Origin of the sequence: Flavobacterium quisquiliarum (genome assembly GCF_019308285.1) — a bacterium.
Taxonomy (GTDB): Bacteria; Bacteroidota; Bacteroidia; order Flavobacteriales; family Flavobacteriaceae; genus Flavobacterium; species Flavobacterium quisquiliarum.
In genome coordinates, this window is record NZ_WWEM01000011.1 from 1 (window position 1) to 195,199 (window position 195,199).

A 195,199-nucleotide genomic window follows, 5' to 3' on the forward strand; every position below is an offset into this window, starting at 1 on the left:
TCACGCCTGTGCCATCGAAATCAAGCATCTCGATTACCAAACACGGAACGTTTGTGGATGCGAATAATGACGGAAAAACCAATGTTGGGGATAAGGTAACCTATGCTTTTACAGTTAAAAACACGGGAGAAACGACCTTGACCAATATTATAGTAACTGACAACAATGCCGTTGTGACGGGAGGTCCTTTGGCTAGTCTAGCTCCGGGAGCAATTGACACGACTACATTCACGGCGGTTCATATCATAACGCAGGCCGATATTGACAAAGGAATGGTGTACAACCTGGCGACAGCAACGGGCAAGGATCCGAAAGGAGATGACGTAACCAATACATCAACAGATCCAACGCCGACATGCGCCACATGTCCTATAGATTCAGCATGTCCAGACTGCACGATCACGCCGTTGATATCAAATTCTAGCATCGCTGTAATCAAAAAAGCAGTATTTGTTGATGAGAACAATAACGGCTATGCTGAAGTGGGAGAAACGATCAGATACAGTTTTGAAGTTAAAAACACAGGTAATGAAACCCTGACTAATGTAACGATAACTGATAATCTGCCAGGATTGGTATTATCAGGCAGTCCAATCACTTTGGCACCTGGAGAAACCAATTCAACGAATTTCATTGGGGTGTATGCGATTACAAAAGCTGATATTGATGCAGGATCCGTGACCAATCAGGCATTGGCGGAGGGGACGACTCCATCGGGAGAAAAAGTAAATGCTCTTTCCGACAATACGAATTTCGTGGACGACAAGCCTACTGTTATTGATGTTGTGACCTGCGTGGTTGAAGTGTTCAATGCAGTTTCCCCAAATGGAGACGGCATCAATGACGAATTCCGTATTCAGGGATTGGAGTGCTATCCAAACAATACTGTTGAGATTTATAATCGTTGGGGAGTAAAAGTATTTGAAACTTCAGGTTATGGATCGAATGGAAATACATTCAAAGGATATTCAGACGGAAGAGCCACAATTTCTCGAGGAGAAAGCCTGCCGGACGGAACCTATTTCTACATCCTGAAATACTTTGATGAATTGAGGCATAAAATGCTTGATAAATCAGGCTACTTATACATTAAAAAATAATCTCTAACACAGGGGGATGAATTCCCCTGTTTATAAACTTATACAGATGAAAACAAAGTTATCTACCTTGGTTTTAATGTTGACGGCTATTGCAGGCTTTTCCCAGCAGGATTCGCAGTTTACGCAGTACATGTACAACACGATCAATATCAATCCGGCCTACGCCGGATCAAGAGGAGCCTTAAGCGTCTTCGGATTGTACCGCACCCAGTGGATTGGTCTTGACGGAGCTCCAAAAACGAGCACCTTTTCGGTCAACAGCCCCATCAACAACAGCAATTTGGGAATTGGAGTGTCGGTTGTAAATGATAAAATAGGCCCAACCAACCAGACCGACTTTTCGGCGGATCTTTCCTATACCATACAGGTATCGGCGGAATCCAAGCTGTCTTTTGGGGTTAAGGGAACAGCCAATCTATTCAATCTGGATGTCAATAAATTAAATCCTGAAAATCAGGCCGATCCCACGTTTCAGGATCTGCAGAACAAATTCTCTCCCAATATAGGAGCCGGAGCCTACTGGCATTCGGATAAAGCGTATGTAGGGCTGTCCGTTCCCAATTTCATTGAAAGCAACAAATACAACGACAATGATGTAGTGATTTATAAAAGCAAAATGAACTACTACCTAATAGCGGGCTACGTATTTGATCTGGACCACTATCAATACATCAAATTCAAACCTGCCGTCCTGACCAAAATGGTGGAAGGGGCTCCGCTGCAGGTGGATGTGTCGGCCAATTTTATGTTTATGGACAAATTTGTTGTGGGGGCGGCCTACAGATGGAGCGCTGCAATGAGCGCCATGGCGGGATTTCAGGTTTCAGACGGCATGTACATAGGTTATGGCTACGACCAGGAAACCACCCGTTTAAGCAGATACAACTCAGGATCGCATGAGATATTCCTGAGATACGAATTCTTTAGAAAAAATAGTAGAATAACAACCCCGCGCTTCTTCTAAAAAAATAATAGTCATGAAAAATTATAAACTCCTTTACCTTGCCCTGATCAGTGTTTTTTCATTCTGCGGCTACTCGCAGGAAGCGAAAATCAATGCTGGGGATAAAAAGTATGACAGCTACGCCTACATCGATGCGATAAAAACCTACGAACGTGTAGCCGAAAAAGGATACAAGTCAGAAGATTTGTTCAAAAAACTGGCCAATTCCTACTACTTCAACTCCAATTTCGAAAAAGCGGCCAAATGGTACGGCGAGCTGTTTGCGATGAACACCCAAATAGAAACCGAATACTATTACCGTTATGCGCAGTCTCTTAAATCGGCAGGAGAAACAGTAAAAGCCAACAAGATTCTGGATGAGTTTGAGCAGCGCACCAAAAATGACGGCAGAGCCAGACTCTATATAAAAGATAAAAATTATCTGGAAGAAATAAAAGCCAACAGTGGACGCTATAAAATAGAAAACGCTGGAATAAATTCTAAATTTTCCGACTACGGAACCTTTATCCACAACAATACGGTGTATTTTGCATCAGCACGCGACACTGGGAATTTTACGCAGAGAAAACATACTTGGACCGGCGAACATTTCACCAACCTGTACCAAGCGGCAATAGATGAAAATTTTAATTTGAGCGCTCCAAAAGAATTCAAATCAAAAATAAACACTAAATTCAATGAGTCAACGCCTGTCTTTACAAAAGACGGAAAGACTGTTTATTTTACCAGAAACAATTATAACAACGGTAAAAGAGGAAAAAACGATGCGAAGACAACTCTGCTGAAAATTTATAAAGCAACCCTGGAAAATGGAGAATGGACCAATATAAGAGAACTTCCATTCAACAGCGACAACTACAGTACGGCCCATCCGGCGCTGAGCGCAGATGAAAAAACATTGTACTTTGCCTCGGATATGCCGGGAACCTACGGACAATCTGACATCTATAAAGCCAGCATCAACGGAGAAAGCTATGGAACCCCTGAAAATTTGGGGCCGACAATTAATACGGAAGGGAAAGAAACCTTTCCATACGTAACAAGCAATAATGATATTTATTTTGCTTCAGACGGACATCCCGGACTGGGAGGATTGGATGTTTTTGTTGGAAAATTGGAATCAAACGGAGTAAGCAACATTCAAAACTTGGGATCGGATATCAACTCTCCTCAAGATGACTTTGCCTATATTGTCATCGATGGGGACTCTCCAAAAGGATTTTTCAGTTCAAACCGATCAGGCGGGCAGGGTTCGGATGACATCTATAAATTTGTCGAAACCAGAAGCCTGAACTGCACCCAGGAACTCAGCGGAATTGTAACCAATACTACTGGATCAGAAATACTAGGCAATACCAAGCTGTCGCTTTACGACACAGATCATAATTTGATAAGCACCACTATTTCTGACCCAAAAGGTTTTTATAGTTTTGCGGTGGACTGCGGCAAAGTTTACTTTGTGAGGGCAGAAAAAGAAAACTATGCCACAAAAGAGGAACCGGTTACGATTTTAAAAGACAATGGCAAGACCTATCTAACGATCAAACTGGATGGAACGGAATGCCGTGTAGCTGTTGGAGACGATCTAGCAAAATGTTTTAACATTACCAATATTTATTTTGATTTAGACAAGTCTGCCATCACGCCAAAAGCGATTATCGATTTAGAAAAGATTCTGGATGTATTGAATCAATATCCATCTATGAAACTTGATATTCGTTCCCACACAGACAGCAGGGCAAGCTATAAATACAATGAAGCCCTGTCTGATAGAAGAGCCAAATCGACCATGCAGTGGCTGATCAATAATGGTGTTTCCAAAGACAGATTAACGGGTAAAGGCTATGGCGAATCACAGCTGGTAAACAGATGTTCAGACGGAGTGAAATGCAGCGAGGAAGAACACCAAATGAACAGAAGAAGTGAATTTATAATTACGGCATTGTAGCATTTGCAATACATAAATTCAAATCATAAAAAAACAGGTTGTCTATAATATTAGACAACCTGTTTTTTATTTTTAATACGCATCGAAATAAAAACATCAATAGGTATTTAATTATTTGTAAGAGTTGAGCTTAAAATAACCCGTTTAGTTCAGCATCAATTCTATTAATGATATCTCCCAAATCTTCGGGATTATCAACGAAATTGATATTATCAACATCAATAATTAATAACCTTCCTTTGGTATAAGTCTGAATCCAAGCTTCATATCTTTCGTTCAAACGACTTAGATAATCAATTGAAATTGAGTTTTCATATTCGCGTCCGCGTTTGTGAATTTGACCAACAAGATTTGGAATCGAGCTTCTTAAATAAATCAATAAATCTGGTGGTTTTACCAAAGATTCCATTAGTTCAAATAGAGAAGTATAATTTTCAAAATCACGGCTTGTCATCAATCCCATCGAATATAAATTGGGAGCAAAAATATAGGCATCTTCATAAATCGTTCTATCCTGAATGATTTTTTTTCCGCTTTCGCGAATTTGCTGCACTTGACGGAAACGACTATTTAAGAAATAAATCTGAAGATTAAATGACCAGCGTTCCATTTGATGGTAAAAATCATCTAAATACGGATTATCAACTACATCTTCATAATGGGGTTCCCATTTAAAGTGTTTGGCTAATAATTTGGTCAAAGTGGTCTTTCCTGCGCCTATGTTTCCTGCTATTGCTATGTGCATTACGGTGTTACGATTTTATAATTGGAAATATCTGTAGCTGTAAAAATAGATAAAATTTGGTCTTTGTAATAAAAATTGTCAAAGGTTTTTTCTAAAATTTTAATCTCAGAAATTACATCTGAATTTGATTTATTAAACCCTTTAAAGTACAAAATATTGTCTTTATTAAAAATATATTGTGTGCTGTTGATAATCTCGATTTTGTCAAAATCGGCAGTCTTACCAAACGCCGTTATTTTTCCAAAAATATCACAGGAAAACCAATTATTATTTTTGTCAATCCAGTTGAAAGTATTGAAATCGGTTTGGTAATGTTTAATAGTTTCTATTAACGGAATAGAAACGGTTTTGTATTCATTTTTTAAATAATCAAAAAGACCAATTTGCTGATTTAAAGCATTGTAAATCCAAAGTTGATTTTGAGTTGACATTCCAATTGCGTCTACAACAATAGGTGTGGGATTCTGCGAAAAATTAATTTCGGTCATTTTATTCAATTGGTTATCTAATAAAATGACACTATTGAAATCTTCATAAAACAAAACCATTTTTAAAGGATTTTGTAAATCGACTTTTGTAATTTTTCCAAGAGAAACATTTTTGTATTCAAAAATTTCATTCCCTTTTGTCTTACTGAAAACATTGTTCTTTATCTGATAAGAATAACCAAAAGAATCATAACCTAAAAAATCATCGGCGTTATTTTTGAACTGAGAAATTAAGGTCGGATTTATATTTGAATCCTGTGCAGACAGTACATTCGAAGTGCAGAAGAGGAATAAATAGAATAAAAATTTTTGCACTTTTTTGAGCATTAGAAATTTGATTTACAAGAATACCAAATTACAAAAAACTTGCATTAGAAATTCATTTTTAGCTTTAAACCTTTTGAAAATCTAATAGTCTAAAAAATAGGGTGTTCTATCTATGAGCAGTAAGCATTAATATATTTAATTTTTAGGTTCTTAAAATAAATAATACATTTGAATGTAAGTTTTTTCGAACTTATTCACTTTTAAAAAAGATACAATGAGAAAGATATTTTTTTATATGACTTTGATGCTTGCTGGTGCGCAGATTCAAGCTCAAAAGGATTTTCAGGGAATGGCTGTTTACGAGTCAAAAACACAGGCACCTAAGTTTGAAATGCGTGGCAATAGAGACATTACGCCAGAAATGCAGAAAAGCATGGAAGAGCGTATGAAAAAAATGCTTGAAAAAACATTCATTTTGAATTTCGATAAATCGGCATCTATTTATAAAGAAGAAGAAAAGCTAGAAGCTCCAGGACAGCAGCAAGGCGGTTTTCGTGTCATGTTTGGTTCGCTTACTGGAGGAGGCGGTACTTTTTATAAAGATTTAAAAGTAAAATCGTATACGGTTGATAAAGAATTTATGGGAAAAGAGTTTCTAGTTGTTGATTCACTTCCCAAGTTAAATTGGAAAATGGAACAGGAAACGAAACAGATTGGAGGTTATAATTGTTATAAAGCAACCGCAGTAAAACAAGCCAGTAAAACCGATTTTAGAAACTTCAGACCTAAAAATAACGACGATAAAAAGGACGAAGCTAAAAAGACTTCAGGAGAAACAAAAACTAATTTTACAGACAATTTTGAAATTCCAAAAGAAATTGTAGTTACAGCTTGGTATACCCCAGAAATCCCGGTTAGCCAAGGTCCTGAAAATTATTGGGGACTTCCAGGTTTAATTTTGGAAATAAATGATGGAACAACTACAATCTTATGTTCTAAAGTGGTTTTGAATCCTAAAGAAAGAGCGGAAATTAAACCATCTAAAAAAGGAAAAGTGATTTCTCAAAAAGAATACGACGAAACGGTAATTAAAAAAATGGAAGAATTTAGAGAAATGAATCGCGGTCGCGCAGGCGGACCACCTCCAATGGGAAGATAAATTAAAATTGAACATAATTTATTTAACACATAGAAACATAGTTTTTTGTGTCTACAAAAGGGAGTAAAAGAAACAAGTTTCTACACATAGCTAACTATGTGCATTTAATTAAGTGAAACGCCTTTTTTAAATCTTCAAAAAAACTATGTTTCTATGTGTTTAAAAGAATTTTTCCCAATGGGTTAAATTTATAAATTCCAAATTCCAATATTCTGATAATGAATAAAACACTTTTTATTTTTGCCTTACTTTTTACTTCTATATGCTTTTCCCAAAGTGTCCGTTTTGACGGTTTGATTCAGGATGAACAAAAAAATCCATTAGAAATGGCCAATATAATGGCGATTAATAACGGGACAAAAGCAATGGATTCTTATGGAATTACAAATGATAAAGGGAAATTTCAGCTGACTTTAAAACCGAATACTTCTTATACCATTAAAGTCAGTTATTTGGGTATGAAATCTAAAGACATTGCAGTAACAACTAAAACCGAAAACATGACTCAAAATGTGGTTTTGGATGGTACAGGAATTGAATTAGAAGGTGTTGAAATCGTTCGCGAAATGCCTGTTTCAATAAAAGGAGATACAATTGTATATAATGCCGATTCATTCAAATCAGGAACAGAGAAAAAACTTGAAGATGTGCTTAAAAAACTTCCAGGAGTTGAAGTTAATGCCGATGGAGAGATTGAAGTTGAAGGAAAAAAAGTCAGTAAATTAATGGTGGAAGGAAAGGATTTTTTTGATGGAGATACTAAATTAGGTGTCAAGAATATTCCTGCCGATGCTATTGATAAAATTCAAGTATTGCGAAATTATAATGAAGTAAGCCAGTTAAAAGGTCTTGAAAACGATCAGGATAATGTGGCGATGAATATTAAACTGAAAGAAGGTAAAAAGAACTTTTGGTTTGGAGATGTAACTGCAGGAACTGGAGTTGCTGAGCTTGACAGTCGTTATATCATTAATCCCAAACTCTTTTATTATAGTCCAAAATACAGCATCAATTTAATTACTAATTTTAATAATATTGGCGAACTGCCTTTAACGGCTCAAGATTATTTTAAGTTTACCGGTGGGTTCAAAAATTTGATGAAAAAAGGAGGAAGCAGTTTTAATGTTTCTTCAAATGATTTAGGAATTTCATTGTTGAGAAATAATAGAGCGAAAGAAATTGAAACCAAATTTGGTGCAACAAACTTTGCTTATTCTGTTAATAAAGCTTGGAATTTAAGTGGTTTCGGAATTCTTTCAACTTCGAAAACAGAACTTGAAACTAAATCACAGTCTACAATTTTAAATTCTGGAAATCAGGAGAAACGAGATGAAAATACAAGTCAGAAAAATAATTTGGGACTTTTTAAATTAAGTTCAACATATAAACCAAGTGACAAATTTCAGTTTGATTATGATATCTTAACCAAATTGACCAAACAAGAAGAATATTCAGATTTGTTTAGAGAGCAGATTGTTGAGAATGTTGCTACTCCGGAAACTATTTTTACAACAAAAAAACAAGATCCGACCTCTATTAATCAGAATTTGAATTTGTATTATACGCAAAGTGCTAAAAATATTTTTGCTTTTGAAATGCAGCATTTATACCAGGACGAAAATCCGTTTTATAATGCCAATCTGCAAACCGTTCCTTTTAAATTGTCAGGATATATTATAGATCCAAAGCAAACTAGAAATGATTACAATCAAAATCGTTTCGTGAAAACGAATAAATTGGATGCCAAACTGGATTACTATTATATGGTAACAGCAAAAAGCAATATTAATATTACTTTAGGAAATACCTATTCGTATCAAAACTTTAATTCTCATATTTTTCAAATGTTAGATAATGGAGACAGAAATGATTTGAATAATCCTGAAAACAATAATGATGTAGATTACAGATTTAATGATGCATTTGTGGGATTCCACTATAAAATTTTGACTGGGAAATTTACGTTGACTCCTGGTGTAAGTCTACATACATACCAAATGACAAACGGACAGGAAGGAACAGACTATTCTCAAAGTTTCACTAAAATACTACCAGATTTTTTCGCTTTATACCAAATCAAAAAATCAGAAACACTGACGTATAATTTCTCTTTGACCAATGATTTTACAGATATTAATCAATTAGCAGAAGGGTATGTTTTATCTAATTACAGTAATTTATTTCGTGGCAATCGTACTTTAGAAAATGCCACTTCGCAAGTGCATTCGCTTCGTTATTTCAAGTATAATATGTTTAATTTCGAAAATATTTTTGCCAACGCAACCTATACAAGAAAAATCGATGCTATTAAAACAGAAGCTAAATTTGATGGAATTAATCAGTCTTCAGTTCCATATAACTCTAATTTAGCCGATGAAACTTTTTCAGGAATGGGAGCATACGGACGTTCCTTTTTGAAAAATTATAAAGCTTCGGTAAATGCAAGTTTAAACTGGTCAAAATTTAATAATAGACAAGATGGAGATTTAAGAACTACAGAAAGTTTTGTGCAAAGTTATATGGTTAGAGCTTCAACAAATTACAAAAAGCTTCCGAATATCGAATTTGGATACAATCTTTTGATTAATAAATACAGTGGTTCTACTTTTTATACAGATAAACCATTTGCCAAATTAGATTACTATTTCTTGGATAGTTTTTCTTTTGTTTCGGAGTATGAGTTCTATCATTATTATAACGGAGATAAATCGGTTGATAATGAATATGATTTCTTAAGTGCGAGTTTAATTTATCAGAAGAAAAACAGTAAATGGGAATACAAAATATCAGCGACAAACTTGCTAAACACAAGATATTTGAACGATGATAACTTTACGCAGTTCTCTACAAGGGTTTCGCAATATACCGTACAGCCTCGCTACATAATCTTCTCGATGAAATACAATTTATAAGTGATTTGGCTGAATTTTGGAGTTAAGACATTTTAATTTTAGTAAGAATGGAATATCTTTACATTAATATTAACAGCCAAATTTTTATATTATGCGCAATTTTATTTGGAGTTTATTGCTATTTACTTCAGCAATTTTTACGTCTTTTTCTCAAACAAAAGGCAGCGAAAAAGGAACTTATCTGTCTACAAACAAAGGACAGAAAATCAAATTAAATCTATTAGAAGATAACAAATACGAATTGGTATTCTATTCGGGAGATTATGCAGTTAAAGGAGATTCGTTAGTGTTTATTAAAAATAATGAGGCGCAGACTAGTTTTGATCTTTCTTTTAAGGTTGACAAAAAAGCTAAAAATATTAAAGTCAAATTTCTAGATCCGTCCTATTATGCCTTTTATATTGGTACCCAAAAAGGGAAAGAGGAAGTAAAATATCAAAGACTTTCGGATATCAAGAGTAAAATAGATCCTGACTGGGCGAAAACTGATTTAGAATTTGAAATTGAGCAAACAGACTTTTTGTATTTAGTTTATGAAGAATATGGCGGAAAAAGCAGTGTAAATAAATATGCGTTGCCAAAAAATGTTTCGGAAGTTACTATAAACTACGAATTGGCTGTTTTGGGAGATTTGCAGATTGCAGGATTCTTTGACAGAAGTACTAATGAATTGAAAATCTCTGAAAAATCAGGATTAAATCCGTTGGTTTTTGTTAATGAAAAAGATCCACAGCCGTCTAAGAAAACGGCAAAAGTTACTCCTGTAGAAAGCGAGTCTGTTTCAAATTGGACTTATCCTGGTAAACTAGATGTAAACGAAGATTACGGAATGGGAGTTGCTGTTGATACAACCTTGTATCCACCTTTATCGATTAATACTGAAGGGGCTCCACCTGCATATACACGTTATGATTTTAAATTAAAAATAGAAAACAGTTTAAAGAAAGCAATTGATGCAACAAAAGGTTCTGCCAATAAATTTTTGGTTGTGTATGCCGATAGTAACACTAAGTCGGCAAAAGAGAGTTTTGATGCTATCGTAAAAGAGCAAGAAACACAGACGGGATATAATATGTATGATAAATATGTTTCTCTTTATGATGTGTATAATTTTTATTTGGCTGGAGCCGATGATAAAAAATGGCTGAAAACCAATAAAATTACCAGTGATCCAAGTGTACTTGTTCTAAATGGAGAAGGAAATATAATAGCCTCTGCAAAATCTGATTTAACAGCACAGCAATATCAATTTGGCTATTATAGTGAATTTTACAGACAACTTTTAAGAGCAGATGCTTTAATCTCAATAAATAATGCAGTAAAAAATAAGAAAGCAACAGATGCAGATTTAATAAAAGCTTTTAATAAAACAGCATTATTAGAAACTACATACGATTATGATACAGCAACAACTGTTGATCCTAATTCAACGGAATTTGTAATTACAAAAACAACAGTAGATCAAAAGGAAGTAAATACAGTTTGGAAAAAATTAATTGAATCGCATCAAAAAGACAAAGCAGTTAATATGTATTTGGCTGAAACCATTGTAAAAGAAATCAAAAACGGTGGCTTTACAAAACAGCTTTTTAATGAAGACAGAATTCTAAACGATACTGATTTCTTAGCGATTGATTATCTATTAAAACATTCAGATGAAATAGAGAACAATCGTGAAGCATTTAATAGTAAAGAAGGAGAGTTACATACTTTAGGAAATATTGTTTCTGAAATTTCGAATGCTTTGCAACAAAATGTTTATTCCTCTCAGGATGGAGTTAAAGGAGAAATCAATAAAGAAAAAGTCAATTCGATTTATAAAAAGATAATCACTGCTGGAAAAGGAAATTTTGATGCCTACAAAAATTACTTTGATTATCTGTCGATGGTAGAAGATCAAGATACTTCAAATACAACCTATTTAAGAGAATTCAATACCTATTTTGAAGCGAATCTAGCTGGAGGAAATCCTATTGAGAAATTAGATGCAATATTCTCGACATTAGATGCGTCATCTGCTTATTCTTATGACGGATGGAATGCTTTTAAAGAATATCATTCTAATTTGTGTAATACTGCAGCATGGACAGTAGTATTAAAAGCTCAAAATTCTAGCTTCTTAAAAGATGCTATTAAATGGTCTGAATACAGTTTATTGGTAACCAAAAACAATTCGTATTATTTAGATACTTTAGCACAATTATATTATAAAGATGGCCAGAAAGAAAAAGCCATTGCAACACAGACTTTGGCCGTAAAATATTTAGATGCAAATATGGATGGAGTTACAGCAACTGATATAAAAGATACCTTAACAAAAATGCAAAACGGAACGTATTGATTAAGTTTAAGTAACCCGACAGGTTTTAAAAACTTGTCGGGTTTAATTTAGAATTTAAAGTAAAAAAGGCTGTCTAAAAATTATAGACAGCCTTTTTTATATTTTGAATTTAGATTGAATTACAATCCAAATGCAGTTTTTACTTGGTCAACAAAATCAAGTTTTTCCCATGTAAACAATTCAACAGTAACTGTTTTTTCTTGTCCTCCAGGAGCAGAGAAAGTTTTAGTAACCGTTTCTGGTTTACGTCCCATGTGCCCGTAAGCAGCAGTTTCGCTGTAAATTGGGTTTCTTAATTTCAAACGTTGTTCGATAAAGTAAGGACGCATATCAAAGATAGCTTCTACTTTTTTAGCGATTTCACCGTTAGTTAAGTTTACTTTAGAAGTTCCGTAAGTCTCAATGAAAATTCCCATTGGCTCAGCAACTCCAATTGCATAAGAAACCTGAACTAAGATTTCGTCAGCAACACCAGCAGCAACTAAGTTTTTAGCGATATGACGCGTTGCATAAGCAGCACTTCTATCCACTTTACTTGGATCTTTTCCAGAGAATGCACCACCACCGTGAGCACCTTTTCCACCGTAAGTATCCACGATGATTTTTCTTCCTGTTAAACCAGTATCTCCGTGAGGCCCTCCAATAACGAATTTTCCTGTTGGATTGATATGGTAGTTGATTTTATCGTTAAATAGGTGAGCGTGCTCTGGATTTTTAGCGATAATTCTTGGAATCAAGATTTCGATAATATCTTTTTTGATTTTAGCCAACATTGCAGCTTCTTCATCAAAATCATCATGTTGTGTTGAGATTACAATTGCGTCGATACGAGTTGGTTTGTTATCGTCGCTGTATTCTAATGTTACTTGAGATTTAGCATCTGGACGTAAATAAGTGATTTCTTTGTTTTCACGTCTTAAAATAGCTAACTCTTGTAATAATTTATGAGATAAATCTAATGCCAATGGCATGTAGTTTTCAGTTTCATTAGTTGCATAACCAAACATCATTCCTTGGTCACCAGCACCTTGTTCTTCTGGCTTAGCTCTGTCAACACCTTGGTTAATGTCTGCAGACTGCTCGTGAATAGCTGAAAGAATTCCACAAGAATTCGCTTCAAACATATATTCACTTTTAGTATATCCAATTTTACGGATTACCTCACGTGCAATTTGCTGAACATCAAGATAAGTATTTGATTTTACTTCACCTGCTAAAATAACCTGACCAGTTGTAACTAAAGTTTCACAAGCAACTTTTGAGTCAGCATCAAATGCCAAAAAGTTGTCAATTAAAGCATCCGAAATTTGATCTGCAACTTTGTCTGGATGCCCTTCACTAACAGATTCTGACGTAAATAAATAAGCCATAATAATGTAATAAAAATGTATTAATTTTAAATTTAAGCGAGGAAATGATTGCTAAAAAGGGCTAAAGGAGAGTTTCTGCTTTAGCATTTTTTACTACCGAAAGGAATTCTTTCAGCATTCATAACGAAATCATTTCATTACGAAGAGGTTGCAATCAGTTCAAATTTTTCCTCTGTTTCGGGTGCAAAGGTATGAAACCATTTTGATTTGCAAATCAAAGTTCAACTTTTTTTATTTTTTATAGCAGAAATTTAACAGAAGTATAGTATTTTGATAGGGTAATGGAAAATAATTTGATTTTTGTTTGGTGGTTTGAAAAAAAGTTCTCAAATTTGTCCTGTAAAACAATAAGAAAATGAATTTAACTGCTAAAAATATGTGTTGTATGATGTCGGAACAATCCGCAGAGTAACTCTATTGTTTAGTAATTAAGTCTACAAAATACAATAAGAACCTCTGCCCAACAGCAGAGGTTTTTTTATGAAAACAAAAAATTAAAAGAAGAAGAAATGAAAAATTCAACAGTAAATAAAATGATGATGTGTTGTAAGATGCCAATGTGTATCCAAAGTTGCTGTTGCCAAAAGTGAAAGATCGAATCTTTGTTATAGTTTCAACTATAAGCCCTTTTGGTAAGCCATCCGAAAGGGCTTTTTTTATTTCAATCTCTTAAAATTTTAAATCATGAATACATTAGATATCAATACAATCGCATTTCAATATTTGTTGAGAAATAATTCTCTAAATAATAATGCTGAAGAAACAGCAGAAGCTGTAAAGTATAATCCGGAACAGCGTATTAAAAACCAGAAATCATTGCTATTTCATTTGTATGATCTGGAAGAAGAAGCGGATCAATAACAATTTCAAGAATCAATATCAATTACAATATATAAACGTATTAACAATACCTAAAAAACTAAGAAATCATGAGTACACAAAAATTTGCAACAAACGCATTACACGCAGGACACGATGTTACTAAAAATTCAGGAACAAGAGCAGTGCCAATTTACCAAACATCATCATACGTATTTAATAATGCCGATCATGCAGCTAACTTATTTGGCCTTGCGGAAGCTGGATTTATCTATACCAGATTAAATAACCCGACAAATGATGTGTTGGAACAGCGCCTTGCAGCGCTTGAAGGAGGGATCGGAGCTGTAGTTACAGCTTCTGGAGCATCGGCAATTTCTACAACATTATTGACATTACTGAAAGCTGGAGATCATATCGTAGCCTCGAACAGTTTATATGGCGGGACTTATAATCTTTTAAAGGTTACGTTGCCAAGATTGGGAATTACAACAACATTTGTTGATCCTTCAAAACCAGAAAATTTTACCAAAGCGGCAAAAGAAAATACACGAGCTTTCTTTGTGGAATCTCTAGGAAATCCAAAATTAGACGTTTTAGATTTAAAAGGAATTTCGGCAGAAGCCAAAGCATTCAAAGTGCCATTCATAGTAGATAATACAGTTGCGACACCTTATTTGTTAAACCCTATTAAATATGGTGCCGATATTGTCATTCACTCCTTAACTAAATATATCGCTGGAAACGGAACTTCTTTGGGAGGTGTTATCATTGATGCTGGAAATTTTGATTGGGCAAACGGAAAATTCCCTGAATTTACCGAACCATCAGCAGGTTACCACGGATTAGTATATCACGAAGCTTTAGGGAATGCTGCTTTTATTGCAAAAGCACGAATTGAAGGTCTGCGTGATTTTGGTGCCGCTTTGAGTCCATTTAATGCTTTTCAGATTATTCAAGGTTTAGAAACACTTCCAATCCGAATCAAGAAACATAGTGAAAATGCTTTGGCTTTGGCCGAATGGTTAGAGAAACAAGATGAGGTGGTGTGGGTAAATTATCCAGGTTTAAAATCCAATAAATATTATGATTTAGCCAAAGAATATTTACCAGAAGGACAAAGCGGAATTATTACTTTCGGATTAAAAGGAGGTTTTGATGCGGCTAAAAAAGTGGTAGACAATACCAAGTTATTCTCTTTACTGGCTAATATTGGCGATACTAAATCGCTGATTATTCATCCAGCAAGTACAACGCATCAGCAATTAACAGATGAAGAGCAGATTGAAACAGGAGTTTCAAAAGATTTGGTTCGTCTGTCAGTGGGAATTGAAGATATTGAGGATTTAATTGCTGATCTGCAGGCTGTTTTTGAAACCGTTTCGCTTTCACAATACAGCATCAATAAAAATTAGGTTTTTTTGTTTTTTGTTTGAAAAATTGCCTTTAGCGAGTGGTTTTGCTAAAGGTAATTTTTTATGAAAAGCATCATTATAAAATTAAACCATATAAGTGATATAAATGCATTTCAATATAGACACACCGCAGTGTATCTAACTCTAAACAGAAGAACTGCTATGTACACGGCAATTAAATGAACTTATATTACTTATATGGTTTTAAAAATTAAAAATTATGTCAAAGCTTAAAATAAACATAGTCCTTTTTGGAATTGGTAATATCGGAAGTACTTTGATTAATCAGATTATAGAAAGTCAGGAGTTTTTTCTCGAAAGTAAAAATGTAGATTTTCATTTTCCAATAATAACCAATTCGACGGTCGCTTTTTTTGAGAAAGAAGGCGTAGGGTATGCTTGGGAAACCAACTTTTTACAATTGGCAGTTCCTTTTAAAGTGGAAGATATTGTTGAATTTGCCAAAGAAAATGAATTCGAAAACTTGATCGCGGTAGATGCAACAGCCAGTGATGAATTGGTAAAACACTACAATACCTTGATCAAAAACGGATTTAATATCGTTGCTGTTAATAAAAAAGCCAATACGCTTCCGATAGATTTGTACAAAGAGTTAAGAGCCAATCTTAAAAAGTATGATAAAGAGTTTTTGTATGAAACCTCAGTTGATACCGGAATTCCAGTTTTGCAGACTTTGAGAGATTTGTATTATTCTGGCGAAAAAATCACGAAGATTCGTGGTGTTTTCTCGGATAATCTGAGTTATGTTTTCAATAGATTTTCAGTAGAAAACGTTTCGTTTTCTTCGGTTTTAAAAGATGCAAGTCTTTTAGGATTGATGAAATCAACATTTAAAGAAGATTTATCTGGAAATGACACAGCAAGAAAACTTCTGATACTGGCGAGAGAAATTGGAAAAGATTTCGAGTTTTCAGACATTCAAATAAAACCCTTTATCACAGAAGAACATTTGGAGAAAAATGGTGTCCTGAATAAAGACGCGATAGATAAATCCTTTAAAATTGCAAAAATCACACAGGCAGACAATAGCGTATTGCGATATGTGGGCGAATTTGATTTGGAGAAGAATCAACTGGAAGTCAAATTGATTTCTGAACCTGTTAGTTCTGCAATTGGACAATTAAAAGGTTCTGATACCATTTTTGAAATTTATACACAATCTTACGCTGCTGTTCCGATTGTAATTCAAAGTGCGCCACCATGTAAACAAGCAATTTCGAGGGGAATCATAACCGATATTCTAAAAGTTGCAGAAAGAATTAGAAATAAAGAGGCTGTTTGGTCTTAGATTTTCTCAAAAAAAACTAAAAATATAACTGATGTTCTTTGATAAATTGATTTGTCAATGGAGTTTAGAGCTGAAAAATGATCTTTTTTCGATTTGTTTAGTCAGAATAATCTTTATTTTGTTTTTGTAAGATGTTTTTTAACGTTAAAAATAACTTTTTTAACGAATTTTGTAATTAAATTCCTGAATTTCATTTGTGTAATAGAAAAAATAGTTGCATATTTGTTGTACCCAAAAACTACTAGAAATCAAATGAACTTAAAAGTCAACAAAATGTTTTGTGCCATTTCGGTTATTACCGAGGCTGGGTCGCCTATTGCTTAAAATTGTAAGAAACACAATATATTAGTAAAAGCCTCCCAAAGAACATTGGGAGGCTTTTTAATTATAAAAAAATGCAGAATTTAAATATACAATATAAATCACAGATGAATAAATCCTTACAGGTGAACAAGATGTTTGCTGTCGCGCTTATTTGCGTACGCGCATCGGTCTGTTGATACTAAAAGTATAAATGAGTTTAAAAAACTTAAACCCTTTTGGTATCTAAAAATCCAAAAGGGTTTTTTTATTCCCGAAAGGGGCTTAACACAAATATAAAAGAGAAATAAAGATTATAAAACGCAACTTAACTTAAAAACTTAATATCATGAGCACATTGAACTACTTAGCAGAAAAAATTTCAAATTTGAAAAACAGAAGGACAAGAAAAAACAATCCGCCACCGCCAACAAATGAATTGGCACATCCAAGATTCGGAATGAACGAAACGGATAAAAATGCTGAAAAAAAAGCACCCAACTCTTTATTGTTTTTGATGTATTCAAAAGAAAATGAAACGCTTTTCATCTAAACAGAGAAGCGACATAAACTAGGTTAAAACCTGCTTAATTTTACTGGGCATTTATGTTCGGTAAATTTTTGCGTATAATAGTTTTTGCTAAAGTAAGTCTCAGAAATTTAACAAACACTTTTAGATAAAATTTGTTTGTTTAAGAAAATAGTAGTTAATTTGCACCGTTAAGTTCAAACACGTATTGAAATGTTATAAAGAAAGGACGAGGGATTAGACCCGATGAAGCCTTAGCAACCCTTCGGTAAAACGAAGAAGGTGCTACATTCTACCACGCCCAACGTGGAAAGATAACAACAAGATTTTTTCTAGTTTACTCTAGTTTTTTCTTTCTAATATTTCCATATACAAATCAGATAATACAACAGATTTGAAATTGGAAAATATACCAAACCCTATTATAATTCAGGAATTCATCACAGAAAGTGGTGCATCTTATCATGCTTTACCGTTGCATTTTACATTGGCAGGTCAGCCCCTGCACAGTGCGCCAATCGTTTTGGTTAATCACGCCTTAACAGGAAATTCGCAAGTTACGGGCGAAAACGGCTGGTGGAATGACTTAATTGGCGAAGGCAAAACCATTGATACTACTGTTTATACTATTCTGGCTTTTGATGTTCCAGGAAACGGCACGAATTCTTTTTTAATCGAAAATTATCTTGATTTCACAGCTAGAGATATTGCCAGAATCTTTATTGAAGGTGTAAAAACTTTAAATATCGAAAAGCTTTTTGCAGTGATTGGCGGTTCAGTTGGAGGTGGAATTGCTTGGGAAATCTTAGCTTTAGAACCTAGTATTACAGAAAATCTTATTCCAATAGCGAGTGACTGGAAATCGACAGACTGGCTTATCGCCAATTGTTTCCTTCAGGAGCAGATTCTGAACAATTCTTCAAAACCAATTGAAGATGCGAGAATTCATGCCATGCTTTGTTATCGTTCGCCGGAATCATTTAAAGAAAAATTTCAGCGTACAATTAACCAAGATCTTTTGATTTTTAATATCGAAAGCTGGCTGGCGCATCACGGAAAAAAATTACAGCAAAGATTTCAGTTGTCTTCTTATAAATTAATGAATCAGTTGCTTAAAACAATTGATATTACTAGAAATAGTGAAAGTTTTGAAAACTTATTGTCTCAAACAAAAGCTTCGATTCATATTGTAGGAATCAATTCCGACTTATTTTTTACGGCCAAAGAAAATGTCGAAACCTACGAAGAATTAAAGAAATTTAAAGACAATGTTTTCTACAGCGAAATTGTTTCGGTTCACGGACATGACGCTTTTTTAATCGAGTACAAACAATTAGATCATTTACTTGCCGACATTTTTAAGGCAGAAACAATAAAGAAATAAAATGAAAGTATTAAAATTTGGAGGTAAATCGTTAGCAAACGGAGAAGGACTTAATAAAGTTGTTTCTATCATTTCTGATAAAGTAAATCAAGGTGAAAAAATTGCTGTTGTAGTTTCTGCACGTGGAAATGCTACAGACGAATTAGAATTTATCTTAAGCATTGCTGCTAAAAACGGCAGTTACAAAGAATTATTAGAAAACTTCAAAAAATATCAAATTTCAGATTATCCTCAAGTTGATTTGTCTGAAGAATTTAATGTCTTAGATAAACTTTTTGAAGGTGTAAGCTTAATTGGCGATTACAGCAAAAAAATCAAAGATCAGATTTTGTCTAAAGGCGAATTGCTTTCGGCTAAATTATTGACAGCGATTTTATTAGAAAAAGGAATTCCTGCCAATTTTGTAGATTCTAGAGAACTGCTGAAAACAGATTCTAAATTTGGTGATGCACAGCCATTAGAACAACTTTCAAAGAAAAACGTAGTCAATTATTTTAAAGAACATAACGGCGAAACGGTTAATATAGTTACAGGCTTCATTGGTTCCAACAACAACAACGACACAACTACTCTAGGTAGAAATGGCAGTAACTATACCGCTTCGTTAATCGCAAATTATTTAAATGCTGAAGAATTACAAAACTTTACGCATGTAGACGGAATCTATACGGCAAACCCGGATTTAGTAGCCGATGCTAAGAAAATTGAATATCTATCATTCAACGAAGCAAACGAGCTGGCTAATTTTGGAGCAACAATTTTACATGCTAAAACGATTATTCCTTTGTTAGAAAAGAATATTCCACTTCGTATTTTAAATACTTTTAACCACGAAAACCGTGGAACATTAATTACTTCAGATACTGCAAAAGAGGGAATTAAAACACTTTCTGTTTTGGAAAATGTATCTCTTGTAAATCTTGAAGGACGCGGATTACTTGGAAAAGCCGGAGTCGATGCCCGAATTTTTAAAGTAATGGGCGATCATAATATCAGTGTAAGTATCATTTCACAAGGTTCTTCAGAAAGAGGAATTGGACTTGTGGTTGCAACTGATAAAGCAACGACTGCGGTGGTAGAGTTAGAAAAAGAGTTTGAAAATGACTTTTATTCTAAAGACGTAAACCAGATTACGGTAACAGACAATGTATCTGTAATTTCTATTATTGGACAGGATTTGAGTACTTTCCATAAACCATATACTGCTTTAATTAAAAACAAAATTGTTCCGATTTTATTTAACAACACTGTGACGGGTAAAAACGTGAGTTTGGTTGTTAAAAAAGAAGAACTAAACAAAGCTTTAAACGTAATTCACGGAGAGATTTTTGGAGTTTCAAAGAAAATCAACATTGCCATTTTCGGTCACGGATTAGTGGGAGGAACTTTAATTAATCAAATCTTAGAATCGGCTGCTGCGATTGAAAAACGTAAAGATGTTAAGCTTAATGTTTTTGCTATAGCGAATTCTAAAAAACTGCTTTTAAACAAATATGGTGTTACCAACAATTGGAAAAGTGAAATTGAAACCAAAGGCGAAGCCTATACAATAAAAGATATTATTGCTTACGCGAATGAGCATCATTTAGAAAACTTAATTGCGATTGATAATACAGCAAGTGCGACTTTTGTTGAGAATTATATTCCGTTAGTAGAAAGCAGTTTCGATTTGATTTCTTCTAATAAAGTGGCCAATACATTAAGCTATGGTTTCTACAAAGAATTGAGAAAAGCTTTGGCTGAAAATCAAAAGAATTATTTGTATGAAACCAATGTTGGTGCAGGATTACCATTAATTGATACAATCAAATTATTGCACCTTTCAGGAGAAAATATTACAAAAATAAAAGGAGTTTTCTCTGGGACATTAAGTTATTTATTCAATAATTTCTCTGCAAAAGACGCTCCATTTAGCGAAATCTTGCAGGAAGCAATTGATAACGGATATACGGAACCAGATCCGCGTGAAGATTTATGTGGAAATGATGTGGGAAGAAAATTATTGATTTTGGCAAGAGAATTAGATTTACAAAATGAGTTTGAAGAAATCTCAATTCAGAATTTAATTCCAGAGCACTTACGTGAAGGAAGCGCTGCCGATTTCTTAACGAAATTAAAAGAATTCGATCCGATTTATGCTAAAATAAAAGCAGAACAACAGCCAAATCACGTGTTAAGATATATTGGCGAATTGTCTGGAGATTTGCAGAATGACAAAGGAGATTTAGAAGTAAAATTAGTTTCAGTACCAAAAGATACGGCATTAGGAGGATTAAAAGGTTCTGATTCTTTCTTCGAAATTTACACAGAATCTTACGGAGATCGTCCAATCGTTATTCAGGGAGCTGGTGCAGGTTCTGCGGTAACGGCAAGAGGAGTTTTTGGTGATATTTTGAGATTGTCTGACAAAGGATAAATTAAACAAGAAACAAAAGAAAGAAAAATCTTAAATTCGTTATTTAGTTTTAATAATGTAATTATGAAAAAGATTTTTGTTTTATTGTTGATTTCAAATAGTATCGTAGCTCAGGTTTCTAATGTTATTAGGAACAAAGACAGCTATACTCAGGATGTTTTCCCGTACAAAGGAGTAAGAATAATTCAGGTTGATGAGGTAAGTTCTCCGGGAAACGAGGATAATGTTTTTATTTTTTCGAAGATTGAAAAAAATACTATTCCTGATAAAATGTATTTCCAAAGATTTACGAAAGTAAATGATAAATGGGTTTTAAAATCGATCTTGGAGGTAAATCACAACGGAATTATTTCATCTTGGGGAAGCCGAAAGGCCTTTGGAGATTATAATAAAGATAAAAGTGTAGATGCTCTTTTTATTTATGGATTATATGATGCTGATTTTAAACAACAGTCGGTTCATCTTGTATTTTCTCAAAAAGATAAGTTATACACTATAGAGTCAAGTGTCTCAGATAATTTTGGAACAGACAAATTCTCTGATAATTTTAAGTCGCTAGATGAAGAATCTAAAAAACAGATTTTAGAATATTGGAATAAATTAGATAAAAAAGACAAATAACTTAGGAATAAATACCATGAAAGTAACTTTAAACAGAGTAAATGACGCCTTTCATTTCAAAGTAAAAAATGAACGCGGACACGTAGTTGATGTTGACAGCAGAGCCGAATTTGGAGGAAGCGATTTAGGAGCAAGTCCAATGGAATTAGTATTAATGGGAGTTGCAGGTTGCAGTGCTATTGATATGATTTCAATCTTAAAAAAACAGCGTCAGGAAATCACTTCTTTTAACGCTGAAGTTGAAGGAACGCGTGTTCAGATCGAAGAAGCAAAACCTTTTAAAGAAATCGATGTGGTTTTTTATTTAGAAGGAGAAATCAATCCGGAAAAAGCAAAAAAAGCAGCACAGCTTTCTTTTGAGAAATACTGTTCAGTTGCCAAAACAGTGGAACCAACAGCAACAATAAGCTACAAAGTTGTCTTGAACAACGAGGCTTTATAAATTAGATAATTTGTCAATTAGATAATTAGAAAATGCTCAGATTTCGCATAAATAATTGACTTGTTTTAGTTTAGATTTCAGTTTTTAAAACTTGAAACCTGAAACTTGAAACAAAAAAACAAAAAACAACAAACAATGAATACAGAAGAATTTGGTTTTGAAACACAAGCCATTAGAACACAATTAGAAAGATCACAGTATTTAGAGCATTCGGTGCCATTATACCTATCGTCAAGTTTTGTATTTGAAGATGCGGAAGATATGCGCGCTTCATTTACAGAAGAAAAAGAAAGAAATATTTACAGTCGTTTCAGTAATCCAAATACTTCAGAGTTTGTAGACAAGATCTGCAAAATGGAAGGAGCAGATTCTGGTTATGCTTTTGCAACAGGAATGGCGGCAGTATATTCTACTTTTGCGGCGTTATTAAACTCCGGAGATCATATTGTTTCTGCAAGCAGTGTTTTTGGTTCTACTCATGCTTTGTTTATGACTTATTTCCCGAAATGGAATATCGAAACTTCGTATTTCGAAATTAATAAGCCAGAAACAATCGAGAGTTTTATCAAACCAAACACCAAAATATTATACGCTGAATCCCCAACAAATCCTGGGGTAGATGTAATTGATTTAGAATTGTTAGGGAATATTGCTAAAAAGCACAACTTGATTTTAATTATCGACAACTGTTTTGCAACACCATATTTACAGCAGCCAATTAAATTTGGAGCACATTTGGTAATTCATTCAGCAACAAAATTAATTGACGGACAAGGACGTGTTTTAGGGGGAGTAACTGTTGGAGATGCAGAGTTAATCAGACAGATTTATTTGTTTTCAAGAAATACAGGGCCTGCTTTATCTCCATTTAATGCTTGGGTTTTGTCAAAAAGTTTAGAGACTTTGGCAGTTCGTGTAGACAGACACTGCGAAAACGCTTTAAAAGTGGCTGAATTTTTAGAAAGCCATCCAAATGTAAACAGTGTAAAATATCCATTCCTGAAATCGCATCCGCAGTACGAAATTGCTAAAAAACAGATGAGAGCAGGTGGAAACATTATTGCATTTGAAATTAAAGGAGGAATCGAAGCAGGAAGAAAATTCCTGAATGCAATTCATCTTTGTTCATTATCGGCAAATATTGGAGATACAAGAACAATTGTAACACATCCGGCTTCTACAACACACAGCAAATTATCTGAAGAAGATCAATTGGCAGTTGGTATTACGCAAGGTCTTGTTCGTGTTTCTGTTGGTTTGGAAACTGTTGAAGATGTAATTGCTGATTTGAAACAAGCGCTTTCTTAAATTTTAGATTGCAGATTTTAGACTTTATATTTTAATTTCTAATATATAAAGACGATTTTTAATAGTAAGGTTTGCTATTGGGAATCGTCTTTTTAATTTAGGATTTTTATAAAAAGCCTATTTTTGTGTGCTTAAAAAAAATAATAAAGAAGTAATTTGATAGAATTAGTAGAATTTAACTTTATTCTTTTGTGATAGTTCAAACAAAAAGCATATTTTTGTTGTTTAATAATTTGCGGTAATCAATTAACTGTTGAAAAACTGCGATCTAAAACATACAGATGCTTTCAAAAAAGACAAAATACGGAATCAAAGCTTTGACTTATTTAGCAAGACGCGAAAATAATGAACCAGTACAGATTGCCGAAATTGCGAAAAGCGAACACATTTCGATAAAATTTTTAGAAAGTATTTTATTGCTGTTAAGAAACTCTGGATTTCTCGGTGCTAAAAAAGGAAAAGGCGGTGGTTATTATTTAATAAAAGATCCAAAAGATATCAGTATGGCAAAAGTATATCGTATTCTTGAGGGACCAATTGCGTTACTTCCATGTGCCAGTCATAATTTCTACGAAAGATGTGATGACTGTGACGATGAAGCTTCCTGTGCTGCACGTCGTTTAATGACCGAAGTTAGAGATAATACACTTAAAATATTAGAAAGTAATTCTTTGGCCGATATTGCATTCTAATTTTTCACCATATAAGTAATATAAGTTCATTTTAGGCTTTGTCTACAGCTTTTTTAAATGGACTTATATTACTTATATGGTTAAAAACGTATTTAAAAAATCAATTTGTATCCAGCCATAAAAAGCATTACGGCTATAGCGTTTCTAAGGAATTGATCCGGTACTTTTCCGCTTAGCATGCTTCCCATGTAGATTCCGGGAAGAGAACCCATTAGTAATTGTCCTAATAAACCAATATCTAAATTTCCCATAGAAGCATGTCCGATTCCGGCAACCAATGTCAAAGGAACGGCATGCGCAATTTCGGTTCCTACTAATCTTGGTGTTGGTAATAATGGATAAAGAAAAAATAAAGTTACAGTTCCTAAAGCTCCCGCTCCAATGGAAGTAAGTGTTACGGTTGCTCCTAATAAAATTCCAATTCCTATAGTTAGTGCGTTTTGAGTCGTGCTTTCACTGTGAAATTTATCTCCTGCATGTTTTTGAGAGAACTTCAAAATCTTATTTTTGAATATAATAGCAACAGAAGTAAATAGTAAAGCCCAGCCTAAGCTATATTTAATAACATGGTTAATGGTTTCAATATCAGTTTTAATACTGTTTAAAATCCATAATGTTATTAAAGAAGCAGGAACGCTTCCAAGAGTCAGCCAGCCTGTAATTTTCCAGTTGACGTTTCCTTTTTTGTTGTGAACAAAAACACCTCCTGCTTTAGTAAATGCAGCGTATAATAAATCGGTTCCTACGGCGGTTGTTGGCGGAATATTGAAGTATAATAAAATTGGAGTCATTAAAGAACCGCCGCCAACTCCAGTCAGTCCAACAATAAATCCAACGACTAATCCTGCAATTACAAGACCTATTTGAAAATCCATAAATAAAAGTTTGGGGGCTAAAATACAACAATTTTATAATAATCCTATCGATTTTATAGAGATTAAAAAATGTATTTAATAACCAAATTTTTTTGACGCTTAAATTGTTGCAATATCTTGCAATACGGCATTATTTGTGAAATTATATGGCATAATTCTTAAAACTCTCTTTTAGAATGTAATAAAAGGTTAATTAAGGGCTTAAAAAAATAATAATATTGCTTTGTAATTTAGAAATAAGTAGTATTTTTGCAAAGTAATCTACTAACCCGATAGGGTAATAGGTTTTCAAGGCGAATTTAAACTTGTTAACATGGAGAAAGAACTGAAAATAAATAATACGGCCTCTTTTAAAGAGAAGCTTTGGATTGGAATTCCTGTTGTTTTACTAGTAGGTTTATTATTCACTTTATTATACAATCATCACGCTGAATTTTCCTGGGACGGATTTGTAGCAGGATTCAATCAGGAATTTTTAGTGTTTTTTGCGATTGGAGTTTTTGCACAGTTGGTTGATGGAACTTTAGGAATGGGATACGGGGCAACTTCGACGTCATTTTTATTGGCTTATGGAGTTCCGCCAGTGGTAAGCAGTACGGCAGTTCACGTTTCGGAAATGTTTACAACAGGAGCGTCAGCAGTTTCTCATCATAGATTCGGAAACATTAATAAAAAACTGGTAAAACATTTATTGATTCCAGGTGTTTTAGGTTCGATTACAGGAGCTTATTTGTTGTCTGATGTTATTGACGGAGATGTAATTAAGCCATTTATTGCTGTTTACATGATTGTTTTGGCGGTTATCATTATTAGAAAAGCGTTAAAAAAGAATATTGTAAAAAAGAAAACAAAAAAATTAGGCTTTTTAGCAGTTTTTGGCGGTTTTATGGATTCTGTTGGAGGTGGAGGCTGGGGGCCGATTGTAACGTCAACATTATTAGGAAGAGGTAGAAATCCAAGATATACCATCGGTTCGGTAAACGCAGCTGAGTTTGCGATTTCATTTGCAAGCGGAATTACATTCATGCTTTTTGGAGGAATCCACGGCTGGCAAGTCATTATAGGATTGATTTTAGGAGGGGTTATTTCTGCGCCATTAGCCGCTTTTTTGGTAAATAAAATCAAAAGAAAACCAATGATGGTTGCGGTTGGAGTTTTAATTATAGTATTGAGTTTAAAAACATTATCTAAATTATTGTAATTCTTTAGATAGGGAGAAAGAGATTATGAGTGCGAGTATAGTACAAGAATTATTAGAGAAAACTGCAGCTTTCTCACTTGATGAAACCTTAGTTTTTTTAGCAGGAGAATTTCCGGGAAAAGTAATTTTTTCGACTTCTTTTGGGCAAGAAGATCAGGTAATTACTGATTTTATTGCAAAAAGTAACACAGATATTACTGTTTTTACTTTAGATACAGGAAGATTATTTCAGGAAACGTATGACGTTTTTCACAAAACATTAAAAAAATACAAAAGACCAATCGAAGTTTACTTTCCAGAAGCAACATCAGTAGAAAAGCTATTACAGGAAAAAGGCCCAAACAGCTTTTACGATTCAGTTGAAAACAGAAAAGAATGCTGTTTTATTCGAAAAGTGGTTCCGTTGAGAAAAGCTTTGGCAGGAAACTCAGTTTGGATTACGGGATTAAGAGCCGAACAATCAGAAAACAGACAAGATTTAAATCTGTTTGAATACGATGGAAACTTCGAAATCATAAAATTCAATCCGTTGCTAAAATGGACTTTAGAAGAAGTTGAAACGTATCTTTCTGATAATAATGTTCCTCAAAATGCTTTACACAAACAAGGTTTCGTAAGTATTGGATGCGCGCCTTGTACAAGAGCAATCTTTCCAGGTGAAGATATCAGAGCCGGAAGATGGTGGTGGGAATCAAGCCATAAAGAGTGCGGTTTGCATAGCGCGAAAAAAGAATAAAGAGAATAGAATATAGATTATAGAATAAAGAGTGGGGATTTTTAGATCAGGGAACTTGAAACTTTAAACCTGAAACAAAATTTTCACAACAAAAATATCAAACAAAAAAACAATGAGTTCAGTATTAAAAACAAACGCTTTAGAGAGTGAAGCGATATACATTTTCAGAGAAGTAATTTCACAGTTTGACAAACCGGTTTTACTTTTCTCAGGAGGAAAAGATTCTATCACATTAGTGCGTTTGGCGCAAAAAGCATTTTTCCCTGCTAAGATTCCGTTTCCTCTTTTGCACGTTGATACAGGACACAATTTCCCTGAAACAATCGCTTTCAGAGATAAATTAGTAGAAGAATTAGGTTTAGAGTTGATCGTTCGCAATGTTCAGGATGCTATTGATGAAGGAAAAGTAGTTGAAGAAACTGGAAAATACTCTAGTAGAAACAGTCTGCAAACGACAACACTTTTAGATGCAATTGAAGAGTTTAAGTTTGATGCTTGTATCGGTGGTGCACGTCGTGATGAAGAAAAAGCAAGAGCGAAAGAACGTATTTTCTCTGTTCGTGATGATTTCGGACAATGGGACGAAAAAAATCAAAGACCTGAGTTGTTTGATATATTAAATGGAAAAATTGAAAATGGACAAAACGTTCGTGTTTTCCCAATTTCAAACTGGACAGAATTAGATGTTTGGAGTTATATCGAAAAAGAACATATCGAGATTCCATCAATCTATTTTTCACATAAAAGAAAAGTTTTTTTGAGAGACGGTTTAATCTGGTCGCATTCTCCTTTTGTGTACCAGGAAGAAGACGAACAAATCGAAGAAAGAATTGTTCGCTTCAGAACCGTTGGAGATATGAGTTGTACAGCAGCAGTTGAATCTTACGCAGCAACAATCGAAGAAGTAGTTGGAGAAATCAGATCATCAACCATTTCTGAGAGAGGAGCCAGAATCGATGATAAACGTTCTGAAGCGGCGATGGAAAAAAGAAAACAACAGGGATACTTTTAATTCAATTAAAAATAGAGAATTAAAAATTAAAAGTTAGAATCAAGAAAACAAAAACATACAGATTTAAAAGTTTCGAGAGAACATGAAACCTGAAACTTTAAACCTGAAACAATATATAAGATGGACGTTTTAAAAATAGCAACAGCAGGAAGTGTAGATGACGGAAAAAGTACTTTGATCGGAAGATTATTGTACGATACAAAATCATTGACGACTGATAAAATTGAAGCAATCGAAAAAAGCAGTAAACAAAAAGGATATGATTATCTTGATTTTTCTTTGGCAACTGACGGATTAGTAGCAGAAAGAGAACAAGGAATCACGATTGACGTTGCGCATATTTATTTTTCAACTGCAAAGAAAAGTTACATTATTGCCGATACTCCGGGTCACGTAGAATATACAAGAAACATGGTTACAGGAGCTTCAACTTCTCAGGTTTCTATTATTTTGATTGATGCCAGAAAAGGGGTTATTGAACAAACATACCGTCACTTTTTTATCAATAATTTATTGAGAGTAAAAGAGGTAATTGTTGCGATTAATAAAATGGATTTAGTTGATTATTCGGAAGAAGTTTTCAATAAAATCAAAGCTGATTTTCAGGCATTAAATGCAAAAAGTACTTTCAAGGAACAAAACGTAAGTTATATTCCGTTAAGTGCAATCAACGGCGGAAACGTAGTTGATCAGTCAAAAGATATGCCTTGGTATACAGGTCAAACTGTTTTAGAACATTTAGAAGGATTACATGCTCATGATGTTTTTGAAGCTGGAAAAGCACGTTTCCCAGTTCAAACTGTGATTCGTCCAAAAACAGAAGAATACCACGATTTTAGAGGTTACGCAGGAAAATTATACGGAAATTCAATAAAAGTTGGAGATGCCGTAACGGTTCTTCCTTCTTTAACAGAATCTAAAGTGTCTAAAATTCACTTTTTCGATAAAACATTTGACGAAGCCGTTGCAGGTTCTTCAATCACAATCGAATTAGAAAATGATATCAATGTAACAAGAGGCGATATGATTGTAAAATCATCAGAACTTCCAAAAATTGAAAAAGATATTACCACGACAGTTTGCTGGATGGACAGTAAAAAATTGGTTCCAGGAACTAAATATTTGGTACAACACAATACAAACAGAGTTTTAGCAAAAGTAGAAAGCATTAAAAATACAATTGCAACAGATTACTCAGGAACGACTGAAGCTTCACAATTAGCTATTAACGAAATTGGCGAAGTAACGATCAAATTAAGCAAGCCGTTATATTTTGATTCATACAATGAAAACAAATCAAACGGAGCTTTTATCTTAATTGATACAGCAACAAACACAACAGCAGGAGTAGGATTCATTCGCTAGTTGATAGTTTATGGTTTTTGGTTGATAGTTATTCTGCCAGAAAACCAACAACCAACAACTAACAACCAACAACTAAAGAAAATGGAAAGTTTTAGAACAGAAATAGAAAATCCGATAGTTCAAAGAGAGATTATCGAATTAGAAAAAAAGATTCATTTATTCCGTGGAGGAAAAATTGATGATGAGCGTTTTCGTAGTCTTCGTTTAGCGCGTGGAATTTATGGGCAACGTCAGGAAGGCGTTCAGATGATTCGTATCAAATTGCCTTATGGTAAAGTAACCAGCGAGCAATTAGTGCGTATCACACAAGTTTCTGATGAATATTCTACAGGACGTTTGCATATTACAACGCGTCAGGATATCCAGATTCACTATGTGAGTTTAGACAGAACACCAGAGCTTTGGGCAGATTTGGCTAAAGACGATATCACGCTTCGTGAAGCTTGTGGAAACACAGTTAGAAATATCACAGGAAGCGAATTGGCAGGAGTTGATGTAAACGAACCATTTGATGTTTCGCCTTATGCACACGGACTTTTTCAATATTTGTTAAGAAACCCAATCTGTCAGGAAATGGGACGTAAATTCAAAATTTCGTTCTCTTCTTCAGATGAAGATACCGCTTTGAGTTATTTACACGATTTAGGATTTATTCCGAAAATTAAAGACGGACAAAAAGGTTTCAAAATCATGTTTGGAGGAGGTTTAGGATCTCAGCCAGCACATGCCGAATTGCTTTCGGAATTTGTTCCGGTAAACGAAATCATTCCAACAGCAGAAGGAATCATTCGTATTTTCGACAGATACGGAGAACGTGCCAAAAGAATGAAAGCACGTATGAAATTCTTAATCAAAGAAATGGGAAGAGATGTTTTCCTTGATTTGGTTGAACAAGAGAAAAAAGCCATCGCATTTGAAACCTACGAAATAGATACCACTGCTTTTGAAGGACCAATTACAGAGCCGTTATTAGAAGTTCCTCAAGTTACAATCGAAGATACAAAAGCGTATGAAGCGTGGAAAAATTCGAATGTAATCAAGCAGAAACAAGACGGTTATTATGCCATCGGAATCAAAGTTTTATTAGGCGATTTTTATACCGATAAAGCCAGATTATTAGCCGATTTAATTAAGAATTACGGAGCAAATGAATTACGTTTTTCATTGCGTCAAAATATTGTAATACGTCATATAAAAGAAGAGAATTTACCTTTCTTTTATCAGGAATTAGCCAAACTTGACTTTGTTCAGCTAGGATATAATTCAGTTGGAGATATTACGGCATGTCCGGGTACTGATACTTGTAATTTGGGGATTGCAAGTAGTACCGGTATTGCAGAAGAATTAGAAAGAGTTTTAACGGCAGAATATCCTCAGTATTTAAACAACCGCGAAATCGAAATTAAAATTTCAGGTTGTATGAATGCCTGCGGACAACATAATATGTCTGCCATTGGTTTCCAGGGAATGTCTATCAACTCAGGAAAACTAGTAGCTCCGGCTTTACAAGTTTTATTGGGTGGAGGAAGATTAGGAAATGGTGCAGGACGATTTGCAGATAAAGTAATCAAAGTGCCTAGTCGTAGAGGTCCTGATGCGTTGCGTACCATTTTAAATGATTTTGATGCTAACGGAAGCGGACAAAGATTCCTAGATTATTATGATACAAAAGGAGAAAAATATTTCTACGAAATCTTAAAACCTTTCGCAGATGTAACCAATTTAACAGAAGCTGATTTCATCGATTGGGGTAATGCCGACAACTACGTAAAAGCAGTTGGGGTTGGAGAATGTGCCGGAGTTGTAATTGATTTGGTTGCTACATTATTATTAGAAGCCAAAGATAAATTAACGTTCGCACAAGAATCTTTCGACGAAGGAAAATGGTCAGATGCAATTTATCATGCTTATGCTGGATTTGTAAATGGTGCTAAAGCATTATTGCTTGCTGAAAACGAAAAAACAAATAATCACGCAGGAATTGTAGACTTATTTGATACTGTTTTCATTGCAAGTTCTAAAATAGAATTGGCAACAACATTCAGAGAATTGGTATATCAAATCAATCAAAATGAACCTTCAGAAGCATTTGCAAAAGCATACATTCAACAAGGAATTTCATTTTTTGATACCATCGAAAAATACAGAGCTCAAGAATTAGCAAATGCTTAATAGTAAACCCAAAGTAACTTTAGTTGGCGCAGGTCCCGGCGATCCCGATTTGCTTACGCTTAAAGCCGTAAAAGCACTAGCTGAAGCTAAAGTGGTTTTATACGACGCTTTGGCCAACGAAGAAATTCTGGATTACGCACCGAAAACTGCCATCCGAATTTTTGTTGGAAAAAGAATCGGAAATCATGCTTACACGCAGGATCAAATCAATCAATTGATTGTGGATAATGCTTTGACGTATGGACATGTTGTGCGACTAAAAGGCGGAGATCCGTTTATTTTTGGAAGAGGAAGCGAAGAAGTAGAATTTGCAGAAAGTTTCGGAATAGAAACCATAGTAGTTCCCGGAATTTCATCAGTAGTTGCGGTTCCTGCGAGTCAGGGAATTTCGATTACAAAACGTGGCGTTTCAGAAAGCTTTTGGGCGATTACCGGAACAACTTCTGATAGAAAATTATCCTCGGATATTGCTTTATCAGCCAAATCATCTGCAACAGTTGTGATTTTAATGGGAATGCACAAATTGCCTCAAATCATCGATTTGTTTCAAAAAGAAGATAAAGGAAATTTACCAGTTGCAATCATCCAAAACGGAACAACAACAGAAGAAAAAGTGGGAGTTGGAACCGTAGATTCAATTTTAGAAGTTGTAAAACAAAAAGAATTGGGGTCACCAGCGATTATTGTTTTAGGCGAAGTTGTAAGAGAAAGCAATAAACTAAAAGATTTTTACGAAGAATTTCTATCAAAAGAAATCGTAAGATAAAGTTCCGAAGGAACGGCAAATATTGTAGCGTCGGGTTTCAACCCGATGTAGCCAAAGAGAATCCGTTTTGATGGTAAAGTTCCGAAGGAACGATTCATATTGTAGCGCCGGATTTTAATCCGGGGAATAAACGAAAGATTGGAAAACATAGCCCGAGGTTTCAACCTCGGGAACGCATGGATATTTAATTCAATATTCATTAAAAAATCATCTAATTTTGTTTAGATGAAATTAAATTAAAATGGAACAGAACGAATTATATCCCATATTCCTAAAACTTCACAATTTGAACGTTTTAATTGTTGGCGGAGGAAATGTAGGATTGGAAAAGCTTTCTTTCTTGCTAAAGTCAAGTCCGAATGCAAATGTTGAGGTAGTAGCAAAAGAATTTCATTTAGAAATTAAAGTTTTAGCGGAAAATCATCCTTCGATTAAATTGACAAAATCGAAGTTTAAAAAGAAAATGCTCAAAAAACGTCACATGGTAATTGCCTGTACAGACGATTTGAAAGTGAATAAAAGAGTTTACGAATTATCGAGAAAACGTTATCTGATTTGCAATATCGCCGATACGCCCGATTTATGTGACTATTATTTAGGCGGAATCGTAACGAAAGGGAATGTAAAAATTGCTATTTCAACCAACGGAAAATCACCAACAACGGCAAAGAGATTGCGTGAGTTTTTCGAAGAAGTAATTCCGGAAGACATCAATCAAATGGTTGAAAACCTGAATGAATACAGAAAAACCTTAAAAGGTAATTTTGAAGAAAAGGTTAAAAGAATGAATGAGATTACCTCTTCATTAAAAAATAAAGAGTAGAAAATTGGACAAAGAAATCAATGATAAAAATCATTGATTAAAGAATAAATTATTCGTTTCTTTGTATTATTAAGAATGATTATAAACAACAACCATAATGATTAAAACAGATATACTTATAATTGGAGCAGGCCCAACAGGTTTATTTGCCGTTTTCGAGGCAGGATTATTAAAATTAAAATGCCACATTTTAGATGCGTTGCCTCAGCCAGGAGGACAACTTTCAGAATTATATCCTAAGAAACCTATTTATGATATTCCTGGATTTCCAGAAGTATTAGCAGGAGATTTAGTTGACGGATTAATGGAGCAAATCAAACAATTTGAGCCAGGATTTACTTTAGGAGAGCGTGCTGAAACTGTTGAAAAGCAAGAAGACGGAACATTCATTGTAACCTCAAACAAAGGAACTAAATTCCACGCACCGGTTATCGCAATCGCTGGAGGATTAGGAAGTTTCGAGCCTCGTAAACCACTTATCGAAGATATCGAGTTTTATGAAGATAAAGGAGTAAAATACTTCATCAAAAATCCTGAAAAATTCAGAGACAAAAGAGTTGTCATTGCAGGAGGAGGAGATTCAGCATTAGACTGGTCAATTTTCTTGGCAAATGTAGCCTCAGAAGTAACTTTAATCCACAGAAGAAACGAATTTAGAGGAGCTCTGGATTCAGTAGAAAAAGTACAGGAATTAAAATCAGCAGGAAAAATCAAATTGATTACACCAGCTGAGGTTATCGGAATCAACGGTGCAGAGCACGTAGAGTCATTAGACATCGAAGAAAACGGCGCACACCGTAAAATCGAATGCGATTATTTCATTCCACTTTTCGGATTAACACCAAAATTAGGTCCAATTGGAGACTGGGGATTAGAAATCGAGAAAAATGCCATCAAAGTAAACAATGCATTAGATTACCAAACCAACATTCCTGGAATCTTTGCTATTGGAGACGTAAATACATATCCAGGAAAATTAAAGTTAATCCTTTGCGGTTTCCACGAAGCAACTTTAATGTGCCAGGCCGCATACGGAATCATCAATCCGGGTAAAAAATACGTATTGAAATATACAACAGTTTCAGGAGTAGACGGTTTCGACGGAACTCGTAAAGAAGCGCCAAAAGCGGTTGTTAAAGCGATTGTCTAAGTTGCTAAGATTCTGAGATACTAAGACTCTAAGATTTATTATATAGAAAGCTCAAACTTTTAGTTTGAGCTTTTTTATTCAACAGAATTTTAAACTTAGTATCTTAGTAACTTAGTAACTTAGTAACTTAAAACCTTAGAATCTAAATATATGGCTTTCGACGAAGATAATGCAAAGAGAATTAGAACGTTTCTCCAACATAAAGGCACCGATTTTTTCGAAAAGAAAATGTTTGGTGGTATTGTTTTCATGGTAGATAACAAATTATGCTGTGGAACTCGTTTAGATAAAAAAGTTGGAGAAAATCTTTTGCTATGCAGAATAGATGATTCAGCTTATTTAAAGGCCATAGAAAGAGATGATGTGTTGCCAATGCCTAATGCAGAAAAGCCAATGAAAAACTATGTTTTTATTGCCGAAATTGGCTGGACAAGAAATCAAGATATGGAGTATTGGCTTCAACTTTGTTTAGATTTTAATCCTATTGCAAAAGCAAGTAAAAAGAAACAATGATAGCTTCAAGAATTTAGCAATATATTCTTAAACCAAATAAAACATAATTAGATTTCTAAACTTAGAATCTCAGTATCTTAGCCTCTCAGCAACTTCAAAAAAAACATTTGCAAATAGAAACCCTATTTCATACCTTTGCACTGTTCTTAAAATTATTGTCAGTTATCACGAAAGGCGGAGGGATAGACCCGATGAAACCTTAGCAACCCTTTATCATAAAGAAGGTGCTAAATTCTACTTTATACGACATTTTCCAGTATTAAAGATAGATAACACAAATACATACTCGTATTTCTCAAAACTTTTCTCGATAACATATAATATTTACTGAAACAGATGCTGTATCAGGAGCGAATCATTGGCGCATTTTTGCAGTCAGTAGTTCCCGCTTTACGTTGCAATCATTTTGCTTTTTAAAGAAAAAAGCAAAATAATTTCCACTTCAATCGGGGCTAAAGAGCCAGCAATAGTGCACTTTTGGAATTAATGTGAAAAATATCGAAGGCTAAACCCGACGGGTTTTCAATCCCGAGGCTTCGGGACTGTCGGGTTTAAATAGAGCCTTCAAAAATTATAATTAAAAAAGCTTTGTGCCTTAGTGCCTTAGCGGCAAATACAACATGGCAATTACGATAAAAGAAGCAATAAAAAAAAATATCCTAATCCTAGATGGAGCAATGGGAACAATGTTGCAACGCTATAATTTCTCCGAAGAAGATTTCAGAGGAGAGCGTTTCAAAGATTTCCCGCATCCGTTAAAAGGAAACAACGATTTACTATCCTTAACACAACCACAAGCAATCCGAGATGTACACACCGCATATTACGAAGCTGGTGCTGACATTGTAGAAACCAATACTTTCTCAGGAACGACAATCGGTATGGCCGATTATCACATGGAAGATTTGGTTTACGAGTTAAACTACGAATCGGCAAAAATTGCAAGACAAGTGGCAGATGAGTTTACCGCAAAAAATCCGGAAAAACCACGTTTCGTAGCAGGCTCAATTGGGCCGACAAACCGTACGGCAAGTATGTCGCCAGACGTAAATGATCCAGGTTACAGAGCCGTAACGTTCGACGATTTACGAATTGCGTACAAACAACAAGCAGAAGCTTTAATGGACGGTGGCTGTGATTTGCTTTTAGTAGAAACGATTTTCGATACGTTAAACGCAAAAGCTGCGCTTTTTGCGATCGAAGAAGTAAAAGAAGAACGCAATCTTGATATTCCGATTATGGTTTCAGGAACAATTACAGATGCTTCAGGAAGAACACTTTCAGGACAAACAGTTGAAGCGTTTTTGATTTCAGTTTCGCATATTCCGTTATTAAGTGTAGGATTCAATTGCGCCCTTGGAGCCGATTTGCTGAAACCGTATTTAAAAACATTAGCTCATAACACAAGCTTTAATGTTTCGGCACATCCAAACGCAGGATTGCCAAATGCTTTCGGACAATACGATGAAACGCCAGAGCAGACACAAGCATTTATTAAAGAATATTTGGAAGATAATTTAATCAATATCATCGGAGGTTGTTGTGGAACAACACCAGATCATATTCGATTAATGGCAGAGGTTGCGAAGGATTATAAGCCGAGAGTGGCGCCGGTAATTGCATAAATATTTCCGTTTCCTGCAAGGTTTTCAAAACCTTGTAGGTATGATTTTAAGAAAAAATAAAGTTCAATTTAAGAGAACACAAAATTTTATAAGAAAAAGAAAGTATGGAGAATAAGAGAGTTCATTATATTTTAATACCAATTTTGTTATTATTACTTGGTATATATTCTTATAAAAAGTTGAATAAAAATGAAGAAATTCAAGAAAAACCAGCAGTTGAAACATTAGAGCCAAAGGATGCAAAAACTGAAATAAAAACAAAACTTGAAACTTCAGATTCCATAGTTCAAATAGGGGATTGTTATTCATATGAACAAGATGGCAATTATTATGGAGTAATTGTGATTAAATATGAAGATGATGATTTATTTACAGTTGGTATCTTAGAAGAGGTTAAGCAACAACAGCTGAAGATTATAGATTTTGAAAAAGGAAACTTAATGTGTGCCAAAACTGAATTGCTTGTAGGGAATCCAGTTAAGGGACTATGGACTGGATTTTTTTTTAAGGATGATTTAAAAGTTTTTAAATCGAATTTCAAGTATGTTGGAAAGATAAAATTAAATGAGACAGAAATTGACGTTAACGGTGGAGGAACTTTAATTTCTTCCTCAGAAGTAAATGTAGAAGATTTACATAATTCGAAGATGTTGAAAGGTATTTCTAGATACAGAGAGCCAATGGAAAAATATATTGAATAATTCGGTTCTCTTATGAAACCGAGTTTGCGTGAGGGATAGTAGTGAAAAACCCACAGCCTGACGAAGGAAGAGCGAGGACTTGTAACGGATAGCCCGACCCGGAGGGACACGCCCAAAATAATAAACATAAATACCTACAAGGTTTTAAAAACCTCGCAGGAAAGAAAATAGAATAAAAAAACTCAGAATCTAAGCATCTTAGAATCTCAGTAACTTTAAAAAGAAATGACAGAAAAAAGAAGAGACCTTGTATTATCAGGATTAGAACCGTTGATCATTACGCCCGAAAGTGTTTTCGTGAATGTTGGTGAGCGTACAAACGTAACAGGTTCAAGAAAATTCTTGAGATTAATCAAGGAAGAGAAATATGACGAGGCGCTTGATATTGCAAGACAGCAAGTAGAAGGAGGAGCACAAATCATCGATATTAATATGGATGAAGGAATGCTTGATGGTGTTACTGCAATGACTAAATTTTTGAATTTAATTGCTGCAGAACCAGACATTTCGAGAGTGCCGATTATGATCGATAGTTCGAAATGGGAAATCATCGAAGCAGGTCTGAAAGTAGTACAAGGAAAAAGCGTTGTAAACTCGATTTCGTTAAAAGAAGGCGAAGAAGCTTTTATTCACCACGCACGATTAATCAAACGTTACGGCGCGGCGGCAATTATCATGGCTTTTGATGAAGTTGGTCAGGCGGATAATTACGATCGCCGAGTGGAGATTTGTCAGCGTTCGTATGATATTTTGGTGAACAAAGTAGGGTTTCCTCCGCAGGATATTATTTTCGATTTGAATATTTTCCCGGTTGCAACGGGAATGGAAGAGCATAGATTAAACGCTTTGGATTTCTTTAGAGGAACAAAATGGGTTCGAGAAAATCTTCCGCACGCGCATATCAGTGGTGGAGTGAGTAACGTTTCGTTCTCTTTTAGAGGAAACGATACGGTTCGTGAAGCGATGCATTCGGTGTTTTTATACCACGCAATCAAAAACGGAATGACGATGGGAATCGTAAATCCAGAGATGTTGACGATTTACGATGATATTCCGAAAGATTTATTAGAACACGTTGAAGACGTAATTTTAGATAGACGTGACGATGCTACTGAACGACTTTTAGATTTTGCAGAAAATGTAAAAGGTGAAGTAAAAAGTGATGAAAAAGCCATTCAGGAATGGCGTTTAGGATCTGTTCAGGATCGTATTACGCATTCGTTGGTAAAAGGAATCGATGCTTTTATTGAAGAAGATGTTGAAGAAGCACGTTTGGCTGCAACAAAACCAATTGAAGTTATCGAGATCAATTTAATGGCCGGAATGAATGTAGTTGGAGATTTGTTCGGAAGCGGAAAAATGTTCTTGCCTCAGGTAGTAAAATCGGCTCGTGTAATGAAAAAAGCGGTGGCTTATTTATTGCCATTTATTGAAGCAAGCAAACAAGCCGGAGACAAACAAGGAAACGGAAAAATCTTGATGGCGACTGTAAAAGGCGATGTTCACGATATTGGTAAAAACATTGTTTCGGTGGTTTTGGCTTGTAACAATTACGAGATTGTAGATCTTGGCGTTATGGTGCCTCCGGAAAAAATTATTTCGGCTGCGATTGAACACAATGTAGACATTATTGGATTAAGCGGACTGATTACACCTTCGCTTGACGAAATGGTGTATTTGGCCAAAGAATTAGACAAACAAGGAATTAAAATCCCGATTATGATTGGTGGAGCAACCACTTCGCGCGCGCATACGGCCGTGAAAATTGCGCCTCAATACAGAGAAACTGTAATTCACGTAAACGATGCTTCTAGAGCCGTTACCGTTGCAGGAAATCTGTTGGATCATAACCGAAAAATATATGCGGCAGATATTCGTGCAGAATACGATTCTTTTAGAGAAACATTTTTAAATCGTTCAAGAGATAAAAACTTCCTGACGATTGAAGATGCCCGTAAAAATAAATTGCCATTGGATTGGTCGGAATATACGCCAACTAAACCAAAAGTAATTGGCAAACAAATTGTCGAAGTTGAATTAGATGTTTTGGTTCCGTATATCGACTGGACACCATTTTTCCAGACTTGGGAATTGTACGGAAAATATCCGGCAATTTTAACGGATGAGGTTGTGGGAGAACAAGCGACTTCTGTTTTTAACGATGCTCAGGCAATGCTGAAAGTTATTTTAGAAGAGAAGAAACTAAAAGCAAAAGGTATTTACGGAATTTTCCCTGCAAATCAGGTTGATGACGACGATATCGAATTGCGCGATGAAAACGGAAAAGTTTTGGAGAAATTCTTAACGCTTCGTCAGCAGTCACAAAAAACAAAAGGAGCTCCAAACATCGCTTTGGCCGATTTTATTCTGCCAAAAGACAGCGGAATAGAAGATTATATGGGAACTTTCTGCGTAACAACTGGTTTTGGTGTTGATGAATGGGCAGCGGAATACGAAAAGAATTTAGACGATTACAATTCGATTATGGTGAAAGCGCTTGCCGATCGTTTTGCAGAGGCTTTCGCCGAATATCTTCACGAGAGAGTTCGTAAAGATTTCTGGGGTTATGATAGCGAAGAATCGTTAACCAACGAAGAATTGATTAAAGAAAATTATAAAGGAATTCGTCCTGCTCCAGGTTATCCAGCTTGTCCAGATCACTTGGAAAAACCAACAATCTGGAAACTTTTAAATGTAGCTGAAGAAATAGGAGTAACGCTGACAGAAAGTATGGCGATGTGGCCAGCTTCATCGGTTTCAGGATATTATTTCGGAAACCCAAAAAGCCGCTATTTCGGACTCGGAAAAATAAAAGAAGATCAGGTAGTAGATTACGCCAAACGACGCAATGTTCCAACGGATTACGCAATGAAGTGGTTAAACCCTAATATAGCAGATTAACGAAAAAAGTTTCAGGTTTCAGGTTTTAAGTTTCAAGTTCTGTACAGCAACTTGAAACCTGAAACTTTAAACTTGAAACAACAAATATTTGATTTAAGTTTTTGATTTCAGATTTTTTACACGAACTAAAAACTCAAAACACTTAACTCATAACCCATAACTTAAAAAATGAAAGTAACAGAGCATATAGAAAACGCCAAAGGAAAAACATTATTCTCATTTGAAATTATTCCGCCTCAAAAGGGGAAAAGCATTCAGGAATTATACGATAATATTGATCCGTTAATGGAATTTAATCCGCCATTTATTGATGTAACGACTTCTCGTGAAGAATATATTTATATTGATAAAGGTAACGGACTTTTGGATAAGAAATTAACTCGTATGCGTCCGGGAACGCTTGGAATTTGCGCTTCTATAAAACACAAATACAATGTTGACACTGTTCCGCATTTGCTTTGTGGTGGTTTTACCAAAGAAGAAACCGAGTATATGCTGGTTGATTGTCATTATTTAGGAATCAACAATGTAATGGCGCTTCGTGGAGATGCAATGAAAGACGAACAATCTTTTGTGCCAAAAGCAGGGGGAAATCATTATGCAATTGATTTGGTTAAACAAATTAAAGATTTAAACTGCGGGCAATACCTTCACGAAGTAATCGATGCAGATAACAAAGCCGATTTTTGTATTGGTGTTGCAGGATATCCGGAAAAACATTTAGAGTCTCCATCTTTACAATCAGATTTAAAAAGATTAAAAGAAAAAGTAGACGCAGGAGCAGATTATGTCGTAACACAAATGTTTTTTGACAACTCAAAATATTTTGCCTTTGTAGAAAAAGCAAGAGAAATGGGCATCACAATTCCGATTATTCCCGGAATTAAGCCAATTGCAGTTCAAAGACATTTACAAGTTTTACCACAGATTTTCAGAATCGATTTACCTGAAGATTTAATCGATGCTGTAGATAAATGTAAAAATAACGCTGAAATCAAACAAGTCGGAATCGAATGGGCGATTCAGCAATCATTAGAATTAAAAGCCGCAGGAGTTCCGTTTTTACACTATTATTCAATGGGTAAATCTGAGAATATCCGCCAGATTGCAAGTCAGGTTTTTTAAGGTCTTTGCACGATATAACGTTTGTTTTGTCATTTCGACCGAAGGGAGAAATCACACGCGGGATTCGACAAAGATTGGCGACTTTCTGTGCGGAGTTTCTAGTGTGATTTCTCCTTTCGGTCGAAATGACAAAAAAGTTGGAATTTGGACCCGAGCGTAAGCGAATTGGCGAAGCAATTTTTAAATTGGAATTTAAATTTTTACACCATGAAACAAGAAGAACTACAAGCCATAGCCTCTCAATTGAAACATCCATCGGGAGAAAAAGGAATCGAAATGGGCAATATGATGAACGAAACGAACATCAATATGACCAAACATTCGATTCAGAATCTAAATATTTCAAACGAAAACAGAATTCTAGAACTCGGACATGGCAACGCAGGTCACGTTGAATTTTTGTTTGAACAAGCCGAAAAACTAAAATATTACGGACTGGAAATGTCGGAACTGATGTTTCAGGAAGCCCGCCAGATTAACCGTAATTTTGTTTCTCAAAAACAGGCTTTCTTTTCACTTTATGACGGAAATACGATTCCGTTTGAAGATGAGTTATTTGATAAAATTTTCACAGTAAATACGATTTATTTCTGGCAGAAGCCTGAAGAATTGCTTTCGGAAATCTACAGGGTTTTAAAACCAAATGGAAATTTCTGTTTGACATTTGCGGAAGAAGATTTTATGAAAAAACTGCCTTTTACGCAATTCGAGTTTGAATTGTACAGCACCGAAAAAGCGCAGGAATTAATCAAAAAATCAGATTTTAAAATTGTTTATACGGAGACACAAACAGAAGAAGTAAAAAGCAAAACCGGCGAATTGGTCGAGAGAGCTTTTACTACTATTGTTCTGGAGAAATAGAAGAAATTTTTAAACACATAGAAACATAGATTTTTTTAATTTTAGTTGATAAGAATTAAAAGAAAAATACATTTTTCACACATAGCTATGTTTGTTTAAATAAGTGAAACGCCTTTATAGACAAAGGGAACTATGTTTCTATGTGTTTAAAAAATATAGATATTGCTGAATTCTAAATCCTTGTATCATTATGGAAGTTAAGAAAATCAATTTTTTGCAGAGTTACAGCAGTATTTTATGGCTTCTAGGCGGTATTATAATCGGAAGTATTTTCGGGTTAGTATTTGGAGAAGATGTTCTGATCATAAAACCGTTGGGAGATATTTTTCTGAATTTACTTTTTACAGCCATTATTCCCCTTATTTTTTTTACGATTGGTTCGTCGATTGCTAATTTGGAACGAACAGAAAAATTAGGGAAACTGTTTATTATCATGATTTTGGTTTTTCTCGCTACCATTTTGATTTCGGCCATTGTGATGATTTGTGCCGTTTATCTTTTTCCAATTCATGAAGATATTGCGATAGCTAAAGTTCCCTTTGAAGAAGTAGCCTCAGGGTCAGCTGGAGATCAGATTGCAAAACTGCTTACAGCCAATGATTTCTTCGAATTGTTATCCCGAAAAAGCATGCTGGCATTGATTATTTTCTCTTTTTTAGTGGGTTTTGCCACATTACAATCAGGAGAAAAAGGGAATGCTTTCAAGAGTTTCTTAGATTCAGGAAATGAGGTAATGAAACAGCTTTTGAACATCATCATGAAATCTGCACCAATAGGTTTAGGAGCTTATTTTGCTTATCAAGTTGGAGTTTTTGGACCACAATTACTGGGAGTTTATGCAAAACCAATGGCAGTTTATTATGCAGCTTGTATTTTCTATTTCTTTGTATTCTTTAGTTTATATGCATTTGTCGCTGGTGGGAAAAAAGCTTTTAAAGTTTTTTGGAGCAACAATATAACGCCGTCTTTAACCGCAATAGGAACCTGTAGTAGTATTGCAACCATTCCCGCAAATTTGGACGCAGCAGAAAAAATGGGAATTCCATCACATGTCAGGAATTTAGTAATTCCGCTTGGGGCGCCTTTGCATAAAGACGGTTCAAGTATGTCTTCCATCTTGAAAATAACCTTTTTGTTTGCTATGTTTGGGAAAGATTTTTCAGATCCTATGACAATTCTTCTCGCTTTAGGAATTACAATTGTAGTTTCGATTGTCGAAGGCGGAATTCCAAATGGAGGTTATATTGGTGAAATTTTAGCCATTACCGTTTATGGTTTTCCAATGGAACAAGCTTTACCAGTTGCCATGATTCTAGGAACTCTAGTCGATCCAATCGCTACTTTATTAAATGCCAACGGAGATGTAATCTGTTCTATGATGGTTTCTAGGTTTTCCGAAAAAACAAAATGGTAACTAGATTTTAAAAATCCCAAATCTTAAATCGCTCCTCCTGTTCGCTATCGCTTGAGTCCAAAATCTGCGCGAGACCAAATCAGCAGTTCTTCAAATAAAAAATTATATCAAATTTATTTTCATCTGAATCAATCAGCATGAAATCTAATACTCTATACTATGAATTCAATATTACAACATGATCTCAATAATTTCGAAAATATTTTAGAAAAGGCAAAACAACAGGGAATCGATTTTCTGAATAATCTAGATATTATTCCTACTTCAAACAAAAATACAATTGATCCAAAACGCGGATTGAACGAATTAGGTTTAGGTTCTGATGAAGCTTTAAAAGAGTTTAGAGAACGTTTGGCACCTTTATTAGTTTCGTCTCCAGGGCCTCGTTATTGGGGATTTGTAACGGGAGGTTCTACACCGGCTTCTATTGTGGGAGATTGGCTGGCATCAGTTTATGATCAAAATACGCAAGCAGTATCTTCACAAGGAGGAAATTCGGCTTTAATAGAACTTGAAACAATTAATTTACTCCTTCAGTTATTAGAACTTCCAGACTCCTTTTTGGGCGGATTTGTTACAGGAGCTACAATGTCCAATTTTACGAGTTTAGCAGTTGCCAGACAATGGTTTGGAAAACAGTTTGGAAAGGATTTTGCTAAAAACGGAATCTCTGAAACCATCAATATTTTAACAGCGACACCGCATTCTTCTTCTATAAAATCATTATCAATGTTAGGAATCGGAAGTCAGAATTATACGGTTGTAAAAACAATTGAAGGCAATCGTGAAGCTTTGGATATTGCAGATTTAGAAGAAAAAATCAAAGTCTTAAATGGAAAACCTTTTATTCTGATTTCAAGTGCCGGAACTGTAAACACTGCCGATTTTGATGATTTTGAAGCGATTTCTGAATTAAAAGAAAAATACAATTTCTGGTGGCATATTGACGGTGCTTTTGGTGGATTTGCGGCCGTTTCAGAAAAATACAAGCATTATGTAAAAGGCTGGGAAGGAGCAGACAGTATTACGATTGACTGTCATAAATGGTTGAATGTCCCTTACGAAAGCGCTTTTTATTTAATTAAAAAAGATCATCTTAATTTGCAGATTGAAACGTTTCAAAATTCAAATGCCCCGTATTTAGGTAACCCACTGGAGAATTTTAATTATCTTAATGTAGTTCCTGAAAATTCACGTCGTTTAAGAGCGCTTCCGGTTTGGTTTTCTCTAGTGGCTTATGGAAAAGAAGGTTTTCAGGATTTAATTGAAAAAAGTACATTATTGGCGCTTCATTTTGGAAATGCACTGGTCGATGATGGTAGATTTGAACTTTTGGCTCCGATTCGTTTAAGCAATGTTTGTTTTACTTTAAAAGGAAATGAAAATCAGGATAAAGTAAACGATTTTTTAGTAAGATTAAACGATACAGGAAAAGTATTTATGACACCGACTTTCTATCAAAATAAAAAAGGAATTCGCGCTTCATTTGTAAATTGGCGGACTACAGAAGAGGATATTAAGATCGTAATCGAAGTGATGTTGGAAATGTTAAAATAATAATAATTTGAAATAAATACCTTTTTGGAAAATCCTGCTGACTCGGCAGGATTTTTTGTTTTTTGTAAGTTTTTTTAGAAATTAAATTTTGAAAATTGAATGCTACTAATATAGTTTTCTAATGTGATTTTAATCTAAAATTAATTAAATCTTAAGAAAGCATCTTTTTTTTATATAAAAATCATTTTTTAAGTTAATAAAAGATTTTATTTAGAATAATTAAAAATAATTTGTCAAAGCTGATTCTTGATGTTAATTTTGTGCTAAATTTAATTTAAACTAATTTTAAATAATGCAAGTTAAAAGAATTGTAATCTTGCTGTTGATGATACTTTCTTCAGTTCAAGGTTTCTCGCAAAAAAGCAAAGTAGTTTTAAGTGGAGTGGTAATGGCAGAAAATGGTCAACCTGCAGAAGGTGTTTCTGTAGCCCTAAAAGGAACTTCTTATGCAGCTCTTACAAATGCAAATGGAGAGTATGAAATTACAGCTGAACCAGGTAATTATACTTTAGTTGTTAATTACGTAGGTTACAAATCCAAGCAGACAAAAATTAATTTACAATCCAATCAAACCGCGCCAAAAATCACTATCGAAGAAGATATGGCGGCTTTAGATGAAGTTCAGGTAACTGGAAAAACTAAAGTAGAGCGAGTAAGAGAACAGCCTTTTAATATTACTGCTGTTGATTTAAAAATGATTCATAATACTTCTAGCGATTTAAATCAGGTTTTAAATAGAACTACAGGAATCCGTGTTAGAGAAACAGGAGGAATGGGGTCTGATTTTAATTTTTCTTTAAATGGATTTACAGGAAATCAGGTTAAATTCTTTCTAGATGGTATTCCAATTGATAATTACGGATCATCTTTTACATTGAATAATATACCAGTTAACTTGGCAGAGCGTATTGAAGTTTACAAAGGAGTTGTTCCTGTAGAGTTAGGTACCGATGCTTTGGGAGGTGCTATAAATATTATTACAAACCAATCTGTAAAACGTTATGTTGATGCTTCATATAGTTTTGGATCTTTCAATACGCATAAGTTAGCTATTAATACACGTTTCAGCGGAAAAAAAGGTTTTGTAGCTAACTTAAATGCTTTTGGCAATTATTCGGACAATAGTTATAAAGTTGATGTAAGTGTGGCGGATAGTTTTGGAAATTTTGGTCCTGTACAGCCTTACAAACATTTTCATGATGGTTATAAATCGGGTGGAATTATTGGTGAAGTCGGAGTGAAAAATAAGAAATATGCTGATTATCTTGTTTTTGGAATGATGGCATCTGCTAACAAAAAGGAAATACAGACTGGAGCAACTATGCAAAATGTTGTTGGTGATGCATTTAAAGACAGTAAGGCTTTTGTTCCAACTATTAAATATAAAATGGATAGTCTTTTTACAAAGAAGCTATCAGTGAATTTTATTGCTTCATACAATATGGTTAGCAGTCGTTCTGTAGATACTTCTTCATACAGATATAAATGGGATGGAAGTCGTACATACAATAGATTAAGTAATAGTGGAGAGATAAATCGTGAAAAAACAATCTATGTTTATGATGATAATTCTTTTCAGGCTAATGCCAATTTCAAATACGATTTAGATGACAAACAATATCTAGCTTTTAATTATGCTGTTAATAGTTTAAAACGTAAAGAAGAAGAACAATATAGAAAGGATCCACCTAAGCCGGGTTCTCCTAGCTTAGATAAAAGTATTTTAGGATTATCCTATAATCTGGCAGCGCTTGATCGAAAACTATCTGTTGTAGTATTTGGTAAAAAATACTTTTTGAAAACCAGAATGATTGATATTGTCGATGATTATGCAGCTGATAGACAATATGAAGTTTTGACCAATTCTTTCGATGATTGGGGGTATGGAACGGCTTTAGCATATTTTGTAACAAGCGATTTACAATTAAAAGCATCATATGAGCATGCTTTCCGCCTTCCGAGTGCCGAAGAAATGTTAGGAGACGGATTAAATGTTTTGCCTGCATCAGTATTGTATCCAGAGGAAAGTGATAATTATAATGTAGGATTTGCTTATAAAAAAGTATTCACTAAACATTCATATGGTTTTCAAGGGAATTTCATATACAGAAATGCAAAAAACTTCATTCAGATCAGATCAGAAGGTGCTGCTCAGATCTATTATGAAAATTTAGCTGACGTGAGAGTTACAGGTGTTGATGGAGCGATTAATTACGGATACAAAAATTGGTTGACTTTTGAAGCAAACGTAACCTATCAGAGAACAATTGACCAAAGTAATTTTGACCCACCGTGGACAAATATTAAAAATGACTACAAAGGAACTCAAATTGCCAATGTTCCAATTTTATATGGAAATGCAAATATGGGATTCACTTTTAGAAAACTTAAAACTGCAGATGATATTCTAAGAGTTAATTTGTTCGCAAATTATATTGGGGAATACTACTTGAAATCAACTAAAAATGGTGACCCTAGCACAAGAAGGTTTATCCCTGAGCAGTTTACACAAAGCATCGGTGCTGCTTATACTTTTGGAAAAGGAACTTACAACATAGGCTTAGAATGCAATAATATTACTGATAAAAAAGTATACGATTACTTTATGGTACAAAAGCCAGGAAGATCATTTACGGCTAAATTCAGATACTTTATAAACTAAATAAATAATTTTTAAATTTTAAAACAATGATAACAAGAACTAAAACACTTCTAGCGTTATTCATATTAGCGGCTGTTACATTTTCATGTAGCAGCGATGATAACTCGTCAGTAGAAAACCCTGCAGACGTAAGTTATGTATTGGCATACCAAACCAATGATTGGGATACTTATATCTGGCAGTTTGAGTCTCTAGATGAAATCATGACTGGAGATATTAACATGGTTGGAAAAGGTATCGAGCAGGCTGCAAGTGCAGGTGTTCCGGTAGCAAATACATTTTTTGCTCTTAGCGGAGAAAATGAAGGGTCTGTTGGATACTATCTTAATTCTGACGGTATTTTAGCAAAAAGCAAAAATGTTTTTACAGGAGATACTTATGCTTACGGAACTACAGATGACGATAAATTAGTCTTAGTTAATTCTCCTTGGGATGCTAGTTCAACACAAAACGAGTTGATTATTTACGATCCTGCAACAGCTAGTATTACAAATCGTAAAACAGATGACTTCGCAATTTCTAATGGGCATTTCTTATGGCCAACTAGTGTAAATGTATCTGGAAATAAACTTTTCATTTCTACATTTGAGCGTGATGCTGCTTGGAAACTTTACAATGGAAATGCAGTAGTAAAAGTTTACGATTACCCATCTTTGACTTATGTTAAAACTATTACAGATTCTCGTACAACTACTATTGGTCAATACTATACTAATACAGGTATGGTTCAAACAGAATCTGGAGATATTTATACATTCTCTTCAAACTCTCGTACTTGTGGTTATGCAGCTACTTCTGGTCATTCGGGAATTTTGAGAATCAAAAAAGGACAAACAGAGTTTGATTCTTCTTATTTCTTTGATATCGAAGCAAGTTCTCTTAGCGGAAGAGTAGTATCGGCTTATCCAGTTGGAGATGAAAAAGTATTAATCAACTATATTCCTACTGCAATTGATCCAGATCAAGGAAACTGGAGCTTCTTAAACTACGGAACTTTCAAATTTAAATGTGCTATTTTAGATTTAAGTACAAAATCAATTACACAAGTTACCAACTTGCCTGATCACGCTGGAGATAACTACTATGGTTTTGGAAGTGCTTACACAGAAAATGGAAAAGTTTACAAAAGTTTCGTAACAAATGACGAAGGTCGTGTTTACCAAATTGATATTAACTCAGGTGTTGCTGTTAAAGGCGCTGTTATTACTGGAGGTGTAAACTTGCCTGCAATTACAAAATTGAAAAAAAGATAATATTTAATATCTAATTTTCCTATTACGCATTACCATATAATCATTGCTGATAAGCTGTGATTATATGGTTTTGTCATGTTTTTAAAATAGTAATAAAATGAATGTCATTAAAAAACAATCATCAAAAACAAAATCCAAAGAAAAGTCACGTTTCAGTAAAATAAATGCCTGGTTTCATTTATGGCTAGGATTAGCTTCAGGAATTGTCGTTTTTATAATGGGAATTACCGGCTGTATTTTGGTTTTTCAACAAGAAATAAGGGAACTTACTTCGCCTTGGCTAAATGTAGAAGCTCAAACTTCTCATAAGGTTTTACCGCCTTCCAAAATTTATGCTGCAGTAAAAAAAGCCCTGCCAGAAAAGGCTATTCACGGCGTATGGTATAATGGTTTGGATAAAACAATAAAAGTTGATATAGAATCAGATTCTTTGATTTATGTAAATCCTTATAACGGTAAAATAACCGGAATGGTAGATCATGAGGATTTTTTTCATGAAATTGATGAAGGACATCGTTACCTATGGCTCGGAAAAGAAATTGGAACAACCATAACCTCTTGGGCTACTTTGATTTTCTTTTTTCTTCTCGTTAGTGGCATAATTTTATGGTTTCCTAAAAAGTGGAATAAAACAACAATAAACAGTAGTTTTAAAATAAAATGGAATGCCCGTTTTAAAAGACTTAATTACGATTTACATAATGTTTTAGGTTTTTATTCGCTTATTCTGGCCTTTCTAATTGCATTGACAGGGTTAATTATGAGTTTTCATTGGGTAAGGGAAAGCACTTACTGGATTACGGGAGGTTTTACCAATGAAAAAGAAAAGAAAGAAGTCGTTGCAGTAAAAAAAGATACACTTTCAAAACCGAAATACGATATGCTGACTTCGGCAGATATTATTTTCGATAAAGTGCGAAAAGAAATTGCAAAACACAATAATGAAGCTGTAATTATTCATTTTCCAGACGAACCAAAAGATAATTTTTATGCCTGTACTGATATGCATAACGGAAATTGGAGAGATTTATATTTTGATCAGAAAACATTAGAATTGCTTCCAAGTTCCAAAAAATATATTGGTGATGAAAAATTTCACGATTGGATGAGCCGTTCAAATTATAGCCTTCACGTAGGTGCAATTGGCGGTATAACTACAAAAATTATCTATTTTACGGCCAGTTTAATTTGTGCCAGTCTTCCGTTAACGGGTTTTTATATCTGGTGGGGAAGAAAGAAAAAAACAAAGAAAAGTTAAGCAGTCAAAATATTTTTTAAGAGTCTTTTTAAAGTTAGGTAAGCTTTAAAAAGACTTTTTTTATGGTATGATGTATTGGTGAAATTAAGACTAAAGAATAATTTCAAATCACTCTTATCGTTAGAATAATTCGTGAATCTGTGGAAGAGAAAACTATGGAACTTCCTATAATATAGAAGAGCCTGTTTGAAGGAACAGGCTCTTAACTAACACAAAAAAAAACAAAAAACAAGGTATTTAAAGAACGAAACTTTTATATACGGTATGTAAATGCAATTGTTGCAATACGATTGTCGAGGTCATATCTCTTGTCAATACTAGTCTGCGCAACTACAGATTTGATGTAGAAATTATTGGTATTGAAAACATCAGTAAAATTAAGTTTGATGTTTCCCTTTTTAGCTAAAACTTGCTTCGAAATTCCGATGCTGAAATCAAAGAAATCATCTCGCTGGTAAACTCCAAGGTTTGATTTCGATTGATATTGTGCATTTCCTTCTGCTTTCCAAGTATCGGTAATGGTGAAAGAATTTTGAACACTTACATTTAAAGTCATGATAGGATCAATGGTAGAACTGTTTAAAACATTCCCCATAAACTTATTCTCAAAAACATTAAATAAAGTATTTACAGACCACCATTTATTTAATTCGGTAGTATTTGTAATGTTTACTCCGTAATTATAAGATTTGTCCACATTAATCTGAGTCGTAACTGTCGTATTAGTATCTGGGTTATAATTGTAAACTTCCGTAAAAACATCTTTTGTGCTGTTGAAATAAACAGAAGCCATAAAATTACTTTTCCAGGCATAACCAATTTCCATGGCATGCGTAATCTCTGGAATAAGGTTCGGATTTCCTTGTGAATAATTGAATGAGTCATCATAGAAACGAAACGGATTCAAATCAAACTGACTTGGTCTGTTGATTCTTTTGCTGTAAGAAGCATGGGCAGAATGATTACTTGTAAATTCATATTTTAAAGAAAGGCTAGGAAACCATTTCAAATAATCATCTTTATGCTGTTCGTTTAACGTTTTCTGATCAATGTTTATCGCAGTAAATTCGGTTCTTAAACCAGCTTGAATGTTTAATTTTTCCAGCTGATATTTATAATTTGCATAAGCTGCATAAATCTGCTCATTGTATTCAAAATGGTTGGTCGAATTAAAATCGATTAACCATTGATTGTTATCATAATATTCGTAAACAGATGGATTGTTGTTGTTTTTAATGCTGGCTTTAAAACCCCATTCCATAGATTGTTTTTCTTTGAACGGATTTACAAAATCAACTTTTCCTGTAAATACTTTTAACTGAGAAGGTATATAACCGCGACGATCGTTTACAGTCGTTGCATTGGCTGTATTAGAAGCACTTTGAAATTGATTAGATCTAAATTTTGAAGTTTCATATTCAAAATCAAAAGACATATTTTTTCCTTCTGTATTAAATTTATGAACTCCAGAAAAAGCATAGGTATAATCAAACCATTTTTCTTTACTGTCATTATAAGTAATGGCATCAAAAATAGGCTGATTGGCTGTATTGAAAACAGTGTTAGTTCCGTCGGCTATATTTTGATAACGTCCAATTTTGGCATCAACATAAACCTCTAAATTAGTTTTAGGCGAAACTTCGTATTGTGTTCCAACTTTAAAATTATTAGAAGTTAAAGGTTCATCTGTAATCGAGGTCTGATGATTTTTACTAGCAATTTCTTGACGCGTTTGATCTGTAAACTGAACTTGATTGAATTCTTTATGTTCTTCTTCGCCTCGGAAAGTATAGCTATAGTTTCCAAAAACGCCCCATTTATCTTTGTTGTAGTTTAAATTGAAGCCAGAGTTTGTTCTGTTCTTTCTGCCTCGTCCGTAACTGGTAAAAGCAGTTCCTTTTAAACCGGAAGCATTTGGTTTCTTTAAAATAATGTTGATAATTCCAGCTTTCCCTGCTGCATCATATTTAGAAGAAGGGTTTGTAATAACTTCTATTTGTTTGATATTAGATGAGGTAGTAGCTTTTAAATAATTAGCTAATTCTTTCTGTGAAAGCTGTGTCAGTTTACCATTTATCATCACGGCAACACCTTGCTGTCCGCGAATAGACAAATCGCCATCCTGAGACACAACAACGCCTGGCGCACGTGATAATACGTCAAGCGCGGTCCCGCCTTCAGACACGATGCTGTTTTCTACGTTAAAAACGAGACGGTCTGACTTCTGTGTGTATAGAACTTTCTTTTTACTAATCACAATTTCATCTAATGCATTTATAGTCGTTTCAACAATGCTGTCATTTTTTTCTTTTTCTTGAGAAAATCCATATACCGAAAAAGCAAGCATTATGGAGGTTATGATATTTTTCATTTGGTTTGAATTTTAGCATTTTCTAAATCCATGATTTAGAAAACAATCTTTTTTAAGCTTTTGAACTAGAAGTTTATTGCAGTACAATTTTTTCCAATTGATTTGAAAACTTTTCTTGAAGATTTGATGCGTAAATTAAAACAGCTGAAATATTTTTTTTAAAGGTGTGGAGTGTACGTAACATACTTGTGGCATTTATATTTTGATGTGCCAAAGATATAAACTATTTATAATAAGTCTAAATAAAAATAGAATTAATTTGTGATTTATGTGTAAATAATTGATTTTAAGGAATGAGTAAAAGAAAAAGCGGTATGTTTTTGACTAAAAACATACCGCTTTTTTTACGGGGAACTGTAACTGTGGCTGAAAACTTATTTAGTAATCTCTCTAAATACAGCTTCCAGGTTTTTATTTTTTTGATTCAATTGCAACGTTTTTAAACCATTTTCATTGGCAAAATCAAAAATGGCAGGACGCATATCTTTTTCGGTAATAAAAGTTAGCTCCCATGTCATGTCATGTGTATTGATATAAGAAGAAATATTTTCCAATTTAGCTAAAAGCTGTTCCTCTACTTTGTAATCAAACTCAACTTCAATAACTTGTTCTTTATCTGCAGTCACTAAATGATCTAATTTATTGTCGGCAACAATCTGTCCTTTGTCAATAATTATGACACGATCACAAATGGCTTCGACTTCCTGCATGATGTGAGTGGATAAAAAAACAGTTTTATTTTTTCCTGCATTTTTAATCACATTACGAATTTCCATTAACTGGTTCGGATCCAGTCCGGTAGTTGGTTCATCCAAAATTAAAACTTCTGGATCATGAAGTAAAGCATTTGCTAAACCAACACGCTGACGGTATCCTTTAGAAAGCTGGCTGATCTTTTTATGGCTTTCAGATGTCAGTCCTGTCAGTTGAATAACTTCTTCAATTCTCGATTTTGGCACGTTGTAAACGTCGGCATTAAAAGCCAAATACTCACGAACATACAAGTCCAAATACAACGGATTATGCTCTGGTAAGTAACCAATAGAACGTTGCACTTCTTTGGTGTTTGTCATGACATCGTGACCATTTACAAGGGCTGAGCCACTATCGGCAAGTAAATAAGTGGTCAAAATTTTCATTAAAGTAGATTTTCCAGCTCCATTTGGACCAAGAAATCCTACGATTTCTCCTTTCTCAATTTTAAAAGAAATTTCATTTAAAGCTTTTTGCTCTCCGTAACTTTTTGATATACTGTTTACTTCTATCGACATGACTTTTTGTTTGCTACAAAAGTAAACAGAAATAGTTTCGATTGCTACATTTTACCTTCTAAAGTAATTATTAAAAAAATCATAAAGTCCTTTATTCACGGCATTGTTATTGTTAAAGGAATGCTAAAATTAAAAATAAACCCAAATCATGAAAAAAATTCTAGTGATGGCTGCATTAGCTATCTGCAGTTTTGCAAATGCACAAAAAGGAACAATCTTAGTAGGTGGAAACATTGGTTATACTTCTGAAAAATCAGAATTCAGATTTAGCGAGGCTAAAGCAAGTACTTTTACTTTTGCTCCTAAAGTAGGTTACCAATTTCACGAAAACTGGACAGTTGGAGGAGAACTTTCATTAAGTTCAACTGATGTTGAGAATCCAACTGAAAAATACAAAGACAATAAATTTAGAACTGGAGGTTTTGTACGTTATACGAAATCATTAAGCCAGACTTTCTCTGTTTTTGCAGATATGGGAGCAGGTTTCCAAACTGTAAAAAATAAAGATTATGCTACTAATAATAGCTATGTAAGATACAAAGGAGATGGTGCTTATGTAGATGTAACTCCAGCGCTTTTCATCAATATGAAAAAAGGTTTTGGTCTTAACTTTAGCATCGGAGGTTTAGGATACGAGACATTAAGCTATGACGATAATGGAGAAGATTATAGTAATTTCTACTTCAATTTCGGTAAAACATTTAATATCGGAATTTCTAAAAACTTCTAATCTTAAGTTTTATAAAATTCAATTTCAGAAAGCATCTGCCTCGGTAGATGCTTTTTTTATAACCATTTCTTAGTGTTATTTTAATTTTTTACCCTTTTTCACCAGACTGTTATTAATTAATGATTAAGAAAATTACTACTACTGTATGTTGGTATTTTACTTGTTGTTTACATGTAAATCTTAAATAAACATTAAACATGAAAAAAATGCTACTTATTCTTGCATTGTCAGTATTTGGCTTTGCAAATGCCCAAAAGGGAACAATTTTAGTTGGTGGAAACATTGGTTACACTTCAACTAATAGAGAATTTCAAACATCAAAAGACAAAAACAATCAATTTAATTTTTCTCCTAGAGTGGGTTATCAGTTTAATAATAACTGGACTGTTGGGGGAGAGTTTGTAGTTGCTTCTTCAAAAAGTGAATTTGAAGGGATTACGGAATCAAAAATTAATAATTTTAAAGCGGGTGCATTTTTACGTTATTCTGTTCCGTTAAATGAGACCTTTTCAGTATTTGCTGATTTAGGAGCTGGTTTCCAAAGTGAAAAGAATAAAGTAATTGCAGCGCTAGGCGAAAGTGAATCCAAAGCAGACGGCTTGTATGCTGGTGTGACTCCAGCACTTTTCATAAATATGAAAAAGGGTTTTGGTCTTAACTTCAGCATTGGAGGTTTAGGATACGAAACATTAAGTTATGACAACAACGGACCAGATATTAATAGTTTCTACTTCAATTTCGGTAAAACAGTAAATATTGGGATTTCTAAAAACTTCTAGTTTTAGGTTTTACATAAATATGAAAAAGCGCTTCAATTTGAAGCGCTTTTTTGTTTAGTAAAGTTCTTATGAAAATAAAAATTTCTAGTCTAGCCCCGATAGAAGCGGCATCCTTTTTCTGGTCTCGTTTCTAAAAACGAGACTAGAAAAAGATATAGCGGATAGCGGGACTAAAGATTCTTTTGAAAACGAAAATTTTCGGCTACTAATTTCACAAATTTTCACGAAGTAATTTGAGCGCAATCATTTGTGTTAATTAGTGAAATTAGTGGCAGACAAAACTTGAATCAAATTATTCTGTAGCCTATTTTTATCCTAAAATAAAACGTATTTTTGACGTTTAGATGAATAATCTAAAATCTAAATTCAGAAATCTAAAATTCAAAAATGAACTGGGAACAACTTTTATCCTTAAAACGTCAGGGAGATACAAGCAAAAGATTACGTGTAGAACAAGATGATACTCGTTTGGGGTTTGAAGTAGATTATGACCGAATTATATTTTCTTCTGCTTTTAGAAGTTTACAAGATAAAACACAAGTTATTCCGCTTTCTAAAACCGATTTTGTGCATACTCGTTTAACGCACAGTTTGGAAGTTTCTGTTGTAGGACGTTCGCTTGGACGTTTGGTTGGAAAGAAAATCATTGAGAAATATCCGTATCTAAAAGAAATTCACGGTTATCATATGAACGATTTTGGTGCTATTGTGGCAGCAGCTTCATTGGCGCACGATATCGGGAATCCGCCTTTTGGACATTCTGGAGAAAAAGCAATTGGCGAATATTTTTCTATAGGAAACGGTCAGAAATTTAGAAATCAGCTAACCGATAAACAATGGCAGGATTTAATTGATTTTGAAGGAAATGCAAATGGTTTTTCTGTATTAACAGCAAGTCGTCCAGGAATTGAGGGAGGACTTCGTATTTCGTATGCAACTCTTGGGGCTTTTATGAAATATCCAAAAGAAAGTTTACCGAAAAAGCCAACTAATAATATTGCCGATAAAAAATACGGTTTCTTTCAATCCGATAAATTATTTTTTGAAGAAGTTGCCAAAGATATGGGAATGATTGCCAATAAATCTGGAGATGATATTGGTTTTGAAAGACATCCTTTAGCTTATTTAGTAGAAGCGGCAGACGATATTTGTTATACGATTATTGACTTTGAAGACGGAATAAACCTAGGTCTAGTTTCTGAAGATTATGCTTTAGAATATTTGATCAAACTGGTAAAAGATAATATTGGTGTTGCCAAATACAAAACATTAGAAACCAAAGAAGATCGAATTAGCTATTTGCGTGCGCTTGCTATTGGCTCTTTAATTAATGATGCAGTAGAGGTTTTTATTGAAAATGAAGAAGCTATTCTGGCGGGTAAATTCCCTTATGCTTTAACCGAGAAGAGCAAATACAAAGCTCAGATGAATGATATCATCAAACTAAGCATTGAAAAGATCTATCAAAGCCGTGAAGTAATCGAGAAAGAAATTGTAGGGTATCAGATTATCCAGACTTTATTGGACAAATTTATAACTGCTTTTAATAATAAATATGAAGGAACAGCTTCAAACTACGACAAATTGATTTTGAAAATGTTGCCGGAAAAACATCATTTAGATAAAGGAAATTTATATGAGCGTTTGTTACATATTTGCCATTATGTTTCATTACTGACGGACGGAAATGCACTGGAATTATATGAAACAATCCAAGGTCAGAAAAAGCGTTAGTAATAATGTTAAACAAATAAAAAAGCATCTTTTAGAATATTAAAAGATGCTTTTTTTTATAGCTGTTACTTTAATTTATTTGAAAGCATAAACCAGACCAACTCCAAGTACTTGTCTTAACTGCATTCTTGGTCCGTCGTTTACTTGAGTTTTTGCTCCTGTAGTAGGATCTACAACATCTTTTTTGGTTTTAATATCATCGTCATAAATCAAGTGAACTCCAATATTAGCTTTTACATACGCATTTACAACAAGATCTAAACGGGTATCATAATCGATATCGACATTTCCGAATTTATTTAGATAATCAGTATATAAACTTAATCTGTTTTCGTAGAAAACGTTTTTATAGATTTCATTTTTCATGTAAGCGGTGAAAAGGATACCAAATTCGGCTTTTACCTTTTGACCTTCCTCAATTAAAATCTGCTGTGTAGGATCTAGCGGATCAGGTGCATATACCGCTTTCTTAACCCCGAAAGAACCTTGATTTGCAAGATATTGATCTAATACTAAAGTAGTTTTTAACGTAATTGGAGAGAAATAAAACACTCTGTTTTTAGCTTTATTGGCATTCTCCGCTCCGGCTCCCAAAAAGATATAGGCTGGAGCAAAAGGTTTAGAGATTGCAACATCTCTGTTTGGATAATTATAACCGTTTGTAAACTGAGTGTTGAAATTTAATTTTGACGAGTAGTACCAGTTTGAAGCTGTGTCTTTTCTAAACCCGTAAGTCGAGTTAAACTGGAGAGCGTCGTCAGTTTTTCTTAACTCTGTTCCATCTTGTTTGTTTAAACCATATTTTACAATAAGTTCGTTAACCCATTTATGGTTTTTCTTTATATAAGTTCGTCCAAATTCTCCTTTAAATAAACCTGAAATAGAGCTGGTTCCCCCGGCACTCCAGTTTACAAAAGCAATTTCGGAAATATCAAAACCCAGCTGATTCTTTTTTGACCAATTGGAAGGCGGTTTTGGCGCCTGATTCGGACTCAAAGTCGTTTGTATAATCTGAGAAAAACTGCTCGAGGCACATAAAAGTAAAAATAATAAAAGGGTAGAACGCAATAATTTCATTAGGTAATTTTTTTTTGGTATCGCAAAATAATTATTTTGAACGGTTAGAAAAAAGGTTTACTAAACTTTTAACGTCAACTTTACAGATTTGTTGCAGCTGGTTTACTGTTCCATGCTCGATAAATTCATCTGGAACTCCCATAATTTCAATCTCATTTTTGAAATTATTAGATGCTGCAAACTCCAAAATTGCACTTCCAAATCCACCATTTTTAACTCCGTCTTCAATTGTAATGATATGTTTGAAAGTTGAGAAAATAGTTTCTAATGTATTGATGTCTAATGGTTTAATAAAACTAAAATTGTAATGGGCAATAGTTTCCGAATTGGTAGAATCTTTCAAAGCCTCAATAACATTATTCCCAATTGTTCCGGCCGACAGAACAGCAATTTTCGTACCATCTTTTAGGCATTTTGCCTCTCCGATTTTAATTTTTTCATAATGTCTGAAATTTTCTACTTCCCAATTTGGAATTACACCTCGTCCTCTCGGATATCGAATGGCAATAGGATGATTTAATTCTAATTGAACAGTGTATAAAATGTTTTGGAGTTCGATTTCGTTAAGCGGTGCATAAATCATCATGTTTGGAATCGAACGCAGGTAGGCAATATCAAAAACGCCATGATGCGTTGCGCCATCTTCGCCTACTAAACCAGCACGATCTAAGCAGAAAATAACAGGTAAATCTTGTAAAGCCACATCATGAATAACCTGATCATAGGCGCGCTGCAAAAAGGTTGAATAAATATTGCAATAGATAATCATGTCTTGAGTCGCCATTCCAGCAGCAAGCGTTACGGCGTGCTGTTCGGCAATTCCAACGTCAAAAGCACGTTCCGGCAATTCGTCCATCATAAATTTCAATGAACTTCCAGAAGGCATTGCTGGAGTGATTCCGATTATTTTTTCATTCTTTTTGGCCAAATCCAAAATGGTTAAACCAAAAACATCCTGATATTTAGGCGGAAGATTTTCTTCTGATTTTAAATGAATTTCTCCAGTTGAAGCGTCGAATTTTCCAGGCGCGTGATATTTCACCTGATTTTCTTCAGCCTGTTGTAAACCTTTTCCTTTTATAGTAACAATATGAAGGAATTTCGGTCCTTTTATCTTTTTTAATCGGTTTAATTCTTTAATTAATTTTGGAAGATCATGTCCGTCAATTGGTCCTGAATAATCAAAATTTAAAGATTTTATGATGTTGTTCTGTCTCGGATTTTTGCCGTTTTTAACAGCAGTAAGATATTTTTTTAAGGCACCAACGCTTGGATCAATTCCAATTGCATTATCATTTAAAATGACAAGAATGTTAGCATCTGTAACTCCAGCGTGATTTAAACCTTCAAAAGCCATTCCGCTGGCGATAGAAGCATCACCAATAACTGCAATATGTTCTTTGTCTAAATCGCCTTTTAATTTAGAGGCAATAGCCATTCCAAGGGCTGCAGAAATAGAAGTAGATGAATGTCCGACACCAAAAGTATCGTAAACACTTTCTGCTCTTTTGGGAAAACCAGAAATTCCGTCCAATTGTCTGTTCGTGTAGAAATTTTCTCTTCTTTCGGTTAAGATTTTATGACCATAAGCCTGATGACCTACATCCCAAACCAACAAATCTTCGGGAGTATTAAAAACATAATGAAGTGCAATTGTCAATTCGACAACGCCCAAACTAGCGCCCAAATGCCCTTCTTTTACCGAAACCACATCAATAATAAATTGGCGTAATTCCTGCGCAACCTGAGTAAGCTGTTCTTCTTTTAAAAGACGTAAATCGGCTGGATTATATATGTTGGAAAGTAAATCGCTTTTCATTGTAAGGAAAAAAGCAAATTTACGGTTTTAAATTTAATTTCAGCGACGAGATATGTTATAGGAATTACTATTGCAGCGTAATAGGTAAAGAATATTGTCTTTTTACTTTTTTGCCGTCAGATTGTCCCGGCTGCCATTTGGGACATAATTTTAAAACCCGGATAATTTCATTTTCCAGTGCCTGATCAACGGCTGGTGAACATTCCAAAAAAGAGACAGAGCCATTTTTTTCCACCGCAAAAGCGAGTCTAGTACTTGTGGTATTAGAATTTTCGGGTCTCTTAAATTCTTTTGCAAAAAAGGTATAAAATTGATCAATACCGCCAGGGAATTCTGCATTAGTTTCAGAAACTATTTCACCACTAACATAAATTGGTTTCTCTATTGAGGCGTTTTTTTTGCCATTAGTTTTATCTGATTTTGATTTGCTGTCGTCGACTGGTTTTACAAATTTAACCTGATCTGTTTTGGGTGGTGGCGGAGGAGGTACAACAGCTTGTTTTGTACTGTTTTCATCGATAGCTGGTTCTCCAACAGCTATATGTGAGCTTGCATCTGAATCTTTTACCACTTCAACTTTGTCAATTTTTTGTTTTTGTCCGTCTTTATTTTGACAGCTAAACAAGGTATTTCCCATAGCTATGAATAAGGCTAAAAGAAACATTTTATAATAATTGGGTTGCGTATACAAAACTTTGCTTGGAATTTGAATTGTTATAGTATCTAACTGTGATTTTCTAAATCGGCCACAAATTTTGCCATTTTTATTTTGAATAAAAAAATGCTGCATTTCCTCTGGGAGCATAGAAGTAAAATCAACAACCGTTTTAGAGCAACTCATACAGAAACGACCATTTTCATTTGGTTTCATTTTGTTCCAATCTTCATGACAGGGTTCAGGTATGGTTATTTTATATTTCATTCTTTCTTACTTAAATGGAATTTGCAAAGTGTAAGTGGAGCGAACAATTCGATTTTTTCGTTTACCTGGAATCCATTTTGGCATTTTTTCTAAAATTCCGATAATATCTTTTTCACTTGCCGAAGTTGTATTTTTAAGTATATTAAAATTACTTAGACTTCCGTCGCCTTCAATTACAAATAAAATGGATATTTCTCCTTGTTTTGCAGTGGTAAGATTTTTTGAAAAATTAGATTTGAATTTTTTTATTCCGTTTTTTGGAACAGATGCAACGTCTAAATCATTAGAATTGTAAATAACCCCGTAATTTCCAGATTGAGGTTCTTCTTGTCCAGATTGAGAATGTTCTTCGTCGTTTAATTCATTTACAGGCATCAAAATAACTCCAGTAGTAACATGTTGTTCTGGTTTGGCATCTTCTACAACTTCAACTTTATCTATTTTTTGTTTATTTCCGTCCTTGTCCTGACAGCTAAACAATGTATTGCCCATAGTTATGAAAAGTGCTAATAAAAATATTTTTCGATAAGGAACTTGGCCGTATAATATTTGAGAAGGAATCTGAATATTTATTTCACTTAACTGTTCATTTTTAAGTCTTCCACAGACATTTTTATGCGAAATAAAATACTGTTGAATTTCCTCTGGAAGCATTGACGTAAAATCCACAACTGTTTTAGAACAGCTCAAACAAAATCGGCCATTTTCATTTGGTGTCATTTTATCCCAGTTTTCATGGCAAGGTTCCGGAATTGCTATTTTGTATTTGTTTTCCATAAGTGATATCAAAAATTAAATGTAATAAAAAATACGACGTAAAAATCTTATTTTTGCAACTATGATAAATCCTTTTACCGACGAATATTTTATGAAAAAAGCTTTGCAGGAAGCTGAAATGGCTTTTGAAAAAGGCGAAATTCCTGTTGGAGCTGTAATTGTTGTGGCTGATAAAGTTATTGCAAGAAGTCATAATTTGACAGAATTACTGAATGATGTAACGGCACATGCTGAAATGCAATCTATAACTGCCGCTGCAAATTTTCTTGGTGGAAAATATTTAAAAGATTGTACCCTTTACGTAACACTTGAACCTTGCCAAATGTGTGCAGGAGCTTTATATTGGAGCCAGATTTCTAAAATTGTTTTTGGAGCTAGAGACGAACAACGCGGATTTCTAAACATGGGAACAAAACTGCATCCAAAAACGACTGTGGTTTCGGGCGTTATGGCCAATGAAGCTGCTGATTTAATGAAACGTTTTTTTCTCGAAAGACGTAAGTAGTTTCTCTTCTAAAACAAATACATCATGTAAGTGGTTACAAAGGCCATGAATGAATTAAAACAGATGATGTTATAGAAGGCATTTTCAGAGACTGCTTTTTTGGAGAGAAGTATTTTTAGGCTTATGGCTATTGAGAAAAGAAGTATAGCATAACAGTAAAAAATAATTCCATTAAAGCCAGTAGTCACATAATCTGAATAATCTTCATGTTTTGATTTGACATTTGTAATGGTATCGAACAATAAAGAGTGTTTAATCTCTACATTATTTTCTTCAATGAACTTTTTTTGGGTAGCAAAATGCAATCCGTTTTTAGTGAGAAACTGATAAGAAATATTTTGTTTTCCAGTACGGTTTTTACCACTCATTTTCCTTACTGCATAATGAGTAATAACATCATTTGTAACGGTCTTAGGCAACAAATAATAATCAATAAAAGAGATAGAAATTAAGAGAGTTATCAAATACAAGATATTGATAACCTTCTTTTTATTGTTGGTTACAAATTTCTTTTCTGTAAAACTTCTTTCTTGCATTCGCTCTATTTTGATTCTGTGCGAATATACTGTTTTATATACAATATGAAGTAAAATAGTCTTTTAAGAATGATTGTCCTAGCCCAGATAGAAGCGGCATCCTTTTTATCCGCTTTTTTGCGGATGAAAAGATATAGCGGATAGCTGGAATAAGCTCCTGAATACCTCTACAATACATTAGAAGCTTCAACAAAAGTTAAATAATCAATGTAGAGAATTTTCTTCTTAAATAATTCAAAAAATAATTTACTTTTATTGTAATATAATTTGTAGTTTACTGTTATGAATTTTAGCGGTAAATGACATTATTTTTTATTTGTTAACCAATTAACTCTAGATAAAAGTGAAAGTAAAAGGTTTAGCTCTCGTATTTTTTGTGTTTTTTATTTTTCAATCCTGTGGCAGAAAATCGGCTGCGGACTTCAATTCGGATTTTTCATTATTCAAAGATTACATTACCAGTTTCACAGGCGGAATCGTTTCGGCAGATTCAGATATTCGTGTGGTTTTGGCTTTTGATAAAAATGATTGGAAGCCCAATCAGGAATTAGATGACGATTTATTGGATATTTCGCCAAGTGTAAAAGGAAAAATCGTTGCGCTTTCGACCAATACCTTAGCTTTTATTCCCGAGAAAAAACTAAAAATGGGAACAGAATATCAAGTTACTTTAAACCTTGATAAACTGACTGCTATTCCAAAAGAGAAAGAAAAGGAACTTTCCAAATTCAATTTTACAGTTAAAACGGTAAAACAGGATTTTACGATCAATACAGGCGATATTCAATCCTACAGCAAGGAATATCAATATTTAAACTGTGTTTTAAAAACAGCAGATAATATTGATTTGGAAACTGCCCAAAAGCTGGTTGAGGCCAAACATAATGGAAATAACCTTAAAATTAAGTTTGAGAAAACAAATGGACCAGCTAAAGAATTTCGTTTTATAATTGACAGTATTCAACGTCAATCAGAAGCTTCAAACTTAGAGATTATTTATTACGGAAGTGATTTTGATATTGACCAGAAAGGAAAAATCGATTTCCCGATCACGAGTATCAACGAATTTAAAGTGATTAAAGTTGAAGTTCCAGACGGAAACAATCAACAGGTTTTAATTAATTTTTCCGAGCCTTTGGAAAAAGGGCAGGATTTTGCTGGATTAGTTTCGATTCAAAATACGAATAATCTAAAGTTTTCAACTCAGGGAAATTTACTGAAAGTATATTTTACCAATCAAAATGCAGCTAAAAAAGAAGAACCAGTTGCAGTCGCTGTTACAGAACCAGTTGCGGTTGCAGTAGATTCAGCTGCTGTTGTGGTTGATTCAGCAGCAGTTGCAGTAGATTCAGCAGCCGCAGTTGTAGAAGAAGCTGTTGAATATGTTCCTGATGAAGAACCGGAACAAGTTGTTACAGGAGAATTATTATTGGAAGTTTTTCAAGGAATTGAAAGCCAGTATGGCAAGAAAATGGAGAATAATTATTCTGAAAAAATCTCTTTTGATCAGATAAAACCAAATATCCGCTTTGTTAAAAACGGAACGATTCTGCCAAGTTCCAACAATCTAAAACTAAATTTTGAAGCCGTAAACTTAAGTGCTGTTGATGTAAAAGTGTATAAAATTTACAAAAACAATATACTTCAGTTTTTGCAGTACAACGAATTAAACGGCGGGCAAAATCTTAAAAAAGTAGCACAGCCAATTGCTAAAACTACGCTCAATTTAAGAGAAAGCACGCTAGTCAATCTATCAAAATGGAATACGTATGCTTTAGATTTATCTAAAATCATCAAACCAGAACCAGGAGCGATTTATAGAGTAGAGTTTGTCTATAAAAAGAAATATTCGCTTTATAAATGTGAAACATCTGATGGAAATGATGATGAAGCAGAAGAGGAAGAAGTAGATGAAAATGATGTAAACTACAGCGGCAACTCTTACGATGATTATTACTATTATGATGACTATGATTGGCGAGAAAGTCAAGATCCTTGCACAGGTTCGTATTATTATAATGCGAGAATTGCGACCAATATTTTAGCTTCAGATTTAGGGGTTATTGCGAAACGAGGCGAGAACAAATCGTATTTATTTGCTGTAAATAATATCGTTACAACTGAACCAGTTTCAAATGCAAGAGTGGATTTATATAATTTCCAACAACAGAAAATAGCATCAGAAGCGACAAGCAGTGAAGGAATTGCTTCTTTCCAATTAGACAAATTCGCCTATTTTGCTATTGTGACTTTGGGAGACCAATCGACTTACGTGAAATTAGATGACGGACTTTCATTATCTGTTAGTAATTTTGATGTTGCCGGCGAGACTTTACAAAAAGGGCTTAAAGGATTCATTTATGGAGAAAGAGGCGTTTGGCGTCCGGGAGATAATTTGTATTTGTCTTTCATTTTAAATGATGCTGCGAATAAACTTCCAAAATCACATCCAATTAAATTTAGATTAAATGATCCGAATGGAAAAACAGTTTATCAAACGGTTCAAAAAACAAACGATTTAAATCATTATGCCTTTATAGTGCCGACAAATCAAGACGCTCCAACAGGAAATTGGGAAGCTATGGTAAGTGTCGGTGGCGCTAAGTTTTATAAGAGTATTAAAATCGAAACGATTAAGCCAAATCGTTTAAAAATCAAAAATACATTTAGCAGAAAAAACCTTTCGGCTTCTTACCTAAATACAGATAATCTGGAAGTAACTTGGCTTCATGGTGCGATTGCGAAAAACCTGAATGTAGAAATGCAGGCTAAATTTTCGCAGCAAAGCACTACTTTTAAAGGATATGATAAATATACATTTGATGATATAACACGTCAGTTTAGTACAGAAGAAATCAATGTTTTCTCCGGAAAATTAAACGAAAGCGGAAAAGCTTCTGTAAATATTCAGCCAAGACTACAAGGACAGGCTCCAGGAATGCTTCGCGCTGCTTTTATTACAAAAGTGTATGAAGAAGGAGGTGATTTTAGCACCGATGTTATGTCAACAACTTATTCGCCGTACCAAACGTATGTCGGATTAAAAACACCTGAATTAAACAAGTATAATATGCTTGAAACCAGAACGAACAACCGTTTTGATGTGGTAACTGTAGATGAAAACGGAAGGCCAAAAGCAGTGAGAAATCTGGAGGTTAGAATTTACAAAGTAGATTGGAGATGGTGGTGGGATTCATCAAGTGATAATTTGTCGAATTACAATTCATCAAATTCAACAACAGCTTATAAATCGATTGTAATAAATACCGATTCAAGCGGAAAAGGAAGCTTTCAATTTGCTTTAACCGATGAAGAATGGGGACGTTATTTAATTCGTGTTGAAGACACAAACGACGGTCATGCAACTGCTCTAACCGTAAATATCGATTGGCCGATCTGGTCTGGAAAAACACGTAACAGAGATGCTTCAACAGCTAATATGTTAGTTTTTTCTACTGATAAAAAGAATTATGCCGTTGGAGAAAAAGCTCAGATTTCTTTCCCTTCTAGTGAAGGCGGACGTGCCTTGATTTCTGTTGAAAATGGCTCAAGAGTGGTACAAACCATTTGGGTAGAAACAAAAAAAGGAGAAACAAAAGTTGAGGTTCCAATTACTGGAGCAATGGCGCCAAATGTTTATTTTAATATTACATTGCTGCAGCCTCACGCGACAACTAAAAACGATTCGCCAATTCGTATGTACGGAATTGTTCCAATTGAAGTGGTGGATAAAAACACGATTTTGGCACCAACTCTTAACATGCCTGATGTATTAAGACCAGAACAGCCGTTCACAGTAAAAGTGGGAGAAAAATCAGGTAAAGAAATGACGTATACGATTGCGGTTGTTGATGAAGGTCTTTTGGATTTAACCCGTTTTAAAACACCAAATGCATGGGATAGTTTCTATGTTCGTGAGGCACTTGGAGTAAAAACCTGGGATGTTTATGATGATGTGATTGGTGCTTATGGCGGAAAAATAAACCAGATTTTCAGTATTGGAGGTGATCAGGATTTAGGTGGCGGAAAAGCTAAAAAAGCCAACCGTTTCAAACCAGTGGTATTGTATTATGGACCATTTAAATTAGGAAAAGAAGAAACGAAATCACACGAATTAAAACTCCCAAAATATATTGGTTCGGTTCGAACAATGGTGGTAGCGGGAGATGCAAATACAAGCGCTTACGGAAGTGTAGAAAAAGCAACACAGGTTAAAAGTCCGCTGATGGTATTGGCTTCGTTACCTAGAAAGATTTCGCCATCAGAAAAAGTGACACTTCCGGTTACGGTTTTTGCAACTGAAAATAAAATTAAAAACGTAACAATTCAGCTAAAAACAAGTAACGGATTGAAAGTAGCAGGAAGTGCTGTTCAGAAACTGAATTTTGCACAGCCTGATGAAAAAATGGCGTATTTTAATTTGGTAGTAGGTGCTGCAACTGGAATTGCAAAAGTGCAGGTTGTAGCAACATCAGGAAGTGAGAAATCGACTTATGATGTTGAAATCGATATGACGAATCCGAATCCAGTTACGAGTACTTTTACAGATGTTGTTTTATCTCGAAATAGTGCCAAAACAATTTCATGGAAAACTTTTGGTATTGCCGGAAGTAACAAAGCAAGATTAGAAGTTTCGTCAATGCCATCGATGAATTTGAATGGAAGATTACAGTTCTTAATTCAATATCCGCATGGTTGTGTAGAACAGACTACTTCTTCGGTTTTTCCTCAATTGTACTTAAGCGACGTGGCTGATATTGATGCGAAACGCAAGGATTTGATTCAGAAAAACATTGCAGCGGGAATTGCGAGATTAGGGAATTTCCAATTATCAAACGGCGGACTGCCTTACTGGCAGGGAAATGCAATTGCAGATGATTGGGGAACTTCTTATGCTGGACATTTTTTAATTGAGGCAGAGAAAAAAGGATATGTATTGCCAATTAATTTCAAATCAAAATGGTTATCATATCAGCAGAAAGAAGCGAAACAATGGCGTTTTGAGCTTAAATATGGAAATGATTTAGCTCAGGCTTATAGATTATACACTTTGGCTTTAGCAGGAAGTGCCGATTTATCTTCAATGAACAGATTGCGTGAAACAAAAGGAATTTCGAACGAAAGTATGCTTCGTTTGGCTGCGGCTTATGTTTTGGCAGGGCAAAAATCGGCTGGACAAAGTTTGTTCTTGAAAACTAGTATTGATGGAAGTTCAGATGGCTACAGTTATTACTATTATGGTTCCAGCGAAAGAAACAGGGCTATGGCTTTAGAAACAATGCTTCTTTTAGATCAGAAACAAAAAGCATTTGTAACAGCTTCTAAATTAGCTAAAGAAATGTCGGCTAACCAGTGGATGAGTACGCAGACAACGGCTTATTGTTTGTATGCAATGTCGAAATTTGCGGTTAGCAATGGCCCGAAAGGAATTAATATTCAGTTTAGTAAAAACGGAAAAGGCGAGACGATAAATACTGGCAAATCAGTTGCAGATCGTAGTTTGTCTGTTGCTTCTGGCACAAACAGTATTACGTTGAAAAACAATAAAGCCAACACTGTTTATGTTCGCATATTGAATACAGGAATATTGCCAATTGGTCAAGAAAATGCAGTTCAAAGTGATGTTACGGCTTCTATTGTTTTCAAAAATAGAAAAGGAAGTGTAATCAATGTTTCAAGAATTAATCAAGGAACTGAATTCGTTGCCGAGGTTACCGTTAAAAATCAAAGAGGAGAAAGTGTTCAAAATGTGGCGTTATCACAGATTCTGCCATCAGGATTCGAAATTGTAAACACTCGTTTCACAGATTACGGAGATGCTGTAAACAACATCGCTGATTATATTGATATTCGCGATGATAGAACGAATTTCTATTTCGGAATGAAAGCTAGAGAAACAAAAGTTTTCCGAATTTTGTTGAACGCATCGTATTTAGGAAATTATTATTTGCCTGGATTACAATGCGAAGCGATGTATGACAATACATTCTTGGCACGAACAAAAGGTTTCTGGGTTGAAGTTGTTAAATAAAGTCTCCCGCGGATTTTGCAGATCAAGCAGATAAAAATAAAAATCTGCACAATCTGCGGAATCTGCGAGTAAAAAACTTAGCGAACTTTGCGAATAACTTAGCGTCTTTGCGGTTAAATAATTACTACGTTGAAAAATAAATTAAAAGCGTTTTTCCAACGCATCATAAACTGGATAAAAAGAAACAAAATAAAATCAGCAATTGCCTTTGTGCTCTTGCTGATTTACTATTTTTCGATACCTCGAACTTTATTTAAAGAACCGTATTCGACTGTTATTGAAAGTAAAGAAGGAGAACTTCTTGGGGCTAAAATTGCCCGCGACGGACAATGGCGTTTTCCTGCGCAAGACAGTGTTCCTGATAAATTCAAAAAGTGTATTGTATATTTTGAAGACGAATATTTCTATAAACATCCCGGTTTTAATCCCGGAGCGATGATAAATGCTTTTAAACAAAATAAGAAAGCGGGAAAAGTAGTCAGAGGAGGAAGTACATTAACACAGCAAGTTATCCGATTATCAAGAAAAGGAAAAAACAGAACTTATTTTGAAAAAATCATCGAAATAATTCTTGCCACTCGATTAGAATTAGGGTATTCCAAAGATCAGATTCTCGAAATGTACGCGGCGCATGCACCATTTGGGGGAAATGTTGTTGGACTGGAAATGGCTTCATGGCGTTATTTTGGTGTCCAGTCGAATCAATTATCTTGGGCAGAAAATGCGGTTTTGGCCGTTTTGCCGAACGCGCCAAGTTTAATTTATCCTGGAAAAAATCAGATAAAATTACTGAATAAACGCAACAGACTCTTATTAAAACTACATCAGGAGGGCATAATTGACAAGCAGACATACGAACTTTCAATAGAAGAACCATTACCTCAAAAACCTTATGATCTGCCTCAAATCGCGCCTCATTTATTGCAGAGAGTGGCTAAAAGTGAAGAAGGAACAAGAGTAAAAACTACGATTGATTACGCTTTGCAAAATCGCGTTAATCAAATTGCGAGATATTATTACAATCAGTACAAGCAGAATGAAGTTCATAATCTGGCTATTTTGGTAATTGATGTTCAAAGCAGAAATGTAATGAGCTATGTTGGGAATTCTCCGGCAGACAGTGATCATCAAAAAGATGTAGATATTATCGATGCACCAAGGAGCACAGGAAGTATCTTGAAACCCCTTTTGTACGGTGCGATGTTGGACGACGGCGAATTACTGCCTAATACTTTAGTGGCTGATGTTCCAACACAGATTTCGGGATATACACCTCAGAATTTCAATTTAACTTTTGATGGAGCTGTTCCAGCACATCGTGCATTATCTCGTTCGCTGAATATTCCCGCGGTTTTAATGCTTCAGGAATTTACTGTCAATAAATTTTATGAGGAATTGCAAAAGTTTAAATTGAAAAATATAAATAAAACGCCAGATCATTATGGCTTGTCACTTATTTTAGGTGGTGCCGAAAGTAATTTGTGGGATTTATGCAGAACCTACGCTAATTTATCTTCAACACTGAATTATTTTACTAAACATCAGGCGAAATACAGAGCCAATGAGTTTACCGAGTTAAACTATAAAAACGATTTTAAGTCCGATTTTGGATCAGAAACTACTCAGAAGAATATTCTAGGCGCAGGATCAATTTGGCTGACTTATAACGCAATGGAAGAGGTAAACAGACCAGAAGGAGATGAAGCGTGGAAATTTTATGACAGTTCATTGAAAATTGCATGGAAAACAGGAACCAGTTTCGGGAATAGAGATGCATGGGCAATCGGAACCAATTCGAGATATGTGGTTGGTGTTTGGGTCGGAAATGCAACTGGAGAAGGAAGACCGACTTTGACAGGAGTTACTAGTGCAGCACCTATTTTATTCGACGTTTTTAATGTACTGCCAAGGCAAAGATGGTTTGATACACCTTACAAAGATTTAGCCGAAGTTGAGGTTTGCCGTTTAAGCGGTTATCTAGCAAAGGATAATTGTCCGAAAATCAAACAATGGGTTGCTAAAAAAGGAAAATCGACTAAAGTTTGTCCGTATCACAGAACGATTCATTTAGATAAAACTGAACAATTTCAGGTCAACAGCAGTTGTGAAAATGTCGAAAACATTATAACGAAAAACTGGTTTGTACTGCCTCCGGTTATGGCTTGGTATTACAAAAGCCAGCATATAGAATATTTGCCATTGCCTCCGTTTAAAGAAGGATGTGAAGGAACGCAAACCACCACAATGGATTTTATTTATCCAAAAGCCAACAGTAAAATCTATCTGACAAAAGATTTTAATAGTAACGTTCAGCCTGTTATTTTAAAAGTGGCTTATTCTGAAAGAGATAAAGAATTGTTTTGGTATGTAGATGATGTTTATAAAGCTACAACCAAAACCTTTCATGAACTGCCTATTACCCCGACAACAGGAATACATTATATTACAGTTGTAGATGCTTCAGGAAATGAAATTAGACGAAAAATTGAAATTGTGAGAGAATAATTTTAGATATTTAGAATATGAAAATAATATATTTATACTCAGCAATTCTTTTTCTGGCAACAATTTTTAATTGTTATACAGATTTTGGATTTTCACTTGTATCAAAATCGGAAAAAATCACACTTTTATGGTTTTTTCTTTATAATATTATTTTGCCAATAAAATTAATGTCTTTTGTTTATGGCAAATATAAAGTCTCTTCCAATTTTTATAGATATAGTTTTTTTGCTGCTTTAGCGTATATGTTTAGTGTTTTGGTCTCTGGAATAAGTTTTTTTGACTTCAGAAAATTCATTTTATTAGGAGATGGAGAAACGAAGTATGTGCTGGGAGTGATTTATTTTATATCTTTTGTTTCTATAGTGAGTTCATTTTTATTCTTTCAAGTGAAAAATAGGATAAAAAAAACTTATGAAAACTAAATCCTAGCCCAGATAGAAGTGGAAATCCTTTTGTTTTTTCTTTAAAAAATAAAAGATTGAAACGGATAGCTGGAAATTGCTCTAAATAAAAAAATAACCACGAATTCACAAATTAAATTTTTTATAATAATTCGTGAATTTGTGGCTATTTAAAAAAAAAGCCACAAAAAAACCGCCAATCTCACGAAAGGCGGTTTTTGTTTTTTATTCTGAAATAACATTTCCTTTTTTATCATAGAAATGGTATTCTAAGTACGTGTAAGCGTCACGAGGTATGATTTTCACCCATTTCTTATGTTCAAAAAACCATTTTGAACGTAATGATGGAAAACCTTTACTGAGGTATGCAGCCACAAACGGATGTGTATTAAGCACAACTTTATTGTGGGTTTTTAAAAGTCTTTCTAAATCAGAGGTGATCTTGTCAATTATTAATATTGGCGCTTCAATTTCGCCATTGACTTTATTAGGATCTTCTTCTCTGGTCTTGATATTAACTTCTGGTCTTACGCGCTGTCTTGTAATCTGAACAAGTCCAAATTTACTTGGCGGTAATATTTTATGCTTTGCTTTATCGTCGCTCATTTCTTCTCGCAAGAAGTCGAACAAAACTTTCCTGTTTTCAGGATTAGACATATCGATAAAATCAACTACTATGATTCCGCCCATATCTCGAAGACGTAATTGTCTTGCGATTTCTGCAGCGGCAATCATATTAACTTCCATGGCTGTGTCTTCTTGGTTGGTCGCCTTATTGGAACGGTTTCCACTGTTGACGTCAATAACGTGCAACGCTTCAGTGTGTTCTATGATAAGATAAGCACCTTTACTCATGGAAACAGTTCGGCCAAATGAAGTTTTGATTTGTCTCTCTATATTGTATTTCTCGAAAATCGGAGTGTCATTTGATTGATAAAACTTAACAATCGATTGTTTTGAAGGTGCAATTTCTTGCAGATATTCCTTCGTTTGATGGTACAACTCTTCATCATCTATTTGAATACCGCTGAAGGTATCATTGAATACATCTCTTAATATTGAAGAAGCTCTGTTAAGCTCTCCTAATACTTTTGATGGATGATGAGCAGTTGGTAATTTTTTACACATTGCAGACCATCTGCCAAGCAGGTTCTGCAAATCTTTTTCTAATTCGGCTACGTTTTTGCCTTCGGCTACTGTACGAACAATAACACCAAATCCTTTAGGTTTGATCGATAGAACAAGTTTTTTTAGACGATCCTTTTCTTTTTTGTCTTCTATTTTTTGAGAAATAGAAACACGATCAGAAAAAGGAACTAGAACGATAAATCTTCCGGCAAGAGAAAGCTCAGCACTTATTCTTGGGCCTTTGGTTGATATAGGTTCTTTAACTACTTGAACTAAGACAGATTGATTGGCACTTAAAATATCAGTAATGATGCCATCTTTGTCAATCTCTTTTTCAAACTGAAAGGTTTTTAGGGAGAAATCTTTTAATTTACCTGCGCTTACAAGTTTTATGAATTTCAGCTGAGAAGCTAGATTTGGACCCAAATCGTGATAATGTAAAAAGGCATCTTTTTCGAAACCTACATTCACAAAAGCAGCATTTAGTCCGGCAACTGGTTTTCTGATTTTGGCGATAAAAATATCACCAACCTGAAAGTTGCTTTTTTCTTCTTCTTTATGTAATTCAATTAGTTTTCCATCTTTTAATAAGGCAAAATCTACTGCTTCAGAACTAGATCTAATGATTAATTCTTTATTCACACTGTAAATTTTTATCCGTGAATTGGTTGTCGGTTGTCTGTTGATAGTTGCTGGTAAATAAAACCAAAAACCAAAAACCAAAAACCATCAACTTCTACAAGGATGGATTAAACAATATTTTTAACAGGTATTAACCCGGAGGGAAAAGTTAAATTTCAATTTTTAAATTCCAAATTCCAATTGAAATCAATACTGATTTCTTAATTTTTGGATTTTGGATTTTATTTTTTGGAATCTTTGAAATTTCCCAAATTTCAATGAACGTTTAAAAAGAAAAAAGTAGTTTAAAACTACTTTTTCTTTTTGTGGCGGTTAGCTCTCGCTCTTTTCTTACGTTTGTGAGTAGCTACCTTATGTCTCTTTCTTTTTTTACCACTTGGCATATCGTGTCTGATTTATGTTAATTAATATTATTTTGCTTCGTTGTTCGTTTTTACTCCTTCTACAAAAACTTTTGCAGGTTTAAACGCAGGAATGTTGTGTGCTGGAATTTTAATAGTAGTGTTTTTAGAAATGTTTCTTCCAGTTTTTTCAGCTCTAGTTTTAACGATAAAACTACCAAAACCTCTAAGGTATACATTGTCTCCAGTTTCTAAAGAAGTCTTAACTTCTTCCATAAAAGTTTCTACTGTTGCTTGAACGTCTCCTTTTTCAAGACCTAGTTTCTCTGAAATCTTCGCTACGATATCTGCTTTCGTCATTTTCTTTCCTATTTTATTTTATAAATGGTGTACTATTTTTTTGAGTTTGCAAATATAGGAATTAAAAAAATAATTAATCAAGCTAATTCGTTAAATTTTAATTACATAAACATTTACTTTTGTATTCTAAGTATTTTCGAATGGATTTTTCTAACATATTGATAAAATGGTATTTACAAAACAAGCGTGATTTACCGTGGCGAAAAACGGTCGATCCGTATAAGATTTGGCTCTCAGAAATTATGCTTCAACAGACAAGAGTTGCACAGGGAATGCCATATTTTTTTGCATTTACCAAGGAATTTCCTACTGTAAAAGATTTAGCTGATGCGTCAGAAGAGAAAGTTTTAAAACTTTGGCAGGGTTTAGGTTATTATTCAAGAGCCAGAAATCTTCATAAAACGGCTCAGTATATTGCTTATGATCTTAATGGCATTTTTCCGGATTCTTATAAAGAACTATTAAAACTTAAAGGTGTTGGTGAATATACGGCTGCAGCAATTGCTTCTTTCTCCTATAATGAATCAGTTCCTGTGGTTGACGGTAATGTGTTTCGTGTATTATCCAGATACTTCGATGTGGAAACTGATATAGCCCTTCCGTCTGCTAAAAAAGAGTTTACTGCTTTGGCAAATGAAGTTATGTCTAAAGATAATTCGGCGATATTTAATCAGGCTATAATGGAGTTTGGTGCCTTGCAATGTGTACCCAAAAGTCCGAATTGTACAAAATGTGATTTTAATGAAAGCTGTGCGGCTTTGCAAAAAGGAAAGGTAGATCAGCTTCCTGTAAAGTCTAAAAAGGTAAAAGTAACCAACCGCTATTTTAATTATTTAATTTTAGAAGATGTTTTAGGGAATACTTTAATTCAAAAAAGAACAGAAAAAGGCATCTGGCATAATTTATACGAATTTCCACTTTTAGAAACACAATCTATTGTTGGCTTCGATGTGGTTTCAAAAATAGCCCAAGAAGAATTATTTTCATCATATACTATTATAGGTATAGAAGAGTGTAGTGAAGCTACGGTTGTTCATAAACTTTCGCATCAACATCTTCATATACAATTTTGGAAAATTAAAGTGAAAGAAAAAATTGAAAACGGAATTAATACAGAAAAATTAAAAACATTTCCTTTTCCTATTGTGATTTATAATTTTATAGAAAAGCAGGAAATAAATTGCTAAAAAAATGTATCTTTGGTAGAAATACCACCTAAACTATGAACGGAACATTAAATAAAGTGATGCTTATTGGCCATTTGGGCGATGATGTAAAGATGCATTATTTTGATGGAGGGAACTGCATCGGACGTTTTCAGCTGGCAACCAATGAGGTGTATATCAATAAAACGACCAATGAAAAAATAACTTCCACAGAATGGCATAATTTGGTTGTTCGTAACAAAGCAGCGGAAATCTGCGAAAAATATCTTTCGAAAGGAGATAAAATATATGTGGAAGGTAGAATTAAATCTCGCCAATGGCAGGCAGAAGATGGAACTACTAAATACACAACAGAAATTCAGGTAACAGAGTTTACTTTTTTGACTACCAAAAAAGAAACTGCTCATACCAGACAAAATCAAGAGGCAGAATCAACAAAAAATACTAACTTTGATGCTGCTAATGAAGGGCTTCCAATTAATGATCTGCCTTTCTAAGTGATGTTTAACTAATCTTATGCAATTTGGACCCGGAGCCCAGTTTACTTTTCTCTACCAATCTAGACACTAATTTAATTATTGGCTTTGTCGGAATATTTATTTTGTTATTTCTTTCAGCCATAGTTTCAGGTGCTGAAGTTGCACTTTTCTCTTTATCTCAGCAGGATATCGACGATACTTTAAACGATAATCAGGCAAAAGGTAAAATTATTTCCAATCTATTAGATAAACCTAAAAAACTCTTAGCGACATTACTAGTGGCTAATAATTTTTTTAATATAGGAGTTGTTATTCTCTTTGCTTACATTGGCCGTAGTATTTTTGCAGGTGTAGGTTCGGCAGCGCTTAAATTTACTTTAGAAGTGATTTTGGTGACTTTTCTGATTTTATTGTTTGGAGAGGTTTTACCAAAAGTTTACGCAAGCCGAAACAGTAAAAGTTTTGCAAAACGTGTGGCTTATCCTTTGGCATTTTTAGATAAGGTGCTTTCGCCTATAAGTCTGCCAATGCGTTCAATCACTATCTATTTTCAAAATAAATTAGGAAAGCAGAAAAGTAATTTTTCAGTCAATCAACTTTCTCAGGCTTTGGAACTTACGGACTCGGAAGGAACATCTACAGAAGAACAGAAAATTCTTGAGGGAATTGTTTCTTTTGGAAATACCGATACAAAGCAGGTAATGAGTCCAAGAATTGATATTTTTGCATTGGAAATATCAGAGACATTTCCAGAAATTTATCCAAAAATAATAGAAACAGGTTTTTCAAGAATCCCAGTTTATCGCGATAATATTGATCAGATTGAAGGAGTACTTTTTGTGAAGGATTTGCTTCCTCATATTGATAAAGAAGAATTTGACTGGGCGTCTTTAATTAGAGAAGCTTTTTTTGTCCCGGAGAATAAAAAACTGGATAATCTATTGAAGGATTTTCAAAGTCTAAAAAGCCATTTGGCAATTGTGGTTGATGAATATGGCGGAACATCAGGATTAGTTTCTTTAGAAGACGTAATTGAAGAAATTGTAGGTGATATTAGTGATGAGTTTGATGATGAAAACTTAAACTTTTCTCAAATTGATGATAATAATTTTCTTTTTGAAGGAAAGATAAACCTGAAAGATTTCTATAGAATTGTAGATGTTGATGAAGATGTTTTTGAATCTCATAAAGGGGAAGCCGAAACATTGGCGGGATTTATTCTAGAGATTTTAGGTAATTTTCCGAAAAAAGATCAAAAAGTGCCTTTTGAAAACTGTATTTTTACAGTAGAAACAGTAGATAAAAAGCGCGTAAAACAAATAAAAGTAACAATTAATAAAAATGTTTAATAGAATACTTTCGATAGTAACAATTTTACTTGCGCTAACAGTTATAAGCTGTAAAAATGATGTTGTGCCAAAGCCGGCAAGTTTTCTGCGATTGGATTACCCCGAAGCAAAATACATGAATTTTGAAAATAACTGTCCGTTTACTTTTGAAATGAATGAAGATGCAATTATTAAAGGAGAAAAAGAATGTGGTTTTGCAATTACTTATCCAAAGATGAAAGCGACAATTTATTTGACTTACAAGCCTGTAAATGGCAATATTGAAAAATTACTTAGAGACGCTCAAAAGCTGACTTACGAACACGTTATTAAAGCCGATGATATTTTAGAACAGCCGTATTTAAATCCGCAGAAAAAGGTTTACGGAATGTTTTACCAAGTTGATGGAAATGCTGCAACAAATTCTCAGTTTTACGTTACCGACAGTACTAAACACTTTTTAATTGGTTCAATGTACTTTTACGCAAAACCAAATTTTGATTCGATTATGCCAGCGACAAGTTATGTTAAAAATGATATGCAACGTTTGATGGAAACGTTGAAATGGAAATAAAGAAAAATAAAAAAAGGATCCAATTTGGATCCTTTTTTATGATGTAATTTCAAATTTAAGACTTAAAATTCGAAACTTTATATGTTTTTCCGTCTCCAGTTTCTTGAACCACTTTTGTTAAAGATTCTGAGTTTTGGATTGTTTTATCAAAGCTTACTGTTGCTGTTTTTTTATCAAAATCGACAGTTGCTTTTTCAACTCCGTCTAGATTGGCTAATTCTTCTTCGATTGTTTTAGCACATCCAACAGCACAAGTCATTCCGTCGATTGTAAAACTTGCTGTTTGAAGGTTTTCAGCAGCAATTGGTTTGTGTTCTTTTGGAGCGCTTTTTTCTGCATTTACAACTTGAAGACTTTTATCTTCTTCTTTTTTACAGCCAACGAACACTAAACCAGCGATTGTTGCAGCGATTAAGATTTTTGAAATTTTCATTATATATAAATTTTAAATTGCTAATTAATTGTCTGCAAAATTAATAAAAAGAGAGCCGTCAGTTCCTAAAATAATTACAAATTTGCAGTAAAACTTGATCTATGGAAACAAAACAGTTAAAATGGCTGTATTTAGCAATTCTCTCTCTTATCTGGGGAAGTTCTTTTATTCTGATAAAAAAGGGATTAATTGGTTTAACTGCGATTCAGGTTGGTTCCTTCCGAATCATTTTTGCGGCATTGTTTTTATTGATTTTTGGATTTAATAGTTTGCGAAAAATTTCCCGCCAGCAGTGGAAATATGTAGCTATAACTTCTCTTTTCGGGACTTTTATGCCTGCTTATCTTTTTGCGATTGCAGAAACGCAAGTGAATAGTTCTATTGTGGCAATTTTAAACTCTTTAACGCCTTTAAATACATTAATTTTAGGAATAATAGATTTTGGAATTCAGTTTCAAAAAAGACAGGTTTTAGGTGTTTTTATTGGTCTTGTTGGTTGTCTGTTGTTGGTTTTAAGCGGGGATTCCTCAAGCGGAACGCAAAATTATCTCTATGTTTTGCTGGTGGTTATTGCAACGCTTAGTTATGCCATTAATGTAAATTTGATTAAAAAATATCTGCACGATTTAAATTCGATAAGTATTACAACAGGGAATTTTGCAGTGCTTTTTCTGCCGGCATTAATCATTTTAAGTACAACCGATATTAGCCAGAAAATACATTTTGCAGAAACACAACATTCTATATTTTTTGTGATGATTTTAGGGGTTTTAGGGACTGGAATTGCTAATATTCTTTTCTTTAAATTAATTCAGATGTCATCGCCTGTATTCGCGACTTCAGTAACTTATTTGATTCCGATTGTTGCTTTTTTCTGGGGATTATTAGACAATGAAATGCTGACGCCTATTCAATCGGTTGGTGCTTTTGTTATTTTGATTGGGGTTTATTTGTCAGCTAAGAAATAAGATTTTTCTATAGTTATAGATAAAGTTTGTCATTTCGACCGAAGGGAGAAATCACACGAGCAATTCGACAAAGATTGGCTACATGTAATGTGGAGTTTATATTGTGATTTCTCCCTTCGGTCGAAATGACAAACTTTGTGGAATAGTTTAATAAAAAAGCTTTGTCAAAGTTTTAAACTTTGACAAAGCCTTCAAAAATCTTAGAGTCTTAGTGTCTCAGTCCCGATAGTTATCGGGATAGCATCTTATAAAAAATCTTTCTCAGAAACCCCTTCGTTGATTTTAATATCAGACATTTTGATGTCTAATTCGAAACCAACATTTTGAATTAAATTAAAAGGAACTTTTACGCCTTTTACTTCTTTATAATCATTGAAGTTTGTGATTTGTGTCGCTGATTTTCCACCTTGTTCGCGAAGTTTAGATTCAGCTGTTTTTAGGCCTGATTTAACATCGTAGTAATAAGTTGTTTTGCCGTCTTTAATAACATAAGCATCGCTTCCGTTGATTGGTTCGATTCCTTCTACTTTAAGATCGGTTCTTTTTACAAGCTGTAACTCTTCAAAAGGAGCAGCGTTTGCTTTCATTTCAGCTAAATCTTCTCCTTGAAGGTCTTTTCTCTGGCCTTGCTGTTCGATATAAGCGCCTTTTTCATTTACAACTTGTTTCATTAGATTCATGGTTCCCATAGAAAGCGAAACCATCATTTTTCCTTTGGAATCTAATTTTGATGTAAAAGTCAATGGAGTAGGAGCTTGCGGAATAGTGGTTGAGCCGTTCATGTAAAGCGTTTTAACAGCAGAAACTGCTTTTTCTCCTCCAATTGCTTTGATGTAATTTTCAAAAACCGTTTTAGCAGTTAAATCTTTCGGAGCTTCTTTTTTAGTTGAAGGTTTTTCAGTAGGATTTCCGTATTTGTCGAAATAGGAAATTGGAATTTGAAGTTTTTCTAAGCCAGCAAGAACATCGGAACCTTTTCCAACGATTACAATTCGCATATTGTCCAATAAAAAGTATTTGTTGGCAACGCGGTAGATATCATCAGCAGTAACATTGTTAATGGTCTGAATGTATTTTTCGTAGAAATCAGCTGGTAATTTTTCGGTTTCAATATTTAAAGCATAACGAGCAACAGCCTGTGGTTTTTCAACCTGCATTACAAATCTTCCAATATAACCTGCTTTTACATTTCTTAAAACTTCTGGATCTACTCTTTCAGTGCGGATTCTTTTAATTTCTTTAATAAACTGAACAACAGCGCTGTCTGTAACCGTATTTCTAACAGCTGAATTAGCCTTAAATTTAGTGACATATTTCCCGCTTCCAATGTTTGAGCTTGCACCATAAGTCCAAGCGTGTTGTTCGCGTAAATTCATGTTTAGATAACTGTTGAAATCACCTCCCAAAATTTGGTTTGCAATTACAGCAGGGAAAAAATCTGGATCGCTCATTTTTAAATTGACGGTATTTACCAATGAAATTTCAGATTGAACTGCATTTGGAACATCTACAAAATCAATTTGTAATTTCGAAGGGTTAACTGGATCAGGATAAGTGTTTTTTGGCGCACTTTGTTTTTTCCATTTGCTGAATAATTTTTCAACTGAAGCCTTTGTTTCTTTAAATTTAATGTCTCCAATAATTACTAAATAAGCGTTTTCTGGAACAAAATGAATATTATAGTTGTTTTGAACATCTTCTAATGTCACATTTTTCACAGTTTCTTCAGAAAGATATTCTCCGTTTGGATGATTTTTCCCAAACGCTAATACATCAACAACTCTATTTGAAATTGCAGGAACACTTTTCTCGTCTGCTTTAAGGCCTTCAAGTAATTTCGCTTTTTCTTTGTCGAATTCTGTTTGAGTGAAATTGGGCTGTAAAGCACCTTCGGCCAAAAGTTCTAAAACTCGTCCAGAATATTTTGATAATGAACTAGCGTATGCACCTTGTGAAGTGAAATTTATATTAGCTCCATAAAAGTCAATTTCTTCATTGAAAGCTTCTTTGGTTGTTTTTTTAGTTCCGTTTCCAATTAAACTGCTGGTTAATTCGTCGACACCTTTTTTGTTGCCTTCGGTAAATGGTGCATTGTCTAAAGTAAGCGTAAAACTTACTCTTGGTAATTTATGATTTTCAACAATCAAAACTTTCATGCCGTTTGCCAAAACAAAAGTCTGCGGTTTTTTGATGTTGACTACTGGGGCGTTTCCTGGTTTGGGTTGTGGACGATCTTGTGCTTGCATAATTCCAGTTAGGAATAAAAGGATTAAAAAAGTATATATTTTTTTCATGATTCGATATTCTTAGTTTTGAGATTTAGGCGTCGGAATATAATCTAAAATTAAGCGCTGATTTGGATTCAAATATTTTTTAGCAACTTCTCTAATTTCTTCTCTGGTTATAGAATGGTAAATGTCAATTTCTGTATTAATTAAATTTACATCGCCATAAAGCAGGTAGTAAGAAGCTAGATTTTCGGCAATTCCTTCAACACTTGCATTAGCATTTACATAATTGTTATCGAATTTGTTTTGTAGTTTTTCGTAATCTTTTTCAGAAATAAGATCAGTCTGAATTTTTACTATTTCTTCGTCTATTTCTTTTAAGATATCAGCAGTTGTATTTGGAGCCATTGGTAAACCATATAAAATGTATGTTCCGTAATCTTCCTGGCTGAAACCTACAGCGCCAATTTGTAACGCCATTTTTTTATCATCAACTATCTTTTTGTAAAGTTTAGAGCTTTTTCCATCGCTTAAATAGGAAGATATTAAGTCTAAAACTCTAGCATCTCTTGTTTTCATTGAAGGCGTTCTGTATGAAGCCACAATCATTGGTATTTGAATGTTAGGGTCTTCGTAAGTAGCTTTAATAGTTTGTGTGATTGGTTCTTCAGTAAAAGTTTGTTTTTTAACTTCTTCGCCTCTCGGAATTGGACCGAAGTATTTCTGAATCCATTCTTTTGTTTTTGCTTTTTCGAAATCTCCAGCAACCACTAAAACGGCATTATTAGGAGTATAGAATTTTTTATTAAAAGCTTGGAATTCTTCCAGAGTTGCTGCATCCAGATCTTTCATAGATCCAATAGTCGTCCATCTGTAAGGATGATTTTTGAACATGTTTTTCTTAACCTCCGCCAGGATATTTCCGTACGGCTGGTTGTCATAACGCATTCTTTTTTCTTCTTTTACCACTTCGTTTTGAGTGTCAACCCCGACCTTATTAATAATAGGATGCATTAATCTTTCAGATTCCATCCATAAACCCAATTCTAAACTGTTGGAAGGAAAAACTTCATAGTAGTACGTTCTGTCGTCTGATGTGTTCGCGTTATTAACTCCTCCGTTTGCAGTAACGATTTTCATCCATTCGCCACGTTTAATGTTTTGTGTTCCTTCAAATAATAAGTGTTCAAAGAAGTGTGCAAATCCAGTTCTGTCAGGACGTTCGTCTTTTGATCCCACATGGTACATTACTGATGTAATGACAACAGGAGCAGAAGGATCGTTGTGTAAAATAACATGCAGACCGTTGTCTAAATTGTATTCTTCAAAAGCTACTTTTTGAGCATGAGCTACTCCGCCAAGCATTAATGCAGCACTTAACATCATTATTGATTTTTTCATAAAGATTAATAATTTTAAATATCAAACAAGAGTAGGTTGACTAGAGTTGATTTTAGTTACATCAAAAATAGTTTTTTTTAATTATCAATTGCAGTTTTGTTTATAATTAGATGGTATTTTAACAGTATTTTACTTTAAATAAAATGTTTTTCGGTCATAAAACTGCTTGATATACAGTGTTTTTTGAGAATGAAATATTTTTGCTTCTACAGGTTGCATAGTAAATTATTAGTTGTATATTTGCAACCTTAAAATTCAATAAATCAATTTGATATGTATGCAATCGTAGAGATAGCAGGGCAACAATTTAAAGTAAGCAAAGACTTAAAGGTTTATGTTCACCGTTTGGCTAATGAAGAAGGTTCAAAAGTTACTTTTGACAAAGTTCTTTTATTAGATGATAACGGAAATGTAACTTTAGGCGCCCCAGCTATAGAAGGTGCTTCAGTAGAAGCTAAAGTGTTACAACACTTAAAAGGTGATAAAGTTATCGTTTTCAAAAAGAAAAGAAGAAAAGGATACAAAAAAAGAAATGGTCACAGACAATATCTTACACAAATTGTAATTGAAGGTATTTCTGCAGCAGGAGGAACTAAAAAAGCAGCAGCTAAAAAAGCAGTTGTAGCAGAAGAAGCAGCTACTGAAGAAGTAGAAGCTCCAAAAGCAAAAAAAGCAGCTCCAAAAGCAAAAAAAGAAGCTACTAAAGAATAATAACAATATTTAAACTCATACGTCATGGCTCACAAGAAAGGTGTCGGTAGTTCGAAGAATGGTAGAGAATCAGAATCAAAACGTCTAGGCGTTAAGATTTATGGTGGACAAGCTGCTATTGCTGGTAACATCATCGTTAGACAAAGAGGTTCAAAACACAATCCAGGTGAAAACGTTTACATCAGTAAAGATCACACTCTTCACGCAAGAGTAGCTGGAGTTGTTAAGTTCCAAAAGAAAAGAGATAACAAATCTTACGTTTCTATTATCCCATTCGAGGCATAATAATCACAAAGATTTACTTTTTATAAAAAACCCGTTCAGAAATGATCGGGTTTTTTGTTTTTAATGATTTTGATAAGACTTTAAAACTTACATTTGTTTTGCCTCTTTAAATAAAAAAGTTTGAAAAAGATTCTATTATTGTTTTTGTTGTGCTGTCTTGGCGCTTATGCAAATACTCCTTCAGAAAATATCGTAAGTCATTTAAGTTCATTAAATGAAAAACAGAAAAATACTCTGTATGAATTTGAAGTTTTAAAAAGGAACGGCTGCAAAACAGATCAGTTTTGGCAGGAAAACAAAAATCAATTTCCGAGCCTTGATGTTAAAACTAGGGATGAATTAGCAAATCAGATTTTTGAAAATTCCACTATTGTTTATAAGCCTCAAAAAAATTCCACTGTTCAAATTTGGATGCAGACGCAATTGCTGACCAACTGGATGTTTTATTTGTCGGCTTTTATAGCCATTTGTGCTGTTATTGCGCTTTTTAAAAAGTATTGGAGTTTATTAATTGGGTTTCTTCTTAAGCGTTTAGAGCCTGTTTTAAGGTATTTGTTTTCTCCTTTATTATTGACTTGTGAATTGTTGACAGTTGGAATCGCTTGTGTATTTTATGCAGTTTCTATTGAAGATTTTGTAGTGCGAACCGTAATTATTCATTTGGGATTATTCCTGTTATGGAGTCAGTCTACAGCTTTGTTTACTAAAGAATATTGGGTAAAAAAATATGTTTTAGAAATAGAAAATAATTTCTGGGGAAAAGATCCGTGGGAAACCATAAAAACAATATGTCTGCCAGCTGTTTTGGTGACATTGGCTCTTTCTTATGTTTTGTATAAAGTTCCTGCCGATGTTTTTTATAATTATGAAATTGTAGTTTCGGGAATTGCTTCTATTTATGCATTGCCTTTTTGGCGTACTTTAGAAAAATATATTTATCCAATTTTATTCCCTTTTAAAAATGAAGGTTATAGAGCAAGAAGCATCAATTCGCTTGGTGCCTGTACTGTTATAGCGGTTATTTTAACTATTGTTCTTGTATTGCAATGGAATGCTATTTTTTGCAATGTTATTGCAGCATTCGTAAGTTTGGAGATTTTTTCATTTCTGATTTTATCCTCAAAAGAGAATCATAAGTATAATTTAGGGAACTATTATTACTTGCAGTTTGTTACCGTTCTTTTTCTTGTATTGGCTTTTTTATATAGTTATCAGATACATTCAAACGAAATAATGTGGTTTTCGTTAATAGGGAGCTGTCTGTTTATAATTCTAAAATACCTGGAAATTTTCTCTTTCTTTTCGAGTTGGAAAAGAGGGAATTCTTGGGCTTGGAAATTATTAGGACTTGCGGCTTTACTGTGGGTTTTAGGGCAAGGAATTTTATATTTTTCTAAGCTGATATTTGAAATTTGATTATCTGTAAAAGAAAAAACCTTTGTCAAAGTTTAAAACTTTGACAAAGGTCAATAATTATTATTTCGGATGATTTGAAATTTGGAATTTTCAAATTTTATTCCTCTGTATCTTTGGTTTCTTCCAAATCCTCAGTTTTACGTCCCACTTTGACTTTAGGATTATCCTGAGTTCCTGTAACTGTTAAAGGAATTCCAAAAATACCTAATGGAGGAAGTCCTAAGCGCATTTTTAAGTTCAGTTTTCCGTCCAGACTTGTTGTTCCTTCGATTCTTGGTCTAAAACCAGCAAATTTAAATTTAAAACGATCTACAGTTATAATATTGTTCTTAACTGTAGTTTTTATATCTACTTTTGAAAGATCTGGATTTTTCATTTTTTCAGAACTGGTTTGTTTGCTGACTGCATTAAACATTTTCAGTCCACGGACTTTTACATCTTTTACAGAAAGCGTTCCGCCTCCAACAAGCGAAGGATAAACAGGTTCCATTTTTGAATTTAAACGTCCTTTTAATTTGTAATCTAAAGAAACAATTCCTTGTGCTTTTTCTGCTGCACTGGCCATTTTTCTAAAAACTTCAATTTCATTGTAAGCTCTTTTAATGTCAAAATCATTAGCTTTTATTGCGTAGTCAAAATTGGCTTTTTTAGTTGTTACGGCTTGGTAATTGGCAGTCATATCGACTTTACAGCCAATTAAATCAAAACCAGTGTTCTGCATTGTCAGTTTTCCTTTGTTCATTTTCAGGTTTCCAATGGCTTTGTTCAAGGTCAGTTTATCAAAATTTACTTTTTGGGCATTTGCCAATAATTGTAAATCTAAGTTTGTTGGAATAACAATAACGCCAGTTTCGTTTGTCTGTGTTTCTTTTTTCTGAGCAGGGTTTTGAGTCTGTGTTACAGATGTGCTTTCTGGCGCATTAGACATGAATTCGTCAATATTGATATATCTTGAAGTCACTTGAAAAGAACCTCTTAAAACGCCTGTATTTGTAGTAACATAATTAATAACGTTCTGCAAATAACCGTTCATTTTAAAATCAGACTGTCCGTAAGCGGCTAAGAAATTATTGAACGACATTTTATCCTGATTGATTTTGAAAATCCCTTCTTTGATAACAAATTTCTTTGGAAGAAATTCTGAGGCAATTCCGATATTTCGCAATTCAAGAGTTCCCTTATTGTATAATTTGCTGTAGTTCCCGTTTTCAGCATCGCTTTGTTTTCCTTTCAAAACCAAATCGGCTTTTATGAAACCATCTAAATCAAGCCCTTTTTGCGAGAAAACTTTATAGATTCGGTTAACATCCAATTCACCTTTTGCTTTTACATCATAAGTCAAATCATCAAAATTGCTTAGATCGGCTTCAACAAAAACAGGTTTTCCTTCAAAAGTAAATTGAGTTGGTTTTAGGTTTACTTTCAAATCCTGAAAAGTTCCTTTTTGATTCTCAATTTTAGATTTGATGGTAATATTCGTAATCGGATTTGGATAATAAGGTGTTTTTAAATAACCATTTTCCAAGTTAATTGTACCATTCGTTACCGGAAAACGTTTGTTTTTCTGGTCAAATATTCCGTTTGTTTTGATGTCGCTTACTAAAGAACCTTTTAGTTTTATATCAGGAATTCCAAGTGCGTTAACTAGTTTTTCAAGATCAATTTTAGCTTTAAAATCACCGTTAATATCCGGTGTATTTACACCTTTAACAATAAACTTCGATTTTAAATAATCCTGATTGATATTTAAAGATAAATTTTGAGCATCAACAATTACTAATTCCGGATTTAAAGACGGAACTTTTGTTTTGATGTCTAAATTTAAATTAGAAACCGGAAATGCACTTTTGTTATAATTGACAAATCCATCGTTTATTTTTACGTCTAAATTAAGGTCAGGAGCAATATTCTGTGATGTAATATATTTTCCTTTTAAAGTAAAAAGAAGGTTTGTATTTCCTTTTAATTCAGTTTGAGCAAGCCAGGTAATGTATTTTGGAGGGAAAGCGGTAAAAACGTCGTACAACTTGCTGTTGTCCGATTTAATTACAAAATCCATATTGTAACCATCTTTTAAAATGTCAAATTTCCCTTTAAAATCGACCAAAAGCTGATTGATTTTTAGGTTATTCTGCTGAAAAAAGAACGAAAGCGAGTTGATGTTTACTTTCGTAATCAAATCGGCATCAATCTTTTTGTTCATTAAATACGGTTCATCTTCATAAACGATATTTAATTTTTCGATTTTGGCTTTCGAATACAAATCAAAAACGGCTTTGTTTAAATCTCCTTTTCCTAAATAATTAAATCCAAAAGCATCAAAATGAACTTTTGTCGATTTATCGTCATAAATAATTTTACTGTTTAAGATTTCAATTCGCTCCAGTTTTAAAGCTGTATCACTACTATCTTTAGTCTTTGAAGCTTGTTCCTGAGATTTGTAAACGTTGTAATTTGCTTCTCCATTCGGATTCACTTTTACGTTTATGAACGAATCCGATAAGTAAATCTGATCGATTTTTACTGATTTACTGAAAATCAAACTAGCAACGTTAATTCCAAAAGAAACCTCTTTCGCTGTGATAAATTTTTCGTTTTTGTATGGAGCCGAACCATTAAGACTTAAATTGTCTAATGTTAAAGTTAAAGAAGGGAAATGACGGAAAAAAGAAACTGAAACATCAGAATAATTAAGCTCTGCGCTTAATCTTTCGTTAGCTGTTTTCTTAATTTGTTCCTTAATCTGATCTTCAAAAACGATAGGCGTTAAAAATAGTAATCCTAAAAGAACAGCTAAAGTGATTCCGGTATACTTCGCAATTTTTAATACGATTGATCTGGATTTACTTTTTTGCATAACGAATTGTGGGTGTTAAAGTGTAAAATGACGTCAAAAAACGAGTATAATTTATCCGTGTACGGTTTCACTTTTACCATAATTGGTAATAATAGAACCTTCATATTCAATCCATTCTTTCCATCTTTTATCAATATCTATATTGTCTTGATATTTTCTGGCGAATCCTAGAAAAGTAGTATAATGTCCTGCTTCAGAAATCATTAAATCGCGATAAAATTTCGCTAGTTCTGGATCTTTAATGTTTTCAGAAAGGACTTTAAAGCGTTCGCAGCTTCTGGCTTCAATCATGGCAGAAAATAATAAGCGGTCAGATAACGCGTCTCTACGGCTTCCGTCTTTTTTCATGAATTTAAAAAGTTCATTTACATAATGATCTTTTCTTTCACGGCCTAAAGTAAGTCCGCGCTGTTTTATGATATCGTGAACCATCTGAAAGTGCTCCAGTTCTTCTCGAGCAATTACAAGCATTTCGGTTACCAATTCTTCTATTTCAGAATTGTAAGTCACAATACTAATCGCGTTTGAAGCTGCTTTTTGTTCGCACCAAGCGTGATCCGTTAAAATTTCTTCAATATTTGACTCCACAATATTTACCCAGCGAGGGTCTGTAGCTAATTTTAATCCTAACATAATTTCCAGGCATTTAGATTTTGCAAAATTAGTGTTTTTTTACGACCGAATTTCAGGAAATTGGGTGCAAATCCGCGGAAAAAAGTATTATTTTGTAAGTTGAAACCAATTACAATGAATCAGCTAAAAAAACTTTTAATTATTGGGTTTGTCTGGCCTGAGCCAAAGTCTTCTGCAGCAGGCGAAAGAATGATGCAGTTGATTTCTATTTTCAAAGAAAATGGATTTGAAATCACATTTGCAAGCGCAGCTCAAGACAGTGATTTTATGATTGATTTAGCTGAATTTGGAGTAATAAAAAGAAGTATCGAACTCAATTCTTCCAGTTTTGATGATTTTATAGCAGTATTAAATCCAGATGTTGTTTTGTTTGATCGATTTATGATTGAAGAACAATTTGGATGGAGAATCATTGAAAACTGCCCAAAAGCAATCCGGATTTTAGATACTGAAGATTTACATTGCTTAAGAACAGCAAGACAAAAAGCTTTTAAAGAAAACCGAACTTTTGAATTGATTGATTTATTATCTGAAGAAGTAGCAAAACGAGAAATCGCCAGTATTTTAAGATGTGATTTGTCTTTGATTATTTCAGAATTTGAGATGAATATTCTCGAAGATGTTTTTAAAATAAACAAAGAGTTACTTTTTTATCTTCCTTTTTTAGTGGATAAAATGAATGAGGAAGAGTTATTGAAATTGCCTTCTTTTGAAGATCGTAAAAACTTTATCTTCATCGGAAATTTTCTTCATGAACCGAATTGGAATACCGTTCAACATTTAAAAGAATCAATTTGGCCATCTCTTAAAAAGAATTTTCCAGAGGCAATTTTGGAAGTATATGGCGCATATCCCTCTCAAAAAGTATTGCAATTGCATCAGCCTAAAAATGGATTTTTTATTATGGGAAGAGCGGAAGATGCCAATGAAATTGTCAAAAAAGCAAGAATTGTTCTCGCACCGATTCGTTTTGGAGCAGGTTTAAAAGGAAAATTACTAGAAGCCATGCAATGTGGAACACCAAGTATAACAACTTCAATTGGTTCAGAAGCGATGCATTTAGATTTGCCTTGGAATGGTTGTATTGAAGATAATCCCGAAGTTTTTGCAAAAAAAGCAATAGAGCTTTATCAAGATGAAAATCTTTGGAAAGAAGCTCAGAAAAATGGAGTTGAAATCATTAATAAATGTTACCAAAAACAGGATTATTCAGATAAATTAATTTCATTCACAAATTCACTTTTAATAGATTCTGGAAGCCATCGTCTGCATAATTTTATGGGAAATTTGCTCCAGCATCACGCTTTTAAAAGCACGATGTATATGTCAAAATGGATTGAAGCGAAAAATAAGTAATCAGTAACAGTTTGCAGTAATCAGCAGACTGCGACTGAAAACTAAGCTTCCATTTTTCCAAATCCTACAGTTTCACGATAAATTTGAGGCGAAACATCAGCATTTGTTTTAAAGAAACGGCTGAAATAATGTTCATCATCATAGCCCAATTCGTAAGCGATTTCTTTGACTGTTTTGTTGGTTAAATACAATTCTCTTTTGGCTTCAATAATGATTCTTTCCGCAATTAAATCGGTTAAAGTTTTGTTGAAATAATTCTTGGATAATTTTGCCAATGCTTTTGGAGAAATATTGAGTAATTCAGCATAATTTCCTGCTGAATGTTTGGTTTTGAAATTCAGTTCAATTGCATCTTTTAGATTTTGAAGAATTACAGGCTCTTTAGAATCCGGAACCGATTTCATTTCTTCCAATTGTTCTGTTTTTAATCTTGAAGCTGTAATTAGAAAGATTTTCAAGTAAGAAATAAGCAATTCATATTGTGCCAATTCTGCATTCTGAATTTCAGCTTTCATCTGATCAATAACCATTTTAAAAGTCTGAGAGGCCTGTTCTGTAACCTGTACATAAGGAGGCTGATAGATATTGTTGAATAAAACGCCATTACACGAAACCTCTTTTTGATGCATGTGAATGCAATAAAAATCAGAATGAAAATGAATTGCAATTCCTTCAATTGGTTCATTTACACAAAGCATAAAAGGCTGGTAAGGTGAAAAGGCGAGAAGTGTGTTTTCTTCAAAATGATGTTCAGCAAAATCGGCTTTTACTTTCCCTTTTCCTTTAGTTATCCAAATCAAAGAATAATAATTGTTTCGCTGTAAATGATCGAAATAGCTGTTGTCCTCAAAAGGAAGAATTTTGAAAGCCAAATTGCCATTCTGCGGATTGATTAAAGTGAAAACATTTTGAGAACTCATGTGTTTTGTTTTTAAAAGCATAAAGATAGCTATGAAATAAATCCACCGCTATCTTTATAAATTGTTTTTTGTTATAGTGAATGCGTGATTCTTGATTAAACTGTAGGAAAGTCTATTTCAGTATTTGCTACATTATTAAAGTAGTTTGTCAGCACATTTAAAGCTACATGACCAATAGTTTCTGCAATTTCAGCATCAGAAACTCCGGTATTTTTGGCGTTGTTTACATCTTCGTCATTTACTAAACCGCCTTTTCTGATTAATGTTTTAGCCAATTGTAAAATCGCTTCTGTTTTAGCATCTGTAGAGTTTCCTGTTCTTGCCGCGTGTAAAACTGCTGGATCTGCTTTTATCAATTTTTCTCCGATAAAAGTATGAGCTGCTAAACAGTAATCACAAGAGTTGCTTTCTGAAACTGCTAATGCAATTAATTCGCCAGTTTTTGCACTTAATTTTCCGTGGCTTAATGCGCCGCTTAAGTTCAGATATCCTTCCAAAACCGCTGGAGAATTCCCCATTGTTCTCATCATGTTTGGTACAACGCCTAATTTTGCTTGAACTGCGTTAAATAAATCTTTAGTTTTTCCTGTTACTTCTTCTGGGTTTAATGCTGTTAATCGTGCCATCGTATTTAATTTTTTAATGTTATTATTAGTTGTTGTCTTTTGACATTACAAAGTTGCGACGATTGCAGATTTTAAAACATGGAGAATGTACGCTATATGATGGATAATTTTCCCTGAGTTTTTTTGATGAAGAATTATCTTGGTATTTCGATTTCTATAATAAAGTTTTTTAGGAGCTAATCCCGCTATCCGTTCCAATCTTTTGTGCCGAACCCCGGCACAAAAGGATTTCCACTTCTATCGGGGCTAGGACACTCGGTTTCAAAAGAGTATTTTCGTCTAGTTTGTCATCCTGACGAAGGAAGGATCTCCGCAAGTAACTCCATAAAGATTGTCGATTCTCATTGCGGAATTTCTATTGCGATTTCTCGTCTCTCGAAATGACAAATGATTGTCAAAAAAAAACAGGTTGTCCTTTTAAGGATAACCTGTTTTTAATAATATTCTTGAAAAAAACTATTTCAAAACTCCTTCAACAGCCTGAATAGTCGTTGCATGATAACCAGATTTTGCTTTATCAAAAACCTGTTTTGCCCAAACTTTTCCTTCAGGAGTTTTAACCATTTCTTTATAAAGCATCATTACAGATCCAGTTCTGCTAATTCCTATCAAAAATTGCTCAATGGCAGGATAAGCTGGTTTGTATTGATGAATTAATGCCTGAACAAACCATTGACGTTTGATAATGAAATTACCGCCTTTTGTAAAGTTGAATTCTTTATCAATTGCCTCCATTTCTTTTGCTGTAATATCAGCTGGGAGATGGTCAATAAAATGCTGTTTTTCGGCAGTAGTTGTAATTTTTTTGCTTAAACCTGCAATGCCAGTTTCTCTCCAGCTTTTTTGGATTTTATTAATCGCATCAAAATCAGCTGAACTTACAGGAGTTATGTTTGATGGAATTCCAGGTTTGTAAATCCAATCTTCCAATTTGATTTTGTCTGCTAAAGTTTTGTCTCCTTTGATAAGATTTTCGTTTAAATATTTAACAAAATCTTCTGTCGTAATCGATTTGAAAGCGTGTGCATCAAAATAATTTTTGATAAAAACATCAAATTTTTCACGTCCAACAGCGTTTTCAATAACTCTCAAGAAAGCATACCCTTTTACATAAGGAATCATACTGATTCCGTCATCAGGATTTCTTCCAGTCAAACTCACTTTTAGTCTTGTATCTGGACTTGTGTCTCCATATTCCGCAACATTATCAACTAATTCTTTGTTGGTGATAACATTTTGCATGTCAAATTCTTTCTTTCCAAAAATAGCTTCTCCAATTCTGTGTTCAACATAAGTAGTAAAACCTTCATTTAACCAAATGTCATCCCAAGTTGCGTTTGTAACTAAGTTGCCGCTCCAGCTGTGGCCTAATTCGTGCGCTAATAAACTTGTTAGAGAACGATCTCCAGCAATTACTCCAGGAGTTAAAAAAGTTAAGTTTGGATTTTCCATTCCGCCGTAAGGGAAACTTGGAGGCAAAACCAAAACGTCATAACGTCCCCAACGGTAAGGGCCGTATAATTTTTCAGCAGCTACAACCATTTTTCCTAGTTCAGCAAATTCATAGGCCGATTTTTTTAGCATTGATGGTTCTGCATAAACTCCTGTTCTATTGTCGATTGCTTGAAATTCGATATCTCCAACTGCAATTGCCATTAAATAAGACGGAATTGCTTTGTCTTGTTTAAAAGTATAAACACCAGTATCATTTTTCTTCTGCGGATTTACAGCACTCATAACCGCTAATAAATCTTTAGGAACCGTAACTTTTGCATTGTAGGTAAAACGAACTCCCGGAGAATCCTGACACGGAATCCAGGTACGTGACCAAACACTTTCTCCTTGAGAGAACAAGAAAGGTTTCTTTTTGTCTGCCGTTTGTTCTGGTTTTAACCATTGTAATGCTACAGCGTCTTTAGTAGTGTTGTAGTAAATGTTTACTTTGGTTGTGTTTGGCTCGATGGCGATATGAAGCGGTTTGCCGTGAAATTCAGTGTCTTTTCCAAGTTCGAATTTGGTTTCTTTTTCTTCATCACCTAAAGTAACTTTTGTAATGTTTAAAGTGTTTTCGTCGAAAATAATTTCGTTTCCTTTGCTGATGTTATCAATTGTCCAAGATGCTTTTCCTGAAATCGTCTGTGTATCAAAATCAACTTTGATATCAAGATCAAGATGTTTTGCAACGGCAAGTTCTGGTTTAGAGTAACTGTGTTCGTCTATAACAGCAGTAGTTTTTTCTGTTTGCTCTTTTTTCTGGCAGGCAATTGCTGTCAGAAACAAAGCGAAAAGAATTAGTTTCTTCATTTTGTGAGGTTTTGAATTTGAGGATGAAAATTAAACAAAAAATCCCGCTTTGAATAAACAAAACGGGATTTAATTATAAAATTAACAACGATTACGCCAACATAGTAACTGGGCTTTCGATGTATTGTTTTAATGTTTGTAAGAACTGAGCGCCAGTTGCACCGTCAATTGTTCTGTGGTCACAAGCTAATGATAACATCATTGTGTTTCCAACTACGATTTGACCGTTTTTAACTACTGGTTTCTCAACAATTGCACCTACAGAAAGGATAGCAGAGTTTGGTTGGTTGATGATTGAATTGAATTCAGTGATACCAAACATACCAAGGTTAGATACTGTAAAAGTACTTCCTTCCATTTCTTGTGGTCCTAATTTTTTGTTTTTAGCTCTTCCCGCAAGATCTCTTACTGAGCCACCAATTTGAGATAAACTCATAGCGTCAGTAAATTTCAATACAGGAACAACTAATCCGTCTTCAACAGCTACAGCAACACCAATGTTTACGTGGTGGTTGATGATGATGGCATCTTCTCTCCAAGTAGAGTTGATTTTTGGGTGTTTTTTCAATGCTAAAGCACAAGCTTTGATTACCATATCGTTGAAAGATACTTTTGTATCTGGAACGCTATTGATAGCGGCTCTAGCCTGCATAGCTTCGTCCATGCTTACTTCAATCACTAAGTTGTAGTGAGGTGCAGTAAATAAAGATTCAGCAAGACGTTTTGCAATAACTTTACGCATTGAAGAGTTTTTAATCTCTTCTGTGTAAACTTCTCCAGCAGGAACAAATACTTTTGGTGCAGCAGGAGCAGATGCTTCTTGTTTAGCAGCAGGTGCTGAAGCGTTGGTCTGTGTTTGCGCAGATGGAGTAAAGTTTTCGATATCGCTTTTTACGATACGTCCGTTTTCTCCAGATCCTTTTACTTGGTTTAATGAAATTCCTTTATCAGAAGCAATTTTCTTAGCTAAAGGCGAAGCTAAAATTCTTCCTCCGTTTGAAGTTTCAGCAGGAGCTTCTGTTGCTTTTTCAGCAGCAGGAGCAGTTTTTGTTTCTTCAGCAGCAGGAGCACTTGCAGTTGCAGCGCCACCAGCAGTAAAGTTATCAGCAACTCCAGTAATGTCAGTTCCCGCAGGCCCAATGATAGCTAATAAGCTATCAACAGGAGCAGTGCTTCCTTCTTGAATTCCGATGTACAATAATGTTCCAGCATTGAAAGACTCAAACTCCATTGTAGCTTTGTCTGTTTCAATTTCTGCTAAAATATCTCCTTCAGCTACAGTATCACCCACTTTTTTCAACCAAGTTGCTACTGTACCTTCCGTCATTGTATCACTTAAGCGAGGCATAGTTACTACTATAACTCCTTTTGGTAATTCAGCTGCTTTTGCAGGAGCAGCAGTTTCAGTTTTTGCTTCAGCAGCAGGAGCATCCGCTTTTGGAGCTTCGGCAGCAGGAGCATCTCCACCAGCTAAAAGAGCAGAAATATCTTCTCCTTCTTTACCAATGATGGCTAATAATGAATCAACAGGAGCAGTTTCTCCTTCTTGAATTCCGATATGTAAAAGAGTTCCTTCGTTAAAAGATTCGAACTCCATTGTTGCTTTGTCTGTTTCAATTTCAGCTAAGATATCACCTTCGCTTACTTTGTCGCCTACTTTTTTAAGCCAAGTTGCTACCGTTCCTTCTGTCATAGTATCGCTCAAACGAGGCATTGTTACTTTAATCGCCATGATATTATAATTTATGAGGTGTAAATGGATAGTCTTCTTGTGCGTATACTACATCGTATAATTGTTGTAAATCTGGGTATGGAGATTCTTCAGCGAATTTCGCACATTCTTCAACTAAGTCTTTAACTTTTTGGTCAATTACTTCGATTTCTTCTTGTGTAGCATATTTTTGATCCAAGATTACGTCAAGAACTTGAGTAATTGGGTCGATTTTTTTGTACTCTTCAACCTCTTCTTTAGAACGGTATAATTGTGCGTCAGACATAGAGTGTCCTCTGTAACGGTACGTTTTCATTTCAAGGAAAGTTGGTCCGTCTCCGCGACGCGCTCTTTCGATAGCTTCGTGCATTGCTTCAGCAACTTTTACTGGGTTCATTCCGTCAACAGGTCCACAAGGCATTTCGTAACCTAAACCTAATTTCCAGATGTCAGTGTGGTTTGCAGTTCTTTCTACAGAAGTTCCCATTGCATAACCGTTGTTTTCAACGATAAATACAACTGGAAGTTTCCATAACATAGCCATATTAAAAGCTTCATGTAAAGAACCTTGTCTAGCAGCTCCGTCACCAAAGTAAGTCATGGTAACACCGCCAGTGTTGAAATATTTGTCTGCAAAAGCAATACCAGCTCCTACAGGAATTTGAGCGCCTACGATTCCGTGACCACCGTAAAAACCATGTTCTTTAGAGAAAATGTGCATAGAACCTCCCATACCTTTAGAAGTTCCTGTTGCTTTTCCTAAAAGTTCTGCCATTACGTTTCTAGGATCAACTCCCATACCAATTGGCTGTACGTGATTTCTGTAAGCAGTAATCATTTTGTCTTTGGTCAAATCCATAGCGTGCAGTGCGCCAGCTAATACAGCTTCTTGACCATTATATAGGTGTAGAAAACCTCTAACTTTTTGTTGAATGTATAATGCTGCAAGTTTGTCTTCAAACTTTCTCCAAAGTAGCATGTCTTCATACCACTTTAAATATACCTCTTTTGTAACTTCTTTCATCTGAATTCTTTCTTTTGCTAAAGTTGTTTGTGTTATCGATTATTGTGCCTGTAACGCAAAATAGTTTCCTCCCACAAATTTGCGCCCGAAAGGTCGGGATGCAAAAATAAGACATTACATTTAAGAACTAAAATTTAATGACCACTTTTTGGCTTTTTTTTACAAGAACTTTTTATCAAACATCAATGGGAGTAAATTTTTCAATGATGATGATTTATAAACTTCGCCAATTTCACCCATAAAATAGATTTCAATAGGAGTTTCTTGTTTTATCTCATATTCTGCAATTGATTGTCGGCAAGAACCACAAGGCGGAATAGGAGCAGTGGTTTGATTAGTATCTGAAGCGGCTGTAATGGCCATTCTTAAAATTTTGGCTTCTGGATATGCGCTTCCTGCATAAAAAATAGCTGTTCTTTCTGCGCAAAGTCCAGATGGATAAGCGGCGTTTTCTTGATTGGAGCCTAAAACAATTTTTCCATTGTCTAAAAGTAACGCAGCTCCGACTCTGAATTTTGAATAAGGAGCGTATGCTTTTTTTCTGATCTCAATTGCTTGGTTCATTAAGTCCTGAACTTCTTCAGATAGCTCACTTATGCTATCAAATATGGTAAATGAAGTTGTTATATTGATTTCTTTCATCTGTTTTTAAGGGAAAAAAAATCCAAATTCCTAAGATGCTGGAATTTGGATTATGTTGTTTTTATTTAGTTTGTTCTTTTTAGTACGTCTCGTATTTGTCTCCAAAGTTAAACGTTAAAGAGAAACGAAGGGTGTTTTCCAAAGGATTTTTGATTTTCGAAGCAGAGAATAGATATGATACATCAATTTTCATGATATTGTATTTGAATCCTGCTCCTAAAGAGAAAAACTGTTTAGCACCTTTTTCTGGGCTTTCATGGTAGTATCCTAAACGCATCGCAAATGAATCTTGATACATATATTCTGCAGCAAGACTATAAGTAACCTCTTTCATCTCTTCTTTGAATCCTCCTGGAGCGTCTCCAAAAGATTTGAATATACCAGAAACCCATCCAATATTTCTATAGTCGTTATACGCAGCGTCTGTAGCCTGCTGTTGTGTAAGGTCTTCAGGGTCATCGAAGTCTCCGTCGCCATTTCCGTCAACAGCGGCTTGAATTCCTGGAGGTGTTGGAACTAAAAGTTTAGTAAGTTCAGCGCTTACAGCAAGTTTATTGTAATCGTCAAAAATAAAATCAAATCCTCCTCCTAATCTTAAATTGGCAGGTAAGAAGTTTGAACTTAAATCGTCTCTGTCGTAGCTGATTTTTGGTCCTAAGTTTTGAAGATTGATACCGGCTCTCCATCTTCCGTTGAAATCTTGATAAGCGATTTCTTCTGATTGATAAAAAGCAGCTACATCAACAGCAAAGGAGCTAGCGGCTGAAGCGTCGACATCTTCTGAAGCTACTTTTAAATTTGAGTTTATAAAACGTGCTCCAACAGCCATAGAGAATTCTTCGCTTAGTTTTAATGAATAAGATCCATCTAAGGCAAATTCGTTTGGATTTACTGTTCTTACCGCTTCATTAGGGTCTCCCGTATATCTTAGTTCAATTCCTCCAAAACCAAAATAGCGAAAACTTCCCGCAAAAGCGCTTCGGTCGCTAAATTTGTTGTAATAGGTTACTTGACCTAAAGAAATGTCATTAGCAAGATCTGTTAAGTAAGGAGTGTAACTGATCGAAAGACCTTGTGCGTCTTCTGAAAAGGCATACTTCGCTGGATTCCATTGTTGTGAGAATACGTCGGCAGAAGTAGCGACCCCTTGGTCGCCTAAACCCGCTGCTCTAGCATCTGCGGCAACTAATAGAAAAGGAACTCCAGTTACTATTGGTCTTGATTCCTGAGCCTTTGAATTGAAAAAGGTAAAAAGGCAAATTAATAAAAGTGATAGTTTTTTCATTTAAGGGACTTATGTTTTTTGGTGGTGCAAATATATATAATATTATAGGATGACAAGCTTTTCGTATTTTTCTGCTTTTTTATTTGTTAAATTCGACTTTACAGTTAGTTTGTAAATATACACTCCTTTTCCGATTCTGTCACCAAAATCGTCTTTACCGTCCCAAGTAATCTCTCTAGATAAAAATCCTTCTGTTGTTATAGTTTGATTTTTTGTCCAAACTACTTTACCCGTTATGGTCATTACTTGCACTTGCACGTCCAGAGGTTCGTAAGGTCTGTTGTGTGAAAACCAAAACTGAGTATAAGTTGAAAAAGGATTTGGGTAGTTAAGAACATGTGATAATGTTAACGATTCGTCTCCTACAACAGTAAATTGAATCTCACTCGTTACGGGATTATTGTAAACATCCCAAGCAGTAAAACTTATAGTATGCAGTCCTGGAGCTAAATTTCTAAATGGGAAGCGTAAGTTTCCATTTGTATAATCGTCTAATTTGGTCTGATAGTAATCATTTAAAATATAAGGATTGCTAACATCTCCATCTAAAATTGCAACAATATCATGCCCGATTCCGCTTGCTGTGTTGATTCCATTTTCGTCTTCTAAAAAAGCTAAAAAGAAAGGAGATTCGTTTGTGATGCCTCCAGACACAAAAGTTTCGTCGTTCATATATAACTTCACTTTTGGACTAATATTGTCCTGAGGTGCATTTTCGTTAATTCCTCCAATTTTAATGGTATTGTTGTAGCCTGTTTGGTTTTCTAAAGCGTCTGTTTTTTTAGAATAAAAGCTGATTTTTCCATTGTCAACAGGAATTCGGATATCTCGTGGAACTACAAAGCTGAATTCAAATTGACCGTTTGTAACAGAAGCGTTTCCTCTGAAAATAGTTTCGCCTAAAATTTTAAACTGCATAGGCGGGCTTAATCCGTCATTGTTTAAAGTTGTGGTGGTGAGCATTTTGTCAAAAATAGCAGTCGCTAATTCTCCATTATAATTGCTTAGTAAGGTATTGTTTTCGTCTGTGATTTCTCCCGATATTTTAATTTTAGATAATGATTTGAAATCGGGAATTGGTTGTGAAATTGCAATGTCGTTTACTTTTGTTAAGTTAATTCTGGGTTTTGGAATTGCCAACATCAAGGCAGGATCACCTAAATAGGTAACTATGTTGCTGCCTGAGCTGGAGTTTTCGTTTTTAGAAATTCTCAGAGATTCTGCTATACTATTATATTGATTTGATCCGAATGAAAGAAGATTTTTGTTTAAAGTGCTGTTAAAGCTTTCTCCGTTTATTTTTCCAATTTGGCGAACCGTAGTCAGCATAGAAATCGCTCCCCCTTTAGGATTCCAATAGACATATTCTCCAGCAGTTGGTCTTGACGGATCATCAAATCTGGAAAATTCACAAGTTATGGTTATAAAAAGAGGATACTTGTATTGATTGTTCAGATTTTGACCATCTGATTTTTCCCAAATTCTTTCGCTCGCAAGTCCATCTTCTCCTCCATGACCTAAATAGTTAAAAACTAATGCTCCTTTTTCAAAAGCATTAAAAAAGTCAGTTCTGGCTTTAGGGTATCTGGCTCCTCCGGCAGAAGCCTCTTGTGTATAGGCATCTAAGAATATTTTTTCGATATTAAAAAATGGTTTTTCAGTTGCAATTAAATCGGCTAATGCATTTTGGTTTGCCTGTAATGTTTGATCTCCAGCTGCGTCTGTATCATCACTTATTAGGACAAAATTATTTCTCCAGTTTCCATACGATTTTGTGTCGTGATATTCTAAAACTTTATTAACCATTTCCTGTGCCTGAGCGTTGTCTGAAACCAACATACGTCCTGTCGCGATATCAATTCCGTCAAAAGGATAACCTACGATTCCTTCGTTTGTGTCCATGAGTCCATAAAAATCATCAGTAGCAAATCCGCCTTCGCCTATAGTGTAACTTATTAGAGACTGATAAATAGGAACAATGTTGTTGTTGTTTGAAATTCGATCTTTATAGTCATACGAAGCATCTCCAAATAAGTTTAGGTATTTTATTCTTTTTTCAGGAGAAGAAGCATTTTCGTAAATGTACTTTACAAAATTCCGAATTCCAGCAATGTCTTGTTTTCCCGATGAGAATTCCTGATAGATATTTTCGAGAGAAACCACTTTTACATTTAAATTGGAATTGATTCGGTGGAAGTTCGCCAGTCTTTCAGCTTGAGAAACTAAAGATTTGATTGTGACAATTAGGTAATCTATGTCTTGGAAAGTGTTTTGGCTGTTTCTGAAAATAGTTCCTTTTAAGTTCTGATTTGCAATTTTGGACTGATTTTCTTTTAAAGGAGTATAATAGTCAGAAGCGTCTATCGCGACATATTTTCTAACTTCGCCTAAATTGGCTTTGAAGCTAAAGTTGGCCTGATTTGAATTTTGAATTGTTAAGACATTATATAAATCGGTAACATCCCAAACTTGAGAAATTGCTGTGGCATTTCCAAAGGTGTAATTAACGACGCCTGCTGTGGAACCTGCATCATTATATTGAAAAGGAAATTGTTTTCCTGTTCCCAAAAGTTTTCGTTTTGCGGTTAGATTGATGTAGTCTAAATAGCCTTTAGATCCTGGAACTCCATTGTTATTATAGGTAAGTTTTATTTTAATATTATCAGTTCCTGTAAATGTTGTGTTTGGAGGTAAGCTTTTGTTAATGTATTTGTCTTCTGAACTTGCTTGTAAGGAAGAGTAGTTCATAGTTCCAATATTTTGTCCGTTGGCAGAGACTGTAAAAGAAGTAGCTGTAAAAGCTGCAGATGCTGCGGTTACTTCTATTTTTACTGGCGTGGAAGTATCGAGATTGGGAAAATTAAAAGAGAATTCCTGTTCTTGATTAATGTCGAATGATTCTCCAAGCCATTGACGGCCTAAGTGAATAATATTCGTTTGGTCTATTTCATGAAATTGATAGTCATCAAACGTGTTTAGTTCTAATGTTGTGTTAGCAGTAGGCTGATTAAGGTTTTGAATTCTTTTTCCGTCTCCGCCAGAAGCTGTAACGTAATAATAAGATTTTGAGTCGTATAAATTCAAATTAGTCTGGCTTTCAGAATTCCAGTTTTCAACTCCTTCTGCATAAAAAAGAATATAATCTTCATTATTAAAGACACCGTCATTTTCGCCGATTACTTGAATTGCATTTTCGGTTAAATCGTCAGGATAATAAATGCTGTTGGCTAAAGGAAGCATTCTGCCGCCATTTCCATAAATTTTAATTCTTCTCGGATCAACTTTTGATGGATCGAGTCCTAAACTTTGTAAAAAAGATCTTGTGACTTTGTAAACCCCAGATTTTTGAACATAAAAACGATACCAGTCTCCAGATGCTAACACAGAATTTGAAATTGTTGCGGTTTTTTGAAAAACAGAACTATTAGAACTTCTTGCTGTAGAGCTGTTAATGGAATAAGAGAAAGACTTGATGCGTTTAAAACCGTTTCCATCTTTTATTATCGGATTTAAGGATAAAAAAGTACGCTTTAAGTCTCTTGCATTCGTAATTATTAAGGTCTCATTTGGTTTTGCAGGGATGTTTTCAGGAGCCAAATCACCTAAATCAGTTCTAGATATAGACTCATAAATGACGTTTCTAATTTGTATTGAACTGCCGTTTGATAGGTTAGGAAGGCTTAGGTTTTCTAATAATGTTATGCTTTTTTTGGTCATATCAAAGCGAAAACCGCTTCCTGAGAAGTACGGAATTGTAATTCTATTTTCACCATAATTTGCTTCTTTTTTATCTTGCCAATTAATCGTTATTTCCCCATTTGACTGAGGAAATGCAAGAATTGGGATTAAAAAAAAGCAGATGAAAAATAGCTGTTTCATTGGTTTAAAAAGTGAAAATTAATTAAAAAATAATTAGTAAGTAAAAATATAGTATTTCATGTTACAGTAAATAATAAAAAGTATATTTTTGCGTTCGTAACTAAAGGTTATTTTCTGGTAAAAAAAACAGCTAAATAAAATTATTAGAACAGATGTTGCCAATTAAATGTTAATTATTATATTGCAGCACCTAAATTTATCACCTAAGAATGAGTATGAAAGTAAACAAAATTGTAGTCTTGCAGTTAATGATGTCAATGGTATTGATGTTGGGCACGGCTAGTTGTAGCAAAAAATCGAGTTCCACTCACGCTTCTAGAGCAACTGGCTGGGATGTAGATAGTCAGAATGGAACTGCTGCTAGAAATGCAGGTAAAAAACAACAGGCTGGTCCTGGTTTGGTTTTTGTTGAAGGAGGTACGTTTACTATGGGTAAGGTACAGGATGATGTTATGCACGATTGGAATAACACGCCAACTCAACAACACGTTCAGTCATTTTATATGGATGAAACCGAAGTTACAAACGGTATGTACTTAGAATACCTAGAGTGGTTAAAGAAAGTTTTCCCGCCGACAGAAGAAAATTACAAAAATATTTATGAAGGAGCATCACCAGATACTCTTGTTTGGAGAAATCGTTTAGGTTATAACGAAACGATGACTAATAACTATTTAAGACATCCATCTTATGCTAACTACCCAGTAGTTGGTGTGAACTGGATTCAAGCTGTTGAATTTAGTAAATGGAGAACTGATCGTGTAAATGAGGCAGTTTTAGAGAAAAATGGATATCTTCAAAAAGGTGCTAAGACAAATGATGTGAATGCTGAAAATGCGTTTAATACTGAAGGATATTTAATGTCTCCAAGTACATCACGTGGTGGAAGCGAAGAAATTGTATTAAAGAAAAACCCAACTGGTAGAAGACCAAAAGCTGGAAAAGATGGTGTAGTTCCTGAAGAGAAAAATGTGTACGCACAACGTTCTTCTGGAATTATCTTACCAGAGTACAGACTTCCTACTGAAGCAGAATGGGAATATGCAGCTGCCGCTGATGTTGGACAAAGAGAGTATAACATCTACAAAGGACAAAAGAAATATCCTTGGTCTGGAGATTATACACGTTCTAATAAACGTAAAAATAAGGGTGATCAATTGGCTAACTTCAAACAAGGAAACGGTGATTACGGTGGAATTGCAGGTTGGTCAGATGACGGAGCAGATATTACAAATGCTGTAAAAAGTTATGCTCCAAACGATTTCGGATTATATGACATGGCCGGAAACGTTGCAGAATGGGTAGCTGACGTTTACAGACCAATTATTGATAATGAAGCAAATGATTTCAACTACTACAGAGGAAACCAATACGCTAAAAACAAAATTGGTAAAGATGGTAAGGTTGAAATTGTTACAACTGCTACTATTAAATATGATACTTTAAGTAACGGTAAAGTTATTGCAAGAAACCTTCCTGGAGAAATCGCGCAGGTGCCGGTTGATGAGCAAGAAACTTATTTGAGACAAAACTTCAGCACAAGTGATAATATCAACTACAGAGATGGTGATAAACAATCTTCAAGATATTTTGACTTTGGTGATTCTGAATCAGGTTCAAAAGCAGATCAAGCTATGTACAATTCTCCTAAACATAATGTAACTACAGATAGTTTAGGTAAAATGATAAGAAAATATGATAATTCTAGTAAACGTACTACTTTAATCGATGATAAAGTAAGAGTTTACAAAGGAGGATCTTGGAGAGATAGAGCTTATTGGTTAGATCCAGCTCAAAGAAGATACTTCCCTCAAGATATGGCAACTGACTATATTGGTTTCAGATGTGCAATGTCTAGAGTAGGTGCAAAATCTGAAAGAAGAAAATCTCCTAGAAACTAAGAATTAGAATTTCTAGCATAAAAATTCCAAATTCCAAAAGCTGAATATTCAGTCTGGAATTTGGAATTTTTTTATTGTTTTTTTCTATTTTTATGGTCTATTTAAAATTTTATAAATGAATATTCAGGACATTCATAATTTGTTTTTACAATGCAGTTCGCTTTCTATTGACACCAGAAAGATTGAAAAGAATTCAATGTTTTTTGCAATCAAAGGAGAGAATTTTGATGCCAATACATTTGCTAAGGAGGCACTAGATTTGGGTGCTTTATATGTTGTTATTGACAACGAATCATACTTTATTGATGATAGGACTATTTTGGTTGAAAATAGTTTGCAGACACTTCAGGAATTAGCAAAATTTCATCGTTCTTATTTGGCACTTCCAATTGTTGCTCTAACAGGCAGCAATGGAAAAACAACAACTAAAGAATTAATAAATGTTGTATTATCAAAAAAGTTTAAAACAAAAGCTACTGTTGGAAATTTAAACAATCATATTGGTGTGCCTCTTACTTTGCTTTCGTTTACAAAAGAAACAGAGATTGGGATTGTAGAAATGGGAGCTAATCATCAGAAAGAAATTGAATTCCTTTGTCAGATAGCACAGCCGGATTTTGGTTATATTACAAACTTTGGAAAAGCGCATTTGGAGGGTTTTGGAGGGGTTGAAGGTGTGATTGCCGGAAAAAGTGAAATGTATCAATATCTGCATGCAAATCAAAAGACTGTTTTTGTAAATCTTGAAGACCCTATTCAAATAGAAAAATCAAAAGGAATTAAATCTTTTACTTTTGGTGTAGAAAAGGAAAGTGCCGATTTGAATATTCAGGAAATTACAGCAAATCCGTTTGTGGCTGTTAGCTATAATGATTTCAAAATCGAATCGCATTTAATTGGACTTTATAATGCTAATAATATAAATGCGGCAACCGCTATTGGAAAATATTTTGAAGTAACAGAAAGCGATATAAAGAGCGCTGTCGAAAATTATATTCCAGCTAATAATAGGTCTCAAATGATGCAAAAAGGTTCAAATGAGATTATTCTAGATGCTTATAATGCAAATCCTAGCAGTATGGCAGTAGCGATTACAAACTTTCTTCAATTGGATAAGAATAATAAGATTATGATTCTTGGAGATATGTTTGAGTTAGGAAATGAGAGTCTGTATGAGCATAAGGTTATTGTAGATTCTCTGGCGGCTCAAGATCAGGCATTGTGTTTTTTAATTGGGAAATCATTTTATTCGAACCAGATTTTGAGTGATAATATAAAGTTTTTTGAAACTTTTGATGCATTTGCTGACTTCCTGAAAAGTTTCAAATTTGATTCTAATACTATTTTGATAAAAGGTTCGAGAGGAATGGCCCTTGAACGAACTTTAGAATATATTGTATAAAAAGAAAGCCATTCAAATTTGAATGGCTTTCTTTTTTTAAATAGTCATTAAGAATCCGATTAAGTTTTCCTTTTTATTTAAACCTAGTTTTTTTCTTAAACGATAACGTGCTAGTTCAACTCCACCTGTTGAAATATTCATGATTTCGGCTATTTCTTTGGTTGACATATTCATTAATAAATAAGTAGATAAATCTAATTCTCTTGGAGAAATGGTAGGATATTGTCCTTTTAAACGCTTTAAAAATTCAAAATGCACGTTTTTAATGTGTTTTTCCAAGTCTTTCCAGCTTTTGTCTGTATTGACTTCTTTTACGATACTTTTATGCAGTTTACTGAATTCGGATTTGGTGCTTTCGTCTAGAATATTGGTATCGATATCTTTAAGTTTGTGAATAATTCCATTTAGAACTTTATTTTTTTTGACAACTTGTAATGAGTTGTTTACCAGTTCTTTATCTTTTGCTAAGATCTTGATTTGGAGTTTGTCATTTTTTAGTTTTTCAATTTCTTTCTCCAAATCATGCTGTTCGTGTCTGATTTTAGATTCTTTTTCCAGATATAATCTTCTTTGTTCAATGGTTTCATAATATCTGTTTTTTCGAATTTTAAGTTTAATTCGAACTGAGATAAGATAAGCACCTAATAATACAAGGATAAGATAGAATAAATAAGCAAGGAAGTGCCTATACCAAGGTGGGGATACAGTAAATTCAACTTCACTGATATCAGATTCTATACCGTAGCTGTTTCTAGCTTTTAATTTCATTACATAATTGCCTTCTCGTAAATTAGTGTACTCTTTTATGGCTGTCGAAGACCAGCTTCGCCAGTTTTCTTCAAAAGGTTCTAATTTATAGGAGTACATCACATTTTCCTGATTTTCATAAGTTGGCGATGCAAAAGTGAATTTTACGCGATTATGTTTATATGGAAGACTGTAGGATTCTGCTTTATTGATAAGATTACCTGTTAGAATGGTATCGCCAGGAAAAGAAAAACTTTCAATGAATGCTTTTGGTTTAGCCATGAAAGTATTTGGAATAGCCGAATTATAATGCGCCAATCGGTCAGTCAATCCTATAAAGATGTTGTGAGGATCAATTGCATTTACAGAAACATAGTTGTTAACTAAATTTCCTGTCAAATTGGAGAATATAGTCTGTTTTTTAGCATAACTTCCGTTTCTATTTTTAATTAAAACCCCTAGTGATTCATTATATGCATACCATAAGTTACCAGAAGGATCTTCAATTAATGTGTTAATGGTAGGGATTCCTTTAAATAAATCTGTGATTTTTTTATCTTCAAAAAATACCTCTTGTTCAACTGAATATCTGTAAAAATGATTATTCACTTGAAAGTAAACCTTATTGTTGATGTTTTGAAGGCTATTAATTCCCTTGTATTTATCTGATATATTAACATGTTTCTTTATGAAATCAAATCTCTTTAAGTCATCTGACAATTTCACCTGATATAAGAACGGATTTTTCTTTAGCCATAAGTAGTTTTCATCTATTTCAACAGAAAAGTTATTGGTTGTCTCATCAAAACCTTTTACCTGATGCAAATAATCATATCCTGAGCCCGATTTTTTGAAAACAGAAAAACCGTTGTAACTTTCTCCTATAATATAATCAGGATGATTTGGGATTTTTTTGAATCCAAAATATCCTTTTGTATCTAGTATTTTTGAAACCCTATTTTTGTCAATTATTAAAGCTCCACTGTTGCTGGCGCAGATTAATACATCGTTTAGAACTTGAATGTTCCAAACCTGAGAAATTGTTCCTTCCACTCTTATAAACGAGCTATCTTTAAAAGAAGTTCCCCAAGAATGATAGAATAAACCTTGATTTGTGGCTACGTATAAATTGCCTTGAAATATTGTCGAGGCATAAACTGTTCCGATGTTGTAACTGTAGTCAAAGTACGAAAAAGGAGAGTTTTCATTTATAAAAGTGATACCATTGTCAAGCCCCAGCCAGATGTTGTTTTTATTATCAACAAATGACGCCAGAATGGTGTTATTTTGTATTCCTTTTTGTCTGTTTAAGTGCTGTATTATCTTTCCATTTAAGTCACAGATAATGGCACCGTCTAGTACAGAATTAAGTACAATGAATTTATTTTTAATAATAGAACCGCCAAGAGAGGTATTTTTCTTTATAAAATCATTTGCCTCAGTTTCCCAAGGTTTTATTATGCCATTTTCGGATACAAAAAGACCTTTTTCTAAAGTAGCATACATTAAGCGATTGTCAGGAAGCGGAAAAAGGGACCAGATTTCTTTGTCATTAAATACAGTTGTGCCTTTTACAGCTGTAAGGCGTCTGTTTTTATATTCTAATACGCCTAGAGTTTTATCTTGAAAATATAGGCGATTTTTTACCAAAAATGAAAATTGGAATTTATGCGGAGCATTTAATGTGGTGATTTTTTCTCCTTTTAGGAAAAATACTTTAGAGAAAGACTGAAAAATAACTTCGCCATTAAAAATGTGGATTCTCCAGATTAGGTTGATATTTTCTTTGTCAATAGGACTTAGTAAGTTGAATAAAGAATGGTATTTTAAAATTCCTTTTTCATCAATCTTAAAATAGCCAAATTCATTATTTCCTCCAACAAAAATCCTTCCCAAAGCATCGATTTTTAAGCTTCTTATCTCCGATTTATTAGGTAGAGAGTATTTGTGCCAGTTCGAACCGTCAAATTGTATTAAACCGCTGTTGTTAGCAAAATAAATATTGCCGTTTTTATCTTGATCGATACTCCAGTTTTGGGTTCCTCCTTTGTATTCTGATCTTTTATAGTTTTTTATGTCTGGAATTCCGATGTTTTTTACCTGACAGAAACCTATATTTTGTATGAAAAGTAGTAATATAACTGTAAAAGGTCTAACTATGAATTTCATAAAATTTTAAATGTATTTTTATTAGAAATGCTATATAATGTTATTTAATTGTTGATTTTTCAATCTCATTAAATCTGTTTTTTTAAATTATTTTTAATTTAAAACGTTGTAGTTGTGAATAAACTAATGTAATATACGATTTTTATAATTAACATTTTTATAACAATTTTTTATCAAATCTAAAGTACAGTAAATTAATTAATTAAAAAAAAAATGTTGTGTTTTTGTAGTGTGTTGATATTTAGTTTGAAGTGTTTTTGTAAGGAATTTTAATTCTAGTTTATTGAAATTTAACATTATAATTGCAATAAATTACTAATTAATTAACCAAAATTTTTAGAAAAATGAAATTGACAAAATTACTTATTTTTTGTGTTTCGTCTTTACTGTTTTCAGTTATCGCATTTGCTCAGGATGTGACGGTAACGGGGACAATTAATGACGAAAGCGGATTGCCCGTCCCAGGGGCAACAATTTTAGTAAAAGGGACTAATAAAGCAACTGCGTCTGACTTTGATGGGAAGTTTCAGATCAGTGTTCCTTCAAATGGAACTTTAGTGGTTAGTTTCGTAGGTTTTGAAACTGCTAATGAGGCAGTAAACGGAAGGACAAAGTTTAACGTTGTGCTTAAAGCAGTATCTCAAAGTTTAAATGAAGTAGTGGTTATTGGATATGGTACCCAAAAGAAAGCTCTTATTACTGGTGCATCAACCAATTTAAAAGGAGAAACAATTCAGGATTTAAATACGGGTTCTGCCATGGAAGCACTTCAGGGTATAGCACCTGGTATTAGTATTACTAGAAACAGTGGTGCCCCTGGCGCTGGTACCAAGGTGACCATTCGTGGAATCGGTACTGTCGGAAATTCAAACCCTTTGTACATCGTAGATGGTGTGCCGGTTGGAGATATAGATTACCTAAATCCTTCAGATATTGAGTCTATAGATGTTTTAAAAGATGCCGCTTCTGCAGCAATTTACGGTTCAAGAGCCGCTAACGGAGTTGTTTTGGTAACTACTGTAAAAGGACGTAAAGGAAGACCTGCTAGAATTAGTTATGACTCTTACTTTGGTATTCAAAACATTTATAAAAATTTAGATCCTTTGAATGCGCAGGAATATATGTATATTATGGATGAAGGAAGAGTTAACGATGGACTTGCGCCAACTGATTGGAAAGCTACGCTGACCAATAATAGCTGGCTGGAAGCAAATTATCCTGGTGCAGGCACGCAATTAGGAAATGAAATTTGGGACAAGTTGCAAAATGGCTGGACAGGGACTAATTGGGTTAATGAAATGTCTAAAAAAGATGCTCCTATTGTTAGTCACTCAATAAATATGACGGGCGGAAGTGAAGACATTACTTATTCATTAGGATTTTCTTATTTTGATCAAGACGGTATATTAGGAGGAAATCTTATTGATGCTGGATTTAAGAGATTAACAGCAAGAATGAATACACAAATGGTATTGAAAAAGAATGAAAGCCATAGTATTATAACGATTGGGGAGAACCTAACTTATACAAATATTCAAAAAAGAGATGTCTCTTCGGGCGATATTTATGGGAATGATTTGCATAATGCTCTCGTACAGAATCCATTGCAGCCTGCTTACTGGCAAACCGCTATTGATAGAAACATAAGTCCATTTGGGTTTACTCCGACTCTTGAAGGTATATCTACCAATCAGACTAATCCTTTAGCTGTAATGTTTTATAGAAGTAATTATAATTATCCAAGAGATCATAAAATTATTGGGAATGTCTTTTTAGAAGTTGAACCAATTGCGGATCTTCGATTTAAATCTGTGTACAATGTTGATTCATGGTTTGGTTACAGCAGATCAATGAATCCTACTTACCATTTAGGAGTACTTTATAATGATTCAGTAGACGGTGCGACACAATCTCAATATTTTGGGGCCAACACAACTTGGACAAACACAGTTTCGTATCAAAAACAGTTTGGAAATCATAATCTTAATGCTGTGATTGGTACTGAGTTACTACAAAATGTAGTGAATACTGATGTGTCTGGTACTAGAAATGGACTAACATTTCCTGGAGATCCAAAATATGCTTATTTGAATAATACAAAATCCCCAACTTCGATAGCTGCAATTAATACTTCTGGAAAGGATACTGCTGCTGGTGGAGGTGGAATTATGTCTTATTTTGCCAGAGCGCAGTATGATTATAAAGAGAAGTATCTTCTTTCTGCAGTAATTCGCCGTGATGGGTCTTCTAATTTTGGTGACGGTCACAGATATGGTAATTTTCCTTCTGTATCTGCTGGATGGGTTATCTCAAAAGAAGATTTTATGTCTAGTACTTCAAAAACGCTTAATTTCTTAAAATTAAGAGGAAGCTGGGGACAAAATGGAAATCAATGGACGGATTATGCTTTTTATTATACGTCAAGTATTGCTTATGCATTTCCTGGATACTTTTTTGGAGATACTAAGCCAGTTTCTGGTCAAACAGCATATCCATCAAAAGTTCCAAATCCTGATGTTACTTGGGAAACATCCGAACAGCTTGATTTTGGATTAGATGCCTCTTTATTTAATTCAAGACTAGGAGTCACTTTTGACTGGTATAATAAAACTACTAAAAACTGGTTGGTCTTGGCTCAGCTTCCAGGTACTGCTGGAGCAGGATTTCCTTACATTAATGGAGGGGATATTGAAAACAAAGGTTTCGAATTTTCTGTAAGCTGGAAAGATAAGATAGGCGGTTTCAAGTATGGTATTACAGTAAGTGGTGCTGCGAACAAAAATAAAGTTACAAAGGTTGCAAACGCAGATGGTATAATTCACGGTGTTAGTAATGTATTGTCACAAGGGACTTCAGAGATTTCGAGAGCGCAAGTTGGTTTCCCGATAGGATATTTCTACGGATATAAAACGGCAGGAATTTTACAAAACCAACAAGAGGTTGACGCTTATGTAGGACCATCTGGACAACCTTATTTTAGTGACCAGCGTCCTGGAGATGTTCGTTTTGTAGATTTAAACAACGATGGTGTTATCGACGAAAAAGATAAAACAATGTTAGGAGATCCTAATCCTGACTTTCAGTTAGGTATACAATTAAACTTTGAATTTAAAAATGTTTATTTAAATACCACAATGGCAGGTAAATATGGTATGCAGGTTATGCAGTCTTACAGATCTTTTGCTGATATGCCTAAACAAAATTATACTTCTGATGTTTTTAACCGCTGGCATGGTGAAGGTACCTCTAATACGATGCCTCGTTTAAGTTCAGTTTCAAATAGAAACTCAAATTATATTTCTGATATATATATGCACAATGCAGATTATTTAAGAATCAATAACTTAACAGTAGGTTATAATTTTAATGAAATATTGAAAGATTTTACATTTATCTCTAACCTTAAATTCTATGTTGCAGTAAATAACTTATACACATTTACTAAATATGATGGTATGGATCCAGAGGTGCGATGGTCAGGAAATAATACAACTACTCCTTGGGCTTCAGGAATCGATCTTGGATTGTATCCGCAATCGAGAACGGTGATGTTTGGATTAAGTGCTGATTTTTAATATTAATACATTCAAAATGAAAAAACTAAAATATATTATAGCAATTTCAGTAATTTTTACAGCTTCAAGTTGTGATGATTATCTGGATCAAGACAATATTACCGAAAAGAGTTTAGTAAGTTTCTATAAATCTCCTACGGACATAGATGAGGCAATGGCAGGTGTTTATAATGCGATCTATGCAAATAATATCACCAGTGAAGAGCAAGTTGCAGCCAATTTGATGGACAATATGATGTTCGGTGGTGGAGGCCCTGACGATAAAGCGGCTAAATGGGTAGATAATTTTGAAGACCCAACGGAAGATACTTATCGCGATATGTGGGTACAGTCTTATAATGGAATTTCAAGAGCAAATGCAATTATAGAAAAAGTTCCATTGGCTGATTTCTCTACCTATTTTAATACACCAACAGAGGCAGCTGATTTTAAAAATCAAGCGCTTGGAGAGGCTTTGTTTATGAGAGCATTCTTCTATTTTAGATTAGCTAAATTCTTTGGAGGAGTTCCACTAATAATTGCCTATGACGGCGATAGACGTGCTCCAAGAGCCACTTATACAGAAACCTTCGCCCAAATTGCCTCAGATTTAAAGTTAGCAATCGAAACGATGCCAGCTACTCCTTTTACAAGCATTCCTACAGCAAGATACGGACATGCCAATAAATGGGTTGCTGAGGCTTATTTAGGACGTGTATTTTTGTTCTATACAGGTTATATGTCTAATATAGAAAATCAGGCAACAGCAGATTTACCACTTGTGGGAGGAGGCTCTATAACTGGAACACAAGTAGCGACTTATTTAAGTGACTGTGTAAACAACAGCGGTCATAAATTAGCTTCAGATTTTAGAAATCTTTGGCCTTACTCTTATGTAAATAAAGCTTCGGGAACTAATATATTGCCTTGGGCAACAACTGAAGGTTTGGCATGGGTTGGTCAGGATGGAGCTAGCCCAACATTTGGAACAGGGAATCTAGAAACTATGTTTGTACAAAGGTTTTCATTTGGAGACTGGGGCTGGACAAATGGTAATATTTATACCAACAGAATGACTTTGTTTAATTCAATGCGTGGAAATTCATTGGTTCCTTTTGGCGAAGGCTGGGGATGGTGTACTGTAAATCCTAAATTATATAGTGGATGGGACGATACAGATCCAAGAAAAAGAGGTTCTATTTTGGAAGTTGCGAGAGCTGATCAGGGAACTGGAGGTTACGCGAAAGATAAAGGCGATCATGAAACGGGTTTATTTAATAAAAAGTATGCTTCACTTCAATATGACAATGGCAAAGGTGCTAATGTAGGAATGTTTGTACAGTTATATGCTTGGGCCAATGCAGATATGCAGTTAATGCATGCACAGGATTTTATTTTCATGCGTTTTGCTGATGTGTTATTGATGCATTCAGAAATTACTAAAACACCAGACGGTATGAATGCTGTAAGGGCAAGAGCTAAATTGCCAGCTGTTGCATACAGTATGCAGAATATTAAAGACGAGCGTTTACATGAATTTGCTTTTGAAGCTTTACATTGGTTTGATCTAGTGCGTTGGGGAGATGTTAATACAGCATTTAATGATGTAATTCAGGTAAGAAATTCTGGGGTAGATGCAAATTACAGTGTGAAGTACAGACCAGAGACTAAAGGTCTAGTTCCAATTCCTGAAACTGAAATGAGACTATTAAATGGTGTTTATACTCAAAATCCAGGATGGTAATATTTAATAACTATTAATAATTAGAAAGATGAAAATTCACAATATAAAGTATTTACTAATTGCTGTCCTTATGCTGATTTTTTCAGCGTGTGACCCAATTGTAGATGAACAACATTTAGCGGATTCAACCAATGTGGCTGGAGTTGAATTAGTAGCTACTCAAACTCCTCCCGGAGGTAATAAAGTTACGCTTAGTATGAACACGCCTGGAGTTACAGGTTACTGGGACTATGGTTTAGACAAAGCCTTAACAAATGAAACAACAATAGTTTATCCAATTCCAGGGAAATCAACTTTTACATTTGTTGGAACTTTGGGGAAAACGTTTTTTACAAAAACAATTGATGTGCAAATTGACAGAATTGATACACGCTTAGATCAGGATTGGTACGATTTAGTGAGTGAAAATACATCAGCTGGTAAGACATGGGTTTTTGATGGTGTCGGAGGAGATGGTCGACTTTGGTGGTATATGTCTCCTGATATAGCTAATGGAGGTAAGGATAAATGGGATGTAGCTTGGTGGAATGCTGGTGGTTCTGGTGATAAGGTGCCTGTTGATGTTGCTGGAAAAATGCATTTCGATCTTGATGGAGCTGCAAACTATAATCATTATGCCACAAAAACTGCTACGCCAACAAAAGGTTCTTTTAAACTGGATATTAAAAATAGATTATTGACGATTTTTAATTCTAAAATGTTAGGGTATGAAGCAGGTAATGCAGATGGTATATATGAAGTCATTGAACTTACAGATACTAGATTAGTTCTCCATTTAAGTAATAATGATGCAAATAAAACAGGTTGGACGTTTATTTTTAAACCCGAATAATATTTTGTGTTAGTTATCTTCGAAAAAGGAAGATTAAAACCTTCCTTTTTCGAATTTTCAAGCATTATTTATTTTGCTCAAATGAACACAGAGTAAAATAATAGAAAGTTTAAACTACTATGGTTAGTTTAAGTTAAGTTTATTGCCTGGATAGCCCATAATTTCGATTATGGGCTATTTTTTGTTTACAACAGAATGGACTTTAAGATGCGTTATTTCTCTGCTTAATTGTATTCTGTATGCGGTTGTAACTCGCTTTTTGCTTTGTTTTAAGCTTTTATTTCCTATTGAAGCCTTATCAGGGCTTTTATATAGTTTTTGGTCTTGATATCGGCGTTTCTCTTGCCCTTTTTTGATGTTGTTTTTGTAAGTCATCAGAAATTATTTGATTATAAAGCACTTATGCTATAGTGATTTGCCTTAAAATCGAATTGAGAATCAATATGATTCTGCTATAACAAATACAAGGATTGTTTTCTTAAGATGTTCTGTTGCTTTTTTGTTTAAATAATAAATCCTTTCATTTTAAGAGAGCGACAGGCTGAAAGCTTCAAACCATTGAAAATAAAAAGATATCGAGTTTAAACTTTCTTTCTTGTTTTTTGGGGAATAAATCAGAGACGTTATTGATTACATCTTCAAAAGTTGTATTTAAAAATCAATTTTCATCTTTCTTCACAATGAAAATGACTTAAAAAACGGTATGTAAAACTGCTTTTTTGTAGGCGAAATCTATGTAAAAAGCAAAAAATAAGATTTTTCTTCTGTTAAAATTTTTGTCAATAATGTAAAAAAACTAACGTAAAAATATCATATTCTCTGTTTGGGTTCTTTTGTGAATTTTATAGCAGTTTTAGTTTTAAACGTTTGTAAAATAAGTATTTGAGAAACTATTTACGGTACTATCACGTTGTAGTTTTATAAATTTTGAGTATAATTTATAGTCAAAAAATCTATGTAGTGTTTATTTTTAAAATTAACTTTTCTTTAGTACTATTTTTTGTTTTTATAAATTATTGAATATTAATTAGTTACATTTTTTTTGATGTGTTTTTATAATATTGAAATTTTCATTTTGATGTGTTTTTGTATGGATTTATAAATACGAAAAACAAAAATTTAGTTTTAGTATTGCATCGAATTACTAATTAATTAACCAAAATTTTTAGAAAAATGAAATTAACAAAATTACTTGTTTTTTGTATTTCATCTTTGTTATTCTCGGTTATAGCTGTGGCTCAGGATGTCACAGTAAATGGAATGATAAGCGATGAAAGTGGAATGCCTGTTCCAGGTGCAACAGTTTTATTAAAAGGTACTACTAAAGCAACAGCTTCCGATTTTGATGGGAAGTTTCAGATACAAGTACCTTCAAACGGAACTTTAACAATCACCTTTATTGGTTACACTACAGTAAATGAAGCTGTAAATGGTAGAACAAAAATCTCAATTCAATTAAAACCAGAATCACAATCTTTAAATGAGGTTGTAGTGGTTGGATATGGTACTCAAAAGAAATCTGTTGTTACTGGAGCAATTTCCAGTGTAAAAGCACAAGATCTTGAAAAAGTACCAAACGGACGTGTTGAACAAGCTTTGCAAGGTAGAGTTGCCGGTGTTACTATTGCAGCTACTTCTGGACAGCCTGGTGCAGCTTCTAAGGTTCGTATTAGAGGTATAACTACTTTTAGAGAAGGTGGAAATGATCCTTTATGGGTTGTTGACGGAATTGCTATTGACGCAGGTGCTGTTGGTTTTATCAACCAATCTGATATTGAATCTATCGAGGTTCTTAAAGATGCTGCTTCTGCTGCAATTTACGGTACTCGTGCTGCAACTGGAGTTATTTTAGTGACTACTAAAAAAGGAAAATCAGGAAAAATTTCTGTGAATTATAGTGGTTTTGCAGGAGTTGCAGCTCCGGCAAAAAAATTAAATCTGTTGGATGCAAGTCAATATGCAACAATTATGAATGAAAAGTCTGTTGCAGATGGTGGCGCTATAAAATATGCAAATCCATCTTCTTATGGTAAAGGTACAGACTGGCAGGATGCAGTTTTTAACAATTCGGCTTTTAGATATACACACGAACTAAGTTTTAGTGGTGGTGGAGAAAAATCTACTTTTTATGCTTCTTTTGGAGTTCAGGATCAGGAAGGTATCGTTGCAACGGATATTTCAAATTATACAAAGAAAAACTTCCGTTTAAATTCAACACACAAAATTTCTGACTATTTTACTTTTGGACAAACGTTTGGATATACTCATCAAAAAACAAAGGATATTGGAAATATTAATAGTGAATTTGGCGGGGTATTAAGTTCTGCAATTAACTTAGACCCTATTACTCCGATAGTTGCAGATCCTTCAGTAATTGGCTCAGGTTTTTATAACAGTCCAAATATTGTTTTGGATTCTCACGGGAATCCTTACGGTATTTCTCCTGTAGTACAACAAGAGATGACAAATCCACTAGCTTATACACAAACTAGATTGGGAGGTTATAACTGGTCTGATGATTTTGTAGGGAACGCTTACTTAGAAGCTAATATTACTAGTCACTTAAAAGTAAGATCAACACTTGGAGGTAAATTAGCGTATTGGGGCAAAGAGATGTTTACACCTGTTTTCTACCTGAATCCAAACATGAAGGCTGATAGAAACAATTATAGCCAGGACAACGAAAAAGCATTTGCATGGAATATAGAAAACACGCTTAACTATACTAATAAATTTGGAGATCACTCTATTAATGCTTTAGTAGGACAAGGTGCTTATGTAGAAAACATCGGAAAAACAATTGGTACTACATTCTATGGTCTGCCAATTACAAGTTATAAAGATGCTTCCTGGAATTTTAACCTTCCACAAGATGATATGGTTAGTAGAGCAAGTGATAAAATTGAGCATAAGTTATCATCGTTATTTTTCCGTCTAAACTACGATTACAAAGAGAAATATCTATTTACAGGAATTGTTCGTCGTGACGGTTCAACAAGATTTGGAGAAAACAAGAAATTTGGAGTTTTCCCTTCATTCTCTTTAGGATGGGTAATTTCGAAAGAAGGATTCTGGACAGAAAACAATATCGTTAATACATTAAAACTTCGTGGAGGTTATGGAGTTGTTGGTAATGATAATATTTGGGATTTTAAATATAGAGGTTTAGTTGTTGGAGGATACAATTACGCTGTTGGAAACGATGGATCAATTACTACAGGTTACGGAAACTCTACTTTACCAAATGCAGATTTAGGATGGGAAGAAACATCACAAACTACTGTTGGTCTTGATGCTAAACTTTTTAATGACTTCACTCTTACTTTAGACTATTATAAAAAGAGAACTACCGGAATCTTAAGAGACGTTGTTATTCCTGGTTACGTTGGAGTTGTTGATGCGCCAGCCGCAAATATTGCTGATATGAACAACAGTGGTTTTGAGGTAGAAGCTGGATACAAGAAAAGACTTGGTGATTTTAATTTAGGAGTGAATGCCAATTTTGCCTATTTGAAAAATGAAGTTACTTACGTAGGATCTAATACAAACTTTATAGCAGGCGATGCTAGTTTCCAATCTATGGGACAAGTAACAAGAACTCAGGTTGGACATTCATTCAATGAATTTTACGGTTTTAAAACTGCTGGAATATTTCAAAATGAAGCAGAAGTTGAGGCTTACAAAAATGCTTCAGGAGGTTTAATTCAGCCAAATGCAAGACCAGGTGATTTCCGTTGGGTAGATACTAATGGAGATGGTGCTATTACAGATGATGATAAACAATTCTTAGGAACTAACATCCCTAAATATACTTTTGGTTTTACTGTAAACTTAGACTACAAAAACTTCGATTTCATGGCATTTACACAAGGTGCTGCAGGAAGCAAAATTTTTCAGGGACTAAGAAGACTTGATATGTTAACAGCAAACTATCAAACAGAAGCTTTAGGACGTTGGGTTGGAGAAGGAACTTCAAACGATTATCCTAGATTGACTAACAACGATCCAAATAAAAACTTCAGTAATATGTCTGATTTCTACCTTGAAAATGGAAACTACTTACGTTTGAAAGTTGTTACTCTTGGATATACAATGCCAACTGGATTATCATCTAAAATTGGTGCAGACAGAATTCGTTTTTATGTAACTGGAGAAAATTTAATCACTTTCACAAAATATACTGGTTATGATCCAGAAATTGGAGGTCAGGTTTTCGGTGTAGATAAAGGTGTTTATCCACAAGCAAGATCTATTCTGTTAGGAGCTAACGTTCAATTTTAAAAATTAAAAGAATTATGAAAACTATAAAATTTAAATATATATACTTTGCCGTAGCACTGGCAGCCTTAGCAGGAGCTTGTTCTGAAGATTTTGTGAGCATTGATCCAAAAGGGCAATTCGATTCAAGTACCTATTTTTCTAACGAACAGCAATGTTATGCAGCCTTAATTGGAGTTTATGATCCATTAAGAAAAAACACTGGTGGTTTCGAAAATCTGGTAGCTATGCTAAATGCAGGTTCAGATGATTTTTATGCAGGAGGTGGTAGTGCAACAGATGGAAACGGAATCCAGAACTTTTCTAAACACTCTCTTTCATCAATAAGTATTCCGTCTAGTTACTGGGATGATCATTATCAGGGTGTTTCAAGAGCTAACATGTTAATATCTAAGCTTCCGGCGGCAACAATGGGTGAGGATGTAAGAGCTAGATTTACTGCAGAAGCAAAAGCACTAAGAGCATTTTATTATTTTAATCTGGTAAGATTATTTAAGAATATTCCATTGGTTTTGGTTCCTTTAAACACTCAGACTATCTATGATCCGGAACAAGTTGCACCAGAGGTAATTTATGCACAAATAGAAAAAGATTTGTTGGAAGCTATTCCGGGCTTGCCTAATACTGTTGATGCAAAAACAGAATCTGGAAGATTTAACAAAGGAACAGCTCAGGCAATTCTTGGAAAAGTTTATTTGTTTGAAAACAAAAAGACTGAAGCTGCAGCTGTTTTAGCTGAAGTAAATGGTACTCCGGGAGCAACAAATCAATATGGAAATAAATTGCTTACTAAGTTTAGTGATTTATGGGTAACATCAAATAAGTTTAATGCAGAATCTATATTAGAAGTATCTCATAGTAGTGCGGGTAATTCTGATTGGGGGTTCTGGGGACAAGGTAAAGACGAAGGAAACTCTTTAAACGTTATGGTTGGACCAAGAGGTTATTCAAGACCTGACGGTTCTGACGCACCAGATCTTCCTGCAGGTTGGGCATTTAACGTGGCAACTCAGAAATTGTATGATGCTATGAAAACAGATCCAAGATTTGAAGCCACTATTTTCGATTTGAAAGCTTTAAAAGCAGCTGGTAAAGCAGACTATATTCCTGCTTATCAGGATACAGGTTATTTCCTAAATAAATACCTTCCAAGACAATCTGATGTGAGAACTGGAGGAGGAGCAGCTGAGTTGAACTACAAGCAAAACTCTTATGTAATCAGACTTGCAGACACGTATTTAATGGAAGCAGAAGCTTTAGGATCGGGAGCTAGAGCACAAGCTTTACTGGATGCAGTTAGAGCAAGAGTTGGTTTGCCATCAGTTCCTGTAACATTAGCAGCTATTAAAAATGAGCGTAGAATGGAATTGGCTGGAGAAGGACACAGATTCTTTGACTTAGTAAGATGGGGAGATGCAGCTGCAGCACTATCAGACAGAGGTTTTGATGCTGGAACAGATGAGATTTTTCCAATTCCTTTTAAAGAGTTGAACGGTACTAAATTGAAACAAAATCCTAATTATCAATAGTATTCTCTAACTAATAAACCAAAAACAAAATGAACCTAAATATAAATTTCAGAAAGAGTGTATCCCTAATGCTAGTTTTAGCATTAGGCACACTAAATAGCTGTGATGACAGTGTTGATACAAATCCGCTTACAGCTACCGATGTTGACGCTTCGTTTACTATAACTCCGGTTGAAGGAGCAATGAATACCTTTCTTCTAAGCGCTCAGACAAAAGGAGTTATTTTATCAAAATGGGACACTGGGGACGGAGCTTCAGTTGGAAAAATGAATCAGGTAATTTCTTTACCAGATGCTGGTACTTACACTATTACACATACTGCTATTGGAGCAGGTGTTGCAACCGGAACTGCTTCTAAACAAATTGTTGTAGAAAAAACAGATCCGGCTAAAGGAAACTTAGTCCAAGGAGGAACTTTTGCTACAGCTGCAGATCAGGCTAAGTGGACAAATGCAAAACTAAGTCCGTCAGGTGCTGCTTTTTGGTCTTTCGGTGCGAATGGTGCTACAATTTATTCGCCAGGAGGATGGGCTCAGGAAGGGCTTTATCAGGCTATCGAAGTTGTAAAAGACAGAGAATATACAGTGGATATGACCGTTTCTTGTCCTAGTGGTTTAAAAGAAACTTTTTTTGAAGTCTATGCAGGTACATCAGTACCACAACCTGGTGTTGAGTACAAAGATAACCTGGTGATGGGGATTGGTACTTGGGATGGTTGTGGATTATCTAAGTTTTCAGGAAGATTATCTGGAGTTGGATGCAAGAAAAATGCTGTAACTAATACAGTTTCGAATGTTGTTAAATTCTCTCAAAGCGGAACAATATATCTGTTAATCAGATCTGGAAGTAACGCTACAGGTAATGAACCAATTACTGTTACTAAGGTTGAATTCAGAGGAAAATAAAGAGTTAAGTTAAGTTTAAGTTTAAGTTTGGTTGTAAAATAGCCCGTAATCATTATGAGTATGGGCTATTTTTAAATTCTTTAGGATTAAGAATCAGTTTTAGATTTCTCCAAAACTTCAATTAAAACTATAATAATTGGGAGCAAATGAAAAAAAATAGTCTAAAAATAATATGCCTTTTGTTTGCCGTTGCTGCTTTTGCGCAACAGCCAAAATCAAAAAAAGAATTTACAACCAATGGTAAAAAAGTAACCGTTTATACCACAGCAGAAAACTCAAAGTTAAGATTGACATCAACAGATAATGTTACTTTTTCTGCAGCAAAACAACCATTAGAAACAGAAACTTCTGTATTTGTGGAACCAGCAAAAACGTTTCAGACTTTTATGGGAATCGGTGGCGCTATTACTGATGCAAGTGCCGAAATATTTGCTAAACTTTCAAAAGAAAAACAAGCAGAATTCTTAAACGCTTACTACGATCAGCAAAAAGGGATTGGTTATTCTTTACTAAGAACAACAATTCAAAGTTCTGATTTTAGCAGTGGAAGTTATTCTTATATCGAAGAAGGGGATAAAGATCTCAAAACTTTTTCTATTGATCATGACAGACAGTATAGAATTCCTTTAATAAAGCAGGCTATACAAAAAGCAGGGGGAAAACTAACTACTTATGTAGCACCGTGGTCACCAAATGCTTTCATGAAAAGTAATAAAAATGTATTGAAGGGCGGAACGTTACTTCCTGAATACTATCAGACTTGGGCAAACTTTTATGCAAAGTTTATCAAAGCATACGAAAAAGAAGGAATTCCAATTTGGGGAACTTCTACACAAAATGAACCAATGGCAGTGCAAACATGGGAATCTTGTATTTACACAGCCGAAGCAGAAAGAGATTTTATTAAAAATTATCTTGGACCGACTTTGAAAAAAGAAAATCTGGGAGATAAAAAAATCATCGTTTGGGATCATAACCGTGATTTAATGAATTACCGTGCCAATGTAATTTACTCCGATCCTGAAGCATCAAAATATGTTTGGGGAATGGGATTTCACTGGTACGAAACATGGTCTGGCGGAGCGCCGATGTTTGATAATGTTGCCAAAGTAAATGAAGCGTATCCAAACAAAAAACTAATGTTTACAGAAGGATGTATCGAAAAATTTGATGCCTCAAAATATCAATTCTGGGGCAATGCAGAACGTTACGGAATCAATATGATTAATGATTTTAATAACGGAACTGTAGCGTGGACAGACTGGAATATTCTATTGGATCAAAACGGAGGACCTAATCACGTTGGAAACTTTTGTTTTGCACCAATTCACGCTGATACCACAACTGGAGAGTTAATTTATACTCCGTCTTATTATTATATTGGACACTTCTCAAAATTCATTCGTTTGAATGCAGTAAGAGTAAGTACATCAACAAGCCGAAGTGCATTATTAAGTACATCATTTTTAAATACTGATGGAACAATGGCAACAATTGTCATGAATCAATCAGCAAATGAGTACACTTATAATTTAATTATTGGAGCTGAAAAAGCGGTCGTTAAAATTCCGCCAAGAGCTATACAAACACTTGTTTATTAATATTTTGTAGTAGATTGTAAAAGAGGACTAATTTGAATTATCTGTAATTAGTCTTCTCTTACTTTTAATTTTAAACAACATGAAAGTAACAAAAGTATTTCTATCAGCCTTTATCTTAGTACAATCAAGCTGTTTCATTTCAAAAATAACAGCTCAAAATAATGGTGCTTCATCACAAAAAAACAATAAAATAAAGGTTTTTACTACTGCCGAAAATTCTAATCTGAAATTATCATTATCCAACGAGTTAATTTCGAACAACAACACTACACAACAAAAAAATCCAACAGTATCTATTATTGTAAATACTGAAAAAACAGACCAGACCTTTATCGGGATTGGAGGTGCAATTACAGATGCAAGTGCAGAAGTTTTTGCTAAATTATCTCCTAAAAAGCAGCAGGAATTTCTAAATGCTTATTACGATAAAAACAAAGGAATTGGTTACACTTTAGCAAGAACAAATATTCACAGCTGTGATTTCAGCAGTGGCAGTTATACTTATATTTCAGAAGGTGATAAAGAGTTGAAGACTTTTAATATAGATCACGATCGAAAATATAGAATTCCATTAATAAAAAAAGCAATTGAAACAGCCGGCGGAAAACTAACCTTATTTGTCAGTCCATGGAGTCCCCCAGCTTTTATGAAAGATAATAATGATATTTTACACGGCGGCGTTTTGTTGCCTGAGTTTGCCTCTTCATGGGCTCTATATTATGCTAAATTTATTAAAGCCTATGAGAAAGAAGGAATTCCGATTTGGGGGTTAACCATTCAAAATGAACCAATGGCAAAACAAAGATGGGAATCTTGTATTTATACACCAGAAGCAGAGAGAGATTTTCTTAAAAATCATCTTGGGCCTACTTTAGAAAAAGAAGGATTAAGTTCTAAAAAAATTATTATATGGGATCATAACAGAGGAGATATGCTGGAAAAAAGAGCTAATCTCGTTTTTTCAGATCCTGAAGTTTCAAAATATGCCTGGGGAATTGGATTCCATTGGTATGAAACCTGGAACGGTGGCCCGCCTCAATTTGAGTCTGTAGCAAAAGTACACGAAGCTTTTCCAAACAAAAATCTAATATTTACAGAAGGCTGTATTGAAAAATTTGATGCATCAAAATATCAATTCTGGGGAAATGCAGAGCGTTATGGAATCAATATGCTGAATGATTTTAATAACGGAACAGTTGCCTGGACAGACTGGAACATTCTTTTAGATCAGAACGGAGGTCCTAATCATGTTGGTAATTTCTGTTTTGCACCCATTCATGCCGATACTACAAAAGATGAATTAATCTATACTCCGATGTACTATTATATTGGACATTTCTCCAAATTTATCAGGCCAAATGCCAAAAGAGTGCTGGAAACCATAAGTGATAAATCGTTGTTAAGTACTTCTTTTAAAAATTCTGACGGACAATTGATTACTATCGTGATGAACCAATCTGATAAAGAGATTGTTTATTCTTTGGAAAATCAAAAATCAAAAAAAATCATTACTATTCCAGCACATGCGATACAAACTATAGTGTACTAAATGTGCCTGACTAACCTTAAAACCAAAAAGATGAAATTGAATATTAAAAATAGCATAAAAGCATTTTTCTTTATGGCGGCCGTACTGGCTCAGGTAAAATGCTCTTCTTCCAATGACGCAGTAGAGAATCCGCCAGTTGTAAACCCTCCTGTGGTAAATCCGCCAGCGACTACAAACGATGTTGATTTTTGGCTTACAAAAGGGGATCAAAGTGTTTTACTGGCGAAACAATCCGGAATATTAGGATTTGGAACAACAGTAAATGCATACAATACGATAGAAGTAAAAGAATCTCAGAAATACCAAACTGTTGATGGTTTTGGATATACATTAACCGGAGGAAGTGTAGATGTAATCAATCAATTAAACCCAACAAGAAGAACTGCCCTTTTGCAGGAATTATTTGGTTCAGGCGAAAATGCAATCGGAGTAAGTTACATCAGAATAAGTATTGGAGCATCAGATTTAAATGCGGAACCTTTTACTTATAATGATCTTGCAACCGGAGAAACAGATTTGAATCTGACTAAATTTAGTTTAGAAAAAGACAAAAATCTAATTGCCATGTTGAAAGAAATTCTGGCAATTAATCCTAAAATCTTAATCTTAGCTACCCCTTGGTCGGCTCCTGTTTGGATGAAAGATGTTAATAGCTTTAAAGGTGGAAAACTAAAAGCGGAATATTATGATGTTTATGCGAAGTATTTTGTAAAATACATTCAGCAAATGAAAGCGGAAGGAATTACTGTTGATGCCGTTACGCCTCAAAACGAACCGCTTCACGACGGAAATAATCCAAGTATGTATATGTCTGCTGCAGACCAGACAAACTTCATTAAAAATAATTTAGGTCCCACATTTAAAGCAGCAAGTCTGAATGTAAAGATTATTGCTTACGATCATAACTGTGACAATCCAAATTATCCAAAAGCAATTTTAGCTGATACTGATGCTTTTCCTTTTGTTGACGGATCTGCATTTCACTTGTATGCTGGAGATATTAGTGCTTTGCTGAATGTTTATAATTCATACCCAACCAAAAATGTTTATTTCACAGAACAATGGACTTCTTCAGAAGGGCAGTTCGCGGGAGATTTAAAATGGCATCTTCGAAATGTAATTATTGGTTCAATGAGAAATTATAGCAAAAATGCATTAGAATGGAATGTTGCTAATAATTCAAGTTTTGGTCCTCATACAGATGGTGGTTGTACAATGTGTAAAGGTGCAATAACCATAACTTCGGGTGATAGTTATCAGCGAAATGTAGCTTATTATATTATTGCTCATGCGTCAAAATTTGTTCCAATGGGATCTGTTAGAATCGAAAGTAATTCGGGAGGAAATTTGCAAAATGTAGCTTTTATAACTCCTTCGGGAACAAAAGTTTTAATTGTCGAAAATGATGGAACTGCAACAGAAACTTTCAATATCAAGTTTAACGGAAAATGGGTGGCAACTTCTCTTGAAGCCGGATCTGTTGGAACTTATACCTGGAAGTAAATTACGTTTTCAATTTGAATTATTTTGACTTTGTTATGAATAAAAAATAAAAGTAGAAGAAATAATATTTATCTTGATAGTCAATTTATTAACTAAACCACTAAAAATAAATAAAGATGAAAATGATCAATCTCGTAAATAGAGCAGGAATTTTTACGCTAATCCTGTTATTTGTATTTCAGTCTTGCAGCAGTAGTAATGATTCGACTGATACTCCAGAAGTAGTTGCTCCTGAAAAAATGTCTGTTCAAGTTGATATCATAGGAAAAACCGCTGAGTTACCAAATGGAGACGGAAGCGGAAAAATAAACTTGAAGATTACAGCAGCAAATGCGAAATCGTACAAAGTAAAAATCAATAATGAAACGAAAGAGATTACAACCAGCGATTTTACATACGAATTTACAGAGCCGGGAACAAAAACTTATACCATTGAAGTTACCGCTTTTGATGGTTTAAAATATACAAATGCCTCTACATCTGTAAACATTTTCGTAGCAAGAAAACTAATCTTTTCAGATGAATTTGATGTAAACGGTGCTCCAAATCCTGATAAATGGGATTACAATACAGGAACTGGCGATGGTTGGGGGAATAATGAATTACAATATTATACCAAGCGCCCGGAAAATGTAATTGTTGAAAACGGAATGTTAAAAATTAAGGCAATTAAAGAGGATTATATGGGAAGCCAATATACCTCGGCAAGAATTTTAACAAGAGGAAAATTTTCATTTAAATACGGAAGAGCAGAAATGCGTGCAAAACTACCAAGCGGTGGAGGAACCTGGCCTGCATTCTGGTTGTTGGGTGATAATCTAGATACTGTTGGCTGGCCTGCATGCGGAGAAATAGACATTATGGAAGAAGTAGGGAATAACCCAAATGTAATTCATTCGTCTTTACATTCTCCGGGACGTTCAGGAAATACGCCGGATACAGCTACAACGAAAAATCCTACGGCAATGACCGAGTTTCATATTTATGCTGTCGAATGGTCTGCTGAAACACTTAAATTTTATGTAGATGATAATTTATTTTATACCTACAAAAATTCAGCTACAACACCATTTAATGCTAAGTTTTTTGTGATTCTAAATTTTGCAATGGGAGGAAATTTTGGCGGAGCAGTAGATCCAAATTTCAAAAATGCAACTTACGAAATTGATTATGTAAGAGTGTATAATTAACAACCCGTTGGATTTAATTTAAAAAATAAACACATAAAAACATAGTTATTTCTTTATCTAAAATAGAAAACAAAAAGAAACTAGTTTCTAACACATAGTTTACTATGTGAATTAATGCAAATGAAATGTCTCTTAGCGGTTGCAAAACTATGTTTCTATGTGTTTAAAAATAATTACTCAACTGATTAATTAACATAACTTTTAAATGGATTTTTTTCTCTAAAGCATCGTAAAGACTAGCTTTACGGGATTAAAATTTTTAAACATGAAAAAGATAAACAAACTTCTTTTAGCATTACTATTCCTTTTAGCAGGAAATTCATTTTATGGTCAAAACCTGAAAATTATGACCTATAATATTCGTCTGGATGTTGAATCTGATGGAGAAAATGCATGGCCAAAACGAAAGGATTATTTTAATGCGCAGATCCGTTTTTACAGTCCAGACATTTTTGGTGTTCAGGAAGCAACGCCAGGTCAGGTAACAGATATCGCATCGGCTTTGCCAAATTATAACCGATTTGGAATAGGAAGAGAAGAAGGAGGATTGGGTGAAGCAAGTTGTATTTATTACAAAAAAGACCGTTTTAAAGTAGAACAATCCAATACTTTTTGGTTATCTGAAACCCCAGATGTTGTTTCCAGAGGATGGGATGCGGCTTGTAACCGAGTTTGTACTTACGGACTTTTTAAAGATTTAAAAACAAAAAAGACGTTTTGGGTTTTTAATCTTCATTTAGATCATATGGGAGAAGTAGCCAGAGTAAAAGGCGTACAGCTTGCCTTGTCTAAAATTGAGGCATTAAATACCAAAAAATATCCTGTTTTTTTAATGGGAGATTTTAACTCAGAACCGGATACAAAACAAATTACTGAAATCAAAAAAGTGATGAATGACACCAAAGATGTTTCTAAAGAAAAACCGTTTGGACCGTCAGGAACTTTCAACGATTTCAAACATAACGAGCCCGTAACATTATTATTGGATTACATTTTTGTATCTAAAAATAGCGGACTTACAATTCAGAAACACGCAGTGTTAAGTGATTCAAAAGATTTAAAATATCCATCGGATCATTTGCCTGTTTTAATAGAAATAGATTAAATGAAAAACAACATCAACAAAAAACTTCAAATCCTAGTTTTATTGCCTCTGGTTGCGATGCAGTTAAACTGCGGATCTTCAAAAAATGTAGCTACAAATTCAGGAAAAGTTGAATCCTGGATTACGACTACAGACGAAACTTCAAAACTTAAAAAACAATCTGATTTAGTTTTTAATTCAGAAACAAATTCAAATCAGACAATTGAGATAAATTCAGCAGAGAAATTCCAAACCATTGAAGGTTTCGGGTTTTCTTTAACAGGAGGAAGTGCTCAGGCGATTATCAAACTGGACAAATCAAAAAGAGAAGCATTGCTTCAGGAATTGTTTTCCAGAAAAGAGGATGCGATTGGTTTAAGTTATTTAAGATTGAGTATTGGAGCATCTGATTTGAATGAAAAAGTTTTTTCGTATGATGATATGCCGGAAGGCCAAACCGATTTAAATCTGGAGCATTTTAATCTTGGTCCAGATTTAAATGATGTGATTCCGGTTTTGAAAGAGATTTTAGCCATAAATCCGAAAATTAAAATAATGGGGTCTCCTTGGTCGCCTCCAGTTTGGATGAAAGATAACGGAAGCTCAAAAGGCGGTAGCTTACAGCCAAAATATTACGGAGTGTATGCACAGTATTTTGTGAAATACATTCAGGCAATGAAATCGCATGGAATTACAATTGACGCAATTACACCACAAAATGAACCATTGCACCCAGGAAATAATCCGAGTTTGTTAATGCTGGCTGAACAGCAGGCCGATTTTATTGGAAATCATTTAGGTCCCGCTTTCGCAAAAGCAGGAATCAAAACCAAAATTATCGTTTACGACCACAATTGTAATAAACCAGAATATCCTTTGACAATTTTAAAAGATCCGAAAGCAAATCCATTTGTGGCAGGTTCAGCTTTTCACTTGTATGAAGGAGATATCAGTGCTTTAACAACAGTCCATAATGCATTTCCAAATAAAGATTTGTATTTTACTGAACAATATACAGGTTCAGGAAGCAATTTTGAAAACGATTTGAAATGGAGTGTGAAAAATGTAGTAATTGGTTCTATGCGCAACTGGAGTAAAAATGCACTTTCATGGGGATTGGCAAATGACGAGTTTTACAAACCTTTCACGCCGGGAGGATGTTCGACCTGTAAAGGAGCTTTGATGATTGACCAAAATCAAAACATTAAAAGAGAAGTAGGATATTATATTATTGGACATGCCTCTAAATTTGTTCCAGAAGGTTCAGTGAGAATTGGAAGTAATATTGCAGGAAATCTTTATAATGTTGCTTTCAAAACGCCATCAGGACAAACCATTTTAATTGTAGAAAATGATGGAACTTCAGCAGAAACTTTTAATATTAAATACAACCAGAAACAAACTTCAACCTCACTAAACGCGGGTGCAGTTGCAACTTACGTTTGGTAAAAATGTAAACTTATGAAAAAAGTAACCACAATCACGTTGTTCATGTTTTCGCTTTTTGCGTCGGCGCAACAGCAGTCAATAGATCAGAAAGTCAATGATCTGTTGAAAAAAATGACAATTGAAGAAAAAATAGGTCAGTTAAATCAATACACTGGTGACAATCAGGCCACAGGACCAATTACAATTAATCCGAATAAACAAAATGAAATTAAACAAGGTTTAATTGGTTCGATGCTGAATGTAATTGGAACAAAATATACCAGAGGATATCAGGAATTGGCGATGCAGTCAAGACTTAAAATTCCATTGTTGTTTGGTCAGGACGTAATTCACGGTTACAAAACCACTTTCCCGATTCCGTTAGCAGAGGCGGCAAGCTGGGATTTAGCAGCAATTGAATTAGGTGCAAGAGTTGCCGCAACAGAAGCTTCGGCAAGCGGTATTCACTGGACATTTGCACCGATGGTTGATATTGGACGTGACCCACGTTGGGGGCGCGTAATGGAAGGTGCCGGAGAAGATACTTATCTCGGTTCTAAAATTGCTTATGCAAGAGTAAAAGGTTTTCAGGGAACTAAATTAGGAGATTTAAACTCAGTTATGGCCTGTGTAAAACACTTTGCCGCTTATGGAGCGGGAGTTGGAGGAAGAGATTACAATTCTGTAGACATGAGTGAAAGAATGCTTCTAGAAACGTATTTACCTCCATTTAAAGCAGCTTTAGATGCAGGTGCAGCAACTTTCATGAATTCATTCAATGATATCAACGGAATTCCAGCAACTGGAAATGCCCATTTACAAAGAGATATTCTAAAAGGAAAATGGAACTTTCAAGGTTTCGTAGTTTCTGACTGGGGATCCATTGGAGAAATGGTAGCTCACGGTTACTCTAAAGATCTTAAAGAAGCAGCTTATGCAGCCATTACAGCAGGAAGCGATATGGATATGGAAAGTAATGCCTACCGTAAAAATTTAGCAGAGTTAGTAAAAGAGGGCAGAGTTTCTATTGATTTGGTTGATGATGCTGTAAGACGTATTCTTCGCAAAAAATTTGAATTAGGTTTATTTGATGATCCATATAAATATTCAGATCCAAAGAGAGAAGAAAAAGCTTTGGCAAATCCTGAGCACAGAAAAGCGGCTCTAGAAATGGCTGAGAAAAGTATTGTTTTATTAAAGAATGAAAAACAAACGTTGCCAATTTCAAAAAGTACCAAAACAATTGCTTTTATTGGGCCAATGGTAAAAGAGTACAAAGCCAATATGGGATTTTGGGCTGTAGAATTACCAGAAGTAAATTATGATAAATGGGTGGTTTCACAATGGGACGGTTTACAAAATAAAGTAGGCAAAAACACCAAGTTATTGTACACAAAAGGATGCGATGTAACGGGTGACAATAAAGATGGTTTTGCAGAAGCTGTTACCACTGCGAAACAAGCAGATATCGTTATTTTAAGTGTAGGCGAAAGACACGATATGAGCGGCGAAGCAAAAAGCCGAAGTGATCTTCATTTGCCAGGTGTCCAAGAAGATTTAGTGAAAGCAATTCAGGCAACAGGAAAACCGGTTGTGGTTTTAATTAATGCAGGAAGACCACTTGTTTTCAATTGGATTGCAGACAATGTTCCCGCTGTAGTTTACACTTGGTGGCTGGGTACAGAAGCAGGAAATGCAATTGCAAATGTATTGTTTGGAGATTACAATCCGTCAGGGAAATTGCCTATGACTTTCCCAAGAGAAGTAGGACAGGTGCCAATTTATTACAATCACTTTAGTACAGGAAGACCAGCAAAAGATGAGAATTCAACCAACTATGTTTCGGCTTATATCGATTTAAAAAACTCGCCTAAATTCCCTTTTGGATATGGATTAAGCTACACAACTTTTGATTATTCTGGATTGAAATTATCTGCAGCAAAAATAAAAAACAATGAAACTATTAAAGTTTCTTTCCAATTAAAAAACACTGGAAAAGTGGTCGGAGAAGAAGTAGTTCAGTTGTATTTAAAAGATAAATTCGGATCTGTGGTAAGACCCGTTTTAGAATTAAAAGATTTCCAAAAAGTAAAATTAAATGCGGGAGAATCTAAAACAATCGAATTCACCATTGACAAAGAAAAACTTTCATTCTATAATAACAAATTAGAATGGGGAACAGAACCTGGAGATTTTGAAGTAATGATTGGAGCTTCGTCAGCAGATATTAAACTAAGATCAGATTTTGAATTGCTGGCAAATTAATAAAACAATATGTTTTTAGTGTTTTTTATTCTTTACGTTTAAAAGTTTTTAGCCACGAATTGCACAAATTTCCATAAATTAATTCGTGCAAATTTGTGCAATTTGTGGCTAATATTATGCTTTCCAACCTTACACTTTAAGTCTGAAAAACAATCTATTTGTACAAAGACTATGTGTATATATGCAAGTGAAACGCCTTTTTAACAGCACTAAAATCTATGTTTCTATGTGTTTAAAATAAAAAAATGGAGCCGTTAAAAGCTCCATTTTTTTATTGAAATTATTTAAGACGTTTCTTGAAATTAAATTTCAAACGATTCAGTAAACCTTGTTCAATAATATCAATTCCAAGACCAAAATTACTATCGGCGATTGTATGATGGTCATTTCTAAACTTCTCAAAATCTGCTGAAGGAATTTCTAAGTTTACCAAAGGTTTGAAATCAACAACTATGGAGGCTCCATTTTTAGTTACTTTTTTACGGCTTGTAAAATCAAAATAAGGATTATTGATGGTGCTTTCTTGAATCGTAAACTTCTCTTCAGTATCTATTCTTTGATCCGTCTGAAGGTTGATTTCATATTTTTCATTATCGAAATTATGCCAGAATAAAATGTCTTTATGCATAAAATCTCTCGCATTATTCTTCACTATATTGCGATCAAAATACATCAGGAAACGGTTCTTTTGCTGATCCGTAAAATAAGGATTCTCAATACTGGTTTTATACTGAATTGTAAATTCATTCAGTTTTTTATCATCACTTACAATTTCAATAGAAGCATCATTAAAAATCGTTCTAATGTCAGTTCCTTCGCGGTCTCCAGAGTAATTCAAAGTATAAAACAAGAAATTATTCCAGCTGTCTATAATCTCTCTTTTATTAGTGTTTTTGAAATACTTACGCATATAATTGGCGCGATTTCCTTTGTAAGTTGTTACAAGTTTTAAGTCGCCTTTCTGGTTTTGAGCTGTTAAATCTACCTTTTCATTAATTCCGTAATAAGGAAATTTATATGGTTTTCTAACTTCTAATTGTTTGTTTGGTTTTACTTCCAGATAATGTAAAAAGTAAATAAAACCACGATTTTCAATTAACCCAAATTCATCTCTTGTTGTGGCGTCTATAAAATACGTTTCGTCTTTGTGATTAATTTTTACAATCACATGATTAAACGTGAGAAGCGAAGGCAAATAATTTTTGATATGATGATCCGAATTAAAATTGACCAAAACCACAGAAGAATCAACATTGATGTAATCTAAAACTACTTTCAATAAAACAGATTTTGCTTTACAATCACCTTGTTTATTTTCGTAAGTTATGGCTGGTTCCTGCGGTTTGTGACCGTTCATTTCGTCAGCATTATATACGTAATAGATATGGTTTTGTACATAATCTATGGCAAACTGTAACTGCTCATCTTTGTCTGTAATGACATCCAGTTTTTCAACCAGTTTTGGAGCAAATTCTTTTAGTGAAGATTTGCTGTATATTTCTTCATATAGAGGCGAAATGTAATTCGACAAACCAGTCCAATTGCGGTCTGTGGCAAAATCGATGTAAGGAGCAATTTCTCTATTTTGATCAAAAGAATTAATGTAATTTTCCTTTTCGATTACAAAACGTTCTCCTTTTTTCAGGTAATTAATTTCCGGTTTCAAAACATCTCCATTGTCATCTCTAAAGAATGTTTTCTTATACGCAATAGTTTCTTTTCGGTCATTAATAAAACTAAATTTATAATTTCCGTAAGCCCAATAGGTGCTTGGAGTAATGTAAACATATTTTAAAAATTCCTTACGAAGAAAATCACGATCCGTAAAAACTTTTACCCTTGAATCTTCAGTAATTAAAACATCATAAAGTTGTAAATCTTTAATCGTGATATTTACTTTTTTGCTACTGCTTAGAATACCTCCTTCACTTTGATTTTCATTGTCAAGGACTTTAATTTTTGTATCCGCAATTTTATCAATCAAAACTCCTTCTCTAAGAACGCTGATTCTGTGTATGATATAAGTTTCATTTTCTTCTACAATCACATCTCTTGCAGAAGCACTTTCAAGGTTTCCCGGCTCGTTAAGCGTGTAAGCTACACAGGCATATTCGCTGTTTTCAGTATCACTTGTATAATAAATTTTATCTAAGAAGTAACAGAAATCACGCCCTTCCTCAACTTGTTTATTTGAAAAATCAGATTCTTTGATGTATTCGATTAATTGATTGTCATCAATTTTTGAAGCCCAGTTTGCAGGTTCTTGGATTTTATAACTTTCTGACTCGATGGTGTTTTCCATATCTATAATTTTACAGGGGTATATTCTTACTTTTAAAACAGCTAAAATAAGTAATAATGCATGATTTTGCTCAATAAAAAACATGAAATTTATGACAATAAAAAAACCTCGCTGGAAAGAAGCGAGGTTGGCATTATAAATTATAGAAATGTGTAAATGGTCACTTTAAAACGGTATTTATGAAATCCATTGCGCCAATTCCTTTATACGAAGCAAACAGTGCTTTTTCATAAGCTTCCTGTTTTGCTTTTTTATTTTTAGCATCTTTGTCAATAATCATTTCATTAAAAATTCTTTCCTGTTCTTCACTATATTTTAATGAAGCTTCCATAAGATAGGTTTTAGAAACAAATCCAAATGATGTCCAGATTTTAGTTCTAATTTTTTGATTAATGTTTTTTAATGGATTGGTAATCATAACTTCTGTGTTTAAATTTCTACGCTCACTTGAAGAAAAATCGAACAGTTTGTATTATTTTTCTTTGTTTTTGATTTAGATTTCAACAATCAAAAACCGTTAATGTGTTATTGTGACGCAATGTAATTATTTTTTTTAAATTTGACTTTAAATTTTCGTTAAAATTGTGATTTACACACTTCTAATTTTGATGGAAATAAAATCCTAATTTTTTGAAAAAGCTCTTGAATTTCTAAAAATCAAGTAAATTGCAGGGTATTTAAAGAAAGAATTTATACAAACATTTGAATGTTAAAAGACATTATAGATAATAACGAAAATTATCAGCCTGGACTTTCTATCGACTGCGTAATTTTTGGTTTTCACGATAATCAGCTGAAGGTTTTATTGATTAAGGTAGAAAGAGCGAATAAATGGTCTTTACCCGGCGGATTTATTCCTGTAGATCAGGATATTGATACTGCTGCCATCACGGTTTTAAACGGCCGAACCGGAGTAGAAGGTGTTTTTTTAAGACAATTTTCGACCTTCGGAAAAGTAAAACGAAACGAACAGCATTTTGATAAAAAGGCATTGGAATATCTGCAGATTGAAGAAGAAAAAGGAAAGTGGCTTATGCGTCGCTTTGTGACAATTGGGTATTATGCTTTGGTAGATTTTTCAAAAATTCTTCCAAATCTGACTGGAAGACACGAAATTGTAGAATGGATTGATCATAAAGAAGTTCCCGAATTAATTTTAGATCATCGTGAAATTCTGGATAAAGCACTGGATACTTTGAGAGTAGAATTAAATTTAATGCCGATTGGATATAACTTATTGCCGGAAAAATTTACAATTCCTGAACTCCAAAAATTGTATGAAACTATTTTGGATAAAAAATTAGATAGAAGAAATTTTTTAAGAAAAATAACCAATATTGGAATTCTGACTAAGCTGGACGAAAAGAAAAGCAATGTAGCGCACAAAGCGCCAAACTTGTATTCTTTTGATAAAGAAAAATACGATGAGGTTTTAAAAAATGGATTGAATCAGGGTTGGTAGATTTCGCATAAAGAAGACCTAACAGGTTTTAAAAAACTGTTAGGTCTCTAAGTAAGTTTCTACTCTACAATAGTTCTAAAAGTCAAATTTACTCTCGGTTTTGTTGTAGTTTTAGTAGGAGGCAATCGATGGAGCCAGTAAGTCTGCGTTTCATCTTTCATGACTAATAAACTGCCATGTTCTAAAATTAGAGCAACTTTTTCTTTAGATTCTTTATGTTTAAAAGCAAATTTACGCTCAGCACCAAAACTCAAAGAACCAATAGCGCCATTTTTCTTTAAATCTTTTTCGCCATCGCTGTGCCACGCCATTCCTTCTTCACCGGAATGATACAAATTGAGCAGACAGGAATTGAAAGTTTCTCCTGTTTTTTCTTCGATAATCGATTTTAATTTTAATAATTCTGGAGTCCACGGCAATGCTTTTTTTGTGGTATTGGAATAGGTGTATTCAAATTCCTTTTCCCCATACCAAGCCACTTTTCGTTTGGTCAAAATTAATTTTCCAAAGATGATAGCTTCGTCATTTTTCCATTCAATTGTATTCAATAAAATGTCGCGATAGAAATCGGCTTCTTCTCTGGAGAACAATTTTCCGTAGTAATTTACAGTTCCATCTTGAGGAAGTAAGTTGGCGTTTTCGTCTGTATGAGGGTTAAATAAGTCCATTTTTCCATTTTTGATATTCGGTTTTCATGCAATGTCCGCAAGGTCTGAAATCGTTTTGTTTTGCATCATTCTCTGAAGAAAAGAAAACACGGTTTTCCCGTTTCATTCTTTTTCCGGAAGAACATTTCAGTGTTCCGTAGATTTTTAATTTTTGGTTGCCACCGAAACAAATTTCGCCTTTTTTAATTTTATTTCGAAGTTCTGAATCTGAAATTTTGTTATGTTGAATCATTTCTTTTTTAGTTGCAGAGGTTCAAAGTAACAAAGAGACAAAGGTTCTCAATCTTTGTGCCTTTGAACCTTTGTCTCTTTGTCACTTAATTTAACGCATCGTGAAAAATAATTCCCAGTGTAAAACGTTCGCCTGAATACACTTCGCTTACGCCGTGTTTCATATTCACGCGATAATATCCCTTTGTTCCTTTTATTGGTCTGAAATTAGTTGTAAAAACTAAAACATCTCCTTTTTTAGGTTTCAAAACAATAGCTTTAGATTGTGCTCTTGGAGTCTGCTGTGTCAAAACAAATTCGCCACCCGCAAAATCTTCGTCAGGTTCTGAAAGGAAAAGTACGATTTGAATGGGAAAAAACACATCACCATACAAATCCTGATGCAAAGTATTGAAACCGCTTTTGCCATATTTTAAAATCAAAACTGTCGCTTTAAGCTGATTGTTATCGTGGCATTGTTTCAATAATTCTTCGTGATTGGCAGGGAAAACAGTGTTGATATTTAAAGCTTTCATCCACGCATTGGCAATTGGAGCCAATTTAGGATAAATTGAAGTTCGTATGTTTTGAATTAAATCGGGTAGCGGATAATTGAAATATTTGTATTCGCCCAGACCGAATCTGTAACGCTCCATTACGACTGTTTTCCGATATAGATTTGGATTATCGTAATCGAATTTTAAATCTTCACATTGTTCGTTATTCAATACGTTTGGAATTATGGCGAATCCATTTTCGTGCATAGATTCGGTGACGCTTTCCCAGTTTTGAGAAGCAATTTTGGATTGTATATTTTGCATAAGAATTTTTAGATTGAGATTTTTTTTCCGCCACGAATTCACGAATTATTCTTTTAAATACATTATCTAATGTTGTTCGAATTAATTCGAATAAATAATCGCAAAGATTTTAAAAGAATAATTCGTGAATTACTTCGTCAGTTCGCTATCGCTCGGGTCGTGGCGGAAAAACTATGGATTTACCTGAGCTCCTTCCCAGCCAATTATGGCTGTTTTACGTGTATTTCCCCACATATAACCGCCAAAAACTCCTGAAGACTGGATTACACGATGACAAGGAATAAGGAACGCAACAGGATTGCTTCCAATTGCAGTTCCAACCGCTCTTGAGGCATTTGGTTTTTCAATTTGCTGTGCAATTGTTCCGTAAGTCGAAAGTTGCCCCATTGGGATTTTTAATAAAGTTTCCCAAACTTTTAACTGAAAATCGGTTCCTTTTAGGTGTAGTTTTATTTCAGATAATTTGCTCCAGTCATTTTGAAAAATAAAGAGTGCATTTTGCTGTAGTAAATCTAATTTTCTTGAAAAATCAGCATTGGGGAATTTATCTTTTAGAGCAGAAAATCCGCTTGCTTCATCTTCGGCGAAAGCCATAAAACAAACGCCTTTTTGAGTAGAAGCAACAATGATATTCCCAAACGGACTTTCCGCAAAACTGTAATTTATAGCTAGGTTTTTTCCACCGTTTTTATATTCGGCTGGCGTCATTCCTTCTATATTGACGAATAAATCGTGAAGTCGGCTTGTGCCTGAAAGTCCGGTTTCGTATGCCGTTTCAGAAATAGTAGCCTGATTGTCTTTGAGTAATTTTTTAGCGTGTTCCAGACTTGTATATTGCAAAAACTTCTTCGGACTTGTTCCTGCCCAATCGCTAAAAAGCCTCTGAAAGTGAAACGGACTCAAATGCACTTTTTCAGCCACTTCGTCAAGATTAGGCTGATCTTTAAAGTTCGCTTTGATATAATCGATGGCTTCTGCAATGCGATTATAATTGATGGTTTCCTGTATGTTCATCTTCATTCAATTTTATAAGACAAAGATCGATTGGTTTTTGCTGGGATAAAATCTGAAACTTGCGGAAGTTTTTTGTTTTTTTCAAATTCCAACAACCTGAAACTTGAAACAAAAATTTATAACTCTTTTTCCATTTTATAATTGATCAATTCTGCGCCTAAACGTACATTTTTTTGTTCTGCCTTAACAACAAATCCCTTCTTTTCAAAAAATGGTCTTGCAGTAATGCTGATATCCGAAGTTATAGTTTTTGAATCCTGATTTTTGGCTTCTAATTCTAATTCGGTTAAAATTTTATCTGCAATTCCTTGTCGTTGAAAATCTTTATGAACATAAAAGAAATCAATATAATTTCCGTCTTTTAAAGTTCCGTAACCGGCAATTTTGTTTTCAATTATTGCTAGTAAAACGTATTGTTTTTCAATTATTTCAATCCATCTTTCTTTGTTGTTTACACCATAAATCCAAGCTTCAATTTGTTCTGGATTGTAATCGTTTTTGCAGACCGATTTTATTGTTTCGATATACAATTGCTGCATTTCGTTTAGATCTGAAATTGTGGCTTTTTTGAAAATCATTTAATGATTTGATTTTTAGGTGAATAATGGACATGATAGTATCATTTGATACTATCATGTCCTAAATTAATGTGCCGTAGTTTTAGAAAAAACATTAATCACAACAACTCCAATTATAATTAAACTCAGTCCTATAATAGCAGGTAAATCTGGTATTTCTTTGAAGAAAACAGCTCCAATTATTGTGATTAAAACAATTCCAACTCCTGACCAAATTGCATAAGCAAATCCAACAGGAATAGTTCTTATGGCAAAACTTAAACAGTAAAATGCGCCACAATATCCAATAACCGTAATGATGCTTGGAATGAGTTTCGTAAATTCTTGAGACTTTTTTAATGCTGTTGTAGCAATGATTTCGAAGATAATAGCAGTAAGTAAAAATAAAAAATTCTTCATGGTTTACTCTTTTTTACAAAGTTAACCTTTATTGAAAAGAGATCATTTATTTAAGATTATCTTTTGCATTTGAGACACTAATCAGTTTATAGCCATTTTCTGTTCTAAGAAAATCAAGGTGGTCTTGTCTGAAATCGGTTTTGCTTTTTGGGTTGATGATGATGCTTTTAACGGGATAAAGCCAGTCTTTAGATTCATTGCAATTGTTGAAATATTCATCATATTCAATGGATTCAAAAATAAACGGATTCAATCGGTCTGTAGAGACAAAATAATCTGTTTTTGCAGTATTTAATTCCTGTAGTTTTAATTTTAAATAGAGATAGTTGTTATTGACAAATTTTTCCTTTGGCTCATTGATCCAATCTTCCAAAGGTTTATTATACGTAATTTTATCAAATGAATGTAGTAAAATGTTTTTTTGAGATAAATCTGAAAGCAGCTCTTTCTTTAACCAGAATTTGAATTCCTTATCAAAATTTACAAACGAATAATATTCTCCATCAACTCCCAAAAAGCTGTCTCTAACGGGATCTTTGCTCGGTTTTTTTGATTTTTCAAGGGAATAAAAATTCAAATCGTCGTTGTAGGCGAAATTTTCAATTAGAACTTTATTATTGGTATCAATTAGAAATTCTTTGCCACCTGTCCAGAAGAAATGTTCTCCGTCTTGTTTTTTTTGAGCGTCTTTCAAAACGATAATCATGCCGTTTTTGACTTTAGTCAAATTGCTGTAAATTGCTGGAATAACTATTTGTCCATCACCGTTAAACATTCCCATTTTATCGGTTTTGTGATCTGTAAATCTTATGAAGCCTTCGTTTTCGCAATCTGGCCCGTTGTCAAAAACGTATAAGCTATCTCGGCCTACTATTTTTCCGGTTTTGGTTAAATAGTAGCTTTCCCATTTCTGACCTTTTTCTTCGCTGACAGCAATAATATTTTCAAATTTATGAGCGATTATCATTCCCATAAATTTGGGTTCGATTTTAACAATGCCATTTTTATCTTTAAATCCGATATGAGTGGAGTCTTTATCCCAAAAAGAAACCCAAACATCTTTATTTTGAGCAAATACGGAGCAATTAAGGCATAAAAACAGGCAAAGAATTAAAGTCTTTTTCATGAGAATTTATTTATCGGAGATGAGCTTCTGATTCATTATTTTTTGCTTCTTCAAAACAATCGGAGCATAACATTTTAAAATCGGCTTTGGCTTGAAAAATGTCTGTCCATTCTTCACCATTATCCAAAAGATATTGTTCACATTCTCCACACCAGGCAATTTGCGGTAAATCTTCCTCGGCTTCGGAATAGAAAAAACCGACTTGCTTTTTAGAATCTATTGCCATTGCAAGATGAATACAAGAAAAAGACATTTCTTTTGACCCATGAATGTCACATATAATTTTTTCGATCATAATTTTGTGTTGAAAAAGCAGTGCTACATTACTTCAATTAACTTAAAACGTAATGTATTATTGTTGAATTCGGTGTGTAAAGTTAATTCTGTTTCTTTGTTGTCGGAGGTAAATAATTTTGCTTCGATCCCAAATCCTTCGACTGAATCATATTTGAAGATATCGAAATTAGTTTCAAGGATTTTTAGTTTTGGCAAATTTTCAGTTTCAAAATAGGCGATTAATTCTCCTTTAATTTCTTCAAAAACAGCCGAGTTGATTCCGAAATTGTTTTTCAATTTTTCGTAATTCATAGAATTGATATTTTCTACTAATACGGAGTTTAAGCGGAATATAGTTGTAGATATGTTTTCGGGTATCATTTCTAAGGTCTCTTTATAATTAAACCCGACAAATTTTTTAAAATTTGCCGGGTTTAAATTTATTTACTATTCTGTTCTTCTAAATTTTGCATCTTCTACTGCAAGTTCTAAATCGGCTACTTTTTTTGAACTTATTTCTTCTTCAGCTTTTGCTTTTTTTAGATCTTCTTCAATTTTAAGAATTTGCTCTTTCTGTTTTTCTACATTTTTTTCGTGATCAGGGTCATTGGTGTTATTCTCGAGAGTTTTTAATGTTGCTTTTTTTTCTCTTAAATCAAGTTCAATTTTCCATGATTTCTCGGCAAGTTTTACGAGTTTTCGTTCCTCTTTTTCTAATTTGGCCTGCATTTTTTCTTTATAATTTCGTGAAAGAGGTTTCACTGTTTCCAGTTTAGGAGTGTTAGGGCGAGACATTGGCATTCCGGTACTTGGATCACGAATTGGCATTTGCATGCTATAATCGTATTGTGCATGAACAAAAATGGGTAATAATAAGAGTATTAAAACAATCAATCTGATTTTCATAATTTGGTTTTTGGTTCTCAAAAGTATATTTATAATTTGAAAAATGGATAAAAAATCTGATTACTTTAAGGTGCTTAAAATTCGTAAGCGTGAGGGATAGGAGCTGGCTACCGAAGTAGCCCGGATAGCCCGACAGCATCCCGATAAAAGGGCGTATATGCGCAAAAGTGAATTAGCCCTTTTATCGGGATGGTGGCACGCCCAAATACAAGGTCAGTATTAAATTAAGATTGGTTTTTTAATATAAAAAAATGTACTTTTCAAAAAAAAATATATGAAGAGAATTTTATTGGTTTTAATGGGTATTAGTCTTTCTGTGTTTTCGCAAAAAAAGCAGCCTAGCCAAGAGGAAAGAGATATGATTTATAAAATGACTTATTATGCAGGTCAGGAAATTTTTAAAACTCCAGATTTTCCTTTTAAAAAAATAAGCAGCAAGGAAAATGAAAATCCAAAGAAATCCATTCAGTCTAATGAGGTTATAAATTCTTCTATAGATACGCTTATATCGAGAGGCGTCTTGAAACTGGAAAAATCGGAATATGGATATGATTTACTTTTTAATTCTAGATTCCCTTCCTATTTTAAAGAGAATGATGAGCCAACCATCATATCTTTTCACCCAGTAATAAGCAAACTGTTTAATTCAAAAAAAGAGTTAATTGAAATTAAGAATGTTGGAGGAACTTCTTATGGAAGTGAATTTTTATTTAAACTCAACAACGGCAAATCAAGTAATTTGAATTTTACCACGCTTCGCAAGCAAGATCAACTAAATAACGCAGTAGATTTTAAAAATAATAATGAACTTTCTGAAATAAAGGGCAGTCTAGTTTATAATATTAAATTCATTACGGATCAATCTGAAGTAAAACTTTCTAAAAAAAATATCGGCACTACATTTAAATTGAATAGTGTTGATTACAAATTGGTTGATATTATAAATAATGTGGTTTTAATTGAATTAGTAGATCCGAGAAATAAAGGAAAAAATGAAATACGTCTGATAAATTATGATGAGATGGGAAACGTTTTGGTCAGTTATTCCTATAAGGAACTTGAGCAGTTAAAAAAGAAGAATAAAAAAATTAATATAGAAAAAGCTGGTTTTAGTGGTTTAAGAGGATCGATTGACAAACGTATTTTTGATACTTTTAAAAATAATCCGCAATTAACTTTTGAGGAATATGAAAAAACATTTTCTATCGATGATATAATAGATCAGGAGAGTAGATATATGTTTATTCAAACTATTGCGCCAGTTAAAAATGATTTTGTTCTTTACGCGCCAATTTATGGTGTTGAAAGAACTTTTGAAATGATTCTCAATGAAAAGAAGCCAGAACCCAAAAAAATGGTTGCAGCAGATTATAATGCGCCTCAAGTATCTGCAAATTGGGAAGAGAAATTATATGGAAATATAAAAGAATACACAGAAAACTTTTATTATGCATCAAAAAAGAATGGTAAATATGTAAAAGGCAAAATACAAAATTATACCACTTTTAAAAAGAATGCGAACGGAGAGTTTGTTGAAGATAAATTCTTTCCTAAAAAGTCTGATTATGATGAAAACAAGTATAATTCTTTAAAGCAAAAGATTGAATCAATATCGTATAATGATGATGAAAAAGTGACTGGAAGGTCGCTGTATCGTTATGGCGCTGAAAATAAATTGCTTGAAGAGAAAATGTATTCTGAAAACGATACTTTAAGAGCTGTAGTGAAATATGAATACAATAAGAATCATGTTTTAAAGACCACTTTTAGTTACGATTATTCTAACGGTAAAGCAGAAATAACTGATGACTCACAAGTGGAATATGTTTATGATGAGAGAGGAAACCTTATTGAAGAACATTTGAAAAACAAACTAGATTCTGTTTATAAAGATCAAATAGTAATCTATAGAAAATACAACTCAGACAACAGAAGAATAGAAGAATCAAGTTCGGATACACTTTTTGGAGATGGGAAAATTGCGTTAGATACTAAACTGGAATATCTTAAAATAGATGATCAAAAAAACTGGACAGAAATGTTTTTTGAGGGAGGCCTAAGTTCGAAAAAACAGGATGCGAATTTTGTAGAGCGAATTTTTGTATATGAATAACATTTTGAGAGTTAATTTTAGAATTGAAATTGAAAAAACAAAACCCGACAGATTTTAAAATCTGTCGGGTTGAATATGTATTAAAAAATCTAAGATCTACAATCTTAAATCAATTTAGTATCTGTAGTATTCTGGTTTGAATGGACCTTGAACTTCAACACCAATATAAGCAGCTTGATCGTCTCTTAAAACTTCAAGTTCAACGCCTAATTTAGCTAAGTGTAAAGCAGCAACTTTTTCATCTAAATGTTTTGGTAACATGTAAACTTCATTTTTGTAAGCTGCGCTGTTGTTCCATAATTCGATTTGAGCTAAAGTCTGGTTTGTAAATGAGTTACTCATTACAAAACTTGGGTGACCTGTAGCACAACCAAGGTTTACTAAACGACCTTCAGCCAAGATGATGATATCTTTACCGTTGATGTTGTATTTGTCAACCTGAGGTTTGATTTCGATTTTAGATGCACCGTGGTTTTTGTTTAACCAAGCCATGTCAATTTCGTTATCGAAGTGTCCGATGTTACAAACAACAGTTTTGTCTTTCATTTGCTCGAAGTGCTCTCCAAGAACGATATCTTTGTTTCCTGTAGTGGTAATGATGATATCAGCATTAGCAATTACAGTGTTTAATTTTTTAACTTCATAACCGTCCATTGCAGCTTGTAAAGCACAAATTGGATCGATTTCAGTAACAGTTACGATAGAACCAGCACCTCTGAAAGAAGCAGCAGTTCCTTTTCCAACGTCACCGTATCCGCAAACTACAACTCTTTTTCCGGCTAACATTAAGTCAGTTGCACGACGTACAGCATCTACAGCAGATTCTTTACATCCGTATTTGTTGTCAAATTTAGATTTCGTAACAGAGTCGTTAATGTTGATTGCTGGCATTGGAAGAGTTCCAGCTTTTACTCTTTCGTAAAGTCTGTGAACACCAGTTGTAGTTTCTTCAGAAAGACCTTTAATTCCAGCAACTAATTCTGGGTAACGATCGATAACCATGTTAGTTAAATCTCCACCGTCATCAAGGATCATGTTCAATGGTTTTCTGTCTTCACCAAAGAATAAAGTCTGCTCAATACACCAGTCAAATGATTCTTCGTCAAGACCTTTCCAAGCGTAAACTGAAATTCCAGCAGCAGCAATAGCAGCAGCAGCCTGATCTTGAGTAGAGAAAATGTTACAAGAAGACCAAGTAACTTCTGCACCAAGAGCAATTAAAGTTTCGATCAAAACAGCAGTTTGAATCGTCATGTGTAAACATCCAGCGATACGAGCACCTTTTAATGGTTGTTCGTCTTTGTATTCAGCGCGAAGTGCCATTAAACCTGGCATTTCAGCTTCAGCTAGTTCAATTTCTTTTCTTCCCCAAGCCGCTAGAGAAATGTCTTTTACTTTGAAAGCCACATATGGCGTAGTTGTAGTACTCATTTATATTATATTTGTATAATTGTAAATTTTCTGCAAATTTAAGGAATAGCTTTTTATTTTTACTACTTTCTCTAAGATTTGTGAAATCTTTAATTTCTTAATCTCTAGAATGTTAGTTTGTGAATCTTTATTAAACCATCTAAGTAATACAAGTTCATTTAAAAAAGATTCTGAAACTATTACCTTTGCTGTGAATTGCGTATATTTACTTTATGCATTTTTTTGACCATAGTGATTTTTCCTGCATCACAAATATGGTTTTAAAATCAAGAAAATAGTTTACAATTAACCATTCATAATTTACAATTAAAAAGTAATGCCTCTATTTCAAACCATACAATTCAATGAAACTACTAAAATTTTAATCTGGGAAATAACAGAATCCTTTGATGAATTGTATAGTCGCGTTACCTTGAAAGAAAAGACACAACGCAGACTGGATGGAATGAAATCGCAAATGCATCAGCGTGCTTTTTTGAGTGTAAGAATGCTGATTCAGGAAATGGGTTTTACAGATAAAGACCTACATTATGATGAATTTGGGAAGCCTTATTTCGATTGCCATAATCATATATCAATTACACATTCTTATCATTTTGCTGCGATTATTATCAGCCATGAAAAGGTGGGAATTGATATGGAGTTGCAACGAGATAAAATCCAGAGAATTGCAGATAAATTTACGGATTATGAATGCAGTTATCTAGAACCGAAATTTACTGAAGAATACATAAAAAAACTTACCGTGATTTGGGGAGCCAAAGAGGCGATCTTTAAAATCAGAAATGAAAAAGGTATAAGTTTTAAAGATCATATTAATGTAAACAACTTTTCTTTAGAGGAAACCCAAACGCAGGCAAGTCTTCATTTTGATGATTTGATTAAAGATTTTGATGTTCATTATCAGGAAATCAAATCGGATAATTTTGATGGAACTTTTACTTTGGTTTATGCTTTTGAGAAGTAGTTTTTAGTTTACAGTCTCAGTGGCAGTTTTCATTTTTAAACCTCACTTTCTTTTTGTCTGTGCTGAAACATGCTTACATACAAAAAAGTACTCATTTTTCGAGCACGCCTTTTTAAGGTTTCCACATTTTCGCCTTCAAAATGTTCGTCTAAAGTCTGCGCCCAATGATTGAGCCAGATTCCGAATTCATTTGCTGTGATTTTTTCGTCAAAATGAGCGTCGACTTCATTATGAACCGCATGAGGATTTCCTTTGTATTTGCGAACGGCAAATAAATTGGTTTCCCAAAAATCAGTTAGTTTTTCTAGATGTAGATCCCAATCGGTAATCATTTCATTAAAATAAAAGCCGATTTCGCGATCGGCTCTTATTTTAGAATAGAACTGATTTACTAAGAATGAAATATCTTCTCTGTTTTCTATTTGTTTTTTCACAATACAAAACAATTTAAAAGTATAAACAAGATACTTATGAAAGTGCTTAGTGCAATAAGGTTGAAGACCACTTTATGTTTCATTTGTGCTAAAATTGAAGTATTTGCGAAAACGCAGGCTAAAACAATAATGCCCAATTGAATCATTTGAGGAATTGAAGTTCCGTTAGCCAAAACGTACATTGCTGCAGCGCCTCCTAAGCAGCTTTGACCAATTACAGCCATTGCAGCAGAACCCATATAATTTCTATTGAAAATGTCGAATGTTGTTTGATATAGTGTCATGATATTCAGATTTTTATATGACAAAGATACGCCCATATTACAACTGCATTTTATGATTAAAATCATAAAACGAGAACTTTTTTATCTGTATACTTTTCGATTAATGATCTTTAATTCGCCTTTTTTTTCCAAAGCTTTTATGGCTCTAATTACCGTTTCTACACGTAAACCAGTTAAATCTCCAATTTGCTGTCTGGTAAAATTAATCAGATAACCATTTTTGTCTTTTTGAAAGTTGAAATAAGCAATTCCGTGATCGATTAATTTTAAAACACGATGTTCTGGTTCGTGTGTTGAAATTTCTGCTGCCATAACCGATTTGTAATACAATCTTTGCGCAAGATTTTCGATTATTTTGATGCTGATAGCTGGATTTTCTTCCAGCAGTTTTATAAAACTTGATTTTGACAGTAAAAGAATCTGACTGTCTTCGACGGCAATTGAATTGGCTGGATATTTTTGGTTTAAGAATAAAGGCGGTTCTCCAAAAGATTGTTCTTTATAAAAGATTCCCTGAATAAATTCGCGTCCGTCATCATTGTAATTGCACATTTTAATTTCGCCCGAAATAATTTGGTAATAATGTGTCGGCAGACTTCCCTCTTCAAAAATAATATCATTTTTTTGGAAAGATTTTTTTACTGCACCATATTTCTCCAATAATTCAACTGCAATCATAACGGTTTTCTTTTATTGTTAACAGAGAGATTACAAATATAATTCATTCAAAATAGTTCTTCTGCACTAAAAAACTTTTACTTTTACACCCAATATGCAAGAACAAACAATAACTATTCGGCAACAGATTTTAGAAGCAAAAGGCAACGGACAAAAGTTGCTTGCAGTGCTTTTGGATCCCGATAAAATTCTATTGGAGAATGTGGCTCATTTAATTCAGAAAATTAATGAGTCGCCGGCTACTCATATTTTTGTTGGAGGTAGTATTGTTCAGAATAATATTCTAGAGGAACTGATTTTGATATTAAAACAAAAAACAACTTTACCTGTTGTTTTATTTCCTGGCGATCCTTCGCAGATTTCACCAAAAGCCGACGCAATTTTGTTTTTGTCCTTATTATCTGGTCGAAATCCGGATTATTTAATAGAATATCAGGTTCAGGCAGCACCAATCTTAAAAAGAACAAATTTAGAAGTCATTTCTACAGGTTATATTTTGATTGAGAGCGGTAACGAAACAGCTGTTGCGCGTGTAAGTAAAACAAAACCGTTAAGCCGTGAAAACCTTGATTTGGTTCTGGCTACTGCACAGGCAGGACAAATGTTAGGAAACCAATTGATTTATTTAGAAGCAGGAAGCGGTGCAAAACAGCCAGTTCCATTAGAAATGATTAAATTGATTTCTCAAAATATAGAAATTCCTATTATTGTAGGAGGAGGAATTGCAGATTTGAAGGGAATTCAAAAAGCATATAATGCAGGTGCAGATTTAGTTGTAATTGGTACAGCTTTTGAAAACAATAGTCATTTTTTCGATTTATAGATAAAATTTAAACGCCTTTAAATACCACAAAATGATCGACTTTTTTTTAGATAGTTATAAAAATGCTCCTTTATGGCATATTGCTTTGGAGTTTTTAGTATTTGTTTTTGGAATTTTAAGTGTTTGGTTTGCTAAAAAAGAAAACATTTGGGTTTATCCAACAGGTTTGATAGCTACAGTAATTTCGGTTTATCTGCTTTATATTGCAGGTTATATCGGAGATATGATAATCAATGCTTATTTTTCGATTATGAGCATCTACGGCTGGTATGTTTGGGCAAAAGGAGGAACAGTCGAAGATAACCTGCCGATTACTCGTACAACTTTTAATGAAAAAATAATTGGAATCTTACTGTTTATTGTAACCGTTTTTGTAGTTTTCGGAATTTATAAATATTTTGATTACGAAATTCATCCAGACAATTATGTCGATATGATTTCGTCTGGAATATTTTTCGCAGGAATGTGGTATATGGCCAGAAAGAAAATAGAAAACTGGACACTTTGGATTATTGGTGATATTATTGTTGTACCTCTCTATGCTTATCGTGGTTTAGGGATGCTGTCACTTCAGTATATAATTTTTACAATTTTGGCTATTTCAGCTTATTTAGAATGGAGAAAGATCTTAGACAGCAAAAAACAACTATCATAAAAATTGCTTTGTTTGGCCCTGAAAGTACAGGGAAAACAACTTTAGCAAAACAGCTTGCAGATTACTACGAAACCAAATGGGTTCCTGAATTTGCACGCGACTATCTACAAGAGAAATGGGAAGAAAATAAGCATATCTGTGTTGCCGATGACATGATGCCTATTGCTTATGGGCAGACTGCACTAGAAAATGAAAAGCTTCAAACAGCAAATAAATACTTGTTCTGCGATACCAATTTAATGGTAACCAAAGTTTTTTCTGAAATGTATTATGGTTTTTGTGATCCGCTTTTAAATGAAGCAGCATTAAAGCATGAATACGATTTGTTTTTCCTGACAGATATTGATGTGCCTTGGGAAAAAGATGATATTCGAGATACTCCAGAAGGAAGAGAAACTGTTTTTTCAGTTTTTAAACAAACATTAATAGATACCAAAAAGCCTTTTATTACACTTTCAGGAGATAAAGAATGCCGTTTGAAAAAAGCAGTTTCGATTATAAATGATTTAGCTCTAGCGAAAGAAAATGGTTTTTCTTCGGAAGATTTTGTTCAGATATATAATAGAGGAATTTCTTTTGATACTATCTTGCAACAATTAAAAAATTTCGAAAAAGGAATTGCAAAAAGCAATCTAATTCGACCTGCAACGATCAATGATGGAATTTTAAGTTTGTCTCAAAATGAGTTTCAAGAAAAAGCGCTTTTTTTTGATAATCAAAAAGATCAATTTAAGATTAAGAAGTTTGTTCCTGCGTCTGGTGCGGCTACAAGAATGTATAAGTTTTTGACTGCTTTTCTAAATGATTTTGATATTACCAAAGAAACCATAAATGCTTATATCAACAGGAAAAATGATAAAGAACTTGCCATTTTTATTGTTGGGATGGAGAAGTTTCCTTTTTTTAAAACTGTAGACAAAAAGCTTAGAGAAATTTATCCTGATTTTGAAAGTTTAGAAAGAGATTATAAAAACTATTACTTTATAAAACTATTATTATCTCCAGAGCATTTTAATTCAGCCAATAAGCCGAAAGCGGTTTTGCCTTTCCATTTGTATAAAACCCATATTGCAAATCCGATAGAGGAACATTTGAACGAATGTGTGCATTATGCATCTTCGAAAAATGTATCTCATTTGCATTTTACAGTTTCTGAAATACATCAGGATTTGTTTGAAAAAGCAGTTCTTGAGGTTAAGGATAAGATTGAAAAACCTGCCGGAATTGATATCAATATTGGGTATTCGTATCAAAATAAAAGCACAGATTCGATTACGATCGATACAAACAATAAGCTTGTAAAAGATAAAAATGGAAATTTAATTTTTAGGCCTGGCGGACATGGTGCTTTGATTGAAAACTTAAATAATTTGGATGCTGATATTATTTTTATTAAAAATATAGATAATGTAATTCAAAATCATATCGAAGAAACTACATTGTATAAAAAAGCTTTAGCTGGTGTTTTAATTGAAATACAGCAAAAGGTTTTTTCTTGTTTAAATGCTATTGATGATAATGAAATCAGCGAAAATCAATTAGAAGAGATTCTTCTTTTTCTAAAGGAAAAGCTAAGCATTGAAATGAATGATGATTTTAATAAGTTTACTTTTGAAAATAAAATCACTAAAATAAAATCACTGTTGGATAGACCAATTCGTGTTTGCGGAATGGTTAAAAATGAAGGAGAACCAGGTGGAGGACCTTTTTGGGTAATTAATGATAGGGGAGCTTCTTCTCTTCAAATTGTAGAAACTTCTCAAGTTGATTTAAGCAATAAAAAACAGCTTGCAGTTTTGGAAGCTGCAACACATTTTAACCCAGTTGATTTAGTTTGCGGAACTAAAAATTATAAAAACGAAAAATTTGATTTATTACATTTTGTTGATCAAAATGCGGGATTTATAGTAGAGAAAAGTGTTGATGGTAAAACCGTAAGAAGTTATGAATTACCAGGCTTATGGAATGGATCAATGGCAAATTGGCTGACTGTTTTCGTTGCGGTTCCTTTGATTACTTTTAACCCAGTAAAAACGGTAAATGATTTATTGAAAGCAGCACATCAGCCACAATAAAATGGATACAGAAAAAATCACATCAGAATTAAATTTTAAAGCCGTTCGAAGCAGTGGAGCGGGAGGGCAAAACGTAAATAAAGTTTCGTCTAAAGTCGTTTTGAGTTTTGAGTTGAATGCTTCCCAAGCTTTATCTGAAGAAGAGAAATTACTTTTACAGACTAATATAGGTGCTCGTTTAACTACAGAAAACATCCTGATTTTAAACTGCGACGAAGACCGAAGCCAGCTTAAAAATAAAGAAATTGTTATCAAGAGATTCCTAGAAATTATCAAAAAAGGATTGTATGTTCCGAAAGTTAGAAAAGCTACAAAAGTTCCAAAATCTGTAATTAAGAAAAGAATTAAAGACAAGAAAAATATTTCTGATTTAAAACAGTCTCGAAGAAAACCTAACTTAGATTAAATCCCAATCATATAAATTCCAAATTCCGAAGAATGTACATAATATGTTTTTTGGAATTTGGAATTTCTTTTTTGGAGTTTTAAAATTTTTAACATTACCTTTGCACTGTCTCAAAGGGGTGCTCTAAATAACGAGCTGAGATCATACCCAAAGAACCTGAGCGAGTAATGTTGCTAAGGGAAAAACGACACTATCGAGCGTGCACACTTTATTTTGTCGGGAAACACATTTATTAATTTAACAAAAGAATAATTCCCCCTTTTATTCGTAATTCTTTACGAATGAAAACTTATTTTAAAGGTACTAAGGTACTAAGAAACAAAGGTTCTAAGGTTGGAAACCGTAGTAGAACCAAATCTATTTTCTTTGCTCTATTCTCTATTTTCTTTACTCTAATTTCTTCTGCACAACAGCAAGATTCAACTAAAGTAAATCAACTTGATGATGTTTTGGTTTCTGCGGTTCGTGTTACGACAAAAACTCCGGTTACATTTAGTAATATGGATAAAAAAGAAATCAAGTATCGAAATCTCGGCCAGGATATTCCAGTTTTAATGAATTATCTGCCATCTGTAGTAACAACTACTGATGCTGGAGGCGGAATTGGTTATACCGGAATTAGAGTGCGTGGTAGTGATGCTACAAGAGTAAACGTTACCATAAACGGAATTCCGTACAATGATGCGGAAAGTCAGGGAACTTTTTGGGTAAATATGCCTGATTTTGCTTCTTCTGTAGAAAGTCTTCAGTTACAACGCGGAGTAGGAACTTCTACAAATGGTTCTGGAGCTTTTGGTGCGAGTTTAAATATGCTTACAGATAGTTATGCAACTAAAGCTACAGGAGAAATCTCAAGTTCTTTCGGAAGTTTCAATTCCAACAAAAACACTGTAAAATTCAGTACGGGATTAATGAATGATCATTTTGAATTGGCAGGACGTTTGTCTACAATTAAATCGGATGGTTATGTAGATCGTGCTAGTTCCGATTTAAAATCGTATTTCCTTCAGGGAACTTATGTTGGAAAAACGACTTTGATTAAAGCTTTGGTTTTTGGAGGAACTCAGAAAACATATCAATCTTGGAATGGAATTGATGCTGAAACTTTAAATGAAAATAGAAGATATAATTCAGCTGGAGAATATACAGACGAGTTTGGAAATACTCGTTATTATGATAACGAGACTGATAATTATAATCAAGATCATTATCAATTGCATTGGAGCGAATCGATTTCCGATAAATGGAGTACAAACTTTGCTCTTCATTATACTAAAGGGAAAGGTTATTTTGAGAATTATAAACCAGATGCACTTATGGCTGAGTATAATTTGGCGCCAGCAGGAGATGTTTCGGAAACCGATTTAATTCGTCAAAAATGGTTAGATAATGATTTTTATGGAACTACTTTTTCAGCCAAATATAAAGATGAAAAACTGGACATGATTCTTGGCGGAGGCTGGAATAAATACGAAGGAGATCATTACGGAAAAGTAATTTGGGCTCGAAATGCTTCAACTTCAGAATTAGGAGATCATTATTATGATGATTTCTCTACTAAAACTGACGGAAATATTTTTGCAAAAGCGAATTATCAATTCACAGAAAAATTAAGTTTCTACGGAGATTTACAATACAGAAGAGTTCGTTACCAAGCTAATAGTGCAGAAACAGGTTTGGTTGATGATACTTTTAATTTCTTTAATCCAAAAGCAGGTTTAAACTATGCTTTCAATGAAAAAAACACGCTTTATTTCTCTTATGCTCGTGCGAACCGCGAACCAAACAGAACAGATTACGAAGGTGGAAATGTAAAACCGGAAAAGCTAAATGATTTGGAGTTAGGATGGAGATTCAATTCAGAGAAATTTCAATTGAATTCGAATGTATATTTTATGGGGTACAAAGATCAGTTAATTCTAACAGGAAGATTGGACGATGTTGGAAACCCAATTCGTTCTAATACTGATAAAAGTTATCGTTTAGGTTTGGAAGTTGATGCTACAATAGCACTTTCAGAAAAATTTACATTAAGACCAAACTTTACTTTAAGCAGCAACAAAAATGTAGATTTAGCTGTTGACGGTGAATATTACGGAACAACTAAGATCGCTTATTCTCCGGAAGTAATTGCAGGAAACGTTATTGTATATAAACCAATTGAAAGACTATACATTTCATTGTTACAGAAATATGTTGGAGAACAATATATGAATAACATCGAATTACCTTCGGCTAAACTGGCAGATTACTTTGTAAACGATTTGAATGTTTCTTATGAAATAAGACCTAATGCTATTTTCAAATCAATTACCATTACCGGAATGGTAAATAACATATTAGATAAAAAATATGTTTCAAACGGAGCAATGTGGGATATTTATCCATACTATTATCCACAGGCTGGAATTAATTTCTTAGCTGGATTGACGTTGAAGTTTTAAAGAGTCAAAATTCTCCAAAAAGCCCGAAGGTGTTATTTACACTTTCGGGCTTTTTTGTTTAATACTTGTCATAATTAGTTCAGATTTTTAAAATCTAAAAAATGATAGTAACGATTAAAAGCATTTATATTATTTAACATAATACCTTGTTAATTAAATGTTAAAAATAGGTTTTTTCTTATTTTAGTTAAATTAATTTTAGATGTTTGAATTGGTTAACCAATAACGAAATTATAAATTTTAAACCATTTTAATTATGAAAAAATTAATTTTTACTGCTTTTGCAGTGGTAATGTTAGGGGCAGTATCGAAAGCTAATACTGTAAAGGAAACACAGAATAATATTGAAGTATTATCATATACAGATTGTAATTCTTGGGCAATTGATTGGTGTGAGCGAACAATTGGTTGGAATAATACAAATCCAGTGACTTCACATAATTATTATAGACAAGTCGTAGAGTTTTGTGAAGGATTACAGATTCAATATATAGAAGCTGTAGACAGTGACTTTATAGAAATTGAAGGCGGTAGAATAGAAGCTATACAGCCTTAGTATTTATTAAATTTCAATAATAGAGGGCTTTGAGTTAATAAAGCCCTCTAGTTTTTTTTAGTGTTATGAAAAAAAAAATCGTAATTATCATTTGTCTTAGCTGTTTAAATTTGCATAGCCAGATTTCTTCGGGAAAGGTTATATACAATGTCCTGACACAAGATATTGAGTCAAATTTGAAGGATCCTAAATCTCTTTTATTGGATAAGTTGATAGTAGAAAATGCCAGAAAACAATCTTTTATTTTAGAATTCAATAAAAACAAATCAAGTTTTACAAAAATAGAAAAATTAGCACAACCTTCTCATAAAGAAAAACTTGTTGAAAGTATAGCTTCGGGTTTTCTGACAACTCCTAATAACTACTTTTTAGATCAAAATGCAGAAAATTATTTGTTACAAACGGATGAAGGAATTCTAATTCAAAAACCTTTCAAATCTTTAAATTGGGAAATTCTCAAAGAAAGCAAGATGGTCGATGATTATCTATGTTATAAAGCAACTTGTAATAAAGTAATTATAAATATGAAAGGAGAAGAAAAAAACATTTCAGTAATAGCTTGGTTTGCACCAAGTTTGCCTTACAGTTATGGTCCTAAGGAATTTTACGGATTACCAGGTCTCATTTTAGAGTTAGAAGAAGGAAAAACTACCTTTTTTGCCTCTGAAGTATTTATTATTGATTTGAAAAAAGAAATAGAGTTTCCTAAGGGAAAAACAATTACTGAAGAAGAATATCGCAAAGGTGTATTAGCACAACAATATTAAAAATGAAGTTTTTTGTAGAAGTTGTCAAACCTATTCATGAAAATGTAAGTCAAAGTATTTGCTTGATTTTAAATAAAAATTATCAATGAAATTAATTTTAAAAAACAACTTTTTTTTTGTCCTTCTTTTATTTAGCAACATTATATATTCACAAGCAGAATCAGTAACCAAAGTTCTTTACAAACTAGTGCCATACGCAATTCCTTCTGATAGAGGACTGACAAGAGAGCAAAAGGAGGGCATCGTTAAGGAAAATTTTGCAAGAGATAAAGTAGAATGCGAACTTACTTTTACAAAAAACAAAAGTGTGTTTAGTTTGATAGAAAAGCCACTACTAAATAGGGATTTTGATTATTTAAGAGAAGCCGTATTAGTGAGTGATAAATATTATAATGATGTGGTAAACCAAAAGAAAACACGTTTTGAAGAATTAGGAGGGGAAAATTTGAATATAATTCTTCCTTATCATCAATACAATTGGGAAATTACCTCTGAAACAAAAAAAATAAATGATTATACCTGCTATAAAGCAATCTGTAGATGGAATGATTTTAATATGAGAAGAAACTCAACAGATGTGTTTAGTGCTGAAGCTTGGTTTACTCCGCAAATACCTTCATCTTTTGGACCATTAGGATTAGACGGTTTGCCTGGATTGGTTTTAGAGGCAAATTATGGAGCATCAGGAATCCATTTTTATATTGTTAAGATTGAATTTAATGTTGAGAATCCTAAAGTAAAATTTGATCCGCCAGCGGTTCAGTATATTACTGAGGAAGAACATCAAAAAAGATTAGCAAAAGAATATGAAAACATGGGGAGATAATGATAAAATTATTTAGGATATTGTTTTTCGTTACTACTATTACTTTCTCTCAAACCAAAACTCTTATTGGAGTAGTTTCCGATGAAACATCAAAACCTTTAGAATCTGCAAATGTAATTGCTAAACCTTTACAGGAAAAAGCAAGTTTAAAATTTGCTATTGCAGATAACAAAGGACGTTACAGATTAGAGCTTGAAAAAGAAGTGAAATATGAAATCACAGTTTCGTATATTGGGTATGTTGAAGAGGTTTTTATTTTGGAGCCATCCTCTGATATAGTAACACATGATTTTCATCTCAAAGCAACTGGAGAAAACCTGAAGGAAATAGTGATCAAACACGAGTTCAAACCTATTGTAGTTAAAAAAGACACTCTGGTTTTTGATGTTAATAGTTTTGCGAATGGAAACGAACGCAAGATGAAAGAAGTTCTTGAAAAACTGCCCGGTGTTGAGGTCGATAAAAATGGCGGAGTCACGGTACAAGGCAAAAAAGTAACCAAAATGCTGGTAGAAGGAAAATCATTTTTTGGCGGCGGTTCTAAATTGGCTGTAGAAAATATTCCTGCAGATGCTTTGGATAAAATTGAAGTTATAGATCATTTTAATGAAGTAGGTTTTATGAAGCAGGTTTCAGACAGTGATGATCTGGCTATGAATGTTAAACTTAAAGAAGAAAAAAAGAAATTTGTTTTTGGAGATGTAGAAGCTGGAGCAGAGGTAGGAACAGGCGACAACGGTTTTTATCTGGCACATACAGCTTTGTTTTATTACAGTCCAAAAACAAATGTGAGTTTTATAGGCGATGCCAATAGTATTGGTAAAAGTACTTTTACATTTGATGATTTAATGCGGTTTGGAGGTGGAGTAAGTAGTTTCCTATCAGGCAGGAAATCACTGTCTAATTTGTCTTCTTTTTCTAATGACAATACCGATGTTTTGAAAAACAAATCACAATTTGGTGCCTTTAATATAAGTCATGATATTTCTGATAAGCTTTCTATTTCGGGTTTTGGAATATTTTCTAAAGTTTTAATGGCTTCAAGAATTGAAAATAATATTGAATATTTAAACAACACTGCTGTAGCATTTGAGAATAAAGACAGAAATGCAAAAAATAATGCTATACTTGGTATTGGAAATGTAAAGCTTGATTATTCGCCATCTAATAAAGAAAAATGGTATTATAACGGACAATATCAATCAAGTACAAATGATTTAATAAGTACCTTAAATTCAGTTACAAATTTAGGGTCTTCCATTTTTGAAACCATAAACAAAGCCGACAATATTTCTGTAAAACAGTATATTGAATGGCATAAAAGTTATAATCAAAATCATACTACGACTTTTGTTGTTAATCAGGCATATAATAAAACTACACCAATCAACAACTGGTTTACAGATCAACCTTTTCTGCAAGGTTTGATTCCCTTGAAAAAAGACGAAACTTATACCATTAATCAGATCAAAAAATCTGATGTAAATAGTATTGATGCGCTTTTTAAACATTACTGGATTATAAATAATTCAAATCATTTATATACTAATATTGGTAATAATTACGAATCATCAACTTTTCAAACAGCAGAAAAACAAATTCTAACAGATGGTTCTGTAAATGACTTTGCATTATCAGGTTTTGGTAATGACATTAAATACCAATTGAATGATGTTTATGTAGGTTTGGAATATAAATTCAGAATAGGAAAATGGGTTAATAAGCCGGGTTTGTATTTACACAGGTATGATCTGAATACGATTCAAAATAATAGTGATTATTCTGTTGTAAAAACACTTGTCCAGCCACAATGGAACAGTGAGTATGAATTTAATAATTCTGAGGCCATTAATTTTACGTATAAATTAGATAATAAATTTCCGGTAGCCAATCAATTGGCAGATAGATATACATTACAATACTATAATTCAGTTTATAAGGGAAATGCATTATTGGAAAATGAAAAATACCATTCAGCTAGTTTCTTTTATTCAAAAATGAATTCATATCGTGGAATTACTTGGAATGGAATGCTGAATTATTCTAAAAAAACAAAAGTTATTCGCAATGAAGTAGAATTGGATGGGATAAACCAGTTTAATACTCCAATTTTGACTGATAATCCTGAAATGGATATTGGTTTTAATGGTTCTTTTTCTAAACGTATTTATCGATTCAATCTTAAATTGAATACAAGATTAGCTTGGTTTGAATATTCACAAACGATAAATGACATTGTAACGATAAACAACAGAGACAGCCAGAATATTGGTTTAGTTTTTAAAACAGCCTATAAAAAATGGCCAGTTCTTAGTGTTGGTTACAATAAAGGTTTTAGCAGTTTTTCAGGTTTGACCAAGTCACATTTTCAAACAGATGCGATTAGTTCCTCATTTGAAATTACAGTTCTTAAGTTTTGGACTTATAAATTCAATTATGATTATCTAAAAAATATATATAGTAAAAACCAATCTAACTTTTATGATATGTTAGATACATCATTATTCTATCAGAAAAAAAATAACCCTTTTGGTTTTCAGCTGAGTGTAAATAACCTGCTTGATGTTAAAAAGAAATACAGCAACAAGTTCTCTGATTATATGATTAGTGAGCAGTCAACTTACATTTTGCCAAGAGCTATTATGTTTTCGGTGTCTTATAAATTGTAGTTTTTAATTATACACATGAACCACAGTCCCAGAAGATTCCACACGATATTGTTTCATCGGGTATTCTTTTCCTCCAAGTCCGGTAAATAAGTTATATTGAGCTTTATCACAAGAACATACAGCATAAATTCCATCAATTGTCATGGCGGTGCAGGAAGTTAGTGCCTGATTTGGACATGCCGCATCAAAAGCGGTGTAAGTTCCTTCTCCGGTTTTCATTACAATAATTCCTTTTGCACCGTAATTGGCAACATAAACAGGACTACTTGGATATAATAATTTATTATAAGTAGGCAGATTGGTATCCAAATACGCATTAATAGAATAATTCGGAATATACGGATTGTTATTGCTTCTGTTATTGTCACTGCAAGAGAATAAAACAGTGGAAAGTGCGATAAAGAACCAGATTTTTTTCATTATTTGAATAAGAATTAGTGAAACAAAAATAATTTATTTAGATTTGAAATCTATATGATTAACATATAATTATGTACTATTAAAAATTATAGTATATTTGTGGTAAGAAAATCCCGTCGCGATGGGATTTTTTGTATTTATATAAACGATGAAGTTATGAGTAAAGTATCTTATTATACAGCAGAAGGACTAAAAAAGTTAAAAGATGAATTGGAGCACTTAAAAAGTGTAATGCGTCCAAAGGCATCTCAAGATATTGCAGACGCAAGAGATAAAGGTGATTTGTCTGAGAATGCGGAATATGATGCAGCAAAAGAAGCACAAGGTTTATTAGAAATGAGAATTTCTAAACTGGAAGAAGTATATGCAAATGCAAGACTAATCGATGAGTCTCAATTGGACGTTTCTAAAGTTTTGGTTTTATCTAATGTAAAAATCAAAAACCAAAGCAACGGAATGGAGATGAAATATACGCTTGTAGCAGAAAGTGAAGCCGATTTAAAAACAGGTAAAATCTCTGTAACATCTCCTATTGGTAAAGGTTTACTAGGAAAATCTGTTGGAGAAGTAGCAGAAATTACAGTTCCAAACGGAACTTTAAAATTTGAGATTCTTGAAATTACAAGAGACTAACTTTAGTTGAAACGATTAAACAAAAACAATGAGTTCAATATTCACTAAAATAGTAAACGGAGAAATTCCAGCTTACAAAATTGCTGAAGATGATAATTATTTGGCTTTTTTAGATGTAAACCCAAATGCTAAAGGACATACGCTTTGTATTCCGAAACAAGAAATCGATAAGATTTTTGATATGGACGAAGAGTTGTATTTAGGTTTAATGAAATTCTCTAAAAAGATTGCAGCTGCCTTAGAAAAAACGGTTCCATGCAAAAGAGTAGGTGTGGCTGTGGTTGGACTTGAAGTGCCTCACGCACACGTACATTTGATTCCTTTAAATGAAATGGATGAAATGCGTTTTATCAATAAAGTATCACTTACTAAAGAAGAATTTGAAGATTTAGCAAAAGATATTCAATCGAATTTATAAGGTTTCGACCGCTGGCTCGCCTGACAATAAATTTAAAGTGCAGTAAATATATTTACTGCACTTTTTTATTTAATGAAATTTGAAAAGTAGTTCCTTTTCCAATTTCAGAACTCAAAACTTTAATTTTTCCATTATGGTATTCTTCCACAATTCTTTTAGTTAAAGAAAGACCAAGCCCCCAACCACGTTTTTTGGTGGTAAAACCGGGTTCGAAAATCGTTTTGAATTGTTTTTTCAAAATTCCCGTTCCGGAATCTTTTATATTGATTTTAATAGTAAAAGCATCCTGTTCAATTTGAAGATCAAGAGTTCCTTTTCCTTTCATGGCATCAATGGCATTTTTGACTAGATTTTCGATAGTCCAACTGTGCAATGTTGGATTTATCATAACATAAATAGGTTCTTGCGGTGCTTTAAATGAAAATGCAACCTGTTTAGAAAAACGAGATTGAAGATATTCATAAGTATTTTTTGTTTCCTCAATAATATTGCGGGATTCCAAAACAGGAATCGAACCAATTTTAGAAAAACGATCTGTAATGGTTTGCAGGCGTTCGATATCTTTTTCAATTTCAAGACTAATAGACGGATCGATATCTTCCGTTTTTAATATTTCAACCCAACCTATTAAAGAAGATAAAGGTGTCCCAATTTGATGCGCTGTTTCTTTTGCCATTCCCGCCCAAAGTTTATTTTGCGTTGCCATTTTGGTGCTTTTGTAAAAATTATAAATCAAGGCAACACACAAAACAATAATCAGAAATAAGGCAATGGGATAATATTTGAGTTTATTGAGTAATCCTGAATTTCCGTAATACAGAGTCTGATATTTACCCGGAGCATATTCAAAAGTGATAGGTTCATTTTCATTTCTTAATTTATTTAAATATGAATTTCTTTTTTTCTTGTTTTTAAGAATTTCATCCGGAACATTAGTAGCACTTACTACCTTGTCAAATAATATTACTACAGCAGGAATAGAAGTATTATTATTGATAATCTGAAGTGGCAATTCAACATCAGTATTTTCGTTTGCATTCAAAATTGTAATCTGCGCATTTACGAACAGCTTCATTTTTAAGCGTTCCTCATTTTTGAAAATTTGGAAGAAAGTATAAGTGTTCCAAAGGATTAGAGAAATGATTAAAAAGCAGATAGAAATAATAATCCAGCGTGTTGTATTGGTTCTTTCAGAAAAAGACATATCCATTTTTTTGTGGTATAAATATAACGAAATATACCTATTCTATATTTTGCTGAAGCCGAAAGTTTTTTTGTTTTATCTGCAAAACTATTTTTCATAATTAAACGATTTCAATACTTTTGCAGGTACCAAAATGAGATTTGGTTTAAATCAAAAAGTATGATCAGCATTAATCCAAAAGAGATACCAACGGCTAAATTACAAGGTTATCTGCAGAGTTCGATAGGGCCTAGACCAATTGCTTTTGCGAGTACAATCAGCGAAAAAGGAATTCCGAATTTGTCGCCGTTTAGCTTCTTCAATGTGTTTAGTGCCAATCCGCCGATTTTGGTTTTTTCGCCATCAAGACGCGTTCGAGATAATACCATAAAACATACTTTAATTAATGCCGAAGCAACCCGCGAAGTAGTAATTAATGTGGTAAATTTTGATTTAGTACAGCAGACTTCTCTGGCAAGTACAGAATATGGAGATGGAGTAAATGAATTTATAAAAGCTGGATTAACACAGATTCCTTCAGATTTAGTAAAACCTTATCGAGTAAAAGAATCTCCAGTTCAATTTGAATGTAAAGTAACGCAGATTATTCCGTTAGGAGAAGAAGGAGGAGCTGGAAATTTGATTTTATGTGAAGTAGTGAAGATTCACATTCACGAATCAATTTTGGATGAGAATGGAGCAATCGATCAGCATAAGATTGATTTGGTTTCGCGATTAGGAAATAACTGGTATTCAAGATCAAATCAAGGCCTTTTTGAAGTGGCAAAACCCTTGACAACACTGGGAGTAGGAGTAGATGCAATACCAGATTTTGTAAAAGAAAGTCCTGTTTTTGACGGGAATGATTTAGGTAAACTTGGAAACATCGAAGCCTTGCCTACAAAAGAAGAAGTTAGTATATTTGTGAAAGAAAATTTTGCTGTCAAAGGAGTTTTAAGCTCAGATGACCAGAAAAAAGTGCACTTAGAAGCTAAAAAGTATTTGGACAAAGCAGATGTAGAATCTGCTTGGAAAGTGCTTTTAGCCAAAAAATAAAAGAAATAGAAACAATAATTAATATAGACGAAGATGGAAGTTACAGGAAAAGTAAAAGTGGTTAACCCAGAGCAGCAAGTTAGTGCCTCATTCAAAAAAAGAGAATTAGTTGTTACTACTGAGGAGCAGTATCCACAACATATTTTAATCGAATTTACACAAGACAAATGCGATTTATTGAGTAGCTATAAACAAGGAGAGGCAGTAAAAGTTTCTATCAATTTAAGAGGAAGAGAATGGGTTAATCCACAAGGAGAAACTAGATATTTCAATAGTATTCAAGGTTGGAGAATCGAAAGATTAGCAGACGCTGCGCCTACACAAGCACCGCCAATGCCAACAGCAGAAACTTTTGCTCCAGCAACAAATGTAAGTGACGACGAACCAGACGATTTACCGTTCTAAAAAGGTTTAAATTCCAATATTATAAATTCCAAATTCCAATTCATATAACTGAATTTGGAATTTGGAATTTTGTTTTTGAGCTTTTTACAGAAATAAGAAGTTGCGGATTATTTGTCATTTCGACTGAAAGGAGAAATCACACAAGTAATTCCACAAACTAAATCGACAATCTTTGGTGAGTCTCGAGTGTGATTTATCCTCCGTAGAAATGAGAAGATTGTGAAAGTTGAAATTTGGAATTTTAAAATTGAATATTTTAAAAGATGTATTTTTTATTTGATAATTTATATTTCCCTCCAGTCACAGAAGCTGATGAAGAAGGCATATTGGCAGTGGGCGGTGATTTAAGTCCCGAACGATTAAAACTTGCTTATAAAAGAGGTATTTTTCCTTGGTTTAATGAGGGAGAATCCATTCTTTGGTGGGCTCCAGATCCGCGTATGGTTTTGTTTCTAGATGAACTGAATGTTTCCAAAAGCATGCGCAACATTTTGAACCGCAATGTTTTTACTGTTACCTTTAATACTCGTTTTAGGGAAGTAATTTTAAACTGCCAGCAGATATTAAGAGATGGCCAGGATGGGACATGGATTTCAGATGAAATAGTCGAATCCTACTGTGAACTTCATAATCAAGGAATTGCAAAATCGGTTGAGGTTTGGCAGGATGAGGTTTTGGTAGGAGGTTTGTACGGTATTGATCTGGGCCATATTTTTTGCGGTGAAAGTATGTTTTCTAAAGTGTCCAATGCTTCGAAAGTGGGTTTTATATCTTTAGTAAATCATCTAAGAAAAGAAAACTATAAATTACTGGATTGCCAGGTTTATAACCCTCATTTGGACAGTTTAGGCTGTCGTGAAATTGACCGTGAAGAGTTTATGTCTATTTTAAACAGTAAATAAGATGGGAACAATTCATATTGTGACAGAGATTTATATTTATCCAATTAAAAGCCTTGCCGGAATCAGTCTCTCTTCTGCAAAAGCGGAAGAAATGGGATTTGAAAACGACCGCAGATGGATGTTGATTGATGCTGAAAATCAAATGCTGACACAAAGAGAACATCGTATCATGAGTCAGTTTTATCCACAGATTTCAGATGGAAAAATCAATATTACTTTTGAAGGTCAAAAACATGAATTTTCTATTGATGAACATTTCGGAAATACTTTAAAAGTGAATGTTTGGGATGATCAAAGCGAAGTGGTTGAGGTAAATCAGGAAACATCAAAATGGTTCAGCCAGCATTTAGGTTTTGAATGTAAATTGGTCAAAATACTTAAAAACGGAGCCCGTAAACATGAAAGCTCTAGATTACAAGAAACATTCAACGTAAGTTTGGCAGATGGTTATCCTTATTTATTGATTGGAACAGAAAGCCTTGATTTTTTAAATGAGAAACTAGAGGAGAAAATCACCATTAAAAGATTTCGTCCCAACATTGTCGTAAGCACAAAAAAAGCTCATGAAGAAGATGATTTTACAACTTTTAAAATAGGAGAAGTTCAGTTTAAAAACATAAAACCTTGCGGAAGATGCGTTATGGTCAATAACGATCCAGAAAACGGACGTTTAAAAAAAGAACCCTTAAAAACGTTGAGTAAATACAGAAATGTAGATAATTCAGTTTTATTTGGAACCAATATTGTGAGTTTAAACACAGGAAATATTTCAGTTGGAGACACACTCGTTTTTTAGAAATTCAGTTTTGTAAAGTTCCAGTTTAGCGTATTAAAAATTACCAGTTCATTCTTTAAAGTTGGTAAATTTAGAATCAATTTCAGCGTTTCATGCGCCATCATATTGCCAATAATTCCCGGTAAAGTTCCCAGAACTCCATTCAAATTACAATTCGGAACATCTTTTGGATCAGGTATTTCAGGGAATAAATCACGAAGGTTTTTGCTTCCGTTATGATTAAAAACAGCAATCTGACCTTCAAATTTTAAAATACTTCCATAGATTAAAGGTTTTCCAAGTTTCACACAAGTATCATTTACCAAATAACGCGTTGTGAAATTGTCTGAACCATCGACAATTATATCAAATTGCTCAATAATTTGCGAGGCATTTTCAGCTGTTAGTTTCTCATTTATAGAAACAGCTTCAATTAACGGATTCAGTCTTGAAACTACTTCTCTGGCAACAATCGATTTTTGTTTTCCGATTTCATTTTCGGTATATAAAATTTGTCTATGAAGATTATGAATCTCAATCGTATCAAAATCCATAATTCCGATAAAACCAACTCCAGCCGTTGCAATGTATTGTAAAATTGGACAGCCCAAACCGCCAGCGCCAATTACTAAAACTCGGGCTTTTTTTAATTTTTCCTGACCTTCGTCGCCAATTTCAGGCAGTATAGTTTGTCTGTTATAACGAAGGAATTCTTGTATAATGCTCACTTTTGATTTTAGATTTTAGATTTTAGATTGTTGATTTTAGATTTTTGGAATTTGGAATTTAATTTTTTGGAATTTTTAAGCAAAACTCTTGTCCCAATCTTTCCAAACTGGTTCGTAACCTTTGTTTTTTATGATTTTTGAAATTTCTTCTGCCGAACGTTCATCACTGATTTCGAATTGCTCCAAAGATTGAGGATCGACGACATAACCGCCCGGATTTGTTTTAGAACCGGCGCTCATACTTGTAACTCCAATTGGAATAATATTGTTTCTGAATTTTTCATTTTCTCTTGTTGAAATTGATATCTCTAAGTCTTCATTCCACAAACGATACGCACAAATCAATTGCGTCAAATCTTTATCATCCATAATAAAATTGGGTTCGATAATTCCTTCAGCAGGACGCAAGCGAGGAAACGAAACAGAATATTTCGTCTGCCAATATTTTTTCTGAAGATAATCTAAATGCAAAGCATTAAAAAAGCTGTCCGTTCTCCAGTCTTCCAAACCTAACAAAACACCTAAGCCAATTTTATGAATTCCAGCAGTTCCAATGCGATCTGGAGTTTCAAGTCTATAATCAAAATTTGATTTTTTGCCTTTCGTGTGATATTTTTTGTAAACTTCCTGATGATACGTTTCCTGATAAACTAAAACGGAGTAAACTCCAGCATCATGCAAACGTTCGTAATCTTCTGTATAAAGTGGCTGCACTTCAACAGAAATAATTGAAAATTCTTTTCTAATTAAATTAATTGCATTCAGGAAATAATTAATGTTTACGGTATAGTTTGCTTCGCCAGTAACCAATAAAACATGATCAAAACCTGTGTTTTTTAACGCTTCGACTTCTAGTTTTATTTCTGAATCAGTTAATGTTTTTCGCTTGATTTTATTGTCTAAGCTGAAACCGCAATAAGTGCAAATATTTTGGCATTCGTTGCTCAAATATAATGGAGCGTACATTTGAATGGTTTTCCCAAAACGTTTCTTGGTAATTTCATGGCATTTCTGTGCCATTTGTTCTAAATAATTTTGGGCGACAGGAGAGATTAATATCAAAAAATCATCGAGATTGTATTTGGTTTTAGCCAAAGTTCGTTCGACATCTTTTGATGTGGTTTGGTATATTCTGGATTGAATATCATCCCAATTATATTGCTCAAAAATAGATTTAAATGTGTTCATAGTTTGATTTTGTTTCACGCAGATTTTGCAGATTTAAGCAGATTAAAAGTGATTTTTATTTATTGACATTCTTCATTTTCTATATTTTATTGGCAATTCTTTTGATGTCATTTAAAATATTAAGAGTATTAAAGTTTACCAGTAATCCTAATTTCTTATTAGAAAGTCTAAGATAAGTTGCTATTTGTTTGAAATGTATTGGTGATAATTCTTCGACAGATTTTAATTCGATAATTACTTTATCTTCAACTAATATATCAAGTCTAAAAGCTGTGTCAAGTATTATTTCTTCATAATTAATACTAATTTCTATCTGTCTTTTAACTTTTAGATCTAATTTTTCCAATTCATAAAATAAAGCGCTTTCATAAACAGACTCAAATAATCCTGGTCCTAAATTATTATATACTTTAAAAATTGCTCCACGTATTAAATATGATAATTCATTTTTATTCATTATTCTTTAATTTAAATTCGACTTAAAAATAAAGAATTTTCTTTCTTTTTCATAAGCGGTCTTTATGAGAATTTCACAGATAAAGAGAATATTAATCTTTATTAAATCTGCCTAAATCTGCAAAATCTGCGTGGAAAAAAAAATTATTCAAATAAAAAAGCAGTCAAAGGACTAGAAGCCGAAGCATAATTCTGCTGATTAGCAATTCGAGCTTCAAAAGCTTTTCTTCCTGCCATAACAGCTTCTTTGAATGCTTCAGCCATTAATTTTGGATTTCCGGCAACGGCAATTGCGGTGTTTACCAAAACAGCATCGGCACCAATTTCCATGGCTTTTGCAGCATCAGATGGAGCGCCAATTCCAGCGTCAACAATAACAGGAATATTGCTTTGTTCAATTATTATTTCTAAGAAATCTATCGTTTTTAAACCCTTGTTGCTTCCAATAGGCGAACCCAAAGGCATTACTGCTGAAGTTCCAACATTCTCTAAATGTTTGCATAAAACAGGATCAGCGTGAATGTACGGAAGAACTATAAAGCCAAGTTTAGCTAATTCTTCTGTTGCTTTTAAAGTCTCAATCGGATCCGGCATTAAGTATTTTGGATCAGGATGAATTTCCAGTTTTACCCAGTTTGTTTCTAATGCTTCACGAGCCAATTGTGCTGCGAAAACGGCTTCTTTGGCATTTCGCGCTCCCGAAGTATTAGGAAGCAAATTAATATTAGGATGTTTTAAATGAGACAAAATAGCATCAGTATCCGTTTCCAAATCAATGCGTTTAAGTGCAACTGTAACCAATTCACTTTCTGATGCTAAAATGGCACCCTCCATTTCTTCATTCGATCCAAATTTTCCCGTTCCTAAAAACAAACGGGATTTGAAGCTTTTATCTCCAATATTAAACAATGACGTTTGCATATAATTTTTCGTTTAATTGTTGAATTAATATTTTCTTTTCCAGACTTTCTGTGATGATTCCAGAAACTGCAATTCCATGAATCCCTGTTTCCATTAACGGATTTACATCTCGCAGCGTAATACCTCCGATAGCATAAACCGGAATTTCAATTTTATTCTTTTTCATTTTCTGAAGAATATCAAAATAGCCCGATAATCCTAAAATTGGACTTAATTTTTCTTTTGTGGCAGTAAAACGAAAAGGTCCTAAACCAATATAATCACAACCATTTTGAACATGATTATGAATGTCTTCAACAGTATTAGCAGTGCCACCTATGATTTTTGTTGAGCCTAAAATGGCTCGTGCTTCGTCAATTTTTGTGTCGGTTAGGCCTAAGTGAACTCCGTCTGCAGCAATTCTTTTGGCAAGATGTAAATCATCATTTACAATAAAAGTTGCCAAATATTCTTCACATAAAAGTTTTACTGCTTCTGCTAAAGTGAAAGTATCTTGCGCAGTTTGGTTTTTAAATCGCATTTGAACCCAATTGCATCCAGCATCAAGAGCTTGATGAATGTTGTACAGTTGTGTTTCGATGGTTTCGCCTTGCGAAATATATTGCAGTTTGCTATACATAATGATATCCGATTAAGGTTGATGTTGAACTCAGGTATTTTTCGATATAGGTTTTGGCATTTTTACAAGCCATTTCTAAAGTCTGATTTAAAGCTAAATTGGAAGCTATTGCTGAAGAAAGCACACAGCCTGAACCATGTTTTTCAGTACAATCTTTTTCCGAAGCAAACAAGTCGATGATTTTATTTTTTAAAAACAATTGATCTTTCCCAACTTCATTTAAATTATGACCGCCTTTTAAAAGAATTGCAGTGGAAGTTTCATTTTCAATCCAAAGATGATCTTTTATAAAACCAGGAAGTAATTTTTCAATTTCTATATAATTTGGCGTAATTAAATCAATTTTTGAAAGGATTTTGTTTAAATCTAAGCGATCTTCAATGCTTAAAAATTCGAATTCTGTTGTCGATTTCAAAACAGGATCCCAAACAATTTGTGTTGTTGGAGACAGCAGTTTTATAGTCGAAAGAATTCGGTTTAAATAATGCAAAGAAGGAACAACCCCAATTTTTACGGCATTGATTTTATAACTTAAAAAAAGCGTTTCCATAGAACGAATTACAAAACTCAGATTTGTCCACTGTATTTCGTGAAATTTATTTTCGGTCTGAATAGTATTGGCAGTCGCAATGGCAAAACCAGTAACTTTATGCTGTTCAAATGTTTTGATGTCAGCCAAAATCCCAGCACCACCGGACGGATCTAAACCTGCGATTGTAAGTACGAATGGACGATTTTCTGACATAATTTAAATTGTTTTACAGGATTTTCATTGTTCCAAATTGTTCCTAAAAGTGCAACATCATCAAAACCTCCTTCAAGCGTTTCTTGAATATTTTCAGGATCAATTCCGCCTAAAGCGATTACTTTTGTTTTATAATTTGTTCTTGATTTTAATGCTTCAAAAAGATCTGTTTTTGGCAGATAATTTTCTTTTGAAATACTTTGAAAAACAGGACTTAGAAATGCATAATCAAAATCGTTTTCTAAGGAATTAAAATCTTCTATTGAATGTGTTGATGTTGAAATTGATTCGCATTTATACCTACAAGGTTTTGTAAACCTTGCAGGAAAGACTGAATTGTTTTTTCTTTCTTTTTCGGAAAAATGAAATCGGTTAATTCCAAAATCTTCTGCCAGTTTATGATGATTGTGCAAGACAAGTTGCTCTCTAAATTCCAATTTTATCTGATGAATAAACTGTGCCATTTCCAATTCAGAAAAATCAGGTTTCCGAATATGGAGCAAAGACAATCCTTCTTCAAACAAAGAATGAATTGTCTTGATTTCGTTTACAACAGCAAAAGGATCTGAAATTAAAACCATATCTTTTTTCTATATTCTTTCCTATATTCTCTAAAAAAATTAAATATAAATCTCTTTCCCCTGCTCAATAAACTCCTCTGATTTCTCCTGCATTCCTTTTTCTGCGGCAGCGACATCTCTGATTTCTTGAGAGATTTTCATAGAGCAGAATTTAGGCCCGCACATTGAGCAGAAGTGAGCCACTTTTGCACCATCTGCAGGAAGCGTTTCATCATGAAATTCTCTTGCTGTATCTGGATCTAAAGCCAAATTAAACTGATCTTCCCAGCGAAATTCAAAACGGGCTTTACTCAAAGCATTGTCGCGATATTGCGCTCCCGGATGCCCTTTGGCCAAATCGGCAGCGTGAGCCGAAATTTTATAAGTAATAACACCATCTTTTACATCTTTTTTATTCGGTAAGCCTAGATGTTCTTTTGGCGTTACATAACACAACATTGCACAACCATACCAACCAATCATCGCTGCACCAATTGCAGAAGTAATATGATCATAACCTGGTGCAATATCTGTTGTCAGAGGGCCTAAAGTGTAAAATGGCGCTTCATGGCAATGTTCTAATTGTTTGTCCATGTTTTCTTTAATCATGTGCATTGGAACGTGTCCTGGGCCCTCAATAAAAACTTGAACATCATGTTTCCATGCAATTTTGGTCAATTCGCCTAAGGTTTCTAATTCGGCAAATTGTGCCGCGTCATTCGCATCGGCAATGGAACCCGGGCGTAAACCATCTCCAAGAGAAAAAGCAACATCATATTGTTTCATGATTTCGCAGATTTCCTCAAAATGGGTGTACAAGAAATTTTCTTTATGATGAAACAAACACCATTTTGCCATGATGGAACCGCCACGCGAAACTATTCCGGTAACTCGATTTGCGGTTAAATGAATGTAACGAAGTAAAACCCCTGCATGAATCGTAAAATACGAAACACCTTGTTCAGCTTGTTCAATCAAAGTATCGCGGAAAATCTCCCAAGTTAGATCTTCGGCAATTCCTTTTACTTTTTCTAATGCCTGGTAAATTGGAACTGTACCAATTGGCACTGGTGAATTTCTAATAATCCATTCTCTGGTTTCATGAATATTTTTTCCTGTAGATAAATCCATAATCGTGTCAGCTCCCCAGCGACAAGCCCATACGGCTTTTTCGACTTCTTCTTCAATGCTCGAAGTAACAGCACTATTTCCAATGTTGGCATTTATTTTTACCAAGAAATTGCGCCCGACAATCATGGGTTCACTTTCGGGATGATTGATATTGTTTGGAATTATGGCTCTTCCGCAAGCAACTTCAGAACGAACAAATTCCGGAGTGATTTTGCTTTTTGGTGTATTGGCTCCAAAACTTTGTCCGCTATGTTGACATTGCATTGTTTTGGTCTGCTCGTTTAAAAGTTCGATTCTCTGATTTTCACGAATGGCAATATATTCCATTTCTGGAGTAATTATTCCTTGTTTGGCATAATATAATTGTGTGACGTTTGCGCCTTTTTTGGCACGTTTTGGCTGATGCAGATATTCAAAACGTAAATGATTTAGCGTTTCATCTTTCAATCGGCTTTGACCGTAATCAGAAGTGATTTGGTCTAAAACTTCAACATCATTTCGATCAAGAATCCAACTTTCACGTAAGCGTGGTAATCCTTTTCGAATATCAATCTCAACATTTGGATCAGTATAAGGCCCAGAAGTATCATAAACAGTTACAGGAGGATTTTTTTCGATTCCTCCGTTTGAAAGTTTGGTGTCGCTAAGATGAATTTCTCGCATAGCTACTTTTATTGGATGAATTTCTCCATCGATATAAACTTTTTTAGAATTTGGAAATGGGGTTCTGGAAATTTGTTCTTCTGTAGTCATAGGAAAGAAGTTATGAGTTATGGGTTATGAGTTACTGTAGAGACGCACTGCTGTGCGTCTACAACCAGTATGTAATTGGAATTTAGTCCCGAAGCCTCGGGATATTTTTTGAAATTTAAATTCTAACCTCCTTGGGTAGCAGAAATAATCAAAATTTCGTCAGTTTCTTGTACGAAGAATTCGTTCCATTTGGTTTTTGGAACAACGGTGTTGTTAATAGCAACGGCGATTCCGTTTTGTTTTTGCGGAATTTCGAGATCGAGCAATGATTGAACGCTTAGCGATTCAGCATTGAAATGTTTAGTTTGTTGATTGATTTTTAGTTCCATTCCTTTAAGTTTAGTGTATAGTTATACACAATAGGAATGGCTACAATAACGCACAGAAATGCGTTCAAGAAGTCATCTTACTTTTCCCTACGCTAGTATGAACTAGATCAGGTTCAGAGGGTAAAATCTCAGCCTACAAGTTGTAGACACCCCTAAAGTGTGAAGCAAATGTAATAAAATTTGTTTGAAAGTTTCAGGTTTCATGTTTCAAGTTTTTGAAAAACTGAAAACCGAAACTGAAAATCTGTGGCTATTTTTCCTTGCGGATAAAGCAATCTTCCGCGTGATCATTGACCATTCCGGTGGCTTGCATGTGCGCGTAAATAACGGTGGAACCAACAAATTTAAATCCTCTTTTTTTCAAATCTTTGCTGATTTCATCTGAAAGTGGCGTAGTTGCAGGAACTTCTTTTGAAGTTTTAGGATTGTTTATGATAGGTTTTCCATCAGTATATTTCCAGATATAATCGGAGAAAGTTCCAAATTCTTCCTGAACTTTCATAAAAGCCTGTGCATTTGAAACCGCAGCTTTAATTTTAAGTTGATTGCGAATAATGCCGGTATTCTGCATTAACTCTTCGATTTTTTCTTCAGAATAATTGGCTACTTTTTTGTAATCGAAATAATCAAAAGCAGCTCTAAAGTTTTCTCTTTTATTTAAAATCGTAATCCAGCTTAGTCCTGCTTGAAAAGTCTCCAGAATTAAAAACTCAAATAGGGTAGGATCGTCATAAACTGGAACTCCCCATTCTTCATCATGGTATTTTTTGTATAAATCGCTTGAGGTACACCAGCCGCATCTAATCTTATCTTCCATTATTTTCCAATTTTCCAGTGATAGCCTTTTACGCTCGGTATATAAGCTTTTGTTCCAATTATGATTAAATCGGTATAAACTTTCTTTTTGTATTTGATTCCGATTGCTTGTCCTGAAGTATATATTTTATTCGCCTCAAACTTGAATTTAATTTTCGCATCATTAAATTTTGCATCCGAAATCTTTTCAATAAACCAAGTCGATTTCCATTTTACTTCAATTTCATCTTCTGCAGTTTTGGTAATGCTTTTTATTAATTTAATTCCGTCAGCTGGAATATTGTGGTTTTCAATAAGTTCTTTTTGTGTTATAGTCTCTCCTGTTTTACAGTCGGCTATAAACTTCTTAAAAGCGGTAATTCCTAAAAACTTTTCATTTTCAGCTTCTGCATTTACTGCAATGCTATCAGCTAAAGGTTTTACATTCTCAGAAGTTGCTTCCGTTGTTGTGATTTTGTCTACAATGGATTGTTTATATTTATTTACGGTTTCAACAGTACTTTCTGAAATAGTCTCTATTTTATTCGTAATCTTATCAGTAACTTCTAGTAGTTGTTTTTTAACGTCTTTAGAACAACTCACAAAACTTAACAGCATGATTGATAGTAGTATTTTACAATGCTTCATTCTATTGTTCCTGATTTTTATGGTGCTTATCGTTTTCCAAATACTTTTTAATTAAGTGATGTCCCAAGTAAATGGCGGGAGTTAATAAAATGGCAATGGCTAATTTGAAAGTATAACCAATTAATCCTGAAGAAATAAAAGTGTCAAAATCAATTTTTCCGGGAAGCCAAAAAGCAATTCCAAGAACAATAAACGAATCAAATAATTGTGAAATTACTGTAGAACCTGTAGCTCTCAGCCATATTTTCTTTTCTCCTGTTCTGTTTTTGAAAAACCAGAAAATCCAGACGTCAATTAGCTGCGATGCCATAAAAGCAATTAAACTTCCGACAATAATCCACATACTCTGTCCAAAAACAGCTTGAAATTGATCGTCATTGACAGGGCTGATTCCTTTTGCGGCCGGAATAGTAATGGCCATAAATAGAATCAGAAAAGCATAGGCAATTAAACAGGCTGTGATAAAAGAAAGTTTTTTTACTCCTTTTTCGCCAAAATATTCATTAATTAAATCGGTTGTCAGAAAAACGATCGGCCAAGGGAGAATTCCTACACTCATTACAAAAGGCCCAACCTGAATTAATTTTCCTCCAATAAGCTCTGCTACAACAGCATTCGTGATAAATATTCCTGCAAGAATTACAAAAACAATCTCTTTTCTGGTTTTAAACATGTTGTTTTGGTTATGAAGTTTCAAATTTAAGCTATTTTTTAAAACCTGATATTAGTAAATTTTTAAAATAACATCCATTTGAAGTTTGATTCTGATTGGTTACTTTTGAGATTCTCACACTTCAAATTTAAAGAAAAGTGTTTGGAGGAACTTTATAAAATGATTTGATTATGGAAAAAGAAACTAATCCGTTACTTCAAGAATGGTCAGGGCCTTATGGAGGCGTGCCGGATTTTACAAAATATAAAATAGCTGATTTTAAACCCGCTATTGAATTTGCTATTCAGGAAAAATTGGAAGAAATTGATTCTATTGCAAACAATTTAGAAAAGCCGACTTTTGATAATACAGTGAAAGCTTTAGAACTTTCAGGAGAAAAACTGGATAGAATTCATGCGGTTTATGGAATTTATAGATCTAATTTAAGCAGTCCGGAATTTAATGTAGTCGATACGGAAATGTCTCCAAAATTGGCTGAGATTAGCGATAAACTCTATCAAAACGAGAAACTGTTTTTAAGGATAGAAGAATTGTATAAATCAGAAGAAAGTAAAAACTTGGATTCTGAACAACAACGTTTGCTTTGGTTGTATTACACTGATTTTGTTAGAGAAGGAGCAGAGTTGAATAAAGAAGATAAATCAGAAGTAGCAAAAATTAATCAGGAACTTGCCGGACTTTTTACGCTTTTCAGTCAAAAACTACTGGCAGAAGAAAATGATCAGTATTTGGAACTGCATTCAGAAAGTGATTTGGAAGGACTTCCTGAAGAATTTAAAAATGCGGCAATTGCCGAAGCAAAGGAAAGGAAATTGAATGTTTTGGCTTGTATCGGAAACACCAGATCTTCCATTGAACCTTTTTTGACTTTTTCTAATAAAAGAAATTTAAGAGAAAAAGCGTTTGATATTTTTGTGAAAAGAGGTGATAATGATAATTCAAATAATACAAATGAAACGCTTGTTTCAATTTTAGAGTTAAGAGCCAAGAAAGCAAAAATATTAGGATTCAAGAATTTTGCTGAGTGGAGTTTGTCTAATAAAATGGCAAAAGATCCTCAGAAAACATTGGATTTAATGCATTCGGTTTGGAAACCGGCTGTTGAAAAAGTAAAAAACGATGTTTCGGCTATGCAGGAAATGGTAGATGAAGAAGGTAGTAATTTTAAAATTCAGCCTTGGGATTATCGCTATTATGCAGAGAAAGTCCGTAAAGCAAAATATGATTTAGATCAAAACGAAATTAAGCAATATCTGCAGTTAGAGAATTTGCGTGAAGGAATGTTTTGGACAGCAGGAGAGTTGTTTGATCTTGGTTTTAAACAATTATTTGATGTTCCTGTTTATCATTCAGATGTTCGAGTTTGGGAGGTCAATCATAAAAATACGGGAGAAGTTGTAGGTTTGTGGTATTTTGATCCTTACGCGCGAGTAGGTAAGCGATCGGGAGCCTGGATGAACTCTCATAGAGATCAGCAGAAAATAAGCGGAAAAGTGCTTCCGATTGTTTCTAATAATTGCAATTTCATAAAAGGAAATGCCACCGATCCAGTTTTAATTTCCTGGGATGATGCAACAACTTTGTTTCATGAATTTGGTCACGCTTTACATGGATTGTGTTCTAATGTGACGTATCCGAGTTTATCAGGAACTTCTGTCGCAAGAGATTATGTAGAATTTCCTTCGCAATTGTTAGAACATTGGCTGGCAACTCCAGAAGTGTTGAATAAGTTTGCGCTTCATTATAAAACTAATGAACCTTTATCACAATCATTAGTAGATCGAATAGGACAAGCGGCTAATTTTAATGAAGGTTTTGCAACTGTAGAAACGATTTCAAGTTCGTTTGTAGATATGAAGTTGCATTTAACTACAGAAAAAGTGAATCCGCATCAATTTGAAAAGCAGATTTTGGCAGCAATTAATATGCCGTCAGAAATTGTGATGCGACATAGAATTCCGCAATTTGCCCATATTTTTTCAAGTGACGGATATGCAGCAGGATACTATAGTTATTTATGGGCCGATGTAATCAATGCCGATGCTTATGAAGCATTTTTAGAAGGAAAAGGGCCTTTTGATAAAGAAGTCTCCAAACGCCTTTATGATATTGTTCTAAGCGCAGGAAATACGGTAGATAATGAAAAAATGTATGAAGATTTTAGAGGACATGCTCCAAAATCTGATGCTTTGATGCGTGCCAGAAATTTTCCAGTTGAAAATTAATCAATATAAAAAAGCCCGAATAACTAAATATTCGGGCTTTTTAAATATTGAAATAATATATTAACCTAAAGTAACTCTTTTGAAACCTGTGATTTCAACGTTGAATCCTTTTACGTAATCACCAACTTTTTTACTGTCATCTTTGATGAAGTTTTGATCAAGTAAAGCTTTTTCTTGATCTAAAGAAGTGTTGTCAGAAATGAAACGTTGTACTTTTCCTGGAAGGATTTTGTCCCAGATTTGCTCTGGTTTACCTTCAGCTTTTAATTCAGCTTTAGCATCTTCTTCTGCTTGTTTGATAACTTCAGGAGTTAATTGAGAGAAAGAAATGTATTTAGGAACATTTTTTAAAGTTTTTCCTAAACGTTTTGCTTCTTCATTGTCTTTTTCAATTACAGCAATACGAGCAGCAAGTTCAGACTCAACAAAAGCAGGATCAAAATCTTTGTAAGATAATGTGTCAGCTCCCATAGAAGCAACTTGCATAGAGATGTCTTTTGTTAAAGCTTCAGCGTTAGCAACTGGAGCAGAAATTGCAGTTAAAGCAGCAATTTTGTTAACGTGAACATAAGATCCAACGAAAGCACCTTCTAAAATTTCAAAACCACCGATTTCGATTTTTTCACCGATAACACCAGTTTGCTCGATTAATTTCTCAGCAACAGTGATTCCGTTGAAATCAGAAGCTAATAATTCTTCTTTAGTAGAGAAGTTGATCGCTTTTTCAACTAAATCTTTAGCTAAAGTTACGAAAGCTTCGTTTTTACCTACGAAGTCAGTTTCGCAGTTTAAAGTAAGGATCGCTCCTTTAGTGTTGTCTGCATTGATAAAAGAAACAGCAGCCCCTTCAGAAGACTCACGGTCAGAACGGTTAGCAGCAACTTTTTGTCCTTTTTCTCTAAGGATTTGTATCGCTTTATCGAAATCTCCTTCAGCTTCAACTAAAGCTTTTTTACAGTCCATCATTCCGGCACCTGTAGATTGTCTTAATTTATTTACGTCTGCAGCAGTAATTGTTGCCATAATATTTTAAGTTTTAATATGTTTTTAAAAGTAAAAAATTCCAGCTTTTAAATCCCAAACTCCAATTTTAATAAATTATCAACATAACGTTTTTAATTTTGTCTTGGATTTTGGAATTTAAAATTTGGAATTTAAAATTTGATTTATTCTTCAGTTTCAGTTGCAGGAGCAGCTTCAGCCTCAACAGCAGGAGCTTCTTCAGCAGCTTCAACTTCTTTTTCAGCACCTCTGTCAGAAAGACCTTCGATTACTGCAGTAGTCACTAAAGATAAAATTTTGTCAATTGATTTAGAAGCATCATCATTTGCAGGAATCACGTAATCAACCTCTCTTGGGTCAGAATTCGTATCAACCATTGCGAAAACTGGAATGTTTAATTTTTGAGCTTCTTTTATTGCGATGTGTTCAGCTTTGATATCTACTACGAACAATGCTGCAGGTAGTCTAGACATATCAGCAATTGAACCTAAGTTTTTCTCTAATTTAGCACGTAGACGATCAACTTGTAAACGCTCTTTTTTAGATAAAGTGTTGAAAGTACCATCTTTCTTCATTTTATCGATAGAAGACATTTTTTTAACTGCCTTTCTAATAGTTACGAAGTTAGTCAACATACCACCTGGCCATCTTTCAGTGATGTAAGGCATGTTTGCAGCTTTTGCTTTATCAGCAACGATGTCTTTTGCTTGTTTTTTGGTAGCTACGAATAAAATTTTTCTACCTGATGCAGCGATTTTTTTCAAAGCTTCATTAGCCTCTTCAATTTTAGCTGCAGTTTTATATAGATTGATAATGTGAATACCATTACGCTCCATATAAATGTAAGGAGCCATATTTGGATCCCATTTTCTAGTCATGTGTCCGAAGTGAACACCTGCTTCTAGTAATTCTTTTACTTCTATTTTGTTTGCCATTTTTGTACTAGTTTACGTTCTGTTGATTAGCAATGTATAAATGGCGATTTCTCTGGCTTTATACATTTAGATGCTAAACTATATCCTACCTCGATAGGAGAGCAACAATAACTGTGTTTTTTAATTTCAATAAATAATTGATAATGTCTTGTCCCATCTGAACAAGACAGGTAATATTAACGTTTAGAGAATTGGAATCTCTTACGAGCTTTCTTCTGACCGAATTTCTTACGTTCAACCATTCTAGGGTCTCTTGTTAATAAACCTTCTGGTTTAAGGATAGCTCTGTTTTCAGCGTTAACTTCACACATTACGCGTGCTAATGCCATTCTTACAGCTTCTGCCTGACCAGTTGTACCACCTCCGTAAACGTTTACTTTTACGTCAAAGTTACCAGCGTTTTCTGTCATAGAAAGCGGTTGTAAAACTTTGTACTGTAAAGTTGCAGTTGGAAAGTAAGTTGCGAATTCTTTTTTGTTTACAGTGATGTTTCCAGTTCCTTCAGAAACGTATACACGTGCAACAGCGGTTTTTCTTCTACCGATTTTGTGAATAACTCCCATTACTTAAGATCATTTAGGTTAACAGTTCTAGGTTTTTGAGCTCCGTGTTTGTGCTCAGCTCCTACAACAACATTTAGATTTCTAAAAAGTTCAGCACCTAATTTGTTTTTAGGTAACATACCTTTTACAGCTTTTTCTACTAATGCAGCTGGATTTTTAGCTTGCAATACTTTAGCAGTTAAAGTTCTTTGTCCTCCTGGGTAACCTGTATGACGCATGTAAATTTTGTCATTCATTTTTGTACCTGTAAGGTTAATTTTCTCTGAGTTGATAACAATTACGTTATCTCCACAGTCAACGTGCGGTGTGTAACTTGGCTTGTACTTACCTCTTAAGATCATTGCAACTTTAGAAGCAAGACGTCCTAAGTTATGACCTTCAGCGTCAACAACAATCCACTCTTTAGTTACAGTGGCTTTGTTTGCTGAAACTGTTTTGTAGCTTAATGCGTCCATAATATTATTTTAATTAAACATTCCATCCCCAATAAAGGGGATGCAAAAGTACAATTAATTATTTTAAAACCAAATACCTGAAAGAATATTTTATCTGCTGAAAATCAGGGGTTCAGTTTTTGGATTAATTAGGGAATAAAAAAACCGTCTCTACAATAAAGCAAAGACGGTTAAATATTTAAAAGAAAAAACTATTATACAATAAATATGTTAGCTATATCAACTACTTGTTGGGTTGTAAGTGGTTCATCATAAGCTTCTGAGCCTGCTGTTGCGCCAAAAGCGGTAGCTGTATTGAATCCCGCCTGCATTGTTACACCTTCACCATCATAAACTGCTTGTGTTGCCGCTGGCATACCGGCACCTCGTTCTGAATTAGAAATCCAACCTTTTAAACCTCTAAGTCTTCTAACTTCAGATGCATGACGAGCTTCAACAGAATGGATTTGTAATGCAGCAGTTAATAAATCGGGTGTGGTAATGAGATTTGCAGCTTGTCCTTTATAGGCTCGAACTCCAGTATCTTCAAAAGCTTGCGCAAGAGCTAGAAAGGTTGGATAATCTCCAAAAGGATTAAATGCCCCTCCAACTGTAAAATCAAAAGTTGGTTTTGGAACAAAGTTAGCACTTGCTGTTCCGCCCAATCCTGCAATTAAGAATTTTACATGGTCAGATTCGTGTGCTGCTATTTGTTGAAAAACTTTTAAGTCTCTCCCGCCATTTTCAGAAGCAGGAATTACCCCAGAATCCAATGCCATAGCATAAAATTCGTTTTCAAGATATTCTAAAGTTAAGGCAAACTGAAGTGCTCCGATTGGAGTTGCAGGTGTTGCTGTTATGTCTTTAGCAAAAGCTTTATTTGCAAGAGCAGACAAACCGAATGGGATTGATGCCAAAGCTAAATTTTTTCCGATATTTCCAAACTGAGAAAAACTGTCTCTGCGAGAACCAGTGCTATTTATTAAATTGTCATCAGTAAAGGATTCTATAAATTTTAAAATGTTCATAATTTCTAAGTTTTAGCGGTTAAGATTAAGGCAAGTATTTAGCAGTGAATTTTGTAGTAATAAAATTGGCTGCAATTGGCAGTATTTTAGATGGGTCTTTTGCATCGTCTAAACCTGTTGACATATTTACAATATCATCTCCGGCAAAATCTTTAGAATTCGGATTAATTAAACTTCTTATGGCTGATGCATGTCTGGCTTCAACAGAAACAATTTTTCCTGCCAATAATAGGTAGTCTGCAGTTTTAATTAATTTACCTGCGCCATTATAAGCAGCAACGCCTGTGTCTTCCAATGCTTTCGCTGTAGCTAAAACTTCTGTACGGCTGTTAAAATTTAAAGAGCCGTAATTAAAGGCTAAAGTAGGAAGTAATTGTGAACTAGGATCGGGAAGTGCTCCAGTTAAGGCTGCTTTAAAAAAGTCCCTGTGAACCACTTCGTGATGATACAAGTCTGTCAATACCTGACGCTCAACTGTGCTGAATGTACTATTGAAACTACTTGCATTAACAACTTTAGTATAAAAATCGGCTTCTAATTGTTCTAGGGCGTAGGCGTAGGTAAGAACGCCAAAATCTCCAGAACCTAAATCGAAGACACCATTTCGTATTCCTGGCAGAGAAGTGTCTTCCATATTATTGTTATCATCATTGTCGCTGCATCCAGCTAGAACCAAACCAGTGGTTACTAATGTTAATCCGCTAAGCTTAAGAAAGCTCCTTCTGCTATTCAGTGAAGGGTCAACTTCATGAATTTTAACTTCGTTTTTCATAATCAAGTTTTTTATTAGGTTAACAACATTGGTTTTTTAGTTCATAGGTATTTAGTTATTAACGAAATTTTAGGATATGCGGTTTCAGAAAAATCATTCTTTTTTAGAATTATTTCGAAAAGATGGCATAATTTGAAATACTGATAGTTGTTTTTTGTTTTATTTTCGGTAATTCTACTATATTTGTATTAATTACTTAAACTTTTAATGGATGAAAGCTAAAGCAACTCTAAAACAAATTGCGAAAGAACTTGGTGTTTCTGTTTCGACTGTATCTAAAGCATTGAATGACAGTCCGGAAATTAGCGAACAAACGAAGGTGAAGATTAAGGAGTATGCCAAACTCAAAAATTATAAGCCAAATGTTATTGGTCTGAATTTAAAGAATCGTAAAACCAAAACGATTGGAGTGATTATACCTAATATCTTAAACTCTTTCTTTGCGAAAGTTTTTAGTGGTATCGAAAAAGTTGCCGATAAAAAAGGATATAATGTAATTACTTGTATTTCTAATGAATCTCTTGAGAAAGAAGTTCATACATTAGAAATGCTGAGCAACGGAACTATCGACGGATTTATTTTGTCGGTTTCTCAAGAAGCTCAAAAACTTCAAGACTACAATCACTTTTCTGAAATCATAAATGACGGAACACCAATCGTAATGTTTGACCGTATTGCTGATGAAGTAGATTGTGATAAAGTAGTAGTAGACGATTATGATTCGGCTATCAACTCAACACAGCATTTAATTAATCTAGGATGTAAAAATATCGCTCTGATTTCTTCTGTAGATAATATTAGTGTTGGAAAACTAAGAACAGAAGGATATTTGAAAGCTTTGAAAGACAATAATATTCCAGTTAATGAAAAAATTATTCTTCGTACCGATTCTGAAGAAGATATGAAAGCTAAAATCGAAGGTATTTTTGATCATAAAATCGATGGAATTTTTGCTTTGGATGAAAATGATTCGGTTGCAGCATTAAGAGTGAGTTTGAAAAAAGGATATAGAGTTCCGGAAGACATTTCAATTATTGGTTTTGCTGACGGAATTTTAGCTTCCAGACGTTTATCGCCTAGTTTAACAACTGTAAGTCAGCATGGAGTTGAAATTGGAGAAGTAGCGGCTAAAAGATTAATCGAAAGATTAGAAGAACCGGAAGGAACGGTTTCGGAATATGAAACAATCGTAATCAAGACGAAATTGAAAGAAAGAGAATCGACTAGAAAAGTTTAGATAAAAAGAAAAACCATCAGTTTAAGCTGATGGTTTTTTTATGTTTTTAACTTTCCCACGCAATGTGATCCAAATCTCCTTTTTCATTTGTTTTAACTACTAAAAGCTGTTCACAAGGTTCTCCATCTATATCTATTGAATAATCGAATACAGCGTAATAGTCTGTGTTGTATTTTCCATCGGGATAAAGCCCAATTCTATTTAATTTCAATTCATTAAGAAGTAAAATTTCTTTTGGAGTTTTTATATCATTAATATTAATTATGTTTGATATTTCATCTTGGTCAAGTTCGTCGAAATAAAAGTTTATATAATCTTTTGTCTCGCCATCTCCTTCTTCAAAATCGTTATTTATATAAGACTTATTTTGTAGATGAAATTTGGGAATGCTTTCTAGAAAAGTTTTGATTTTTTGAATTGAGTCCTTGTCAATAGACTTGTTTTCAAAGTTTAAATCAATGCTGGTTTTTCTTCCGTTCAAATCAATTTTAACGACATAATATTCTTTTAGTTCTTGTAGATCGATTGATTCAAAATAAGGTAAATTTTCCATTAAAAAAGTTTTAAAATATATTAATGTGCTTCTAACCAGTCTTTACCCATTCCAAGTTCAACTTCTAAAGGAACAGACATTTTAAAAGCATTTTCCATTTCATGTTTAATCATTGGCTGGATTTTTTCGAGTTCATCGTTGTGAACATCGAACACAAGCTCATCATGTACCTGAAGTAACATTTTAGATTTCCAGTTTTCGTCACGAAGTTTTTTGTGGATATTAATCATAGCAATTTTAATCACATCGGCAGCACTTCCTTGGATTGGTGCGTTTACAGCATTTCGTTCAGCGGCACTTCTTACTACGGCATTTGCAGAATTAATATCTTTTAAATAGCGACGGCGTCCTAAAATAGTTTGTACATAACCTTTTTCGCGTGCAAATTCAACTTGTTCAGAAATATATGATTTAAGACGTGGATAAGTTTTGTAATAAGCATCAATCAAAGCAGCACTTTCGCTTCTGGATAATGAAGTCTGATTGCTTAATCCAAAAGCAGAAACACCGTAGATGATTCCGAAGTTTACCGTTTTAGCGTTGCTTCTTTGTTCGCGTGAAACTTCTTCTAAAGCTACGTTAAAAACTTTAGCAGCAGTTGCTTTATGAATGTCTTCACCGTCTTGGAAAGCTTTTATCATATTTTCTTCACCACTCAAAGCGGCAATAATTCGTAATTCAATCTGCGAGTAATCGGCAGAGATTAAAGTGTAATTTTCATCGCGCGCTACAAAAGCTTTACGAATCTGACGGCCTCTTTCAGTACGAATTGGAATATTCTGTAAGTTCGGATTGTTAGAACTCAAACGTCCTGTTGCAGCAACAGTCTGCATATAATCGGTATGAACGCGTTGCGTTTTTTTATCAACTTGTTCTGGTAAAGCTAAAATATAAGTGCTTTGTAGTTTTACCATCTGACGCCAATCCAAAATTTGTTTTACGATTGGGTTATCGTTTGCTAAATAAGTTAGAACTTCTTCTCCAGTCGCGTATTGACCTGTTTTAGTTTTCTTTTGTTTAGCGCCTCCAATTTTCATTTTGTCAAATAAGATATCTCCTAGTTGTTTCGGAGAAGCCAAATTGAATTTCTCGCCGGCAGTTTCATAGATTTGTTCTTCAAGAGATTTGATTTCAACATCCATCTCTTTAGACATTTCTTTTAAGAAATCAACATCCAAACGAATTCCTTCGGTTTCCATTGCAGCTAAAACACTGACTAATGGAATTTCGATTTCGTCAAACAACTTTTTAGTCTCTGTTTTGTCTAATTCAGTGGTGAAGATTTCTTTTAACTGTAAAGTAATATCAGCATCTTCTGCGGCATATTCTTTAATATCTTCTAAAGGAACATCACGCATCGAAAGCTGATTTTTTCCTTTTTTACCAATTAAAGTTTCAATAGATTTTGGAGAATACTTTAAATAGGTTTCTGCCAAAATATCCATATTATGACGCATATCCGGATTGATCAGATAATGCGCGATCATCGTGTCGAAAAGTTTTCCTTTTACAGTTACGCCATAATTAGAAAGAATTTTTAAATCGTATTTTAAATTCTGACCTATTTTCTCAATGTTTTCATTTTCAAAAAACGGAACAAATTTTTCAAGCAAAGCTTTTGCTTCTTCTTGATTTTCTGGAAACGGAACATAAAATGCTTTTCCTTTTTCATAAGAAAACGACATTCCAACCAATTCTGCATGTAAAGCATCAATTCCTGTAGTTTCGGTATCAAAACAAACTGAAGTCTGTTTTTCTAAATTCTGCAAAAGCAGTTTTACACCTAAATCACCTTGAACTGTCTGGTAAGAATGTGGAGTATCTTCTAAAGTATTGTAGAATGAGGTTCTTGGAGCATCTGCATGATCTTCTGTTAAAGTGCTTCCAAAAAGATCAAATTGGTCTTCGTTTTTAGGCTGTGGTTTTTTATACAATTTAGCATCAGAAACTGGAGTTGCAGTCTGCGTTCCATCTGTTTTAAACAAATTATCAAACTGTTCCGCCATTCTTCTGAATTCTAATTCTTGAAAAATAGCATCTGTTTTTTCGATATCTGGACGAGAAAGCTCGTAATCATCTTCATTAAAAGTAACATTGCAATCTGTAATAATCGCAGCCAATTTTTTAGAAAGAATTCCTTTTTCCTTATTGGCTTCAATGTTTTCTTTCATTTTACCTTTCAGCTTATCTGTATTTGCCAAAAGGTTTTCCATGGTTCCAAATTCTTTCAGGAATTTTTTAGCAGTCACTTCACCAACTCCAGGAAGTCCCGGAATATTATCGACAGCATCACCCATCATTCCAAGAAAATCAATTACCTGCTCTGGTCTTTCGATTTCAAATTTTGCCAAAACTTCAGGAACTCCCCAAATTTCGATTCCGTTACCCATACGGGCTGGTTTGTACATAAAAATGTTCTCAGAAACTAATTGTGCAAAATCCTTATCTGGAGTTACCATAAAAACTTTGTAATTCTGTTTTTCGGCTTGTTTGGCGATTGTTCCAATTAAGTCGTCAGCTTCACAGCCTTCTACTTCAATAATCGGAATGTGCATCGCTTTTAGTAATTCCTGAATATAAGGAACGGCAATTTTTATAGCTTCTGGCGTTTCATCGCGATTGGCTTTATATTCAACGAACATTTCGGTTCTTACATGACTTCCGCCTTTATCAAAAGCAACAGCCAAATGATCTGGTTTTTCTCTTTTAATAACATCCAAAAGTGAGTTCATAAAACCCATAATTGCAGATGTATCCATCCCTTTTGAGTTGATTCTCGGGTTTTTAATAAAGGCATAATAACCACGAAAAATTAGTGCATAAGCATCTAGAAGAAAAAGGCGTTTTTGAGTCGACATATTAAAAATATTAGTCTGTAAAAATAAACAATTGGGTTTTAAAAACAGATTTGTTCATGAAAATTAATTTTTTTGAAACCATATAACTTATATGGTAGAAAAACAGCGAAGAGTTAATATCAAGTTAAAATGTTTAGCGATGGTGCTTTCTTCATGTTTTCTTCATTTTGTGAGGGTAATTTCGAAGTGTAAAATAAAAGTTATTCATTTAAATACTTAGAAATCATGAGAAATTTATTGATGTTACTCGTAGCAGTTTTAGGAACAAGTGTTATGGTTCACGCTTTCCCAGCAAAAACAGGAAAAGAAACTCCTGCAAAAGAAGTAAAAGCCACAAAACATCGTAAACACAAAACTGATAAAAAAGCAAAATCAGAAAAAAGTGAAGCTCCAAAAACAGAAACTGCACCAATGAAAAAATAAGATACTTTTTGTTTTGTTTTCGAATGATTGTAAGGAAACAAAACAGGAAGGATAATTATGAAGAATGCAGATGGTAAAAGCTGATGAAGAAATTTATCAGCTTTTTGCGTTAATGTTTTTACAAAGCAGACTTTTCTTCTTTTTAAATGATTAATTTTAATTACGCTTAAGTATATTTTTATGAATATTTTGATTGTTGAAGATAATCGAGAACTTGCAGTAGAAGTTTATGATTTTTTGTGTAATGTGGGTTATATCTGCAAGATTACACACACTTGTGCCGATGCTTTAGAAGAATTTGCCAGTAACGATTATGATGCAATGCTTTTGGATTTAGGTCTTCCAGATGGCGATGGTTTTGAGGTACTGCAAACCGTTAGAAAAACAAAATCAAAAATGGCAGTTATTGTCTTAACAGCAAGAGGTGAACTAGATGACAGAATTAACGGTTTACATCTTGGAGCCGATGATTATTTGACTAAACCTTTTGCCTTGACAGAACTTAGTGCAAGATTATTTGCTGTGATTAGAAGAATTCACGGATTTACTTTAAATAATCTTACCATTCACGGTTTTGTTCTGCAGCTTCAGGATTATAAAGTGAGTTTCAATGATAATCCAATCAATTTGACAAAAAAGGAATTTGATATTTTTCAATATTTAGTTTTAAACAAAAATCGGGTAATAACACGTTTACAGCTTACGGAACACATTTGGGGAGATATTCTGGAAGTCAATTCCGATTCTAATTTTATTGATGTTCATGTTAGAAATCTCCGAAAAAAACTAGACAAACATGCGCCAATCGATTGGTTTGAAACTGTGCGAAATGTAGGTTATCGTATAAACGAATAAAGTATTCTTGTGAAAATAAAACATCAATTAGCTATTTTTAATGCACTGACAAGATTGTTGGTGATCTTAATTTTATGGCTGATGCTTCCTATTTTGGTAAAAAATGTGGTTTATCATCATATTAATAATAGCCTTCTGGAGAAAAAGAAGAAGTTTATTGAGCATTTAAATCCAGAAGAAATTAATGAGTTTTTAGAGAATCCCGATGATTCAACTGAGACTTTCTCGGAGTTTTCTACACTTCACAGCGAATTTTTAGTGCTTTCGCGTGTTCCAATAAATCCACGGCAGAAGAAAACAACTTTTAGTAACGAAAATCGTGTAATTGAAGGTGAGGAAAATGAATATCGAATTCTACAGCATCATTTTACTTATGAAGGCGAAGATTATCAGCTGGAAATTGGAAGCAGTTTGAGTGAAGTCAATGACTTAACTTTTGTGATTCGATTTTTTATATTGATTGTTTTTGTAGTTATTCTACTCATTACATTTTTGGCAGATACTTTTTATATAGAATACCTTCTTAAACCTTTCTATAAAATTATCGATAGAAAAATTAGACGTGTTAACGAACCGGAAACTTTTGACCATACGCCAATCAAAGCAGCTTCGAGAGATTTTAGAGAACTCGATTTTGTTTTAAATCAAATGATGGATCGTATTGCGGAAGTTTTTAAAAAAGAAAAACAGTTTATTTCTAATGTTTCGCACGAATTGCTAACGCCAATTGCACTCCTTAAAAACAAGTTGGAAAATTTATTGCAGAACGAATCTTTAGATGACAATGCCGTTGACAAAATTGCAGGTTCACTAAAGACATTAGATATGCTCAAAAAAATCATCAATAACTTATTGCTAATTTCTAGAATTGATAATAATCAGTATGAAGCAAATGAAGAAATTAATCTTAACGAAGTAGTTTCAGATTTGCAGGAAGATCTTCAGGATCGTATTGAAGATAGAGAAATTCAGTTTGTGAATAAAATGCAGGAGTACTTTATTTTTATAGGAAATAAAACTTTGATCCATATTTTGATCTATAACTTGGTAACAAACGCAATTAAATACAATAAACCAAATGGCAGTATCATAATAGAAGACGGTTTTATTGATGAACATTATTTTATTTCGGTAAAAGATTCTGGAATCGGAATGGATGAATCGCAGCTCGAAAAAATATTCAGCAGATTTGCTCGTATTAGTTCAGATCAAGAGGGGCAGGGGTTGGGACTTGCAATAGCTCAAAGTATTTCGTCATTTCATCACATGCAGATTAAAGTCGAATCTGTTTTGAATGCAGGAACAACATTTACTTTGCTGTTTGAAAAAGCTAATTAAAAGTTAAATTTATTTGTAAGGCTTTATCTTCATTTTGTCTTCATTTTACGGTTCTATCTTTGACTTATAAATAATGAAATAATAATAATCATAAAAATTAAAGTCATGAAAAAATTAGCAATTTTAGCAGTAGCAGTTCTAGGAACATTTTCAATGGTAAACGCTCAAACAACCCCAGCAGCACCAGCACAATCAAAAGAAGTAAAAGTAGCTAAACACGATAAAAAAGGCAAAAAAGCTAAAGGAGATAAAAAAGCAGAAACTGCTGCAGTAAAACCAGAAGCTCCAAAAGCAAAATAAAACAACATTAAGTTGTAAAATTAAATAGTTTTAAAAGGTTGGTAGGTTAAAGCTGAAAGAGCCATCTTTCAGCTTTTTTATTTTTTACAGCGTTAAATTTTTTATAATAAAAAGAGATAAAATTTTCATTCTTTGTTACTTTGCTTAAAACTATAACAAATGATCCTTCGTTTTGTAATTCTATGCGCTCTTTTTTTATTTATTGAGTTCTATTCTTATCAGGCTTTTCGAACTTTAATCAAAGTAAGATGGGTTTTGATAAGCTATCAGGTTATAAGTGCACTGCTTTTAATTTTTATCATATATTCTTTTTCTCAAATAGATCGTTCAGTTGGTCAGACCAGACAATTTATGTTTACAACTGGTTTGATGCTGACAATATATGTACCTAAAATTGTACTTACATTAATAATGTTTGGCGAAGATATTTTTAGAATTGGAGCTAGTATTGTGAACTATTTTGTTTATAATGCTCCAAGAAAAGAAATGATGCCTGATAGGCGAAAATTTGTAAGTCAGATTGCGTTAGGACTTGCGGCAATTCCTTTTCTTTCTATAATTTATGGAATATTTGAAGGTAAATACAATTTCAAAGTAATCAAACAAACGGTGTTTTTTCCAGATCTTCCAGATGCTTTTGATGGTTTTAAAATCACTCAGATTTCAGATGTCCACAGCGGTAGTTTTGATAATCCTGAGAAAATAAATTATGCTATCGATTTAATTAATCAACAGGAATCAGATATAATCTTGTTTACGGGTGATATTGTAAATACTCATGCAAAAGAAATGCATCCGTGGCTGGAGACTTTTAAACGTATTAAAGATTATAAATACGGAAAGTTTGCCGTTTTAGGAAATCACGATTATGGCGAATATGTTACTTGGCCTTCGGAAAAGGAAAAAGACGAAAACTTTCAAGCTATTAAAAACTTGTACGGTCAAATTGGTTTCAAACTTATGCTCAATGAGCACACTTATATCCAAAAAGGCGATGATAAAATTGCTCTTATTGGCGTAGAAAACTGGGGCGTAAATTTTAAAAAAGCTGGAGATTTAAATAAAGCTTCTGAAAATGTGCATCAAGATGATTTTAAAGTTTTGATGAGTCATGATCCAAGTCATTGGGATGCTGAAATTAAAGACCATCCAAAGAACTTTCATCTGACTTTTGCAGGCCATACACACGGAATGCAGTTTGGTATCGAAATTCCAGGATATTTCAAATGGAGCTTGGCACAGTATATTTACAAACAATGGGCAGGTTTATACGAAAACATCGGAAGATACGTTTATGTTAACCGCGGCTTTGGTTTTCATGCCTATCCGGGACGAGTTGGTATTATGCCTGAAATAACGGTCATTGAACTAAAAAAAGGCCGTAATGTCGCTTAATTCGTTAAAAATGCTAAATTTGTATTATATTTATTTCTTTTAATAGATTTAAAAAAACTTAATTTTTTGGTTTTATGTCAAAATTTGGAGAACTAATAAATGCTCAAGTTCCAGTGTTAATTGATTTTTACACAGATTGGAATGAATCGTCAGTTTCTATGCATCCTGTTATTAAGGATGTTGCAGCTGCGCTTGGTGATAAAGCCAAAGTAATTAAAATAGATGTCGATAAAAATCAGGAATTAGCTGAAGCACTTCGTATAAAAGGGCTTCCAACTCTAATGATTTATAAAGAAGGACAAATGATCTGGAGACAATCTGGAGAACTTGATGCGAATACTATAATTGGAATTGTTCAAGAACAATTTAACGTTTAAATTACTTCATTTTTTGATATTATTTAGTGAATAATATCAAACTTATATCCGTTTTCTTTTAAAAAATGCAGTGTTCTAGGTAAAGCAAATCTCAAATTAGGAGAAGCCTTTATACTGTCATGAAAAACAATCACACTTCCAGATTTTACATTCTTTGTTACATTTTCAAGACACTTTTCAGGCGTAATGCTCTGGTCAAAATCGGCGCTTAAAACATCCCACATTACAATTTTGTAACCTAAACTTCTTAGAATTTTAGATTGTGCTTTTTTGATTTTCCCGTAAGGAGGACGAAATAATAAACGATGAGGAGCTTTTTCTTGTTCGTCTAAAATTTTGGCACAGTTTTTTACATTTTCGATATAATCGTTTGTATGGCTTTTCCATCCATTTACGTGGTTCATGGTGTGGTTTCCAATAGAATGTCCGTCTGTAATTAATTTTTCAAATAAAGCTAAGTTGGATTTAATGTTTTTACCGATGCAGAAAAAAGTAGCTTTTGCATCAAATTTTTTTAATTCAGATAAAACCCAGTCTGTAATTTCTGGAGTGGGGCCGTCATCAAACGTTAGGTATATTTTCTTTTCATTGTTAGGAATGTCCCAGCAATATTTAGAAAACACCGTTTTAATAAATGAATTAGTTTTTACCCAATAAAAGCTCATCTTGAATTGAATTTACATGTATGTAAAATTAAAAAATGCAGCGCTATTTATCAAACAGCGCTGCATTTTTTTAATTGTTAAGATTTTCGTATATTATTTATTCTTTTTCACGTCCAAAACGTTCAAAAACATTTACATAAGTGTTAAATGTTGTTTTGTGCTGATTGTAGAAAACAGTGTCTTTGTTGTCCTGCATTACGTGTAATAAACTTCTGTAACGCTCAATATCTGTAATAATATCTACTGCTAAATCAGTTTGGTCAGAAGGAGTAAGCGTAGCGTAATAATTTAAGTTTTCTTTATACTTCTGAACCAGTTTGTTTAGGAGGTCTTGCGCTTTTGCTTTTTCTCCTACTTTGTAATATCCGTTGCCAAAAGCTTCAACTAGAGAATAATATCCATATTTATCCAAAGGCATTTGGGTAATCGCTAAATTAATTACGTTTTTAGCTTTGTCAATTTTACCTTCTTTAATAAGCTGATACATTAATCTAGAAAGATTAGTGCGGTATGTAATACTATTTCTTCTTGTTTCAGGATCGTGGTAAATATTTCCATTGCTATTTCCCCAATCCCATTTCATAACAATATTATACATTTTATCTGCATCAATTTGTCCCATATCTAATGGGCCTCCATCTTTAGAAGGACTATTTTTTATTGGAACTAATTTATAAACCATTCCGTCCAATTGCAGATAATCTTTCAGCCATAAATAATCTTCGTCATCAAAAGCACCACCACTGAAATAAATTGGTCTTTTCCAGTTGTTGTTTGCTAAGATATCAAGCATCATTAAGCGGTTTTTGTATAATGCGCTTCCTTTGATGTTAATATCTAAGTAAGGAACAATAGAATCGTTGTATTTAGGGTTGACTACTTTGTTTTTAATGATAGCATCTTTGTCAACATTTACTCTGATTTTATTAGTTGGGTAAAAATGAATAGTTTGTCCATTTTGTAATCCAACAGTTGATTTAGGATTTTTAATGAAATCAATGAAATCTTTAATGTTCCAACGTGTATCAATTTTCTGGATATAAACAGTATAGTCAAGTCTATCCCCAACATATTGATCGTGTGTAAAAGAAATAGGAAGCGGATCAGATTCGTATGCTTTCGCTTTCATTTGATCTATGTACCAATCCGTCATAAATAAGCTTGTATTTACAATCTTGACGTCAGTTCTAAAATGCTCAATTTCTTGTGCATACCAAAGAGGAAAAGTATCATTATCTCCAATAGTAAATAAAATGGCATCTTTATCGCAAGAACTTAAATAAGCTTTTGCCATTGCAACAGCAGTATATCTTCCAGATCGATCATGATCATCCCAGTTTTGAGCTGCCATCAAAACGGGAGCTGCAAGTAAACTACCAGCAATAATTACAGGCCCTGCAATTTTTGGAGCTAGATATTTCTGGAAACTTTCGTAGAGTGAATATACTCCAAACCCAATCCAGATGGCAAAAACATAAAAGGAGCCTACAAGTGCATAATCTCTTTCACGAGGTTCAAAAGGTCTTTCGTTCAAATATATTTTTAATGCAATTCCTGTAAATAAGAATAAAGCCAAAAGGACATAAAAACTTTTTAAGTCTTTGTTTGCATGGTACATTAAGCCAATTAAACCAAGAATAAACGGAAGGAAGTAATAAGCATTACGACCTTTATTGTTTAATACATCAGAAGGCAAATTGTCTTGAGATCCTAAGTGAATAGAATCCAAAGGTTTGATACCACTGATCCAGTTACCGTCTAAATTGTCATATTTTCCTTGAACATCATTTTGGCGTCCAACAAAGTTCCACATTAAATATCTCCAGTACATGTATCCAAATTGATACTCGAACATAAAACTGAAGTTGTCAGCTGTAGTTGGTTTTTCAACCAAGAGATATTTACCGTAGCTTCTTAGGAATTTTACATACCCTTCATTATCAATTTGTTTTTGAGCGTAGGCATGTCTGAATTCTGAAACCGTTTTTTCAACTTCATTGCGTAATTGAGCCGTTGCTTTGTTGTATTCGTCTTCGCTCAATTGGCTTGCGTCAATTCCGTATTCTGCTAAATCTTCATCATAATTATGATTTGGATCGATTCTGAATTTAGGAGGATTGGTGAAGTTGATATAGTTTTGAATATGAGCAGTTTCTGTACTCCACATTCTTGGCAGAACTGCTTTCTGGTTGTCATCAGAATTTTGTTCGGCATTTTTATAATTATTGGTAATAACGTATTTACCAGTTTTATAATCTCTTTCGTAGTTAGGTTTTTTGTCTAAATATGGAGTTTTAGCATCAAGACCGGCAAAAAGTTCAGTATACTGTGGACCGTAAAATAATGGATTTACACCATATTGTTCACGATTGTAATAAGCTAAAACCTCAGTAGCATCCGAAGGTTTATTTTCGTTGATAACAGTATTAGCATTTGCACGAACTGGAAGCATTATCCAAGTTGAGAAACCAATCAGAATAAATAAAATACATAATATAATAGTGTTGTAAAATATTAATCCTTTTTGTTTGGTGAATTTTAATCCAAAATAGAAGAAAGCTACAAATAATAAAGCTACAAATATAGTTCCTGAGTTAAATGGAAGTCCCATGCTGTTTACCATGAAAATTTCGGTTTTCCCGAAAAATGCCATAGTTAAAGGAAGAAGTAATTTAAAAATAAATAACAAGATTCCGATAACAACTACATTGGCAATGATAAAGTTTTTGATGGTAACTTTTTCGTAATGTTTAAAATAATATAAAAATCCGATTGAAGGAATAGTTAAAAGAGCCATGAAGTGAACTCCAAAAGAAAGTCCGACAACCAAAGAAATAATCAAAAGCCATTTGTTCCCTTTTGGTTTGTCCATGTCTTGTTCCCAGCGTAAACCAAGCCAGAAAAGCAATGCAATTAATAAAGAGGCCATTGCGTAAACTTCGGCTTCTACGGCATTAAACCAGAAGCTATCAGAGAACGTGTAGGCTAAAGCTCCAACAAAAGAGCTTCCTAAAATTGCAATTGAATTGTTTTGATCAATTTCAGCAAAACGAGCAACAATCTTTTTTAAGATCATAGAAGAAGACCAGAACAGAAATAATATGGTAAATGCGCTAGAAAAAACAGACATCATGTTAACCATTACAGCCACGTGCTGTGCATCTATTGCAAACATTGCAAAAAATGCGCCCATCATTTGAAAAAGAGGGGCTCCTGGTGGGTGACCTACTTCAAGTTTGGCTGCGGTAGCAATATATTCTCCGCAATCCCAAAAGCTCATTGTAGGTTCAACTGTTAATGTGTAGGTAATTAAAGCGATTGCAAATGCAAACCAACCAATAATTGTATTCCATTTATTGAAATTGAATTGTGCCATATTTAGGTGTTAAAAATTTGAAAGTTTTCTATCCTACAAAGAAAATGTTTTTTTACGTAAAGAATCGACCATTAACAAAAAATTCTATAAAACTATCAAGTGATACTAATTTGTTGTGTCTGAATAGCTTCTGAAGTCAATAAGAATTTCAAAGTGAAAAAAAACTTAAAAAATGATTTTTTTTGGTTAAAAAGTTTGCACAAACTAAATAAAGCCTTAAATTTGCACTCGCTTTACAGCACTGCTGGTCTATGGTGTAATGGTAACACTACGGTTTTTGGTGCCGTCTTTCTAGGTTCG

159 protein-coding genes and 3 riboswitches are annotated in these 195,199 nt (G+C 33.9%); of the genes, 92 read left to right on the forward strand and 67 right to left on the reverse strand.

The window, feature by feature from the left end; translation table 11 throughout:
- The 3 genes from GSY47_RS03090 to GSY47_RS03100 form a co-directional block, all read left to right on the forward strand.
- Positions 1-1,100 (forward strand): DUF7507 domain-containing protein (locus GSY47_RS03090; protein WP_219071099.1); only part of this gene is annotated, 1,100 nt, incomplete at its 5' end.
- A 46-nt stretch (positions 1,101-1,146) separates the two neighbouring features.
- Positions 1,147-2,064, forward strand: coding sequence for a PorP/SprF family type IX secretion system membrane protein (locus GSY47_RS03095; protein WP_219071100.1), 918 nt, complete (start codon positions 1,147-1,149; stop codon positions 2,062-2,064).
- A 13-nt stretch (positions 2,065-2,077) separates the two neighbouring features.
- Positions 2,078-4,012, forward strand: a complete 1,935-nt coding sequence (locus GSY47_RS03100) for an OmpA family protein (protein WP_179003233.1) — start codon at positions 2,078-2,080, stop codon at positions 4,010-4,012.
- A 130-nt stretch (positions 4,013-4,142) separates the two neighbouring features.
- Here GSY47_RS03100 and GSY47_RS03105 read toward each other — a convergent pair whose 3' ends face one another.
- Both GSY47_RS03105 and GSY47_RS03110 read right to left on the reverse strand, forming a co-directional pair.
- Positions 4,143-4,757 carry a deoxynucleoside kinase gene (locus GSY47_RS03105; RefSeq protein WP_179003232.1) on the reverse strand — a complete coding sequence of 205 codons (615 nt, stop codon included), beginning with the start codon at positions 4,755-4,757 and terminating at the stop codon, positions 4,143-4,145.
- A complete protein-coding gene (locus GSY47_RS03110; protein WP_317197894.1) occupies positions 4,757-5,560 on the reverse strand; it encodes a hypothetical protein in 804 nt (267 codons plus the stop codon). Before GSY47_RS03110 ends, GSY47_RS03105 begins: the two co-directional genes overlap by 1 nt.
- Before the next feature lie 226 nt (positions 5,561-5,786).
- On the opposite strand from GSY47_RS03110, the gene GSY47_RS03115 reads away from it, so the two are divergent.
- From GSY47_RS03115 to GSY47_RS03125, 3 genes are all read left to right on the forward strand, one after another.
- On the forward strand, positions 5,787-6,671 hold the full coding sequence (locus GSY47_RS03115) for a GLPGLI family protein (RefSeq protein WP_179003230.1): 885 nt from the start codon (positions 5,787-5,789) through the stop codon (positions 6,669-6,671).
- Positions 6,672-6,889: 218 nt separating this feature from the next.
- Positions 6,890-9,583, forward strand: a complete 2,694-nt coding sequence (locus tag GSY47_RS03120) for a carboxypeptidase-like regulatory domain-containing protein (protein WP_179003229.1) — start codon at positions 6,890-6,892, stop codon at positions 9,581-9,583.
- Positions 9,584-9,674: 91 nt separating this feature from the next.
- Positions 9,675-11,924: a hypothetical protein gene (locus GSY47_RS03125; protein WP_179003228.1), complete on the forward strand. Its 2,250-nt coding sequence runs from the start codon at positions 9,675-9,677 to the stop codon at positions 11,922-11,924.
- A gap of 119 nt (positions 11,925-12,043) precedes the next feature.
- On the opposite strand, the gene metK is transcribed toward GSY47_RS03125, so the two are convergent.
- Entirely contained in the window at positions 12,044-13,294 is a 1,251-nt protein-coding gene (metK, locus tag GSY47_RS03130) for a methionine adenosyltransferase (RefSeq protein ID WP_179003227.1), read from the reverse strand.
- A 684-nt stretch (positions 13,295-13,978) separates the two neighbouring features.
- On the opposite strand from metK, the gene GSY47_RS03135 reads away from it, so the two are divergent.
- From GSY47_RS03135 to GSY47_RS03180, 10 genes are all read left to right on the forward strand, one after another.
- Entirely contained in the window at positions 13,979-14,155 is a 177-nt protein-coding gene (locus GSY47_RS03135) for a hypothetical protein (RefSeq protein ID WP_179003226.1), read from the forward strand.
- Positions 14,156-14,223: 68 nt separating this feature from the next.
- The gene (locus GSY47_RS03140; protein ID WP_179003225.1) at positions 14,224-15,528 is read left to right on the forward strand and encodes an O-acetylhomoserine aminocarboxypropyltransferase/cysteine synthase family protein; all 1,305 of its coding nucleotides are present in this window, start codon (positions 14,224-14,226) and stop codon (positions 15,526-15,528) included.
- Positions 15,529-15,748: 220 nt separating this feature from the next.
- Entirely contained in the window at positions 15,749-16,837 is a 1,089-nt protein-coding gene (locus GSY47_RS03145) for a homoserine dehydrogenase family protein (RefSeq protein WP_179003224.1), read from the forward strand.
- 649 nt (positions 16,838-17,486) lie between these two features.
- The gene (locus GSY47_RS03150) at positions 17,487-17,690 is read left to right on the forward strand and encodes a hypothetical protein (RefSeq protein ID WP_219071101.1); all 204 of its coding nucleotides are present in this window, start codon (positions 17,487-17,489) and stop codon (positions 17,688-17,690) included.
- Between the two features lie 189 nt (positions 17,691-17,879).
- A riboswitch (SAM riboswitch) is annotated at positions 17,880-17,987 on the forward strand.
- A 79-nt stretch (positions 17,988-18,066) separates the two neighbouring features.
- Positions 18,067-19,050 carry an alpha/beta fold hydrolase gene (locus GSY47_RS03155; protein ID WP_246611248.1) on the forward strand — a complete coding sequence of 328 codons (984 nt, stop codon included), beginning with the start codon at positions 18,067-18,069 and terminating at the stop codon, positions 19,048-19,050.
- A 1-nt stretch (position 19,051) separates the two neighbouring features.
- Positions 19,052-21,466 carry a bifunctional aspartate kinase/homoserine dehydrogenase I gene (gene thrA / locus GSY47_RS03160; RefSeq protein WP_179003221.1) on the forward strand — a complete coding sequence of 805 codons (2,415 nt, stop codon included), beginning with the start codon at positions 19,052-19,054 and terminating at the stop codon, positions 21,464-21,466.
- A gap of 63 nt (positions 21,467-21,529) precedes the next feature.
- Positions 21,530-22,087 (forward strand): hypothetical protein, encoded by a 558-nt coding sequence (locus GSY47_RS03165; RefSeq protein WP_179003220.1) that lies wholly within the window; start codon positions 21,530-21,532, stop codon positions 22,085-22,087.
- Between the two features lie 16 nt (positions 22,088-22,103).
- Positions 22,104-22,529: an OsmC family protein gene (locus GSY47_RS03170; protein ID WP_129746168.1), complete on the forward strand. Its 426-nt coding sequence runs from the start codon at positions 22,104-22,106 to the stop codon at positions 22,527-22,529.
- 135 nt (positions 22,530-22,664) lie between these two features.
- Complete coding sequence (locus GSY47_RS03175) at positions 22,665-23,837, forward strand: trans-sulfuration enzyme family protein (RefSeq protein WP_179003219.1); 1,173 nt, start codon at positions 22,665-22,667, stop codon at positions 23,835-23,837.
- Between the two features lie 281 nt (positions 23,838-24,118).
- Complete coding sequence (locus GSY47_RS03180) at positions 24,119-24,529, forward strand: RrF2 family transcriptional regulator (protein WP_179003218.1); 411 nt, start codon at positions 24,119-24,121, stop codon at positions 24,527-24,529.
- Positions 24,530-24,621: 92 nt separating this feature from the next.
- Here GSY47_RS03180 and GSY47_RS03185 read toward each other — a convergent pair whose 3' ends face one another.
- Positions 24,622-25,404, reverse strand: coding sequence for a sulfite exporter TauE/SafE family protein (locus tag GSY47_RS03185; protein WP_179003217.1), 783 nt, complete (start codon positions 25,402-25,404; stop codon positions 24,622-24,624).
- A 313-nt stretch (positions 25,405-25,717) separates the two neighbouring features.
- Between GSY47_RS03185 and GSY47_RS03190 the strand changes: the two genes are divergently transcribed.
- The 19 genes from GSY47_RS03190 to GSY47_RS03280 all read left to right on the forward strand — a co-directional run bounded on the left by GSY47_RS03190 (position 25,718) and on the right by GSY47_RS03280 (position 50,499).
- On the forward strand, positions 25,718-26,605 hold the full coding sequence (locus GSY47_RS03190; protein ID WP_179003216.1) for a sulfite exporter TauE/SafE family protein: 888 nt from the start codon (positions 25,718-25,720) through the stop codon (positions 26,603-26,605).
- Positions 26,606-26,630: 25 nt separating this feature from the next.
- The gene (locus GSY47_RS03195) at positions 26,631-27,341 is read left to right on the forward strand and encodes a phosphoadenylyl-sulfate reductase (protein ID WP_179003215.1); all 711 of its coding nucleotides are present in this window, start codon (positions 26,631-26,633) and stop codon (positions 27,339-27,341) included.
- 112 nt (positions 27,342-27,453) lie between these two features.
- Positions 27,454-28,353, forward strand: coding sequence for a sulfate adenylyltransferase subunit CysD (gene cysD / locus GSY47_RS03200; RefSeq protein ID WP_017497285.1), 900 nt, complete (start codon positions 27,454-27,456; stop codon positions 28,351-28,353).
- Positions 28,354-28,473: 120 nt separating this feature from the next.
- On the forward strand, positions 28,474-29,718 hold the full coding sequence (locus GSY47_RS03205; RefSeq protein WP_179003214.1) for a sulfate adenylyltransferase subunit 1: 1,245 nt from the start codon (positions 28,474-28,476) through the stop codon (positions 29,716-29,718).
- A gap of 81 nt (positions 29,719-29,799) precedes the next feature.
- A complete protein-coding gene (locus tag GSY47_RS03210; protein WP_179003213.1) occupies positions 29,800-31,890 on the forward strand; it encodes a HEPN domain-containing protein in 2,091 nt (696 codons plus the stop codon).
- On the forward strand, positions 31,883-32,656 hold the full coding sequence (gene cobA / locus GSY47_RS03215; RefSeq protein WP_179003212.1) for a uroporphyrinogen-III C-methyltransferase: 774 nt from the start codon (positions 31,883-31,885) through the stop codon (positions 32,654-32,656). The genes GSY47_RS03210 and cobA overlap by 8 nt, the downstream gene beginning before the upstream one ends.
- Positions 32,657-32,897: 241 nt before the next feature.
- On the forward strand, positions 32,898-33,479 hold the full coding sequence (locus GSY47_RS03220) for a precorrin-2 dehydrogenase/sirohydrochlorin ferrochelatase family protein (RefSeq protein WP_155101334.1): 582 nt from the start codon (positions 32,898-32,900) through the stop codon (positions 33,477-33,479).
- Between the two features lie 97 nt (positions 33,480-33,576).
- Complete coding sequence (locus tag GSY47_RS03225) at positions 33,577-34,629, forward strand: NAD(P)/FAD-dependent oxidoreductase (protein ID WP_044047573.1); 1,053 nt, start codon at positions 33,577-33,579, stop codon at positions 34,627-34,629.
- A gap of 150 nt (positions 34,630-34,779) precedes the next feature.
- On the forward strand, positions 34,780-35,142 hold the full coding sequence (locus GSY47_RS03230) for a TfoX/Sxy family protein (protein WP_179003211.1): 363 nt from the start codon (positions 34,780-34,782) through the stop codon (positions 35,140-35,142).
- A gap of 159 nt (positions 35,143-35,301) precedes the next feature.
- Positions 35,302-35,418: riboswitch (SAM riboswitch) on the forward strand.
- Positions 35,419-35,762: 344 nt separating this feature from the next.
- Positions 35,763-36,767: a homocysteine S-methyltransferase family protein gene (locus tag GSY47_RS03235; RefSeq protein ID WP_179003210.1), complete on the forward strand. Its 1,005-nt coding sequence runs from the start codon at positions 35,763-35,765 to the stop codon at positions 36,765-36,767.
- 104 nt (positions 36,768-36,871) lie between these two features.
- Entirely contained in the window at positions 36,872-37,468 is a 597-nt protein-coding gene (locus GSY47_RS03240; protein ID WP_179003209.1) for a hypothetical protein, read from the forward strand.
- 225 nt (positions 37,469-37,693) lie between these two features.
- Positions 37,694-40,369 carry a methionine synthase gene (gene metH, locus GSY47_RS03245; RefSeq protein WP_179003208.1) on the forward strand — a complete coding sequence of 892 codons (2,676 nt, stop codon included), beginning with the start codon at positions 37,694-37,696 and terminating at the stop codon, positions 40,367-40,369.
- Between the two features lie 168 nt (positions 40,370-40,537).
- Positions 40,538-41,494: a methylenetetrahydrofolate reductase [NAD(P)H] gene (gene metF / locus GSY47_RS03250; RefSeq protein ID WP_179003207.1), complete on the forward strand. Its 957-nt coding sequence runs from the start codon at positions 40,538-40,540 to the stop codon at positions 41,492-41,494.
- Positions 41,495-41,701: 207 nt separating this feature from the next.
- The gene (locus tag GSY47_RS03255) at positions 41,702-42,355 is read left to right on the forward strand and encodes a class I SAM-dependent methyltransferase (protein ID WP_179003206.1); all 654 of its coding nucleotides are present in this window, start codon (positions 41,702-41,704) and stop codon (positions 42,353-42,355) included.
- Between the two features lie 190 nt (positions 42,356-42,545).
- Entirely contained in the window at positions 42,546-43,769 is a 1,224-nt protein-coding gene (locus tag GSY47_RS03260; RefSeq protein ID WP_179003205.1) for a dicarboxylate/amino acid:cation symporter, read from the forward strand.
- A gap of 159 nt (positions 43,770-43,928) precedes the next feature.
- Complete coding sequence (locus tag GSY47_RS03265) at positions 43,929-45,326, forward strand: pyridoxal phosphate-dependent decarboxylase family protein (protein WP_179003204.1); 1,398 nt, start codon at positions 43,929-43,931, stop codon at positions 45,324-45,326.
- Between the two features lie 292 nt (positions 45,327-45,618).
- Positions 45,619-47,988 (forward strand): TonB-dependent receptor, encoded by a 2,370-nt coding sequence (locus tag GSY47_RS03270; protein ID WP_179003203.1) that lies wholly within the window; start codon positions 45,619-45,621, stop codon positions 47,986-47,988.
- Positions 47,989-48,014: 26 nt separating this feature from the next.
- A complete protein-coding gene (locus tag GSY47_RS03275; protein WP_179003202.1) occupies positions 48,015-49,241 on the forward strand; it encodes a DUF4374 domain-containing protein in 1,227 nt (408 codons plus the stop codon).
- Between the two features lie 97 nt (positions 49,242-49,338).
- Positions 49,339-50,499, forward strand: coding sequence for a PepSY-associated TM helix domain-containing protein (locus GSY47_RS03280; RefSeq protein ID WP_179003201.1), 1,161 nt, complete (start codon positions 49,339-49,341; stop codon positions 50,497-50,499).
- A 253-nt stretch (positions 50,500-50,752) separates the two neighbouring features.
- Here GSY47_RS03280 and GSY47_RS03285 read toward each other — a convergent pair whose 3' ends face one another.
- Both GSY47_RS03285 and gldA read right to left on the reverse strand, forming a co-directional pair.
- Positions 50,753-52,870, reverse strand: a complete 2,118-nt coding sequence (locus tag GSY47_RS03285; protein ID WP_219071102.1) for an outer membrane beta-barrel family protein — start codon at positions 52,868-52,870, stop codon at positions 50,753-50,755.
- Between the two features lie 374 nt (positions 52,871-53,244).
- A complete protein-coding gene (gldA, locus tag GSY47_RS03290) occupies positions 53,245-54,141 on the reverse strand; it encodes a gliding motility-associated ABC transporter ATP-binding subunit GldA (protein ID WP_179003199.1) in 897 nt (298 codons plus the stop codon).
- Positions 54,142-54,289: 148 nt separating this feature from the next.
- Between gldA and GSY47_RS03295 the strand changes: the two genes are divergently transcribed.
- The 3 genes from GSY47_RS03295 to GSY47_RS03305 all read left to right on the forward strand — a co-directional run bounded on the left by GSY47_RS03295 (position 54,290) and on the right by GSY47_RS03305 (position 57,384).
- On the forward strand, positions 54,290-54,871 hold the full coding sequence (locus tag GSY47_RS03295) for an outer membrane beta-barrel protein (RefSeq protein WP_179003198.1): 582 nt from the start codon (positions 54,290-54,292) through the stop codon (positions 54,869-54,871).
- Between the two features lie 197 nt (positions 54,872-55,068).
- Positions 55,069-55,650, forward strand: a complete 582-nt coding sequence (locus tag GSY47_RS03300) for an outer membrane beta-barrel protein (RefSeq protein ID WP_179003197.1) — start codon at positions 55,069-55,071, stop codon at positions 55,648-55,650.
- A 387-nt stretch (positions 55,651-56,037) separates the two neighbouring features.
- Positions 56,038-57,384, forward strand: coding sequence for a deoxyguanosinetriphosphate triphosphohydrolase (locus GSY47_RS03305; protein ID WP_179003196.1), 1,347 nt, complete (start codon positions 56,038-56,040; stop codon positions 57,382-57,384).
- A gap of 75 nt (positions 57,385-57,459) precedes the next feature.
- Here GSY47_RS03305 and GSY47_RS03310 read toward each other — a convergent pair whose 3' ends face one another.
- The 4 genes from GSY47_RS03310 to GSY47_RS03325 form a co-directional block, all read right to left on the reverse strand.
- Complete coding sequence (locus GSY47_RS03310; protein WP_179003195.1) at positions 57,460-58,461, reverse strand: DUF3078 domain-containing protein; 1,002 nt, start codon at positions 58,459-58,461, stop codon at positions 57,460-57,462.
- A 31-nt stretch (positions 58,462-58,492) separates the two neighbouring features.
- On the reverse strand, positions 58,493-60,280 hold the full coding sequence (locus tag GSY47_RS03315; protein WP_179003194.1) for a 1-deoxy-D-xylulose-5-phosphate synthase: 1,788 nt from the start codon (positions 60,278-60,280) through the stop codon (positions 58,493-58,495).
- Between the two features lie 67 nt (positions 60,281-60,347).
- The gene (locus GSY47_RS03320) at positions 60,348-61,202 is read right to left on the reverse strand and encodes a hypothetical protein (RefSeq protein ID WP_246611249.1); all 855 of its coding nucleotides are present in this window, start codon (positions 61,200-61,202) and stop codon (positions 60,348-60,350) included.
- A 6-nt stretch (positions 61,203-61,208) separates the two neighbouring features.
- Positions 61,209-61,979 carry a hypothetical protein gene (locus tag GSY47_RS03325; protein WP_179003193.1) on the reverse strand — a complete coding sequence of 257 codons (771 nt, stop codon included), beginning with the start codon at positions 61,977-61,979 and terminating at the stop codon, positions 61,209-61,211.
- Positions 61,980-62,040: 61 nt separating this feature from the next.
- On the opposite strand from GSY47_RS03325, the gene GSY47_RS03330 reads away from it, so the two are divergent.
- Positions 62,041-62,484: a nucleoside deaminase gene (locus GSY47_RS03330; RefSeq protein ID WP_179003192.1), complete on the forward strand. Its 444-nt coding sequence runs from the start codon at positions 62,041-62,043 to the stop codon at positions 62,482-62,484.
- An 8-nt stretch (positions 62,485-62,492) separates the two neighbouring features.
- Here the strand turns inward: GSY47_RS03330 and GSY47_RS03335 are convergent, their stop codons facing one another.
- On the reverse strand, positions 62,493-63,020 hold the full coding sequence (locus GSY47_RS03335) for a hypothetical protein (protein WP_179003191.1): 528 nt from the start codon (positions 63,018-63,020) through the stop codon (positions 62,493-62,495).
- 343 nt (positions 63,021-63,363) lie between these two features.
- On the opposite strand from GSY47_RS03335, the gene GSY47_RS03340 reads away from it, so the two are divergent.
- The 3 genes from GSY47_RS03340 (at position 63,364) to GSY47_RS03350 (ending at position 71,978) form a co-directional block, all read left to right on the forward strand.
- Positions 63,364-69,051, forward strand: coding sequence for an alpha-2-macroglobulin family protein (locus GSY47_RS03340; protein WP_179003190.1), 5,688 nt, complete (start codon positions 63,364-63,366; stop codon positions 69,049-69,051).
- A gap of 129 nt (positions 69,052-69,180) precedes the next feature.
- A complete protein-coding gene (gene pbpC / locus GSY47_RS03345; protein ID WP_179003189.1) occupies positions 69,181-71,556 on the forward strand; it encodes a penicillin-binding protein 1C in 2,376 nt (791 codons plus the stop codon).
- 17 nt (positions 71,557-71,573) lie between these two features.
- Positions 71,574-71,978, forward strand: a complete 405-nt coding sequence (locus GSY47_RS03350; protein WP_179003188.1) for a hypothetical protein — start codon at positions 71,574-71,576, stop codon at positions 71,976-71,978.
- A 204-nt stretch (positions 71,979-72,182) separates the two neighbouring features.
- Here GSY47_RS03350 and GSY47_RS03355 read toward each other — a convergent pair whose 3' ends face one another.
- Both GSY47_RS03355 and GSY47_RS03360 read right to left on the reverse strand, forming a co-directional pair.
- Positions 72,183-73,727 carry an Rne/Rng family ribonuclease gene (locus GSY47_RS03355; RefSeq protein WP_109191684.1) on the reverse strand — a complete coding sequence of 515 codons (1,545 nt, stop codon included), beginning with the start codon at positions 73,725-73,727 and terminating at the stop codon, positions 72,183-72,185.
- Between the two features lie 410 nt (positions 73,728-74,137).
- Positions 74,138-74,428 (reverse strand): HU family DNA-binding protein, encoded by a 291-nt coding sequence (locus GSY47_RS03360; protein WP_007805026.1) that lies wholly within the window; start codon positions 74,426-74,428, stop codon positions 74,138-74,140.
- A gap of 140 nt (positions 74,429-74,568) precedes the next feature.
- Between GSY47_RS03360 and mutY the strand changes: the two genes are divergently transcribed.
- From mutY to gldD, 4 genes are read left to right on the forward strand one after another with little or no spacing between them, the layout of a single operon-like run.
- Positions 74,569-75,615, forward strand: coding sequence for an A/G-specific adenine glycosylase (gene mutY / locus GSY47_RS03365; protein ID WP_179003187.1), 1,047 nt, complete (start codon positions 74,569-74,571; stop codon positions 75,613-75,615).
- Between the two features lie 35 nt (positions 75,616-75,650).
- Entirely contained in the window at positions 75,651-76,091 is a 441-nt protein-coding gene (locus tag GSY47_RS03370; RefSeq protein ID WP_091493726.1) for a single-stranded DNA-binding protein, read from the forward strand.
- A gap of 26 nt (positions 76,092-76,117) precedes the next feature.
- Positions 76,118-77,422 (forward strand): gliding motility-associated protein GldE, encoded by a 1,305-nt coding sequence (locus GSY47_RS03375; RefSeq protein ID WP_179003186.1) that lies wholly within the window; start codon positions 76,118-76,120, stop codon positions 77,420-77,422.
- Positions 77,415-77,975 (forward strand): gliding motility lipoprotein GldD, encoded by a 561-nt coding sequence (gene gldD, locus GSY47_RS03380; RefSeq protein ID WP_179003185.1) that lies wholly within the window; start codon positions 77,415-77,417, stop codon positions 77,973-77,975. The genes GSY47_RS03375 and gldD overlap by 8 nt, the downstream gene beginning before the upstream one ends.
- Positions 77,976-78,030: 55 nt before the next feature.
- On the opposite strand, the gene GSY47_RS03385 is transcribed toward gldD, so the two are convergent.
- Positions 78,031-78,408, reverse strand: a complete 378-nt coding sequence (locus GSY47_RS03385) for a heavy-metal-associated domain-containing protein (protein WP_109191690.1) — start codon at positions 78,406-78,408, stop codon at positions 78,031-78,033.
- A gap of 101 nt (positions 78,409-78,509) precedes the next feature.
- Here GSY47_RS03385 and GSY47_RS03390 point away from each other — a divergent pair, with 101 nt between their 5' ends.
- Positions 78,510-79,376, forward strand: a complete 867-nt coding sequence (locus tag GSY47_RS03390) for a DMT family transporter (RefSeq protein WP_179003184.1) — start codon at positions 78,510-78,512, stop codon at positions 79,374-79,376.
- Between the two features lie 245 nt (positions 79,377-79,621).
- Here the strand turns inward: GSY47_RS03390 and GSY47_RS03395 are convergent, their stop codons facing one another.
- Entirely contained in the window at positions 79,622-81,670 is a 2,049-nt protein-coding gene (locus GSY47_RS03395; RefSeq protein WP_179003183.1) for a M16 family metallopeptidase, read from the reverse strand.
- Between the two features lie 12 nt (positions 81,671-81,682).
- A complete protein-coding gene (locus GSY47_RS03400; RefSeq protein ID WP_179003182.1) occupies positions 81,683-83,005 on the reverse strand; it encodes a M16 family metallopeptidase in 1,323 nt (440 codons plus the stop codon).
- Positions 83,006-83,278: 273 nt separating this feature from the next.
- On the opposite strand from GSY47_RS03400, the gene rplU reads away from it, so the two are divergent.
- The 3 genes from rplU to GSY47_RS03415 all read left to right on the forward strand — a co-directional run bounded on the left by rplU (position 83,279) and on the right by GSY47_RS03415 (position 85,417).
- Positions 83,279-83,716, forward strand: a complete 438-nt coding sequence (gene rplU / locus GSY47_RS03405; RefSeq protein ID WP_091493706.1) for a 50S ribosomal protein L21 — start codon at positions 83,279-83,281, stop codon at positions 83,714-83,716.
- Positions 83,717-83,740: 24 nt separating this feature from the next.
- The gene (gene rpmA / locus GSY47_RS03410) at positions 83,741-84,001 is read left to right on the forward strand and encodes a 50S ribosomal protein L27 (RefSeq protein ID WP_012023622.1); all 261 of its coding nucleotides are present in this window, start codon (positions 83,741-83,743) and stop codon (positions 83,999-84,001) included.
- A 120-nt stretch (positions 84,002-84,121) separates the two neighbouring features.
- Positions 84,122-85,417, forward strand: a complete 1,296-nt coding sequence (locus GSY47_RS03415; RefSeq protein ID WP_246611250.1) for a hypothetical protein — start codon at positions 84,122-84,124, stop codon at positions 85,415-85,417.
- A 97-nt stretch (positions 85,418-85,514) separates the two neighbouring features.
- Here GSY47_RS03415 and GSY47_RS03420 read toward each other — a convergent pair whose 3' ends face one another.
- Both GSY47_RS03420 and miaE read right to left on the reverse strand, forming a co-directional pair.
- Positions 85,515-88,274: an AsmA-like C-terminal region-containing protein gene (locus GSY47_RS03420; RefSeq protein WP_179003181.1), complete on the reverse strand. Its 2,760-nt coding sequence runs from the start codon at positions 88,272-88,274 to the stop codon at positions 85,515-85,517.
- 51 nt (positions 88,275-88,325) lie between these two features.
- A complete protein-coding gene (miaE, locus tag GSY47_RS03425; RefSeq protein WP_179003180.1) occupies positions 88,326-88,907 on the reverse strand; it encodes a tRNA-(ms[2]io[6]A)-hydroxylase in 582 nt (193 codons plus the stop codon).
- Between the two features lie 114 nt (positions 88,908-89,021).
- On the opposite strand from miaE, the gene GSY47_RS03430 reads away from it, so the two are divergent.
- On the forward strand, positions 89,022-90,263 hold the full coding sequence (locus tag GSY47_RS03430) for a glycosyltransferase family 4 protein (RefSeq protein WP_179003179.1): 1,242 nt from the start codon (positions 89,022-89,024) through the stop codon (positions 90,261-90,263).
- A gap of 41 nt (positions 90,264-90,304) precedes the next feature.
- Here the strand turns inward: GSY47_RS03430 and GSY47_RS03435 are convergent, their stop codons facing one another.
- The 8 genes from GSY47_RS03435 to porU form a co-directional block, all read right to left on the reverse strand.
- Complete coding sequence (locus GSY47_RS03435) at positions 90,305-91,183, reverse strand: helix-turn-helix domain-containing protein (RefSeq protein WP_179003178.1); 879 nt, start codon at positions 91,181-91,183, stop codon at positions 90,305-90,307.
- Positions 91,184-91,278: 95 nt separating this feature from the next.
- A complete protein-coding gene (locus GSY47_RS03440) occupies positions 91,279-91,809 on the reverse strand; it encodes a carboxymuconolactone decarboxylase family protein (protein WP_179003177.1) in 531 nt (176 codons plus the stop codon).
- Positions 91,810-92,265: 456 nt separating this feature from the next.
- Positions 92,266-94,113 (reverse strand): hydrolase/aminopeptidase, encoded by a 1,848-nt coding sequence (locus GSY47_RS03445; protein WP_179003176.1) that lies wholly within the window; start codon positions 94,111-94,113, stop codon positions 92,266-92,268.
- Between the two features lie 91 nt (positions 94,114-94,204).
- The gene (locus GSY47_RS03450; RefSeq protein WP_179003175.1) at positions 94,205-95,845 is read right to left on the reverse strand and encodes a pyruvate dehydrogenase complex dihydrolipoamide acetyltransferase; all 1,641 of its coding nucleotides are present in this window, start codon (positions 95,843-95,845) and stop codon (positions 94,205-94,207) included.
- A 4-nt stretch (positions 95,846-95,849) separates the two neighbouring features.
- Positions 95,850-96,848 carry a pyruvate dehydrogenase (acetyl-transferring) E1 component subunit alpha gene (gene pdhA, locus GSY47_RS03455; protein WP_179003174.1) on the reverse strand — a complete coding sequence of 333 codons (999 nt, stop codon included), beginning with the start codon at positions 96,846-96,848 and terminating at the stop codon, positions 95,850-95,852.
- 159 nt (positions 96,849-97,007) lie between these two features.
- The gene (gene cdd, locus GSY47_RS03460) at positions 97,008-97,490 is read right to left on the reverse strand and encodes a cytidine deaminase (RefSeq protein ID WP_179003173.1); all 483 of its coding nucleotides are present in this window, start codon (positions 97,488-97,490) and stop codon (positions 97,008-97,010) included.
- Between the two features lie 79 nt (positions 97,491-97,569).
- On the reverse strand, positions 97,570-98,775 hold the full coding sequence (gene porV, locus GSY47_RS03465) for a type IX secretion system outer membrane channel protein PorV (protein ID WP_179003172.1): 1,206 nt from the start codon (positions 98,773-98,775) through the stop codon (positions 97,570-97,572).
- A gap of 42 nt (positions 98,776-98,817) precedes the next feature.
- Positions 98,818-102,654, reverse strand: a complete 3,837-nt coding sequence (gene porU / locus GSY47_RS03470; RefSeq protein WP_219071103.1) for a type IX secretion system sortase PorU — start codon at positions 102,652-102,654, stop codon at positions 98,818-98,820.
- 215 nt (positions 102,655-102,869) lie between these two features.
- Between porU and gldJ the strand changes: the two genes are divergently transcribed.
- On the forward strand, positions 102,870-104,555 hold the full coding sequence (gene gldJ, locus GSY47_RS03475) for a gliding motility lipoprotein GldJ (protein WP_179003238.1): 1,686 nt from the start codon (positions 102,870-102,872) through the stop codon (positions 104,553-104,555).
- 115 nt (positions 104,556-104,670) lie between these two features.
- A complete protein-coding gene (locus GSY47_RS03480) occupies positions 104,671-105,957 on the forward strand; it encodes a UDP-N-acetylmuramoyl-tripeptide--D-alanyl-D-alanine ligase (protein ID WP_179003170.1) in 1,287 nt (428 codons plus the stop codon).
- 36 nt (positions 105,958-105,993) lie between these two features.
- On the opposite strand, the gene GSY47_RS03485 is transcribed toward GSY47_RS03480, so the two are convergent.
- Positions 105,994-108,873, reverse strand: a complete 2,880-nt coding sequence (locus tag GSY47_RS03485; RefSeq protein ID WP_219071104.1) for a helix-turn-helix and ligand-binding sensor domain-containing protein — start codon at positions 108,871-108,873, stop codon at positions 105,994-105,996.
- A 344-nt stretch (positions 108,874-109,217) separates the two neighbouring features.
- Between GSY47_RS03485 and GSY47_RS03490 the strand changes: the two genes are divergently transcribed.
- The 13 genes from GSY47_RS03490 (at position 109,218) to GSY47_RS03550 (ending at position 132,335) form a co-directional block, all read left to right on the forward strand.
- The gene (locus GSY47_RS03490; RefSeq protein WP_179003168.1) at positions 109,218-112,448 is read left to right on the forward strand and encodes a SusC/RagA family TonB-linked outer membrane protein; all 3,231 of its coding nucleotides are present in this window, start codon (positions 109,218-109,220) and stop codon (positions 112,446-112,448) included.
- Between the two features lie 16 nt (positions 112,449-112,464).
- Positions 112,465-114,171, forward strand: a complete 1,707-nt coding sequence (locus GSY47_RS03495) for a RagB/SusD family nutrient uptake outer membrane protein (RefSeq protein WP_179003167.1) — start codon at positions 112,465-112,467, stop codon at positions 114,169-114,171.
- 28 nt (positions 114,172-114,199) lie between these two features.
- Positions 114,200-115,003, forward strand: coding sequence for a hypothetical protein (locus GSY47_RS03500; protein WP_179003166.1), 804 nt, complete (start codon positions 114,200-114,202; stop codon positions 115,001-115,003).
- Between the two features lie 1,173 nt (positions 115,004-116,176).
- Entirely contained in the window at positions 116,177-119,284 is a 3,108-nt protein-coding gene (locus tag GSY47_RS03505) for a SusC/RagA family TonB-linked outer membrane protein (protein ID WP_179003165.1), read from the forward strand.
- A 14-nt stretch (positions 119,285-119,298) separates the two neighbouring features.
- Positions 119,299-120,810, forward strand: coding sequence for a RagB/SusD family nutrient uptake outer membrane protein (locus GSY47_RS03510; protein ID WP_179003164.1), 1,512 nt, complete (start codon positions 119,299-119,301; stop codon positions 120,808-120,810).
- 29 nt (positions 120,811-120,839) lie between these two features.
- Entirely contained in the window at positions 120,840-121,715 is an 876-nt protein-coding gene (locus GSY47_RS03515; RefSeq protein WP_179003163.1) for a hypothetical protein, read from the forward strand.
- 146 nt (positions 121,716-121,861) lie between these two features.
- Positions 121,862-123,316: a glycoside hydrolase family 30 protein gene (locus GSY47_RS03520; RefSeq protein WP_179003162.1), complete on the forward strand. Its 1,455-nt coding sequence runs from the start codon at positions 121,862-121,864 to the stop codon at positions 123,314-123,316.
- Between the two features lie 79 nt (positions 123,317-123,395).
- Positions 123,396-124,865: a glycoside hydrolase family 30 protein gene (locus GSY47_RS03525; protein WP_179003161.1), complete on the forward strand. Its 1,470-nt coding sequence runs from the start codon at positions 123,396-123,398 to the stop codon at positions 124,863-124,865.
- A gap of 30 nt (positions 124,866-124,895) precedes the next feature.
- A complete protein-coding gene (locus GSY47_RS03530) occupies positions 124,896-126,368 on the forward strand; it encodes a glycoside hydrolase family 30 protein (protein WP_179003160.1) in 1,473 nt (490 codons plus the stop codon).
- Positions 126,369-126,484: 116 nt separating this feature from the next.
- A complete protein-coding gene (locus tag GSY47_RS03535; RefSeq protein WP_179003159.1) occupies positions 126,485-127,558 on the forward strand; it encodes a glycoside hydrolase family 16 protein in 1,074 nt (357 codons plus the stop codon).
- A 265-nt stretch (positions 127,559-127,823) separates the two neighbouring features.
- Positions 127,824-128,663: an endonuclease/exonuclease/phosphatase family protein gene (locus GSY47_RS03540; RefSeq protein ID WP_179003158.1), complete on the forward strand. Its 840-nt coding sequence runs from the start codon at positions 127,824-127,826 to the stop codon at positions 128,661-128,663.
- Positions 128,664-130,091 (forward strand): glycoside hydrolase family 30 protein, encoded by a 1,428-nt coding sequence (locus tag GSY47_RS03545; protein ID WP_179003157.1) that lies wholly within the window; start codon positions 128,664-128,666, stop codon positions 130,089-130,091.
- Between the two features lie 12 nt (positions 130,092-130,103).
- Positions 130,104-132,335: a glycoside hydrolase family 3 N-terminal domain-containing protein gene (locus tag GSY47_RS03550; protein ID WP_179003156.1), complete on the forward strand. Its 2,232-nt coding sequence runs from the start codon at positions 130,104-130,106 to the stop codon at positions 132,333-132,335.
- A gap of 280 nt (positions 132,336-132,615) precedes the next feature.
- Here GSY47_RS03550 and GSY47_RS03555 read toward each other — a convergent pair whose 3' ends face one another.
- Together GSY47_RS03555 and GSY47_RS03560 are read right to left on the reverse strand one after the other, a co-directional pair.
- Complete coding sequence (locus tag GSY47_RS03555; protein WP_179003155.1) at positions 132,616-134,637, reverse strand: hypothetical protein; 2,022 nt, start codon at positions 134,635-134,637, stop codon at positions 132,616-132,618.
- Between the two features lie 160 nt (positions 134,638-134,797).
- The gene (locus tag GSY47_RS03560) at positions 134,798-135,055 is read right to left on the reverse strand and encodes a hypothetical protein (protein ID WP_179003154.1); all 258 of its coding nucleotides are present in this window, start codon (positions 135,053-135,055) and stop codon (positions 134,798-134,800) included.
- 288 nt (positions 135,056-135,343) lie between these two features.
- Between GSY47_RS03560 and GSY47_RS03565 the strand changes: the two genes are divergently transcribed.
- The gene (locus tag GSY47_RS03565) at positions 135,344-136,099 is read left to right on the forward strand and encodes an NUDIX hydrolase (protein WP_179003153.1); all 756 of its coding nucleotides are present in this window, start codon (positions 135,344-135,346) and stop codon (positions 136,097-136,099) included.
- A 59-nt stretch (positions 136,100-136,158) separates the two neighbouring features.
- Here the strand turns inward: GSY47_RS03565 and GSY47_RS03570 are convergent, their stop codons facing one another.
- The 10 genes from GSY47_RS03570 to GSY47_RS03615 form a co-directional block, all read right to left on the reverse strand.
- Positions 136,159-136,767, reverse strand: a complete 609-nt coding sequence (locus tag GSY47_RS03570; protein WP_179003152.1) for an alpha-ketoglutarate-dependent dioxygenase AlkB family protein — start codon at positions 136,765-136,767, stop codon at positions 136,159-136,161.
- Entirely contained in the window at positions 136,754-136,999 is a 246-nt protein-coding gene (locus tag GSY47_RS03575; RefSeq protein ID WP_179003151.1) for an Ada metal-binding domain-containing protein, read from the reverse strand. The genes GSY47_RS03570 and GSY47_RS03575 overlap by 14 nt, the downstream gene beginning before the upstream one ends.
- 85 nt (positions 137,000-137,084) lie before the next feature.
- Positions 137,085-137,798, reverse strand: coding sequence for a 2OG-Fe(II) oxygenase (locus GSY47_RS03580; RefSeq protein ID WP_179003150.1), 714 nt, complete (start codon positions 137,796-137,798; stop codon positions 137,085-137,087).
- A 171-nt stretch (positions 137,799-137,969) separates the two neighbouring features.
- Positions 137,970-138,812 carry a bifunctional helix-turn-helix domain-containing protein/methylated-DNA--[protein]-cysteine S-methyltransferase gene (locus tag GSY47_RS03585; protein ID WP_179003149.1) on the reverse strand — a complete coding sequence of 281 codons (843 nt, stop codon included), beginning with the start codon at positions 138,810-138,812 and terminating at the stop codon, positions 137,970-137,972.
- A gap of 116 nt (positions 138,813-138,928) precedes the next feature.
- A complete protein-coding gene (locus tag GSY47_RS03590) occupies positions 138,929-139,390 on the reverse strand; it encodes a GNAT family N-acetyltransferase (protein WP_179003148.1) in 462 nt (153 codons plus the stop codon).
- 66 nt (positions 139,391-139,456) lie between these two features.
- Positions 139,457-139,789, reverse strand: coding sequence for a DMT family transporter (locus tag GSY47_RS03595; RefSeq protein ID WP_179003147.1), 333 nt, complete (start codon positions 139,787-139,789; stop codon positions 139,457-139,459).
- Between the two features lie 46 nt (positions 139,790-139,835).
- Complete coding sequence (locus GSY47_RS03600) at positions 139,836-140,915, reverse strand: hypothetical protein (protein ID WP_179003146.1); 1,080 nt, start codon at positions 140,913-140,915, stop codon at positions 139,836-139,838.
- A 10-nt stretch (positions 140,916-140,925) separates the two neighbouring features.
- Positions 140,926-141,210, reverse strand: coding sequence for a hypothetical protein (locus tag GSY47_RS03605; RefSeq protein WP_179003145.1), 285 nt, complete (start codon positions 141,208-141,210; stop codon positions 140,926-140,928).
- 23 nt (positions 141,211-141,233) lie between these two features.
- The gene (locus tag GSY47_RS03610) at positions 141,234-141,503 is read right to left on the reverse strand and encodes a hypothetical protein (protein WP_179003144.1); all 270 of its coding nucleotides are present in this window, start codon (positions 141,501-141,503) and stop codon (positions 141,234-141,236) included.
- A 135-nt stretch (positions 141,504-141,638) separates the two neighbouring features.
- Positions 141,639-142,097: a hypothetical protein gene (locus GSY47_RS03615; protein ID WP_179003143.1), complete on the reverse strand. Its 459-nt coding sequence runs from the start codon at positions 142,095-142,097 to the stop codon at positions 141,639-141,641.
- A 274-nt stretch (positions 142,098-142,371) separates the two neighbouring features.
- Here GSY47_RS03615 and GSY47_RS03620 point away from each other — a divergent pair, with 274 nt between their 5' ends.
- Positions 142,372-144,210, forward strand: coding sequence for a hypothetical protein (locus GSY47_RS03620; RefSeq protein WP_179003142.1), 1,839 nt, complete (start codon positions 142,372-142,374; stop codon positions 144,208-144,210).
- Positions 144,211-144,324: 114 nt separating this feature from the next.
- Here the strand turns inward: GSY47_RS03620 and ahcY are convergent, their stop codons facing one another.
- Positions 144,325-145,641, reverse strand: a complete 1,317-nt coding sequence (gene ahcY, locus GSY47_RS03625; protein WP_179003141.1) for an adenosylhomocysteinase — start codon at positions 145,639-145,641, stop codon at positions 144,325-144,327.
- Between the two features lie 316 nt (positions 145,642-145,957).
- Here ahcY and GSY47_RS03630 point away from each other — a divergent pair, with 316 nt between their 5' ends.
- Complete coding sequence (locus GSY47_RS03630; RefSeq protein WP_179003140.1) at positions 145,958-146,608, forward strand: 4'-phosphopantetheinyl transferase family protein; 651 nt, start codon at positions 145,958-145,960, stop codon at positions 146,606-146,608.
- 35 nt (positions 146,609-146,643) lie between these two features.
- Here the strand turns inward: GSY47_RS03630 and GSY47_RS03635 are convergent, their stop codons facing one another.
- From GSY47_RS03635 to GSY47_RS03645, 3 genes are all read right to left on the reverse strand, one after another.
- Positions 146,644-147,042, reverse strand: coding sequence for a group III truncated hemoglobin (locus tag GSY47_RS03635; protein WP_179003139.1), 399 nt, complete (start codon positions 147,040-147,042; stop codon positions 146,644-146,646).
- Positions 147,039-147,326 (reverse strand): hypothetical protein, encoded by a 288-nt coding sequence (locus GSY47_RS03640; RefSeq protein WP_179003138.1) that lies wholly within the window; start codon positions 147,324-147,326, stop codon positions 147,039-147,041. The genes GSY47_RS03635 and GSY47_RS03640 overlap by 4 nt, the downstream gene beginning before the upstream one ends.
- A gap of 81 nt (positions 147,327-147,407) precedes the next feature.
- Positions 147,408-148,004 (reverse strand): Crp/Fnr family transcriptional regulator, encoded by a 597-nt coding sequence (locus tag GSY47_RS03645; RefSeq protein ID WP_179003137.1) that lies wholly within the window; start codon positions 148,002-148,004, stop codon positions 147,408-147,410.
- A gap of 94 nt (positions 148,005-148,098) precedes the next feature.
- Between GSY47_RS03645 and GSY47_RS03650 the strand changes: the two genes are divergently transcribed.
- From GSY47_RS03650 to GSY47_RS03690, 9 genes are all read left to right on the forward strand, one after another.
- Positions 148,099-148,827, forward strand: coding sequence for a phosphoglycerol geranylgeranyltransferase (locus GSY47_RS03650; RefSeq protein ID WP_179003136.1), 729 nt, complete (start codon positions 148,099-148,101; stop codon positions 148,825-148,827).
- Positions 148,828-148,858: 31 nt separating this feature from the next.
- A complete protein-coding gene (gene pnuC / locus GSY47_RS03655) occupies positions 148,859-149,482 on the forward strand; it encodes a nicotinamide riboside transporter PnuC (protein WP_179003135.1) in 624 nt (207 codons plus the stop codon).
- A complete protein-coding gene (locus GSY47_RS03660) occupies positions 149,443-151,557 on the forward strand; it encodes a DUF4301 family protein (protein ID WP_179003134.1) in 2,115 nt (704 codons plus the stop codon). Before pnuC ends, GSY47_RS03660 begins: the two co-directional genes overlap by 40 nt.
- A 1-nt stretch (position 151,558) precedes the next feature.
- On the forward strand, positions 151,559-151,963 hold the full coding sequence (gene arfB / locus GSY47_RS03665) for an alternative ribosome rescue aminoacyl-tRNA hydrolase ArfB (protein WP_179003133.1): 405 nt from the start codon (positions 151,559-151,561) through the stop codon (positions 151,961-151,963).
- A gap of 281 nt (positions 151,964-152,244) precedes the next feature.
- Complete coding sequence (locus tag GSY47_RS03670) at positions 152,245-154,407, forward strand: TonB-dependent receptor (protein ID WP_179003132.1); 2,163 nt, start codon at positions 152,245-152,247, stop codon at positions 154,405-154,407.
- 256 nt (positions 154,408-154,663) lie between these two features.
- Positions 154,664-154,963, forward strand: coding sequence for a hypothetical protein (locus GSY47_RS03675; RefSeq protein WP_179003131.1), 300 nt, complete (start codon positions 154,664-154,666; stop codon positions 154,961-154,963).
- 65 nt (positions 154,964-155,028) lie between these two features.
- Positions 155,029-155,730: a GLPGLI family protein gene (locus GSY47_RS03680; RefSeq protein ID WP_179003130.1), complete on the forward strand. Its 702-nt coding sequence runs from the start codon at positions 155,029-155,031 to the stop codon at positions 155,728-155,730.
- Positions 155,731-155,815: 85 nt separating this feature from the next.
- Entirely contained in the window at positions 155,816-156,556 is a 741-nt protein-coding gene (locus GSY47_RS03685; RefSeq protein WP_219071105.1) for a GLPGLI family protein, read from the forward strand.
- Entirely contained in the window at positions 156,556-159,225 is a 2,670-nt protein-coding gene (locus GSY47_RS03690; RefSeq protein WP_179003128.1) for a TonB-dependent receptor, read from the forward strand. Before GSY47_RS03685 ends, GSY47_RS03690 begins: the two co-directional genes overlap by 1 nt.
- 3 nt (positions 159,226-159,228) lie before the next feature.
- Here GSY47_RS03690 and GSY47_RS03695 read toward each other — a convergent pair whose 3' ends face one another.
- Entirely contained in the window at positions 159,229-159,645 is a 417-nt protein-coding gene (locus GSY47_RS03695) for a Rieske (2Fe-2S) protein (RefSeq protein ID WP_179003127.1), read from the reverse strand.
- A 156-nt stretch (positions 159,646-159,801) separates the two neighbouring features.
- Between GSY47_RS03695 and greA the strand changes: the two genes are divergently transcribed.
- Complete coding sequence (gene greA, locus GSY47_RS03700) at positions 159,802-160,278, forward strand: transcription elongation factor GreA (RefSeq protein WP_179003126.1); 477 nt, start codon at positions 159,802-159,804, stop codon at positions 160,276-160,278.
- 28 nt (positions 160,279-160,306) lie between these two features.
- Positions 160,307-160,696, forward strand: a complete 390-nt coding sequence (locus GSY47_RS03705; protein ID WP_179003125.1) for an HIT family protein — start codon at positions 160,307-160,309, stop codon at positions 160,694-160,696.
- A gap of 52 nt (positions 160,697-160,748) precedes the next feature.
- Here GSY47_RS03705 and GSY47_RS03710 read toward each other — a convergent pair whose 3' ends face one another.
- Positions 160,749-161,900: a sensor histidine kinase gene (locus tag GSY47_RS03710; RefSeq protein ID WP_179003124.1), complete on the reverse strand. Its 1,152-nt coding sequence runs from the start codon at positions 161,898-161,900 to the stop codon at positions 160,749-160,751.
- A gap of 159 nt (positions 161,901-162,059) precedes the next feature.
- On the opposite strand from GSY47_RS03710, the gene GSY47_RS03715 reads away from it, so the two are divergent.
- The 4 genes from GSY47_RS03715 (at position 162,060) to GSY47_RS03730 (ending at position 165,038) form a co-directional block, all read left to right on the forward strand.
- Positions 162,060-162,935 (forward strand): flavin reductase family protein, encoded by an 876-nt coding sequence (locus GSY47_RS03715; RefSeq protein ID WP_179003123.1) that lies wholly within the window; start codon positions 162,060-162,062, stop codon positions 162,933-162,935.
- Between the two features lie 33 nt (positions 162,936-162,968).
- Positions 162,969-163,340, forward strand: coding sequence for a DUF3127 domain-containing protein (locus GSY47_RS03720; RefSeq protein WP_091493548.1), 372 nt, complete (start codon positions 162,969-162,971; stop codon positions 163,338-163,340).
- A 263-nt stretch (positions 163,341-163,603) separates the two neighbouring features.
- Positions 163,604-164,242 carry a leucyl/phenylalanyl-tRNA--protein transferase gene (aat, locus tag GSY47_RS03725; protein ID WP_179003122.1) on the forward strand — a complete coding sequence of 213 codons (639 nt, stop codon included), beginning with the start codon at positions 163,604-163,606 and terminating at the stop codon, positions 164,240-164,242.
- 1 nt (position 164,243) lies between these two features.
- Positions 164,244-165,038, forward strand: a complete 795-nt coding sequence (locus GSY47_RS03730) for an MOSC domain-containing protein (RefSeq protein ID WP_179003121.1) — start codon at positions 164,244-164,246, stop codon at positions 165,036-165,038.
- On the opposite strand, the gene GSY47_RS03735 is transcribed toward GSY47_RS03730, so the two are convergent.
- The 12 genes from GSY47_RS03735 to GSY47_RS03790 form a co-directional block, all read right to left on the reverse strand.
- Positions 165,035-165,745, reverse strand: coding sequence for a HesA/MoeB/ThiF family protein (locus GSY47_RS03735; RefSeq protein WP_179003120.1), 711 nt, complete (start codon positions 165,743-165,745; stop codon positions 165,035-165,037). The genes GSY47_RS03730 and GSY47_RS03735 overlap by 4 nt on opposite strands.
- Positions 165,746-165,820: 75 nt before the next feature.
- Positions 165,821-166,933, reverse strand: coding sequence for a 2-iminoacetate synthase ThiH (gene thiH, locus GSY47_RS03740; RefSeq protein ID WP_179003119.1), 1,113 nt, complete (start codon positions 166,931-166,933; stop codon positions 165,821-165,823).
- Between the two features lie 79 nt (positions 166,934-167,012).
- Entirely contained in the window at positions 167,013-167,390 is a 378-nt protein-coding gene (locus tag GSY47_RS03745; RefSeq protein ID WP_179003118.1) for a GxxExxY protein, read from the reverse strand.
- A gap of 143 nt (positions 167,391-167,533) precedes the next feature.
- Positions 167,534-168,310 (reverse strand): thiazole synthase, encoded by a 777-nt coding sequence (locus tag GSY47_RS03750; protein ID WP_317197895.1) that lies wholly within the window; start codon positions 168,308-168,310, stop codon positions 167,534-167,536.
- Positions 168,291-168,929 carry a thiamine phosphate synthase gene (locus GSY47_RS03755; RefSeq protein ID WP_179003117.1) on the reverse strand — a complete coding sequence of 213 codons (639 nt, stop codon included), beginning with the start codon at positions 168,927-168,929 and terminating at the stop codon, positions 168,291-168,293. The genes GSY47_RS03750 and GSY47_RS03755 overlap by 20 nt, the downstream gene beginning before the upstream one ends.
- Entirely contained in the window at positions 168,922-169,674 is a 753-nt protein-coding gene (locus GSY47_RS03760) for a hydroxymethylpyrimidine/phosphomethylpyrimidine kinase (RefSeq protein WP_179003116.1), read from the reverse strand. The genes GSY47_RS03755 and GSY47_RS03760 overlap by 8 nt, the downstream gene beginning before the upstream one ends.
- On the reverse strand, positions 169,632-170,255 hold the full coding sequence (locus tag GSY47_RS03765) for a thiamine phosphate synthase (protein WP_179003115.1): 624 nt from the start codon (positions 170,253-170,255) through the stop codon (positions 169,632-169,634). Before GSY47_RS03765 ends, GSY47_RS03760 begins: the two co-directional genes overlap by 43 nt.
- 39 nt (positions 170,256-170,294) lie before the next feature.
- A complete protein-coding gene (thiC, locus tag GSY47_RS03770; RefSeq protein WP_179003114.1) occupies positions 170,295-172,118 on the reverse strand; it encodes a phosphomethylpyrimidine synthase ThiC in 1,824 nt (607 codons plus the stop codon).
- Positions 172,119-172,240: 122 nt separating this feature from the next.
- Positions 172,241-172,447 (reverse strand): sulfur carrier protein ThiS, encoded by a 207-nt coding sequence (gene thiS / locus GSY47_RS03775; RefSeq protein ID WP_179003113.1) that lies wholly within the window; start codon positions 172,445-172,447, stop codon positions 172,241-172,243.
- A 67-nt stretch (positions 172,448-172,514) separates the two neighbouring features.
- Positions 172,515-172,611, reverse strand: a riboswitch (TPP riboswitch).
- An 86-nt stretch (positions 172,612-172,697) separates the two neighbouring features.
- A complete protein-coding gene (locus tag GSY47_RS03780; RefSeq protein WP_179003112.1) occupies positions 172,698-173,264 on the reverse strand; it encodes a DNA-3-methyladenine glycosylase I in 567 nt (188 codons plus the stop codon).
- Positions 173,264-173,890, reverse strand: a complete 627-nt coding sequence (locus GSY47_RS03785; RefSeq protein WP_179003111.1) for a hypothetical protein — start codon at positions 173,888-173,890, stop codon at positions 173,264-173,266. Before GSY47_RS03785 ends, GSY47_RS03780 begins: the two co-directional genes overlap by 1 nt.
- A 1-nt stretch (position 173,891) precedes the next feature.
- Positions 173,892-174,563: a queuosine precursor transporter gene (locus GSY47_RS03790; RefSeq protein WP_179003110.1), complete on the reverse strand. Its 672-nt coding sequence runs from the start codon at positions 174,561-174,563 to the stop codon at positions 173,892-173,894.
- Between the two features lie 170 nt (positions 174,564-174,733).
- Between GSY47_RS03790 and GSY47_RS03795 the strand changes: the two genes are divergently transcribed.
- Positions 174,734-176,788, forward strand: a complete 2,055-nt coding sequence (locus GSY47_RS03795; RefSeq protein WP_179003109.1) for a M3 family metallopeptidase — start codon at positions 174,734-174,736, stop codon at positions 176,786-176,788.
- A gap of 60 nt (positions 176,789-176,848) precedes the next feature.
- On the opposite strand, the gene tsf is transcribed toward GSY47_RS03795, so the two are convergent.
- The 6 genes from tsf to GSY47_RS03825 all read right to left on the reverse strand — a co-directional run bounded on the left by tsf (position 176,849) and on the right by GSY47_RS03825 (position 181,522).
- The gene (tsf, locus tag GSY47_RS03800) at positions 176,849-177,811 is read right to left on the reverse strand and encodes a translation elongation factor Ts (protein WP_179003108.1); all 963 of its coding nucleotides are present in this window, start codon (positions 177,809-177,811) and stop codon (positions 176,849-176,851) included.
- Between the two features lie 143 nt (positions 177,812-177,954).
- Positions 177,955-178,725 carry a 30S ribosomal protein S2 gene (rpsB, locus tag GSY47_RS03805; RefSeq protein ID WP_008466790.1) on the reverse strand — a complete coding sequence of 257 codons (771 nt, stop codon included), beginning with the start codon at positions 178,723-178,725 and terminating at the stop codon, positions 177,955-177,957.
- Between the two features lie 176 nt (positions 178,726-178,901).
- Positions 178,902-179,288, reverse strand: a complete 387-nt coding sequence (rpsI, locus tag GSY47_RS03810) for a 30S ribosomal protein S9 (RefSeq protein ID WP_026728618.1) — start codon at positions 179,286-179,288, stop codon at positions 178,902-178,904.
- The gene (rplM, locus tag GSY47_RS03815; protein ID WP_179003107.1) at positions 179,288-179,743 is read right to left on the reverse strand and encodes a 50S ribosomal protein L13; all 456 of its coding nucleotides are present in this window, start codon (positions 179,741-179,743) and stop codon (positions 179,288-179,290) included. Before rplM ends, rpsI begins: the two co-directional genes overlap by 1 nt.
- Before the next feature lie 194 nt (positions 179,744-179,937).
- On the reverse strand, positions 179,938-180,750 hold the full coding sequence (locus GSY47_RS03820; RefSeq protein ID WP_179003106.1) for a ferritin-like domain-containing protein: 813 nt from the start codon (positions 180,748-180,750) through the stop codon (positions 179,938-179,940).
- Between the two features lie 25 nt (positions 180,751-180,775).
- On the reverse strand, positions 180,776-181,522 hold the full coding sequence (locus tag GSY47_RS03825) for a ferritin-like domain-containing protein (protein WP_179003105.1): 747 nt from the start codon (positions 181,520-181,522) through the stop codon (positions 180,776-180,778).
- A 211-nt stretch (positions 181,523-181,733) separates the two neighbouring features.
- Here GSY47_RS03825 and GSY47_RS03830 point away from each other — a divergent pair, with 211 nt between their 5' ends.
- Complete coding sequence (locus GSY47_RS03830; RefSeq protein WP_179003104.1) at positions 181,734-182,759, forward strand: LacI family DNA-binding transcriptional regulator; 1,026 nt, start codon at positions 181,734-181,736, stop codon at positions 182,757-182,759.
- A 46-nt stretch (positions 182,760-182,805) separates the two neighbouring features.
- On the opposite strand, the gene GSY47_RS03835 is transcribed toward GSY47_RS03830, so the two are convergent.
- Together GSY47_RS03835 and polA are read right to left on the reverse strand one after the other, a co-directional pair.
- Positions 182,806-183,312: a DUF2004 domain-containing protein gene (locus GSY47_RS03835; RefSeq protein WP_179003103.1), complete on the reverse strand. Its 507-nt coding sequence runs from the start codon at positions 183,310-183,312 to the stop codon at positions 182,806-182,808.
- Between the two features lie 20 nt (positions 183,313-183,332).
- Entirely contained in the window at positions 183,333-186,170 is a 2,838-nt protein-coding gene (polA, locus tag GSY47_RS03840; RefSeq protein ID WP_179003102.1) for a DNA polymerase I, read from the reverse strand.
- A gap of 225 nt (positions 186,171-186,395) precedes the next feature.
- Here polA and GSY47_RS03845 point away from each other — a divergent pair, with 225 nt between their 5' ends.
- The 6 genes from GSY47_RS03845 (at position 186,396) to GSY47_RS03870 (ending at position 190,858) form a co-directional block, all read left to right on the forward strand.
- Positions 186,396-186,593 carry a hypothetical protein gene (locus GSY47_RS03845; protein WP_179003101.1) on the forward strand — a complete coding sequence of 66 codons (198 nt, stop codon included), beginning with the start codon at positions 186,396-186,398 and terminating at the stop codon, positions 186,591-186,593.
- A 180-nt stretch (positions 186,594-186,773) separates the two neighbouring features.
- Entirely contained in the window at positions 186,774-187,448 is a 675-nt protein-coding gene (locus GSY47_RS03850) for a response regulator transcription factor (RefSeq protein WP_179003100.1), read from the forward strand.
- A 9-nt stretch (positions 187,449-187,457) separates the two neighbouring features.
- Positions 187,458-188,786: a sensor histidine kinase gene (locus tag GSY47_RS03855; RefSeq protein WP_317197896.1), complete on the forward strand. Its 1,329-nt coding sequence runs from the start codon at positions 187,458-187,460 to the stop codon at positions 188,784-188,786.
- Between the two features lie 105 nt (positions 188,787-188,891).
- On the forward strand, positions 188,892-189,086 hold the full coding sequence (locus tag GSY47_RS03860; RefSeq protein ID WP_179003099.1) for a hypothetical protein: 195 nt from the start codon (positions 188,892-188,894) through the stop codon (positions 189,084-189,086).
- Positions 189,087-189,245: 159 nt separating this feature from the next.
- Positions 189,246-190,481 carry a metallophosphoesterase gene (locus tag GSY47_RS03865; RefSeq protein ID WP_179003098.1) on the forward strand — a complete coding sequence of 412 codons (1,236 nt, stop codon included), beginning with the start codon at positions 189,246-189,248 and terminating at the stop codon, positions 190,479-190,481.
- Positions 190,482-190,555: 74 nt separating this feature from the next.
- Positions 190,556-190,858, forward strand: coding sequence for a thioredoxin family protein (locus tag GSY47_RS03870; protein WP_008466807.1), 303 nt, complete (start codon positions 190,556-190,558; stop codon positions 190,856-190,858).
- 23 nt (positions 190,859-190,881) lie between these two features.
- Here GSY47_RS03870 and GSY47_RS03875 read toward each other — a convergent pair whose 3' ends face one another.
- On the reverse strand, positions 190,882-191,523 hold the full coding sequence (locus GSY47_RS03875) for a polysaccharide deacetylase family protein (RefSeq protein WP_179003097.1): 642 nt from the start codon (positions 191,521-191,523) through the stop codon (positions 190,882-190,884).
- Between the two features lie 97 nt (positions 191,524-191,620).
- Positions 191,621-194,899, reverse strand: coding sequence for a glycosyltransferase family 117 protein (locus tag GSY47_RS03880; protein ID WP_179003096.1), 3,279 nt, complete (start codon positions 194,897-194,899; stop codon positions 191,621-191,623).
- Between the last annotated feature and the right edge of the window lie 300 nt (positions 194,900-195,199).

Bases quoted from the DNA above. Each gene is read 5' to 3' on its own strand.
- GSY47_RS03530 (WP_179003160.1), top strand. From the start codon at position 124,896: ATGAAATTGAATATTAAAAATAGCATAAAAGCATTTTTCTTTATGGCG.
- GSY47_RS03575 (WP_179003151.1), bottom strand. From the start codon at position 136,999: ATGATTCAACATAACAAAATTTCAGATTCAGAACTTCGAAATAAAATT.
- GSY47_RS03505 (WP_179003165.1), top strand. From the start codon at position 116,177: ATGAAATTAACAAAATTACTTGTTTTTTGTATTTCATCTTTGTTATTC.
- GSY47_RS03335 (WP_179003191.1), bottom strand. From the start codon at position 63,020: ATGCAAGAAAGAAGTTTTACAGAAAAGAAATTTGTAACCAACAATAAA.
- GSY47_RS03305 (WP_179003196.1), top strand. From the start codon at position 56,038: ATGAACTGGGAACAACTTTTATCCTTAAAACGTCAGGGAGATACAAGC.
- GSY47_RS03695 (WP_179003127.1), bottom strand. From the start codon at position 159,645: ATGAAAAAAATCTGGTTCTTTATCGCACTTTCCACTGTTTTATTCTCT.
- GSY47_RS03515 (WP_179003163.1), top strand. From the start codon at position 120,840: ATGAACCTAAATATAAATTTCAGAAAGAGTGTATCCCTAATGCTAGTT.
- thiS (WP_179003113.1), bottom strand. From the start codon at position 172,447: ATGGAACTAAAAATCAATCAACAAACTAAACATTTCAATGCTGAATCG.
- tsf (WP_179003108.1), bottom strand. From the start codon at position 177,811: ATGGCAACAATTACTGCTGCAGACGTAAATAAATTAAGACAATCTACA.
- cobA (WP_179003212.1), top strand. From the start codon at position 31,883: ATGCTTAATAGTAAACCCAAAGTAACTTTAGTTGGCGCAGGTCCCGGC.
- GSY47_RS03240 (WP_179003209.1), top strand. From the start codon at position 36,872: ATGGAGAATAAGAGAGTTCATTATATTTTAATACCAATTTTGTTATTA.
- GSY47_RS03360 (WP_007805026.1), bottom strand. From the start codon at position 74,428: ATGACGAAAGCAGATATCGTAGCGAAGATTTCAGAGAAACTAGGTCTT.
- GSY47_RS03620 (WP_179003142.1), top strand. From the start codon at position 142,372: ATGAAGAGAATTTTATTGGTTTTAATGGGTATTAGTCTTTCTGTGTTT.
- GSY47_RS03660 (WP_179003134.1), top strand. From the start codon at position 149,443: ATGGAGAAAGATCTTAGACAGCAAAAAACAACTATCATAAAAATTGCT.
- polA (WP_179003102.1), bottom strand. From the start codon at position 186,170: ATGTCGACTCAAAAACGCCTTTTTCTTCTAGATGCTTATGCACTAATT.
- metF (WP_179003207.1), top strand. From the start codon at position 40,538: ATGAAAGTAACAGAGCATATAGAAAACGCCAAAGGAAAAACATTATTC.
- GSY47_RS03670 (WP_179003132.1), top strand. From the start codon at position 152,245: ATGAAAACTTATTTTAAAGGTACTAAGGTACTAAGAAACAAAGGTTCT.
- GSY47_RS03545 (WP_179003157.1), top strand. From the start codon at position 128,664: ATGAAAAACAACATCAACAAAAAACTTCAAATCCTAGTTTTATTGCCT.
- GSY47_RS03630 (WP_179003140.1), top strand. From the start codon at position 145,958: ATGCCTCTATTTCAAACCATACAATTCAATGAAACTACTAAAATTTTA.
- gldD (WP_179003185.1), top strand. From the start codon at position 77,415: ATGTTTAATAGAATACTTTCGATAGTAACAATTTTACTTGCGCTAACA.
- GSY47_RS03720 (WP_091493548.1), top strand. From the start codon at position 162,969: ATGGAAGTTACAGGAAAAGTAAAAGTGGTTAACCCAGAGCAGCAAGTT.
- arfB (WP_179003133.1), top strand. From the start codon at position 151,559: ATGGATACAGAAAAAATCACATCAGAATTAAATTTTAAAGCCGTTCGA.
- GSY47_RS03880 (WP_179003096.1), bottom strand. From the start codon at position 194,899: ATGGCACAATTCAATTTCAATAAATGGAATACAATTATTGGTTGGTTT.
- GSY47_RS03730 (WP_179003121.1), top strand. From the start codon at position 164,244: ATGGGAACAATTCATATTGTGACAGAGATTTATATTTATCCAATTAAA.
- pnuC (WP_179003135.1), top strand. From the start codon at position 148,859: ATGATCGACTTTTTTTTAGATAGTTATAAAAATGCTCCTTTATGGCAT.
- GSY47_RS03170 (WP_129746168.1), top strand. From the start codon at position 22,104: ATGAAAGTAACTTTAAACAGAGTAAATGACGCCTTTCATTTCAAAGTA.
- GSY47_RS03390 (WP_179003184.1), top strand. From the start codon at position 78,510: ATGGAAACAAAACAGTTAAAATGGCTGTATTTAGCAATTCTCTCTCTT.
- GSY47_RS03755 (WP_179003117.1), bottom strand. From the start codon at position 168,929: ATGTATAGCAAACTGCAATATATTTCGCAAGGCGAAACCATCGAAACA.
- rpsB (WP_008466790.1), bottom strand. From the start codon at position 178,725: ATGGCAAACAAAATAGAAGTAAAAGAATTACTAGAAGCAGGTGTTCAC.
- GSY47_RS03145 (WP_179003224.1), top strand. From the start codon at position 15,749: ATGTCAAAGCTTAAAATAAACATAGTCCTTTTTGGAATTGGTAATATC.
- GSY47_RS03845 (WP_179003101.1), top strand. From the start codon at position 186,396: ATGAGAAATTTATTGATGTTACTCGTAGCAGTTTTAGGAACAAGTGTT.
- GSY47_RS03745 (WP_179003118.1), bottom strand. From the start codon at position 167,390: ATGAATAAAAATGAATTATCATATTTAATACGTGGAGCAATTTTTAAA.
- GSY47_RS03685 (WP_219071105.1), top strand. From the start codon at position 155,816: ATGAAATTAATTTTAAAAAACAACTTTTTTTTTGTCCTTCTTTTATTT.
- GSY47_RS03705 (WP_179003125.1), top strand. From the start codon at position 160,307: ATGAGTTCAATATTCACTAAAATAGTAAACGGAGAAATTCCAGCTTAC.
- GSY47_RS03165 (WP_179003220.1), top strand. From the start codon at position 21,530: ATGAAAAAGATTTTTGTTTTATTGTTGATTTCAAATAGTATCGTAGCT.
- GSY47_RS03785 (WP_179003111.1), bottom strand. From the start codon at position 173,890: ATGAAGCATTGTAAAATACTACTATCAATCATGCTGTTAAGTTTTGTG.
- GSY47_RS03490 (WP_179003168.1), top strand. From the start codon at position 109,218: ATGAAATTGACAAAATTACTTATTTTTTGTGTTTCGTCTTTACTGTTT.
- GSY47_RS03850 (WP_179003100.1), top strand. From the start codon at position 186,774: ATGAATATTTTGATTGTTGAAGATAATCGAGAACTTGCAGTAGAAGTT.
- GSY47_RS03275 (WP_179003202.1), top strand. From the start codon at position 48,015: ATGATAACAAGAACTAAAACACTTCTAGCGTTATTCATATTAGCGGCT.
- GSY47_RS03790 (WP_179003110.1), bottom strand. From the start codon at position 174,563: ATGTTTAAAACCAGAAAAGAGATTGTTTTTGTAATTCTTGCAGGAATA.
- GSY47_RS03680 (WP_179003130.1), top strand. From the start codon at position 155,029: ATGAAAAAAAAAATCGTAATTATCATTTGTCTTAGCTGTTTAAATTTG.
- greA (WP_179003126.1), top strand. From the start codon at position 159,802: ATGAGTAAAGTATCTTATTATACAGCAGAAGGACTAAAAAAGTTAAAA.
- GSY47_RS03445 (WP_179003176.1), bottom strand. From the start codon at position 94,113: ATGAAGAAACTAATTCTTTTCGCTTTGTTTCTGACAGCAATTGCCTGC.
- GSY47_RS03120 (WP_179003229.1), top strand. From the start codon at position 6,890: ATGAATAAAACACTTTTTATTTTTGCCTTACTTTTTACTTCTATATGC.
- GSY47_RS03555 (WP_179003155.1), bottom strand. From the start codon at position 134,637: ATGGAAAACACCATCGAGTCAGAAAGTTATAAAATCCAAGAACCTGCA.
- thiC (WP_179003114.1), bottom strand. From the start codon at position 172,118: ATGACTACAGAAGAACAAATTTCCAGAACCCCATTTCCAAATTCTAAA.
- rplM (WP_179003107.1), bottom strand. From the start codon at position 179,743: ATGGACGCATTAAGCTACAAAACAGTTTCAGCAAACAAAGCCACTGTA.
- mutY (WP_179003187.1), top strand. From the start codon at position 74,569: ATGGATTTTTCTAACATATTGATAAAATGGTATTTACAAAACAAGCGT.
- GSY47_RS03260 (WP_179003205.1), top strand. From the start codon at position 42,546: ATGGAAGTTAAGAAAATCAATTTTTTGCAGAGTTACAGCAGTATTTTA.
- GSY47_RS03835 (WP_179003103.1), bottom strand. From the start codon at position 183,312: ATGGAAAATTTACCTTATTTTGAATCAATCGATCTACAAGAACTAAAA.
- aat (WP_179003122.1), top strand. From the start codon at position 163,604: ATGTATTTTTTATTTGATAATTTATATTTCCCTCCAGTCACAGAAGCT.
- GSY47_RS03495 (WP_179003167.1), top strand. From the start codon at position 112,465: ATGAAAAAACTAAAATATATTATAGCAATTTCAGTAATTTTTACAGCT.
- GSY47_RS03210 (WP_179003213.1), top strand. From the start codon at position 29,800: ATGGAAAGTTTTAGAACAGAAATAGAAAATCCGATAGTTCAAAGAGAG.
- GSY47_RS03715 (WP_179003123.1), top strand. From the start codon at position 162,060: ATGATCAGCATTAATCCAAAAGAGATACCAACGGCTAAATTACAAGGT.
- GSY47_RS03565 (WP_179003153.1), top strand. From the start codon at position 135,344: ATGTTAAAAGACATTATAGATAATAACGAAAATTATCAGCCTGGACTT.
- GSY47_RS03265 (WP_179003204.1), top strand. From the start codon at position 43,929: ATGAATTCAATATTACAACATGATCTCAATAATTTCGAAAATATTTTA.
- GSY47_RS03690 (WP_179003128.1), top strand. From the start codon at position 156,556: ATGATAAAATTATTTAGGATATTGTTTTTCGTTACTACTATTACTTTC.
- GSY47_RS03225 (WP_044047573.1), top strand. From the start codon at position 33,577: ATGATTAAAACAGATATACTTATAATTGGAGCAGGCCCAACAGGTTTA.
- miaE (WP_179003180.1), bottom strand. From the start codon at position 88,907: ATGTTAGGATTAAAATTAGCTACAGACCCTCGCTGGGTAAATATTGTG.
- metK (WP_179003227.1), bottom strand. From the start codon at position 13,294: ATGGCTTATTTATTTACGTCAGAATCTGTTAGTGAAGGGCATCCAGAC.
- porU (WP_219071103.1), bottom strand. From the start codon at position 102,654: ATGAAACAGCTATTTTTCATCTGCTTTTTTTTAATCCCAATTCTTGCA.
- GSY47_RS03525 (WP_179003161.1), top strand. From the start codon at position 123,396: ATGAAAGTAACAAAAGTATTTCTATCAGCCTTTATCTTAGTACAATCA.
- GSY47_RS03235 (WP_179003210.1), top strand. From the start codon at position 35,763: ATGGCAATTACGATAAAAGAAGCAATAAAAAAAAATATCCTAATCCTA.
- GSY47_RS03400 (WP_179003182.1), bottom strand. From the start codon at position 83,005: ATGAAAAAATCAATAATGATGTTAAGTGCTGCATTAATGCTTGGCGGA.
- GSY47_RS03430 (WP_179003179.1), top strand. From the start codon at position 89,022: ATGAATCAGCTAAAAAAACTTTTAATTATTGGGTTTGTCTGGCCTGAG.
- GSY47_RS03330 (WP_179003192.1), top strand. From the start codon at position 62,041: ATGATAAATCCTTTTACCGACGAATATTTTATGAAAAAAGCTTTGCAG.
- GSY47_RS03520 (WP_179003162.1), top strand. From the start codon at position 121,862: ATGAAAAAAAATAGTCTAAAAATAATATGCCTTTTGTTTGCCGTTGCT.
- GSY47_RS03205 (WP_179003214.1), top strand. From the start codon at position 28,474: ATGGACGTTTTAAAAATAGCAACAGCAGGAAGTGTAGATGACGGAAAA.
- GSY47_RS03095 (WP_219071100.1), top strand. From the start codon at position 1,147: ATGAAAACAAAGTTATCTACCTTGGTTTTAATGTTGACGGCTATTGCA.
- GSY47_RS03650 (WP_179003136.1), top strand. From the start codon at position 148,099: ATGCAAGAACAAACAATAACTATTCGGCAACAGATTTTAGAAGCAAAA.
- GSY47_RS03175 (WP_179003219.1), top strand. From the start codon at position 22,665: ATGAATACAGAAGAATTTGGTTTTGAAACACAAGCCATTAGAACACAA.
- GSY47_RS03535 (WP_179003159.1), top strand. From the start codon at position 126,485: ATGAAAATGATCAATCTCGTAAATAGAGCAGGAATTTTTACGCTAATC.
- GSY47_RS03435 (WP_179003178.1), bottom strand. From the start codon at position 91,183: ATGAGTTCTCAAAATGTTTTCACTTTAATCAATCCGCAGAATGGCAAT.
- GSY47_RS03750 (WP_317197895.1), bottom strand. From the start codon at position 168,310: ATGCAAACGTCATTGTTTAATATTGGAGATAAAAGCTTCAAATCCCGT.
- GSY47_RS03150 (WP_219071101.1), top strand. From the start codon at position 17,487: ATGAGCACATTGAACTACTTAGCAGAAAAAATTTCAAATTTGAAAAAC.
- GSY47_RS03870 (WP_008466807.1), top strand. From the start codon at position 190,556: ATGTCAAAATTTGGAGAACTAATAAATGCTCAAGTTCCAGTGTTAATT.
- GSY47_RS03440 (WP_179003177.1), bottom strand. From the start codon at position 91,809: ATGGCACGATTAACAGCATTAAACCCAGAAGAAGTAACAGGAAAAACT.
- GSY47_RS03860 (WP_179003099.1), top strand. From the start codon at position 188,892: ATGAAAAAATTAGCAATTTTAGCAGTAGCAGTTCTAGGAACATTTTCA.
- GSY47_RS03830 (WP_179003104.1), top strand. From the start codon at position 181,734: ATGAAAGCTAAAGCAACTCTAAAACAAATTGCGAAAGAACTTGGTGTT.
- rplU (WP_091493706.1), top strand. From the start codon at position 83,279: ATGTATGCAATCGTAGAGATAGCAGGGCAACAATTTAAAGTAAGCAAA.
- GSY47_RS03285 (WP_219071102.1), bottom strand. From the start codon at position 52,870: ATGAAAAATATCATAACCTCCATAATGCTTGCTTTTTCGGTATATGGA.
- GSY47_RS03370 (WP_091493726.1), top strand. From the start codon at position 75,651: ATGAACGGAACATTAAATAAAGTGATGCTTATTGGCCATTTGGGCGAT.
- GSY47_RS03615 (WP_179003143.1), bottom strand. From the start codon at position 142,097: ATGAAAATCAGATTGATTGTTTTAATACTCTTATTATTACCCATTTTT.
- GSY47_RS03610 (WP_179003144.1), bottom strand. From the start codon at position 141,503: ATGAATTACGAAAAATTGAAAAACAATTTCGGAATCAACTCGGCTGTT.
- GSY47_RS03115 (WP_179003230.1), top strand. From the start codon at position 5,787: ATGAGAAAGATATTTTTTTATATGACTTTGATGCTTGCTGGTGCGCAG.
- GSY47_RS03820 (WP_179003106.1), bottom strand. From the start codon at position 180,750: ATGAACATTTTAAAATTTATAGAATCCTTTACTGATGACAATTTAATA.
- GSY47_RS03560 (WP_179003154.1), bottom strand. From the start codon at position 135,055: ATGATTACCAATCCATTAAAAAACATTAATCAAAAAATTAGAACTAAA.
- GSY47_RS03500 (WP_179003166.1), top strand. From the start codon at position 114,200: ATGAAAATTCACAATATAAAGTATTTACTAATTGCTGTCCTTATGCTG.
- thiH (WP_179003119.1), bottom strand. From the start codon at position 166,933: ATGAACACATTTAAATCTATTTTTGAGCAATATAATTGGGATGATATT.
- ahcY (WP_179003141.1), bottom strand. From the start codon at position 145,641: ATGAGTACTACAACTACGCCATATGTGGCTTTCAAAGTAAAAGACATT.
- GSY47_RS03590 (WP_179003148.1), bottom strand. From the start codon at position 139,390: ATGATTTTCAAAAAAGCCACAATTTCAGATCTAAACGAAATGCAGCAA.
- GSY47_RS03600 (WP_179003146.1), bottom strand. From the start codon at position 140,915: ATGAAAAAGACTTTAATTCTTTGCCTGTTTTTATGCCTTAATTGCTCC.
- GSY47_RS03765 (WP_179003115.1), bottom strand. From the start codon at position 170,255: ATGGTTTTAATTTCAGATCCTTTTGCTGTTGTAAACGAAATCAAGACA.
- GSY47_RS03300 (WP_179003197.1), top strand. From the start codon at position 55,069: ATGAAAAAAATGCTACTTATTCTTGCATTGTCAGTATTTGGCTTTGCA.
- GSY47_RS03395 (WP_179003183.1), bottom strand. From the start codon at position 81,670: ATGAAAAAAATATATACTTTTTTAATCCTTTTATTCCTAACTGGAATT.
- GSY47_RS03220 (WP_155101334.1), top strand. From the start codon at position 32,898: ATGGAACAGAACGAATTATATCCCATATTCCTAAAACTTCACAATTTG.
- gldA (WP_179003199.1), bottom strand. From the start codon at position 54,141: ATGTCGATAGAAGTAAACAGTATATCAAAAAGTTACGGAGAGCAAAAA.
- GSY47_RS03310 (WP_179003195.1), bottom strand. From the start codon at position 58,461: ATGAAATTATTGCGTTCTACCCTTTTATTATTTTTACTTTTATGTGCC.
- GSY47_RS03350 (WP_179003188.1), top strand. From the start codon at position 71,574: ATGAAAATAATATATTTATACTCAGCAATTCTTTTTCTGGCAACAATT.
- GSY47_RS03135 (WP_179003226.1), top strand. From the start codon at position 13,979: ATGAATACATTAGATATCAATACAATCGCATTTCAATATTTGTTGAGA.
- GSY47_RS03185 (WP_179003217.1), bottom strand. From the start codon at position 25,404: ATGGATTTTCAAATAGGTCTTGTAATTGCAGGATTAGTCGTTGGATTT.
- GSY47_RS03180 (WP_179003218.1), top strand. From the start codon at position 24,119: ATGCTTTCAAAAAAGACAAAATACGGAATCAAAGCTTTGACTTATTTA.
- GSY47_RS03605 (WP_179003145.1), bottom strand. From the start codon at position 141,210: ATGATCGAAAAAATTATATGTGACATTCATGGGTCAAAAGAAATGTCT.
- GSY47_RS03795 (WP_179003109.1), top strand. From the start codon at position 174,734: ATGGAAAAAGAAACTAATCCGTTACTTCAAGAATGGTCAGGGCCTTAT.
- thrA (WP_179003221.1), top strand. From the start codon at position 19,052: ATGAAAGTATTAAAATTTGGAGGTAAATCGTTAGCAAACGGAGAAGGA.
- GSY47_RS03570 (WP_179003152.1), bottom strand. From the start codon at position 136,767: ATGGACTTATTTAACCCTCATACAGACGAAAACGCCAACTTACTTCCT.
- GSY47_RS03485 (WP_219071104.1), bottom strand. From the start codon at position 108,873: ATGAAATTCATAGTTAGACCTTTTACAGTTATATTACTACTTTTCATA.
- GSY47_RS03825 (WP_179003105.1), bottom strand. From the start codon at position 181,522: ATGAAAAACGAAGTTAAAATTCATGAAGTTGACCCTTCACTGAATAGC.
- GSY47_RS03315 (WP_179003194.1), bottom strand. From the start codon at position 60,280: ATGAAAAGCGATTTACTTTCCAACATATATAATCCAGCCGATTTACGT.
- GSY47_RS03540 (WP_179003158.1), top strand. From the start codon at position 127,824: ATGAAAAAGATAAACAAACTTCTTTTAGCATTACTATTCCTTTTAGCA.
- GSY47_RS03325 (WP_179003193.1), bottom strand. From the start codon at position 61,979: ATGGAAAACAAATACAAAATAGCAATTCCGGAACCTTGCCATGAAAAC.
- cdd (WP_179003173.1), bottom strand. From the start codon at position 97,490: ATGAAAGAAATCAATATAACAACTTCATTTACCATATTTGATAGCATA.
- GSY47_RS03270 (WP_179003203.1), top strand. From the start codon at position 45,619: ATGCAAGTTAAAAGAATTGTAATCTTGCTGTTGATGATACTTTCTTCA.
- rpsI (WP_026728618.1), bottom strand. From the start codon at position 179,288: ATGGGAGTTATTCACAAAATCGGTAGAAGAAAAACCGCTGTTGCACGT.
- GSY47_RS03190 (WP_179003216.1), top strand. From the start codon at position 25,718: ATGGAGAAAGAACTGAAAATAAATAATACGGCCTCTTTTAAAGAGAAG.
- pdhA (WP_179003174.1), bottom strand. From the start codon at position 96,848: ATGAAAGAAGTTACAAAAGAGGTATATTTAAAGTGGTATGAAGACATG.
- GSY47_RS03450 (WP_179003175.1), bottom strand. From the start codon at position 95,845: ATGGCGATTAAAGTAACAATGCCTCGTTTGAGCGATACTATGACAGAA.
- GSY47_RS03595 (WP_179003147.1), bottom strand. From the start codon at position 139,789: ATGAAGAATTTTTTATTTTTACTTACTGCTATTATCTTCGAAATCATT.
- GSY47_RS03385 (WP_109191690.1), bottom strand. From the start codon at position 78,408: ATGAAAATTTCAAAAATCTTAATCGCTGCAACAATCGCTGGTTTAGTG.
- GSY47_RS03580 (WP_179003150.1), bottom strand. From the start codon at position 137,798: ATGCAAAATATACAATCCAAAATTGCTTCTCAAAACTGGGAAAGCGTC.
- GSY47_RS03760 (WP_179003116.1), bottom strand. From the start codon at position 169,674: ATGTCAGAAAATCGTCCATTCGTACTTACAATCGCAGGTTTAGATCCG.
- GSY47_RS03105 (WP_179003232.1), bottom strand. From the start codon at position 4,757: ATGCACATAGCAATAGCAGGAAACATAGGCGCAGGAAAGACCACTTTG.
- GSY47_RS03320 (WP_246611249.1), bottom strand. From the start codon at position 61,202: ATGAAATATAAAATAACCATACCTGAACCCTGTCATGAAGATTGGAAC.
- GSY47_RS03780 (WP_179003112.1), bottom strand. From the start codon at position 173,264: ATGGAAGATAAGATTAGATGCGGCTGGTGTACCTCAAGCGATTTATAC.
- porV (WP_179003172.1), bottom strand. From the start codon at position 98,775: ATGAAAAAACTATCACTTTTATTAATTTGCCTTTTTACCTTTTTCAAT.
- GSY47_RS03255 (WP_179003206.1), top strand. From the start codon at position 41,702: ATGAAACAAGAAGAACTACAAGCCATAGCCTCTCAATTGAAACATCCA.
- GSY47_RS03280 (WP_179003201.1), top strand. From the start codon at position 49,339: ATGAATGTCATTAAAAAACAATCATCAAAAACAAAATCCAAAGAAAAG.
- GSY47_RS03125 (WP_179003228.1), top strand. From the start codon at position 9,675: ATGCGCAATTTTATTTGGAGTTTATTGCTATTTACTTCAGCAATTTTT.
- metH (WP_179003208.1), top strand. From the start codon at position 37,694: ATGACAGAAAAAAGAAGAGACCTTGTATTATCAGGATTAGAACCGTTG.
- GSY47_RS03100 (WP_179003233.1), top strand. From the start codon at position 2,078: ATGAAAAATTATAAACTCCTTTACCTTGCCCTGATCAGTGTTTTTTCA.
- gldJ (WP_179003238.1), top strand. From the start codon at position 102,870: ATGAAAGTAAACAAAATTGTAGTCTTGCAGTTAATGATGTCAATGGTA.
- GSY47_RS03550 (WP_179003156.1), top strand. From the start codon at position 130,104: ATGAAAAAAGTAACCACAATCACGTTGTTCATGTTTTCGCTTTTTGCG.
- GSY47_RS03230 (WP_179003211.1), top strand. From the start codon at position 34,780: ATGGCTTTCGACGAAGATAATGCAAAGAGAATTAGAACGTTTCTCCAA.
- GSY47_RS03420 (WP_179003181.1), bottom strand. From the start codon at position 88,274: ATGCAAAAAAGTAAATCCAGATCAATCGTATTAAAAATTGCGAAGTAT.
- GSY47_RS03195 (WP_179003215.1), top strand. From the start codon at position 26,631: ATGAGTGCGAGTATAGTACAAGAATTATTAGAGAAAACTGCAGCTTTC.
- GSY47_RS03480 (WP_179003170.1), top strand. From the start codon at position 104,671: ATGAATATTCAGGACATTCATAATTTGTTTTTACAATGCAGTTCGCTT.
- GSY47_RS03640 (WP_179003138.1), bottom strand. From the start codon at position 147,326: ATGACACTATATCAAACAACATTCGACATTTTCAATAGAAATTATATG.
- GSY47_RS03295 (WP_179003198.1), top strand. From the start codon at position 54,290: ATGAAAAAAATTCTAGTGATGGCTGCATTAGCTATCTGCAGTTTTGCA.
- cysD (WP_017497285.1), top strand. From the start codon at position 27,454: ATGAGTTCAGTATTAAAAACAAACGCTTTAGAGAGTGAAGCGATATAC.
- GSY47_RS03140 (WP_179003225.1), top strand. From the start codon at position 14,224: ATGAGTACACAAAAATTTGCAACAAACGCATTACACGCAGGACACGAT.
- GSY47_RS03675 (WP_179003131.1), top strand. From the start codon at position 154,664: ATGAAAAAATTAATTTTTACTGCTTTTGCAGTGGTAATGTTAGGGGCA.
- GSY47_RS03875 (WP_179003097.1), bottom strand. From the start codon at position 191,523: ATGAGCTTTTATTGGGTAAAAACTAATTCATTTATTAAAACGGTGTTT.
- GSY47_RS03645 (WP_179003137.1), bottom strand. From the start codon at position 148,004: ATGATTGCAGTTGAATTATTGGAGAAATATGGTGCAGTAAAAAAATCT.
- GSY47_RS03585 (WP_179003149.1), bottom strand. From the start codon at position 138,812: ATGAACATACAGGAAACCATCAATTATAATCGCATTGCAGAAGCCATC.
- rpmA (WP_012023622.1), top strand. From the start codon at position 83,741: ATGGCTCACAAGAAAGGTGTCGGTAGTTCGAAGAATGGTAGAGAATCA.
- GSY47_RS03510 (WP_179003164.1), top strand. From the start codon at position 119,299: ATGAAAACTATAAAATTTAAATATATATACTTTGCCGTAGCACTGGCA.
- GSY47_RS03710 (WP_179003124.1), bottom strand. From the start codon at position 161,900: ATGTCTTTTTCTGAAAGAACCAATACAACACGCTGGATTATTATTTCT.
- GSY47_RS03865 (WP_179003098.1), top strand. From the start codon at position 189,246: ATGATCCTTCGTTTTGTAATTCTATGCGCTCTTTTTTTATTTATTGAG.